Genomic DNA, 228,930 nt, shown 5'->3' on the forward strand with positions numbered 1-228,930 from the left:
TGCATCTTTTAGAATGGCTAAATGTTTCGAGACAGCAGTACGCCCCATATCAAATTGAGCGGTTAATTCGTGAAGCGGTAACTCATCTACCTCTGCCAATAAACGGATCAACTTTCGTCTTGTTGGGTCAGCAATGGCTACATAAACGTCACGCTCTTGATGATTGTTATTCAAAACCACCACCCTTTCTAATAGGACACTGATTGGTGTCTTAATTATATGACACCAAATAGTGTCCAGTCAAATACTATTTTGGTCAAAGTGGTAGGAGTTCTATACCTACAAGGAAAACTAGCTGAAATACAAAAAGTACAGAGGAGGAGCCTATGTACTTTCGGGTAATTATTCATTTGTTAACTTCAGTTGTTATGGAGTCACGTAACAGAATAACAATACGCCTTAAAAGAAAAACCCTTATTGACATGAATTGCGCATCCCAATAAAGGTTTTCTGATGTGAATTTATGCTAGCTCTAAGGGTAAAAAGGCGTAGTCTCCATCTCTTATAACGGAACCTTTACGCACCGCAATTGACTGCTTGAATAGAGGGCCATCAATGACGGTCGTATGGAATTCGCCGCCTTCTCCGCATGGGTCAATGCTACGGGCTTCAAGCTCCTTAACATATTCAGGGGTAAGCACTCGCCCTAAATCGTCCTCCGTCATGCCCAAGGATAGGTTGACCGTGACAATCATTGTAATAAATCCTAAGTGAATAAATTCATCGACAGCCTCACGATGGTTCATCTCCCACAATGGCATGCCTAGCTTTAAACCTACCTTTTTAGTGACTTTATCGTGCCAGCAGCCATGTGCAGGCATATCTAAGTCTCCTGTTACTAATACTTCAGCTCCCTGTTGCTTTGCATTTACTAATAAATCTACAAATACTTCTTCATAATCCGCCCAGCTTGCTGCAGCAGTATAGACTGGTAGCCCAATAGAGTCAGCTTGTGCCTGGATAAGCGCAGGTGGCATCCCGTGGGACCTTGAACGTTTCCCTTCTTCCTCTAGCATCACTATGAGACCCATTGCTTGGCCCACCTGTGATGCTTTATATAAAGCTAAAACACTATCCTTGCCACCACTAAATGAAGCAATAAATGTGCGATTTTGTGCATTCTGTTTCCAGCCAGTTGTGTTGGTCATTTTCTTGTCTCCTTTTACTGTTCATCAAGATATATGCTTCTAGCATCCTCGTCAAAAAACTCTATAATCGTTGGATAATTATTAATGTTAATATTGGCCTCTTTCAATATCTTTTGCATAAAGATGGTATCGACAAAAATTTTATTGATAATCCTCCTACCTATTGATGGTAAGTCATGGAAATACGCTATTAACTGAATAAGGTCATCAAAGTGAAAAGTCAAAATATAAGTGACATAATTCTGTAATAGCATACTAAAGCAATGCTCACGATAAGGATTCGATTGATGATCGAATAGAAAGCTATGAAGCAATTGATAGAATGCCTTATTATTTTGATTAAACATATGTAAAAAATCATCTACATTATTAATTAGATGTAGGTACTCTATGCCATCTTCAAAAGGCATAACGAGTCTTTTTGATTTTCCTTCGATGCTTCTCAAAAGTTCGATTGTCAGCTTCTTGCAAGCATTTATCTCATGGGGTGTTAATAATGCTCTGTCATGCTTATGCTGACAAATATAATCATGATAATGAGAAAAATATTGCTCCATATTGATATTCGTTTTAGCATGAATTAAAGTTCCTTCTTTGAACGAAAAAGCATAAAGTGTTTCCTCGTTCACTGGATGGCTATACAGATAGAAAAAGAATAAAAAGTCCTTTAACTGTTGTTTCTGCTCTTTGCTGAGTATCGTGACATGCTCTAATTGAGCAAGTTGAAAGAAGCAATAGTTTTTCATAAAATCATTCATTTTGTTATACGGGTTCCGTGGAATTATTCTAGTCGTTGCATTAATTGTGTAGAGCAAATAATAGCAAACTTGCTCATCATAAACATCTAGCTGCTTGAAACAAGATGTAAGCATAGGCTGCCAGTCTGGCTTTTGAACATAATGAGGATTTTGTGGTTGAAATGCCTCTGCCCATTCCAAAAATGTCCCCTGTTCGCGATCAATAAAAAAGAGCTCTGCGCTAGTATCTTCTAATAAAACATATTCGAAGTCCTCCATTTGAACAGCTGGTAAACCCCGATTAAACTTGATATTTAGGTAGTGATCAAATACTTCTTGTAATACAGTCATTCATATCCCCATTTCTTTAGGATTTTTCAGAAGCAAACGTCCCTTTATTTTATCACAATCATGATGAGAACTTGGCGATAGATGCTAAGGTGGAACACCATTATGAGTGATTAAGACAGCTCGTTGGATCAATGCCTATTTGGAGGTTATCTGGAGGAGCCATGGAGAAACAAGAGTGAGAATTTTACTATCTAAATGGAAATAAAGTCTTTTTAGCAGAACATCAAAAGCCCGAACTAAATTATAAAACAACCTAGTGTGCTTCATAATTGTTCGGGCGTTCTGTTCATGCTTTGTTAATTAATAAGCTTGTGCAAACCAAACTGTATGTTTTGCTTCGTTTCCACAGCCAATACATGTGGTTTTCGTTGTTGGTGGATTGAAAGGAATATTGCGAGATGTGTATTTCGTTTCTTCCTTTACTTTTTCCTCACATGCATCCTCGCCACACCAGCCAGCAAGCACCCAGCCTGGAATTGTGCCATTGTCTTTTGCTTTGTCAATGTGCTGCTGTAATTGTGGAAGTGTGTCAATTGTTGTGTGAGCATTTGCTTCACGGAATTGACGAGCTTTTTCTAATAAGCGCGTTTGCATGGTTGTTAATTCTTCTTCAATAGCTGTGATGATTGTAGCTAAATCAACAGTTCGTTTTTCTTCTTCATCACGCGCTTTCAGTAAAGCTTGCTTGTTTTCTAGGTCACGTGGCCCTAATTCAACACGCACAGGCACGCCTTTTAGCTCCCATTCATTGAACTTATAGCCTGGCGATTGGTCTGAATCATCCAGACGTACTCGAATACCCTTCGCTTTTAAGGCTGCAAAAATCTCATCTAAATGCTCCATGATTTGAGGGTTCTTTTTCCATGGTCCTACTGGAATTAAAACGACTTGCGTTGGTGCGATGCGTGGAGGTAAAACAAGTCCCTGCTCATCACCATGCACCATAATAACTGAACCAATTAAGCGTGTAGATGTACCCCAAGATGTTGTGTGTACGTATTCGTGCTGGTTCGCTTTATTTAAATACTTGATATTAAAGGCTTCAGCAAATTTTGTTCCTAAATAATGGGATGTTCCTGCTTGCACAGCCTTGCCATTTTTCATCATTGCCTCAATAGAGTACGTATCGACAGCCCCTGCGAAACGTTCAGAAGGTGTTTTTTGTCCATCATAGACAGGAATTGCTAGCACCTGTTCTACTACTTCTTTATAAATGTCTAGCATTTGCATTGTTTCCTGCCGAGCATCTGCTTCATCCACGTGCGCTGTATGCCCTTCTTGCCATAAAAATTCTGATGTCCGGATAAAAGGCAGTGTTTTCTTTTCCCAACGGAAGACATTTGCCCATTGGTTGATTAGCACTGGTAGGTCACGGTAGCTTTTAATCCAATTAGAGTAAAGATGACCAATCATCGTCTCAGATGTTGGACGAAGGGCTAGCCGTTCTTCTAATTGTTCCCCTGCTGCCTCGGTTACCCAAGGAAGCTCAGGTGAGAATCCTTCGATATGATCCTTTTCCTTTTGAAAGAAGGATTCAGGGATAAGCATTGGGAAATAGGCATTACGATGTCCTGTCTCTTTAAAGCGACGATCCATTTCCTCCTGAATATGCTCCCAAATTTCATAGCCGTCTGGCTTAAAGGCGATACAGCCTCGAACAGGTGTATAATCCATTAAATCGGCTTTTTGGATGGTCTCGATATACCATTTCGAAAAATCTTCTAGTTGTTTTGACATATGTTCTCCTCCTATTTTGTTAAATGAATACTTGTTCAACCCGTATGAAGATTTAGCTGAAGCAAGAAAAAAGCACAAAGCTGTCCTCTGAATAAGGACGTCTTTGTGCTGGAATGACGTGGTACCACCTTGATTTAGCTTTATGTTGAATATAAAGCCCTCTCACGTTTGGTAACGAAAACGACTCGGTTATGTTTGCATAACATCTCCGTGGTAGGTGTTCAGTCAAGAAGCGGTGATATAGCTCTCAGCAGGTGCTATATTTTCTGTTTCACAATTCTTACTTACTTGGCCACATCATCAAATGGTTTATCATGTTAACAGTTTTACTTTATCCCACTTTAGCAAAATCATTCAGGAATAGCAATTAATAACTGGATTTATTTGTGACAGTATTAACAATGAGATTCGTAAAATCTTCTACAGATAAAGGCTTACTAAAATAATATCCCTGCACATACTCACATCCATGCTCACGCAGAACATTTAATTCAGCTTCCTCCTCTACACCTTCAGCTACTACTTGGAGATTTAAGGCATGTGCTAATGAAATCATGGCTGAAATCATAGCGATTCCAGACTTCTCAGGTACGATATCACGGACAAAGGCACGATCAATTTTAAGTACATCCACTGGGAATTTTTTTAAATAATTTAACGATGAATAGCCTGTCCCGAAATCATCTAATGAAATAGTTATACCTAGTTCTCGTAATTGCTTGATAGTATCAATTAAATCTTCCGTATAATCAAGCATACTCATCTCGGTAATTTCAATTTCTAATAAATTAGGGTCAATGCCTGTTTCTGCAATGACACTACGCACCATATCTACAAAGCCACCTGTACTAATATGAATTGGTGAAATATTTACAGCTACCCGCAATGATAAATCATGTAATTCATTCCACTGACGAGCTTGAGCACAGGCTTTACGTAAAACCCATACACCAATATCATTAATCAATCCACAATCCTCTGCAAATGGAATAAAACGATCTGGCGGAATATGACCTAATTCAGGGTCATACCAGCGTAGCAATGCCTCCATACCAATAACAGAATCCGTTTTTAAGTCGATCTTAGGCTGATAATGTAATTCTAGACGATCTTGCTTTAATGCTTGATGTAATTTCGTTTCCAGCAAAAGCCATTTATCATTGGCCTCGTCCATATTATCACGATATAGTCGATATTGATTACCTCGTGTAGATTTTGCAGCATACATAGCAATATCCGCATTTTTCAATAATTCTTCCACAGAGTTTGCATGATCAGGGAATACACTGATGCCGATACTAATACTCGCATAAAATTCATAGGTATCGACAATAAAGCTTTCATTGAAGACGCCAATAATTTCCTTAGCCATTTCATCAATGCGATTGACATCATTTAGAATCATGACAAATTCATCGCTATTGTGGCGATAAAAAGAATTCGAAGTATGATCAATATTGCGCAGACGATTGGACATTTCCACTAAAAACATATCGCCAATAATATGACCAAGTCCGTCGTTAATGTGTTTGAAACGATTCACATCAATGAAAAATAACGCAAACTTCTCTCCTGTACGTTGAGATTGATGAAATTCATTTTCTAAACGCTGTTCTAATTTGCGACGATTTGGTAGCCCTGTTAGTTCATCGTGATAGGCAATATGAGTAATTTTTTTAATGTCCTTTTGCGCTGTAATATCTACGCGAATGGCAATATATTGATAAGGCTTTCCTCGTTCATCTAGGAACGGAAAAATCGTTGTTTTCACCCAATATAAACTGCCATCCTTTGCACGATTGCACACCTCGCCATTCCACATATCGCCATTACCGATTGTTTTCCACATCTCTCTAAAGAAAGATTTGGGATGAAAGCCTGAATTTAGTAAACGGTGATCTTGACCAACTAATTCTTCACGCGTATACTTCGAAATTTTACAAAAATGATCATTAACAAAAGTAATTTTTCCGGTACGATCTGTAATCGCTACAATGATGGAACTATTCATGGCGGAAAAGATATCTTGTAATTCTTTTAGACTGTAGTTCATTTGATTAACACTACTAGGCGTGATATTCATCATTTTCATTCTCCATTCATTAAAATATGAAGGGTTTGGTACTTTTGCTTTATCTTACAGCGAGGTATAAAGTTGTGGTATATCGCCCTTTTTTATGTAATTATATTATAGTCTTAGAAAAGCAGTTAATTCAACCCAAATCTCAAAAACATTCAAAGCTACATTTGATAGTTTTTAATAAAATAGACAAAAATTAGTGGATATAACCTCCTTGTAATTGTCTAAATATATTGTTATTCAATACTTTTGAACTATATTAAATAGTTTATTTAGGCTATTTATCTTTTTAATACAAAATATAAAAGTTTTATATAATATGTTTGAATGTCTTGTAAAATTTTGTTAAAGTAAAATGCCTTACTGTCCCACATAGGAAGTAAGGCATTTTATATGTTAAGAGACCTCATATTCTATTGAACCCCCTATTGATTTCGCCTGCATGTTGTAGGCATCTAATTGCTCTTGGGATAAACTTGAAATGTAATAGTGAAAATTAATAGGCTCTAGCCCATGCTCCTCACATACTTGACGATAAAATTCATAACCTTCTCGATAATCTGTCATCCTCATAACTTCCTTTCACATTCCCTATTTTACGTCTAGTTTTTTTGTTATATAACAGAAATATTATTTGTTTAAAAATATATAACAGTCTACTGTAGTTGTCAATGAATTATCTGAAATTTCTTGCTGAAATCACGAAAGCCCAGACCATTTTATTTAGTATGGCTGGGCTTTTCATAAAATATTCACGGCGGCTTCCGTCATAATCACTCCTTTTAAATTCCTAATTGTTTTGCTTGCATATTGTAAGCCGAAAGTTGTTGCTGTGATAATTGTAATACATAGTAACGGAAAGAAATTGGCTCCAATCCATAGCGCTCACACATTTCACAATAAAATTCATAACCATCACGATACTTTGACATTTAAAATTCCTCCTCTAACTAAATCTGTTTTATAACAGTTGTTATTATTTTTATTTAATATATAACAGATTATGTAGCACGTCAAGAGATTATAACAGAAAAATTGAATAACAATAAAAGGAATTTAGCTCCTCTCCTGTGGCCAAATTCCTTTCATACATGTTATTCTCTAACGATTTCTTGTAATTGCTTGATATGACGTTGCTCGTGCATATAGACCATTTCAATCCATTGGTCGAGTGGTAATTCTCCTAAGGCTGGGTGCTTCACAGCGCGCTTAGCTAATGCTTCAGGTTCCTCGATTGTTTGCAAAAAGGCGAGGAGGTTCTTTCTTGTTGTAGCTAGTAAATCCAGCATCGCTTGAACAGTGAACGGCTCTTCTGCTGGCTCTACTATAGGGGGTGCTTGGAACTTTCTTGTTCGATCTAAGATGAGCTGAACATTTTTTCGAGCGGGTGTTGACTGTTCCTCTGCCTTTAATCCCCATGTAATGGCTTTCTTTGTTGCTTCCTCTACTAATACGAGATGATGACAGATTTGTGCCACACTCCAGCTTTGTGCATCTGGTTTCTTATTAAAGGTTGTATCGTCCAATAAGTGAATTTCCTGAAGTAATTGTGTTCTTGTGGTATCGAGATGTTCTTTGACGTTTGACATCCTTGGCTCCCCTTTCATTAGGTCTTCTACTATATATTCGATATGGAGAGGGGAAAATCATCTTTCACGAACAATATTAAATGGATTATTCTCTAACACATGCTGTAGCTGCTCATCTTCAATATGTGTATAAATTTGCGTGGTTGCGACGCTAGAATGCCCTAAAATGTGCTGCAAACTACGGATATCTGCCCCTGCTTTATACATCATCGTTGCGGATGTATGGCGTAGCTTGTGTGGTGTAAGTCGTTCTTTTTGAAGACCTGACTGCTGATTAATGCGTTTAACGATTTTGGCAACGGTTTGACGTGTAAAGCGTGTTCCCTTTTGAGACACAAATAGGGGCTCCTCGTCTTCGCCTTTATAGGGTGTCTTCCCACTGTTTTCATAGTCAGCAAGTGCCTGCATACAGCTATCATTTAAATAGACGGTGCGCTCTTTGTTACCCTTCCCAATTACGGTTAAATAACGTCCTTGAATGGATGTCTTATTAAGCTGACATAGCTCGGTGACACGTATTCCTAAATTTAAGAAAAACATCATCATGCAATAATTTCTCGGGGAGGCCTGATTGCTTTTAATCCCATCTATAAATTGTGTAGCTTCTTGTAGGTTCATATAAATGGGTCGTTTTCTGCCTATCTTGGGTGTCTCTAATTCATCTGCAGGATTTTCCTCGATAAGTCGACGTTTGCCTTTTAAATATTTAAAAAAGGATTTTAATGTGGCCACTTTTCGTGCTCGTGCAGCAGCTGAATTGCCTCGCTGTACTTCGCAATATTCCATGAATAAATAAAGATCCTCTAATGTCATTTCGCGTATTTCTTCTATTGTAATAGTGCCGATATCAATGGCGGATAAATTCTCTATATCCAAATCCTCCTGGACAGCTTTGTGGAAGCGGAAAAATAAGGTCAGGTCATATTCATATTCTTTTCTTGTGCGCTGAGACTTTCCTTTGATGGTTGTTAAATAGACAAGAAAATCCTTCATAAATTTTGGTTGTTTTGTTTTTTGCATGCTCATCACCTCTATTTGCTCTATTTTACCATGAAAAAACGTTCCCAAATATAAATTTGGGAACTTTATTGAAAAAAAATGCCCTTTTTCGCACGTCAGAACAAATGTTCTGTTCGAAGGTAATAAAAAAAACCCTTTTTAAAAAGAGGATTTTTGTTACAACTATTTTGTGACAGTTATAGGATTTTAGGCATAAAGTTCTCGGTAAATGAATATTAAAATCTAGTAGACTTTATTTGCTGTGTGAGACGCTTCGAAAAAACAATAGATGGGTAACTGTCCATGTCGATTCGTCTCACAACGCGCATGGGATTATTTTACAAAAACTGAATAATTCCCATCCTCTTGTTTTGTTAGTGACCAGTTTGTCGATAACATTTGCTGAAGTCTTGTGACTGTTTCCTCATCACACGTTAAATGCTGGATACCTGTTTCTAATAGTTGGTAATCCTTCCCTTCTTCTAATTGAAAGCGTAGCTGCAATAAACGTTGGATGCCTGGTAATGTTACATACTTGATTCGATAATGGCCATGGTATGCATTTAAGAACTGTTGTTCCCCTTCCTGATATAGAGCCATTGTCTCGCTAAATTCATAGTTTGGCACTTGTTCTTGCCAAGCTGATACATCCCCCGAACGCAAAGCTCGTAAAATTTCCTCGTCTGATAAATTTAATTTGGATAGTTTATCTAATTCATACGCTTGCATTAAATTAATGATGGTCATGGTTGTTAGCTCCTTTTATGTATTTATTCACAGTGTAACATGTTTTCACTACTACTTGAATTCGGAGGCGATCCATATGATGAATTTATATGATTCTAGTCTGTTTTTCGATGAAATGTTTGATGGCAATAAGCCAAAGCCTCATTATCGATCTTTTCATCATAAGCTAACCTTTTTTTCGCGGGAGCAACTTGAAGAAAAATACCGACAAGCGCAAGCGAGCTTTCTCAGACAAGGGATTACTTTTACGGTATATGGTGCACAAGATGGAACAGAACGTACCATGCCTTTTGATTGTGTCCCAAATTATTATTCCTCAAACCAAATGGGCCATGATTGAAGCAGGTGTCAAGCAGCGCGTGGAGGCACTCAACAAATTTTTACAGGATGTTTATGGACAGCAAAAGATCTTTCAGGACGGTCTTATTCCGAGGCAGCTTGTTGAAAATAATCCATATTTCAAACCAACCATGAGAGGACTTCAAGTACCAATTGCGAATCATATATTTTTAGCAGGGATTGATTTAATTCGGGATGAAAAAGGTGATTATCATGTACTCGAAGATAATTTACGCAACCCTTCCGGCATTTCCTATGTCTTTGAAAATCGGGATGTGATGAAGGAAGTATACCCTGAATTTTTCTCCAAGCATACGATTCGACCTCTTGATAAACAAATGGCTTATATGAAAAAAGCACTTCTTGCCCATCGTCCACCTTCCATGCAAGCAGAAAGAGAGCCTAAAGCTGTACTTCTGACAGCAGGCATGTACAATTCTGCTTATTACGATCATGTTTTTTTAGCCCAGCGTTTAAACATCCAGCTCGTCGAGGGCCGTGATTTAGTTGTACAGGATTTGAAGGTCTATATGAAAACCATTTATGGCCTACAGCAAATCGATATTATTTATCGGCGGATTGATGATGACTTTCTAGATCCTACTGTCTTTCGTGAGGATTCTTTATTAGGTGTTCCACATTTAATGGCTGCTTATCAAGCAGGTCATGTATCCATCTTGAATGCTGTTGGGAATGGAGTGGCAGATGATAAAGCAATGTATGCCTATGTGCCTGAGATGATTCGCTATTATTTACAGGAAGAACCTATTCTACCGAATGTGAAAACCTATCATCTAGGAGATGACAGTCAGCGTGAATGGGTGCTAGAGCATATACACGAGCTCGTTATTAAAAATGTAGGAGCCTCTGGTGGCTATGACATGTTAATTGGTCCACATGCGAGTAAGGAAGAGATTGCTTTATTTAAGCAAAAAATTGTTGAACAGCCCTATCAATACATTGCACAACCAACGATTAAATTGTCCAGAGCACCTGCCTTCCAGAATGGGCGATTTTATCCTTGCCATGTTGATTTACGTGTCTATGTCATGAAAGGTGAGGATTGCTATGTGTTGCCTGGTGGTTTATCCAGAGTGGCACTGCAAGAAGGGTCTCTTGTGGTGAATTCCTCTCAAGGGGGCGGTGCAAAGGATACGTGGATTTTAAAGGAGGAATTGCAGCATGCTAAGTCGAGTAGCCGACGCGTTGTACTGGATGGCACGTTATAGTGAACGTACACAAACAAATGCACATATATTACAGGTACAGCTGTTGAATATGTTGGAGCAATCTGGGCAAGAACATGATTATATTGATCATTGGGAGGCTGTTTTAAATATTTGTGCCTCTAAGGAGGAGTATTTAGCAAATTACACAACGATTCGTGTTAACCCTTTGATTGATTATCTTCTGTTTTCTGAGAAAAATGGCAATGCCCTTCATGCCACATTGCGTGCTATTCGGGAAAATGCACGAGTTACACGTGATAGTATACCAACGGAACTTTGGGAAATTCAAAATTCCTTTTATTTAACAAAGCAACAGTCCATACTAAAAAGAGAACGACCGATTCCACTCATTGCCCTTCAAGATTTTTTACAGGATGTTCGAAAGACTTTATGGATGGAGACAGGGTTAATTGAGGGCTCGATGGATCGCGATCTTCCCTTCTATTTTATGCAGGTCGGCAAATGGCTTGAACGAGCAGAAAAAACCATTCGGATGATCGTGATAATCGTAGAACAACAGAAGCGAACAGGTACGTCACTGTTAGAGGATGATGGTACCTTTTTATTGGATCTTTCCGCAGCAAGAGAATCTTTCATGCGGAAGCATCGCCAGACCAATTTACTAACGGTCATTCGGTATTTAGTCCAAGATGCGCATTTCCCATGTTCTGTGATGTTCTGTGTAAAGAAAATAGAAGAAGCCATAACGGCTATTGAACATGATTCTTTATCCCCACGATTTTTAACGCTTCAGTCGGATATTAGTAGCCTTGTTCTTGCAATCGATCATATCGATTTTTGGCAAATGACTATTGAGGAAACCCTAAAAATGATGGAGGAAAGATTGTCTCAATGTATGGCTTTTAGTGATGCCTTTTCGACAATCTATCATTTATATGAACCCAGCGTACAACCTTGAAAGGAATTCACCACAGCTCCCTTTCAACAGGCAAGTCAGTAAGCAGAAGGAAGCGGACACGATGAAATTTGAAATTCAGCATACAAATATTTTTCAATATGAGTCTGAAGTCGATCAAAGCTTGAATACTATTCGTTTAAAGCCGCGTAGCGATGAGCGTCAGCGATTATTATCTTATCGAATTGCCATTACGCCATCCTCCCTAACCCGTGAGCATACGGATATTTGGGGCAATACTGTTGGTTCCTTTTATATACCAGAGCAACATCAAATACTAGAAATTCATACATCTTCAATTGTAAGTATTCAGCGTGCACCATTTATTCATCGTATTCAATATTCGCCCGAAATGCAGACCATCTTTCACTCACAGCTATTCTATGAGCATTATTTACCGTATTTAAAAGCAACACATTTTACATTTATGACAGAGCAGCAGCTAGAGGAAGTTTATCATGCGATCGGTCATGCTGAAAATCCTGTGCTCTTTTCGCTTAATTTAATGCAGTATTTATATTCTAGCTTTGAGTATGACCCGACAGCGACCAATGTAACTACAATAGCAAGTGAGGCATTTGCATTAAAACGGGGTGTTTGTCAGGATTTCACCCATGTCATGCTTGCTGTTTTACGGGCGAAAGGAATACCAGCTCGCTATGTCAGTGGCTATCTATATGTCGATGAAAACTCAGCCCTCATCGGAGATATCGCTACACATGCCTGGGTAGAAGTCATGATTCCAGGTATTGGCTGGATCGGTCTTGATCCCACAAATAATGTGGAAGTATTAGAAAACCATATTATTTTATGTATTGGACGCGATTATAGTGACATTAGCCCTGTGGAAGGGGTATATACAGGAGGTAAGCATGATTTAACAGTCAAAGTAAATGTCAAAGCATTGAATCATTTATAAAAGGCGTGCAGTAATGGTGATAAATCTCGATTACTGCACGCTTTTATTCTAGGCGCTGCTGTCTTTCTGTTAGCACCCATTTCCGTACATAGCCCATTTCTTGTTGAATGTGCTCCAGCGTTTTTGCCTGTTGAAACGCCCGTTGCATCACAGTATAACGCAAGTCAGTGGCTCTTACATTCTTCCCTATATCTTGTGACATCGTTTGAAAAATGCGTTCAACTGTTTTCGTAGTAATCGGCTTCGCTAAACTTGCCTCGCTTACCCAAACCCATTCCCCTACCTCTTGCTCATGTAAATTGGTCGTCTCTTTTTTATACTGTGCAAGCATGTCCATGAGGATCGATGAACACTTTATTTCTCGACGTCCATTTCGGTTGGCTATAAAAAGAGTCGCTTTTTCTTCATTAAAGTGTGTCCATTTCATGCGAACGAGCTCGGCAGGCTTACAACCTGTTTCCATCAACACTTGAACGATACAGCCATTGCGTCTTGCCAGCCATGCATGTTCCTTTGTCTTAGCATATTGAAAATAAGTGGGCCATACGTTTGCAATTTGCATGATCTGCTTATTTGTCAGTGCTTGCAGTGCTTCTTTTTGTCTTTTTTTCGGCTGTAAAAGATGCTGATAATCAAAAGGCTCCATCCATTCTCGTAAAAAAATAAAGTCAATAAAGCCTCGTAATGTCGCTATTTTATGGTTAAAAGTATTGATATTACTGTAGGTTTCCTTTAAATAGTCACAGTAGAGCTGTAATAAATTTTTCAATTGATGATCTACATACAAGTAGTTTTGCTTATGGGCGAAAGTTAAAAATTGCTGTCCGTCCATATTGTATTGTTTTTTTGTAGCAGCACTTTTTTTCAAAGATTGTAGCAATAAATAGTAGCTATTCCATGCATCTCTGAGTGTAATCAAATCGTCCCTCCTTGTCTACTTTGCGTGAGTTATTTATATTTTACTATATTTTGGGTGCGTAGGTTCAACTGCATTTTATCATATTGTAATGTCGGATAATCTGTATTTCTATAACAGGAACCCGCTTCTACCATTCAAATGCCCTTTACGTAATGAAGAAACATATGTTCCTAAAGTAGTTTCTCATAATTTTTGCTTTCTTACAATAGTAAATTCCGCTCCCCTGTTGTAGTACAATAAATGCTTACTATTCCCTACATTCTTGTATAACAATGCAATTTTATGTGAAAATTCGTATCATTTCGTGTTTATGTTTAATTGTGTTATATAATAAAGATAGACACTAACATGTAGGAGGCTTTCCGATATGCAAGTAAAAACGACTCGACTGGAAGCAGAAGATGCGAAAATTATTTATCAAGAAACAGCTGGACTAGCGATTATTACGATTCATCGACCACAAGCAAAAAATGCATTAACCGCAAACATGTGGGATCAATTAGCCAAAATTGCCCTACAAGTATTAGATAATCCGAAAAATAAAGTACTAATTTTACGAGGCTCTGGCCAAAACTTTACAGCGGGCTCCGATATTAAAGAGTTCAATGCCATTTCTCTTGAACAAGCTGAAGAAGCCTTTGTACATATGGAAAAAACCATTTCTACCATTGAGCGCCTCCCGATTCCAACGATTGGCGTCATCAATGGGCCTGCGATGGGCGCTGGCTTGGAATTAGCCTTAGCCTGCGATATCCGCATTGGCTCTGAAAAGGCCAAGCTCGGCATTCCTGTCGGTAAATTAGGAATCACCTTAAATAACAAATTTGCACAGCGTTTAGTTCAGCTTGTTGGCCCTGCCACAACCAAGGATTTAGTCTTTACAGGTCGAATGTTTAAAGCAGAGGAAGCCTTCAAGCTTGGAATGCTTAACTACCTAGTAGCTGAAAAAGATTTAAATAAATACATGATTCGAATGGGTAAGCTGGTTGCAGGAATGTCGCCTGAATCCTTACTTGCCGTGAAGCAATCTGTTCAAGAATGTCTCGATAGTGCGCCGACCTTATGGCAAGGCTCTTCACCATTTGTAGGCAGTGATTTCGCAGAGGGTTGTCGTGCCTTTGTGGAAAAACGCCAGCCACAGTTCACTCGCCAGCCTAAATAAAAAACAGGTACTCTTAACGCCAACGTGCGAGCGGAGTACCTGTTTTTTACGCTTTTTTCTTTTGCAAAGCCGTTTTTACATGTACATGAATAGCATCTAATTCATAGCCAAAATGTAGATAAAAATCTTGCTGCACAGCTCGTTGTAATTCTACTAAACGCGCTGCTAATGGATAATCGATCGGCAGCTTTACTTGAATAGTGAGGATAGCTTGAACCTGATCCCCTAGCACAAATTGTGCTTGCTCGACCTTTTGTACAATTGCCTGTTGGCTACAGCAGTATGTCAGTAGCTGTACATAAACATGCTTGCTGATTTCTATATATTCCCGCTGAAAATCAGGACGTACAATCGTCGTTTCACCGATTTTTTCTCGTTTCGAAGAAAAAATCTCCATGCCCTTTTGCACCAATCGTTTAAAGAAATTTTGCTCCACTTGTCTATATGGAATCGGCATAACATGCTTGCCCTGTGTTTGACGGATAAAGCGTGCTTTTTGAATTTCTTTCAATGAACGGACATCTTCTACATTATAATAGTGTTCAATCGGACCCAGCTCTAGCTGCTTGGCAATACTATTCGTCATTTTAGTCGATGTACCTATCAGTAAAATAGATTGTACCTGATGATGAGCTAGCGCCTTTTGGACAGCCTCACGATGAACTGGATCTGTAAAAATAGCACGTCGTACAGCAGTAATTGTATTCTTTTCGAATTTAGCAGAAAGGCCAGCCACTCTGACGCCATTCACAATGAGTAATCCATCATCAACAATGGCCTCCACCCCTAATTTATGGGCAAAGGCCAGCGCACTTGTACTTTTGCCTGTGCCGCTTGGTCCACTTAATGAATAAACCTTCAATGCCCTCTTCCCCCTTACAAAATCGTTTTCGCATCTGGTGGTAATGTACGTACATGCTTCAAATAGGCTGACATACGAGCATCATCCTCGTGAGGGTACGAGAACTGGAAGTGATGGGCAACCTCCTTTGCGATGCTTCGAAAGAGTGTACATGCCGCAAACAGGGCATTCCACATGTTAGCATAATCAGCGTCAGCATAGGTTTTTACGTACAATGCCCAATAATTAGCTGGCACATAGTTTTTTAAATACTTTCCCATTTTGCCTGTAGATATCTGAAAATGATGATGCTGACCAATCCACCAATTAAGCATTTGATGTAAGGACTGCCTTGTCGTTTCCTCAAACATTTGCTTGGCATATGGGAGTTCGTCTCGCCAAATGCCCTTGGCTATATTTTGTAAGCACCACCAAAAATCATTGGTACAGCTGGCAAATTGCCCCACAGTCGGTGGACTAATATGATAGCCACAATCTGAAGATGGAGAGATAGATGGCAAAAGCTGATCCTTATCGAGTAAAGGGACTGTCAGCTTGTCTTGTCCATATTCATCCAGCATAGCTTGTGTCGATAATAAGCGAAGGTCAATGCGATGCCCATCCTTTAATAACATTAAATATGTATAGCTATAAGAAAAGTCTTTGTCCAAGCCAAGCCCCTTATCCAATCGATCAGGCTCCTGCACCATCAGCTGCTCACCAAATACTTGAATCCATTTATCATCTTGTAAGAAAGAGGCTATATCTGTTACGACATACACAACATCAAAATCCTGAAACATATCCCTTGGTACATTCGGATTTGCTCTTGAGCCATTTAGGTAAACAGCACGAATTCTAGTGTCCTGTTGTGCAGTGGCTAGGATTAAATCATACATTTCTTGCTCTGTTCTCATAAGACTCACCCCACCTGAAAAGCTTTATACATAGTATAATACACTTTCCTCTTTGAAGGAATTTATAGTAGCTTCTCCCAATGGTAGAAAATCTTTTTTCGCTAGTCTATGCACACATCCTCTCCATTATATAAATATTTTCTTTTTTCAGAATATCTGTCCCTTTCTGCGCTTCAGTATGATAAAATGTGAACTACTATTCTGTTATACAACTACAAGGAGTGTACTAGTTTTGAAAATCGTACCATCTAAAAAAATGTCATTATTTACACCAGCAATTTTCGGAGATTTGAAAAATTTTGCTCGAGAGCAGCAAGCAAAGGGCATGACCTTAATTGACTTAAGCTTAGGCAGCCCGGATCTTCCTCCACATGCCAAAATACGTGAGCATCTTTCCTATCGTGCAGGTTTAGCCGAATCTTATGGCTATACACTGACTGGCACACAGCGTTTTTATGACGCGGTGAGTCGCTACTATAAGCGTCGTAGTAATGTTGATCTAGATCCCGCAACAGAAATTATTCAAACAATTGGTTCGCAAGAAGGCTTAGTGCATTTACCAATTGCCTTTTGTGATCCAGGAGACATCGTCTTATCCACAAACCCAGCTTATGTAGCGTATGACGCAGGGATTCACTTAGCTGGCGCAACACCTTATTACATGCCTCAAACAGCCGACAACGATTATTTACCTGATTTAGACGCTGTACCAGAAGAAATTGCACAGAAAGCAAAGCTATTGATTTTAAACTTACCAGGAAATCCTGTACCAGCGATGCCGTCATTAGCATACTTTGAAAAAGTCATCGCCTTTGCTAAAAAGTATAATATCATCGTCCTCCATGATGCTGCCTATTCAGAGTTCTATTTTACGGGAGATGGCCCTATTAGCTTCCTAGCTGCACCAGGAGCAAAAGAGGTCGGTATGGAGATTAACTCCCTCTCTAAAAGCTTTAGCCTTGCTGGAACACGTATTGCCTATATCGCAGGAAATGCTGAAATGATCGCTGTTATTAAGCAATTAAAATCAAATTTAGATTTCGGTATTTTCGAGCCTATTCAGGATGCGGCTGTCGTAGCACTGGATAACGCTGAGGAAATTACGGAAAGCTTACGTGCCACTTTCTCAGAGCGCCATAAAACGCTGATGAATGGCTTACAAGCTTTAGGCTGGGAAGCAGCACCCTCTGATGGTGGAATGTTCGTATGGGCTAAATATCCCTATGCTATCGATTGCACAGAATTAGCCTTTCAATTGATTGAACAAGTAGGCGTTGTCACAGTTCCAGGAACCGTATTTGGTACAGCAGGACAAGGCTATTTACGTTTAGCATTAGTTCAACCAAAGGAACTTCTGCAAGAAGCCGTGGATCGCTTAGCAAAAGTACAATTATTAGCAAAGCAATAATTAGTCAATGTAAAAACCCTTCTAACATTTTGTTGGAAGGGTTTTTCTATGATGGTTAAATCCATACATCATTTTCAGCGGTAAGCTCTGATTGCTCCTCACCTGTATTCACGACACCCATTGGCTCTACAAGCAGAATTTTACACTCCGAAGCTGCAAAGGGTTTATGTTCCACATTGCGTGGGACAACAAACATCTCTCCTGCACGCAAGCTTACCTGGCCATCTCGGAATTCGATGATTAATTGCCCCTCAAGGACGATAAATACCTCATCCGTATCCTCATGCTTATGCCAAACAAAATCCCCCTGAACTTTGACGAGTTTGAATTGATAATCATTCATTTCAGCAATGACCTTTGGAGACCAATGCTCTTGAAATTTAGCCAGTTTCTCTTGAAAATTAATCGGTATGTATGCCATTTCCTTTTCCCCCTTGCTTTGACTCTACTACTAGAATAGCATAATGCCGTTTTCTACAGCAAAAACCAGCTACTGCGTTGCTAGCAGTAGCTGGTCGTTTATTAGATATCATATTTTTGATGAACGTCATCTTCGTAGCGATTATAGCGCTGCTTAAAGAGCTTGAATAAATGCGTGACAAGTACCTTAAAGATTGCATAGCCCGGAATCCCTAAAATAACGCCTGGGACACCAAATAAGGAGCCTGCCGTTAATAGTACAAAGATAATCGTAATCGGGTGAATACTGAGTGATTTCCCCATAATTTGCGGTGAAATGAACTTTCCTTCGATTAACTGAACGATTGTCCATACAATTGCCAGCTTAATCAGCATCAATGGGGATGTAACAAGAGCGATAATGACTGCTGGTGTGATCGCAATAACGGGTCCTAAATAGGGCACCACACTTGTAATCATGGCAAGGAAGCCGAGCAATAAAGCATACTTCATGCCAATAATTAAGAAGCCAATCGTCACCATTGCCCCAATACACATGGATACTAAAATCTGTCCCTGTATGTACGAACTAATTTGCTTGTCCATGTCATGGAAAATGTCAGTTACCTCTTTACGCATACGTGGTGGGCACACTTTCAGCATAAATTTCGGTAATTTTTCGCCCTCTTTTAATAAATAAAACAGGATGAATGGCACCGTTACAAGTGATAGCACAATACCTGTTAACGTTGAAAGGAAGCCGGTAATACCAGATGCCACACCCTGTGCTACATTGGTCGCCATATCCTTCACTGTTTTTACCATATCCGTTGTGAAGTTATTCAAAACTTCATCAAAATTAAAACTAATTTTATCTAAGTACTCATTAAAACGTGAATGATTTAGGAATTCTACAATGTTTTGCGTAAATGCCATGAAGTACTCTGGGAATTCCTGTGCTAAATTCGTGAACTGATCGCGTAAAAACGGATAGACTAGCACCACAAGTAACGTAATGACACCAATGACCGCAATATAGAGGATTAAAATACCCCATATTCTTGGTATGCGCCATCGTACTAGAATCGCCAGCAATGGGCGTAATAAATAGTAACCAATGACGGCTAGTACCCCTGGTAAAATGACTACTTCAAATAAAACTTGTAGCGGGGTAAAGATAAAGGAAACTTGATTAAACATAAAAATAACACATGCCACCAGTAATAAAATTACCAGTGTAAATAATAGGTTTCTACCACCTAAAAAACGAATAAACTTGGTTGCTAACAGGCTTGAACGCTCTTTTGGTCTCTCTTTTTCCATATATCCACCCCAATCCAAATGCTCTACCTTTATATTACAGGATAATGCTGGTTTTTGCGAAACATCACTCTAGTGAAATACCTAAAAAATCACTTAAAAAGGCTTTGTTTTGCTCCACATCGATGACAATAGAATCGCCCGCATGGCTAAAGTTTTGGAATTGATAGCTACCCTCGATAGGGATGGTTGCTTTCTCAATGTTTACCTTGCCCTTTGATAGCAATTTAAGTACTTGCTGCATTTCCTCAGTAGATGAATAATCTGTTGTGATATAGCCCTGTGCAGCACCAACAAATTTTGGTAAATGCAACATATTCGTAGGCGTTAATAACTCTGTTTTTAATGCCTCAATCACTTTTTGCTGACGTGCAACACGCCCAAAATCTCCTTCTGCATCATGACGGAAACGCGCATAACCTAGTAACTCCTGTCCATTTAAACGATGAACACCTTGCTTTAACTCTACCCCAATATTTTCAGACATGTCCTTTTCAACATCCATTTCCACACCATTTGGCGCTAAAATATCCACTAAGGATTCAAAGTTTTTAAAATCAATTAGTGCATAATGATGAATCGGTAGGCCAAACATATTTGTTAATGTATCCTTTAATAGCTGAACACCGTCTAGGTAGTAAGCTGTATTAAGCTTATAGGATTGATAGCCTGGAATATCCGCGTAAATATCGCGCATAAAGGATACGAGTTTAATGTCGTTGTTTGCTTTATTCCAGGATAATACCATCATTGTATCAGTCCGTGATTTTTCCTCTCCACGTGTATCGACCCCTAAAATCAAATAGTTTTCGATATCCCCTTTGATGCTATCACCCGTAAAATCCTCCTGTGCAACTTTGGTGTCGTTGGCTAGCTCAAGCCCGCTGCGATATTGCATGACCGAATAGCCGACAATCACAATGATACACAATAGTAATAGTGTAAAAAATGCTCTCCCTTTACGTAATCGACGCTTTTTAGGACGTTGGGAGCGTCTCGTATAATCTTGCTCTTCCATAACAACTAACTCCTCTATTTTGATATAGTTAATGTAACGATTGATTAGCTAGAAAGTTTCATTATAAAAAGGATCTATTCCATGTTTTTCTATCTAAACGTTATTTTACACCCATTTGCACAGTTTGGCGTAAAACAATGCTATAATATTTTCACAAAAGAAAGGATGATTCAAATGATAGAAAAAGCGACATTTGCTGGCGGCTGTTTCTGGTGTATGGTCAAGCCATTTGTCGAGTGGGACGGTATACATAAAGTCACTTCAGGCTATATGGGTGGCCACTTAGAAAACCCAACCTATGAAGATGTCAAAAAAGGAACGTCAGGTCATTTAGAAGTAGTCGAAATCGAATTCGACCCTGCTATTTTTAGTTATGAGCAGCTCCTTGATATTTATTGGATGCAAATTGACCCGACGGATGCGTATGGACAGTTCCATGACCGTGGCGAATCCTATACTACAGCAATCTTTACCTATACAGATGAGCAAAAGCAAATCGCGGAGGCCTCGAGAGAAAAGCTTGCCAATAGCGGACGCTTTGATAAACCTATTGTAACCAAAATTCGCGATGCTGAACGCTTTTATCCAGCAGAGGATTATCACCAGGATTATTATAAAAAAGAGACAGCACACTATCAGCAAGACCGTGCCGTTTCTGGGCGTGATACGTTCATTGAGAAGCATTGGGAAAAATAATATAAAAGAGGTGTCTCCAGCTTGTGGGACACCTCTCTTTTATACAATAGCAACAAATTTATTAAACAGAGGCTTCTAAAAACGATTGTAGTGCGTCAAAAAAGCGTTGACCATACTTCTCAAATTTTACTTCGCCTATACCACTCACCTGTCGTAAATCCTCCAGTACAGTTGGTCTCTTATCACATAATTCACGTAACGTTTTATCAGAAAATACAACAAATGGTGGGACCTTTTCTTCGTCGGCAATCTCTTTGCGTAATACCCGTAAGTGTTCAAATAATGGATCATTATCCACCAGCTTCTTCACTGTGACAGCTTCCTTACGCATGACCTGTCGATTGCCAAGCAGCACTTCCTTGCCTTCAGCAGATACATAAATTGTAGGGAATGTACCGTGCTTCACAGCCAGCAAGCCCTCTGCAATTAAAAATTCGATAAAGTTGGAGACATCCTTTGAGGTATATTGTCCTTTTAAAATGCCATAGGTCGATAAACGGGCAAAGCCAAATTCAGCGATCTTTTGATTTTTAGAGCCCATTAGCACCTGTGCCACCATGGTCTTCCCGAATTTTTGTCCCATACGCACAACACAGGCCAGCACCTTTTGCGCATCCTCTGTCACATCTGTCACTGCTCGCCCATCAATACAGTTACTACAACGCCCACATGGCTCCTCCTCAACTTCTCCAAAATACGCTAAAATCGCATTCTGTAAGCAGCCCTCTGTATGGCAATAATCGACCATTGTTTGTAGTTTAGCTAGCTCCTGTGTAATACGAGCCTCATCCTGTGACTGTTCGATAAGAAAACGCTGTGTTTGAACGTCCCCTGAAGCATACAATAAAATACAAGCACTTGGCAGACCATCTCGACCAGCACGGCCCGCTTCCTGGTAATAACTCTCCATATTACGAGGCATTTGATAATGCAACACAAAGCGCACATTACTTTTATCAATCCCCATACCAAAAGCATTCGTTGCCACCATGATACGTGCCTCATCTTTTAAAAACCGCTCCTGCTCAGCCATCCGCAAGCTCTCTGATAGACCTGCATGATATTTCGCAACGTCTTCACCAGAGCGACTCAGCACATCATAAATGGCGTCCACCGCTTTTCGTGTAGCTGCATAAATGATGCCCACTTCCTGTTTATTTTGTTGTACATAATTTTTTACATAACGTTCTTTATTTTCACCAATTAACACCGAAAGTGCCAAATTCTCACGTGAAAAGCCTGTCATGACCGTTGCCTGCTCATCAATCGCTAACAATTGACGAATATCATCACAAACCGTTGGCGTTGCAGTAGCTGTCAGCGCTAAAACAGTGGGTTTTTGGGGCCATAGCGTAAAAAGCTTGTAGATCGAACGATAACTTGGTCTAAAATCATGCCCCCATTGCGATATACAATGAGCCTCGTCAATCGCAAGTAATGGGACAGATAAATACGACAATGCTTGAAGAAACGTAGTACTTTCCAGTCGTTCAGGTGCAATATAGAGGAGCTTTAAATAACCCGCACTAGCAAGCTGCATGGTTTCATCCACTTCCTGTGCCGTCAGCGTACTATTAATATAGGCTGCTGGAATATTTGCTGTACGTAAAGCTTCCACCTGATCTTGCATCAGTGAAATCAGTGGCGAAATCACGATGGTTAACCCCTCAAGCATTAGCGCTGGAATTTGATAGCAAATGGATTTCCCTCCACCTGTTGGCATGACACAAAGACTTGACTGCCCTCGTAATGTTTGTTCAATAATCTGGGCTTGTCCTTGGCGAAAGGTATCATAGCCAAAATGATGCTGTAGCATTTGTCTAGCTTGCTCCATGCAAAATTCACTCCTTGTTTGTGAGACCAAGTAGCTTGTACTCGCCCTGTTCATTTTTTTCTAACTCATACAACATGTTGGAGTAGGCAAGTGCCTCCTGTCCAGCAGCATTCGTCAGGATATATTCCGTTTTAGCCTGTACGATAAGACGCTGTCCCTCTACACGAATTGCCTGAATATCCGTGTTTGAGAAATGAATTTTGGCTTGCTTGGAAGCATAATAGGCAACCATACTAGCCAAGGTTTCCTGTATAGCCTCTGTCCCGACAATCGGTTTCAAAACACTTGCATCCTGGGTTGTCACAGCCCCCTTTAAATACTTGTGAAACGTATCTAAAAATAGCATAATTTCATCGGTATTATACGCAAATATATTTTCTCCATATTGTTCGATTGCTTGCTGTACAGCTTCTTTATCCCCTTGTTCAATATAGGGGTATAAGTTTTTCGATTGGGAAAGTCGTACACTGGCTGTCATGCCCTCCTCAATCCATTCATCGATGGATGCTTGGAATTCCTTTATAGGCAATATGTATGGCTGCGACGCTCCTTGCTGTTGTCGATTAAAATATAATCCGACAATGGCTCCATTTTCAGCCTCCATGACAGGGCTTCCTAAAGGTATCGATTGTTCCGCTTTTATATAATAAGCCGCTACTTTATCTTGGTATTTTTGAATTGTATAGGGTAAGCCATTCACATAAACAGCTAGCTGATTTAGCTCACCTTCATATAAATTAGGCACTTGCACATCCGCTTGATAGGTTACTCGTAGCAGGGCCATATTATAGGCTGTTGACATGACATGAATAGTCGCTGCTACCAGCTTGTCTTGACCAAATTGAACAAGGGCAGTTGGTTTGGATGCCACTAGTGCGCCATTCGTTAAAATATACAGTTGATCATCCTGCTGCCTGATAATAATGCCTGCTCCAACACCATACTCTCCAATTACTTTGACCTCTGGGACAATTTTTTCCTGTTGCTTCGTCACACCTCCCTCTGTTTCCACCTCTGCCTTTTTATTTTGAAACCATCCTGTCCCTATTTGACTGTCACAGCCTGCTACAAGAATAGCTGCCGCTCCTAAAATGAGCACTTTTTTATACATACCTTCACCAAAACTTTCTATTCTACATTCTCTCTTCTCTATCATAATCAAGGACTAGTAATGTTTCAAGTTTACATAATATTATTATTGGATAATCAATATTAGAAAAATGCAGCAACTTCCCTAAAGTCATTTCTTTCTACCCATTAATATTGATGGAAGACAAAATTTGCTGTGAGGATGGAAGGATATTATACCCTCAAAATAATTTTCACATAAAAAGACATGTGCAACCTGACACATATCTCTTACAATCATTTTTTTCTTAATAGTCCAGTCGTTACTAGAATGCCGAGCATTAATAATACAAAGATCAGATACGTCCATGTATGGTTGCCCGTTAGGTCATAGCAAATGCCTATTAGAATGGGGATAATGGCACTTACCATAAAGCCACCTGCCAGCACCATAGATGACCAACTGGTGGCCTCCTGATCATTTTTGGCTTCATCAAGAGGCAGCAATAGTCCGATTGGAAATAGCCCGCTTAGCACAATGCCAATTAATAAAACAGCCAGCCATAGGTAAATACCCGCTGTCAGCCAGAGTAGCATAAATCCAATCACGCCGACAAAGCTAAACACTAGTAGCCAGGCCATTCGACTAGACCATTTTTCCATTAGAATTGGTACCGCCATATTCCCTATCATTTGTACAATAGACATAATTGTTAGCATGGCACTGGATGCCTCTAATGACAGGCCTTTATCCTGCAATAGCGGCGTAAGCCATGACATGATTGAGAAAAAGAGTGATGTTTGTAAACCAAAGTACAGTAAAATTACCCAGGCACGTCTAGATGTCCACGGATTACGGATTTCTTCTGACGTAGTTACTTGTTGGAGCTGCTCGTTGTGTTCGGATGGAATTGCCGCTAGCCAGATAACGAGCGCAACTATAGCAAGGATTGACCACATACCAAGGGCGATTGTCCAGCTATTACTGAAACTCTGATAAAAAGTCACGGTTAAGGCTGCACTTAAAGTAGCCCCTACGCCTATACCGAATGAATAGATACCGACTACTGTCGTAAAGCGTTCTGGAAACTTTTTCTTAATATAAGCATTTAGAATAGGACCAATCATTGCAATCGCTAAGCCTGCCGCAAAGCTTGTCACGATGAGCAAGAGATAGCTTGCTTGGAAAAAGCGTAGCCCATTCGCGACAACAAGGATGGCCACTAAAAGGGTGATAGCTGATTTCGTCCCCATTTTTCGCTGAAGCGGGACAGCCAAAGGTGCGAATAATCCCATACAAAAAACGGGGATAGCTGTGAGAAAGCTCATGCTTGTATTCGAGACTTGTAAGGATGTCATGAGGACATTAAAAAGCGGTCCTATTCCCGTGACAGCTGGCCTCATATTAAGAGCGACAAAAAATATACTAATGACCACGAAGGTGAGTGATAATGTCCAATGTTTTTTAACCAATTGTTTGATCCCCTCTGTTATTACGCAGCCTTCATTTATGAAAAGCTTGCATGGATTCCTCTATCCTTTTATCATGTTTTCGATGGTTGGTCAATGATTGGACAGTTTACCTTTACATGGCTAAGGCTTCTTACATATTTTCAGGTGATTCAATACCTAATAAGGCTAATGACTCTTTTAAAACAATAGCAACACTCTGACATAATGCAAGACGGGATGCTTGCTGTTCATCTATCTTCTGCTAATATTTTGTACTGTGCATAATATTTATTAAATAAACGTGCCAGTTGTAAGGCATATTTCGCTATTTGGGACGGATCAGCCTGCTCAAAAGCCATAGCTACCGTTTTAGGAAACTGTTCTAGTAATAAAATAATCTGCCAAGCCTGCTCTCCTAAAGATTTGAAGAGCATATCTTGAGTCGGAGCTTTCTTTTTATCTAAAATAGAGCAAATACGTGCATATGTATACTGTACATATGGCCCTGTTTCGCCTTCAAAATTCATCATTTGCTCGATTGAAAATTCAATATCGTTGAGACGATAGGATTTTAAATCATTAAAAATTACCGCTCCAACCCCCACTTGCTTTGCGACTTGCTCTTTGTTAGGTAGAGAAGGGTTTTTCTGCTCCATATTACGCTGTGCAGTCGTTATAGCTTCTGCTAGTACATCTGCTAATAACACCACTTTGCCTTTACGCGTCGACATTTTTTTGCCATCCTTCAGCATCATGCCAAATGACACATGTTGCAGATTCTTTGCCCAAGGATAGCCCATTTTTTCGATGACCTGAAAAAGTTGTTTAAAGTGGAGGGACTGCTCATTGCCAACAACGTAGAACATCTTTTGGGGCTGGTAGTGCTGTTGGCGATACAGGGCTGCTGCTAAATCACGCGTCGCATAAAGCGTGGCTCCATCCGTTTTCGTTATTAAACATGGAGGCATCTCCTCCATCTCCACAACATACGCACCTTCTGATTCCACAAGGAGCCCTTTTTCTTTTAATTCTGTTACAACGGACGGCATTTTGTCATTGTAAAAGGCTTCACCTATAAAGGCATCAAAATGAATTCCTAATAGCTCATATATTGTTTGAAATTCTACGAATGACACATCTCGGAACCATTGCCATAATGCCTGTGCCTCTTCATTACCGCCCTCCAATGCTTTAAAGGCGGCACGAGCCTGTTCATTGAGCGTTTGGTCTTGCTCAGCCTCTTCATGAAACTTCACATAAATCTTTAATAACTCCTCTATTGGTGATGCTGAAATAGCTTTTTTATCACCCCAAAGCTGATAAGCAACAATAAGCTTGCCAAACTGTGTACCCCAGTCCCCTAAATGATTGATACGAATGGCTTGATAGCCATTTTTTTCTGCAATATTTGCTAAGGCATTGCCGATGACCGTTGAACGTAAATGTCCCATCGAGAAAGGCTTGGCGATATTAGGAGAGGAAAAATCCAAGACGACCGTTCCCATCTTTGTTGGCGTAGTACCATATTGTTGCTTGTCGCGCAGAATCTTGCGTAACACCTGTTGCGTCACCTTTTGTTGATCAAGAAAAATATTGACATAGCCACCAACAGCTTGCACACGCTCGATACTGTCATGATTTAATTGACTTGCTATATGTGCTGCGATACTTTGCGGTGATTTTTTCCACACTTTTGCTAGAGTAAAGCATGGAAAGGCTACGTCCCCTAGCTCCAAGCTTTTGGGTTTTTCTAATAATGACAATATGTCCTCTCCTATTATTTGCTGCTTTAATGTGACTGCTATACTGTCGGCGATTTGTTGATTCATTTTGCTCCTCCTCCTGTTCAAATAAAAAAGCCCTCGCCTCTATAATTAGAGACGAGAGCATGATAATCCCGTGGTACCACTCTAGTTGCCATGTCACATGACCACTTTCCGTTGTTAACGAGGTGACGCCCCGCTATTCTCTACTATTTGTTCGAGAATCTTCTCCAAAGTGCGCTTCATTCATGGTTCCTGCATTAGGCTCCCACCATCCCTAACTCGCTAGCCAGTCATTCCATCAATTACTCTCTTTTTCATCGAATTTTTTTATGATTTTGACATATATTACAGGACTTTCTAATTGGCGTCAACCCTTTTTTACGTTGCCGTTTCAGCAAAAAACGCTCCTCACAAGGAGGAACGTTTTTTTTCTACATAATGAATCACATCAGCCATAATCGCATACATCTCTTTTAATTTTAATTTCTTATTATCAGAGACTTTTTTCGCTACTTTCTCCGTGACAATTCCTTTTTCTACCAATGTATCCCAGCTAGTCGCATTGGATTCACCGATGAGGACGTCAGCCAAATATTGAGCTAACTCATCTCGCTCAATAGCTTCATCGCCTTGATTATAAACTTTATTGATGACAATTTCGAGCTGGTCCTTCATTCCTGCTGCACTTTCTCCACCAGCACGTAGCATGCTCTCTTTTAACATTTTAGCAAACTTTATTTTCGTCGCCTTACTGTCTACTTTTAGGTCATTATCATAGCCGCCCACAACAAGGCCGTAATTAATGAGGGTTTGAATGGCTTCATCATACCATTCTCCTTGATATGGATACTCAATTGAAAATGAATCAACATAGGCACCTTGCTTAGCCAATTGCTTTCGTAATGTAGCGATTAATGGTTTATCCTTACTCATGTCTCTAAAGGTTACATCGTGCTTCTGTGCAAGAGCAGCCGCAGTCCCAGCCGCTTCACCTGTCACCATCCCTGTTGGAACAATACGTGCACTACCAGCTGCAAGTGATGAATAACCAGCAGAGCGTCCGACAACCAGTAAGCCATCAATATCCTTCGGTACTAACGACCGGAAAGGGATAGCATATTGCTTGGGTGAAGCGATCACATAGCCGTAATCATGAGGCGTTTGCGCTTGCACATCGACTGGATAAGAGGCAATGCCAATGCTATCCCACTGATCACTATTTTTCCACAGGTCTGCCATTGGTAATTGATACTCTGCCCAAATATGTCTCGTTTCACGGACATAGAGCTCTTCTGGATAGCTGACAATTTCAGCTTTTTCAAACCCTGGGAAGTTTGTTTGTAAATATTTTAGAATGTGTAACGTTTCTTTCTTCCCAGCGACAATCGCCGCTTGTTTTGAGGATTCATTCAAACCATCAATACCAAAAATCTGTAAGGCATTGATGAAATATTCATCATCTACACGAGCTAAGTTTAACCCTCGTAATCTTGTACCCTCTTGTAATGGCTTGTATTCATCATGCAGCTTTGTAAAGCCCCACATCACCGTATGATTTAAATTAGCACCGCCAAATACACCGGAATTAGCCGCTTTTTTGACTTCATCCCAATTGACATTTTTTAAATGTAGCATTAAAGTCACAGCCATACGCTTATCCTTTATGCCAATATCTTCTCCGCCCACAAAGAAAGGAACGCCCGACAAGGCAGCAAAATCAGCATCCTGTGTAGCATCTATGAATGATTTACCCGTCACAACATATGTACCGTACTCATTTTTTAATTCCACAGACGTTAATTGTTGTTGTTTGACATTTGCTTTCACAACCTCGGTTTGCACGGATAACGTTAAGTTGGGCTCTTCATCGATCAGCTTTTTAAAGGCTGCCTTAGCACCTACAATACCAAAAGCGTCATTCCCTCTAACAAGTTCATGCCATTCCTTAAATATTCCCTCACTAATCGAGTTGTTATGGCCATCACGAGGAATGTCGAGGAAATTCAGCATACCATATGTAAATAATCCACCTAACTCTTGTCGTTTTTCGACCAGCAATGTTTTCGCACCATTTCGAGCCGCAGCCACAGCCGCAGCCACTCCCTCTGGTTCACCACCGATGACAATAACATCATATTCTTCCTCTATATGTTCAATTGGTTCTGGCTTTTTATACTCATCTACTAATTTATTGTATGCCATAGAGTTTGTTATTTCTTTAATAAAATAGTAGCTACCAAACCCAACTAAAACTACTATTACACAAGTGGCTGTCCATAATAAGCCCTTACCCATAATATACCTCCAATTGTTAAAATTTCCATCGATGTGTTTATTTAATCATCATTCCCGCCACAAGGGCTGAATGTCCTAGTTGAACGCAGGCATAGCATATCATTACCACAAACGAATAATTCTTTAGCTTACAGCATTCTTATATGAAATTATCATCAAGATAAATGAATGAAATCATTTATGAGGATTGTGATGTTTTTCGTCTAACTTTAGCAACATCTATCTAGTATAAATGAAAGAGCCACGAATAGCTGGCATTCAAAACGGGGATGGGCTTGTGGGCACCAGTGATGATTTACTTGATATATAAACAGTCAGAATCATTTTAGACGAAACCTTTGTGAATAAGCAACTAAAATCCCCGTGGTAAATGATGTCATTTTTCTATTCTTTTTCAAAAATAGTTAATCACACTACAATAGACGCCTCACTCTCCAAGAAAGTTACACCAAATTTAACTTTTTTATTGTATCTTTATTCAGTTTATGTTTAACAAAAAATGTGGAAAGAACGCCAAACCTTGATTTAATAATGTTTATAGACTATGGAACATATTTCATGCTATACTAGAGCCATTGTGAAAAAAGGAGGAACTTGCATGATTCAAGTTAGTAATGTAGGTCTTCGCTATGGCGATCGTAAACTATTTGAAGACGTAAATATAAAATTCACACCAGGCAATTGCTACGGTTTAATAGGGGCAAATGGTGCTGGTAAATCAACATTTTTAAAAATCCTTTCTGGTGAAATCGAAGCGCAGGAAGGAAATGTATCGATGGGTAAGGACGAACGTTTATCTGTCCTGAAACAAAACCACTTCGAATACGATGAGCATACAGTGCTCGACACAGTTATTATGGGGAATAAACGCCTATATGACGTGAAAACAGAAAAAGACGCTATCTATGCAAAGGAAGATTTCTCAGATGAGGATGGCATGCGTGCTGCAGAGTTAGAAGGTGAATTTGCAGAGCTAAACGGTTGGGAAGCTGATTCAGAAGCGGCTACACTATTAAACGGTTTAGGTATCTCCGATGATCTTCATTACATGCTAATGGGCGATCTTGAAGGTTCTGACAAAGTTAAAGTATTACTGGCACAGGCACTGTTTGGTCAGCCTGATGTACTATTACTCGATGAGCCTACCAACCACCTTGACTTAAAGGCAATTCAGTGGCTGGAAGAGTTCCTGATTAACTTTGAGAATACAGTTATTGTTGTATCCCATGACCGTCACTTCTTAAATAAAGTATGTACACATATTGCGGATTTGGACTTCTCTAAAATCCAATTATATGTAGGGAACTATGATTTCTGGTATGAATCTTCTCAATTAGCGCAAAAAATGGCACAAGACCAAAATGCGAAAAAAGAAGAGAAAATTAAAGAATTACAAGCGTTTATCGCACGTTTCTCTGCCAATGCTTCTAAATCGAAGCAAGCAACATCTCGTAAAAAAATGCTGGATAAAATTGAGCTGGATGATATTAAGCCATCAAGCCGTAAATATCCATTCATCAACTTCCAAATCGGCCGTGAAATTGGGAACGATGTCCTAACAGTAGACGGTCTAACAGCAAGTCATGAAGGCGAAACGCTATTCAAGGACATGCGCTTCTCGATGAACAAAGAAGATAAAATTGTTTTACTTGGTAGCCCAATGGCGAAAACAGCACTTCTTGATATTTTAATGGAAGAAAAAGAAGCGGATGCTGGCACATTTAAATGGGGTGTAACGACATCTCAAAGCTACTTCGAAAACGATCATGACAAGTACTTCGAAGGTTCTGAAAAAACATTAGTAGAATGGTTACGTCAATATTCTCCAGACGATGAAACAGAAAGCTTCCTACGTGGTTTCCTAGGACGTATGCTGTTCTCTGGTGAAGAAGTGAAGAAATCCCCTGCTGTTCTTTCTGGGGGCGAAAAGGTACGTTGTATGCTATCCAAAATGATGCTTGCGACAGCAAATGTTATTTTATTAGATGAACCTACGAACCACCTTGACCTTGAATCTATTCAAGCATTGAACGAAGGCTTAATTCGTTTCAAAGGCGCAATGATTTTCACATCACATGACCATCAGTTCATCCAAACAATTGCTAACCGTGTCATCGAAATCCGTGAAGACGGCTCTATTTTAGATAAGCAGTTAACATATGATGAATTCCTAGAGTGGAAAGATAGCCAAGGCTTAAGCTAAGCTTTCCAAAAATCCTCTATCCATAGTGGGTAGAGGATTTTTTTGTCTTTAGCGTTATATGGTTTTTAAAGGATTAAAAGGATTTTTATTGAATGATATAGTATAGCATTAATGAGGGGGTAATCTTCGTGAAGAAAATTGCAATTATATCAGATATTCATGGGAATAAAACGGCATTAGAGGCCGTATTAAAAGACATTCGCTTAAGAAAGATTGACAGAATTTTTTGTTTAGGTGATTTAATCGGCAAGGGCCCTCAAGGATCTGCCTGTATAGAACTTATCCAACAGAATTGTGAACAAGTCGTACGAGGCAATTGGGACGTATTTATTCAATCCCCTACTGACAATGATTTTCTCCAATGGTTTAAAGATCGATTAACAGCAAAAGACTATCAATATCTCGGGTCATTACCCTTCCATATTGATCTTGAATTAAATGAACAGCTCATAAGATTTTTCCATGCGTCTCCAAGAAGTGAATTTGAACGTATCCTACCAAATCATCCACTTGAAAAGCGTTTATCTATGTTTGAGAATACGGCAGTAACCAATTCAAGCCATTACAAGAAACATCCTGATATTGTGTTCTATGGCGATATCCATACAATTTTTTTACATACATATAAACAAGGAATTCTTTGTAATGTAGGGAGTGTTGGTAATTCACTTGACCTAACTTCTGCTTCCTATGCCATTCTAGATGGAACACAGTCAAACAATGCCATCCAATTTATTAGAGTAGCATATGACCGAGAGGCTGAGCTAATGATCGCAAAAGAGCTGGGTATGCCTCAATTAGATCAGTATTATAATGAAATAATGTTTGCCAACTATCGAAATGCTTAGTACCGTCATAATTAAAAAAGAATCCATTTTCATGCCAACATGGATTCTTTTTTATATTCAACGCTGAAAATACCATTGCAGCGCATTCTTGTAGAGGATTTTATCAGCAGCCTGTTGATCAAATAGCTGTTGAATCAATTCCACATCCCCATAATTAAAAGGTCGTTTAGCTCTAGTAGACGGGCAATCTGTTCCAAACATGAGGGCATCTGGATTAGCATTATAAATCGCTTGTAAAGCATGCTTCACATCCAGCTCCACACGACCAAAGCCAGTCGCCTTGACACGTACTCCCTTATCAACAAGCTTTAATAAATGTGGCAGCCCTTCTTCCGACAACCCTAAATGATCGATGGAGATGGCTGGTAATGCTTCAATTGTCGAGGCTATCTCCGGTATTTCCTTCGCATCGATATATAATTCACTATGCCAGCCCACCAAATCATAAACCCGTCGTGCAAAGGTTTCTAGCTGTGATAAATCCTCTGAGCCACCTCGTCTACTATTAAAGCGTAATGCCCGTACCCCATTGTTATGTAAATGTATAATTTCATCATCCGTGACCGTATTAGGTAATTGCGTTACCCCACAAAACGTGGGACCAAGTTGTTTCAATGCTTTTAAAAGATAGGCTTGGTCAAATCCTTGAAAAGATCCTGATACAATGGCGCCTCCCGCTATCTGGAGACTCACTGTGTCCTTTTGATAATCCTCTACTACATAGCTTGGTGGCGTATAACCTTGATTTTCGATAATCGGAAAATTAAAGTCAATGATATGAAAGTGTGCATCAAAGATTCGCATCATTTATCCCCCTTTTCCTTTGAATTTACCATACTCTAACTATAAGTTATAATACGAATTTCTAGCTATTTATCATAAGGAAAACTTATTGACTTGCAATAGCTTAAGTTCCCTCTTCTCTTTTCAAGTTGATAAAACAAACGTAAAAAATGGTATGAACAATTAAATTCATACCACTCTTTTTAGCTAAGCTAATGCCTTATTCCTCAAATTTTTTAAATGCTAGCACAGCATTATGACCACCAAAGCCAAACCCATTCGATAGCGCAAAGTTAACGTCTTGATGAAGCGCCTCATTAGGAACATAGTTTAAATCACATTCGGGATCTGGTGTTTCATAATTGATGGTTGGTGGAATAATGCCCTCCATTATACTTTTCAATGTAATAATGGCTTCAATTCCACCGGCCGCGCCAAAGAGATGTCCAGTCATCGATTTTGTGGAGCTAACCTTTAGTTGATAGGCATGATCACCAAAAACGTGTTTAATAGCCTTTGTTTCAGATTTATCTCCCTCTGGAGTACTTGTGCCGTGTGCGTTGATATAATCGATAGCTGACCCATCGATAGCACCCATTTTTAATGCCAGCTTCATGGCATTGGCAGCACCCGTAAAATCAGGAGCTGTAATATGATAAGCATCTGTTGTCACACCATAGCCAACAATCTCACCCAGAATCGTAGCACCTCTTTGTTTGGCGTGTTCATACTCCTCTAGGAATACGATGCCAGCTCCTTCAGACATGACAAAGCCATCCCGCTCGCTATCGAATGGTCGACTGGCCTTTGTTGGCTCTTCATTCCTAGTGGACATGGCTTTCATGCGGGAGAATCCTGCAAAGCTAAGTGGATTGATCGGTGCCTCCGCTCCGCCTGCTAAAATGCCATCCGCATAGCCATGTCGAATCGCTAAGAAAGCTTCTCCAATCGCCTGGTTTCCTGTCGCACAGGCAGAAACAGGTGAAAAGCTTGGTCCTTTAAAGCCCGTTTTGATTGCTAGTATTCCTGCAGCCATATTGCTAATCATCATCGGCACCATAAATGGTGACACCTTCCTAGGCCCTTGATTGAGCATCGCTTGATGATTTTCTAAAATCGTTTCAATGCCCCCAATGCCAGAGCCAATGTAAACGCCTAAACGCTCCTTATCTACCTGTTCCATATTTAAATTGGCTTGTGTCAGAGCTTGCTGGGCAGCGGCAACAGCATATTGCACAAATAGATCATATTTACTGATTTCTTTTTTATCCATATACAGCGTTGCATCGAAATCCGTACTCGTCCCAGCAATTTGCGTATTAATGCCGCTGAATGCCTCCCCTTGAATTTTTTGAATCCCTGATTCTCCTGCCTTAATATTCTCCCATAAGGCTGATACCGAATTACCTAACGGGGAAACAACACCATATCCAGTAACAACGACTCTTCGTACCATGCACATCGCTCCTTCTCGTTTCATGTCTTACTTTAACAGTTCCTTTAATTGCTCCAGCATCTTTTGAAAGAACGCTTCTCCTACAACACGTTTATATTGTAATGCCCCTTTCGTACTTGAAATAAGTAATACAGCTAGAGCCTCCAAATCATTAGTAGCTTGGAGTGCGCCCTGTTGTTTAGCATCTTTCAATAGCTCAACAAAGACATCGATTTCCATTTGACTAAGCTGCTGAAGCTTTTCTTGCATTGGTTGCGGTAATTCTTGATAATCCGCCTGTAAAGCTGATATAGGGCAAATGCCGTCTTGCTCTAGAAATTTTATTCGCTGCATAATAAAGGCAAATGGCTTTTCCTCAGCTGGCAAAGTGGACTCCTTCATCAATGTAAAAGTTCTCTCTAATCCTTGTTGAATTCTTTCGCAAACAGCAATCCCTAAGTCTCCCTTCTTCTCGAAATGATAGTGAATACTGGCTTTCGTGACGCCAAGCTCCTTTGCTAAATGCTCATAACTAAATGATGTGAATCCTTTTTCCTGAATATTCTTCAATGTTAATTCTATAATTTGCATTTTTCTATTTGTCATGGCTTTATACTAACTTACTAGTAGGTAAGTGTCAATCTAAAAAATGCAGCAGATAAATGATTTATCTGCTGCACGCGTAATTATTGCATTTCCTTTGTTGGTCCCATCACGCCAGGTACTGGTAAACCTGCTTGACGTAGTAGGACCGTCATTTGTCCACGATGATGTGTTTGATGGTCAATTAATACACGTAATAAAGCCCCTTTTGGCATCGGCGCTTTAAAGCCTGTTACTACCTCTAGTAACTCGTCATTCGAAAGCTTAGCCACTTCCTCTTTAATACCATTTGCTACGCTTTCATAGGCTGTCACGATCTCAGCCGCAGTCGATGGCACAGGATCTTCTTGGCGAATCATTGGTACTTTTAACCCTGCTAGATAGCTAAAATAACCTGCTGCTCCAACTAAATGCCAGCCTAACCAACCAAGTGTACTATGACCCTCTACAATACTTTGCTGAAGCTTGTCATCTGTTAAAGCCTGTAATACCTGTAGTGTCCCGTTTGATGCATTTGACCATTCTTGTAAGAAATCATCTACATGTCTATACATGTCTTTGCCCCCCATTTTTTCACTTCATTTCTATCATAGATAATTTTCCATGCTGTTACAAGTTTTCATTAAATAGTTTACATAATAATATTATTTATACAATCTCGTATTATTCGTATAACACTCCTCGTTCACGTATAATGAAAGAAAATAGCGAAGGAGTGTGCCCATGAGATACCCTGTTCTAGTACTTTCTGTAGTATTTTTACTGGCTGGCTGTCGTGAAGAAGTTCAGGAAGAGCCTGTGCCAGCTCCAACACCATCTGTGGAAGACAAGCAAGCAGTGGAACAAGATCAAACGTCACTTCTCTCCTATTTTCCACCTGATGGATCTGTTGCTTCTTTTCAAGGGGAAGGAAATGAATTTGCTAGCTTCACACTAAAAACTACCTACCTCGATACACAGCATATCGTACAAATAGAGGATAATGGTGGTGTGACACTATTAAAAATCTACCGCATAACGGATACAAGTATTGATCTTGTCTATCGAGAACCTGTTGACAGTAATCCAAGCATGCCAAGTGCAGCTGAGGCAGCATCTTATCCTGTACTGGAAACCGTACTTCAAAAGCCTTTACAAGTCGGGACAAGCTTTCAAGGTTGGACAATTGAATCAACGACCGCTACTGTTGATACTGGTACAACGGTCTATCAAGATGTCATCCAGCTAAGTCGCTCTGAAGATCAAATGACTACAACCAAATATTTTGCAAAGGACATTGGTCTAATTCGCAAAGAGGATACGATGGAAACAGAGCAAGATGAGCCATTTGTTGTGACATCAACCTTGCAAAAAATAGAATAATTGAAAGAAAACAGGCGTCCTGCTTGGGCGTCTGTTTTTTAGCAAAGGAGGCCAATCAATGAGTGATATACATAATGCAACCCCAAAGCAAGATGAATTAACGGAAGAAGAATTTATTGAACTTGTACTCGAGGAACAGCAAAAAGCATTAGCACAGGCGCGAGAAGAACGCATTTATGGAAAAAAGCCAAAAAAACAAAAGCCTCTTGTACGCTGGATCGTATGGGGTATGGCACTAGTGCTGTTTTTCAATACATTTGCCCTCATTTTTCAAATCTACTCCATACCCGCGCTTGAATTTATCAAGGTTTCAACGCGGCTCTCTGCACAAGAGGATATACAAACCTATAAAAAGGCAGTCGTTGAAATTTCAACAGGCTCCAGTAAAGGCACTGGTTTTGCCATCTCACCAGATGGTCTGATTGTCACCAACGCCCATGTTGTCGAACATGCCACAACATTATCAGTCGTCTTTCCTGATGAGGGACTGATGGAAGCAACATTAATCGAGAGCTATCCAGCCGTAGATTTAGCCTTTGTACAGGTGCAAGCTGAGCAACTTCCCTATCTACCTCTTGCAGAAGATCCACCTTACACTGTTAATGAACATGTCTATTTTATTGGAAATCCACTTGCTTTCACCGGCATCGCTAATGAAGGAACATTGCTAGAAGCCATTCAATTAGAAGATTGGCAGGAGCCAGTTAGGATGCTAAAAGCTCCTGTTTATCGTGGCAATAGTGGTAGCCCTGTAATCGATCAACATGGTGAGGTCATTGGGGTTATCTTTGCCACGATGAAATATGAGCCCATTGGAAATGTTGGCCTATTTGTACCTGTACAACAACTCCGAAATTTATTAGAAGAGCAATAAAAAATGAACCTGTAATAAGCAGGTTCATTTTTATAAGGTGTCTTAGGTTTACATAATATTATTATTTATCTTTACTTTCTTGCTTGACGAACTGAGCAATTGGCGATTTTACAGGAATTTTACTGACAACCTCATCACTCACTTCTGCAACCTTTTGTAGCACATGTAAAAGCTTGTCATCCCCTGTCCAATGCTTTTCCACTACATCTGGACCCAACTTATTAATAATGGTATTTACCACAAAAGTTGCTAATACAACATCATCTAAATAGCCACCAAAGCCTAGCAGTCCTTCTGGCATTAAATCCATCGGTAATACAAAATACGCAATGGATGCCCCAATTAATGCACGACTCTTTTTATCTACACCCGCATCGGTTACTGTTTTAATTAACAAATGAAATAAATCAGGCACAAACATTAAATACGGAGTAAACTTGTTACTTTTTCCCTTTTTCGACCCAAGAAAAGCTACTAATTTTGTACGTAGTTTCTGATAAAAATCTTGTTGCTCCTGTTCTTCAGGCAATTTTTCTTCATTATTCACATTCATCTGCCTCCTTCTTTACAAGCGATGCGCTATTTTGGCGGGGCTACCCTCCATTTTATAGGGTTATCCGCTACTTTTGTGCAGGTATCCTTCAGTTTCACATGGCTATCCGCTACTTTTATAGCGCTATCCTTTACTTTTGCATGGCTATCCGCCACTACTATATATTTAACCTAAAATAGGATTTGTAATCCTTAAACTTGCAAATGATACAAAAAAGACATCCTATTTGCATAGGATGTCTTGGGTTTAACGAAGTAATTTTAATTACTGAGAATTAAAGTTTAGTTACGTTAGCAGCTTGTGGTCCGCGGTTGCCATCTACAACTTCGAATTCCACTTTTTGACCTTCGTCAAGAGTTTTAAAACCTTCGCCTTGGATAGCTGAGAAGTGTACGAATACGTCGTTTTCACCTTCAACTTCGATGAATCCAAAACCTTTTTCTGAGTTAAACCATTTTACTGTACCTTGTTTCATTTAAGAAAACCTCCAAAAAATAAAAGTGAACAATATGTAATTTCTTCAGCGATTGAAAAAAATTCACATATTACAAAGAGTACCGAACTAACGCGATCACTTTTTGTAATATGTGAATTCATGTTTCCGGTGAAGCAATTAAATTGTTAAGTTAAGTATAACTGCCATCCATAATTTTGTCAAATAAAGAAAAAATCTTTTTTACTTTTTTTCAAAATTTTTTTACTTCTCTTCTATTTTACACGCAATTATTCCATGATATACTTGTGCATCATCATCGCAAGCCTCACAGTAAAAGCTTTCATCCTCAGACCAAAAAGCCCAATACTGCTCCTCTTTCGCTGCCTCATTATCGTAAGAGGAACGAAAATGCGCTAATTTTTGTTGTAATGCACGTTCAAAGAGCTCCTTCGTGTCAAATGTATCTTCAGTTTGAATATAAGCTTCCCAGCCTTCAAATTTCCACCAAGGCTCATAGTCCGCTTTCATGTAAATAATTGTATACATATTTGCCCATTCCTTGCTGTCATAAGATAGTTTCATTTTAGCAAACACAACTGAAATGTCTATTAAAACCACCTGAATTATGCTATTATTACCTTATTATACATACTTTTTGGAGGTATTTTTATGTTTTCAAGTATTCGACCTAAAGCAGAGCTAGAAGAACTACTCAAACGTGGTACAGATTTACATGCAACAGGCCGATTTTACCAAACACTGGCATTCAATCATTTCACTTCACAAGATGAGGAGCACTTAAAGGCACTCTATCAAAAGCTCAAAGACATTACCCCTTCCATGAATGCCATTTTTCATCATTATTTAAGCGAGATATCCCCTACCTCTCAATTAATCATTAGTGAAGAAAATATTAATCAATACTTAACACAGTTTTTCTTAGCAACTCGTGATGATCATTATGTAGATGAAACTGTCAAATTTTTCAATCTATTCCGCAAGCATCAATACGAGCCTGGTAAATTAATTGTTGTCTTCAACCAATTTGCCTTCTATATTACTACATATATTTTACACAATTTTGGTATCAAGCCAAATAAAGCATTTCAATATATGAAATCATTCCAATCCGCTGTCAATGTCGATCAAGAATTATTAGTGGAAGTGTTAACAGAGCGCATTATTGAAAATGTGGTAGGAGAAGTATCTTCTTTAATGGATGTCAATGCCAAAATTATGTACATGAAGGATTTAGTCTTTAGCCTAGATAAGCAAAATGAAGAGATTCAATCCTCTACTGCTGCAACAGAACAGATTGCAGCTTCTATCAACGAGGTTGCACGCATGTCTTCTCATATATCAGAGAAAACAACTGAATCTGTTGACCATGCTACAAAAGGTAAAAACGCTATTGAGCATGCCCTATCGGAGATTTTTAAAACCGAGGAGACCTTTACATCCATTGTTGACTCATTTTCAGAATTACAAAAAAGGGTAAATGATATTGAGCAGGTTGTCACATTAATCAATCAAATCGCCGATCAAACGAATCTACTCGCACTTAATGCCTCCATTGAAGCAGCGCGTGCAGGTGAACATGGGAAAGGCTTTGCGGTCGTTGCACAGGAAGTACGAAAGCTTGCTGAAAACACGGTAGCTGCGCTAAGTGAAGTATCCGCAAATGTTCATCATTTAAAGAGTTATTCGAATGATGTTTCTAACTCAATTACAGATACGACAGCTATTATTAAAGAAGCAACCGTTGAAGCAAAAGATTCGTTACCATTATTAAATGCCATTGTTCAAGCGATTGAGGGTATTAATTTAGATGTGACAAATACGGCTGCCATTTCCCAGGAACAAGCAGCCGCGATTGATGAAGTTTCAGCAAGAATGATCGAAATTTCAAGCTTGCAGGAAGATATTCGTGATTATAGTCATAATACATCCAGCGATATTCATTTATTAGGGAAAGAAATTAACCGTTTCCGTAATGATCTTATTGCTAACAATAATGTACAGCTTTCATCTATTGCCCTACTACAATTATCGAAGGCAGATCATATTTTATGGAAATGGCGCATTTATAACATGTTCCTTGGCCTAGAAAACGTTGATCCAAGCGATGTTTCTTCTCATAGAGACTGTCGACTTGGCAAATGGTACACTGCGCCTCGTACAGTCGAACGTTTCGGTCATTTACAGGACTATCATGAATTAGATGGCTATCATTTACGCGTCCATGAATCAGCGAAGCTTGCGGCTGAAGCCCATAAAGCGGGTCATATCGAACAAGCTGATGTTCATCTAAAAGAAGTCGATGAGGCATCTAAGCATGTACTTTATCACATTAATAACTTAATTGCCTATTTAGAAAAAGAACGTGTCATGCAATAAAAGGAGAGGTTCGCCCCTCTCCTCTATTAAGTAGGAGGTATTCCCTTGAACAAACGAGCAAGTATAAAATTTTTTGGTGATGTCTATGGCACAGGCTACCGATTTTTCATCAAGCAAAAAGCTATTGAATTAGGGTTAAAAGGATACTGTCGATTGAATGACGCAGAGCAAATTGAAGTGGAAGTGGAGGGCTCAGAAAAGGCACTCAATGAATTTCTCCTTTTTGTCCAAAAAGGCGTTAGTCCCCAAGCCGATTCCAATTCATTTTCTTTAGAATTATACGATGATTTAAAAGGCTATATACGTATGGAGTCAGACATTGTTTAATGTCTGGCTTTTTTGTAGTGTTGTTTTAGAGAGGGGTTCAACAATTTTTAATCTTAACACTGCATTTTGTCATATAGGAAGTATGATAAAATTATCGAAAAATATTTGGGAGTGATTATAATGAAATTTACTTGTCCTTGTTGCGGATATAAGACAATGAAAGGAAAACCACCAGGTACATACGAGATATGTGAAATTTGTTTTTGGGAAGATGACGGCGTTCAATTTTATGATTATGACTTTGGAGGTGGAGCTAATACGCTATCCTTAAGGCAAGCACAGAAAAATTTTAATATATTTGGTGCATGCGAAGAACGATGTATTGCGTTTGTAAGAAAACCAAACGAAAAAGACGAAAAAGATTCAAATTGGAAGCCGTTTTTCTAGAGAGCTGACACTGGGCTATGGGTTCTTTGAATGATGCCTCCTCTCCTATTTATTGAAATCAAAAAAGTCATGCTCTTAAGAACATGACCTATCATCATTTTTTGATTTTTATTTTTTGAATGGCAGCAACTAATATCGATTCATCAGTGATTTTCACATATTGATTTTTAGATTCCTTCATATAGCCTTCTTTGTTTAAATAGGCTTTTAATTTTGATTTTTTCTCAAAGACTTTTTCTTTCACTTTCTGTTCACTTACTGGTTCATCCATATTTTTGTAATAGACACCAGAAAAATTTTCGTCATCCTATATCCCCCTTTGTATCAGTTACGAATTCATTTGGAAAAAGTTTCATACAAGACTCATTCATTTTGGATGAAGATGCTCTTCTTAGAGAATAAACCGCTCCTTTTCGAGTTGGAGCCGCTCATGGATCTCACTTAACCGCTCGCTTTGAGGCAGAAGCCGCTCTTGAATCAAATTACGCTCCTCTATTCAGGGACCGAGATGCAAAAAATCCTCATTCCCATGTCAGAATGGCTCCTAAGGATAACAAAACCGACTTATTCATCGAAACAACTCACTTATTCTATGTATTATCATTGAGAAAGTTCACAAATAGCAGTAAAATTTATGTAAGGGATTAATTTTCAATGAAACTTTATGTCGATTATTTCGTATAAGAAGATAGACATATTGAAAAGCAAGGAGGATGAAACAATGCTTAGTGTCGGACAGTTTTTCTCTAGACATAGTGCCAGCTTTCTTATTTCGCTCACAACTGTTTCTATCGCAGCAATTGCGGCAAATCCTGGATTCTTCCTTGGTGGTTTACTGTTTGCGGGTTCCTATGCGACGAGTACAGCGTTGCTGAAACATAGACAAAAAAAGAAAGTCATGCAAATAGCAGGCATCACAAAAGAAGAATTCAAACACATTGAAACACAAGTATTAACAGCTAATAAGCATATTCAAACATTGAGTCAAAACTATTTACGTGTACGTTCTGTTTCAGCGTTTAAACAACTACTTGAAATGACGCGTATCTCCAAAAATATCGTCAAAATCGTCAAGACAGACCCACGTAAATTTTATAATGTGGAACCATTTTTCTATGCACACTTACCTTCTGCTGTAGAATTAACGGATAAATATACAATGCTTTCCAAGCAGCCAGTGAAGGATAAGGAAATTCAATTAACTTTATCCAAAACACGTGAAACCCTAACTGATTTGAATGACACAATTCAAATTGATTTGAAGGATGCGCTTGCAAATGATATCGATCATCTGCAAATGGAGATTGAATTCGCAAATCGTTCCAATCTTAGACGTAGAGAACAATTGGACTGGCGAGGCGATGATAAATGACAGCAAACGAACACGCATTTCAACTAAATACCATACCAGGGCTTTCTCCACTAGTCCAATCCTATTTAGAAACAACTCCGCAAAACGAGGCGATGGCGACTTATGAAACGCTATCGCCTCTTGCACAAAGTCGTGCATTACTGTATGCCAGTCAAATCGATTTGACTGATTTTGAATCATTGCTGTCCCTTGGGCAAGATTCACAGCGAGCTCTGTCTCAATTTGCCGACCGCATGCTTGCTCAAGTAAAGCAAAAGGATGTCACTAAAATTGGTCAAATGCTGGATTCTTTAATGCAGACGTTAGATCGAGTAGATCCGACTGCTTTGGAACCAAAAAAGCAAACCTTTTTCAAAAAAATCTTTGGCAAAACCGAGCCTAATGTGAAGCAAACACTCACAGAATTTGAACGTATTAGTATACAGGTGGAGCGCATTGGCGTTCAGCTAGAACGTGCACAGCTTCAGCTGATAAAAGATGTTGAAAACTTAGAGGCGCTTTATGCCCATAATCGAGGATTTTTTGAGGAATTGGCAACGGCGATTGCCGCAGGACAAATGAAAAAGCAGCAAGCCATTGAGGTAGAGCTACCTGCACAAATAACGAGTGTCCAAGCTACCAAACAGCCACTTGCGATCCAGCAATTAAATGACTTTGCTGCTCAAATCGAAAGACTCGATCAACGTATTTATGATTTACAAGTATCACAGCAAGTCGCTCTGCAAACAGCTCCTCAAATTCGTATGATTCAGCAGGCCAATCAAACATTAGCTGAAAAAATTGAGTTTTCTATCGTTACCTTGATTCCGCTCTGGAAAAACCAACTGGCGATGATGCTATCGATGCATATGGATCATCATTATGCACGTTTAGAGGAGCGATTATCAAGGGCTCATGATCGCTTCTCAAGTCCCACGTTTGAACAGCAAGTTTCGAAGTTTAAAGAAACACAGCAAGAGCTGCAAACAGCAATTAAAGATGTCTTTGCCCTGCATACCGCAACTGAACAAGAGAAACAACAGCTACAGGATGTGGCGGGTGCTAGCAGCTATCAGCGAGATTAACAAAAAAATGGGTGGCTCAGCAAATGTTCTGAACCACCCTGTTTGTTTTTATTCAAAATAATCTTTATAGTAGCCACCGACATTACCTGTGTTGTCGATGATAAAAACGAACTCTTCTGTTTCATTTTTCACTTCATACTCTTTTCCTACTGTCAATACGTTTGATACTAAGTATTTCGATGCATTTGTATGTTTGCAAGTAACCGTTCGTAATGTTGGCGCATCTTTCCATTTTAAATGTAACATATTCTCTCTACCTCTCTTTACTAGCAAAAGTTAATGTCTATTGCTTATTTTATAATATTTTTGGTCTTTTGTGGAGAAAAAAGAAATACTATACCTATTCTATCCAAAAAAAATGAATATTTGAGGTGTTATGATGAGTTTTGGTGGTGTACCGCAATGGTTTTTTATCATTGCTGTAGCATTCGCAATCTGCTTTGTACTTTATGCAGAATGGAATTCTAGAAAATAAGTGAGTCCAACAGGTTGGACTCACTTTTTTGTGCTTATTTTAATGTACGCTTTAAAAATTCCTTCGTACGTTCATGTTGTGGATTGACTAATACTTGTGCTGGAGGGCCTTCTTCCACAATTACACCTTTATCCATAAAGACAACACGATCTGCTACTTCTTTGGCAAATTCCATCTCATGTGTCACGATGAGCATCGTATTGCCCTCGTTTGCTAGCTGACGCATTACCTTTAATACCTCACCCACCATTTCTGGGTCTAATGCGGATGTTGGCTCATCGAATAGCATTACATCAGGATTCATTGATAAGGCACGAGCGATGGCCACACGCTGCTTTTGTCCGCCTGAGAGTTGACGGGGCTTGGCATTCACATATTGATCCATGCCAACGATTTTCAAGTATTTAAGCGCCGTTTCTTCTGCTTCTTTTTTCGAACGTTTTAACACTTTGATTTGGCCCACTGTGCAATTACTTATGACATTGTGGTTGTTAAATAAATTGAACTGCTGGAACACCATGCCTAAATGTGTGCGATATTCTTGAATATTGTGCTTTTCATCTAGGATGTCTTCCCCTTTATAAATAATTTGACCGCCACTTGGCGTTTCTAATAAATTTATGCAACGAAGCAATGTGGATTTACCAGAGCCAGAGGAGCCAATTAAACAAACTACCTCCCCTTTTTCCACTTGGAAATTCACATCTTTTAACACTTGGTTACGTCCAAATGATTTACTTAAATGCTCGATTTTAATGACTGCCATTTGTGCGTCCCCCTATACGGCTTCTTTTTGTTCTTTTTGATAGGCATCAGGACCATCTAGACGTTTTTCAACATACAGAAGGATGCGAGATGCGGTAAATGTCATGATGAAATAAAGAACACATGCAACGAAGAATGATTCGAAATAACGGAAGTTGTTACCCGAAATTGATTTTGTTTGGAAGAATAATTCCGTTACTCCAATGACATTTAATACGGCTGTATCTTTAATATTCATGATTAATTGGTTACCTGTCGCTGGTAAAACATTACGCGCTACTTGTGGTAAGACAACATGAAGCATAATTTGGAAGTGATTCATGCCAATTGCTGATGCTGCCTCGTATTGACCATTATCAATGGATACAATACCGCCACGAACAATTTCTGCCATATATGCCCCTGTATTGAGGGAAACGACTAAAATACCTGCTGTAATAAAGTGCATATCGATACCGAATGCGATATCTAATCCGTAGTAGACAACCATAGCTTGTACAATCATTGGTGTACCACGGAAAAATTCAACATAGCATGTTAGTATAAAATTAATGAGCTTTAAGCTATAAAATTTCACACCTTTTTTACGAACTGGAATCGTATGCATAATTCCGATGAAAAATCCGATAAATGCACCAATAATTGTACTAATACTCGAAATCAGTAACGTATAATACGCACCTCGTAAAAACATTTGCCAGTTGTTTTCAATAATTGAAAGTATCCATTCAAGACTCATGATGTTCCTCCTAACAATGTCATCTTGCTCGCTTATTTCTTTTGTGTCCTAGCTCTTTCTACCATTCTATGATTTGTCACGCTAGGACATTATCATTATGTAGAGAGGTTCTCATTTTGATAATGATGAAATGATCATGCACGGACTAATTGCTAGTCCGTGCCATGTCATTATTGTGCTGCGGGTTGTTGAGAAATAGCTTCTTCCATAATCGCTTGACGATCATCTTCTGAAATGCCTTTTAGGATTTCATTGATTTTTTCACGATTTGTATCATCTTTACGTAAGCCTACAGCAATTGAAGTATTTGATAGGTCTGTATCAAAGCCTTCTTCAAATGCTACATATGTGAATTTATCGTTGGCAGCAGAAGCGGAAATGCCCTCTGGACGTTCAGCTACATAGCCATCAATTTTACCTGCTTCTAACGCCACACGCATTGCTGGGAAGCTCTCCATTGCTGTTTGCTTTTCTACGCCTTTAATTTGATCGATAACTGTGTAGTTTGATGTATTTAATTGTGATGTAATTTTAGCACCTGAGAAGTCTTGAATCGATTTTGCGCCTTCATATTTGCTACCTTTTTTAATAACCATAACAAAATCAGAAGTATAATAGTTTTCTGTAAAATCAATTGTTTTCTTGCGTTCTTCTGTTGGTGACATACCTGCAATAATTGCATCAATTTTGTTTGATTGTAGCGCTGGAACTAAACCGTCCCACTCCATTTTAACAATGACTAACTCTTTGCCTAGACCTTCAGCGATTTTCTTTGCCATTTGTACATCATAGCCACCTGCATACTCTGCATTATCCGCAATTTTCACTGCGCCATTTGCATCGTCTTGCTGTGTCCAGTTGAACGGTGGGTAGCCAGCCTCCATTCCAATTCGGAATTCACCGCCACCTTCTTCTTTGTCAGTTCCAGCATCACTTGAACCGCCCTCTTTTTTGTCACTTGTGCCACATGCAGCTAGCACAATTGCCGTCATGATAGAGATCATTACTAACAACCATTTTCTTTTCATGAAAAACTCCCCTTTTCTGTAAAAAAATAAGACAACTGTACTAAAAAAGACCTAAGTTTATTGAACTTAGGTCTTACCTTTTATGACAGTTGCCCAAATCCTCACTATAATTTCCATGTTTCCGAGATAGCACAACCTAGTAAATCTGGAAATCCATTTACTAGGACAGTCCTGCACTTATTCACTGCAGACCCAGTATAAAAGTACGAGCTCCTTTTATACTTCGGCGATATTTCCTTCTTCATTGCGTCTTCGCTTGCTTTTACTCAACAATGAACTAATAAATACCGCGCCTCTACCTCACTGGTAACAATTCGTGAGGTTTGTTTATTTAATTGATATTTAGATACTACTATAAAACTAATATGTTCGTCAAGACGATTTTAACATTTTTCTGACTAATGACAATATTAGGATATTGTGCGTTCTGCTTCCACTTTAAATCGTTGAACTTTTGTTGATATTTCTGAAAATTACAACAAATATTTATTATAGAGTATGTTCTACATATGAGAAAAGTTGCGTTTTTTTCTTTCTTTGCTCCTATAAACGATGTACCATTCGTACTCTTTCAAGCATAGAATCGCTCAATACCTTTCGTCATACAAAAAACCCTGCTGAACATTGTTCGCAGGGTTTAATGGAATTATGAATTTAATAATAAATCTTCAGGATTTTCGATTAATTCTTTAACTGTTTTTAAGAATCCTACAGAATCTTTACCATCGATGATACGGTGATCGTATGAAAGTGCTACATACATCATTGGACGGATTTGAACTTCACCATTTACTGCAACTGGACGGTTTACAATTGAGTGCATACCTAAAATACCAGCTTGTGTACCGTTCATAATTGGTGTTGACATTAATGAACCGAATACACCACCATTTGTGATTGTGAATGATCCACCAGCCATGTCATTTAAGCCTAATTTTTTATCACGAGCTTTTGTCGCTAAGTTAGCAATATCTTTTTCGATTTCTGCAAAGTTTTTGCTATTAGCATCGCGTACAACTGGTACGACTAAACCTTCTTCAGTCGATACAGCAATACCGATATCAAAGAAGTTATTTAAATGAATCTCATCGCCAGAGATTTGAGCGTTTACGTATGGGTATTTTTTCAGTGCTGCAACAACAGCTTTAGTGAAGAATGACATGAAACCAAGTTTGATGTCGTTTGCTTTTACAAACTCTTCTTGTTTACGTTTACGAAGTGCCATGATGTTTGTCATGTCAATTTCGTTGAATGTTGTTAACATTGCTGTTGATTGTTTAACTTCTAATAAACGTTTTGCAATTGTTTGGCGACGACGGCTCATTTTTTCAATTGTTACACGGTCAGAATTAGCTGCTGGTGTGAATACTACTGGGCCACCTGAAGTTGCTACGGATGTAGGTGCTGCTGCTGGTGCTACAGCTGGTGCTGTACCATGAGCTGCTACATCTTGTACACGTACACGTCCTTGTGGATCTACTGGAGATACCGCTGCAAGGTCAATACCTTTTTCACGTGCAAGACGACGTGCTGCTGGAGATGCAACTACACGCTCACCAGAAGTTTCTTCTACTACTGGAGCTGCTGCAACTGGTGCAGGTGCTGCTTGTGGCGCTGCTGGTGCAGGTGCTGCCTCAGTTGGTGCTGCCGCTGCTGGAGCTGCTGCTGCGCCTTCGCCTGCTTCTACTACTGCGATAACTTGACCAACTAGTACAGTATCGCCTTCTTCAGCTAAAATTTGTGTTAATACACCTGCTTCTTCAGAAATGATCTCAGCGTTTACTTTATCTGTTTCAAGTTCAACGATGAATTCACCTTTTTCAACGCGATCGCCCACTTTTTTTACCCACTGTGCGATACTACCTTCTGTAATCGATTCTGCTAATTCAGGGACTTTAATTTCAGCCACTTTCATTTCCTCCTTTGATTAACGTGCATGACGCACATAGAAGGGCTACTGCTTAAGGGCAAGTAGCCCGGTTTCAAAAATTGATATATGTTATTTAACCTTTACTGGCTCAGCAACCGCTTCTTCAATAAGAGCTGCTTGTGCTGCTTTATGAGAATCTGCATCCCCTTCAGAAGTTGAGCTCATTGCAGGACGGCCTACATAGCGAAGTTTTTTACCTTCTGAAAGTTCATATAATGTTTCTAATGCATAATTCCATGAGCCTTGGTTTTTAGGTTCTTCTTGTACCCAAACAATCTCTTTTGCATTAGGATACTTAGCAATGATACCAGCAACTTGCTCTTTTGGGAATGGGTAAAGTTGTTCTACACGAATAATGTGTAGGTGATCGAAGCCTTCGCCGTCTTTCACGCGCTCTGCTAAGTCGATCATCACTTTACCTGTACCTAAAACGATACGCTCTACAGCTTCTGGTTTAGCCCCTAAGCGTGGTTGTTCAATCACTTCTTGGAATGAACCATTTGCTAATTGCTCAGCATTCGCCGCAGCTAATGGGTGACGTAATAATGATTTTGGTGATACGACTACAAGTGGACGTACTCCTTCTGTACCTAATAATGCTGCTTGACGGCGTAATAAGTGGTAGTAGTTTCCTGCATTTGAACAGTTCGCTACAAACCAGTTATTTTCAGCTGACATTTGTAAATAGCGTTCCATACGGCTTGAAGAGTGCTCTGGACCTTGACCTTCATAACCATGAGGTAAAAGGATAACTAGACCAGATTTTTGACCCCATTTTGAGCGTGCCCCTGAAATAAAGTTATCAAACATCACTTGTGCCATATTCGCAAAGTCACCGAATTGTGCTTCCCATACTGTTAGTACATGGCTATTTTCTAGGTTGTAACCATACTCAAAGCCTACCACCCCAGCTTCAGTCAGTGGAGAGTTGTGTACTGTAAAGGATGCGTTCGCACCAGAAATATGGTGTAGTGGTGTGAAGACATTGCCATTGTTTTTATCATGCAGTACTAAGTGACGTTGAGAGAATGTACCACGTTGTGCATCTTGACCTGTAAAGCGTACTGGTGTGCCATCTTGAATAATCGTTGCATACGCTAAAGTTTCAGCATGACCCCAGTCAACTTTTGCAGACGCATAAGCATCACGGCGTTTTTCTAAGATTTTACCAAGCTTTTTCTGTGGTTCGAAGTTTTCTTCAAACACTAAAAGCTCTTCATTGATTTTTTCTAAACGTTCCGCACCTACTGCTGTATCAATTTGTGGGAACTCTACTTTTAATTCTTCTGGCATTTCTAAATGATGATGATCATCTTTTTCTGCCATTTCTTTGACGTGGTCATAGGCTGCTTGCATTTCTGCATAGATAGCTGTATCTAGTGCAGCTACATCATCAGCAGTTACAAGACCTTCTGCCACTAATTGTGCACCATATAATGCACGCACTGTTTCATGTTTAGACACTAATTTGTATGTTTCTGGGTTTGTCACTGTTGGGTCATCTGTTTCATTATGACCATGGCGACGGTAACCTACTAAGTCCACAATAATGTCTTTGCCAAATGTTTGACGGTAGTTTGCCGCAAAACGTCCAACTTGCACTACTGCCTCTGGGCTATCTGCATTGACATGGATTACTGGTACTTCATAGCCTTTTGCAGGGTCAGAAGAATACACAGAAGAACGAGAATCATAATGTTCGGTTGTGAATCCAATCATATTGTTTGCGATAATATGGATTGTTCCACCTGTTGTAAAGCCTTCTGTTTTAGCGAAGTTTAACACTTCTGTTACAATCCCTTGACCTGGGAATGCAGCATCACCGTGTACAAGAATGCCTAAGCCCTTTGTACGGTCAAAAATAGGTTGCCCTGGTTTAGATGTATCATCTTGTGTTGCACGAGTAGCACCAAGTACTACTGGATTGCCCACTTCTAAGTGAGATGGGTTGTAAGCCAATTTCACATTCATACCGGATTCACGGTTGTAAGAAGCACCCATGTGGTATTTCACATCACCTGTCCAACCTTTTGTAATTTCAAGGCGGCCATGCTCTGGCATAAATAAATCATTGGAAACATGTGCAAAATCAGAGAACATCATGTCATAAGGTTTATTTAAAATGTGTGTTAAAACGTTTAAGCGACCACGGTGTGCCATACCAATACGTACGTTTTCCACATTTTTTGCTTCTGCCGTTTTAATAATTTCATCAAATAGAACGATTTGCGTATCTAAGCCCTCACCAGAGAAACGCTTTTGTCCTACAAAAGTTTTATGAATAAACTTCTCGAAATTTTCAACGCGAGTTAAACGATCTAATAAGGCTTTCTTCTCATCCGCAGATAATGCTTGTTTGAATGAGCCTGATTCGATTTGCGCTTGAATCCAATCACGTTCTTCAGTAGCTACTACGTGACCATATTCAAATGCTACTTTATCTGTATAAATAGCTTTTAAATAGTCGATTGCATCCTTACCATTTTTCACGTTTGCTGGCACATCTTTGAAGAAGATTGCTGCAGGAATTTCAGCTAAATCTGCAGCGCTTAAGTTGAACGCGCTTTCTTCAATTTGAGCTGTTTGTAGTTCACGGTTTTTCAGAGGATAGATATCTGCTGCTAAATGACCGCGTGAACGAATTGCATCTGCTAGTTTTACAGCGGCTAACACTTTTTTGTAATCGCCAGCAGGAGCCGCTGCTGTATGACTAGCTACAGCTACTTCACCTTCTACTACTACTGGTGCACCAAATTGTTGGAATAAAGAAACTAACTCCGGTTCTACTTCTTCAGGAGACTGTAAGAATAAGTCGTATTGCTCCATCACATATCCTAGGTTAGGACCAGAGAAAGCTGACCATGGAGAACTTACAGTTGTAACGTTGTTCGACATGAAAAATGACCTCCAAATTTTGCCTTTCGGCAGTTCCATTAATTAAATTGCAATTAATTATATAATATTTAGCCGTTCTTTAAAAGAATGTTTCTCACTACTTTTCCATATTTTAAAGAACGTTTTTTCCATCTCAATCTTACTACTCTTCACAAAAAATACAACTCTTTTTAGCAAATTAAGCAATTTTTTTCGCAAAGGATAGAATAATGAAATAAAGCGTGTATTTTTCTTAATATTTTAGCGGGATTTTCAGCGAGAAAACGGTTCCAATATTAACCTCACTCTTGACTTCTACTGTGGCATTGTATTTTTCAAGTAACATCTTCGAAATACTAAGCCCTAAGCCTGTTCCACCAATTTGGCGATTTCTTGCTTCATCCACTCGATAAAAACGATCAAAGATAAACGGAATATTGTCTTGTGCTATTCCTATACCATTATCAGTAATTTCTAAACATGCATAATTTCCAGCAACAGAAATAGAAATTTGTATCTCAGGAATTTTTTCACAATAACGAATGGCATTCTCTATTATATTACGAACGATTTGACTTAGTGCATTTTCGGTGATAAATAACGGACCAATTTCACCATGTTTCGACAGCGATATTCGCGCTTGTGGATGAACAAGCTTTACCTCATCCATCACTGCTTCGATGACCACTAATGCATTGGCCTCACTTGTTTCATCTTTTTCCTCACGCCGTGCAAGTTCTAATAATTCCTCAATCATTTTGCGCATACGAGCAATTTCTGTTAAGGAGGTATCAATGGATTCCTCTAATATGGCAGGATCATGTTTGCCCCATCTTTTTAAAAGAGAAAGATGCCCTTCAATTGCTTGAATCGGTGTACGCAGCTCATGAGAAGCATCGGCGACAAATTGCTGCTGCTGGGTAAATGAGATTTGCAGCTCGTTCATCATGGCATTATACATCTTCAGTAAATCACCAATTTCGTCATGTGATGTATAGGTTAGCTGTATAGGCTCCTTAAATCCTTGATCCATCACAGTTTTCATGGATGCACGCAATTCGTGTAGTGGCTTCATTAAATAGTTCGCTAGATAATAGCCAATAGAGCCAGATAACACTAAGGCTCCTAACCCTGCAATCAGCATGGCTGTCAAAAGATAATGCATGAGAGATTGAAAACTAGTTAACGGATGAATCACCTGAATATAGCCTTGGAAAAAGCCCATCCGAATCGGTTCATTGATGACCAGCACATCCTGCTTATCAATGGTCATCTCAAAAATTTCTTGCAACGAATTAAGTGGTGCAGCAGCAGAGGTATCATTGATTCGTAAAATATCCACCCCATCAGCATTAAATATTCGGACCGTCTCATCACGATCCGCAATCGATTTGAGCAAGCCTGTATTTTGCTGAATTTGCTGAATGGTAATTGTAGGACCTTGGGACTCTAAAAAAGAGATGATATCCTTACTTGTCCGATTGACCTTACTCTCCTCATCATTTAATAACCATGTATGCAGAGAAACATAGACGACTACACAAATAATCGTAAAGCTAATAAAGATGACACTGCTTGAGGTCAGCATCCATTTTTTTTGCAGGGACTGCTGACGTAAATAATTTCTTAACTTATTCATTCTCGCATCACATACCCAACACCGCGAACGGTTTCAATATAATCATTCATCGCCCCAGGGAGCTTTGTACGTAAATGTCTGATATAAACATCTACCACGTTGGTTTCGATATCCGTATCATAGCCCCAAACGGATGTTAAAATATGCTCTCGTGTACATACTCTATTTTTGTGCTCGATTAATAGTTTCAATAAGTCATATTCTGTCTTTGTTAGATCAAGTTTATTCCCCTGAACGAAAACTTCATAGGCAGCTACATCTATTTCAATATCCCGTAGGCATAAAGATTCACTGCTTGTCTGCTCTGGCGTGACACGACGTAAAATCGTCCGTATCCTAGCCAGCAGCTCTTCTATCGCAAAAGGTTTGACGATATAGTCATCAGCCCCTGCATCGAGTCCTGCTACACGATCCATCACAGCATCTCGTGCCGTTAATAAAATGATTGGTACTTGTGATTGTGTTCGGATACGACGGCAAATCTCAATCCCATTAATACTTGGTAACATCACATCCAGTAAAAGTACATCAAAATTTTCCGATGTTGCCAAAGCCAATCCTTCTCGACCATCAAAGGCAGTTTTTACTTCATAGCCTTCGTGTTGTAATTCAAGTTCGACAAAGCGAGCGATATGCTTTTCATCTTCTACCAACAATATCTTCTTAGGCATCATATCACCTTCTATTCCAAAATAACGATGTAGGATTTTTATCCCTATACTGTTATAGCATAACATCAAATAAAAAGTCTGTCTCACAAGGAAAACCTTGTGGACAGACTTTTTAGTGTATATCTGAAATGGAGAGGTTGTTTTTCCCCGACTCTTTTGATTTATATAATGCTTGGTCAGCTAAATCCATTAGCTCATCCAATGTTCGAGCATGGTCTGGGTAATAGGCAATGCCAATTGAAGCAGTTGGTGTAAAAAGATGGTCCTCTATCATCCAGCCTTCTGCTAATTCATCGCGAATCCGTCGAATAATATGCATAATTTGATGATGTCTTTTTTCCTGATCTCTTGTTAAGCCAGTTAAGATGACAATAAATTCATCGCCACCTATTCGAATAACCATATCATGGCTTCGAACTGTTTTGTTCAAGGAACTGCCGAATCGCTGAATAAACGCATCGCCCGTCTCATGGCCAAAGCGATCATTTACTTCTTTAAAATCATCACCATCTATATAGAGCATCGCCACACAGGTTTGATTTTCATTTGCTTCTGCTAGGATTTTAGGAAACTCCTTTTCTAAAAAACGCCGATTAGGTAGCTGTGTTAAAGCGTCGTGATAGGCTAAATACAGCAAATCATTTTCCCTTTCTTTGCGATGGGTAATTTCACGAGACACCATCATAATTTGAGAAACTTTTTCACGTTCAGGGTCGTGCACAACCGTGACATTTCCTTCTGTCCATATCGGTGTTCCATCTTTCGCCTTCAGTAAAAGCTCAAACTGTGAATCTGTTTGCCCTGTATAATTATTCAAGAATGTTTGCCATTCGCCTTTACTTTCTCGATCAATAATGTCACTGTAAAACTGTCCTTGTAGCTCTACATTTTCATAACCTAAATAAATACCATAGGACGGGGAAGCATAGATAATGATGCCATCCTCATTTGTAATCACAATTAAATCATTTGTATTTTCTGTGATGAGTCTGAAAGTACGTTCAATATTTTTTAATTCTGTGAACATTCTTTTCTTATCCGTAATATCATAGTTAATGGTTAAAATTTGTTCGATTTGACCAAACTCATCTTTTAATGGAACAATGGTAGTTTCTACCCAGTAATCGGCATGATATTTCGTTCGATAGCAAAGTTCTCCACGCCACATTCCCATCGTGTCCAGCTTATCTTCAATTATTTGAAAAAGGTCTTGCCCACGGAATCGTGGTTCGATCAATGCGTAGGGCTGACCGATTAACTCCTCCGCCGTGTAGCCAGAAGCCTGTAAAAACATCTCACTCACTTCGGTAATGTTACAATTATGATCTAATACAGCAATGGCTGTAGCTGAATTTAATGCAGATTTAAATACTTCTAGCCCGTGAGACTTCGAGCGTAATTCTGCTTTTTGTAAAGTAAATTGTGTAAAATCTTGCATGATAAGAAATATGGCAAAGGAGTTATCATCCTGCATCACTGGTGATAGTGACAGTAAATACATGCGTTCCTGTTGGTCCAATGTATGCAATTTAATAAACTTCTCGCCAACGTTTTCCCCTCTTGCAGCTTTTTGCAAACAAATTTTTATTTGTTCAACTTCTTCCTTTGGAATAATCGGTAAATCCACAAACATTTTCTGTTTGACGGTTTCATTATCTAATTGAAAATCTTCCATAAAGCTTGAATTCACTTCGTATATCATTCCTTCAGCCGATAAAATGACTGTTGAGAAAAAGGCATGGTCAAACATGGACCGCATAAATAAAAATTTATCTTCAATACTGCGGTCATAAAGTATTTCCTTCGTGATGGCTAAAATATAGTCTTCATTCTTATATTTCAACGGTCTGACGGATGTTTCATATTTACGAACCTCCGACTGAACATATGCATAATCTACATAGTCAACCTGTTTATGTTCTCTAATGGCCTCATGGTAATTTTTCTGAATGATCAAAAAATTACGCTTTGAGGTAACGGTCGAAATCATTTTGCCAATCGCCTCATTCGATAACAGATCTTGAGCTGCTTGATTTAAGCGAATATATTGATAATCGTCCCCTACTTTTTTCACGAGAAAAACAAAATCCTTGCCAATAAATAATGAGTTAAAGAAATCTTCGCTTAAAATATACTCCATGCTGTCACCTCCAGAAAAGCCATTGCCATCATGATAGAAATGTTCGTATGTATGTGTTGTTAGATTAAAAATAATACTACTATTATAACATAAAAATAAAAAATTACCTTTCTAGAATCGTAAAAATTATATCCTTATAAGGATAATATTTGATATATTACCTATTATAACAAGCCAACAATCCTACTAAAGATGTAGATATATGATTAATATTAGTTAAAATTGATAGGTTAGTCTTAATGCTAAAAAACAACAATATTATGGATAATCACATTTCATTTATCAGAATTTACTGACTATTAAACTCAAATTTTGTTTTTTTACGAGCAAAATGATTGCATCAAGCAGTTTATATGTTATATTATATTTAAAAAACTAGCCTTTTTTCGGTATGGTCGAAATCAGTAAGACAGCGGGAGATTATGGAATATCATAGTTATAACGTCTAGTTCTTTGGGTTTTAATTCCAGTACGAATTTTAGTTTTCTTCTTTATGCTTCAACGGAATTGTTTTAACTACCCTAGTAAAGGAGGCGTTTCGTATGCTTAAACATCGAGACCTGCATGAATGTACAGAGCTTTATGAGCTATTATCACACCCTTCTGTATTCCCTTTTGTCCGTCAAAAAGCCACATCCGCTGATGAATATTGGTTTATGACAAAACAACTGATTGAAGAGGAAGCGAGAGGACTCGCTATCTCGAGGACCATAACTGATGATTGGGGTCAACCAATCGGCACCATTAGTATTCACGATGTGGAGGACGGTGCAGGCTTTCTAGGAACGTGGATTGGACTCCCTTACCAAGGTAAAGGTTATAATCAAAAAGCAAAAATGTTATTTTTGAACGAGTTATTTTTTGACTATAATTTTCATACGGTCTTTCTCCGTATACGTGTTGAAAATTTAAAATCACAGCGTGCTGCTTTAAAGCTTCCCTATGTGGTGAGTGCCAATGAAAGTCATCCAACATTATTAGCGCAGGTTAATAGCGGTGAGGCACAATTTAATTTATTTAAAATTCCAAAAGATTTATTCTACCTAACAACGGCACATCAAATGCAAGAAGGCGAAGAGCAAGCAATGTAGTGTGTATATATATAAAAGAGAAGCTATAAGGTTTTGTCATTTCGACCTACCTCATAGCTTCTTTTCTTTTTTCAAATAGCACTTATTTCTTGTACCGTAAAATTAATGACGCCATTTCATCTGGTGTTTTTGGTTTTTGCGTTTTTGCCATTGTCTCCACCATTTCCACTTTACGCTCTGTTAGTGTATGAACAGACTTCATAAAAGATTCCTTTGTCAACTCGTCTTCCTGTAACACTTCTGCGTAACCTTGTTTTTTAAACAAGTTGGCATTTAAAATTTGATCTCCACGACTTTTTTGCGCTGAGAGAGGTACTAATAGCATCGGCTTGTGAAGCGCTAAAAATTCAAAAATGGAGTTAGAGCCTGCTCGTGACACAATAAAGTCTGCAGCATGCAATAAATCAGGTAACTCAGTTGTCACATACTCAAATTGCTTGTAGCCTGGCATTGCCTCCAGTGCTTCATCATAATTCCCCTTCCCACATAAATGAATGATGTGAAATTGCTTGAGGAGCTCTGGTAAGTTTTTACGTAGTGCCTCATTTAAGACAACAGAGCCTAAACTCCCTCCCATAACAAGTAAAACAGGCTTTAAAGTAGAAAAGCCGCAGAAAGCTAGCCCCCTTGCTCTTTCTCCCTCAAATAACTCAGGACGAATAATGGAGCCTGTGCAAGTAGCCTTCTCTTGAGGTAAATGCTTCAGAGTTTCTTCAAAAATTGTGAATACATGTGAAGCAAAAGGTAAGGCTATTTTATTAGCAAGACCAGGTGTTACATCAGATTCATGGATGACGACTGGCACACCTGCTAATTTCGCTGCCATCACAACGGGTACAGAGACAAACCCTCCCTTTGAAAAGACAACCTGTGGCTTCACTTTTTTAATAATACGAAAAGCCTGCATCATTCCAGCAAGCACTTTAAATGGATCTGTAAAATTTTTCATGGAGAAATAACGACGCAATTTACCACTCGCAATGCCATAAAACGGAACATCGGGGAACGCCTCGCCAATTAATTCTTTTTCAATACCTTGCTCTGAGCCAATATAGTGGACATCATAACCAAGTTCTAGTAAAGACGGGAGTATCGCCTGATTTAACGATACATGGCCAGCTGTCCCACCACCGGTTAAAATGATTGTTTGTTGTTTCACACAAATTCTCCTATTCCTTAAAAACCATTGTAGTTAGCACTACTTTTTGTTTACAGTGTTCTATTTTACTATATGCTGACGAAAAGATATAGATGAAGCATGAAAATTTCAGCTTTTCTCTCTTTACATATGCTATACTTGTTCATTATGTTCATGAAGGAAGTAGAAAATATGTATCAAACATCCACAATTAAGGAAAAATACGTGCTACTCTTAAAAATGATTGTCCCTATTTTAGTGACACAGGTAGCTATTTATCTTATTTCATTTTTTGATATTTTAATGTCCAGTCGTTACGGGACGGTTGATTTAGCAGGTGTTTCGATTGGTTCCTCTATCTGGATGCCGATTTATACTGGACTTTCAGGTATACTCCTAGCTATTACGCCAATTGTCTCACAGCTTGTGGGAGCGAAAAAAGAGATGGATGCAAAAAAGGCAGTCCAGCAAGGCATTTATGTCGCCATATTGCTGGCGATCCTTATTTTTACAGGACTCTTCTTTGGCATTGATTGGATACTTAGTAAGATGAACTTAGAGTCTGCTGTACATAGCATTGCAAAAGGCTACATCTATGCGATGTGTGCGGGTCTTTTGCCACTTTTCTTATTTTTTGTTATGCGTTGCTTTATTGACGCCCTTGGTCAGACACGGGTCACGATGATCATTACCTTAATGACAACACCCATTAATATCGTGCTGAACTATATCTTTATTTTCGGCAAATTTGGTGCGCCTGAGCTTGGCGGCGTCGGAGCTGGTGTAGCGACAGCAATAACGTACTGGCTAATATTCATGATTACAGTATGGATCATCGCTAAACGAGTACCGTTCGAACGATTCCGTCTGTTTCATGATTGGCCTAAGCTTGAATGGCTTAGATGGAAGGAAATTTTATTGATTGGGGTTCCGATCGGTATTTCCCTATTTGCAGAAACAAGTATTTTTTCTGCTGTGACCATGATGATGAGTAATTTTAGCACAGAAATCATAGCAGCCCATCAGATTGCCATCAATTTCACTTCTTTGTTATACATGGTTCCGCTCAGTATTTCTATGGGTGTCACAATATTAGTAGGTTTTGAGATCGGCGCTGGTCGCATGCGAGATGCTCGTATGTATAGTTATCTATGTGTCGGCACAGCCATTTTATTTAGCTTTATATCAGCTTGCATCTTGTTTATTTTACGTGAACCTGTAGCACATATGTATACCACAGATCAGATGGTACTTGAGTATGCCGTACAATTTTTAGTCTACGCAGCTATTTTCCAGCTATCTGATGCAATACAAGCACCAGTACAAGGCGCATTGAGAGGCTATAAAGATGTTATGATCACGTTTATCATGGCCATTATATCTTATTGGGTAATTGGCTTGCCAGTTGGGTATACCCTTGCCACACATACGGATTTCGGTCCATTTGGCTATTGGATTGGCCTTGTGGCAGGTTTAACAATGGGCGCAATTACTCTTTTAATCCGTCTATTGGTTGTTCAAAAAAGAGTCACTGTTTAACAACAAAAAATCGCTTTTCTCTAACTTGAGAAAGGCGATTTTTTTAGCGTAAAACACCTGTACGAATGATTTTCACTTGAACAGACGGCACTAGCTGTAAGGATGCATAGACAGCATGCCAATCCTTCTGAAACATTTTGGGGTGATAGGCACGAATATATCGACCAATCCCCAACGTATCCGATTGCTGACCTTGAAGAATCCGCAAAACCTCCTCAAACTCTCCCTGCACATGATCTTGAATCAACTGCTGAACCTCCTTGAAAACGGGGTCTTTATATAAATGGTCATGTGCAAATTCCTCAATTTCTACCTCTATGAGATAATCCATGTCTATTCTTTTTAATTCCTCATTCACCGTCCATTGACGCTTGATATGAATAACATCAGCCGTGATTGGCATCGATTTTCCATCATGCTTCCACATATAGCTCATCCGCGCTTGTTTGCTAGGTTGATTCATTAAGAGAAGCATCGTGAGAGATTGTTTTGGTGTTAATATTGTACCCGTAAACGTTTGACCTGAGAACAAAGCGACACCTGCCGCAACAGCATGCTTTTTATCCTCACTTAACTGAATATACGGTAGTGCTATATCAATTGTCTGTTCAAATAGCATGGAGCCAACCGTCTGTAAATCTAATTTCGGAAAAATTGTATTTTCCTCTGTGCTTTCCATAAAACGTTCATAATAGCCTCCTGCCCCCCCTGCTAAATCCTTTGTTAGCTCTATAAACGGCTTGACATCCCCTTCTGTTACAGCAATTTTTATCGAAATCGGGTTTTGGGGATCACGAAAATAAATATCCAAAATATCATAAAGAGGCTCTCTTACCGTTTGGTCCGATACAAGGATGGTCGATAACTCAGATAAATCAAGTGTTTGTTCTACTTTTAAATTGGCTTGATTCCGTACATCTCTTGGTGAAATGCCGTCCGCTTCAATCACTTCATTTTGCTGAGCTGCTGTATTCGGATAGGCATAATATCCCTTGTATGCCCCTATATATCCGTCCACCCCAACGAGCGTCACAACGGAAGCGTTTTTATAAAGTCGTTCATCCCAACAGCCAGCTAAAAGTAACATAGACAAGAGGAGCATAATCCCTTTACGATACACGTTTTCCCCTCCATTTATTCCAACAAATTATCATCATTGGTAGTAGAATCGTAAACACAATGAGTACGTAGTGTATAGAATTTTTGATAAACTCAATGCGCTGAAATTGCATGACAAATAGCGGCAGGATGGCTAAGAGAAGATGAAAAAAAACAATACTTCGTTTCGGATGCTTCCGTTTTTTTGACAAATAAAGCACACGAAAGGACAAACCGTAGATCATGACCGTAACAATGGACCAAGAAAGCCAAATATAGATGAAAAAAATATCCAGCCGTTTTACAAAATTCACTTCCTGTGATTTTAAAATATACATAATAGGCTCTGGTATTAGTTGAACCTCCTCCAAAGCAAAGAACATTTGTGTAAAGACAACCGAAATAAAATAAAAGATAAAAATGACGAGTTGATAAATCAATAAGGGCTTTCCCTTCACCTGTAAATCCTGTTTGAGAAATGGACGATAAAGGAGGTACATTTCAATCCCAAAAAAGGCATACATGCTATGAATCATGCCCGCCATGATTTGCCTAGTATTGTTCCACTCAACTGGAAAAAGATTACTCCACGTTAAATCTGGAATAGCCAGCATTAAAAAAATGACAAAGAGGAAAATGATAGGAATTAGCATGACACCAATATTGATGATGGTTTCTGGTCTAACTAAATTGGCATACAAAGATAGCCCTACAATCATCATGACAACAATCCATTCAGGTGTTCGAGGCAAGACCCATGAGGCCAGAACATACCCCATATAGGCAATTAATACAGCTGTTATTAATAACCAATAGATCAGATAGACCCAGCGAAAGAACCCATTTAAAAAGAAAAATTGATAATAGCGTTCAAAAAATAACAGCAAGCCGTAATGGAAGATGCTAGCAAGGAAGAAGACATACCATGCACTATGTTGACTGTATATGATTAACGGTGTTTGAAAGGCAATGTAGACAACACCTGTCTGAATGATAAAGAGTAGTAAAAAAAATTGTGCCTTTGATAGAGAAAAATTCATGGTGTATCCTCATTTTTTCCCTTTTCATCCTTGAGTGGTTGAAAGGAAGTAACTTGGACTGTCGGTCTAATAAATGGCCAGCGTAAAAAAATTTTATAAACAGCTTTCGGTTGAAATGGTACGATAGGTGAAAAATACGGCTGTTTCAATGACGTTAAACTAATTAAATGAATTAATAGGATGATAACTCCTACCACAATGCCTAAAAACCCAAATAATGAGGCAAGTAGCATAAACGGAAAACGGATCATGCGAATCGTGCTATTCAATTCAACGGACGGGACAACATAGCTTGAAATGGCCGTTAAGGCGACAACAATGACCATTAAGTTCGACACGAGTCCCGCACTTACAATGGCATCTCCTATCACTAATCCCCCTACGATCCCAATCGTTTGCCCTACTGATTGTGGTAAACGAATACTTGATTCTCGAATGAGCTCCATAATAATCTCAAGTATCAGTGCTTCAATTAACGGTCGATAAGGTATATCATTAACATCATTTTTTACTTGATTACTTAATTCTAAGGGTAATACCTCAAAGTGAAAGCTAATCACAGCAATATAAAATGCTGGTAAAAAAACCGCCGTTACAAACGACAGTAAACGCACTATTTTATAAAAAGAGCCAACCACTACCCGACTATTATAGTCATCAGGTGTTTGATAGAAAGAGAAAAATGTCACAGGGCCAATCAAGGCAGACGGCGAAATATTGGTCATGACCACAACTTTACCCTCCACTAAGTGGGCTACCACACGATCTGGATGCTCTGTATTTAACAATTGTGGAAATGGCGATAACACGGAATCCTCTAGTGCATCACTTAACTGGCCAATACTATAAAAATAGTCGATTTTAATGTCCGCAATCCGCTTTTCCATCTCTTGTAAGGTTTCAGGCTGTATAACCCCATCCATATAGAGATAATAAGCTTTAGTGTTAGTTTGTTGTCCAATTGTAAAAGATTTGACCACAAGAGCGGGATTATTCACTCGCTTTCGTATCAATGTTAAATTGGTATCTGCCCGCTCCACAAGACCCTCATGGGAGCCTCGCAGAATATGTTCATTGTTTGGCTCCTCAAGATTACGACCAACTTCATTGGTAATCGCTAACGTCAGCATTTTTCCCGTATCAGGCAAAATCACGAGCGTTTCACCTTGGCAAACCCGTTCAATCGCTTGCGGTAGCGCAAAATTATCAAGTGTTGTAAGTAGGGTTTCACTCCAAAAAGGTTTTTCTGTATCTAAACGTGCATAAATGGTATCCAGTATTTTTTGGACTTCCTTCGCATCAACAAGAGAAGCGTAAAAGCATAAAATAGCCGTGTCCCCTTCATGCCAATCTATTTGTCTGACGGTCAAATCCGAGGAATGGTAGAATGCTTTTTGTAGGCTTTTGATCATATACTCCACTTTATCCATAAAACGCCTCCTCTACTGGAGAGTATAAGCATTTTTCGTGTATTTCAAACGCTTAGTTCGTGTGATTCCACGCCATGAAAAAAAGATGCCCTCTAGAACATTTGGGCATCTTCATGATCAGCTATTTTTTAAAATAAGCTTCAATATCCTCATACATAAAGGGCGTTCCCTCTATTTTTTCATGGTGATTATGCAAGGCTGTCATTCGATTGATGATCGGGGCTAATTTTCCTTCATCCTCCTGCGTCAAATTGAAGGCGACGCCATAAGAATAGATTTGGTATTTTTCTTCTAAGGTCCATCTAAAAGTACCCTCTAGGTTAAATGATTGATTCATTAAAATAAAGCTAAATTTAAATTTCATCGTTTGATTAACGGGTAGCTTCAAAGAAGAGCGAATCTTCATGCCGCCTAAGCTAATATTTTCAATGATGATCGGGGTATGACCGATATTAATTTTTTGCTCATTCATTTCGATAATCGTCATAAAGCCCTTCACATAGGCCGGGAATTGAAAACGATAATATTTGCGTCGCTCCACCACAGGTTTTTTATGAACAATCGCTTTTTGTGGTGTTAAAATGCCTTGTGCCAGCATTTTTTCAAAGGCTTTCGCGGGAACAGCCTTCGTATAAATACTACCTTGCAAATAATCACATTCTTGCTGCTTTAAAAAGATAAATTGCTCGTAACTTTCAACTCCTTTTGCCACAACCTGAATACCAAGCATTTTGGCTAAATAAATCGTTGCTGAAATGAGTCCATTTTCAATCGGACGATCATGACGGATTTCACGGATAAACGCTTCATAGATATGGAGTGTCGTTGGTTGGAATGTTCGCAATGATTCTAAGGAAGAGTAGCCTGTTCCAAAATCACCAATAGCAATTTTAACACCGATGTCTTGTAATTCTTTGAGAACGGTCATCACACTTGTACTATTTTTTAAGATGGTACTTTCGCTAATCTCGAATTGTATATAATGAGCGTCAATCGAATTTACCTGTAATTGCTCTTGGACAAACTGAATAAAGCCCTTTTTCATCAGACGGATTGGCGATATCTTAATACTAATTGTTCGCAGCACATGCCCTTGCTGCTTCCAGTGCTGTAACAACGCACATGCTTTTTTAATCACCCAATCTGTAATGATGTGAATCATATGGTTTTCTTCCGCTAATGGAATAAATTCACCAGGTGACACAAGGCCCCATTCTTTATGATGCCAACGAATTAACGCTTCTGCACCATTGATAACCCCCTTTTGCGGCTCTACCATTGGTTGGAAATATAATTCGAATTCCTCATTTAACATGGCTTGTCGCATATCTCGGTCTAACACATACTGCTTATAGGAAGTAATATCCTCTGTAAAGGCATAAATATGAAAACGATTCCTTCCCTGCTGTTGCGCATAGCATAAAGCTGAATATGCATTTTCTAATAAAATGTTTCTCGTTAAGCCCTCCTCTGGATAAAAAGCAATACCAATGCTAGCAGATAGGTGCAAGTGATAGTCTTTTATCGAAAAAGGTGTATCAAAGGTTTTCAGTACACGGCTAGCCAGCGCGTAAATATGTTGCTTGCTCACATATTTTTTAATGACAATGATAAAATGCTGATTGTCTAAACGTGCCATGTAACTGTGATCATCTGTTAGTGTTGAAAAGTAGTTAGTCACCGTGCGCAGAAGCTCATCACCGATTTTCGTACCTAGCGCATTATTTAAGATATGAAAGCGGTTAATCGAAATATATAATAGTGCGAAGGGTTCGCCAGCTAAGCATAAGGTATCAACTTTATCATGTAAGCTCAAGCGATTTGGTAAACCTGTCAATTCATCATAATACACTAAATAATTAAGCTTCTTTTCTCGTTCAATCTCCTTTGTAATATCAGTTACTAAGCCGAAAATATGGTTGACCTCCCCTTGCTGATCTAGTCTCGGCACAATTTGCTCCAGCAACCACTTTGTCTGATTCTCCCCCGTTAGGATACGATAAATCACTTGATAGCTTTTGCCTGAAGCGAGATGATCAGTATACGCTAATACCTCCTCACGATGTGCAGGATGAATCATATTAATCCATACTTCTGAGTCATCATAAAGCTTAGCTAATGGAATACCAAGAATTCCTTCCAACCCTTTAGAGGCGAACAGCATATTGCCACGAATGGAATCTCGCATCCAAATCCCTGCATCTAAATTGTCAAAGATAGAATGATAGTTGGCTAATGTATCATTTAGTGTTTTCTCAAGTAGTTTGAAAGCCGTTTCGTCTTTGACAACCCCAATCATCTTAAAGGGCTTGTCATCCTTCCATATTACTTCGGCGGCTGCCTGTAGAAAACGCAGTTCATTGGTTTTACCGTGATAAATTCGGAAGTCACTGTCAAAATTAGTCCCTTTTCGAGCATGATTAAATGCATCATATGTCCTTTCATAATCATCTGGATGAATGAACTGGAAAACGTGATCAATACCATCGTTATCTGAACGTGCAAAGCCAAAAATATGATAAAAGTTATCTGAGCAAAACAGTTTGTCATGCTGAATAAAGTACTCCCAGCTCCCAACTGCCGCAATATGCTGGGCGTAATTTAAATGCTTCTCATGTAGCATTAACTGATGCTTCATGGCTGAATACGTGGACATATCTTCAATGATTAAATAGAGCCCCTCGGCCTGATTGTCGTCATTTTTGATTGGTATAAACGTCAGTACGAGGCTTAGGTTTTGTCCTTGATGCTGTAGTCTTTCAATATCAATCTTGACCGACTTTCCTCGTAATGTTCGATTGAACGCTCTTTTTAATCGTTTATAATCTACATCAGTCAGAATTTTCTTGAAATCTTCTGCATGACTAGGTCGATATTGTAATAGCTCATAGAGTGCTTCTTGATTGACGTAAATAATTTCGCCATCTGCCGCAAACACAATCATCATATCGGGGTGATACTTGGCAAAGGACATGGCATATGAAAATAAACGATGATCTTGAGCTGTTGCCAGCGCAAACGTATGCGGTCTTTCTTCTTTTGTAAAAAACTGCTTTAATAGATTCGGCTTTTTCATCCATCTCACCTCTCCCTACTTTTTACCCACTACTTATTTATCAATTCCCCCAAAATACAGTTTAAAAACTACTATTTATAAAAGAGAAAGAAAAGTTTCATCGACCGTTTTTCGCTGGAGAAGCGCTCTTTTTTATTAGGGGATGCCCCTATCCAAAGAAATAGTTTATGTGTTTTTCTTAAGGTACTACGATTAATTCCATATCCAATAGCCAGCGATCAATGGCTTGCTTTGGATAATAGACTTTGTCCCCTACCTTTACATGAGGGATTTCGCTTATGTAACTATTAGATCCGTCTGGCACTTCTGTTAATTTTAGCACTTCCACTACATTGATTCCTAAATAATCAGCTGCCTCTTGTTGTGACAATAGCTGGTGTTGCACGGATTCCTTTGGCTGCTCTTTTAAACTAGTGGCGATGAGCCAGCTTCCTATTAAAAACGACACGGCTAATGAGAAAATCGCTATTGCTATGCTATATTGTTTCAATTCTATCCTCCCTTTCTCATCAAATTTTACCATTAATTCAATAAAAAAAGATGCTCTATAAGCCTTTATAGACTTATAGAGCATCTTTCTATTAATAAATGATTATTTTTGGATAAATTGTTGTGTCCAGTAGTTACCCGATTTCACATAACCTACACCGATGTGTGTAAATTTACCGTTTAAAATGTTCGCACGGTGTCCTGGTGAGTCCATCCACGCTTGTACTACTTCTTGTGGTGAACGTTGACCTTGAGCAATGTTTTCACCTGCAGCTTTATAAGCGATACCTAAAGCTTTCATACGATCAAATGGTGAACCAAATGTTGGGCTCGTATGTGAGAAATATTTATTTGTTTGCATATCTTGTGATTTTTCACGAGCTGCAGCCATTAATTTTGCATCTGTTTGAAGTGGTGATAAACCAGCTTTTGTACGCTCAGCGTTTGTTAATTTTACTACTTCTTGTTCAAATGCGTCCACATCTGAAGTTGTTGTTGATGGTGTTGAAGTAGTTGGTGGTGTTGCTGGCTTTTCATTTTGTGATGATTGATTATTATTTGGCTTTGTTGGTGTTGTATTATTTGTTGTTGGCGTCTCATTAGATGGTGTAGATGCCTGTGGAAGTTTAATCGTCCACTTATGATTATTGTTTGACCATTTATAATAATAAACATTACAGTTTGTTGATTGCTGTACGGAATTCCCCTCTGTTGTATTTGCAGCAGCAGAAGCTATTTGAATTGGAGCTGCTAAAAGAAATGTTGCACAAATTGCAGTTAGTGTTTTTTTCATGTTTGCAATTCCTCCTTCTCTGCCACTAATCGTAAGGGATGATTTTCATTAAAATCTTACCAACATCTGCTAACTACACCAACGAAGAAGAAAATGCGCGAAAAATCACGTTTTTTTCGCGTTATTTTTTAGCAGGTTTCACCAATCTATGAAATACTTACGTTTGAAAGAGGGTTGACACCCCTCCTAAACTCTTAAATATTTTAGAAAATAAACAGCTGATATGAATAAAAAATGTATGTTTTATACACTCATTTTTTAATCGCCTTTCTTCATTATTTTCTTTGCATCACCCTAGAGATGGCTAGTGTCGTAGCCTCATGTTAGCCTAATATTACAATTGTGTTACAAGAGCGTTACATTTCATTTACATAAAAATAAAACAACCTGTGTAAAGCTACACAGGTTGTTCACGTGCAGAAATTCACTGGTTGCTTTATTCTTCAATTAGCCCCAATAATAGGTAAAGCACTAACATTCTCTCCAATAATAACAAGTTTTGCTGGCATTTTTATATATTCTGGGAGCCATTGCACCATTCCATAAGCATATTGGAACAACATTGGGTTTTTGATGCCCTTAATTGGTACATAGCCTTTCATACGATAAATCGTTTCAGGTAATGCACGCACCCAATCTTCAAACTGCTCCTGTGTAAATTCCTGATCTGTAAAATCTACTAAGCGAGAGCCCAGCTGCATTGAGGCTATTGGCGCTTTAACTATATCTGCTTTATCGACCTGTGTTGTTGCCTTCAGCCCCTCTAATAAGCTGAGTGGTACGCGTCCATTTGTCGTTTGCAATATAAAGGCATGAGGGTTCAAGCCCTGTAGTTCATAGACGACCTGACCTTGCTCTGCCTCTGTTAATAAGTCTGTTTTATTTGCTAACAATAGATGTGCATGGCGAATTTGCTCCAGAAATAAAGAGCGCACTTGTGGTGTTAATGTATCACGGTGTAGCCAGAGCTTAGAATCCGCCACCGTGATAATGCCTTTCACATTGAGCTGATCTGCAAAAAGCGGTGAAAAAACGGCATCCAAAGCTTCTACAGGATGTGCTGCACCTGTTGTTTCGATAATGAGCACATCAAAATCACTATCTAATAGAAGAGATTGAATTTGTGCCTCTGTTTTTTCAGCACCCGAACAGCAAATACAGCCCTCTAGCATCTCCTTTAGCGGGATATCCTTTTCCACTGCCTGCGAGTCAAATGGCAGCTTCCCGAGCTCATTCATAATAACAGCAGGCTTTAATTTCTTTTCTTTTAGCTGGCGAATGACATCTGTCAGCATGGATGTTTTGCCACTCCCTAAAAAGCCACTAAATAGGTACACATCTTTCATATTAGTTCCTCCCATAAAAAAAGCTGTCGCAGATGCCGTGAAAGACAACTGTTGCGACAGCTACATTGTTAGTTTGTTGTTTCCTCTGTTTTTTCGGCTGTTCCTACAAGAAGCTCTTTCGCTTTTAGTAACTGAGGATCATCGGCTTTCATTTTTGCACGTAATGCATCCATTAAAGCATACGTTGTATTACCTGTTAGAATGCCTGTTTCTTCAAGGTTGTTCGCTGCTTGTAGTTTTTCTACTGCCTGTGCGGTATTGTCATCAAAGATCCCATCTACTTCACCAGGCTCATACCCTAGCACCTGAAGCATCTCCTCTGCTGCTTTCACAGAGTCAGATTGTAGGCCTGTCTTCATTTCTAAAGAGGCATTCAAGTATGGTAAAGAGGCATAGGATGGATACGCAACTTTGACATCAGGCTCAATTCCTTTTTCATTAATCCAGTTGCCCTTCGGTGTTAACCATTTACCTGTCGTAAATTTCAAATTAGAGCCGTCTTTTAATGGTGTAACATTTTGGACAGTTCCTTTACCGAATGATGTTTCACCAACAACTTTAGCACCAACTGACTCTTTTAATGCTCCTGCCAAAATCTCAGAGGCTGAAGCACTGCCACTATCAACTAGTACCGTAATCGGTAGGTTATATTTTTTACCTGCAATGGCATTTGTAATTTGAGGCTCCGCATCTTTTTCTTGTACCTGCACAATCGCCTTTCCTTCTGGTACAAAGAAATTAGAGATATCGACTGCAGCCTTTAGGTAGCCACCAGGATTTTGACGTAAATCTAATACAATGCCCTTCATTCCTTTGCCTTCATACTCAGTAAGGATTTTTTCAAGCTCTTGGGCAGTTTGTTCACTAAATGATGTAACTTGAATATGGGCAATATTGCCATCCAGCATTTCACCATAAACGGTTTCGACTGGGATGTCATCACGAACAATTGTCATTTGAATAGGTTCCGTATTTTCGCCACGTTTTACCGTTAATTTTACGGGTGTTCCTTTTTCGCCACGAATCAGTGCAACTGCCTCTGTTGCACTTAAGCCCTGAATACTTTTCCCATCAACTGTTAAGATAATATCTTTTGGTAATAAGCCTGCCTTTTCAGCAGGAGAATTTTTGATAGGTGACACAACTGTAATATAACCATTACGTTCTTGGATTTCTGCACCAATTCCTTGGAAGCTTGAAGATAAGCCAGAATTAAATTGATCCGCTTCTTCCTTTACCATGAAATCGGAATAAGGATCGCCTAATGCATCAAACATACCATTGATCGCACCATCGACCACTTTTTCATCGTCAATATCTTGGTAATAGTTATTTTTCAGTAAATCAAATGCTTCATATAATTTTGTAAATTCCTCTCGTTCAATCGGAACTTTCACTTCTACTACTTTCTTATCACCAAAGGTTAACGCAAATATTGTTAAACCTGCCGTAATAAGAATTGTAAAGAACATTAGCATGATAAATTTAAACGGTTTCAGTTGTATAAATTGTCCTGCCGGCTTTATTTCAGCTGGAGTCGGCTCCTGCTGCTGTTCTGTACTTTCTTTTTTCTGTTCATCCATCTTGATTGTCACCACTCTCATTTACACTAACTTGTTGTCACACTACTACCATCTTAACAGGTTATCCAGAAGACGAAAAGAAAAAGACTGTCAAAATTTCATGACAGACCTTGTCCGATCATGCTTCATTCTAACTAGCATTCCAGCACCTATTCAGCCATCATACTACTAAGTTTAGGCATATTATGGTACTGCCTTTTAATTTTACTCATTTCCTAGTAGCAGTCAACAAAAAACTCAAAGAATCATAGAAATGCTATAAGAATATAACGTGCCAGTGTCCAAAAAAGTTGCATCCTATCAGGAATTATTCATGAGTTTTTGCAGTTTTTTATATACGGAATGCACGGTTAATCGATGAAAGGCAATCAATTGTCCTTTATAAACCACTGAAAAAATACCATATGGTGTCGGTGATTTCTCCATCAGCTCTTCTCTCGTTTGAAGATCCACCAGCACTGGCTGCAATCCTAATTTTTCGGCAGCTAATTGAATATTTTCCGTGGCGACGTCTATATATGGACATTGAAAGGAACGTAAAATCGTTAAATGAGGAAATCTCGTTAATCGTTCCTGCCAATTATCAGGAAAGTATGGCCGTTCAACGCTTTCATGAAATGGAAAGACCCATAATTCAAAATCATCGAGTGCTGTTGCCATATGTTGAAACTGGTGCTGTAAAAATAAATCCTTGCTTGGCGTCCAGGAAGTTTGGTCATTTGTAATGACCACCACTCCCTTTTTCCCACGTTCCTTGGCATCCTTTAAGCACCTCTTCAGTAATTGTGTACCATAGCCCTTCCCCACTGCACTTACCCATAAACAGTGAATCACCACATAGCCATCTGCATGTACAACTCTTGAAGAGTATTCCGCGTCTGTATATTCTATAAAACCTACTTGTTTTTGATTTTCAAGTACTTGTATGTAATGTAAGCCCTTTTCAAATTGTTGATTAAGCCATTTGTTTTTGTTCTGATAGCCCTCTGTTTTTTTCTTGCTTCGTAAACAAAAGCTGCCCTTCCCCTCTAACAGCTCACTATTCATTTCAATCAGCTCTACATGGTGTGTCAATGCTAGTCCCCCAATCCGTTGATTGTACTAATTTTACCATTTTTAGTGAATCATTCAACATCATCGGAATCGCCTTTTCACTTGTTGTCGCATATGATGCAAGTAATGACAAATGTAAGGAGGAAAAACAATGGGGAGAAATAATAAACCGAGCCAAGGCAATGAATCCATAGAAATTTATGCGGCTAAGCTATCCTATATTGGCACAGCCATTTCAACATTAGGGGATGGTTTACAAACCATTGCAGCGGGACTCGCATTAGAAGCGCTCCAAAACGCGAACAATGATTCTTCTCAAACGAATAATGGCAATGGAAATGGGCATCAAACAGTTAAAATAGATAATATGCAGAAACAAATTGATTATTTAATTGCTGAGCTTAAACACATCAAAAAAATGTTTAAATAACCTTTACATAAAGAAAAGTGTTGAAGACATTTCTGCTTCAACACTACTGTTTTTTTTCCATTTTCTTATGTGTCCTTTGGATTTCCAATAATTCAGAAACCGTCACAAACTGATAGCCCTGTTTTTCAAGCTCCGGTATGATTTGTTCCATTGCCTGAACCGTTTGTGCTCGATTTCCCCCACCGTCATGAAATAGGACAATATTGCCTGCCTTCACACCTTTTAAAACGGTATTCACGATGCGATGAACACCTGGGCTTTTCCAGTCAAGCGTATCTAAATGCCAAGACCACATAACAACCTTATAGCCTTTTTTTGAAATTGCATCAATCATCGCATCGGTATATTGTCCTTCAACTGGTCTAAATAATGTTGGCTGATAGCCTGTAATCCCTGCAATCACTTCATCTGTTTGCTGTATTTCTTTCATTAAATTGGTAACATTTGTTCTTAAAGGGTGTGTATAGGTATGATTGGCCAATTCATGTCCTTCTTCGTACATTCTTGTAATCAGCTCAGGATTTTTTTCTGCATTTTGACCGACAATAAAAAAGGTTGCTTTTGCATTATATTTTTCCAATACATCAAGGATATTCGCTGTATATTTGCGATGAGGCCCATCATCAAATGTTAAGGCAATGATTTTTTCATCTGTCTGAATTTCCCAAAGAATTTGACCTGCTTCCTCATAATACTTTCTTCCTTTATTTTCAGAAGAACTCACTTTTACATAAAAAAGCGATACCGTGATTAGACTAAGTGGTAGTAAAAGCAATAAAAACTTTTTCACATTTTCACGTCCCCAAATAATTATTTTCGTACTTTATTATTTGAGGATTTCCTAAAAAAATGCTTATGTTTCACATTCATTCATTAAAATTTGGTGGTGGATATGATGTGCCAGATGTTGCATATACTCCTCTATCAACCATCCCAATGTCCTTTGTTGTTGATTCATCACACATGGCTGGGCCAATGTCTCTTCATCAAGGTGGTCCAGTACATACATGATTTTTTTGTTGATGCTTGTCCACAACATTAAAATATCTTCTAATGGTAATTCCTGATAGCCCTGTAACGCGACCCATTATACTTGGTCGTATGTAGTCACTACATAGGGTGAAGCTTCATTCTGAACTTGAAGAAATCGTTCAAGATTGACAATAGCCGAATCACATAAATGACCGATTACTTCTTTTTGGACCATTTTTTTGGAGCAGGTCGTTGTGTTATTTCCGCTTCTGTCATCACACGAAATACTTCTGGTACTTTTATAAGCCAATAATGTAATTGTTCAACTGTCTTTTGCACGAAGGTCACTCCCTTCTGAAACAATTGTTACGTAATAATCTAATAATGCAATCACTGCCTGCACCCGCTTATGTTCGATTTCAATTTTAAAGGAAATCCATATAATGGCGACATTAAAACTCAAGACGGCTAATGCAACGATTTGGACAAGCGACATGCCGATCATGAGCTTGCTATTCATGGTTGTAGCAAGCAATGTAAACATGGATAAAATAACACCACTCATGGTAATAAACATGGGCTTCATGCGTATTATCTCATTTGCCTGTACCTTTAACAGATGGACAATAAATCGCAGCTCTTGCCTTGTATATTGTTGCTGAAGGATAACAAAATAGGACTGATACACATCCTCATCAAGCTTTTTATGCAATATATTTTTATGCATCTTTTGCACAAATTGATCACAGAAATCGTTCGCCAACGCTTGCTCTGGCTGTAGCTGTTCTTCTTTATGTTCTATAAAAGCGACCCTCAAACCTCCTCACCCTCTCATATTAAAACTTTCACTCCATTTACTATATGAAGGAAAGAGAGCCGTGTAGTACGAATTGAAGCAAAGTCGTTTATTTTTGAGTGTCTTTTTGCCGCGCTCTACTTAATCCAAAAATAGCTGTTGCGAAAACAAAAACTACCGTACAAAGCCACATTGTCACCCCATTCCAAGCGCCTTTAGCAATCGTAATATTCGCTAATAGCGCTATTTGCATGATACAAACGGCGATATAAAGCATAAATGTGTAATTCAACCGAGAGCCTCCATTTTCTAAGATCCAAAAGCGAAAACAAGATCCGTCTCGCAAACTATTTCTCCATCTACCATTGCAATCCCTCTGCCTTTCCAACAGCGCCCTTCACACGCGTAATCTCCACTTCTAGATGTAGCTGATCACCAGGCTTTACTTGCTTTTTAAAGCGACAATGATCGATTCCTGCCAATAAACCTAATCTTCCCTCATTCCCAGCCTTTGTCAGCATAATTACTGCACTAACCTGTGCTAATGCTTCAACAATTAGCACACCTGGCATCACAGGATACTGCGGAAAATGACCTTTAAAAAACTCTTCATTAATCGTTACATTTTTCAACCCCACTGCGCGCTTGCCCTCTTCTAACTCCACAATACGGTCTACCAAAAGAAATGGATATCGGTGTGGCAAAATAGCTTGTAATTGTTGACTTGTTAACATATGAATTCCTCCAACGTATTTTTTATAATCTTATTCTAACACTAAATATTAGTACTAGGTAATAAAATTTAATAAGTATTATTCATTAGTTTTCTGAATTATTTTTCATTATTTTTTCAATATTTCTTTATCGACAGCCACACAATAGCTAGAATATAATATTCCATGCATTCACCCTAGAATGATTAGTTTATTAGAATAGGATGGTTTCGCATGTTATCTTTTATCGCAATAGTTCTTTTATTATTTTTAATTCCAGGTCCTGCAGTAATTATTACCATTACACAAACATTAAAAAGCGGAAAAAAGAATGGTATTTATACAGCTTTAGGTATCGGTCTTGGTGACTTGGTTCATACATTAGCGGCTGTTTTAGGTCTCTCTGCTATTTTAATGAAATCAGCCACTGCCTTTGAAGTGGTGAAATATATTGGTGTGGCATACCTTGTTTACTTAGGCATTCAGATGCTCCTCACAAAGCCAAAGAAAATTGAGCAACCGACTGTCGAACAAAGTCCTGCTAGTACTTCATTCCGTCAAGGCTTTTTAGCAGAAATCCTCAATCCAAAGACGGCACTGTTTTTCCTAGCCTTCCTACCGCAATTTGTTCAGCATAACGAGCAATCTGTCACAAGCCAATTGCTAACACTCGGTATAACATTTGTCGTGATGAGTGCTTTATATACAATCCTACTCGCAGTAATTACAAGCTTCATTGGCGAAAAAATCTTTACAAAAACAAGCGGTAGCTCACGCTGGCTCGAAAAGACAGTTGGCTTCGTTTATATCGGTCTCGGTGTCCGTTTAGCATTACAGACACAAAGTAGATAAATTGGAGAAGAACACAAAAAGTGTTCTTCTTTTTTTGCAGGAAAATGGAGTTTTAATAGCCAATAATATTAAAAAGGAGGGTTACATTTGAATCAACGTCAAGAAAATCTATTTCAGCAGCTAGCCAATTATCGTGGCGAGCTGCTTCACTTACTCGAGCATGTATCAGAAGAAAAAGCGAACATCATCCCAGCTGGATTTCATAATAATATTCGCTGGAATATGGGTCATGTTTATCTCGATCAATATTTATGGATAGAGGCATTAACAAAGGAAAAGGATATAGATTTAGAAGCTCTCAAGAAATGGTTTAGCTTTGGTACATCGCCAAAGCATTTTGACGACGAAACGCCATCCTTCGAGGAATTAAAGAAGTATTTAGCTCAGCAGCCTGAACAATTAAAGGAACAGTATGGCCATCGATTGTCAGAGGAATTCCCTCCTATTGATATGGGTATGCAAACCATTGAACAAGTACTGTTACGCACCATCTTTCATGAAGGTATGCATTTACAAGCGATTTTAACCATTTATCGATGCCTAAACGAAGCAACAGACCGAGTTTGATACTGGGTCTGTTGCTTACTTGTTTATTGGTAGTTTTCAAGATAGTTGCCTTTGTCAAAAATTTCTTTCGGACTTAAAGCAGTCCACTCCTCTATCGATACATTGGGATGCAAATCCAGATAGGATTTTACCATTTTATAGCCCTCACTGTAGCCATATTCATAGGGTAGACCATTTCCACCTAAATTGATTTCAGATGCACGATTCAAGTCCCTCTTTTCGAGATCTCCTACAATTTTTGACCAATAAAAGTCTTTGGAATTGAAATCAATTTTCCTTAAATCCATTTCGGGATTGACTAATTTTTCAAACATAACTGCTTTTCCTTCAAACACCATGTGGTCCAATACGGTTCCTTCAGTTCTTGGGCGGTTTTCAGTCAAAACACTATGATGATATTCATGAGGTATTGTATATCTTATATATTCATCATTATAATATTTATTGTATAGAACAGTTATTTTACCTGACCCTATAGCCACCATGCCAATCCCTACATCTGTAGCAGGAAAAACACATACGGTTGTTTCATTTTTTGTAGGAAGAAAATCAGAAGCTTTGAAAAGAGCTTCTTTAATGCTCCTTTCCGTTGCTTCCCTTTCAATATTTTCACTTAATAATTGATTATCTTTTATTTGTTTAGGCGTTATGTTTAGCACCAACTCAGCCAAGTTTATATATTCACCATTCTCAAAACAAGCACTATAAACTGGATCAACAACCTCTTCTCGATAGATGTCCAATGGCGAACGATCTGGGTCACTTTCTACCTTTTCCGTATAGTTTTGAAAAAGCTCATAAGCATGAATAATTTTAAATGGTTGCTTTGTTTCAGGATGTTCGAATGAAACCGTGATATTTTCTACATCTGGTTTCTCATAAGAAGGCTTTTCTGTTTGTGCACAGGCACTAAGTATGAAGCATAACATCATTAATACGATAAAACCCTTTACACAATTCATCCTTTTCATCCGTCCTTTTCATCAGGAAATAATTTAACCATGCTAACGTTCATTAACGATATGCCCTGTCGCTCGACTGTTTGTGTTTGCATGATTTGGTATCCTTTCCGTTCAAAAAATGGTCTCGCTGTAAGACTAGCATCCGTGTAAATATGGGTAAGACCAAGTTTTCTTGCGTCTGCTTCTAGTAAATCTACGATGGCTGATGCAATCCCCTGTCCTTGAAAATCCTTATGGACATAAAGTCGATTTAAATAGCCCTCCATTGTCATATCCCCAAAGCCAACAATTTGATGATGCTTCCGTGCGACATAGGTCTTATTATGTCTTAAAGTCTTTTGCCAAGTGGCTACTTTAACTGGCTGTATGGCTAACGGTGCCCAAGCCTCCAATTGGGCCTGTGAATAATCTTTTGCGTTTACACTATGTACGGTTTCGTAAAATAATTGCAGAATTTCTTCTAAATCATCGTCATGATAGTTTGTAAAATGAAGCATCTATACACCCCCTTTTCTCGCAATCTATTATACCAATGATAGGATATTTATGTAAAATTATAGCAAGCTTATAGATCAAAGTAATCTATAAGCTTTTGTTCTACTGTTTCGGTGTATTGGCTGTCAGCGGATTTGCATTGGCTACTAATTGTACAGGCGTAGTTGTTTGTTGAAAGCTATCCTTTTGTCCTTGATTCGATTTTCCGTAGCCTTTCATCACAGCAAATAATGCTGCACCAACAATGCCCCATGTCAAAAACTTCATTTAAAAAACCTCCTTTCAGCATTAGTATTCGAGAACAAATACAGATTATACGCTGTCAAACAGTTGCTAATAGCGGTGGTGACTTTGTATAATTTGTATTTCAACTTCTTTACTTTGATATCTAGCAACACGATAGTTTTAATCTAAATGACACACTGCAAAAACAAGTCCAAAATATTGAAGATGATACACAACCTTTTCCAGCCAAAAGAAAAAATAGTAAAGTTTTTATTATATACATAAGAATATTATGGTAAAATTTCCGATGGTGGTAAGTGTTAAAGTATAAGGAGGTTATATACCATGAAAAAATTTTTTACAGGGCTATTTTTAACATCTACATTATTTGTAGCAACACCTGCTGATGCCGCAACGACACAAATCAAAATCGACGATGTTGTGGTAAAATCTGATACAGCACCCGAGCAAAAAAACAATCGAACAATGGTGCCATTACGAGTGATCAGTGAAAATCTTGGTGCGCAAGTTCATTGGCAGGATTCACAAATCACCCTTTCAATGGATCAAACAACCATTAAATTGAATCTTAATAACCGAACAGTCATTAAAAATGGTCAAAAAGAGCAATTGGATGTACAACCATACATGAAAAACAATCGCACCTATGTACCAATTCGCTTTATTGCTGAAACATTCGGCAGCCAAGTGCATTATAATGATGGCACAGTAAATATTACGACTGAACCATTGCTAATTGAAGATGAAAAAATCAAGGTACTACGCTATGAATACCATATGACAATGGGTGGTGTCATTCAGGACATCAAGGGCAATGCCTATCACCAAGCACTTTTCAAAATTTTCCAAGAAAAGAAAGGCGACAAAGTAGAGGCTCCGAAAGATTATTATTGGCACCTCAATCTAGAAACTCCTGGATCTTATTACAAGCTTGGTCAATTTGATTTTATGAGCCATGATCAAAACAGTGTTCGACAATATGATATCTATACATTAAATCAACCTTTCCCAGAGGAATTATTACAAGGCTATCCTGAGTATTTACTCCATGATTTCGATGGCGATAACTGGTATATTTTCTCTGAGCAAGCAGTGAAGTCAATACAGCAGCTGATTAATAGTGCATATAATAATGGCTTTAGCAAAATAATTAGTAATACAGTCGCTTAAAAAAATTTTTAATGGCAGCTATACACAACATATTCTGTAAAAAGATGTGCAAAATATTCATATCAACGATTGATTGATGGAGGTTTGCCTCATGCAGAAATTCCTATCATTAAGTATAGCGCTACTATTCCTTTTATCTGCTTGTTCGTCGGAAAAAGCTCCGCCCAGCGAGGAAGCAGAAGCCAAAGAACAGACCGTAAATGCGCAGCCAAAAGAAAATCTAAACGTTTTGAACGATGATCAAGGTTGGGTAATGGCTGAGTAATGAGAAAAGCGTGTTTTGATATTTTTTATCAAACACGCTTTTCTACACTATTTTTGTATAATCTGAATAAGGTTGCCACATGTATCATTAAAAACTGCTATTGTGACTTCTCCCGCTTTTGTCGGCTTAAGTGTAAATTCAACGCCTTTCTCCAATAAACGGCTATACTCCTTTTCTAAATCAGCAACTCCAAACATTGTTGCTGGAATGCCTTCAGCGAAAATCCTCCTTTGATAGTCCTTTGCTGCAGGATGCTCATCTGGCTCAAGTAATAGCTCAGTGCCCTCTAAATCATCAGGCGACACAAGCGTTAGCCATCTATGTTTTCCTACTGGGACATCCTCCTTTTTTACAAACCCTAGCTTTTCCGTATAAAATGCCAGTGCCTTTTCCTGATCTTGTACAAAGATACTGTTAACAATAATATTCAATTGCTTTTCCTCCTTTTAAGTCGTTTAAGAAGCATCCTTCACACGTAAACTTTACTCTACCCATCCTTTCAGTAAATCTTTAAGTGGTTCCTTATTGAAAAGAATGACTCGATATTTTCCCTTCCGCTGTGATAGGACGAGTCCAGCACTCTCTAAGACAGACAGATGCTTAGCAATCCCCTGCCTCGAAATTGAAAGTTCATGTTTCATTAGAAGACGCACCGTCAATTCATACAACGTCATCTCATCACACTCAGCCAGTTCATCTAATATAAGTCTCCGAGTCGAGTCCCCTAGTGCTTTAAAAATAGCGTCTTTATCCCAATTCATAGCTTGATTATAGGCAACTCTATGGTTGCATGTCAACTATAAGCAACTTGTGGGTTGTATGATTTTTGTACGTGTGGTCTCCTTATTTGAACAGGGTGAATCTTTAGGAGCGGGGCTCTACTCATTTGGAGCGGCTGCTTACCTATCATGAGTAAAAAAACAGCAAGCCTGAGTTAGCTTACTCAGACTTGCTGTTTTTCTTCGATCGGTAACACTGTAGAATATTTAATTTCTCGTAAGGATAAATTCGTTTGAATTCTAGAAACGCCAAGCTTATTTAATTTTCGAATAAATTGATCTAAGTCTTGGCGGTCTCGAATTACGACCTTTAACAAATAATCATAGGCACCTGTTAAGCAATGACATTCCAAAATTTCGGTCATTGTTTTCAAGCTGTTTTCTAACTCCTCTATTTCCTTCTCCTGATGAATATTTGTGCTCATAAATATATAGCACAATAAATCAAACCCTAGTTTCTCCTGATTTAAAATTGCGACTTGTTGATCTATATAGCCTTCATTTTCTAGACGTTTCACCCTTGTATGGGTTGCTGGTGGGGACAGATTCACCCGTCTAGCTAATTCCGCATTGCTAATGTGAACCTCTCGCTGCAAAATCGCTAAGATTTGCAGATCGACATTATCTAATCCTTTATTTTTATATCCTCCATTGTTTTCTCCTCTTTTGATTATTTTTAGACAAGGAAGTTTTTAACGCGATTTCAAAACATTATTTTGATATTCATTAAATAACTTTCGATTATTTTGATTTTATTCAATTATACAAAATATTATACTGATAAATCACTAATAGTGCTATGATTCTTATTATACATAAAAGCAAAAGGAGTGTACCTATACTGTGGTTAAATTTTATATGGGCTTAATGCTTGTCACGAGCTTACTATGGGGAGGCAATTTTGTTGTGGCTAAGACGCTAGTGGCTCATGCCTCTCCAATGACCTTAACGTTGGTCAGATGGCTGATCGCAGTGATCGTCCTGCTACCGTTAGTTTGGTGGAAAGAGAAGAGATTGGTTCCTGCTAAAGCCGCTCTTGTGCCATTATGCCTGATGGGCATTACAGGTGTTGCCTTGTTTAATATATTTCAATTTTTAGCGTTGGAACGAACAACATCCACGAATGCTGGCCTTATTTCTACAATGAATACCATGTCCATCGCCCTTTTTTCCTTCGCCTTTCTGAAAGAAAAAATAAATGGCTTGCAACTTCTGGCGATGGTACTCTCTTTACTTGGTGTTTTTCTTGTCCTTTCGAAAGGAGATTGGCAGCTGTTATGGCACTTCCAATTGAATACAGGAGATTTATGGATGGTGGCAGCCGTTTGCGTATGGGGACTTTATTCTGTATGTAGTAAGTGGGCTATGCAAACAACCTCTCCGTTAATGGCGACATTGTATGCAGGTTTGTTTGGGGTACTCATCCTAGTCCCATTCACGATTACGGATTTTACCTTCTCCGAAATCGACTCCTCTTTCATCCTTTCGCTTCTTTATACAGGGGTCATCTCTACAGTAGTTTGTATGGTATTTTGGAATATTGGCGTTCAACAATTAGGTGCCACAACCTCTGGTATTTTTCTAAACTTTAATCCTATTTTTACAGCATTGCTCGCCTTTTTATTTATCGGTGAACAGCTAAGCTGGCTGCAAGGCATTGGGGGAATCATCGTGATTTTGGGATGCTACTTATTCACACATTTTAAAACGAAGACGCCTCAGGCTGTGCTCTAAATTTCTATTTTTCAAACTTGCAAATAATAAAAGATGCATTCTGCCTCTTAAAACTCATCGAGAGGCAATGCATCTAATGATGTAGATGTTTTTTGCTACTACCACAAGTGAAACACCGTTCCTTCGTGAAGCTTGTCATACGTAAACCTTGCCCATAATGGTGTTGCAATCTTATATGGATATTGATTACTGCTGCATGAGCGTTCTTGAGGCTGCAGTAGTTTTGCCAATTGTCTTCATCCATTCCAACGATTATCCGCTTCGGTGATTTCGAGATGGGTATCAAAATTGATAATAAGAATATGTATCGTTCTCCCCTCAGAAAGCTTTAAAATTCCATGCTTTAATGCATTTTCAATTAATGGCTGGTTAGTCAGTGATGGGATGAGGACAGTTGTCTCCGACTCTAGTTGCCATACAACCTGAATACGCTTGCCAAAACGCTCCTACTGTATATAGAAGTAGACTTGAACCAACCTAAGTTCATTTTCTAGTGGAACAAGTGCTTCCACATTTTGAAAATTACAGGACTCTCTTAAAAAATCTCAATGCCTCTACTAATTTACTTGTCCGTTCACTATTTTAATTCACTAAACCCGACAGGAAGAAGGTCTTTTTAATGACGGTCCTTTTTTGGCTGAAAAAGCAAACCAGTATTCATGTCTATCCACACATCTACAAAATCTGAACAATCACAAAATTGAGTGAGATTAACCCTAGACTACAGGTATAATGAAAGAAAAACCAAAATTGATTGGAGATGCCATGAAAATTCGATTGGAAACATTAACACAGGGTGATTTTGAAAACTTATATGCATTTGAGGTTAAAAATAGGGCCTATTTTGAAAAAACCGTCCCAAGTCGAGGGGATGACTATTACGAATTACCAAATTTCAAAAGAAAAAATGACATGCTTTTAGAGGAGCAAGCACAACAGCTATCCTATTTCTATCTAATAAAAAATGAACTTGAAGAAATTATAGGAAGAATCAATGTAATCGATATTGATAAGGATCAACGATTAGGCCATATCGGTTATAGAGTAGGAAAAGAATTTAGTGGGAAAGGGGTTGCCCATACAGCCTTAGAATTAGTATTAGACCTTATGCGCCAGCAAGGCATGCTCATCATTGAGGCACAAACAACAACGAACAATATAGCCTCTCAAAAAGTATTAGAAAAAAACGGTTTTAAACCATTGGATAGAAGCGGAGAATCATTTGAAATGAATGGTCAAAACTTCACTTTTACTTATTACCGGTGGATTAATTCCTAGGATGATCTGACAAACCGGATTGTCAGATCATCCAATAAAGAATGTGCCTAATCTAATGAGACCCCTTTAATCGCTGTTTTCAATTCCTCTAAACTCTTAATCATTTGCAGTAAAGAATGATATTCAGCTGCATTCAAGTGATCACCATGCACTGTTATGTATCTTTTTATGCTACTTTCCATTGTTTGAATTTCTAGCATAGCATTATACTGAACGTCAGGTTCTTGGGGTCTACTCTTCTCTCTATTTTGTTGGTTTCGACTTTGGGGCACTGCGGTTTGATAGCTCCTTTAACATATTGTATACCTCCATAGATATACATATTTTGCATGACAAATTACTAATAACAAAGGGTAATTATAGTATAATAGTTACCTTTTTATTCCTTTATAATTGTAAAAATACAATTATCGAAGCCTATTTTATAATATAGCACTCTACAAATTCTATACAACGCAAAAAAATCAAAATGAGCACCTAGCCATCTTGATTTTTTGCAGGTGGAAGCCAATAACTTTCACACCTTTTGTGGTGGAATAATGCCTGTTACAAGTAAAATAAAGAATACCAATCCAATAAGGAAAAATATCAGTGACGCTATAAATACGGGTCCAAGTTTAACCTTGAACCGTTCTCGCTCATGAATAATCCCTGTTTGTGCACTCACTTGGGATGTATAAAGCCTTGACATCGCTCCACCGCTACTCGAAAAGTAAAACGTTCCTAAGGTAAAGGCAATGCCCGTGAAAAACATCACTTCGATAAATCTCACAGAGAATATTGTAGCAACCCAGTACGTCAACGATATTTCTACAATCCATGCAATGATGATAATAATCATGTGTTTCCGTGGCATTAAAGGAGCCCCTTCCTTTTTCTTTAGCTACTTCTACGCATCTTTTTAGAAAAAGTTTCATTTTTCTAAATATATTGTCTATAAGACTTATTCTGTTCTTAGAGATCATCAATCAATTGTATTAATTGTTGTTGAGTGAGTTCGCCTTTCACGCTGTGCTGTAATTTTCCTTCTTTATCAAAGATAAAGGTACTAGGATAATTCACCACTTCAAACGTTTTCTGTAGTACTCCCTCTTCGTCTAGGAAGATAGGAAATGATAAATCATAGGTATCCTTAAATGCTGCCGCCTTCTTATAGCTATCATAGGCTGTGGCATTGATGGCTAGCAGCTCGACATCCTTTGATTTTTGTTGATAGAATGCCTCTAGTTCAGGTGCTTCCTGTTGACAAGGTCCACACCAGGACGCCCAAAAATTCACTACTACTATTTTGCCCTTATATGCTTCAAACGTTGTGGAGGATTGATCTAGCTTTGTTAAAGCAGTTTCATAATTAATTTGTTTGGTGCCATCCTCCAAAACAGTCATTGATGGTGTAAGAGATGCTTGGAAAAAAACATTTTTTAATGCCACACCAATAAAGATTGCTATGATAAGTGCAGAGATAATGAAACTTGTTTTTTTACGATTCATACTAACTCTCCTTTTAAAATATACAAATATTTGTATATTTTACCATACTATCAACTAACAGAATATGAACTTTTTATAAAAAATAGCCCCTACTCTAAAAGTAAGGGCTACTCTTTCTTACGTGAAAGATGTTTTATTTTTATAGGCAATCACACTTACGAGAAGTAGCATACTAGCTGAAAGGAAAAAAACAACTCGTATCCCATACCATTCTGACAACATGCCCATCATTAAAGATGAAAGGCCGAATACCCCTGTCACAATGACATTCAACGATGTATACACCGTTGGTAATTTCTCCTTTGAGACACTTGTTTGAATGATGGTTTGCTGTGGAATGTTTTTTAATTGCCCACATAAGCCAATCAGCAAAGAACAGAGTAAAGCCATCAATGGTGTGATACTAACCGCAAAGAATAATGTAAAAATAGCGGACAACAGCGCACCTCCACTTATGAACATAGCTTTCTTACGCTCAATAAATTTGGTCCATTTTAAACAAATCATACTCCCTATAATCATGCCAATAAAAAAAATGCCGTTGAGATAACCCCACCATTGAGAAGAAGCCTGCAATGCTTCTTCTACAAAAACAAGTAAAATCGCTGCGACCCACACTGCACCTGCCATCGATTCCAGTAAATCCATACGTGCAGCTACCTTTAGTACAGGTGTTTGATGGATGGATTGCCACCCTTGCATAAATAACATCCATTTCTTTTTTGTGGACGTTCCATACGTGCCACATCTGGTAAAAGCTTTAAAAGCAATGTTGCCATGAAAAAAAGGACGACAACGCCCCATATAAGCTGTGATGGTGTAAAGAGAAGCAGCAAGGAACTGCCAACAAACCAAGAACCCACCTGAATGGATTGGATAACCGTTTCTGCAATACTATTTGCTCGCAATAAATCCTTTTCTTCCACATAATGAGGTAGCAAGGATTGACGAATAGGATTGGCACAACCATCCAAAAACGCAACCATCGCAATCAATAAAAACACAAAGCCAATCATCGGCTGGTCGCCTACCCATTGTACATACAAGGCAAGGCCCAAAATGACAGCGGTTTTAAAGCCTTGAGAAATAGTTAGCAATTGATTCAACGACACTTTTGTCGTAATAAGAGGTGTTAGCAAACTGGAAATCAACATACAAGTAGTAATAATAAACGGTACGAAGGAAGTAGCAATCGCCGAGTTGGTGAAACGATAAATTATACTAATCACGCTTACTATATAGAGAATATCACCAATATCCGCTAAAGATTGACCTGTCAATAAAAGTGAAAAAGATCGGTTTTTAAACACGTTTTATCCCCCAAAATTAAGATTTTATTTTTTCTTGGGAGATTTTTAAATTGGACGAACCTGCATGTCTGAACTCCTTTTTACGCCTAGTTGAAAAAACGATGGGGGATTTCATTTTTTTCAAATTTCTATGCGTGATTTTGATTAAATTTCATGAAAATTCTAAAGTATTTATCTTATTTTAGCATTACTTCCACTTTGTTACCAGCACACAAAAAGACCAGGTGTTCTCAAAAAATTGAGCCCTGGTCTTTTTGTGAAAAGTGAAACCTACTAGTTTGCTTTAGTGTTTTGTATTCTACTAGTACAGTAGTCGTGCCAGCTTGGCAAAGGTTACACATTTTTGAAGAAAAATTCACGAAACTTATTTTTCTTGTTTTAAGTTGTTCGCCTTTAATGCCTGCTTGTAAGGAGCAACTTGCGACAAACACTTTGGCTTCACCTATTAAAGTTTTTATGAATTTAAGCTACTGCTCACATTTTCCTTACAATATAATGCTACGGACAATGAATCAAGCTATCCTATTATTTCACAAACAGTTTTGATATTTCTTCAGGCGGATATGGTTTGGTTAAGTATTTTTTAATTTGAAATTGGTCCACCATTTCTTTTACCTCATCTAATGCTGAGGATATAATAATCGGTATCTCTTTTGTATGCTCTCTTTCTCTTAGTGCACGGACTAAATCCCAGCCGCTCATTTCTTCGCCCAGCATTATGTCAATCACAATACCAAGTAAAGGCGTATTGAGTGTATCTTCAAAAGCTTTTTTTGGGTCATGATGATGAATCACGGTAAAGCCCTTGCTTTTTAGCTCTTCAGACAACAGTAGAGCTAAGCTTAAGTCATCCTCAACAAGCATAATGTTTAAGCCATTGCTATCCCCCGTTACATCCTCTTCATCGAAGGTGATAGTGTTATTTGCAAGTGGTAAAGTAAAGTACACAGTAGTACCTTGTCCCTCTTCTGACTCTATCCATATTTCTCCCTCATGCTTTAAGATGATTTCTCTACAAATGGAAAGACCCAGTCCAGTTCCTCCTATTTTACGTCTTAAACTATTATCGATTCGTTTGAATTTTTGGAACAACTGAGCAATATCCTGTTTAGATATGCCAATGCCCTCATCTTTTATACTCACTTGGATGCTATTATTTTGTTTTCTAGCAAAATCTCCACATCCCCACCTTGTGGAGAAAATTTAATCGCATTTCCTATTAAATTAATAAATAATTGGACGAGTCTATCTTGATCTGCATTGACATAGACCTCTCTTGCCTTATCAATTAGATGGACATTATGCTTTTGCTCATGTCGGAAGCGATTGACAATTTCAAAGGCTATTTCATTTAATTGTAGTGTCTCCATGTTATATTGCTGCTTGCCTGACTCCATTCGCTGTAAATCTAAGAAGTCATTTATAAGATTGGTTAGTCGTACCGCTTCTCTATGAATTGTATCGATATATTTATTTTGTCGTTCGGGTTTTATATTTTTCGTTAACAGAAGCTCTGTAAAGCCAAGTACGCTCGATAAAGGCGTTCGCAGTTCATGACTTACCGTACTCACTAATTCCGATTTCATTTGATCTACTTCATATTCTCTGTAATATCACGATGCACAAAAATGGTGCCTACTTTTTCCTGTCCACAAAAAGACAAGTTGCATACACCTCGACAAAGATTTCATGTTCAGCTGTCATACAATAGCGGCATTTTCGTGTCTCCTCAGCTCTCCATAATAGATGCCTCTAAAAATTCAATTATTCATCAGGTTGGGCACTACATTTTTGAAAATGCTGTAGCCAATCCTTTTTAGGGATACTTGTTTCTGTTGTCAAGTTAAGGAGGTTGACAATACCACATAGCGCTCTATTGATAAGAACGGTATCGCCTGTAGCAGAAACTAATTGGATTCCTTCGTTGACATTATCAATAATCGTTTGATTAACGTCCTCGATTTTCTACCTCTTCATACATAAGAATACGTTCAAATGCGATGGACACACGATTTAATAGTCCGTTTAAACTATCTATATCCCGATCATTATGGGGATGCCCCTCTCGTGTCGCCATTAAAATAGCGACTAGCTCTCGTTTAGAATTAAACACGGAAGAATACAAGTCATAGGCATAATAAGACTCTTGTGCAATTCCTTTTTCATTTGCTGTCAATTGACGTGTAATAACAAAGGATTTTTCCTGCTTTAATCGTGCTTGTTTATCCATGTCAAAATTTTCAACTAGGGCTGCAGCAGATTGGTGTGATAAACCTTTTGTCGCATAAACATTGCCCTCCATCCAATACAGCACACTCGTATCATATTGATAAATGTCGTTTAAATAATTATGGAGATTATCGATTAGTTTCTGTTATTTAACGTAAAGGTTAGTACATGATTTAATTGATTATACTTTTCTAAATAATTTAATGAATTTTGTAATTGTAGCTGATTTTCTTGAAGCTCGTCCTGCTGCGCTAAAAGCTCCTCATTTTGAGTGGTCAGTACCTCTTCCTTATCCTGAATGGAGAGTATCATTTTAAGAAATGAGTTCGCTAGAATGCCTAACTCATCCTCCTTTTGTACAAGATTACCTAAATCAATGGATTTCCCTGACGCCAAAGCGTTGGTTGCAAGTGTTAATTGTTCAATTGGTCGAATCATATTATTCAGCACTCTTCGTAAAATGACCCCAACAAATAGTAAAATGAGACCGCTAATCATGAGCGAAATAAAAGTAAATAATTGCCCCTGCTCCACTGTCTTGCTAAAAATTTGGTTTTAGGAGTGGTCTGTTTTTTTCTTATAGGATTTTGTATAGGCAATAAATTTATTGACAAGGTCATTTGCGCCACTATTCGAAAGCTCTCGCAAAGCCTCATAATCCCCCATCTTCGCAAAGCTTAACCCTTTTGGGAGAGTAACTGTTTATAATTATAATGAAAATCAACTAGCTCATTATAGAGCCCTCGTTCTTCTTCCGTTAAATCCAGTTGCGAAAACTGCTGTAATAGAACTTCGAAATTCTCCAAATTTTCATACAATAGCTTTATTCCTGCTCATTTGAAAGGCATAGTAGCCCCTTGCTCGAAAAAAATATGCCATTAAAATTTTCTTCCAATTCATCCACAAGCATTGATTTTTCATACATTTGCTCTCTCTTCTGCTGTAAGGCATTTTGACTTGCATTGACTACGACAAGAAAAGCAGCAATGATGATTAAAAAGCTAACAACTAGAAAAAGCAGCATTTTAAAGAATTGGCTGCGTATACTTTATTCAGCAAGGGTGTCGACTTAATCATTTAAGATGTCCTCCACCAGGTTTCATTAGCTTAATGGGACTAAACGGTTTGGACATAAAGTAATCTACCCCTAAATCAATACCTTTTGACGATCACTTTCTGTGATTTTGCTGTCAGCATGAGAATAGGCATCGACATTTTAATCTCTGGTGGGAGAAGCTCGATCACCTCAATTCCTGTTAATTCGGCATCATATAGTCGAGTATCATTAAATCATAGGAGCTTTCCATCATTTTTTTTAGGGCTTCTTCGCCATCCTCTGCCTCATCAATATCAAATTCTAAATCTTCTAATGTTTCACGTATTAACATGCGTAATATTTCTTCATCATCTACTACTAAAATTCTAGCCATCCTGTCTTTTTCTCCCTTTCCCATTAAAGAAACATTGATGAATTAAACGAACAATACGTTCCGATACTTCAGCCACATTAAACGGCTTCACAATATAATCATCCGCCCCATTAATGAAAGCCTTCATGACGTATTCTTCCCCCACACGTGAAGTTAGCATGGAGACGATTACATTACTTGAAGCATGCTGCTCTCTTATCTACTCAGCACCTCGATGCCGTCCATTTGCGGCAATATCCAATCTAATAAGATAATGTATTTGCATGCAGGGTCATACCAATTGGATTCCAGAAAACTAATGCCATCAGGAAATGATAATGTTTCAATCCTATAATCGTCATTTTCCTCCAAATGCTTAAAATGATTGGTAATCAGATCACGAATAATATACACATCATCAATGACAACGATCTTAATTTTCACCTTTCTTTTCTCCACAGCAGCTACGTTATCAAAGATGATCGTTTGATTTCTCCCTAATTGCTTGGCCGTATAAAGTGCTTGATCTGCCTCTTCTAGCATCTTTTTAGGATGTAAATTGGTAGAAGTGGCTTCCGCAATTCCACTAGAAAATGTAACATGGAAGCTAGTTCCATTTGCTGTAAATGTCTTTTTCTCCATGGAGGTACGAAGTTTTTCAATAAAAATAAATGCCTCTTTTTTAGTTGTACGAGGCATTAAAATTACAAATTCTTCACCACCATAGCGACAAGCAATTTCTTCAGCTCCTTTTAGCTCCTTCACCAATGAAGCGAAACCCTTAAGCACCTCATCCCCTACTAGGTGACCATATGTATCATTTACTTTTTTAAAATAATCTAAATCGATAATCGCAATTGAAAAATGTTCTTTGTTTTGCTGATGGTGTTTAATGAAAAGCTTCATTTGCGATTCCATAATTTACGATTATAAATTTGGGTTAATTCGTCAATGACGATAGCCTGTTCTAATTCTCTTTTATAGGCTAAGCGATTGGAAACATAAGCGATTAATAGCTCTTCATCAATGGGCTTTGCCATAAAATCCATAGCACCCATTTCCAATGTGCGAATACGATTTTCTTTACAATCATTACTACTAATCACTGTCACAAACATGAGCTCTTTTTTCGTCTTTTTAATATTGTCTAAAATAGAAAAGCCATTAGAATCTGGAAGCATGATATCTAGAAATACGATGGATGGTTGCAATTCATAAATTAACGCTAATCCTCGTTTACCATTATGAGCTGCAATGACAGAGTAGCCCTTTTTCTCTAAAACATTTTTTAAATAGGAAATAAATACAACATCATCATCTATTATCAGAATAAAATCTTGTTTTGCTGGATTTTTAATGATGGTTGTAGGATGTTCCATATGTTGTGTCATTGAATCATTTTCTTTATAAAAATGAACGCTTTCAATAAATGGAGCAAGAAACTTTTTCCATTCTGATTGGGTCCATTGCTTGTTACTATCTTCATTCAAAAGCTCTAGCTTTTCACGAGCAATCGACGTTAATTCATGTAAACCGATTGATCCAGCGGTGCCTTTTAACGTATGTAAAAATGAATAGAGCTCGTCTTCTCTAACAAAGTCACTATTATCCCATTTTTGTAAATTTTCACATATACGTGTATAAACCATTCGGTGATATTTAGCTGTTTCCATCCTATTTCTCTCCAATCAATCATACTTCTATAAATTATAACTTACTATTTTGTAAAAACCACGGCAGATTTTGAACGTTTATTGTAATGAATCCCTTACTCTAAGCCCATCTTTAGCTGGTCTTAAAAGAAAGGGTTCAAACTTTGCTCTTTTGGATTGACTTATAGAAACGTTTAATGTTAAATTTACTAAAGCAGTAATTTACTAAATTACTAAATTCGAAATGATAAGGAGTACGGATACATGAAAATTCCAACACATTTAAAACATAAACCTGTCATCGTGGCAGAAAATTATGCCAATATTGATGGGCGCACGGCTTATCAAACAGATGCACAAGGGCTTTCCCTTGGTCTGGCACAATGGAATGATCGAGGAAAGGTTGATATTTCTGCGAAGGTTTGGCGGCATACAGGTGGCAAGTGGTCTCGCCAATCAGAAGAACTTCCCCTACACCGCGTACTTGATCTCGCTATTTTAGTGTGTGAAACGGAACTTTATTTTAAGGAGGCTTATCGTCATGAGCATTTATATGATGAAGAAAACCCTGTAATTAATCGTGTAGGCTTACAGGGAGATGCCATGACAGTGGAAGTTTGCACAGAAAATGAACAGATTAAAGAGGATATTCAGCTTTTTCAGCAAGCACTTAATAATGATGGTGAGCTAATTGGTGAACGCCTACGCACACTTTCAAGAATCTTAAAAGAAATGGGTTATTAAAACTCAAGAGGAATTTAATGATGAACGAACAAATGTTACAGGATGATCAACAGCTACGCAAAGCTTTTTTTAATTTCTTAATTCCCGTGATGCTAGCGAATGTGCTGCAATCTGTTGGCCAAGTTTTTGCTATGTTTATCGTCGGACGCAATTTAGGGGTCGATGCCCTAGCAGCCATTTCGGCATTTTTTCCATTTTTCTTCTTTTTAATGGCCTTTGCAATTGGCATTGGTTCAGGAAGCTCTATTTTAGTCGGGCAAACATTTGGGGCTGGTAATCATGCCAAAATGAAAGAGGTTGTTGGTGTAACACTCGCCTTTACAACTATTTTATCCATCGCTGTCGCGATTTTTGGTGGCTTTTTCATCGAATGGATTTTACGTTTTATGCAGACACCTGCGAATATTTTAGACATGAGTATTAGTTATGCCCAAATACTTTTCTTCACGTTACCAATTATGTTTTGGTATTTGGTGTATACAACCTTTATGCGAGGAGTCGGTGATTCCAAAACACCATTTCTATTTTTAGTAATTAGTGTTGTGTTAAATATCGCCTTCCTCCCCCCTTTAGTATTCGGATGGTTGGGGTTGCCTGCGTTCGGCTTAAATGGGGCTGCCTATGCTTCCGTGTTATCAAACCTGGTGACAATGATGCTGTTGTTAGCCTATTTGCATAAAACAAAGCATTTACTACGTTTTGATAAAACAATCTTACAGCATTTTAAATTAAAGAAAGATATTTTAACGTCCTTATTAAAGCTAGCCATTCCATCCAGTATTAGCATGGTTGCCATTTCAGTAGCTGAAATTGCCGTTATTGGCTTTGTGAATGGCTATGGTTCGGATGCTACTGCCGCTTATGGCGTTGTCAATCAGGTAGCTAGCTATGCACAAGTCCCAGCAATGAGTATTGCCATTGCAACATCTGTTTTTGTAGCACAGGCGTTAGGGGCTAATTCTACAGAGATGATTAAAAAAATCCGACAAATGGGTGTGCGCATTAATTATCTTCTAGGTGGCGCGATCATACTCATTATGTATCTGTTTGCAGAGCCTATTTTGGCTTTCTTTATCGATTCACATGAGACTGTACTTATTGCCAAGAATTATTTATATATCGCCTTTTGGAGCTATTTAATTTTTGGACACACACAAACTGTTTCTGCTACAATGCGTGCCACTGGTGTCGTATTATGGCCAACTATCTTCTTAGTCATTACGATTTGGGTTGTGCAGGTACCATTAGCGTTCCTATTATCTCACCATACGTCACTAGAACTAAATGGCGTTTGGTTAGCCTATCCAATCACCTTCTGCGTCCACTTCATTATGCAATATGCATACTTCAAGCTCGGCTGGCAAAAACGAACATTAAAAGCTATGCTGAGCGAATAAAATCGAAGAGGGCATGCCATATGTGCGTGCCCTCTTTTTGTTATGGCAACAAAATAACCAGGCACTCAAAATTGAGCCCTGGTCATTTTGTGAAAAGTGAATGTTACTACTTGCTTTAGTTCTTTTGTATTCTACTAATAGAGTAGTCGTTTAACATTGAAAAAGGTTACAACAAATTTCAAATTTTTTTCTCGCTTTTTAGCAGTTACCAAAATAAGGCGAAATATAGAAAACGAACTGTATACTTTGAATACAAATCTCCTTCTAAACCGTATCTAGATGTTTAATTCTCCTTGCAATACTGTAACTGCTGCGCCTGCGATCAATACCTTGTTGTGATGAGGGGTCACATAGATTACACCTCCACGTTTAGAAAGCTGCTTGCTGACAAGCTGTTGTTTCGATAATTTCTCACACCAATAAGGGCCTAGTGCGCCATGACTTGATCCATTTACCTGATCCTCATCAATGCCTTGTGCTGGAGAAAAAAAGCGAGATACGATATCGATGTCTTCTTCCTTCGATTGACTAGTTAGGCATATACCTCGAACAGGAAACTGCTTCATCGCAGAAAAGTCAGGTTCAAACTGTACAATTAGGTCTTCATTGCCTACTTCCACGATATAATCCAATTCGGTCCTCCCTACAAAGATGGGCTTACATCCTAACCAGTCCTCCAATGCTGAAGGACATTCCATTTCAGCAATTGGATACGTTTTGATGGCGATTTCCACTCGTTCATGTTGCCACTTGGCATGTAAAGGACCACTTGCTGTATGAAATGTAATTGTGTGCTCCTTTGGCACAATTCCTTGCTGCCAAAGGACAAAGGCACTAGCAAGGGTGCCGTGACCACAAATGGGTATTTGCCTATTTGGCGTAAACCATTTCAGCGTAAATTCAACCTGTTTTTTTTCAATAAAGGCTGTTGTCGGGACAGGTACCTCCTGTGCAATTTTTTGCATGGTCTCCTCAGAAACTTCTTCATCTAATAGACATATTGCTGCAGGATTCCCTTTATATAGCTCATTCGTAAATGTATTAATTAGCCAATATGAAATACTAGTCACCGTTCTCCCCTCCTTGCCTCATCATACCTGAAAATTGTTTCATTGGATATAATTTTCCAAATCTCATTTCCTCAGCTAACACTTTATAAAAAAGCCATCTTTTGTCTAAGCTAACACTATAAAATACAACTGAAGAGCAATTCGAGTGGAGAAACCATGAAAACTTATTTCAAATTTTTATTGATCATCGGATTGACGACATTACTCGCAGGATGCTGGGATATTACGGAGCCGCAAAGAATGTACTATATAAATGCAGTAGGTGTAGACTACGAAAACGACGAGTATATTGTCTATTTACAAGTGATTAATTTCGCTGATGTCGCGAAATCTATACAACCTAGCGCAACGGTGGCGCCTGCAGAAGTAGGACGTGCCACTGGTAAAACAATAGAAGAGGCAATTTACAAATTATATCGCTCCTCGGATCAAGAAATTTTTTGGGGGCATATGCGATATATGATTTTTTCAGAGCAGGCTATGGAAAATGAACACATTATTCCTGTCATCGATACATTCATACGCTTTCGTGATACTAGGTATCAAATCTGGGTGTATTGTACAAAAAACCCAGTTGAAGACATATTGCTTGTCACACCAATCTTAAGAAATTCGTTATCCTCATCAAAATTAAGTAACCCAATCAACCCAACAGAACAAGAAACATTTATCGAACCAAAAGACTTAAGAGATGTTGTCATTGGCTTAAATGAGCCAAGTTATGAAGTAACAATTCCTTATGTGTCCATTAAAGACGATTGGGAAACAGATGAGGAGCAAGTTGAGGAAACCTATTTTTCAGGGGTTGGTGTCCTATCGAAAGATGGCTTTAAGGGGTTCGTGCAAGACACTGCAGCTCGCGGAAGTCAATGGATGCATAACTATACAAATCGTGGGGAGATTACCTTTCAATTAAACACAAGTGACCAGGAAGAACTAACGGTCAGTATTGAGAAAATACATGTCAATGTGGAACCACTTGTCAAACAAGAGGCTGTTACATTTGAAGTCAAATTGAGAATCAATGCGACCATCAATGGTTTTAAAGGAAAAGTAACCGAACAGGAGCTGAAAGAGCTTATTGTAAAAGAAGTGAAAAAGGAAATCCAGGAAACCTATAAAGAAGGCCTAAAATTAGATGTGGATATCTATCGATTGTCAGAATATCTCTACCGCGATAACGTCAAGGCTTGGAAAAAGCTTGAGAAAGATGGAAAAATCCCATTATCAGAGGATTCAATTAGTAAAATTGATGTGGATGTAGCCAAAATCAATCCAGGTCGAAAAACTTTTACAGAAACAATAAAAAAATGACCAGATGTCCTCATAGGAATCTGGTCTTCCTATTATTTTATAAGTGAGTATATATAAGTATCATGGGGTACATTATGTTGATGCATATATTTTTTTAATAATCCTTCTTGTTCGAAGCCTATTTTTTGCAATAGTAGATTGGAAGCTTCATTTTCTTTAAATACAATGGCCCCAATACGAACTAAATCCATTTCTTCAAAACCATAGGAAATAGCTCGTTTAACAGCTTCCTGAGCATAGCCATTTCCCCAATATTCAGGAAAAAGGGCGTAGCTAATTTCCGCTCTTCGATGCTCTATTGACCACTCTTGAAAGCCGATCGTACCAATAATTCCTTCTTGATCCTTTAATGCAATGCCCCATTTAATACCACGTTTTTCGGCAAAATTGTTGGCAAAATTTTGAATGATTTGCTGCACTTGAACTAAGCTCGTTAAAGGTTGTTGTCCATAATGGCGCAAAACTTCAGGATTCGAAAAGCACGCAAGAAGAGCTTGTCCATCAGAACTCGTCAATTCCCTTAACACTAATCGTTCAGTATGTAAAATTGGAAACATCATATACCTCTTGTATTGTAGATTTATTAATCAAATTTTACATTTGTCAACTAGCTATTGCAATCACTATTTCCATTTGATGCCACTTTGTTAAAAGGACAAGGCTAGTTGCCCTGTCCTTTTTGTGCGTGTTAGTTTGCTTGTGCATCCCGACAGAGTAAGTCTACCAGAGCTATCTATACATTCTCTCTACAAATCCTCCATGATTTCTCAATACACTACTGCATAAAATTTTCCTTTATGTCCACAATAAGTTCTAAATAGTCAATGAGAGGTGAACGGAATGGAACACTTTCCACTCATACATACAAATTTTTGGGATGCCGTCGTTGCAGTCCCTGTAGTTATGATGATTACCCAACTAATTAAGAAAATGTGTCATATAAAGCCTTTTTGGGTTCCAACCATTGCACTAGTTGTCGGCTTATTCATTTCTATTTTCATCAGCCACCGACATAATCTTCTTGCAGGACTATTCATGGGCTGGTTTTATGGCTATGCAGCAATTGGAAGTTATGCTTCCTTAAAAACTTCTTATCTTACCTATAAGCAAAAGAAGCGAAGAAAACAGAAGTATACTGCTCCTTAATGGTAACTATTGCACCTACATGCACAAAAGTTTATACTAAATTTTAGCAAAAATACTTTATAAATTTCATACTTGTTACATTACCTTTTGACAAACAATGAATTGGAGAGGAGGAAAAAATATTTCTGAACGAGATCTTACACCTAAAGAAAACAATGCTATTTGATCTAGACAGAAAAAATTCAAGCGCCCTGCAAGCCAATTAGATATACTAAATATGACGGCAGCAATCTCTCTTGAGCTAGAAAAAGAAACAACTCAAATTCAGGAAACATTTTCATTTGAACAATTAGGGATTAATGAGCAATTACCTAGCGATGAAATAAAAAAACAAATGGATCATCTATTTAAAAATTGGGTATGTGATCGTCTCAACCTATCCTCTAGCATCGTTTTAGAAGAGGATAAATGACCGTTGTATCACCTTTTACTTTAGAATTTCATTACTTGTTCTCGCAAGGTGGTAATGAAGACTCGGATTTGTTCCATCGTCACAATAATACATAATGCAGGCCCACATTCTCTTGCACCATGATGATTCTTCTCATAAGCATCTAGTACAAATACTAATTTATAACGTTGCTCTGTTTCCTCCCTCTCCTCTTCAGGAATTTGAAAAATACCGTATCCAGGAAAAAAATATTCACCATAATGTGGGATATGATAGATGCATAGGCCAGGATCATGCGGCTCCAGCATACTTAAATAAGCAGGCTCCAAATGGGTTAGATCTTCTAATAATTGAAGGAAATCTCTTTTTAAACAATAAATCTCAGTATTTATCGTTGGGAAAGCTGGCCCAAAGCGAAATTCAATACGAAACTTTACACTTTCCTCGTTCACCATTAAAATATCTAGCTCTACCTCACAACTCGGATGACTCGAATCATCTTTTAAAATTGCCACTATACCGCCACTTACACTTGCATAATCGTCGTTCTCTCTACAATATACTACGAAATTATCATTTTACCAAAAAAACGAAATTATACATATTTATGTATGATATAATAGATTTTATTCATTTTTGGGAGGTGAAGGTGTTGAAAAGATATTTGGTGACAAGCATTGTAGTAGGAGCCATCTTCCTAACAGGCTGTGAAAAGGATGACAAAGCAGCCTCACCACTATCTACATCAGTAGATAAACAAATAATAGCAATGGAATCTGTCATGGCACCTGTTCCATTAGTTTTAACGCTACCACAGAAAGAATACTACTATAAAGAATATTCGGCTATTGTCAATAAACTAAATGAAGAGTATGGTACAGGCTTTAAGCTAGATCCCATTACAACATTTTCAGCAAATTATTGGCTTGAATTAAAAGATTTTGAAGACATGTTAAAAGGCAGAATAGACACTTCTTATGTCGTGGTCGATAATAAGGAAGTTTTTTCTCCAGTTAAAGTACCAAAATTCGTTGAATTACATATGGGGGCACATCGAACAATCATTCGTGTTGATGGTTCATTTGACACCCAACTAAGCATGGACATTCCTGGTGGAAGACAGTTATTTTCGGTTATGCATTCCTTGTCTTCTAAAATTGAACAGGGTAAAGGCTACTGGACGCAAACGGGGTATGACCCTTCCATTAAAGATCATGGCAGTGCTTACAATATTGCAATCGGTGGCTACTATTCATATAATGGTGTATCCTCACCTCATATTATTGAGATCGAGTATTATTGTAATATACATGGTGGCATTACTTAATAACTAGCAATAGGCTTGCCTGTAATCTTTTTCACAGACAAGCCTTATTCTTTTATAGGATAGCCTCTATTCCTTTAATCATATCAAAAGCGCCCTTAGATTTATTGGAACATACGACAACTTTGATGGAAGAAGCAGGATAATAGGCTGAATGGAAGCACACGCCAGGATCATACCCCATCACATGGTATTTCAGTATTGCTTGTTCACTATTCTTCTTAATCCATACACCATAGCCATAACAATCATTTTCATTCAGTTCGACATGAGGCATTAACAGTTGATTCGTTAACTCTTCATTTAAAAATTCGAAATTCATAAGTGCACTCCAGAACTTTGCCATATCCTTCCCTGTTACGAATGCTCCCCCATCGGAACCCCCTTTTACAGGTAAAGAATAAATATTTGTTTTCCAAGTTCCATCTGGGTTGTCTATGTACCCTAATGCTGTATTAGCTGGCAAAGAATCTAACGAAAAATAGCCTGATTCCGTCATATTCACCCGATCGAAAAGATGTTGTTGAATGTAAGCGGAAAAATCCATACCAGTTGCATGCTCTACAATTAACCCTAATACAATATATCCTGCATTATTATAGTGAAATCGCTCACCAACTTTATACTTCATTGGACGATTCTGAAATAATGGTAAAAAATCTCGCAATGTTCGAAGCTGGTACATCGGATTTTCAACCCATAACGCTTCAAAATTCTCCATTTCTTCCTCATCAAAATAATCGGGTATTCCTGACGTATGTGTTAGCAGATGAGCGATGGTTACTTGCTCATCGAAGTGCTTAAATAGTTGAGGCAGACAATCGCATAATTTCGTATCAAATGCTAGCTTCCCTTTTTCAATAAGCTGACAAATAGCGACTGCAGTAAAAATTTTACAGCCAGAGGCAATGCCAAAACGAGTTTTGGCATGATTGTCGATTTGTTCTGAGCGATTTGCATAGCCAAAACTTTGGCTGACTAAGGCAACCTTCTCCTGATTTTCCACTAGCACCGTTCCTGAAAAATCAACCTTCTCTTGTATGTCGATAAGAATATTTTGTAATTTTGTTTGCATAGATATTCTCCTGATTTTCTTAAAATTACTAAATAATAGCTTTTTTATTTTAACAATATCGTTTTGAACATATTTTTACAAGTCTATTTCGTTTCAATCCTGAAGATCCGCATAATCATGTAACGGAAGGAAACAATAAGAAAAAAGAGGATGTGTCGCTGTGGAATTTTTTCATAGTCAAGAATCACTTACTGCTATTCAATGGATTCTCCGAGCCATTGTCGCTTTTTTCTTCCTACTTTTCGCAACAAAAATTATGGGACAGCGCTCTATTTCTCAGTTAAGAATGCTGGATTTTGCAATGGCTATCACACTTGGGAATATTATCGCACATCCCTTATCTGATGAAGGTTTAGGAATGAAGGGTTCCATGATTACCATGGCCGTTTTAGTTGCGCTCTACCTCATCGGTGTTTTTTTGAGCCTAAAATGGGTTGCCTTTCGTCATTTGATAGACTCCCCGCCGATTCCCCTGATTAAAAATGGGCAAATTATTAGCGCCAACTTACAAAAGGCTAGAATATCTGTTGATTTACTTTTATCAGAGTTAAGAAAAGAAAAAATTGAAGAAGTTCAAAATGTAGCACTCGCTTTATGGGAACCAGACGGATCGATCTCTAGTTTTTTGCATACACCCTACCAAACACCAACACGAGCAGATATAAGTGTACAGTCTAATCCTTTTTTTCTTCCCACGGTTCTTATTAAAGAGGGAAAAATTGATTACCATGAGTTGAATAAAACCAAGCATACTGAGCAATGGTTGATGGGTCAACTGAAAGCAACTTATAATCTAGAAATAAAAGATGTCCTTCTTGCCACAATGGACCAAAAGAACAATTTGCATGTATTTAGATACTAATTAAAATTATTGCCAACGTAAAAAGCATTAGGCTCTATTTAATCCCAATGCTCGAAGAAGGTATTCAAGTCAAGTCGTTTTTGTTACATGTCGATTGTCTATAAATGCATGCAGCTTACGCTGGATATACCATTCCATCACGATTAAATTTGGCACCCAGCATAGCCAAGCGATAGAGGCATAACTATACTCAAAATTATCAAAGCCAAATACTACCGTAAACAAAGGGAGTCAAATTCGCAATGTGACAGCTGCGAAGGTTAAAGCATAATTTCTTAGCATCCATTTCTGATGGCCTTGGATATTTCTTTTTTTAATATGGACCAGCGCTTGAAACATGATGAAAAGCCACCCTATGGCTAATAAATCAAAGCCTAGCTGTGCTACCCATCCCCCTGTTGCATTCAGCGCTAAATAAAGTCCTGCCAAGCCCACCAAACAAAATACTAACCATATAGATATTGCCTAGTAGTCTATGGCGTTTCACATTTTTCTCTCGTAACTTTGATGACAACGTAAAAGGACCAATGACGAGGGCTAATATACCGAATACCATATGTATATAGAGCATGATATACCAAAATGAATGCAATGTTGCACTAATCATAAGCTTTAATTGAACAAATCCCGCCTGCCGTGCATCGAATAGTAAATATTGAACAACCGAATAGCCTGCTATGAACAATGCCACATACAATCCACCACAATTTTTGTTTCATTTTTATAGCTCCTTTCTATGTTAACGTACCATTCAAATCTCCGATCTTTTAACACAGACAAATAACAAGGCGTAAAAAGCATATAAGTGGACGTTTATCGACAGTACAACGAATTGACCATTAGGTAGTGCAGGTTAATAGACAGCCAAAACGCTCCACTCCAGGGTATTTTTCTCCTAAACTTGTAATGTGAAAGCCGAGATTTTTATAAAAAATCACTGCGTCTTGATCTGTTTCTGCATAAATGGAAGAAAAAGCATGATGTTCTTCTACATACCGAATCATCTCACGTCCAATGCCTTTTCCACGATAAGCAGGCGATACGGCTATATGTATAATTTCACATTGATTTGCCTCTCTTTTAACAATCCCTATACAACCGATAGTGTCTTGTGCAAAGGTATAGCCATACAATACTCTTTCTGGACATGCAATGTATAATGAATATTCCTTCTCCACTTTCTTTTCGGATGTGGCATAGGATAATAATGTTTTCACTTCGGGTTGAATCTTGCTTGAATGGATCATTTTCATGGAATTATACCTTTCTGGGCATTATGTCAACTTACTAATAATACCTTTAAATCACTATAATTGTAAATAATGTATTCGTATTATCATTTAATACTTCCATAATATACTAAAATATTTTCTTTTATGTTATGATGGCTAAAAAAATGGGGAGGGTGTACCTTGCTGGCTAAAGGCTATAAATTTAGTTTACCCCGCTTTTATTGGTTACTTTTCATCCCTATCTTTTTGGGGACGAGTTACAAAGCATTATTTTTTGATTGGCACATACAAAAATATACTTTTCATGAGTTAGAAGATTTCGGTCGTTATGTAATAATAATTGCTACAAGCTTCATTGAGGCCTTTTTCTATCTACTTATTTTTCGATTGATTGTCTATTTGTTTCAACTAGTATTTCGACAGTCTAATAGAAATCATAGCTAATGAGTAGGCGGAAGAAATTATGACATTTAAGGGTAGCCAACTACTCGGCATACCCTATTTCTTTTTCCACCTCAGCTAGGATTGAAGTGATTCCATGTAATGATTTCCGCTTCATCTACGTTGACATTGCCTAAGCTGAAGAGATGCGGAATATACGCAAAAAGCCCAAAGTTCTTCCCTTTTTCTTTCTCCGTTTGGAAATAGTCTACTGTTGCTGATGGTAGCTGTTCAAGTTCTCTATAATCAGGTAACGACAGTAGTTTTATATCCTCTACAGCAATTGCCCCTGCTGGCCCTTTATAGTGTTCCTTGGAATACAGGTACATCGCATTACGATTTGCCGCTAGTTTTTGGATTGGAATTTGATAAAACATTAGGCTTTCTCTCGTTGCAATACCAAGCTCTGTTAAAGCCTTATATAGATGACTAGGATGAATTGGTAGGAAATGAACAACATCATTCCACAAGCAATTTAAGTGAGGAATTTCTTTCATGAATAATTTCGGTCTCTCAGGATGATCAAAATATTTTTTCGAATATCGTTCATATAAATGTGGATACATTGCCCCTAACCTATTTAATGGCAAAAGCTCAAGACCCGCCATTTCCCTTGGAACCATATGATAAACATATCTCTGCATGACAAGCACCTCCACCTAACTAATTCTTCGAACATTTAGAAATTCCTGTTACAATCATTGTATAAATAGAAAGTAGGTGCAAGATGGAATTATTAGTTATCATTCTTATTTTTGCCGGGATTTTTGCTATATATGATTCGATTAGACGAGTTAACAATTCTATTTTGGAGCAAACGGAGGAACTAAAGAAATTACGAGAAGAGCTGAAAGGTAAGAATAAAAATTAGAGGGGCTAATACTTTTGCTTTGGATAATCAATTGAATTAGCAATATCAATCAGGACTTCAGCCGTTACTTGATCTGCCACATCTCGATCAATACTAAAGACATATTGCCAATTGTCTCTTTCAAATACAAGTAAATGAAAACCAATTCGTGGATTTTCAATATAGGCTGCCTCACTGCCATTTTTCAACTTAAATACATCTGTTTTATATTTTTCAAATGACATTTTATGCTGAACTGGTCGAACCTTGATTTTGAAATGATTTTGTGGCAATTGATCACTGATCATTACCACCTCCAGGTGATCATTCATTTCTCCTTCTAAATCACTAAACCTTCCTAAATGATGTGTAAAGCTGATTGGCGGTACTCTTAGGGGGAGCTTCAGCTCTTTACCATAGTGGTATTCGAACTCTTTTACCGCTACCTCTACTGTTTTAAAGCCGATTTCAGGAAGAAATTCTTCAAGAGGTTGTGGCGAATCACTGTCCTTTGCAAAAACCAAATTAAAAGTGGAAACATACGTAAATAAAGCTAGTCCAATAAGAATACGCTTGTTCATTTTACCGCTCCTCTAACCTATTTAAGTATAGGTTAACCTACAGAACCAGAATTATGCTGACATAAACTAACATGGCGTAATCTTATCGTTAAAAATGGACGTAAAGTAGCGAAGTGTCGGTACTACGTTATTCGCGTGAAGCATATTTTCAAGCTCTAGCTTTGTGACCCATTGAACTGCTGTCACTTCCTCCTCCTGAAGTTTGGTGTCACTAATTTCAAAGCTTTGCTCAAATAACCAAACGTCATAAAAATCATTGAAACAATCACGTCGTTTACTCTTTACTAATTGTCCATTAGTCTTCAATAATGATATCCCTATTTCCTCTTCCACCTCACGAATAGCCCCGTCCAAACTGCTTTCACCCGTTACTATAGAGCCTCCTGGACATTCCCATAAATGAGGATAATGTTTATTGGGATGTCTTTTTGTTAAAAGGAATTCTCCCTTGTTATTGCGAATCCATACGTGCACAACGATATGGTAATCTTCAGCTGCTAATGCTGTCCCACGTACATGACGCTTATTTGTTTTTTTGCGATTTTTATCATAGAGATCCCAGACTTCCATAGAGGACCTCATTTCTGAATTTGAACAAGCACATACTGCTTCGTCCACATTTCCGTTGTCACAATAGAACGTTCCCCATTTTTTTCGAAAAATAACCCGCTCCCCTCTTTTTCAAGAAATGCCCATCCTTCATTAGCCATCAATTGCTGAATGTCCTCGTCCACCTTCTGTATGCCCCTAGCTGAAATGGCTGCGAGGTACCAAGTTGCCTTCTTATCATTGGAGAGCGCCACTAAATCAAAGGGGGATGCATTTAATTTTTGTATAGCTTCCTTTGGTGTAAGGGAATCGATTGGCAAAGGAGGATATAATAATTTATTGCTATCAATAAAGACCCCACTTACTACGAAAAGAGCTACTATTAGTAAACCTATTTTTTTCAAGGTTCACCCTCCTCCTTGTCTGGTTAAGAATCGGCTGCTAAAATTTATCTGTAAAAGAGAGCTTCTATTTTGAAGCGGTCATACTTTATTTTTTTCATTGCTCTTCAAGCTTTTAATAATGAAGAAAAGTTATAGAAAGCATTTAAAACATCTTCTCCTAAAGGATCAGCAAATGCATGATTTTCCAATGGGAAGATTCCTTCATTCTCTAACTGCTCCAAATATTTCTTGAAGCCTTGATCTATAGCCTCCATATACCCCTTAAGAGAAAATTGATCATTAAATATTCTTTCGATAGGATAATGACTTTTATGTTCAATTAATATGTATTCACCATCGCTGGAAAAAATATAGTAATCATAGTTTCCGTGACAATCTATTTTTACTTCATTTGTATTACCTTGATAAAAACTAGTGAGCGTAGAGAAAAATTGTGGGATGGCTATAAAGGCTAAACCAGATCTAAAACTAAATAGTTGTTCATCATTTGACACATCAAATTGAATATCACCACCCTCTAAATTAATTTTTATCGTACACATATACTTATTTTTCAAAAATATACCCCCTCTATAAACCTATACATTTCATATTTTACCTTATTAAGTAAATAAACTATAGAACATGTTATCATTCTGTTTATAAAGATTTAATAGAAGGTGATAAATTTGATCATTAGAAAGGCAACTATAAAGATGCGAAAGGTATTGGAAAAGTACATGTTGATAGTTGGTGAACAACCTATAAGCATATTGTGCCAGCAAAACATTTAAGTAAATTATCCTACGAACAAAAACGCAATTATGGACACAAGAAATTGCCGACAAAACGAAGTATGTACTAGTAGCTGAAAATGAATTAGACGACATTATTGGCTTCACATCTGCAAGTAAAAGAGACTCAAACCCTTCCCCATTCCAAGTATGTAGAAACGCTCTATCTTTTAGAAAACTATCACAGAAAAGGGATAGGAAAACAATTGCTGAAGGAAATCTTTCATTGCTTTCATCAAAAGAACTACCAAACTATATTTGTCGAAGTCTTAGCTATAGAATAAAACACGTTATTTTTATGAACATTATGGGGCGAAGCTTAGAAATTACAATTGGTGGAAAAGGTTAAAAGAGTTAGTGTACGAATGAAAAGATAACGAAGAAGCTATTGAAAAGCTAATGTAATAAAATTGATTTTTATCGTCAAATCAGGAAATGTTTTCGAAGATCATATTCAATTTCAATGAATCTTATATCATTTTTAATCAAGCTAAACATCTTCATGTCTCCTATGCTTTTTAGTTTCAACATACTGCATTTTTTAGAAGAACCATACTCAGAAGTTTAGAACTGTTCCAATAACAAGTAAAAGTGGTAAAAGAGAATGGCTAGGTAAACGTACAACAAGCCTAGCTCTTTACGCATAAAGTAGCCATATATGACTCAAAGGATGTCCTGTGTGGGGAAAGAACATAAATATTTGAAAAAATTTAAGTTTACGTCAAATCCAAATTGTCATTGTCGCTGTTGTTGTCCTTGTTGTCGTTGTAAATGTAAGCCGCCATTTTTACCCATACCACCAAGTTGTCATTATCTCGTCTATGTGACAGATGCTGGGCAGCTCGCAACGCCTGATAATAGAGTTTCTGTGATCGATACCGCAACAAACACAATCGTCGCTACCATTCCAGTAGGATCTGCTCCGTTAGAAGTAGCGATTACACCTAATGGCGCTTTTGGCTATGTTCCAGCGTTCTTCTCGGATAATGTAACGGTTTTTAGCACTGCCACAAACTTGCCAATCGCTACCATTCCTGTAGGCATTGACCCCCTTGGTGTCGCCATTTCACCAAATGGAACACTTGCTTACGTGTCCAATCACGGATCGAACACTATATCGGTCATTAATACAGCCACCAATACCGTAACAGCCACTATTCCAGTAGGGCTACAACCTCAAGGTATTGCCTTTACGCCAAATAGTGCGTTTGCTTATGTTGCCAACGAGAATTCCAATTCAGTATCGGTTATTAATACTGCAACCAATACGGTGATTGCTACAATCCCTGTGGGAATTCGTCCTAGATCCATTGTTTTGACTCCAAGCGGGCAATTTGCTTATGTGACAAATGAAAATAGCAATTCGGTATCGGTTATTAATACCACTACCAATACAGTAGTGGCTACCATTCCTGTTGGTACAGGACCTGTAGGAACAGCGATTACCCCTGATGGAACGCTTGTTTACATTGTGAATAAAGGCAATAATACCGTATCTGTCATCAATACAGCCACCAATACGGTGATTGCAACTATTCCTGTCGGTGCATCTCCAGACCAAGTAACCATCTTGCCAGATGGTACTTTTGCCTATGTAACAAATCAAGTAGACAATACGGTGTCTGTCATCGACATAGCAACAAACATGGTAATTGCCACAATCCCAGGATTTAACGGGCCTACTGGTATCAAAACTGGAACAATCTGTCTATAATTACACCCAAAAAAGCAACCGACTACTTCCACCCCATCTTAGAAAATGGGCTGTTTTTTGTCGGTTGCCTGCATTCTTTATAAAGTTAATTATGGCTAAAGTTAGCTTAGTCTTGAATCGCTGCGTCTAAAGCGACCACGATCATGTCATTGAATGTTGTTTGACGTTCTTCAGCTGTCGTTACTTCACCTGTGATGATATGGTCACTTACTGTTAGAACAGCAAGTGCTTTACGGCCGAATTTTGCCGCTAATGTGTAAAGAGCTGCTGATTCCATTTCTACCGCTAGTACGCCGTATTGAGCTAATTTTTCGTTTTGGTGCTCATCTGAGTAGAATAAATCTGCTGTGAAGATATTCCCTACTTGTAAGTTAAGACCTGCATCTTTACCTGCATTGTATGCTTTTAATAAAAGATCAAAGTCAGCGATTGGTGCGAAATCGATAGCACCGCCCCAGATGATTTGGTTCATACGTGTATCAGATGTTGCTCCTTGTGCTAAAATCACGTCACGTACTTTTACATCTTTTTGAATTGCACCACAAGTACCTACACGGATTAATTTTTGAACATCATATTCTTGCATTAATTCTGTTGCGTAGATTGAAATAGATGGCACACCCATACCAGTTCCTTGTACAGAAATACGTTTCCCTTTATACGTACCAGTGTATCCGAACATATTACGTACTTCGTTGTAGCAAATTACATCTTCTAAAAATGTTTCCGCAATGTATTTTGCACGTAATGGATCTCCTGGAAGTAAAATTGTGTCAGCGATTTCACCTTTTTTTGCATTAATATGAATACTCATACTGCAATCCCTCTTTTCTGTCAGTTATCACTATAAATAATACTGTGTTTCTGTCATTTACGCAATGCTAGACGTCTAGCAACTACAAAATTATTTATAGTTTTCGTACAATTATGCTTGTTCCTCATAAAGTGTCCACAAAGTATCAAAGGTCTGGATTGTTAGGTTTTCCGTTGCATAGGTTTCTATATAGTCGGACAACTCATTAAAGTCTGTGCTCTGCTTTGGAAAATTATGCTCATGAAACACTTCCTCTGCAAAGCGTACTTTAGGGTCAGACCAATCGCCACCTCGATAGGTTAGGACATATAAATAAAAACTTTTCTTCATCGAACAAATTCCCCTTTTTATGCATTGGCTTTTTGCTAGTGTATCAAAAAAAATAGCATTCGTCATAAATTCCACTACTACTATATTTTACCCACTTATGATTTTAGAACTATTTTCATGGTCGATACTGACTTTTGTCATAGTTATTTTATCTGAAAAATTTTAATTTTTAGAAATAAAGATAGAAAAATCTAGCAAAATAAGATAAAATTGAAATCGATTATTTAAAAAATAGGAAGGTGATGGCGATGAAAAAGACTAAAAAAACCCATGGTACAGCGAAAAAACGCCCGTCTCTCTTTACTTTTAGCTTTTTTAAGAAGAGGAAAGCTTCTACACAAGGGGAAACTGGGAAAAATCCCCCTCCTATTAAAGAAAAACGACAACGTTTTTACCATTTAATTCGGGGTAAAGTGCTTATTATGTTTGCACTTCTTATTGTAATTAACGGTATTATGGGTATATTGTCCTATGTCAATATACAAAACTTGCAGCACCAAATGGAAGATTTCACAAAGAAAAATGTGCAGGAGCAACTAACGGTGAATCAACTTGCCTATGAGATTGCTAGACTGACCAATTTAGAGCAATCGTATTTAATTACGGGTAACGGCATTTATTCTACTTCTTATCATTTAAAAATAGATACCATTAATAAAAAGCTAGCCGCTTTGAAAGATCAATTTCAAGATCGCCAAGTGGAACTCGGTCATATGCAGGCAATCGAGCAATATTATAAAAATTACCTTGATTATTCAGATAAAGTCATGACAATGCGTGATGAGCTCGGTCTTGAGCAGGCTCGTAAACTGATGATGGGTGCTACTGGGGAAACAATGAAAACACATATCGATCAAAACATTGAAACCATTAATACTGTCATGGACGATTCCAATAAAACAAAATTAGACAAGCTTAACCAGCAGGTAAATATTTCTATCACTACATTCTTTCTCGTTTCAATCGTTGGCTTTTTAGCGATTGTAATTTTTGGCTTTATGCTATTTAAATCATTAAAACGTAATACACAAGCGATTAATGACTCTATCCTTGATATTGCGCAAGCAGGAGGCGATTTGACAAGACGTGTAAATGTGCGTAATCGTGATGAATTTTCGACTATTGCAGCCTCGACAAATACGTTAATTGAGTCGATTTCTAACTTAATTCGACGCGTAAGTGAGTTGGCGGATCATGTATCAAGCAGCAGTCAGGAGCTAATGTCCTTAGCAGATGAAAATGCGCGTACAATTCAGGATATTGCGGATGCGACAGCAGATATTGCGAGCGATAGTGACAATACGATTTCCAGTATGAATAGTGCGCAGCAAAAAATGAGCGACTTAGAGCATTCAATGCATCAATTAAATGAGCAAGCGAGTGCTGTCCATCGTGCCTCTATCGCCATGCAGCAAGCAGCCGATGAAGGTAGCCGCTCTGTGGAGCAATCATCACTCGTCATGCAATCCATTGAAGAAACAATGGCTTCTACAACATCTACTGTAGAGGCGTTAGGTCGTAAATCTGCGGATATTACCTCTATTATTGGTACGATCACGGCCATTTCTGAGCAAACGAATCTCCTCGCTTTAAATGCGGCGATTGAAGCGGCAAGGGCTGGTGAGCATGGACGAGGCTTTGCTGTCGTAGCCGATGAAGTTCGCAAACTGGCAGAGCAATCCCAAAGTGCAGCGAAAGAGGTCACATCGATTGTCACATCTATCCAAGATGAGGTCACATCCATCATTGCTCAAAATCACGAGGGTGTGACAACGGTCATCCGAGGCGTTGAAGTAACAAACGAAACAAATCAATCCTTAGCCAACATTTTATCGCATACCGAAGAAACAACGTCAATCATCGCGGCCATGGTGGATAAAATTGCGACAACGCTTGAAAATAGCAATGCGGTGGCAAGTGACTTCATTCATGTCAATGCCTACGCAGAACAATCCGCGGCCAACACTGTGACATCTGCGGCAGCAGCCACTCAAGGCTCCGCCTCTATGCAGGAAATCAACGCTGCAGCCACTGAGCTTGCCCAACAAGCAGATAGCCTACGCAACCTCGTGAGCGAGTTTAAAGTTTAAGCGAACTGAAAGAGAGAGGGAGAATCAATTTTTTATTGGTTCTCCCTTAACTTTGCGGTGCTATCCTTCTAATTTGCGGGGCTATCCCTCACTTTGAGCGTTCTATCCGCTACTTTTTCAGGTTTATCCTCCACTTTCAGATTTCTATCCAATTATTTGAGGGCTATCCCTCACTTTCAGCAATCTATCCGCTACTTTTTCAGGTTTATCCTCCACTTTTAGATTTCTATCCAATTATTTGAGGGCTATCCCCCTAATTTGTGGGGCTATCCCTCACTTTGAGCATGCTATCCGCTACTTTTTCAGGTTTATCCTCCACTTTTAGATTTCTATCCTTCTAATCTGCTGTGTCTCATGACCATAAAAAAACCTAGCAAGGAGCTACCTTGCTAGGTTTTTACTATTTAAATAGTGCTAGGTATTCGCCATAGCCTTCTTTTTCTAAATCTTCTTTTGCGATAAATCGAAGCGCTGCTGAGTTAATGCAGTAGCGTAAGCCACCTTGCTCACTTGGGCCGTCTGGGAAGACATGTCCTAGATGCGAATCTGCTTCTTTGCTGCGTACCTCCACACGACGCATACCGTGAGATGTATCGAAATGCTCGGTTACCTGTTCTTTTTCAATCGGCTTTGTGAAGGCTGGCCAGCCACAGCCTGAGTTGTATTTATCGAGTGAGCTGAATAAAGGCTTGCCAGACACAATGTCTACGTAGATGCCTTCTGCAAAATGGTCATCAAACTCATTACGGAATGGTGGCTCTGTGCCATTTTCCTGTGTGACATAGTATTGCATCTCTGTTAGTTCTTTTAAACGTTGTTCCTTATTCATGTTTGTTCCCCCAGTGTTGCTCCTGAAACGCTCGACGACCTGATCCAATCGAATAGCGCTCATAGTGCATTGGATTTTTCTTATAATACTGTTGATGATAATCCTCAGCCGGATAAAACGTAGTGGCTGGTAAAATTTTTACCATAATTGGTTTATCAAACTTGCCAGACGCTTGTAAATCTGACTTTGAACGTTCAGCTAGCTCACGCTGTTCTTCGTTATGATAAAAAATGGCCGTTGTGTAGGATTCTCCACGGTCGTAAAATTGACCCCCTGCATCTGTTGGGTCAATTAAAGTCCAATAAATCGCAAGTAGCTGCTCGTAGCTATATAACTCATCATCAAATGTGATTTGTACAGCTTCCACATGCCCTGTTGTTTCCGAGCAAACCTGTTCATAGGTAGGATTTACAACATGTCCACCTGTATAGCCTGAGATTACGGAATCAATCCCAGGTGTTTCGTCAAAGGGCTTGACCATACACCAAAAACAGCCTCCCGCAAATGTTGCATATTGCTTTGCCATTCATTTCACTCCTTATTCACCAGGAACAATAATTTCCAATAAGATTTTATCCTTTGGTAAGTCCAACTCTTTAGCACGTACACGTGAACCAGAGGCAATGTTAATGCGCGATAAATCAATATATATTTCTGCTTTATTCGGATTCACGGTAATCCATGAGGGAAATTCCACCGAATCGCGCATGATTTTCATTGTCGTTTCTGGTGGAATGTTTAATAACCCTACATTCATGCCTGTCTGTTTTAAAATAATATTCCCCTTGTCATCCACAATAGGATCAAAATTCATGGAAATGGGGATTTCCGTATAGAATACCGTCAGTGTGCTACGTAGTTGAATATCATCCCCAATTGTGAAATCAAGTGGTAAAGGTGAGCCTTTCGCTGCATCCTTTAGGTATTTTTTTGAGATCGATTCTAATTCCTTTGTTGTGGTTTGCACCACGAGTACATTTCCTTTGCTTTCACTTTCACCTGCTGAACTCTTCGCAACATGGACGCCATCCACTGGTCTAGTTGCTAAAAAAACGACGAGGAGGATTGCAAAAAGCACTGTGCCCGCTAAGGCGAAAAACGCGACTTTCCATTTATTCATTTTGTCACTCCTCGAAGCCTATTGCCTTGTTAATCTTTTTTTCCATACCACACTGCTCCATTGCTGCTAGTATACGCTCTGTCATTTTTTCATACCCCTTTGCATTCGGGTGGAAAAAGTCTGTATGATAGACGAGCTCTTCATTTGAATCAAACAAATCTTCTACTGATACGTAACAAGCATTGGAATCCTTGCTGGCTACTTCCTCTATCACATTATTCCATTCTGTGATAATCGTATCAAATTCATTCGCCTCATTGGTTACAATCGAAAATGGATTGTAAAAACCAATGAGTAATAAGGGCACTGTCGGATTTTTAGCACGAATGCCCTCTACGATTTTGCTGTAACGTTCCTTGTATGCCAGTAATTCCTTATCAAAAGCATCACGTTTCAGGTTAAATAAATCCTGCCTGACGACCTTCATGACATCATTGCCACCCATAGTTAAGGAAATTAACTGTGCTTCTTGCAGCTCCTCATCATAATGCCCTTTTTTCACTAATTTTAGTAGCTGATCGCTGCGTCTGCCACGTTTGCCCCGATTATCTACCTCTACATCCGAAATCGAAGGCCATGCGAGCAATGAATCTGCTAATCTTCCAACATAACCGTCTTGACTATACTCATCACCGACACCATCTGTCAACGAATCTCCCAGTGCCAAGTAATGTAGTTGCTTTGCTTGTTCTTCATCAATTTGCGATAAATCCTCTGCTGATGGCTCAAAAAAATGTTCAAAAATTTGCGTCAACATATTCTTAGATGTTTTTTCCTCATCTTCTGTTTGTTGCTCATCCTGCGGTATATCTTGCTCCGTTCCTGCTTGCTCACCTTCAGGTTCTGCTTGCGGATTCGGTTCATCGATTGATATTGCACAACCACTTAGTACAAAGACGGTCAAACATGACAACATAAATCGCCAAATGTCCATTTGACCACCTTCCATCCCTTTCTATTACTTCTATTATAGAATAGTTCATGCCGCAATGAAAAGTGACTTCCCCTTAGTTCTCCATAATTTTGTGTGCTTGCCAAATTTCCTCAGGTGTATGTATGGAAAAATGTTTGTTTATACAGTGTGCCTTTATGCAGAAGGGATGATAATTAGTAGGATGTCTGATTATTTTTGATGGCAACGTCATCACTGTTTGATTGAAGCTACTGTTCAACACGATTACTATTTAATTGAAGCCGCTCACGCTCATAGTTAGTCGAAAACTGATCACAGCTAAACAAAAACTGCTCATCTTTGAATAATCCGCTCATCCTGCTAGGAGATCCACGCATAATAAAAAAGCCACTACATTTACTTATGTAGTAGCTCCTTCCTGTTATTCTGCAAAATAAATAAAACCAATTGCTCCTGGACCTGTGTGTGTCGAGATGATTGGAGATGTAAAGGCAATTTCAACATCGTTAAAGCCAGTTTCTTCGATCAGCGCTTTTAATGGGTTGCCCATCGTTACGAGGCCATCTGCATGGGAAATGCCGACTGCCTTAACTGTTTTTCCAGCTGTATCTGCTTGGAATTGTTTAAATAAAAAATTGACTACTTGTTTATGACTACGTACCTTTGACACAGGATTGTATACGCCGCCTTCAAGGTTGGCAATGACTTTGATGTTTAGGAGGGAACCGATAAAGCCTGTGCCTTTACCAATTCGACCGCCTTTGATTAAGTTTTCGAGCGTGTCTACAATAACGTATAAATGTGTATTGTCTCGTACCTTTTCTAAACGTGCCACGATGTCCTCCACAGTGGCGCCTTCATCTCGCATGCGGATGGCCTCTCGTAGTTGGATAGCTAAACCAATCGCGATAAAGCGTGAGTCAATGACTGTCACATCGGCATCTGTCATTTGAGCTGCTTGACGAGCTGATTCTACTGTGCCACTCATACCACCAGTCATATGGATGGAGATAATTTGATCGCCATCTTTACCGAGCTCATCATATAATTCCTTAAATTTACCTGGTGCTGGTTGTGAACTTTTCGGTAAATTTTTTGCATTTTTCATTAAGCCTAAAAAAGATTGTGGCTCTAAGTCCACTCCATCTGTATATGTTTGACCATCAATTTGAATCGTTAAAGGCACGATATGTATGCCATGTTGTGCTACTTCTTCTTTTGTTAAATCACAAGTTGAGTCCGTTACTATATGAATTCGTCTCACTTCGACACATCCTTTTACTTCATTAAAATTTATTATATAGACTAATGAATCATTATGTAAACATGACATTTGTCATTAGGCAAAGCTCTGTCCTAGCTAGCATGTAAACGCTACCTTGGATACTATAGCGTTTTCACCTACCTCTTGTCTATCAATGCCCCTCAAAGAATATGACAGGCTTATGACATTTTTGATATGAACTATATGACAAATGTAAATGTTCATCTATAAATTATTGGGGTATAGTAAATGTACGAACGAAAGGAGTGTTTCAAATGGTTGATTCATTTGACTATAAATCATGGAGGGAAGAGCTGTGGAATGCCATAACACACGGTATTGGTTTCATTGCTAGTATTCCAGCACTGGTTGTTCTACTGTTAGCAGCCGTACAAACAGGAAATGCCCTACATATTACAACCTTCAGCATTTTCGGTGCGTCTGTCATCATTCTGTTTTTAATGTCTACATTACTACACAGTATGCCAGAAAAATATAAACACTTTTTCGCTATTTTGGACCATTCGTCCATTTATATTTTAATTGCCGGCACCTATACGCCGTTTTTATTAATTGCCGTTGGTGGTTCCCTTGGATTGACGCTACTATGTATTATTTGGTCATTGGCTGTGCTTGGTGTATTGTTTAAATGTTTCTTTATTAATCGCTTTGAAGTACTTTCATTAATTTTTTATATTGGCATGGGCTGGTTAATTATATTTGCCATTAAGCCCGTTTATCTGTATTTAGGTTTACATGGCTTTGCTTTACTGCTAGCAGGTGGGCTATTCTATACGATTGGAGCGATCTTTTATGCATGGCGCTCTCTGCCCTTTAACCATGCAATCTGGCATCTCTTTGTGCTAGCTGGTTGTGCCTCCATGTATGCGTGTGTTTATTTTTATCTATAATAAAAGCAATCGCTCATTGTGAAGGGAGCGATTGCTTTTTCGTCTATTTACGTTCAAAAATTTGATATTGGAATGTATAACCTTCTGGTGCTGTTTCAGGCTCCTCTGAAGAGACTTGAACAAAATCATGCTCATAGCTCGGGAAATAGGTGTCTCCCTGAAAGGCATGATTAATTTTTGTGATATACAAGCGATCAGCCATCTCCATCACTAAACGGAAAATTTGCTCGCCGCCAATAATCATCACCTCAGGTACATCTCCAGCTAGCGCTAAAGCACCTTCCAAGCTAGTCACAATTTCAATGCCTTCTGCCTGATAGTTTTCGTCACGTGTAATGACGATGTTGCGTCGCCCTGGAAGTGGTCGACCGATGGATTCAAATGTTTTACGTCCCATAATCATAGGCTTGCCCATTGTTTTTTGTTTAAAATACTGCAGATCCCCAGGTAAATGCCAAGGCATCCCATTGTTATATCCGATGACGTGATTGTCATCATGTGCCACAATTAAAGAAATCATACTGTCCCTCCAAATACTTTCGTCCCTTTTATTATAAACATAATGCGCTTATTTCACCTATTTTTAAATAAATAAACATTTGTTACACCTAAATCCTAGTAAAATTATATGAATAGTTTATAATAAGAATAACAAACCTCTCAATAAAGGAATGATGAAGATGATAACTTTAAGAAAAGAAGCTGTTCAATATCTAGAAGCTCAGCGTACTGGTACACCTTATTACAAAGTTTCACCGCAGGAAGCGAGAGCCATGCGGACGGTTACACAATGGCAATCTGCACACAAACCGAAGCTAGCATCCATTGAGGATCACAAAATTACAGTGCGAGATGGCGAACAAATTACAGTTCGGCTTTATACGCCCGTTCTCGGTAAAACATTACCTGTTATTGTTTATTATCATGGTGGAGGCTGGGTCTATGGCAATCTAGAATCTGTCGATGTAGGCTGCCAGTTATTAGCAGACCAGGCACAGGCGATTGTGGTATCAGTGGATTACCGCTTAGCACCTGAATATCCTTTCCCAACACCCTTACATGATGCCTACGATAGCTTAGTATGGGTGCACGATCATATGGAAGCCTTAGGTGGCGATGCAAGTCGATTATCAGTTGCTGGGGACAGTGCTGGCGGAAATTTGGCTACTGTAGTTGCATACTTAGCTACTGCACTCGAGGGACCATCGTTACACGCTCAAACACTCATCTATCCTGTCACAAATGTCGATTTTTCAACAGTATCTTATCTGGCATATGGTGAAGATTACGGCTTAGATACACAAGCCATGCAGTGGTTCTCTCATCACTATACAGAGGAAGCAAACTTCACAAATCCACTTGTGTCCCCTCTTCAGCTAGAGGAAGTCCGTAACATGCCGAAAACATTCATTATAGCTGCAGAGGCAGATGTTCTCTTTGATGAGGGTCTAAGCTATGCACAAAAGTTAAAGGCTGCTGGTGTGGTAGTGGAACATATTACAATGCCAGGTTTAATCCATAGTTATTTCAGTAAAATGAATTATTTTGAAGAAGCAACGATTGAAACCGTGACAAAAATTGCGCAATTCCTGAAATAAGTTTGGCTATCCCGCGCAAACAGTGCGATAATAGAGCAAAACGTTTTTTAAAGGATGACACTATGACACAAACAATAGCTCTACAAATACAACAGCCCTTTTCTGATCAATTAAAAAAAGGCTTCCCACTTATTTCAAAGGATGCGGTTGATGCACGACGTTTACCTGCTGAGCAAGGAACACTCCTCAGACTCATGGATCATCATAACCGTTTTATTGGAACAGGTTACTACGGCATCCAAAACAAAGGGATTGGCTGGGTGCTAACGACCGATGCGAATGAAACAATTGATAAAACTTTTTTTATAAAAAAATTCAAAAAAGCCATCGACAATCGTGCTGCATTTTTTAGCAATGAAAACACAACAGCCTTTCGTGTGTTTAATGGTGAAGGAGATGGCATCGGCGGTCTTACGATTGATTTTTTTAACAGCTACTACATGGTAAGCTGGTATAGTGAGGGCATTTATTCATTTAAAGAAGTCGTGTATGAGGCGCTTGCTGAGACAGTAGACTACCAAGCGATTTATGAGAAAAAACGCTTTGATAGCAAAGGACAATATATCGAGCAAGATGATTTTGTAATGGGCACGCCAGGAGAATTTCCTATTATGGTGAAGGAAAATGGTATGACCTATGCGGTGCATTTAAACGATGGCGCCATGACAGGGATTTTCCTCGATCAACGTGAGGTACGATTGGCTATTCGAGAGCGTTATGCCAACAACACAGACATGCTGAATACGTTTTCCTATACAGGAGCATTTTCTGTGGCAGCCGCTCTAGGAGGAGCCATCAAGACAACGAGTGTAGATGTGGCAAAGCGTAGTTTAGCCAAAACGATTGAGCAATTTAGTGTCAATCATATTGATTATGAGGCACAGGATATAAAAGTCATGGATGTCTTCCATTATTTTAAATATGCACAACGCCATGCTTTACAGTTTGACCTTGTCGTATTAGACCCACCTAGCTTTGCACGTACGAAGCAAATGACCTTTTCAACGGCAAAGGACTACCCTAAATTACTAAAGGACACGATTGCCATTACCGCTAAAAACGGCATCATTGTGGCTTCCACAAATAATGCCAGCTTTGGCATGAAAAAGTTCAAAGGCTTTATTGACCAAGCCTTTAAAGAGACTCGTACACGCTATAAAATTGTCGAGGAATATGGTTTACCGAAGGATTTCCGTGTACCACGTGAATACCCTGAATTTAATTATCTGAAGGTCGTGTTCATCCAGAAAATCGACTAACCAATCGAGAATCACACCAAGGTGTGATTCTTTTTATGTAAGGAAAAGTTGATTCTACCTAAGGAGGTTCGGTACCTCTACAATAAAGGTTCCAATAGATTGAAACGTTATAAACAATCAAACAGAGCCCTTCTATTAAAAGTAGCCTAAGAAGAGAACATCTTCTTAGGCCACCCGATTATAGATATTTCACAAACCAATCACGGATATATTCAAGTCGATTAATTCGTAATGTAGGCTTTCCACTTCTTGAAAGTTCATGATTCGCCTCAGGGAAACGCACGAATTTTGTTTGTTTTTTACGATATTTTAAGGCGATAAACAATTGCTCTGCCTGCTCAATTGGACAACGATAGTCTTTTTCACCATGTAAAATCAATAATGGTGTCTCCACTTTGTCTACATACTTCAGTGGCGAATGATGCCATAGCTTCTCTATATCATCGAGTCCTGCTTGAATTTGCCAGTCTGTAAAATAATAGCCGATATCACTGACACCAGCAAAGCTAATCCAGTTCGAAATGGAGCGCTGCGTCACAGCTGCTTTAAAGCGATTTGTATGGCCCACAATCCAGTTGGTCATAAAACCACCGTAGCTTCCACCAGTTACACCTAGACGATCTTGATCAATAAAATCATAGTGCTCCAGAGCGTAGTCTACCGCTGCCATTAAGTCCGCATAATCATTACCACCATAATCGCCACGTACTGCATCCACAAATTTTTGGCCATAGCCATGACTACCACGCGGATTAGTATAAAGCACTGCAAAGCCTTGTGCAGCAAGGATTTGGAATTCATTAAAGTAGGTATTGCCATACATTGCATGCGGACCACCATGGATTTCAAGAATGAGAGGATATTTCTTCCCTGCTTCATAGCCAACTGGCCTCATAATCCAGCCATTGACCTTCCAGCCTTCTGCACCTTCAAATTCGATACTCTCGGGAACAGCTAATGTTTTGGTTTTTAAAAAATCTTCATTAATGGACGTCAACTGTTCTTTGTCACCTGTTTTTAGGTTCACATAAAACAGATCGCCTGGATTGGTCGTTGTGCTAATAGCCGCAATAGCCTGATCATTTTGCGCATCAAGTGAGAAGCCATAGACATATTGATCATCATGGATAGCTGGGTAAATTTCGCCATCTACATTTCCGTAATAAATCGCCGCATTGCAGTGATCTGTGACTTGGAAGTAGAAGCTATGATTATCATTCATCCATTGCACACGTGGTGACGCTACACCTTGCAGGAAATCACCGATGACATAATCACCAACAGGCGCATCAAATTCACTTGTTACACAGTTTAGTAGTTTTTGCTCCATGTCATAAATCCAAAGCTTTGCTTGTGTGGCATTTTCAAATTCACGTTCTCCACCTACAAAAGAAAGATAGCGACTATTCGGAGACCAAGCTGTTTGGTAATAAGCACCCGAACCTTCTGTTAGCTTGTGACTCTGTTTCGTTTCTAACTCCAATAAATAGATATCCACATTAAATGAGAAATCTAAATCCTCCGCTTTATCTGCTAAGTACGTAAGGTATTTGCCATCTGGCGACCAAGTACCCAGATGGCAGTACTCTTTGCCTTCTGTCACTTGTTCTAGCTCTCCTGATGCCACATTGACAATGGCAATATGGGTAAACTGCTCCATATCAATAAATCCACCAGCATCCGATTTGTGTTTCATTTTCTCGATTTCTAGTGGCTTTAGTTCTTTGTCCTTTTTCTTCTCATCCTCCGCTTTATCTAGGATGGTTTCATCTTTCCCTAGCACGACTGAAAAAGCAATTTTCTTGCCACATGGTGACCAGACAGGGGAGGTCGCTCCATTTTTACAATGTGTCACCTGTTTTGCCTCTCCACCTGCTCTCGAAAGAACATAAATTTGCGGCTTACCTGTTCTCGTTGACAAAAATGCAATTTGACTGCCATCTGGTGACCAAACAGGGGAACTCGTTCTATCTTCACCAAATGTCCATTGCTGTGGTGTTTTGTCCTTCAAGTTTATGTAAAACAAATTCGATATATAGTCATTTTTCTTCTCGTCCATACGAGTCTCTACATAAACTACCTCTGTCCCATCTGGTGAAAGCTGTGGATCTGCTACTGATTTTAAGTGATAAAGATCTTCTGGTTGAATCCCTTGTTTCGATGTCATGTTCTTGCTCCTTTGTATTGTAATTTTCTGTGCCTTACTACAATACTTCGACACCCTAAGTAATATTCCTCTATTTAATTGAATTTTTTACTAGTTCCCAATATTCTGCCGACTTTGTTCTGCGATAAAATTTATAAAAGGGCTCATTTGGGCGAGCATGCTCCTTATAAAGATTTATCAGGTGCAGTAAAAAATCTTCAATTTGTGTGACGTCTACCCTCTTAGCGAATAACGTGCCTGCCTGTGCCTTTGTTCCCATTGGTACTGCCCCTAAATAGACATCAAAGCTTTCTTGTTGGTAAACGAGTCCAATATCATCATAGACTGCATTGTAGCAAGCTGATGCACAGCCATTAATATTGACACGCACTCTTGCAGGTACCTTCATCCCCTCTATGGCATGATAGAGCTGTTCGGTTATCGGAGCAGCCTCCATTTTCTCCCCATCACAAAAATCGCAGGCCTTCATGGCTATGATTGAACCAGAGGGAGCAACATAAAGACCTGCTTCCTGTAAGGCTTGCACCGCTTCCGTGGCATCGCACGTTGGTATGGATACGAGTATACTATAGGAAGCAGAATATTTTATCGCCCCCTTTTCGCCAGCAATTTCGGCTATTTTTTGGAATTGTGCAGGAGTATAATGCTTATTAATAATGCCAGGGCTAACGGCTAGACGGGTAAACTCACCATGACGGTTCAGTGTTTCAAATGTTTGATCTGGTACATTTTTTTGAAATGCGTTCATTTTTATCGCTCCTTATAAAAAAGGAGCTAGCAAAAACGCTAGCTCGAATGGATTAAAAGTTTTCAGGATAGAAGCCCTTTGCTAAAATTTCAATGGCCTCTGCCGCACGAACCCCTTCAGACGCTGCTGAAAGTGGCAGGATGACAAAGCGCTCATTTTTGACCGCTTCCATCTCCTTTAAGGCTGGATCATTTTTTAAGAATTGGATCTTTTGGTCTGCCGTTGTTTCACCGTAATCAATCACGACAACTACCTCTGGGTTGCGGTCTACTGCATCTTCCTTCGACACAGTTGTCCAGCCTGATTCCACATCACCAAAGATATTTTGTCCACCCGCGATTGTCACAAGCTCATTCATAAAGTTTTGACCAGCTGTAAATACATCCTTTTCACCGCTATCAAACACAAGAACACGTAATTTTTCGCTATCTTTTGGTAATTTAGCTTGTACTGCCTCTACATCTTTCGTCATTTGCTCAATTAAAGCTTCGCCACGATCCTCAATACGGAAAATCTTCGCGATATTTCGAATATCAGTGAAAATATCCTCTAATGTTGGCTTTGTCATGTTGGAAGCCGTATGTAAATACGTATGGATGCCTAATTCTTCAAGCTCTTCTGGTGTGCCTACACCCTTTTCGCCAAAGCCACTTTTCCAGCCTGCATATAGGAAATCTGCCTCGGCATCGATGACTTGCTCCTTCGTTGGGTATTGATCGGAAAGAACAGGGACTTTATCGTATGCCTCTTGCAGTGGTTCATAGATTTTATCATCTAAGTAAGCTGTCCCTACCATAGAATCCTCTAAACCAAGTGCTAGCATAATTTCTGTCACATGTTGATTTAAGCTAATCGCTTTTGTTGGTGCTTCCGTATATGTTTGCGTTGTGTCATTATTTTCAATGGTTACTTCTGCTGCCGCCTCAGATGGCTCAACCTTTTCACCTTGTGCAGCTGATTCCGTTTTGTCCTTTGCGTTACAAGCCCCTAAAACAGCGACCAAGGCAATGATCATCATCAGCCATATACTTTTCCATTTCTTCATGTCCTTTTCTCCTTTGCTGTTAAAATATAGAAAGAAATCAGAGACTTCTTTACTACTAAGGTAGTTGGAAGGGCATAAAAAAACCCTCTTGTCGCCAAGAGAGTAGCATAGTGAAATAACGGTATCATTACCTTCATCACTATCCCCATCCTCGTGGTTCTTAGTCAAAAAATACATACTGGCAGGTATCCTGGCTTAGGTTCATCATCTATACGCCTTCCCATAGTTTCACTACAGTGGCATGCTGTATAGACTCCCCATTTACAGTTGCGGGACAGCATCGGAATTGCACCGATTTCCCTTTTAAGCAAATGACAAATGCCATTTGCACCAATACGTTCTATAATGGTCAATACTATTGATAGACTAGCAGAAGAAAATTTATCGCGCAATCAGTAGTATGACACTAAAAGTATAATCATCATTATATTAGCACTATTTCGACATAAAGACGAACTATTTTACAAGAAATATAGAAGCTAGTATTCTGTTACAATAAAAAGATAGCATTCTATAGAAACGAGGATTTCTTATGTACAAAACGATCGGTGTACTTGCGCACGTGGATGCAGGAAAAACGACCTTCTCTGAGCAAGTGCTTTTTCATACAAATAGTATTCAAGCACGGGGGCGTGTTGATCATCAGGATACCTTTCTTGATCATCATGAGCTAGAGCGCAGACGAGGCATTACGATATTTGCCGAGCAAGGGCGCATGAATATTGGCGATGATACATACACATTGATTGATACGCCAGGGCATGTCGATTTCTCCCCTGAGATGGAGCGTGCTATTCGTGTGATGGATTATGCCATTATTATCATTAGCGCTGTCGAAGGGATACAGGGCCATACAGAAACAGTGTGGCAACTTTTACGTCAATACCATGTCCCTACCTTCTTCTTTATCAACAAAATGGATCGTGAGGGTGCCAATATGGAGGCCGTCATCAGCCAGCTTCGTAAAGATTGCTCTCAGCATGTATTGCTCATCGATGAGCCACTGCGAGCAGACTATGTATCAAATAATATTATGGAATGGCTGGCGGAGCGCGACGAAAAATTGCTTGATGCCTTTCTAAATGAGTCATTGGAGCATGAACAGTGTCTTGCTCAATTAAAGGAAATGATTAAAAATGAAGGTGCCTTCCCTTGCTTTGCTGGCTCGGCCTTAAAGGATGAGGGCATTCAGGAATTTCTTGACCAGCTCCCGCTGTTAACGGCTTCCCATTTTGACAAGGATGCCCCGTTTGAGGGCGAGGTTTTTAAGATTCGTCATGATGGGCACCAGCGTTTAACCTTTATGAAGGCAACCAAGGGCTCGTTGCATGTACGAGATGAATTTTCATTTGACGAAGTAACAGAAAAAGTGACCGAAATTCGCCTTTATAACGGCAGTCGCTTTGAGACCGTTCAACAGGTAGAGGCAGGAGAAATTTTCGCTGTCAAAGGACTGAGCCAGGCAAACATTGGGGATCGAATCGGTACAACGATGCTATCACAGCCCTATGAGCTTGTCCCAACCTTACAGGCAAAGGTTCAATATGAGGGTGATCAGCATATCAAGGAAGTGCTACAGATTTTCCGGTTACTCGAAGCAGAAGAACCGTCCTTGCGTGTGGTCTGGCAGGAAAAATTTCAGGAAATCCATGTGCATATTATGGGTGCCATTCAATTGGAGGTCCTAACTGAGGTATTAATGACGCGTTTTTCATTAGCTGTCTCCTTTGGTGAGCCGCAAATTTTATACATGGAAACCATTGCGACGACCGTAACGGGCTATGGTCATTTCGAGCCCCTCAAGCATTATGCAGAAGTTCATTTATTAATGGAGCCAAATCCACGTGGAACAGGAAATACCTTCACCAATGCCTGTCATGCCGATCATTTATCTGTAGGCAATCAGCGCCTTGTTGAAAAGCATCTGTTTGAGCGTGACCATCATGGGCTACTGACAGGCTTCCCTGTAACAGATATTCATTTTACACTTCTAACAGGTCGCGGGCACAATGAACATACATCGGGGGGAGATTTCCGTGAAGCCAGTTTCCGTGCCCTGCGTCAGGGGCTGGAGCAGGCACAAAATGTCCTACTTGAACCCTATTATCGCTTTAAAATGAAAGCTTCAAATGACTTTATCGGTCGTATGATGACTGATATTCAGCAAGCAGCAGGCACGTTCGATGACCCGATTTTATCCGAAACGGATGTTATCCTAACAGGTCGTGCACCTGTTGCCACTTTAATGAGCTACAGCACAACCTTTGCCGCCTATACAAATGGGAAAGGTGCACTCACACTCCAATTTGATGGCTATGATGTGTGCCATAATACAGAGGATGTGATTGCACAGATTGGCTACGATAAAAATGCCGATCCTGAGTATAGTTCCTCTAGTATCTTTTGTGCAAAGGGCAAAGGATATTCGGTTCCATGGCAAGAAGCACAGGCAGCCATGCATTGCCTGTAGGATAGGATGAGCCTGCTCGCTTCGGGTAATCCGCGGGTATTTCTTTCTTGGGCATCAATATATCTCTACCCTACCATAAGATATTACAAGCCCTCCAAAAAATGGAGGGCTTGTTTTTATAGTGCACCGACAGCTTTCTTTGTTGGATTGTCCAACAAATATGCGGGTTCAACTATTACATAGTCATGCTTGTTCGTAAAATCAATTAGTACCTTACCAGGTTGACTTTTTAATAGTTGTAGATGATCAATTAATTGCAGTAAAAGCTCGTGACCGTTGCCACGTGGATGCCAGTTGAAATGATAATCATTTAACGCTTGCACCGCTTCAATAAATTGGGCATATTCCTGCTGCACAAATGCAATGAGTTTGTCATGATGAGATGCTAAATCATATAAATATGTTTCGTAAAAGCGCATGACAATCGAGCATAATAAGTCATTGACACGAGCGGCACTTAAAACAGGCTTTGGCTCCAATGATAGACGGTCGAGGTTGGGCTTTGCGCGTGTAGAATCAATGCGCGTAATTAAGTGATACGCTTCTCCGTTGACCTCATAGACAATCGGATTGGTCGGCATGTACATCATAAAACTATTCGTCTTTGTTTTTAGTTCATCTGCTATGGCTGCTTTCGCTAAAAGATGACCGTCCACATCCCCATTTTGTATCCAAATAATTTCTTTATTATATAAGATTTGCTCAAAGAAGCGATCATTACGAATCAGCTTCGTTGCTAATAATTGATCGATCAGAGACTCGACCACCATTCTTGTTTTCGCTTTCTTGGCAACTTCTGTGCGTGGTTGCTTACAAATGTTCAGATCTTCATAAGGCGTTTCCAACGTTGTCGTTACATGAATATTTGTCATACGTGCATCCCCTTTGCGTACATATTTTCAAAACAAAAAGGACTCCCTACTTTTGAGGAAATCCTTCATTTTATCTTCTTTCATCACACAATGCCAAACAAACCCTAAGTATGTGTGAACGAGTTCGATTGTGAACCCTTTCATTTACTATGGGCGTTTGACGTACTGTGACGAACAGAGCATTCTGTTTTGTCAACATGCCACCTCCTATTCCTCGTAGGTTTATGGTGTGTACTCGTAACAGGCAGGTATCCTGACTCATGATCATCGCTTCTTTTCTCCTTCCCGTCCAAAGACAGTGGATACTGAAAAGTCGCTCACATTTACAGTTGCGGGACAGTGTCGGATTCACACCGACTTCCCTTTTAAGCAAATTGCACGCAATTTACACCTATTACTACACGCTATTCAGTTGTCATAGGAATGAGTATAAGCACATTCCTATTAGATTACTAAAATCAATTGTAAAGTAGTGTTTTTCTAAAGTCAAATATCACAATATTTTCCAAACTACTAATAAAGTTAGAGGGGATATAAAAAAGGTGAACTGCGTATTTATTATCTTTCATTGACTTTATAATGAAAGATAGTGTACTTCTAATAGTGGAAGGATGAAAAATATGAAAACAAGTCAACAATTAGTAACGAGTAATTTAGAGGAAAAAATGAAACTATTTACTCGAGCCGTTTCTGGACAAATTATAGAGGAAGCTCATTTTGTCATAGCCAATACGAATATTCCAACTGATACATTTAATTTGTTAGTAGCGAAATCGCCTATAATTCATAAGGAAAATCATCTTAAACAAAGGATTAATCATTTCATTGTGAATAAACTTCCCTTCAGCACGTGGGTGGATGCCAACTATCTAAGCGATGATTGGCTACAACTGATAAAAGACTGCAATTTACAGGAAGCTGAACGAAATATGATGATGAAGCTTGACCATACACTTCACACAGGTCCACGAATTTCCAATTATCTTACCATCACAGAAGTAAGTAACAAGGAAGAGCTTCTACAATATAAGGAAGTTTTTCTAAGTTTATTTGGAGAAACAGCAGAAAGAGATGCATTAGAAATTTACTTTCATCAATTCTCACAGGAAAAACTAGCATCAAATGCTCGCATGTTTATTGGTTGTATAAAGGAAGTACCTATCGCTACGGGATTATTAATCGACAGTAAACATAGCTATGGGATTTATGATGTGATGACAAAAGATGCGTATAGGGGCAAGGGTTATGGCAGTGAGATGTTTCAATTCCTACTCAGTCAAACAATCGATAAGCAAAAGCCCGTAGTCTTACAGGCATCAGAGGATGGAAAAAATATTTATAAACGCTTCGGGTTTAAAGAAGTCGGAGAAATGATTGTATTTGAATAAAACTTCGCCAAGGCGCTCTTATTTACACTTGACAGTATTTTCGAGCTTACCGTAATCATGAAGCCGATTTAAAATCCGTTACACCGCCCCCTTCCTGGCACGACAGAAAAGCCTCGCAAATCTGCGGGCTTTTGGTTGTGCACACGTACTATTAGCACCTTCATTACGTCCCCAAAACATACTGTGCTAAGACGCTTTGCACCTTATAAATATTTGTCGCCTTATTGAAGTTTTTTTGAATCGGTAATGGACTGCCAGACACCCATATTTTAAGCTCTGCATCTAAATCAAATGTTCCAGCTGTTTCGACTGAAAAATGAACGATATTTTTATAGGGAATGGAATGATACTCTGTTTTCTTGCCAGTCACTCCTTGCTTATCAATGAGGATTAATCGTTTATTGGTAAAAATAAACGTGTCTCTAATAATTTTATAGGCGTTCTTGACTGTCTCGTTTGGAATTAATAAATTATGGACCTCCTCCTGGAGTTTTTCTAAATTCACCTCACTTGCATTGCCGATCAATCCATCAAATAAGCCCACTATCTGTCCCCTTTCGCTCTCGTTTATTTAATGTATTACAAAGAAGTGAGAGCTACGACAGGAAATGGTGGTATTATTTAGCCTATAAAGGGGGTGAGTGGTTGCGAATAATGATAGTAGCCTTAGTGTCTCTACTAGCCGTTGTTTTACTAGGATGTAATGAAAAACCAGATGATGAATTAGCTAAGGTCAGCATTTCTATTGGTTAAATTTAACAAGGTGAACACTGATTTTTTTAAAGAATATACGGATGAAGAATCACTTACACTATTCCAACAAGCCATTGCAACAACAGTCAAAAACGAGGGTGTTGTCAATATGGCTTCGCCAGAATATGATGTACAAATAGTGGACAAGGCAGGAAACAAATATGGCTATCATCTTTGGTTAGGTGATAAAGGTCAAAACAGTAGTTTGATGCATGTCGAGGATACGCATACGATCTACACAATATCTGAGGAGTTCACTGGGAAACTAATTGCGCTGGTTTTACCATAAAAACACTTTCCATGTATTCTAGGAAAGTGTTTTTATGGTCAATCATTTCTACTTTGTGGCTTTTCTAGTATTGATGAAGATGCTTATTTAGGGCTTAAAAAACCTAGAAAAATACTTTTCATTGCCTAAACCTGAAACTGGTTAGTTAACTTCTGTAAGTTATCCGCTTGGACACTTAAATCCTGTGTGACATGATTAACTGCTTGCATTGAGGCTGTTTGCTCATCCATTGAATGTAAAACAGCTTCTGTATAATTCGATAGCTTGCCCATGCCAGCTGCGATGGTTGTCACAGTGGATGCCACTTCATTGGCGCTACTTGAAAGCTGCTCAGCTGTCGTCGAAATATCCTCCAGCTGACTTGTCATTTGACTAACATGCTGTGAAATTGTGCCAAATGATTTTGTCGCTTCGTCAATGACATACACTCCTTGTTGAACATTTTTCAAATCATCTTCTACTGATGAGGCTACTTGTTTTGTATCACTTTCTATTCCTACAACTAAATCCACAATTTGCGTAGCAGAGTGCTTTGATTGTTCTGCTAATTGACGCACTTCTTCAGCTACAACGGCGAAGCCTTTACCATGCTCCCCAGCGCGTGCTGCTTCTATGGCCGCATTTAATGCTAGTAGATTGGTTTGATCTGTAATGGTAGTAATCATATCTGTCATTGATTTAATATCTGACATTTTAAGGGATAATTGCTGCATCAATCCACTTGTTTTTTCTGTTGAAGAGGAAATAAATTGCATTTGTTCTTTTGCCACATGTAAAATATTTGCACCATTTCCTGCTATCTCGCTAGCATCTTTCGCATGCACAAACACATCTTGTGTGGCTACTGTAATTCGCTCAATGCCATCAACGGTTTCTTGCATAGATTTAGCACTATCATTAGCCGATTGTGCTGCTTGCTTCAAGCCCTCTGACGTCTTCTCCATTTGTTGATCTACTTCTTCCACAGCAAGCGTAATTTCATTCGTACTCGCAGATAATTCCTCGATGCTTGCTGATAAATCTGTAGAGCTGTGCGCAATTTTTTGTGTCATTGTTCGTAATTGTTCCTGCATCTCTAAAAAGGATTGAGCTAGTTGAGAAATTTCACCATTATCACGAACCTCAATGACAACGGTATCTAATTGACCTGCCGTAATTCCTTGTGCAGCCTCTGTGATTTGTTTGATAGGCTGTATCACTTTGTAGTGAACATACACTGTGTAAGATAGTGTAATAGCGATGCCTACAATCGTTAACACGGTAGAAAACCAATCTAATGTCGTTACATTGGCTAAATCGATAAATAAAATAACGATCATTAAAACATTTAAAACGGAAAAGCCAAGTAAACTCTTTTTTCGTAAACTCATTACAAATTCCCCCAACTAAAATATGTCTTCCATACCATTATTATAGTTGAATAATCCTAAAATACATAAGGATACGCTCTATTTTATATGAGAAAAGGTCTACAAAAAAAGACTATAGACAGCCTTTTAGGGCATGTCTACAGTCCATCATTGCTCGTTTTATTTTAATTTCATGATACTAGAACCCGCAATACCTGGGTGTGTCATTTCATATGGATCTAAAATCAAGTCTAATTGTTCTTTTGTTAGGACGCCTTCTTCAATGCAAAGCTCACGAATTGAACGACCTGTTAAAATAGCTTCACGTGCTAGACGAGCAGCTACTTCATAACCGATGTGAGGGTTAACTGCTGTTAGCACGCCTACACTTTTTTCTACATATTCTTTCATGCGCTCTTCATTTGCTTCAATATCTTTTAAGCAGTTTTCTGTAAACGCACGGAATACATTATTCATAATGCTAATCGATTGGATTAGGTTGAACACTAATACAGGCTCCATTACGTTTAATTCTAATTGACCAGCTTCCGATGCTAGAGAAATTGTATGGTCATTCCCAATTACTTGGAAGGCTACTTGATTCAGCACCTCAGGCATAACTGGGTTAACTTTACCTGGCATAATTGAAGAACCTGGTTGACGAGCTGGTAACAGGATTTCTCCTAAGCCTGCGCGAGGACCAGAAGCCATTAAACGCAAGTCATTAGCAATTTTAGACATATTAATCATACAGATTTTTAAAGCGCCTGATACTTCTGTGTAGGCATCTGTATTTTGTGTTGCATCCACTAAATGCGTTGCACCTTTTAATGGTAAACCAGAAATTTCAGCAAGATGCTCATCAACAGATTTAATGTAGTCTGGGAAGGCATTTAAGCCTGTTCCGACAGCCGTTGCACCCATGTTCACATCATATAAATTCGGGCGAGTTTGACGAATGCGTACGATGTCACGGTTGATAACGCGGCAATAAGCTTCAAACTCTTGTCCTAAGCGGATTGGCACGGCATCCTGTAAATGCGTACGTCCCATTTTAATGACATGAGCAAATTGCTCTGCTTTTTGATGGAAAACGGATTGCATATAATCCATCGTTACTAATAATTCATCTATTAAATTTAACACAGCGATATGAATAGCTGTTGGGAAAGCATCATTTGTTGATTGTGACATATTGACATGACTGTTTGGGCTTACTGTGTGATAGTCACCTTTTTCTTTCCCTAAAATTTCTAGGGCACGGTTAGCGATGACTTCATTGGCATTCATATTGATGGATGTACCTGCACCACCTTGAATTGGGTCTACAATAAATTCAGCATCCCATTTGCCATCAATCACTTCTTGCGCTGCTTCGACAATTGCCTCACCAATTTCTTTTGATAATAGGTGTACTTCCATATTACTTAATGCAGCTGCCTTCTTCACAATCCCCATTGCTTTAATAAGTGAAGAGTGAATTGTGTAGCCTGTAATTGGGAAGTTTTCCGTAGCACGTAGTGTTTGAATTCCGTAATACGCCTCTGCTGGTAATACGCGCTCACCTAAAAAATCTTTTTCTATTCGTTGTGTTGACATTATTGTCGTCTCCTTTTATGTAATACTCACACTTGATAGTAGCTAATAAAAGTCGTATTGTAAACAGTCATTTTTCTGTAAACGAAAAAAATCCTTCAAAAAAGCAAAAAAATCACAAAAAACCGAGCGCATTTCCTACGCTCGGTTGCATTTTATTATTTATTTGACGTTACTGTGAAACGGCTATTAACGTGCTGTGGGTTTTCTAATTCATCGACGACAGCCACTGCGTAATCGGCATAGCTGACATAGCTTTCCCCCGCCTCATTTACTAATAAGTGGTCGACTCCTGCTGTATAGTGACCTGTACGTGGTCCTTCTGGATCGAAAAATGCAGATGGACTAATAAATGTCCAAGTAATGGATGATTGTTGTAAATCCTGTAGGTTTTGTCCTTGATTTTGCGCTGTTGCTAAATAAATGGCTGGGAAATCTGGTGTATCCATCACACGCACTTTTTTCTCTGGGTCCACAAATAGACTGCCCGCTCCCCCTACAACCACTAATTTTGTAGGAATACCTTGGAAAATCGAGATTAAATGACGACCAGCTTTGACATGTAAATCTTCTTGTCCAGCTGGAGCACCGAATGCATTGACAACGACATCGAAGCCTTTTACATCATCTTGCGTCACATCAAACACATCTTTTTCAATTACTGGAATAGCAGCCCTCACTTTTGCAGCTGAACGAACGATGGCTGTAACCTCATGACCACGTTGTACCGCTTCCTCTACTATTTTTTGTCCAGCTTTTCCTGTTGCACCAATTACGGCAATTTTCATGATTTATTCCTCCTAAGGTTTAGTTGTAACCATTTTAGTTACAGGTTAGATACAAGAAGACCATCTCCGTCTAAGTACGAAGCTGATCTAGCACATCCTGTAGCGTCTGTGCTTGTAATTGCTCTTCCATTGCCAGCCACACAGATGTATAGACACCCTCCAATGTATGCTTGATTTTTTGACCTACTGCACACGCTGGATTTGGCTCATCATGAATGGCAAATAGCTGCTCTGGCCCATCAATTGCCTGATAAATCGCTAGCAGTGTTAAATCCTTTGGCTCTACTAATAGCTCATAGCCAGCCATGCCAGAATGAGAAGAAAGTAAGCCTGCTTTTTTTAGCACACCAATCATTCTTCTTACGACTACTGGATTGGTATTCACACTTCCAGCTATAAAATCGGACGTAAGGAGACTTTTATCAGAGGTTGTAGCAATGAGCGAAAGAATATGGATCGCCACCGAAAATCGACTGTTCACCATATGTATCACCACCTGTTGTAACTATTATAGTTACAGGTGTACAAAAAAGTCAAGCACTGTCACCTGTATATATTGTTCCCCGTTAAGCTGTTGCTAATGTATCGCTTATATTTTTTTTACGTAAATGACTAATTCCTGTCGTATTTGACCGTTGTCCTCATAAAAATCTAAATTATGAAATTCATATTTAAAGTGACCTACTGGAAATGTCACACTTTCTCCTTGCGCTGCTGCCAAAATGCCTGCTACATCTTGTGACACCATATGTAGCAGCTCTTCCCCAGAATAAGAATCGATAAAAATAACGTTCATAAAAAAACACCTCCATAGCCATTATAGCTTAGGAGGCGCTTACATTTATAGTGTATCTTTATAACCTTTCAAACGAATCTCTTCGATGATTTGCATCATTTCTTGAATTTGTTGCTGCGACAATTCGATCTTGTTACAAGAATATGCATGTTGCACAGAACCCATGCTTTGTTCTGGCTCGCTTTGCTGTCGATCATATTCATCTACTAGAAGTACCATTGTATTTTTCACAACTATCACCCCTACAATATAATGGACTATTCCCATTATACCAAATAATGCTAATTATACCATAATAACTATAATCAAATTCTTTTCATCCAGTCATCCAACTAATTGCCTATTACGTAAAACAAATAGTTAGACCTAGATCTTTGTTTGAAAAAAACAGCAACCAAAATGGCTGCTGTTAGCATTATACGGCAATTGGTGCTTTAATCGCAGGATGTGGATCATATCCTTCAATCGATAAATCCTCAAGCTCTATATCAAAGATGGATGCTTTATTTGGATTGATGTGCAATGTTGGTAGGTTTCTTGGCTCACGTGATAGCTGTTCTTTCACTTGCTCCACATGGTTTGCATAAATATGTGCATCCCCAATGCTATGAATAAATTCGCCAACCTCTAGACCACACTCATGTGCGATCAAATGTGTTAATAAGGCGTAAGACGCAATATTGAATGGACAGCCTAATAATGTATCAAGGCTTCTTTGCATTAACTGGCAGCTTAATTTACCATTTGCTACATAAAATTGGAACATCACATGGCACGGTGGTAATGCAGCTTTACTGCCCTTTGCGCCCGCATTAATGACATCCTCAGGATTCCATGCATTGACAATGATACGGCGTGAATCAGGTTGATGCTTAATCTGATGAATGACATCCTGTAGCTGATCAAGGCTATCGCCATCAGAGGTTGTCCAATGGCGCCATTGTTTGCCATAGACATTTCCGAGATCTCCATATTGGTGTGCAAAGTCATCGTCTGTTAAGACACGTTCACAAAATGAGGAAAGTTCTTTTTGATACAATGCGTTAAATGACTCGTCTACTAAACAGCGTCGACCAAAATCTGTCATATCAGGACCTTTATACTCATTAGATTCCACCCATTTTTTAAATGCCCATTCATCCCAGATGTGGTTATTATGCTGCAATAGGTAACGGATATTGGTATCCCCTTTAATGAACCATAATAATTCACTTGCTACAAGCTTAAAGGGCACACGCTTTGTCGTTAGAAGAGGAAAACCTTTGCTTAAATCAAAACGCATTTGATACCCAAAGACACTGTATGTACCTGTCCCCGTTCGATCCTCTTTCTTTGTGCCATTTTCTAATATATGTTGTAGTAAATTTAAGTACGCGAATTCTGGATGCGTCATTTTTCTTCAACAGCTCCTTCAAGTTTGCTGTTGATCATTATACCATTTCACAACGAATTATTGTTGAGCTCCCTTGAAATTTCACTCTCTGTTGTGACGAAAAAAGTGGGCAGCAAGATGATATTTAATAAAACAGGTCCAACAATCACTAATAAATCAATGCCAGGACTAAAGTATAATCCAAATGCTGTAATCAGACCCGATAATACAAGGAACACGATTTGTGCGACAATGATCAAAATCGGCACCAATTGATACAGGTAATTGAGTTTACGGAACTGATGCATATTATCTGGGTTTTTAATGATTTTCCTTTTTAACCGTCTGGATAAAATAAGACAAGCAAGCAGTTGGATAGCCATAAAGCAAAAATAAATGACACTGTATAAAAGCAACTGACTTTTTTGAATGGTGCCATCAAAATGGCCCACTCTTTGGTTTAATAACTCTTGGACTGCTCCCTCATAGACATATTCACGTTCACTTAAAAAAGTAAAGGGCTCCATAAAGCCAAGCGCTGTCCAATCCTTTGTATTGACAGTCCACTTGGATAATTTACTTGCTAAAATACGCAATTGAATAGGATCTTGCTCGCCAAACATCCCTACTAGATGACGATAGGGTATGGCTACTTTTAGCTGACCATCCTGCTTTTCTTGAAATAAATCCTGAATATAAAAGGTATAGGAAACATCGGATTTATTGGCCTCATAACGAGTCTCACCAATTTTCCAATGATTAGCTAAGGAAGCTTGAATGCCATTTTTCATTTCTGTATAGGGCATATCCTTATGTAAATGCTTCGGAATCTTATAGACAAAATGATGATCACTACCTATGAGACCAATTTCTACCTCGACTTTATCCTGATTCACCGTTTTGGCCTTCGTGGTCAATGGAATGGTGATCATAGCGATGAGAAAAAAAAGTAAAAGTGTTAAAATGCCTTTTTTCACGCAGAAGTCCCCCTATTCGTCACTAATGATTAAATTTACCCTATCATAGCCATGTCCGAAAACACTATTTCGTTATTCCGAAAAAACAATAGTGGTTTTCCGAAACTCGTTATTTCGGTATTCCAAATTTATCAATAATTAGCGATAATATATAGGAGATTATGATCATAAGCAAATTAGAGGTTTAACAATGAAAAAATGTACTTATTGTATTTTTCTTACATACTTAATACTCGGTATTTATGTGTTAGGTATTACCATCAAAACACCCTTTGTGAGTCTCACTCTCGATACGACAAACGGTCAGCCTGTTTTTGTGGATAGCTATTACCCTCTATGGGCAGAGCAAAAAAATATTGAAAAAGGGGATATTATTGTGGCTATCGATGGGCAGCCAGCCATGGAGAATCGCTACGTTCAACAGCAAATGATCGTTAGAAGCGCCAATGCATTAACGATCCAAAAGGCTGATAAGAGTATTCAAACCATTGCTGTCAAACATCGAGACATGCCAGAAGAATTATATTTGCAAATTTTGTTCCCTATCTTTTATTTTTTCCTAGCTTTTGGTGTCGCACTTTATGTTTGGCGACGCAATCAAAATAATCTTTCAACGTTTTTATTGATCCTATTTTTATTAACTTGTTCGACCGCCTATATCAGTACTGGCGCATCAGCTAGAGGAAATATGATTGGGATGTTTGTCATTAGTAGCTGTATTATTTTATGCATGGTTCTCTTTATTCACTTTTTACAACACTTTTTCAAATACCTACAAATTAAGTGGACCTACCCTCACAGCAAATGGCTGTACTTATTAATACTGTTCATCCCTGGCTTTTATCTAATGGAGGAAATTGAGCCATCATTACGTGAGTTCACACCTATATTGAACCTAAGTTTATTTGCTGTCCTGGTAGTCTATGCAATTTTTATTTTAGTAACGAGTTATTTACGTACTAAATTGGCCAAAATTCGTTTAATTGCGCTTGCCTTTATCGTGCCGTTTTTACCTTTTTTATTATTCTTCGTTACACCTGAAATATTAGGACATAAGCCGATACTACACGCTGAAATCGCCGCATTGTTTTTATTATTTATTCCGTTCTCTTTTCTGTTCATTCAGGTGAACGAACGATTATTTGATATTGAATACCAATTATCACGATTACGCTATTATTCAACGCTAGCCTTTTTCAGTGCGCTTCTGTTGACAGCAGGGATTGGCCTGTTATTTATGGGGGAGCTATCCATCGTCCATGTCACAAGTATTTTTTTACTTGTCTTTATGGTGATCATTGCAAGCTTTTATATAAAAGAACGCATTGATTTTAAGTATCGAAAAATTATCTTCTCTTCTACTGGAAATTATGTACATAATTTATATGCAGCCGTTCAGCGTATGGGCAAAGCAAAAAACCAACAAGAATTATTGGATCGTTTTAAATATGAAATCACCGAGAAGCTTGGAACCACAGCGTTTCATATCCGGACAATAACAGACGATTCTCCACAGCATGTAAGCTACTATCCGCAATTACTGTTACATGATGCTGGTGAGGAAAAGATTATGTTAGAAATACGCCATGCTCTGCAAAAGGAAGAGCTGCTTTGGTTAGAATTGCTTGCACTGTATGTGTCCATGTTTATCAATAACTTACAGCAAATTGAGGATTTAGTGCGTGAAATTCAGCATATAAAAAATACCAGTGATACACCGCTTCCTTGGCTCGATAAATTGCTATGGAATATTATTGAGAAGGAAAAGAGTATTTTAGCACAGGAATTACATGATACCATTTTGCAGGAGCAGCTTCATTTAGCCAGAGAGCTTGATGTCCTAGCTGGCTCCCCTACTATTCAGAAGGAGACCGTGCTAGCTATACGCGAGCAGCTATTGAATGCAACGAAGGACTTACGAGAATATTGCGAGAACTTAAGTCCCCCACTATTGGATACCTTTGGTTTACAAATGGCATTAAAAAAACTCATTCAAAAGGTAAAAATAAGGGCTGATTTTTTATTAAGCGCCCAAATTGATCGTGTAGAATTTCAGGATGTCACCCTGCATCTCGTAGTCTATCGTCTTGTTCAGGAGCTGTTAAATAATGCAATCAAGCATGCCGAAGCAACAGAGGTTTCGCTTCAATTACAAGCAATCCCTCAAGGCTTTATCCTTCGATACGATGATAATGGTATAGGCTGCGACATTGACGATTTAATACAGTCCTCTGCATCAATGGGCATTAATGGCATTCGCGAACGTGTCCGTGCTTTTAATGGTGACATTACCATTCAATCGAGCCTTAACGAGGGCATGCATATTTATATACAAATACAAGAGGACGGGGATTCATATGATGAACATACTTATTATAGATGACCATCCTGTCGTTTTAGATGGTACGAAAACATTGTTGCAGGATTTAGCCAATGTTCAAATCGAAACAGAACAGGATTGCGCAGCCGTTTTATCAAGAATGGATACAGATACCTTTCAGTTGTTTCTCATTGATATCAATATGAAGCCAATCAACGGCATTCAACTATCAGAGATGATTAAGAAAAAACAAGCAGATGCATTGATTATTCTTTACACAGGCTACGAACTTTCCGATTATTATGAGCTATTGATTGAGAAAAAAATTGACGGTCTATTATCAAAGCTAGCGACAAAGGAGCAAGTGATCCAAACCATTCAAGCAGCCATAAGAGGTGAGATTTTACTGGCAGCCGATTTCTTAGACTTTGTTCAGCAACGCACAAACCTGCCGAATGTGCAGCAGGAGGTTCTACTGAGCGATAAGGAACAGGAAATACTACAGCTCGTTGCCCAAGGTTGTACAAATAAAGCCATCGCCTCTGCAATTGGTGTCACCCAGCGCACGGTGGAGAACTATTTATCGAAGCTATTCGTCAAGCTGAATGTAGAATCGCGGGCAGAGGCTGTCATTGTTGCGAAAGAAAAAGCATGGATTAAATAATGAGGAAATAGCGTTTCTTTACTATTAGATTACAAATGTAAATTTTTCCTTACTAAAAACGGAATTTACTGGATATACAAACAATTCTGTACTATAATAAAGGTAATAATTACATTACTTCATTGCTATGATTAAAAACACGTATTCAAAAGTAATACGAGCTTTTGAATACGTTTTTTATATGTGATAGAAGCAATTGATTGTTGAATTTTTTTGGGAGGGTGTTTACATGACACAAGGTACAGTAAAATGGTTTAACGCAGAAAAAGGTTTTGGCTTCATCGCAGTTGAAGGTGGCAATGATGTATTCGTACATTTCTCAGCTATCCAATCTGATGGCTTCAAAACTTTAGAAGAGGGCCAAAAAGTTGAATTCGGCGTAGAAGAAGGCAGCCGTGGACCTCAAGCAACGAATGTAGTGAAACTATAATCTTCACTTAACATAGACGTGCATATAAAAAGAGACATTCGTAAATGGATGTCTCTTTTTCCTGTGTCAGGACTTGCACAGGTAGCCCCACCGTATGAGCCATTCCATCCTGACTAATATAAATGAATTTGATAATACTTTTTTGGGCGTCCACGTGTGGTGGACGTGTTGCTTGGTAATTCGTGTGCTAAATTTTTCTCATGGAGCTGCTTTAAAATGCGGTTTGCAGAGCGTACAGTAATGCCGAGATGTGTGCTGAGCAGTTCCCCACTAACAATCGTTGTCGTTAGTTTTTCCAGCATCGCTTCTATTTTTTGTAATTGTAATAAGGGAATATCATATGTCGTACTTAAATTTTTTAGATGCTGTTGTTTTTCATCGTCAAACTGCAGCATCGTTCCATATAGTAAAGGCCCGATTTCTCGCGAATTTTCAATAATGTATCCCTGTGTTTCCTTTGAAGAGCAGAGGGTTGCGGCTTTTTTAGCAAACTCCTGACTTTCAATTAGAGAGTCACCAATTCCCCACCCTATTCTAACAGGAAACGATAGCTTCTCATTTAAAAAATCAACTAAATGACAATGTGAATAACGATTCGTTGTACTTAAAAATTGCTTATACGTCGTGATAATGGCAATAAACGATGCCTCACGATGTACGATAAATGAGCTAGCATACAGTTGTTTGAAATCTAATATAGTTTTATATAAGGCAATTTGCCGATATTCTAGGTCTTCTATATTCGATTTATCGATCGGAATTAAAATATGCACTACCACTACTTTATTTTGGTTAAGCTGTCGAATTCGCAGTTGATTGAGAAAATGATCTAATGTTAATTGCATGGCATATTGAGACGGGTAAAAAGCGATAAATGGTATATTTTGATCAGCTAAGCGCTCACGTATTTCTGCAATGCGGGTAAAGCTCAAATCAACCTTGTTTTCCTTATGCAATTGTAGATGCCATTCAGCAGCTTTATCGACAATATCGCTACTTGCGTACTCGCTCATCGTTTGGCTAAAAAGATAAGGTTTTTTTCCTATCGACCATTCATGAATGCCCAAATAGCCGTTTTCCTCATAGCAAAAGTCGATGGCAATGCGATTCATAGCAATCTTTTTCTCATAAAAAAGCTCCGTAACGGTACGGTAAAAATCACGCTCTGAAATATCAAAATAATGCATAGGTACCGTTGCTTCTTGAAAATGCGTTTGAGCATAAAAATATGGAATTTGTCCGCTAAAAAGCGCTCCATCTCCCCCCTCCAAATACTTTTCTAAAAGCTCATTCAAATGTTCAAAATCAGTATAAGCATAGTAATGAAATTCACAAAAAGAGGGTTTAATTTTTTCAAGCTGTTGAACCCATGAAAGTGAGCGTTTTGCGGTAAAAACATTAATTTTATACATACATATAGCTCCTTAATAAAAAATAAATATTGAAAATAGTCAGAAAATATGGTTTCTTTGTATAAAGGACATAGATTTTCAATGTCTTAAAATAGAGACATTGGATTCTTAAAGGTTAAGTCTAATAAAGTATAAAAGGAGATGAAATTTATGCAAGGGAATTCACAAACAATTAAGAAAAAATCTTGGATTGACAATATGTTAGATAAAATCGAGCGTGCAGGTAATAAGCTACCGGACCCTATCACGTTATTTATTATTCTAGCAGGTATAGTACTAGTTTTATCATGGGTTTTATCCATGCTCGGTATTTCAGCAGTTCAACCTGGGACCGAAGATGTCATTCAAGTAAAAAATCTGCTAAGTCAAGAAGGACTTATCTTAATTTTAACGCAGATGGTTTCAACATTTACAGGTTTCGCTCCATTAGGGCTAGTAATCGTGACCATGATTGGTATTGGTTTAGCTGAGCAAACAGGCTTAATTTCAGCTGTCATGAAGAAAATTGTGATGTCAGCACCTACAAAATTAATTGTACCTTTTATCATTTTTACAGGTTTAGTTGGTAACTTAGCGGCTGACGCGGCATTTATCATTTTACCACCAATTGCAGCCATGATTTTTATGAGTATTGGTCGAAATCCATTAGCAGGCTTAATTATTACATATGCAGCTGTAGCTGGGGGCTTCAGTGCGAACATATTAATTAGCTCTCTAGATGTATTATTATTAGGGATTACAGAATCAGCAGCACAAATAGCAGACCCCGCGTACACTGGTCGTGCAACGATGAACTACTATTTCTTAATTGCTTCGACGTTTTTATTAGTCATTATTGGTACATGGGTTGCAAAGAAGTTTACAGAGCCTCGCTTTGGTTCGTTCCATGGTGAAATTGAAAAGCTAGAGCCATTGACAGCTTTAGAGAAGAGAGGATTAAAGTGGGCTGGAATCGTAACGCTAGTTTATATTTTAGTCATTGCTTTTACAGTCATACCTTCGAACGGTCTTTTACGAGATCCTGCCACAGGTGGCTTTTTAAACTCACCTTTCATGGCAGGCATTGTACCTATCATGTTATTCTTCTTCCTATTACCTGGGCTTGCCTATGGGATAGCAGCGAAGGAGGTTAAAAACGATAAGGAAGTTGCAGAGAAAATTTTTAAATCCATTGCAGATATGGCGCCATTTATTGTATTAGCATTTGCCGCTTCACAAATGATTGCCTTTTTCAACTGGAGCAATATTGGTTCTATTTTAGCCATTAAAGGTGCAGAGCTTTTACAAGCATTGAATTTTACAGGTTTACCAATGATGATAGGATTTGTTTTAATTTGTGCCTTTGTCAACCTATTAATCGCCAGTGCTTCTGCAAAATGGGCTTTACTTGCACCAATTTTCGTACCAATGTTCTTATACTTAGGCTATTCCCCAGCGGTTACGCAGATGGCCTATCGTGTAGGGGATTCGATTACAAATCCAATTACCCCTATGTTACCGTATTTCGCGATTTTACTATCATTTGCAAAGCGCTATGATAAAAATATCGGTATAGGCACGCTTATATCTTCTTTATTGCCGTTCTCGGTGTTTTTCGCAATCGGTTGGATTATCCTCTTCGCCATTTGGTTCCTACTAGGTTTACCGCTTGGCCCTGGAGATTATATTTACTTAAAATAAGGAGTGTTAGAGAATGACAACATTACAACAACAGTTAGCAGATTTATTAAAACATTATGAAGAAGAGACAATACAGCTTCGTCGTCATTTCCATGAAAATCCTGAGCTTTCCTTTGAGGAAGTTGAAACGCCAAAAACCATTGCTGCCTTTCATCGTGCATTAGGTCATGAGGTTCGTGAAGGTGTAGGTGGCAATGGAGTTGTGGCAAAGCTAGTTGGTGGAAAACCAGGGAAAACAGTAGCGTTACGAGCAGACTTTGATGCTTTAGCCATTACGGAAGAAACCGGCTTACCTTTCCAATCGAAAATTAAAGGGCGTATGCATGCTTGTGGCCATGATGGACACACAGCTTCCCTCTTAATCTTAGCGAAGGCGTTTAATCAAATGAAGGATGATTTAGAAGGAACAATCGTCTTTATTCATCAACATGCTGAGGAACTTGCGCCAGGTGGAGCTATTTCGATGATTAGAGATGGCTGCTTAGAAGGTGTAGATGTTATTTTTGGGACACATTTATGGGCACCCACTGATCTTGGCAAAGTGCAAACAGCTAAAGGACCATTAATGGCTGCAGCAGATGGTATTTATATAACGATAAAAGGCAAGGGCGGCCATGGTTCAAACCCAAGTGACACCAAGGACTCCATTGTCCTTGCAGCTCAGTTTATTACAAATTTACAGCAGCTTGTGGCACGTCGCATCAACCCATTACGTCCAGCAGTAGTATCAATTGGCCATATTGAGGCATTAAATCCATTCAACGTCATTGCTGATCAAGTGTACATGAAGGGTACGGTGCGCACTTTCCACGAGGAGGAGCGTAGTTTGTTAGAGCATGAAATCGAAGAGCTTTTAAAGGCAACTTGTTATTTAACAAAAGCCGATTACGAGTATGAATATGTGCGAGGCTATCCGCCAGTTGTGAACCATGATGCAGAGACTGAGCATATAATGGCGTCCGCAGAGAAAATTGCAGATGTTGAGACTGTTGAAATAGTTGATCCCAATATGGGCGGTGAGGACTTTGCCTATTTCTTAGAGGAAATCCCCGGTGCGTTTTTCTTCACAGGGGCAAAAAACCCTGATTGGGAGGAAGTCTATCCACACCATCATCCGAAATTCGATATCGACGAGCGCTCATTACGAATTGCCGCCAACGTTTTAGGTCAAGCAACGCTAGACTACTTCGCAAAAAATAATTAATAAAAAGCATTACGAAGTGCTACATGCATTTCGTAATGCTTTTTTCGGTTGAATATTTTAATAAGAAGAAAAGGATGGCCAAAGCTAAGAGGTTCTCTCACTAGTTGGAGCAGTTACCTAACTAGTTTGAGCGCTTTCTTTTCACTTTGGAGCGATTACCTGACTAGCTTGAGCGCTCTCTCCTCACTTTAGAGCGGGCTCCTCCTCACTCAGTCAGGATTACTTAGGAGTCAAGACCCCCTACCTCTAACTAGGCATAAGAATGTAAGCCGGCAATGACTAGATTGACAAATACTTGGTTGAACACAATAATGCCGAAGCCGATGATGGCCAACCAGGCTGTTTTTTCTCCTTCCCAGCCTTTGGATAAGCGAAAATGGAGGAAGGCTGCGTAGAATAAAAAGGTAATTAATGCCCACACCTCTTTCGGGTCCCAGCCCCAATAGCGACTCCAGGCAATTTGCGCCCAAATCATGGCGAATAGCAGGCCACCTAATGCAAATAATGGGAAGCCGATAACAACTGCGCGATAGGAAATCTCATCCATTAATTGTGGCTGTACGCGGCTTGTCCATGGCTTTAATAAGGCACTCACTGATTTTCTTGTGATGAATCGAATGACACCATATAAAATAGTACCCACGATAAATGCCCAGACAATCGAGTTTAATTTCTTGGCATCTATTTTATTTGTGATTTCGACACCACCGATTGCTTCACCATTCTCGGTGACGGCTCCTTTACTGACAATCAGGGGCATCATGGAGTAAGTGGCTTTTTCTTGCTGTCCCTGTGCATTATCGAATTGTACCTGCACCTCTTCTGTGGCAAGGCTGAAAAACGTCGATACGCCAATAAAGCCAATGACAACCACCAAACAATACAACACAAACTCAAGACCGTATGTACTGATAGATTTTTTGGAAACATCCAGCGTTCTTAATAAGTAAATTAAACCTGTAGCAAAGGATACAGATAAAATGGCACTAGAAAAGGCCACAGTCATGACATGAATCGTTAACCAGTGACTTTGTAATGATGGAACAAGCGGCGATACTTCCTTCGCGAAAACGCTTCCATAACCAAGGATGATTAAGGATACAGGAATCGTGAATAAGCCTACCACGATTTGCTTATATAAGAAATGGATAATTAAGTAACTTCCTGTAAGCATGATGCCAAAGAACGTCATAAATTCATACATATTACTGACAGGTGCATGGTCAACCGCCACCCATCTGACAACAAAGTACACGAGCTGTAGGGCAAAGGCTATATAAGTGAGCAATAGTCCTAGCTTACCGAATGTTTTTCTCTTTGATTTGACTGCTAGCCCTAATGGCACAATAGCAATGAGTAGTAGAATAAAGGCAATAAATAAGGCATTGCTACTAATGGATAATAAACTTTCTTGATTCAATAGAATCCCTCCAACGTCTCTTTTTCGGAATATGCTTCCAAATAGTAAGAACGTTATAGCGTGTAAGAAGTGCCATGTTTTCCCTTTAAATATTTTTATTTTTTCAAATTGTTACATTTTTATGACATGGAAATGGGGATGTGCTTGGTAGGATCAATAATTATGTAGAGGGAACGATAAATATCCCATTAAATGGAAGATAACGGTATCAAAAAATGGTATGCCTCTATCTACATCTTACAAAAAATTGTAATAAAAGTCTATTTCTTTTTCTATCTACATGGGACAATAATGATGCGCACAAATAACATAACGTTATGTTTCATAAACTGGAGGCTTTTAATGAAACAAAATATTTATGATAATCCGATATTTTTTCATCACTACAAGACATTGAGACAAAAAGCATCTAATTATAACCGTCTTTTGGAGCAGCCCACGATGAAGGCTTTACTTCCACCGTTGACAAATTTACAGGTACTCGATATTGGCTGTGGTATGGGGGATTTCGCCAAGTATTGTATCGACCATCAAGCCAAGCACGTAACCGCATTAGATGTTTCGAGCAATATGCTGTCCGTCGCTAAACAGGAGCATGCCCACCCACAAATTGACTATCGGCTACAGGCAATAGAGGATTATGAAGCTCCTTCGGCTAGCTTTGATTGTATAACCAGCTCCCTATCTCTTCATTATGTCAAAGATTTCGATGCGGTCATTGGTCAAATTGCTCACATGCTACGTCCTAACGGTGTATTTATTTTCTCTGTAGAGCATCCTATTGCTACAGCTCGTCATACAACAGATGATAATTGGGTATATGATGACAATCATCAACGTCTGCACTATGCTGTGGATCATTACCAGGAAGAAGGCAAGCGTGAGCAAACATGGTTGGTGGATGGTGTTGTCAAATATCATCGCACTATAGCGACACTGGTCAATACATTGATTACCCATGGGTTAACCATTGATAAAATCGTAGAACCAATTCCAAGCACAGCAGCCATTCAACAACTTCCTTCTATTGAAAAGGAGCTACGCAGACCATCCTTTTTATTCATCAAAGCAAAAAAATAAACGAAAGCCTCACCCTATGTTTGTGGTGAGGCTTGTTTCATATAAATAATTTCCGGGTCTCCCTCATCCAAGTTGTCGATAAAACCGCTTTTGACAAAGCCTAGGTTATGAAAAAGCTGGTGCATACGCCTATTGGACTGATTTGTAGAGGAGAAAACCTTTGCTGTTTTAGCCATTTGGATATAAGCGGTCATTAAGGCAGATGCGATCCCCTTTCTGCGCTCGGACGGCTTGACAATGACTAAGGAAATAAAGCTATAGCCAAAAAAGTCATTGCTAAATAGCAAAAACCCCCCAATGGTATCGGCGGATTGGTATAGCAAACAGCATTTCTCTTTGATAGCTTGCTGAATTTCTTCCGCTCTGGATGAATCTCCAATTACTTCTTGATCGATTGTACAAAGTGCTTGTAAATGCTCCATTCTTGCTTCAATTATATGATGGCTCAATGTTCAACCTCCTTCATATAGTAGCTCATCACCTTTAGCTCATCTCGAAGTCCCATTGCCTGTCTGCCTTCATCGACAAAGCCACATCGCTTATAAAGTTCTTGAGCAGCTCTATTTGGTACATTGACCCCGAGCACCAGCTCATTGATGTATGGGAAATGCTTGCGAACAAAGTCAGGCAATAATTGGAGTGCTGTCTTGGCATAGCCTTTGCCCTGCTCATAAAAATCAGTGGAAAAGGAACGGATTAATAGCGCCTGTTCGTTGGAGGAGTAAGGCGTCACCCCCTCTTTTTCATGTAAGACAAAGAACGTGACTAGCTTGTTACCGTCCATTGCTAAAATGGCATGTCGACTATTATCCTGCTTAGCAAGTGCAATACTGTCTTTTGGAGACTTTGTATAGCGTAGCTGCTCTTCTGTTAGGGTATATTGTTCTACTAAATTTTTTGCTTTGTCCTCATAGAACATGAGCTGCATAGTCACTAGAATTCCTCCTCGTAAATAGCGGTGAATTCATAGTCTCCCTCTATAAGTTGCTGTAAATAATCCTCAAACGAAGCTGCAATCACCTCAAAGCTATCAGGATCATGGACATAACGAACCACCTGGCCAACTTGTCCCGCTTCATTTGGCGTAAAATCAATATATAGGCTTGATGTGCCCCCATTATTCATACAATCAGCAAAGCAGAGCCGTTCATTTAACGGGACATGCATATTAATCTTTTCATCTACTTCCACATACGCTAAAAATTCCTGATAGCGCTCATAAATTGTTTCACGCTTGTTATGATAATCTTTCACGATTTGCTCCACCGATTTTAAATAATACGGATAATCCCCTAAATCAGAGCCTAGGACTAAAACACAGATCGTTTCTTGCCCATGCTGACAATAATATGTACCATTGACATCCTGTAATAGCTCCACCAAAGCTTGTGGGCAGTTCGGAAATACTTCTAACAAGGCCTGAATTTGTGCCTCTGAAGCACCAAAAGCCTGTTGTAATTGTTGCTGCTCTTCTTGTGGTAAGTATTGTAATAAATTCGCAAAATATGTTGTGCGCATCTTAATCCCTCTCTCTCTTTAACTATGACATATTTTAACATAATTTCTTCCATTCTCTTAGTCCCTCATGCTACTATGGAAGTATGCACAAAAAAGGGGTGGGTTTATGAGTGTAAAAGATGCAGTAGACGTGAAAATATTACCAACAATCGTAGGGTTGTAACGCTACTTGCAGCCCTTCTATAAGGGAGAATACAATAATGGAACATTATTTGAAAACATTTTTAACAGGTCAATCGATCACTTTACAACAAATGACTACTGCTGACCTAGAGGCTTTTATAGCAATCGAAAGCGAAATCACCTCTTTGCTACTTGCTAATGATGAGATTCCCTTTCCACAAACTGTAGAGGATCACACAGCTTTCTTTAACAGTATCAGCGGAAAGAAGGAGGAATACTTTTTCGGTATCTATGAAAAAGCGTCACAACAGTTAATAGGCTCCTGTGGCGTTTATGCAGTGAATTGGCAAAATAGCACTTGCTCAGTGGGCATTTCAATTGGGAAAGAGTGGCACGGCAAGGGCTATGGCACGGATGCAATGAAAACGCTTATTGATTTTATCTTCCAATATATAGCTGTTCAGAAAATCAAGCTTCAGGTTTTTAGTTTTAACCCAGCAGCTATTCGCTCCTATGAAAAATGTGGCTTCACAAAAGAAGGCATTTTACGCCAAGAAATTTTCCGCTTCGGTACATTCCATGACGTAGTTTTATTTGGCCTCTTACGCTCCGATTGGGAGAGGAATTAACAGAATAGCACAAGAGAGATACTATGATTGCTGTAGTATCTCTTTTTTTGTTCAGTCCTCTTGCCACACGCGTGTTACTTCCTGTAAGGATAGCCCTTGAAAGGCTAATCGATAGATATCTGGCATACTTAACGCTTGCCAAAATGCATAATCGTACTGGGCATCAAAATATTGCATCATCAATGCCATGATATTGCCATGTGTACCGATAACGACAGACTGCTGTGGATGCGTGAGAAGGATGTTTCGCAAACTTGGAATAGCGCGAGCCATTGCCTGTTGATTGGACTCCCCACCTGCCCATGCAAAGCTTGGCTCCTGCCACACCCGTTGAACTGCTGCATGAAAATCCTCCAGCTTCCCAGTAGCAAGTTGTCTTTCTTTTAAAGCATCTAACGTTTGGATGGGTAAATGACGCGCCTGTGCAATCCCCTCCACTGTTTGAATAGCTCTTCGATAGGGACTAGCATAAACGGCATCGATTCGATGATGCTTCAAAAGATTTGTGACACACTCTGCATCACTTTGTCCCTGAGCAGATAGTGGACGATGATATTCATCCTCTGAATAATGGGCATGTGCATGTCTAACAAAATAAATTTCGGTCATCTGTTTCTCCTCTTTAATCTTTAGCTAAATGAACCTTTCAAATTGCAGGGCATATGTTTTGATATAGCGCTGACACCCAACGGAAATTTTCAGTTGAACGACCTGTAAATCAGGGGTGCTCGATTCATTAATCACTATTCGATCAAAAAATCTATAATGAAATACGTAAGTGAATTCGCTCAAACAATTCTTTTGTGAGGAATGCATCATGGCTTGTAAAGGACGAATTTCACCTGCGTTTAAGAAAGCTTGAAAGGCCTCTCTTTATTCCAACAATCAATCCGCTTCATCACCTCTTCTCTCACCCATTATTCCATTAATTTCAAAAATTCTCAACATTTCACCATAGACAATGAAATGTCCCCATTTCTAAACAACAAAAAAGGGAATTTGCTAAAATGTGACAAGATATGAATTCCACGCTTAATTATCGGAAAATTCAATCTCTAATCACAACTTTTTTCTTAGTATAAAAGACTTAAGACTTCTCTATTTTCCCCTTAATATTTTCTAAAACAAAGAACGTGAATAACCCTATCCAGCACATGAATAGGGTTTTAAGTCATGTATTAAATTCTATAAAAGGGGAAATTCACAGTATTATTTATCTATAATACATAAAAATTTTCAATCGAGCTAAATAGGATGAAGTACCTTATCTATGACTAAATTACGAATTTAAGAAACGATACACAATGTGACATTTTTTTTAATATAAGTGATATACAATGAAAAAGTTGAATCGAGGTCATAAAAATTTATTTCAAGAATATGGATAAAAAATTAGGAGGAAAATATCTTGGTTAACTTATTACTTAAACAATTCTTGAAGGCGGAAATTGAGATCAAACGAAGAATTATGTATAAAAAAGCAAAGGATCTTGGTTTCACCCACCCTATTGTAGTAGATTACAGTCAAGAATTGGATGTCTTACTTAATAGATATTTAAAACAAGCACAAGCTTCCTAATCATAACGAGGCATATAATAGAAGAAAGTATAGATATGATAAAGCCAGGCCATGTTTTATTGGCTGGTTTTATCGGGGATGATACATGCATTCACCTAGCCATTTCTCAGAATGTATAGAGAATGAAAAAGTAGGCGATGTTTTTGATAAGAAAACATTTGGAGGTTGAATGATGCACGTATTCATCTTAACTTTTATGGTTGTTTCCAAAATATTATTGCCACCTCAACATTCAGTAGACCATACATCACCCACACTTTGCACACCAACTGAAATAAATACACTATATCAATACCCAAACAACCAATTTCAATCGTTTCGTGATGAGGACACATTTTATCAGCAGCTTAATCGTGCGATTTATGAGGAATATACCAATGCTTCATTGAATATTCGTCAAAAGATGGCTTTTAAAGATGTAGCAAATGCGACAAAACGTTTTTATTTACAAACAGATGGTAAACAGGAATCAATAGACCTCTCTCAACATACTTTTATTCATCCCAATCGACAAGTTTATTTTTTAGCATCCTTTCAGCACAATACCGATGAATCCTATCGCAAATTTCTTGTCATCGACGCTGAAACACAAGAAGTAATACTGGGACATTCGCTTTTTCAAGAAAGTTCCAAGCACCTTTAATTCATTGTATGCACACCATGTAGATTCTAGTAGTCATTTCAAAAAAATAGAAGTAAAAATTTCTTAACAATTAAAAAGCTTGCAATGAATGACGAACATTCATCGCAAGCTTTCTTTACTTGAATTAAGCTAAACTTTTTTGTTGAATGGCTGCTGTGACTTCTTCTATTAATTGCGGTAGTGACTTATCAGTGGAATTTTGCTGACCATGTCTGCGAACAGCTACAGTTTGGTTGGCAACCTCACGATCACCAATAACCACAATATATGGTATTTTTTGCAATTGGGCTTCTCGTATCTTTTTGCCGAGCTTTTCTTGACGGTCATCTAATTGCACACGGATGTCTGCCTGTTGTAAAGCTTCAACAACTTGCTTGGCATAGCCTTGATGTGCCTCTGCTACCCCAATCACTTGGACTTGCTGTGGTGCCAGCCAAGTTGGAAATGCTCCGCCAAAATGCTCGATTAAAATACCTAAGAAGCGATCAATTGAGCCAAACACTGCACGATGGATGACAACAGGTCTCACCCTTTCATTGTGCTCATTAATATACGTTAAATCAAATTTCTCTGGTAGCTGGAAATCAAGTTGAACCGTTGCACATTGATGACTGCGCTGAATCGCATCTTTAATATGGATGTCAATTTTCGGTCCATAGAAAGCCCCGTCCCCTGCATTAATTGTATAGGCAATACCTAAATTGTTTAGGACATTTTCAAGTGCTGCTTCTGCTTGATCCCACAGTGCCAAATCACCCATATAATCATCTGGTCGTGTCGATAATTCAATCGTATACGCAAATCCAAAGACGCTGTACACTTCATCTATAATCTTTAAGGCCAGTGCAATTTCATCCTCAATTTGCTGTGGTGTTGCAAAAATATGGGCATCATCCTGACAAAAAGTTCGTACACGTAACAGACCATTCAAGGCGCCACTAAATTCATGTCGGTGCACTTGCCCAAATTCTGCCATACGTATAGGTAAATCCCGATAGGAATGTAAGGCATTTTTGAAAATCAGCATATGCCCAGGACAGTTCATCGGCTTTAAGGCAAAGCTTTGGTCATCCACCTGTGTGAAATACATATTGTCCTTATAATGATCCCAGTGACCTGACTGCTCCCATAAGCGTTGGTTCATCATCAGCGGTGTTCGTACTTCCCTATAATCATATTTTGCTTGTAAATGTCGCAAATACGATTCCAGTTCATTGCGTAAAATTTGACCATTGGCTAAATAGAAGGGCATGCCAGGTGCTTCCTCTGAAAACATAAATAACGATAGCTCTTTACCTAGCTTGCGATGATTTCGCTTTTCTGCTTCCTCCAAGAAGATAAAATGATCGCGCAGTTCCTCTTTTGTAGCAAAGGCAACGCCATAAATACGCTGAAGCATTTGATTCTTGCTATCGCCTCGCCAGTAAGCGCCTGACACATGCATTAATTTAAAATGCTGTAATTTGCCTGTAGACGGGACATGTGGACCACGACATAAATCATAAAAATCTCCCTGCTCATAAATCGTAACTAGCTCATCTACAGGAATTGCCTCCAACAGCTCTAGCTTTAACGCATCATGGGCGAATAATTGCTTTGCTTCTTCACGTGAAACCTCGCGTCTATGAATCGGGATATTTTCCTGTACAATTTGTTTCATTTTCTTTTCAATTTGCTGTAAATCACTCGGTGTCAGTGTATCAGCAATATCTATATCATAATAAAAGCCATTTTCAATGACTGGTCCTACTCCAAATTGTGCATGTGGATAAAGTCGTTTAATTGCCTGAGCTAATAAATGGGCCGTAGAATGGCGAATGACCTCGATCCCTTCCTTTGAGCTTGCATCGTACAATGTAATTTGTGCATCTTCCATAATCGGGCGCGTCAAATCAATGATGGTTCCGTTAACACTCCCTGCGACTGCCTTTTTACGAAGCTCTGGACGAATCGCTTGTGCAATATCGGTTAGTGTCACACCTTTAGTAAATGCTTGTTGTTGACCATCTGGAAATTGAATGTGAATACGTTGATTTGACATGTTTCTCTACTCCTTTTAGTAATAAAATCAATTACACCTTGGCATAATTGTGTAGATAAAAAAAACACATATCCGCCCCTAAGAAGGGACGAGTATGTGTTGATTACCCGTGGTTCCACCCAAATTCCCACTAGTTTATAGGCTAGTGGCTCATTGATTTTGCTGTAACGCCGCAAAAAACGGTGCAAGTTTCCAAGCACGGCTCCAAGGTAGTAAGATGGGAGTACGACATTAGGAAGCTTGCAGCCAAGGCCCCCCTCTCTATAAATGGTTAATCGCATCTCTTGTCCTTATCATTGCCCATTTCATTTTGTATGAAATTGTTAATTACTATAACGAATAGTGAATTCTTTGTCAAACACTAAAAAAGAAAAAAATTTAGCGACGGACTTGCAATGGGCGTTCTGGACGTTGAACACAATAGTGACAATGCGGGTCATCACATGCCTCCTCTTGCCACTCATTACACATCGCACAAAAATAACTATCAAACGTGTCATCATAGATGATGGAATTTTGACAACTCGGGCATTGTTGATTTTTTTGAATCGTACCGCTGATTTCTAGCCCATCAATAATCACTAGATCTTCACGCTGTTCAATACGCATTTTATTATTATCTCCTAATGATTTTTCACTTCTAAGGTCTCATCTTCAGATTGCCATTCTACATGGATCATTGGCTTTGTTTCTCGTTTAAAGATTTTCTCACTTTCTTTTTTTGTGAAGGAATAATAGCCATCTTTATTTAACTGAACATCACTTAAATTTTGGGATTCTTTTGTCCCCTCAATTGTAATTTCTAAAGGCCCCAAATCATCATCATCTCCCAGATAAAATAAGCGTAAGCCCACCTCACCATTACTATGATAGATGGCTTTCCAATGCTCACTTTTGGCGATATAATGTATCTCCTGCTTGGGGCTTTGACAAGCTGTCAATAGGATGATGAGGGCAAGTGGAAACATCCATTTTTTCATTAAATATCCCCCTAACCTTGTATGGTGATAGCCCACCCTGTCGGCTTTTCTTCAAAGGCATCCTCGTATTCTGTAAAAACAAAATGAAGTCCCCTTAAATCATCTGGCAAGGGTGGTGTCACCACATACGTACTGCTTTCATGTCCATTTGAGCCACCTGTACCTTTACTTCGGCATTCATAGGACGCATCAATGTATAGACCAAAATGTTTTCGTTCTAATTTTTGCTGAATCGTTAGCTGAGGTTCTTGCTGCTCATCCCAATCGATTAATAATTGCACTACACTTGCATTGTCATATTGACGAACATAAGAAACCGTATACAAACGCTCTCCCTTTGCTACCGTTTTCAATACAGGGATATAGTGACGGAAGCCTGAAGGTTCTACCTTTGAAGTATAGTATTTTTCTGATTTAATCAACTGGAAGAACAACGCTAAAAAAGTATCATCGAAACCATATTGCTGTGCCCATTTCGAAATGGTATCATCCGAAGGCAAGCCTGGAGTAAGAGCAGTTTGCTCTTTTCGTTGCTGCAAAAGTGCACATATTTGCTCATCTATTGTGACAAGCCTTGAATCATTGTATTTGCTATGTTGTTCGGACATCTATATCCTCCTTCCTCCTGCAAGTCCTTCTTCTTTCTATACGTTATTTTCCGCAATTGGTTCCATAAACAGCCTATTTTTACTTGTAAATACCAAAAAAGCTATCCAATGCATTGGATAGCTAGTTCGCTAGCATATCATTGGGCCAGCTAGTCGAGTCTGATAATTGATATGTAACCATATTGGCTGTCACAGCGAGAATAACACCCGCTCGGGACATATGAGAGGTATTTGGCTTTTCCAATACAAGGACCACGTAGCCCTCTCCACGACCTTGCTCATCAAGCGCATTTGTCGCATTGATTTCAAAGGTGGAATACGTTTGCTCATTCGTTGCATACAGAAGTCGTTCTTCATCATACACGCCATGTTCTTTTAAATTATAGCTGACAGGCATCCACCCTTCAGACCATTCAATACTGCCTATCATTTCTCGTTTCCTTCTGGCAAGACGTCCAATGGAATACCTAAAATATATCTTCATAATCGCTTGATTGTCTTCATTTTTTCCTTCACAAGTGGCTGTCACTTCAAGCATAATATCATTTTTTAAAAGCTTTTTCATAAACACTAATGTCACAGTGATAACACAGATAAATAGTACTATACCCAAGATGATAAATGCCATTAGGTCCCTCCTAGTATCACAATTGCTGTTAATACAATATTACCATGTTCTAGGAGGGATAGGAGCTTTTCACCAAACAATCTTAGAAATTGACACAGGCATAAAGGATAAGACAAAAAGTGATTATTTGTTGGCTTGAAGCTCAACTGTAAGCGTAAAAGGTATTTTTAAGTATTCATAGTGTATCGTTACTTTCTGGTTGTTAGATGCTAGAACTTGTACTGCATAATGCTGTGGCTGCTCGCCAATAGCTTGTTGATTTATGTATCTTTGAGGTACGATCGTTCGCTGTGCTAATTTATGAAAAGATAGTTGATCATTTCCCTCTAGCTTTGTTTCCGCCTCAAAAGGTTCTGACTTACTTATTACAAGCTTCGCGTTATCAGGACGCTGATCATTCACCAGTATTTGCTTTAGCTTAATTTCACGCAGCCCTGTATTTTCAAGTGCGATGATTTTGATTGCTTCATTGCCTTGTTTGCTGCTATAGCTTTGAATAACAAGTGGTGGATTGCTCTTGAGATAAATCATAAAGATTGCCCCGACCACAAGCACACTCAGTACTAAAATAAATAGTATTTTTTTCATACTTTCCCTCTCTTTCCTCCCAACTAGTATAACAAAAACAACCTGACTTATTGACAGTCAAGTTGTTTTTGTAAACGTATTTCATCTCGTATTGGAATACCATCATTACCAATGAGTGGGATAGAAGGCTTATAGGCTCTTGCTTTTTCCACTGCATTACGCAGTATTTCTATTAAACAATAGCCTCGTTTTTGATAGAATTTCAATGCATGCAAATTATCGTTTGTTGTAATAAGTGATATGCTTGTACAGCCCTGCTCCATTGCTGCTTGTTCTACTGCTTTCACAAGAGCAGAACCAATACCTTTCCCCTCAACCGTACTATCTAACGAAATGATTTCACAGTCCTCTTCCCGCATGATATAGGTGATTAAACCGATCATCATTTGTTGCTCATTCATAAAAGCAAAGCCCGCTAATTCACTACAATCATAAATGCCACTGGAAATGACCATCTCTGTCGTACCCCAATGTTCCTGAAAAAATTCGCTTACAGTTTGTTTTGGTAGTTGATGTATGGCAATAATCGTCATTTTATAAACTCCTTCTTAAATGGAAATATGAAAAACCCCTGCAATCGCTTTTTGTATGCCTAAAAATACAGCCCAGGATAGCACACCAAGTCCAATAGCTAGTACAATATGTACGGAGGATTTCATCGCCATGTAAATCACAAATAGCATGCACATCGTTGCGGGCAAGCCAACGATAACGCCTACCGTGAAGCGTTGAATATGCTCACTCGACTCGCTTTGTACTGTCAGCCAAATAATGCTTAAAATACTCACCAATGGCAACGCAGCAATAATTCCTCCATAGGTAGGGAATCGTCGTGCAACCTCCGTCACAACGCCAATGATGGCTGCTGAACTCAAAATTTTAAAGAATGTATACATTATTTTGCCACCTCACTTAGACGTCGAAACGCCTGTAGAATGGCTTGCTGTTCCTGCTCAGTTAGCTGATTAAGTGCATGCTGTAGCTTATCATCATCTAGCTCCGAGTTTTTCTTCAACACTTGTAGCCCTTCTGCTGTCAAATGTAGCATGACCTTACGCTGGTCGTCACTTGAACGCTCCTTCATCACCCAGCCATGACGCTCTAGCTTTTTCACATGCTCTGATGCCGTATTAGGAGAAATATTTAGTAACCCTGCTATATCACGCACCGTCACTTCCTCTTCCTTTTGTATCATTTGCAAAATACGCACACTCTGATGGGAAATAACATCTTCATGGGTTGTATGTAGATGATAGAATATCGTTGTAAAATAATCATTTATATCTTTAATCATTGTAATAACTCCTTTAATATATCGTTCAAAACGATTATATCGTATATAACGATATATTAAAAGCGACCTCGTTAAAGTTTTTATTTTCAGATATTTTTCTTCAGTAAGCTTAGCATCTGATAGCCATCTGAGGGTAAACCTGCATAGGGCTTATACCAGTTTGGATAAATTAGCGGGACTGCTGTTGCAAGAAATTGAAAAGTATTCAAATAAAAAAGGAGCAGCAAAATAACGGGCTAGATAGCTGGCAAAAAGTAATACTGCTAAAGTCATGATAGGACCACCCGCTATAAATCCGAGCGACTGCTTGCGCGTTAAGCTACTCCCTTGTTGTGGGGTACAGAAGCCAAACAATCCCCATCGAATATGGAAATGTATACGACCTATACGCAAGTTTTCAGGAAGATTTTTTGCACCTAAATAAACATGGGCTCGTTCCTTTGAACATACTATAACACCCAATGCATGCCCAATTTCATGCAACAGAGTAGAGATTGGTATGCCTACTACATATAAAAGCATAAAGGATAGAATGGACATTATTACTCACCCCCTCCCAAAAATTCTATCTATTTTTCATAAACAGCTATCTTTCTGCGCTTCTTGCTAAATAGTATCAATGGGTACTTGTGAACACTTACGTTCTACAGTATTATTACTCTATTCTGAATTTAATTGAGGGCATCCCATGTTATACTTTCTCTATTTTTTAGTAGGTGGCACAATCATGGTGCTAGCGCTACTACTTAGCCAATCTAAGTATTTATTTTTATCAGGTATTATTACGGCCTTACCGATATTGACGCTCATTAATATGGGCATGCAAATGAAAAATATGAAAGAAGATACCTTTCATACTGTTCTTCAAAACACGGTATTTGGAGCGGTTGGCATGCTATTATTTACTGTGCTCACGTTTCTCCTAACAAGCTGGTTTAAACCAGGCATCTCTGTTATGAGCGCGCTCGCTGTCTATGCCCTATTTATGCTTTCTGGCAAATATATTTTATCCATGTTTGCCTAAAGAAAAGGAGCTGCCCTATGACAGCTCCTCATTGATTATTTTCACATAAACACCCTGCTCAAACCTTTCCAAAGCAGAGATATTCATTGCTTTGACATAGTTAGATACCTCGCTCGCCTTCCATAGTTGCTGTTGATGATAGATAGCTGGATCGATGAGTCGCACTTTATTGCGAAAATGAATATCATAATTCTCTTGTTCTTCTCTTACCTCTACATTTTCATGTAATTGTTGTAAAAGAGCAAGAACGTCTTGATCATGTGAAGCCTTCATCTGCTGCATTACCTCATGATCAGTCTTTAGGAAATCTTCAAGCGTTAGAATTTGTTTTGCTAGTGACAGCTTTAATACATTCGCTAACGAACTTGTCGCATAGATATTTAAAGGGTGCAAGAAAAAATCTAACACTTCCTGATAATAAATTTTTACAAACCATTCTGCACGCTCAATCGTTTTAACACACAGTTTCCCCTGAAAAACGAATAAGTCCTGTAAAAATTTTTGGATATCTTCCAGGGCTAAATTTCCATAAAAATACATATCCCTTAATGTATAATCGATACGATCCGCACACAATGCTGGAGCAGGTTGTTCAAGTAACGACCATCTGGATGTATCAAGTATGTTCTCTACTTCGTAGCCATATTTTTCAAGAATTGCAGGTATCGAAGACTGTTTGATAACATCCATGAATATCGCTTCATGGTAATCTTCCGCCTCATTTTCAAGGACCACATCCACCACATGGGAAAAAGCGGTATGGGACACATCATGTAATAAGCCTGCCACCTGCTCCTGCAATGAACCGCCAAGCTGTCTAATAAGCAGCATGACACCTACAGAATGCTCAAATCTTGAAATAGTCCACTTGCTATTTACTAGAAAGCCTGCCCCAGCCTGATGAATTTCCTTTAAGCGTTGAACTGGCTTACTTACAATCAATTCCTCTAACAAACCATCTATCTCGAACTCCCCATATAAGGGGTCACTAATCAGCATTTATATTCTTCCGACTAATCACAAAGACTCCACCACAATGCGATAGTGGGTAAAATGTTAACTCACAAATTTCCTGTAAGGCAACCTTTAGCTCCTCATGGACAAAGTAAAATTCATCCTCATCCCAGTATCCCTCGCTATCTTGACGACATTGCTCCAGCTGCTCTCTTGTCTGGAAAGCTACATCGCCAATTAAAATTTTCCCTGTTGGTGATAGGTGCTGTAATAATTGTGTGATATACAAAGCCTTTTGCTCATCTGTAAAATGATGGAGCGCATACGTACTAATAATCGCATCATAGGGCTGCTGTAATAGTTCCTGTGGCAAGCCATTCATTAAATCCCACTCCATTAAGTGAGCCTCTGGCATTTTTTCCTTGGCAATGGCAATCATGTTCGCAGAAAAATCAAAGCCATAAATCGAATGCCCCTGTTCATAAAGCTTCGCCGTTAATACCCCTGTTCCAAAGCCAATATCTAAAACTGTGGAAGCGGGAACAGCCATCACTTCATTGAAAATTTTATTTAAAATCGCTTTATAGCCTGCAAATGGGTATTGATACTTTTCCTCACTGTGTTGTACCGTTTGGTCGTATCCATCGGCCCATAAATCAAAACCTTCTTTATTTAATAGCATAGTGCCTCCTACAATGTATAAATTCTCCAAGCATTCATTAATTTACGTTCAGTCATCTGTTTCATCATAAATCCCCCTTCATTAACCAATTCAGTCCATTATACCAATTTATTACCTTTCCAACAATTCAGAAAATAAACAGTGCTTTATCAATTTTCAAATTTTCATAAGCTGTTATAATATCAATATGTATAAAAATTACAATAAACATTCTGGATAATATTTTATTATAAATTACCAAAATATTACCACATTCAACTTTTTACGATATTATAATACTGGGTAGTTAAAATATAAAAGGAGATGACTTAATGCAAGGTACAAACAAAAAGGCGTTGTTATGGATTAGCATTATAATGAGCTTAATGTCCATTTTCTTTGCATCTTTTGGTTCTAACAAATTTGGAGCCCCATTCCCCTTTATAAGTTACATCGGTGAGAATGAGTTATCATCCGCAATTGCTCTATTTACTAAAAATGGCATTACTCAAATTAACTTTAATATACTTTATTTCTTTATAAATGTTACACTAATTTACTTTATTCTTTTTTATGGTAGAAATATAATTAGTTCATTAAAATTAATTAAACAATCCTAATTCTTATACATCAAAATTACAAAAATTAGCCTATCAAAAGAAAAATAAATAGTGTCCTACATATAATGAAGATGGAAATGTTGATTATAGACAAACAATTTCGTCTAATAAATTTGCATGAACCTTTGCATCTTATACCATTGTAAAGGGAGTAATTTCAAAACAATTCAAGAGCAATTAGGGCAATCACATGTTACTATATCTATAGACACTTATAATTTATAACAAATTAATGTAAATTGGTTGCCTATTTAATTCAACCTATTATAAAACCTCATGTAAACCCATATAAATCAACGTTTCCTTTAAAGGAGGGATCTAAATGATCGCATTCACTTGTAATGCATGCTCTAGAACGACTTCTTTAGGTCAAAGAGGTCAAGATTAAGTTATAAACTAACAGAAATTGAATGATCTCTTTAGGCCAAAAAGTAATCAAATAGCCTAATAAACAGGAGAGATTTCAAATGGAACAACAAACAATTCAGCCGTTTTTAACGGTTGCCAACTATCATTTACTAGAACAGCAATTAAATAAAATTTTACATGCACTGACAACAACAAAGGATAAAAACGTTATCCTAGCAGTACGTGGCCTTGTTGATACGGAGGTAACGACAAAATTAGCATTATCAGCAGCAGAAACAATGCTGATTGAACAGCTTTTTACTGTCACAGATCGTGCACAAGGTGATGCATTTTTAGAGCAATTAAAACCATATGTCATCCCGTTCAAGCCGGTGACCGCTAGTACGCTTAAAGCATTATTTAAAAAAGAAAAGAAGCTCAAGCTACCAAATCTAGAAGCACTCGATTTTCAGCAAATTTGTTATCTTGCTTGGGATGATGCTGGCACACATCGAAAGTATGTTGTCCTTGAGCAAAATGGGCAGCTAAAAGGGATCAAAGGGATATTTGCCAATAACACCGTTCGCGGCATTTGCGCTATCTGTAATCGCCATTCAGATGTAGGCTTATTTACTACGTCCATTAAAGGACAGGTGGTTGGCACGTTTACCAACCACAGTAATTACATTTGTGCAGATAGTCAAACATGCAATGAACATGTTACGGATATGAACAGAACACTGGAGTTTTTCGAGCGTATTACACAAAAATAAATGAACGAAGGCAGAAATGTTGTGCAAACAACATTTCTGCCTTTTAACTTTAAAAGATTAACTTTTCGGGTTTAGAAAAAGTTATCGGTTGGGATTACGATCAATAAATTCCTCTATTTCATCGGCTAATCCGTACACAAGATGGAAATAGTGTTTCTCCGACATGACACCCTTTTTTCGCCATTTTTGCATTTCTTCATAATGAAATTGATAAAAATAGCCTTCTACATCTCTTCTAGCAATTCCTTTTTTCTCCGCCATCTCTGCAATCGAAAGACCTTTCCTCCACTCTTGGTCGTATTCCTGCACTGTCATGCCCAAAAATTTACTTATAGCTTCATAATCATATTTCACATGGTATACAAGAATACCTTCCTTATTTTCTTCTGCATATACGGTTGAAGAAAATGAGAAAACTACGATAAATAAAAGCACATACACTTTATTGGCACTTTTCATTTTGGAACCCCCATACTTTTTGAGGTTAATGTGTGTGGTTCTCATCATTACTATGTATGAAGGAAATCGTGGAAGTGATGAAGAATGTCAGCGAAGAAGAGAAGATTTTTTATTTATCCTTCGTGAATGATTTAGTCCAAAATACCAGGGCTTGTCATTAGTCATGTAATACAAAATGAAGCATGATACTATTCACGCAAATTTTCAATTCTACGTTCTTATCGATCGATATCTCTTGTCTAAAATCGATTAAGTCCTTTTCCTCTACATGAATCATTTTCGCGACACTAGCCGTTGAAAACATGTAATCCTTAATGAGGTCATTCAAAAGCAATGCGGCTCTTTCCCTTGCATCAAAGCCTTCAAAGCCAACACATAACATAACTATTTTTCGTTCAATCTTATCTAGCTGCTCCGTCGTGATGCTGCCCTTGTTATTCAATAAACTATCCAGCTCATTCATTGGTAAATCAAATATTTTCGCAAGTTGCTGATGATTGAAACTGAATTTTTCAGCCACTTCTTGAATTTGCTGTCTCAGGTAATCGAATCGGGAAATATCCGTGACAAAAGATACTTCTGCCCTATCCTTCCATTCTTTCACAGTAGTAACCCTCTTTTCATTCTTTTTTATGTATCAAATGAAACTATATTAAAAATGAGGACGCCAAAAAAGTGGCAGTATTAATAAAAAAACGGAAATCGTAATAAAAATGGTAGTGGTTGTAGGGGATAATTTTTGGCGATATGGACCATTATAAAATCCCGAAAACTGCAGTTTATTACGATAGAGGACAAACAATAAACTATATATGGCGATTCCCCCCAGCCACCCAGCGTATGAACCATCAACATTTATTCCAAAAGAGGTATAAATAAGCCTGGCGCCTCCCCACATCACGCATCCAATAATGGAAAAAAGGATAATAATTCTTATTAATTCTAAAAATATTTTAAATGTAATCATCCATAGTTCTCTTATTTCCTTCACCAGCTCTCTCCACCTCCAAAATCTGTAAAATTATTATAACACTTCCTGAATTAGTAATTCACTTAAACCGAGAATGTATTGTCGTCTATGGTGAGCTTACTTGTTGTGTCTTAATACGGTTTCAACATGAATTGGGTAGGAATTATAGAACAAAGTATAATTGTTGGGAAATGTATACTTTTATTATTTCCGCTTTATGAAAAATGACACGATTCCACCAAGTATCGAATATTCACTGACAAAAGAGTGAAAAAACTTAATGCCCTCACTAGTATTAATAGCCAGCGAATACAAAAGAAAAAACCAACTTTATGCTAAAAAGCTGGTCTAGTTATTCAATCATTCATTTATGACTTGCTGTTTTTCATCTTCATAAAGAGCCAGAAAAGGTTGGCTATTTCTTCAGCTTCATATTTATAAATCGTTTCAGCAAAAGAAGCACGAAATGGCTGTAGCATGATCTCTAAAACACTCATGCGGGGTGTTTCTCTCTTCATTTCATCCAAAAGTAAGCTAGAGAGTTCGAGTGATTTTTGTGGAAGTTCGATTGTCGAGATTTTTTTACAAAATTTCTCTAATTTCTCTTGTATTTCTTTACTAGTAATGGACTTATAGGCTAGATCCTTTTCTAATAAAAACATTTCCTGTGGCTCTAATAGAATTTCTCCACTCTTAATCATTTCTGGCAGAAAACTTTCTACATATTTCAATGACCGAGTAACCACTTTTTTTAGATCTATCGTCATATTAGTAGCCAAATTCCAATAAAAAGATAAATATTGGAAGGTGCCAAAAAAGACGACCGCACACTCATAATAATAGTGCTTTCCTTCTTCTCCATAAATATCATAGAATCTGTTTTTTAACCAGGTGATTTCATGAAAGCGATGTTCCGCAAGAATTTCTTGCAGCTCTTCATCATGCAAAAAGGAGATTTCTCGAAATAAAGGCATTAAATTATATTTTTCTTTAATTTTTAATGTGGCGATTAATTGTTCAATTAAAACGTCTACATCATCTTTTTTCTTACCAACTAAAATTTCCTCTTTTAAAACATTTCGCTCTTGACGATTTTGCTCTAATACGGCTTTCAGGCATTCGTTTTTAGATGAAAAATAATTATAAAATGTACCTTTCGAAATATTTGCCTTATCTAAAATATCCTGAACCGATGTATGCTGATACCCTTTTTCAGTAAATAATTGTAATGTTGATTCGATAACGATTTGTTTACGATCTTTCATACATTTCTCCAATCTCTAAACACAATAACGAACTTACTACAATTATACTAGGAAAACTAGATTTTTTAAACTATGCAAATTTGATACTAGAGGTCCTCACTCTGTAGTGCCAGTCCAAATCGGTTAGGTTTTTCTAAAATGTATGGATAGTAAAAAACCTTCTGCACACACTACTTTTCAGGAGGTGATATTTAATGGCGAATAATAACAACAACCAAAATTTCAACTCAAAAATTCCTAATGCAGCTCCAAACGCAATGAATTCAATGAATGTTGAATTCGGGAACGAGACTGATGTTAATCAAATCAGACAACAAATTCAACAAGCTGAAGCTAAAAAGCAACAGGCTTCTGGTTCTATGAACGCAATGAAGTCAACGAACGTTGAATTTGGGAATGAAACTGATGTTAACCAAATCAGACAACAAATTCAACAAGCTGAAGCTAAAAAGCAACAGGCTTCTGGTTCTATGAATGCAATGAAGTCAACGAACGTTGAATTTGGGAATGAAACTGATGTTAACCAAATCAGACAACAAATTCAACAAGCTGAAGCAAACAAAAAATTTGCTTCTGGTAAATTTGCTAACGAAAATAATTCAAAATAGCTTTCATTCAACATCCGCAGCCGGCATCCTTGCCGGTTTTTTGTTTTTCACCATTTTGGTTAATTCCTTCAGGATAAAATTCCCGCTTTAGATTTTCATTCAGGTAAACCGAATTTACATACATCCAAAATGATTCGATTCAAGTTATCAATTTGTTTTTTTAAAAAATTTTTTTGCTTCTTCTATTTGCTCCTTTGGTAGAGTCCGCAGTAATTCTTCTTCTAACCACGCTATCGTTTTGCTTCTTAAATAATTTCGCATGTGTTCTTCCGCTTCCAGCATGACACTATTGATCGTACAGTTCGATTGACTTGAACAAGACTCACACTTTGGTTTTTTATTTTGATAAGCAAAATTCGCTTTAATATTCTTACACTGAAATATCGGATCTTCACCTTCAACAGCTCGCACAACATCCCAAAATGTAATATCTGCAGGTTTTCTATTGAGTCGATAACCCCCTTTTACACCAGATACCGAGCTAACAATGCCTTCCTTGGACAATTTCCCTAAAACTTTTGAAAGATAGGTCTCCGATAATCCTTGAAATTCTGATAAATCCTTTATTCCTATACTTTCATTTTTTGGTACATCAATTAAATAAACAAGACTGTGTAGGGCATATTCAACCATCACACTATATTTCATTATTCCACCCTCTTAAAACATTTTGCTTACCATGATAGTAACACATTTTAGCTATACATAAATGAATCAGTTTGACAAACGAAAATGAAAAGTGTATATTGTAGACAAAATTAATCAACGATTAAATTAATCGACGATTAGTAACAACTTTATTTAACTGGAGGATTTTTATGCGTAAACTACTTGTGATAAATGCACACCCTGAAGTGGAGTCAAAGACATCTTTGAGCCTTCAAGTATTAGATCATTTTCTAGGGACATACAAAGAAAATAAACAGGATGATGAAGTAATTGAGCAAATTAATCTATATGAAGACGTTGTTCCGATGATAGATAAAATTGTTTTAAGTGGCTGGGAACATTCACGAAATGGAGATCCTTTAACACACGAAGAAAATGAAGTTTTGGAACGCATGAATGAAATTTTAGTTCAATTTAAAAGTGCCAATAAATATCTAATTGTAATGCCTTTGCATAATTTTAATATTCCTTCAAAGCTAAAGGATTATATGGATAACATTCTAATTGCGCGAGAAACATTCAAATATACGGAAAATGGTTCTGTGGGCTTATTAAATGATGGAAGGAGCATGATCCTCATTCAGGCAAGTGGTTCAATTTATACAAATGGCGATTGGTATACCGAAGTGGAGTATTCTTACAAATACCTTAAATCAATGTTTGCCTTTCTTGGAATAGAAGATTTTAATATTCTTCGTGTCCAAGGAACAGCCTTATTGAATACAGAAGATGTCTTGCAAAATGCACTTTATCAAGCGGATCAATTATCAGTTTGAATTAGCTAATAAATAATGGAGGGATTCACAATGACACAACGTATGAATTATTATGAAATTGCACCAGATGATATGAAGATAATGACGGAAATGGAAAAATACACTAAAAAAAGTAGTATTGAGAGAAAGCTTCGTGAGCTTATTAAAATTAGAGCTTCTCAAATTAATGGCTGTGCCTATTGCATCAACATGCACACTGCTGATGCGAAGAAAATGGGAGAGACTGAACAGCGCTTATACTGCATTAGCGCTTGGAGAGAATGTACTTTTTATTCAGATGCTGAAAAAGTAGCATTAGAATTAACGGAACATATTACGCTTATTCCAGAAAAACGCGTTCCTGATGAATTATATGAGCGTGTGCGCAAGCATTTTGATGAAAAGGCTTATGTCGATTTGGTTATCTTGATTAATCAAATTAACAGTTGGAATCGAATTTCTATTGCTATGGGCAATGTTGCGGAATAATAAATGGCTGCCTTAACAGGTAGCTATTTTTCTTATAGTAGTTTGATATCAATTGGAGTCGTACTTTCATTTGTCAGTCCCCCCTATCTCCCTTTAACAAAATGTTCAAATGTTTGTTTAGGCAATAAAAAAATTTCCCGGGTAAGCGCAAGAAAAGACAAATTCAATCCCACATTCCTCCATCAAGCGACTGATTTCTTCCTTTTCCTTGCCTTTTGAAATACTGGCAGAAGGCATTTTAGGATGGGGCTATAATTATTTCCTGTTAAATGTCTTCTATGACCATGCAATCTTAGAAAATTATTAGTGTACATACTTTCACTTACCTCTCTCAGTATTGTTTTTTCGCACAAAAAACACTCGTCATGTAAACGAGTGTTTCGTAATTAGTATGATAACCACTTAGGTGCTGTGTAGGTTTTTAAGGCTTTTTAAATTCTTGCAAGTTTATTAAGATTGGGGTTAAATATTGAGTGGTCTTTCACTTGTTTCCAACATACACGTACAGTGAACGTGTTTATTTTGTAATGGAAATTTGATTAGCGTATTTCGTATACTTTTGATAAAACTTAATAATATCAATTTACACCGTTTATTAACGTAATTCACTATATCGCATAGTTCATTGTATTTGTTTAACCTATGCAACTTTTGTTACTACCAATGCAGCATTATCATAAGTTATGACTCCCGTTGAACTTACTATGGCAACTCGTATAACATCACCCTGGTTTAACGCTAATTGGTCTGTTCTTGATACTAAATCTACTTCAATATTAGCAGCAGTTACAAAGGTTTGATATTCAATCTGTTTTGTTGCAAGAGGAGTCCCATTTATAGAGAGGCGGAAAATAATATTATTCGATATTCCTCCTGAACTTGCTCTTAATTCAATTGTAAACGTAACAGTATATACCCCTTGACTATTAACAGTAATAGAATCATCAATTGTACTTGGTGTTGTTCCACTGGAAGGTCCGACTGTGTCGAAATTAACATTTGGATCAATAGTAGGATTTCCTCCAGCTACGTTATATATTGAACCATAAGCTGGGATAAATTGTACTGCTTCTTCTTGAGTTGGCACATTGGGACAACTAGAAACCCTAAACTTGGAGAAACTTTTACAGTCTTCACACCCCTCGTAATCATTGTAAAGCTTATTGAATCCATGATTATTAGACAAATGTATCCTCCCTTCTATTATTTCGATTAGAATATTTTATGTTTTTTAGGTCATATTCGTTTGTACATAAGAAAGGAGTTTGCCCATGACATTTTTCCTTTTAATAAATACTAAGTCCATCCCAGTCATTTAGCTGTTTCATCAATCAGCATATTTCGTTTAACCAATACCTTTTGTACTGAAACTCAGACAAAAATGGTTTGAGTTTTTTTGTGTATGTGAATCCTTTAATTTATCAAAATATTATAGGTGTGTAACTTTTTCTCCAAAAATGAGCATCAAATGGCATAAGCTAAATACTATTATTTTATGTCAACAATTATTCTCGCTACTCTATATTCACCTTCTATCTCTATCGCCATATTGCTATCAATATCATTCGTAATTTCCACAGCCCTTATTTTATATATATTCGTTCCGGTATTCAGCCTGTAACCCTCTTCGTGTTTTGTAGGTAAATCTGTTGTTTGTTCTTTTATTTCTCCGACTTTTTCTTCTATTTTATCATTTGGGATCGGTTCATTAGTAACAATATAATTATGACCATTCCAATTAAATACAGGGAAAGAAATATTGTCTTGATTTCGTTCATTGCACCCAGTTAACAGAAGGAAAGTAACTAAAAATAACAAAATTGATCTTTTTATCATATTTGTTCCTCCACAAAAGAAGATGAGGGTATTAACCAAATCTTCTTTTGCATCTTTTTATTTTTTAGTATTCATATAATATTTTTTCATAAGTTCTATCAGCCTATGGATAGTTTTTATAAGTTATTGGAAAAATTTTACAGCAACGTTGTATTTTACTTCTTTATAATTTGTCACCATATTTACGACTCCACCTACTATTATCTGCATGAATATAAAAACCCGTAGAAGCAGATTCGGCTGACTTACTGATACATATACTCCAAATGACAGATTTTGTTACACTAACACCCCTTTCCCCGAATCATATGTTAGGGCTATCATTTATCACTCTACCCTGTTAAATGAAAGAAACATTGAATATTACCCCTATCCCAAATATTGGGTTTATGATAACACATATCTGAATCTTTTAACTTTGGAAAATATGAAAGGAAGTGTAATAACCAGATATGAAAAAGATATTGAAACCATTGATTAGTGGTATTGTCATTGGTGCCCTCTCTCTAACTATAAATATAGATAAAAATGTATTAGCTAATGATATTGCAAATACATGTAAGTATGATTCGGCATCGAAGGTCAACCCTGATTATTCCACAATGAACTGTTTGTTAACCGAAACAGCACTGAGTTATAATGTTCCTCCTGAAATTGTGAAGGCAATAGCGGAAGGTGAAAGTGGAAATTGGCGTCATTTCGATATGAATGGTAAAGCGATTGTGACAGCTGATAATGGAATTGGCATTATGCAAATTACCAATCAAGCTGGCTACAATCAAGATAGACTAAAAAGCGATATTGTCTATAATATTCGAGCTGGTGTGGAGACTCTAGATGATATGTTTAAGCGGAAGGATTTGCCTAGCATCAACGGTGGGAAAAGAGATATATTGGAACATTGGTACTTCGCTATCATGGCTTATAACGGTACTAAGCCGGTAAATAGTCCATTTGTCCAAGCAACTGGGGAAAGAAATGCAAATGCCTATCAAGAAAAAATTCTCCGAATTATTGAGAGATTAGAATTAATAGACTTAACAGAGCTGCCTTTTACACGCGAACATTTTCAATATGACTCTAACAGCAGGGAAAATATTAAATTTTCAGTGATGAACTATGATTTTGATTTACCATTAACAAAATCAAAGTACTTTTTTAAAACAAATCAAAAAGTTAATGCAACAACTAATGTAACAGTTAGGACAAAACCTACTACGGATAGTCCTTCTATGGGTACTTTACGTAAAGGCGAAATTGTTACTATTACGGGTCCTTTTGAATATGAAGCCGTATCAACAAAGAAAAACCATTTTGTTTGGTATCCTGTGAAAAGAAATGACGGGACAGAGGGGTATGTAGCATCAAGTTATTTAAACTACTCAGCTTCAACACCTACAACTCCTACAACTCCAGTAGGTAGTATAGATGTATCAAAGTTCGCTGATTACAAGGCAGACCAGTACTGGGCAGAGGATTTTCAATGGGCAGTAAACAAAGGACTTATCAGCGGTTATCCAAACGTATACAACCCTGCAACAAAGAAATACGAAAACTTACTGAAACCAAACACGAATTTAACAGAAAATCAGATGTTATCTGTACTTTTTCGTTACTTTAAGTCTGATGAATTAGCTTCAACAAAACCTAGTTCTTCATGGAGTGCAGATGTAAACTATCAACTAGCAAGTAAGTACGCTCTACCAACGCTTGGTGGTATATCAGCATCTAAACAGGTATATGCAGTCAAAGACATCACACGTGGTAATTTTGCTCGTATCCTAGCATCTATGCATTATGGAAAAACAGTTTCTCAGCCAGAAGCCATCCAGTTTCTACGTGACTTCGACTTAACAACTACTAAAACGGATGCAGAGTTTAAACCAAATGATTCTCTAACAAGAGCGCACGCTGTGGCATTCTTCCACCGTTATGAGCAAATATTCAATAAATAAATTGCTATCTATAAGTGAAAAGGTGACTATAAAAGTCACCTTTCTTTTATATGGTTCTCTAAATGGTGCTATAAAGCCCTATGTGGAGTTACGGGAGAGGCTGTGAAAGCATAACAAAAGGACTTGCATATAGGGTAATCAATCATAAACAAAAGTCCTGTTCATATTGATGGAAAGCACCTTCAATCGAGAGTGCTCAATGTAGCTATTGATATCAGCTATCGCTACAATTCAATTGATAAATCTAAGAAAATCAAAAACTTAAGAGTTTGGGGTACTTTTTAGGGTACATGCTTTCCCCTACCTCCCCCACTCTGAAAAATTAAAAGTTATAACTCAATGACATTTTACAAACGCTGAGATATTCACAAAAAAACACTCGTCATGTAAACGAGTGTTTCGTACTTATTATGACAACCACTTAGGTGGTGTGTTTTTTTCCCAATAGATATCGCCAAGGTTGTTGTGTGCCATGAAGTTGTCCTCGACACTGTGGTAATGGAAGTTGTAGTAGTAGCCTTCCTGCGGTCTTTTTTCTGTACGCACATGGAAACGAATTAAATCTGTGCCTGTTTCATTGTTGATGACATTGAAAATTTTCTCACCGTAATTACCACTTGGCCTTTCAGAGATGGTTAAAGATGCAGCAGTTTGATCATCAAGATTAGCTACTGTCATTGCAATGGCTTCCTCCATTTTAGGGAAGATGATGCTGTCGAATTCATTGCTAATTTTTGGACCAATTTTTGTGCCAAATTTTATGTACGATTGTTCTCTAGCTGCATCCACCAGTAAGGCATTATAATCAATCGCTTCCTCTTGTATCTGTAGCTGCTCGTCACTGCTGTCATCATGCTCAGCCGCTAAAGCAGTGCTTGTCCCTGATGAAGGGCCGATAGATGCACGGTTCGAAGGATTTTGATCAAATGCTTCCCAAATCTCATGTGTAGGCGTTATTAAACCAAATGTTAAAAACGCAACCATGATGACTATACTTTTCTTAACCCACGTTTTCATTTATTGTCACCTACTCTTTATGTACAAATTGGTAATTCTCCTATTATTATATACGTTCTCGCCATTAAAAGGTTTCATATTTCTATAATTCATTGTACAATATTTATGAATAATGTGTCGTTTTTTTAAAGGAGGTACAAAGCATGAGCATCGCAATGGGTATTGGTCTTTTATTAATGTTAGGTTACTTATCATCTTTATGTTTCACGGACTAATTTTTATATTTTGTAATATGTACCCTACAAAGCCCTCAAAAGCCTGTTATATACAGTCTTTTGGGGGTTTTTTATTTTTCTTTACATTACAATGTATAGTAATGCATGAACACAGTTGGCTTGTTGGGACTAATATAATATTAATAATTCTTGGCGGTGTGTTAAGCAAATTTATGGTTGCATTCAAAAGATGATGAACCATTGAAGCTAAAAGCGATATATCCAGAGTGTATTGGGCTTGTTTGTTGTCTTGAGGTTTACCAAAGTAGAAGATATTAAAAAACAAATGAAATAGTATAAAAAATAAGGACCTGACAGCTATAGAGACTGAAGGTCCTTTTTTTTTAACCAATTTTGTATAAATAAAAGTGTTGCTCCCTTCTTCCATCACATAGGTAATGTAATAAATGGGTTGAGTGAAAAGAATGGAGGAAATTCAACTTTAAATCAGATTCTAGCTATCAATATAGTCTTAGATTTAATCCAATGCGAATCTGCATAAATAGACTTGCTACAGGGAAGACTTTTTAAAGAAAATTATGGAGGTGCGAATTACGTGTTTGAGAAAAAATTAGCACTTCATGAAACCATGGAATTTCATGAAGTCATTAACTTTATGACAACTAGTTTACTTAAATCGAAGCTGAGTCAAGGTGTGGTCTTTGATGATGATTTAAGAGCGTTATTGGACAAAAATGTAAAATTATCTACCCCGGCACTCACTGCTATGGTTAAGCTCTACTCAAAATCGGAATTGGAATATTAGGAGGACAATTGTATGCAAGACTATTTAGATCCTATAAATTCAGTTGGAATGCCTGAACTAACTGATTCGGGGATTGCTCTTGAGTTTTTACTTACAACCAAAACGGGTATTCGTAATCTTTCAATTGCCCTAACAGAAACAGCTTCTCCTGCTCTTCAGAAAATTTTGAGAACTCAGCTGGATGTCATGGTCGATTTATATTTCGAAATTTCTGAACTGATGGTAAAAAAAGAATGGCTGAAACCTTATGATCTTGCAGGTCAAAAGGAACTGGATATTAAATCAGCAGAAAATGCGATTAGTATTGCCCAGTTGGATTTATTCCCTAAAGATATGAATCGAAAAGGAATGTTCCCTACCCCACCGAAAAAATAAACGAAAATGAGGGATTTTTTAAATGAAAGCTGTCACTTTTCAAGGTGTAAAAAATGTTGAGGTTAAAGAAGTACAAGATCCTAAAATAAAAAAAGCCGATGATATTATTGTTCGTTTAACCACTACTGCCATTTGCGGGTCAGACTTGCATTTGATTCATGGTATGATTCCGAATCTTGGACAAGATTATGTCATTGGTCACGAACCAATGGGTATTGTAGAAGAAGTTGGAAAAGATGTGACGAAGGTTAAAAAGGGTGACCGGATTGTCATTCCTTTTAATATTGCATGCGGGGAATGCTGGTACTGCAATCATGATCTGGAAAGTCAATGTGATAATGCAAACGATAATGGCGAAATGGGTGCCTACTTTGGTTATTCAGACACAACAGGCGGTTTTCCAGGAGGACAGGCAGAGTTTATGCGAGTGCCCTATGGTAATTTTATCCCTTTCAAAATTCCAGAGAAATCAGAAGTTCCTGATGAAAGTCTTGTTCTCCTTGCCGATGCCGCCTCTACTGCTTTTTGGAGTGTAGATAATGCCGGTGTAAAGAAAGGAGATACTGTTATTATTCTTGGCTGCGGACCTGTTGGACTGCTAGCACAAAAATTTGCTTGGTTGAAAGGAGCAGAAAGAGTAATCGCAGTTGACTATATCGGCTATCGTCTTAAACATGCAAAGAAGACAAATAACGTCGAAATCGTTAATTTTGAAGACCATGAAAATTGTGGTGAATACTTGAAAGAGATTACCAAGGGCGGTGCAGACGTTGTCATTGATTGTGTAGGGATGAGCGGTAAAATGACGCCTCTAGAATTTCTTGCAACTGGCGTAAAACTTCAAGGTGGTGCTATGGGAGCCCTTGTCACAGCCAGTCAAGCTGTACGTAAAGGAGGAACAATCCAAATTACCGGTGTATACGGCGGTCGATACAACGCCTTCCCACTTGGAGATATATTCCAACGAAATGTAGCGATTCGTACTGGACAAGCTCCAGTTGTTCATATCATGCCCCATGTCTATAACTTAATGGCTGAAGGAAAAGTGAATGTCGGTGATATCATTACACATGTCCTCCCCCTCGAAAAAGCAAAACATGCTTATGAAATATTCGATACAAAGCAAGAAGGTTGCATTAAAGTGGTTTTAAAACCCTAATATAGAAGTTTTCAGGTACTTTTGTCTCTGCATTGCAAAAGTACCTTTTTCATTGACCTAGGGGTACATATTTATATGTATTACTTCTGAAAGTGATTCTTCAAAATGGCATTAATATTTGAGCACCAAGCCTCTTCGTCTGGCGAACTACATTTTGATCAACAGAACTAACCCCTCCCTAATCAAAAATCATTATGTAACGATTCCTTTCATTGAATAACTTCTAATAAACAACTCAACATACCATTTGTTTTATTTCCATGAGGAAAGACGCTTTCCTTATTTGAGAAAAGCGTCAAATTTCTGAGTAAATAATTAGTTTGGCAAAACAGTTGAATAAGTTTTTGAACTACCTTAGATATCCACCATTATTAATATCAAATGTCGCACCTGTGTAATGCTTTGATCTATCTGACAAGAGGAAAATAACAGTATCAGCAACATCTTCAGGCATTACAGGTGTATCGATGAGCTGATGATTTAAATATTCCTCTTTTCTCCAAATAGGTATTGCATCCATCATAGGAGTGTTTACCATTGTAGGGGCAATGGCATTAACTCTGATGTATGGTGAGAAATTCACTGCACAGCTTTTAGTTAATCCCAATATAGCAGCTTTTGAGAGTCCATATATTGCATCTGAACTGCCTTCCATACCTGATACAGAAGACATATTCACGATGACTCCCTTACGTTCGCTCTGAAGTAGATATTTCCCGAACATTTGAGAAAAATAAATACATCCCTTTAAGTTTATATCTATGACTTTATCAATTTCCTCGGTTTGATAATCCAGTATATTCTTACCCAAATAAATCCCTGCATTATTAACTAAACTATCTACATCACAATGTTCTCTTTCCAAATTTCCAAAAAAATTGACTACTTCTTCATAAATACTTACATCTAATTGATATGTATACAAATCTGAGGGGACTTTCATTGATTGTTTTAATTCCCTTAAGGCATCTTCATTAATATCACAAGCAAGTACTGAAGCACCTTCATCTAAACATTGTTTAACAATTTCTTTTCCTATACCAGAAGCTGCACCTGTTACTATTACTTTTCTATTTTTAAGCATCATCTATTTTACCCCTTTATTAAAAAGTTAGGATGTTATGAAAAACTCTACCTAAATTCTATCTTTGGCGCAAGAAGAACATTGTTTAACCTCTCTTTATAAAAGACCTGTTTTTTTAACTTATTACAAATTTGATTGATTTGTTGACTTGGTTTAATATCCAATTTTTCAGAGAGACAATCATCACAATATATATCTTTTTGACTGTTAATAAAGTTTTTGACAATCTGTATATTAGACGTAAGCTAATTATCTTCCTTCCTTAAAAAGAAATCTTTGCTCACAATTATATAAGTCTTCCACTATACTTCCATTAGAACAGAGATAACGTCTGTTGTTGCAACTCCTCGGATTCTTTAACGTTGATAAATCATTACTTTTGTTAATATTTAATGTACGGACTAATTTAATCAACATGCATAATACGAACTTTTCTTATGCATTACGTCGTGTTATCAATGTTTTGCTATTGAATTTCTTTGTGGCCAACTGAGGTAAAAAATGTGCGACGCGCATTAGAATATGTGTGCAGGAAAGATTGAAGTTTACATTAACTTCAATCTTTTTATTATTGTAGAGATTCCTTTAGAAAAATAAACTAATAAGTGCTAAAATAGCAGGTCCACCTTGTTTTAATAGAATCGATTTAGAGCTTGTTAAGCTACCATACAAAGCAACAATGATTACAAAGATTAAAAAAATGGCAACAATTTCAGTTTGCTGATGTGACAAAAATAATCCATACAATAAGGCGATCGCAATCAGACCATTATAAACGCCTTGATTTTTGAAAAGAACTTGAACATTTGCATTTTCTAACGCTTCTTCAGACAGATTAAATGTTTTTGCTGTTCTTTTAGAAGTAGTTGCAAACGTTTCTAAATACATAATATACAAATGCTCAGCTGCTACGACTAAGCTTAAAATAAAAGTTAATGAAGACATCCTATTCCCTCCTAAAAAATCTTTAAAAAAGCAATGTCCTCAAGTGTATCAAGGACATTGCTTGAAACTATTTATTAAAACGAACAATGCGGTCTATTGGTAGGCGTGAAGAACCATATGCTGGGGCTGCCGCTTCACCAATGGCTAATAATAAAATAGGAATTTCATTTGCTGGTAATTCCATGTATTCCGCGAATTTTGCTTTATCAAACCCACCCATCGGAACGGTATCATAGCCCATTTCCTTCGCTAATAGCATGATTTGCATCGATACTAAGCCAGCATCAAAGTGTACGATATTTTCTAATGTTTTTGTTGGTGCTGAACCATACATTGTCAGCGCATCTTGTGCAAGCTTATTGGCAATTGGTTCTGGCATATAGCCCAGCTCCACGTTTTTTGCATAGATTTCCTCAGCATTTACATACATCTCTATATCACCAATGACAGCAATAATGGCAGAGGCTGTTTCGATTTGCTCTTGATTAAATGAAAAGAAGTTGATATTCTTCTGAATTTCCTTATCATCAATGACAAGAAAGCGCCATGGCTGCATATTACTTGAAGAAGGTGCTGAAGTAGCATCCTGCAGCAGCTGCATGATTGTTTCACGCGGAATTTTAGTCTCTGCATTGTATTTACGAACAGATTTACGCATTTGCATAATTTGTTTTAATGGTGTAGTTGATAACATGTAGTTTCCCTCTTTTCACAATTTAAACTGCTTTTATTGTTACATTAATATTGCCCATTGTTGCTTTTGAATATGGGCATACCGTATGTGTGACCTCTAATAATTCCTGTGCTTCCTCCACTGCTAGTCCTTCAATATGCCCTTCGATTTCCACTGCAAGCACATAGTCAAAAGAAGCTTGCTCCATTAATTTCACTGTTACTTTAATGGTTGATGCATTTTTTAGTTTCTTTTGGCGTTTGATTAAATCTAATGCACTATTAAAGCAAGCACTATAGCCAGCCGCAAATAATTGTTCTGGGTTTGTAACATCCGCTAATTTGGAGCCTGGTGGTGCAATTTTTAATGATAAAGATTGATCTTCTGCATAGGATGTGCCACTACGGCCACCTTCATTAATCATTGTAGTTGCGTATAATTCTTTCATAACTGAAAACCCCTTATCTTTTGTTATTAATTAAATTGCATACAATCTAATTTTTACAAATTGAATTGTACACAATTTAATTGCGTTTGACAAGTAGGAACTTTATTTTTAATATAAATGGTAGTAGAAGAACTTTAAGAGGGGATTTTTATGCCTAATCATTTAGATAATCAGCTGTGCTTTCTTTTGTATGCAACATCTAAGGAAATCACTCGGCAATATACATTATTATTGAAGCCTTACGATCTTACTTATACAGGCTATATCACTTTATTAGCTTTAGAGGAAAACGAACAGATAACGGTGAAAGAATTGGGCCAACGTTTATTTTTAGATTCAGGAACATTAACACCGTTGTTAAAAAAATTAGAGGCAAAGAATTACATTTGTCGTGAACGTTCTAAGGAGGACGAACGATTAATGAAAATATATTTAACCAAGGAAGGCGTAGATGTAAGAAGGAAACTACCTGAAGTGTCCCGCCAAGTGATGAAGCAATCTAATATCTCAGAGCAGCAATTTGTACAACTGAAAAATGTACTTCAAGATATCGTTTATAACGATTGGAAAATAAAAGATGAAAACTAACACATAGCTATTCCATTAATAGGATGAATATGTAAATAAGAAGGATTGGAGCTACATTGGCTTCAATCTTTTTTTGTTTTTCTCTCCCTTATCTCCTCAAATGTTAATAATCATGTGGCTACCGTTAAAATTTAGTATACTTACATTTATTAATTAGTTTAATTTACAGCATAGATAAGTAATTTTGAAAGTAGAGGTGTTTGGATGAAAACATGGACAAAGACTATAAACATAAATGCCCCCATCGAAAACGTTTGGAAATTACTTGATGGCTCTTTAGCTGATATGCAGAAGATTATGCCACAGGTAATTGAAAACAAGCCTGTAAAAGTAACAGAAGAAGGGGTTGGCAGTATTTATCGCCAAAAATATAAAGAAGGAAAACGTATCGAAACGTATGATGTAGAAACATTGGAATATTCGAATACACCTGATAAAAAAATATTGAAAGTAGGCTTTGTACTCGCTAATTTGTTTGAAATTACGGCTTACTATGAATTAAATAAAATAAATGAAACAGAGACTTCCTTTACTTATTCCGTAACAAATAATGCGTTAAAATGGTTCGTCAAATTATTTTTATTGTTTGCATCGGACAAAGTAGTCGTACAATTTTTAGAACGGGTCAAAACAGTTGCTGAAGCGCAAGACTAGCACCTAAAAAATAAACCGTAGACTCCCCTTGAGGTGAGCTTCTACGGTTTATTTATTACTAAAAGTCTGAACCTGTAATTTCTTTTAACTTACCGTTTTCTTTAATCTTTTTAAGGCCTTCATTTAACTTATCTAAAAGCTCTTTGTTCCCCTTTTGAACCATGAAACCATAGTATTCTTTTTCGAAGGAATCATCTTTAATTACTTTGATTTTGTCATTTGGATGTGCCTTGATATATTCATAAACAACTGAATTATCTCCAATCGCCGCTTCTACGTTGCCATTCAGCATCTCTTGAATAGCAATTGGTTGATTTTCGAAAGCAAAAATGTTGGGACTAGATTCACCCTGTAGCTTCTTGGCAGCCATATGACCAGTAGCATTAATTTGTACAGAAATCTTTTTATCTTTTAATTCATCCAATGATTGGATCTTTGAATCTTCTTTCACCACGATTAATAATTGAGATTCGTAGTACGGCTCAGTAAAATCAAATGTTTCCTTACGCTCGTCCGTAATTGTAATCCCTGCACCACCAATATCTGTTTCACCATTTTTAATTGTTTGGAATACAGGCTCCCAACCAATACTTTCCCACTTCACTTCAAAATCCATTTCATCCGCGATTGCTTGTAACACATCCACATCAATCCCTACAATATTCCCTTTATCATCAAGAGATACGATAGGTGCAAATGTAGCCTCAGTACCTACCTTATAAACTTTTTTACTATCTCCATCACCTGATGATGTATTGTCTTTCGAGCCGCAACCCGCTAAAACTAGCGTGAAAGCTGCCATAATTGTAAGCAACACCATTAAATTTCTTTTCATAGCCCATCCCCCTAGTATGATATTTTTTCCATAATGCGTATTATTTTTCGCAATTCGGAAATGTGAGACTATTACGTAAATTATAGTGACAATATTCTCTTTAGACAATACTTTTTTGTATAAAAATAATCATTTCTTTATAAATAGTATTATTCAATCTCGTTTTTAGGATAAAAAAGGAATAAATAGTTAACCAGAAGCTATAAAAAAAGAATCTCCCCTCGGAAATTCTTTTTTGCGCATCTAAATCTTTATCGTATTGGATGTTCAAAATTCCAATTTGTATAAATGGCAGCAGCCTGAACTGGATTTGAGGAGGTATCTTCTGTATAGCCGCCAATTAAATTACCTACTCTAAAAGTAGGCTCAAATAGCTGTTCCTCCTTAGGTGGTGCTGTCGGTCCATCTATTCCTATTTTGGTTTTCTCTGTCACGACTACTTCCATACCGTTATCCAATGTAAAGCTCAGCCCATCTTCTCCTACTTCCGTAATGGTCCCTTCGATATTTACTAGCGCACTTGCCGCAGGAGCTGAATGGTCCGCAACAATTCTCTCCGTCAAATCAATTGGTGTATCATGATTTATATTTACCATAGCAAGGACAGCAATCACTGCACAGGCTACTAAGCTTCCAACACTAATTCTTACTTTTTTCATAAAGGACCTCTTTTCATATTTCATCATCTCTTCCTGCATCTTACGCTTAAATTCCTCAGAAGCATGAATCTGCTTCATCACATTCTTATAAGCATTCATCATACTTTGCTCCCCTCTTCTAGAATCGTTTTCAGCTTCATTCGTGCCCTTCTGAGCTTTGAGCCTACTGTATTTACGTTGATCTCTAATAAATCAGCAATTTCTGCAGTTGTATAGCCCTCGTAATAATGTAAATAAACAATGACTCTCTCTTCTGAAGGAAGCTCAAAAATTTCAGTAAGAACCATCTGCTCCTCTTTTGCAATAAAGGCCATTTCGTCTGTAATGGGTACCGTCTTCTTCACACGTGAGGACTTAAAATAATCCTTGCACTTATTAAATGTCACCTTTATGAGCCAAGCCTTTAAATGTGCTTCATGAGCAAAGGGCTTGTTCTGCCTCATCAGTGTCATATAAACCTCCTGCACAATGTCCTCCGCCTCAGCCATATTTTTGGTCTGTTGCACAGCAATTCGTATGAGGGTGTCACTATATGTTTGAACAATTTCTTGCACACTTAAGCCAGCAAACTTTATCATATTTTTCACCTAACCTCCTTCATGACATAATACGATTCAACTTTATCTATTCGTGCAACACATACACTTTAGCTACATTTTAATAAAAAGAAGAAACCATTCATGAGACATACAAATGTATCTCCCTAATAAATTACTGAATAATAGCCATGCAAAAACCCGCAAACCGTAGATGATTTGCGGGTCCCTCTCTTCATTGCCAAGCTCGATTGTTCCATTGCTTGAAAAATTCGTCCTCAGCCAAAATCGCTTCATAAATAGGGATAAAGAATTGTTTCAGAATCCCTGTCATCTCGAGTGTAGAAGTTAGCTCGATTGTAAAATGATGACGATCAAATAAGTCCACAATATACGCCTGCAATCTTCGTCCTTCAATAGTTTGCGTTTGTAGCAATTGTTGTACTTCATTTATTGTTTTTTCAGTCTTTTCTAATGCTGGGTACTGGTAAATTTCGATAAATTTTTGTGCCAGTACGAATTCTGTTGGATATGTATAAACCACCGCAGCCTTATTGTCTAGCAAGCTTGGAAAATTAATGGCCTTTGGTGTTATTCGCATGTTTTCTTTAAAGGTAATCCTAACTTCTATGTATACAGTCATTTTGCCCAATGTAGCTGGTATGCTTAGTTGAATATTGTCACTCGATATGGACGATTCGATCAGCTGTGCATTCCATTCAATGCCATCCGCTGGTATTGCTAGTGAACAAATTTCATAAAAGGCCTGTTTCACTATATCGTGTTGATGAACGCTTGCTTGCGCAGTCAGCGTGACTTCTTTGGAAGGCTTCACCAATCCATTTGTTAAAGCAAATAATAGTAGATCCCCATTTAGATAAAATTGATCATCATAGGAGGATACGGATAGGCGATAAAGCAGTCTTTCTTGGCAATAGCGTGATACTAGCAGATCCATATTGTCTTGCCGTTTAGCCATTTCTTCTAATTGTGTCACGACATTCGTCGATAGTGTGTCGATATTTCCCATTGACATCCCTCACCTTTTTGATTTTTCTGATTTTTAATGCAGAATTTAGATTTTTACTAAAATTCATGCTTTTATTATCACTTATTTATGGAAGAGAGTAAACGGTAATGTATACCAAAAAGGCCTGTCATGGTTGGACATGACAGGCCTTAAAATTAGACAAGGGGCAGCCTCGCTGTTGCGAAACTACCCCTTTAGTATTTATAGGTAACATTCTCGTAAATTGTAAAAGTCTCAACCCAATCGTCTGGGGAATATTATCTTGAAACCAGATTCGTTTCATCACCGCGGTAAAATTCCACTGTGTGCCTTCTAACTTAAGCAACGCAAACCCTACCATCTTTTGCGTCCTTGCAGCCCCAAAGCATGCGCCAGTGTGAATAAGTATCTACAAAAACAAAAAGCAGAATGCCAGATTACGGAAATATGCTACCTAAAATAGCACGTGTTCTATTATAGCACCTTATACTACAAAAGTAAAGGTCTATAAAAAATTACCAAGGAATCTCCTTAGAGCATTTAATCTGATAACCCTTTTCAGTTGTCCATTGGAGAAGTGTTTGCCAAAAGTTTTCACAGGCAGCTATGATTTGCTGAGGAATCGTTAGATTGCCTGTCATGACCATTTCAGCTAATGCTTTTAACCCGTGTGGCTGATCATCCATCGCTAAAGCCTCAGGTAATACTTGTGCAGATGTTGTATAGCACTGCCTATGGTGTAATCCTACTATCATGGCACCAGTCATCGCTATTTTCATCGCCAGTATCGGCAAAAATGTGGTGGGACCCTGAACAGCTATGTTCCTTAATTTCCCCATGTATTCATACATTTCTTCTACAATGGTTTTGCAAATTGCTTCCTTAAATCGGGCATTCTCCACAGTGGCCGCTTTGTCTTTGAGTTCTAGAAAAAAGCCAGTAGGATCGTAAAGTGGCTGTAAATCGAAAAACTTCCCATTTGTTAATGGCCAATCTTCCTCAACCGTTATTGCCTCTTCGATAATCACTTCTGCCTGATCGAAATTGACCTCTGCCTTCCAATCTCCTGCTGTCCATTCATAGCTATAGCTGTGCTCTAATTGATGACAGATACACTTAAGCTCAATGTCGGAAAACGGACCATCCGTTTTTCTAGCCAACGAGCCATAAATACCAATTGCTCGAACATTTCCTCCATATTTTGCGAGAACTTGTTGCGCAATCGAATGGGCAATCTGCATGCGTTCATCACTTGTCTTTTTTCTTGGTCCAATCATTTACATCGCTCCTTTTATAAGTAAGATCGTTGTTATTGAACCAAGGTGGACCACGGGCTTAACGAGGAATTTTTGCTGGTAACATCATCAAAATCTCCTTTCATCACATTTCCTGCAATTTAATAGAGCATACAAAATCGATATGAAACGCTTCATGGCTTACAGATTGAATGTGACCCTCATATTTCATGTCATATAGTAAAATTATTGCATTATAAGCTTTCTGTAGTTCATTGCCCATTTTGGCTAGCACTTGATGTTTAAATTGCTGCGAATAGGAAAATTCATCACAAAGTAGTTGCTTAAGTTGGTGTGAAGCTGCTTCGTAAAATAGCGCTTCACAAAAATCCTCGTCGAAGGTTAAGCCGAAATCGTATTCAAATTGATTGTAGAACTCATCATAAAGTGCTTTAAACTCTTCCTCACAAGTACGGTGCTGATTTTCTGGTAAAAAAAGCTTTGCTAACTTTTGTGAAAAGGCTTCGTCCGTTTCATCTTCTCCCTGATAGACAGTGGCAAGATATGTATGTAACTGTTCTTCGCTTGTAAAATTACCAGCCCATATGGAAACATAGCCATTCTGTTCATCATCCATGACCTCATCCCTTTCTCGAATAAATCAATGCACCGCCTGAGCCCATTATTATTAAATGCTTGCCAGATGGCGAAAATCCACATTTAATCATGCCATCCAATCGCTGTAAATCAATAGCTGTCGCATTTTTTAAATAAGTATAATTAGTTATATAAAGATAATCGATTACTACTGTTGCACGTGGCCACCAAGGATAAATAACTTCAACCTGCCAGCCATCTGCTGTCATATGAATCCCATCCCCAGCTTCAAAGCCGAAAATAGATATTGTCCCCTGAGGCAATTGAAACGTTAAACGGTCATCACTCATTCTGTCGTAGGTTTCATCCATATCTCGTTCTCGATGAAGACGACGACCTGTTATAGGCTCAGTGACACTATAGCCAGAGCCACTAATTAGCACGATGTTTTCCTTATGATCCCAACCGCAAGCCAAAACACCATTGGCAGCAATGCTCGTTTCATACGCCCATGGAATAGGAGGTTTCGTGCAGATCAACGACTGTGCATTCGCCAGCAAGTCTAGCTCAAAGGGAGTTCGTTTATCATTGTTCACCATATTATTCCACCCTCCTCTTTTATTACCATATACTAAAAAAAGGCTTGTCTCAAGAACAAGCCTCTATACCTCTAACACACCATAATGAAATTTTGCAGTTATCCGTTCATGCTGCTGAAAGTCATAGGTCGCAAACCACTCTGAGCGAAAATGTGCCTTTAACACCACACGCTTTTTCGCTACACGCTTGGCTTCATAAACCCATTCATCGGTTAATGTGACATGCTCCCCTGCTAGCCGTAATGCCTGAAAATTATTGGCCTCTTCTATAACCTTCTCAAACATTGGGTCCATATAAACCACATCAAATGCGTTGTCTGGTAGGGTTTTTAAATAGCGAACAGCCTCAGACTGTATTACCTCGATGCGTCGCATACAGGCAGTTAACGGTAGCTCGGATGTATCATAGGCTTGCATCCCCTGTCTAACAATAAACGCTACATTTGGATTTGCTTCCAGTCCCACAACACGACCTGCTTCACCCACTGTATAAGCCGCTAACATGGCATCTGCCGCTAAACCTAACGTACAATCCAACACCGAATCCCCCAGTTGAAGCTGTGCCGCTCCCAAAAAAGGCTCTGCCTCACCACGGGCCACACGCTTTAATCGAAACGCCGCAGAATTGGGGTGAAAGAAAAACGGCTCCTGCGCCCCATAGGCATAATACTCAAAGCGATTCTTCCCAGCGACCATAACATGTGCCTGCAACTCCTGCGAAATTTTGCGAACAGAGCGCTTGTTCCGTGGCTCAAACGCAGCACCTAATTCTTGACATGCAAAAGCAGCGAGCGCCATCGATACATCGTCTGGTCTGCCCGCTGTCGTCACAATCGTTTTTAGTTCTCGCATGTTTGCTCTAACACGCCAGTTAAATGAGAGACAATCTGCTCCACAGGGAATCCCTCAATTTGTTCACGTGGGATAAAGTAAGCCAACTCCCCATCCTTTAAAATCGCCATAGATGGTGAGCTAGGTGGCACATCCTCAAAATAACCACGCATCGCCGCAGTCGCCTCTGGATCCTGCCCCGCAAACACCGTCACAAGATGATCTGGCTTCACCGCTGCAATTGCCTCACGCGCCGCTGGACGAGCAAGCCCTGCCGCACAACCACAAACCGAGTTAATCACCACTAACGATGTTCCCTTCGTCTCCGCCATAAATTCATTCACCGCATCCGCAGTCGTCAGCTCCGTAAAACCAGCCTCCACAAGCTCCTCACGCATCGGCTTCACAACCTGCTTCATATATTCATCATAAGCGTTCATGCTTTTACCCTCTTTCGTATGTATTCGCAAACCTTATTATAGCAAGGTTTTGTGTGAATGTACAAAGACATGCTTTTCGCCTGATTTCGTGGGTTTTCGGGGGGAATGTGACTTTTTCGTGATTTTGGTGACTTTTTTGTGTAACGGATAGTAGTTTTATTTTGAGTCGTTACACACCTAAAAAATGGAACTAAATGGGATGTAACTGGATCATTGAGGAAAAATGACCAGGCTTAATGATAATTAAATACCTGGTCACTTCTATTTAATTTTGGTTTAAAGCACATTCAATTTCAGCTATCCAAGTTTTCCCGCCATAAACGACAAAGGTTGTTTCATTATCTTTCCTATCAAAAATCTTAATTCTCTGAGAGATAAGAAGATTTAAACCATTCTCGGCTCGTTCTAAATCCTTTAAACTAATTTCCCAATATAAATTAGGATTAATGTTTAGAGCATGAGCACAAAAAATAAGGCGTTGATTGGTTAATAACAAGCGCCCTCCATCCGATTTAGTTGCACTATAATAAATGTTCGCCATTCCAGAGCGTATTGGTAGCTCATTCGTACCCATCTCAATTTCATGGAAAAAAATCTTTTTATAAGTTGGTTTAAATTCATTTAGATCATATTTAAATTGTTTCGAATCAGTGGTGATGATGTAACTCCCACAGTATTCACATGACTTATTGCTTGGGTTAAAAACTGCAGCACAGTTTGGACAATTCAAAGCTTTCACCATGCGTCATCTCTCCTATTATGGATTTATATAGAATAAACTTTGAATCCTAAAATATACCAAGAGTTTCTCAAAAAAAAGAGTGGTTCTCTATAAAATAAAAACCACTTGATATATACCATTTGATTTGCAATTAAATAAAATTATAAAGGATGATGACATATGAAACTTACAGAAAAGGTAGAAGCAGTTATTAAGGCTGCACAGGCTGCTAAAGATGGTGAGGGCGAACATACGTCGTATCGCATTTTTAAGGAATGTGGGCTTACACAAGGGGCAATTAAACGTTATGTAGATGGTGACATTAGCCTTATGGGATTAGGAGTAGCTGAAATGCTTGGTGAATACTATGATAATCACTTAGCAAAATAAATGAAAAAACTTTTATAAATCACTTGATATATAACATGAGTATAGAAAGGAGGTTGACAAAGTGGATTATGATAAGGTTCTAGCTTATCTAGTAGCTATCGCAACTGTGCTTAACTTACTAACAAGTTCCGCAAAAAACACTAGCGATATGAAGAATAAGCCAAAACAAAAGCGACGCCCTCTCGCAAAGGTAAACGTCGCTAAAAACTTACAGAAGGAGGTTAGCGCCTCCTTCCCTATAATCTTATCACATCCATTCAATTATGAAAAATATCGGATATGTGGCTGCTTTAGCATTTGCTTTGTATATCTTAACAGATATGGTCAATTGGAAAGAACCAAAGTTTTTTGATTACTCAATGATAGTCATTTATTCATTATGCTTAGTATTAGTGATTTTTAACATCGTTGTATATTTTAAAAAGAAAAGATACAGCTAAGGAACTTCATGTGATGAATATGATGAATAAACAAAAAGAACCAGGTACTCTATTTTATATGAGCGCCTGGTCTTTTTTGAGAAATTCTAATCGGAAAAATCCTTCTTTTCATTCTTATTCATTAAATATATTCCAGTGTCTGTTTGAATAACAAATTGATTTTTATATTTTAAAAACTCAAACGGTTTAGAATTCAGAGAGATATATTGTTCAATTTTCCCACTGTTTGGATTAAACGTTACAATTCGTTTATTTTCCATATCACAAATATATAATTTCTCATCGATATAAGAAATATATTCTGGGTAATTTAATCCTGTTAGCTCATTTTCACAATAAATTACATTGATTTCATTACTTATACCTTCAGACTTTCCTGGGAGTTCTTCATAAGGCATATAACGGTAGATTTTTTCTATTTCAAAACTCGGAAATTTATATTTTACAACAGAATTCAAAGTGGGAGATACGCCCCAGACTGCTTGTCCATCTGAACAAATTTTATACAATGTATCATAATAGTCAGAGGTTTCCAACAAAATATATTGAACAAGCTTATCATCCTCATTGAAGTGCAGTATGATATTATGAGGCCACAGAAGGCAAATCGTTTCATTTCTTATAGCACATGTCATAAAATTAGTAACATCAGAAAAAATATTGTGAGGTATGATATTAATATCATATTTATCCTCCCAATTTTCCCCAAATGTATTAATATAGTATTCACTAAGACTAATTAATTTTCTTTTTCCTTCTTCATTTATCCAACATTTCGCTATATTTTCGATGTATGAATAATTTGACTCCTCCAATTGACTAGATATATCATCCCATTTATCACCAAATTTACTTTCCACATACTCTTTTTTTGATATTTCCTTTAGATTTTCACCATTATATTGATAATAGTAAGTTTTATCCTCTTCTTCAGAAAAACTTACGAAAGATAGTGTATTTTCATTTTGTATAAGTGAATGTCCGTTCGAATGTAATTTTTTCATGAAATTTTTCATCCTCGCCTCTTAATCAATAATCAAATTAGCACCTGGTTTAGGCGTACTTACCGCACGAAAGAAAATATCAAAACTTTCTATTTGACCATCCTTACTCACAAAGCATCTTACCTCAGCTGGCTGGTTATTGATATTTGTCCAAATTTGATTATGCCCTTGTTTCAACTTTCCGTTGTCGTCATTTTTTGATATTATGTCAATCCCTCTGTCTACAATTTGCTGTCTATCTTTTCCTAATCTCAGTATACCTCCATCAAGATGCTTTTTTGAAAAAATATGAGCTTCTGTAGCTACAACATTTCTAGCAGTTTTTATTACCTTACCTGTTCTATTCATCGATGAAATATATTTCCCAGCTTGTAAAACCACTCTGAATATAGGACCTACCCAAAATTGTTGTACCGCTTCCTCACCATCACCAATTTTATCAATAGGAAAGGTATTATCTAATCCTTCGGGATATTCATAATTTTCATTGCCAGATCCTTCATTTATTTCTTGTGCAAAAGATATGCTTGGTAAAATCGTTGCGCATAATAAAAATGTAGATATTAGACTAATAATAAACTTTTTCAATATATTTACCCTCCATGAATTAATTGAATTTAATTTTCTGTTAATAAGCTGATTACTATAGTAAGCACACCCTCGAGTTATTATTATCCTATTATTGGAAACTTCCCCACTTCAATTGTTGAAACACGCCATTCTTCGGCGTAAAATTTACATTAAATTTACAATAACCGCCACATAACGCTATCAATCACGCCATATTTTGGCGGTATTTATGTAATAAGAAGGTCCAAAGTTACATTTATTTTAATTTCATCAGATTTTGTTTGACATTCTTATCTGATAGTATATTTTATTGTTTTTACAAAACCTTAACAATAATTACCATTAATTTCATTGTAATTTATTTGATTTTATGTTTGTGAAATAAAAAAGCCCATTACCAATTAAGGTAACAGGCCTTCGAATTACAAAAGAGTTAATATTATCTTTTTACTTCATACATTTTTGTTGTTTAACTTTCGTTGTTATAAACGAGTTTTAACCCTAAAAGATCGGCTAGCTCTTGTACTTGAAACGTGTGTCCTACCATCTATAATCACTGCTGGAATAGTTTTTGTATCACTAAGTATAACTTTCGCTTCTGTAATTTCCGCCCCTTTTACTTCCTCCAAGCCATTTAAAATGTCTAGCTTGAATTGTGCCTCGGAGATTCCCATACTCGCTAAATAAGAATACGGATCTCTATTGTTGTACCTTTTAAATTATCTGTATAGTTCAGTTCTAATGCTGAACCTATCTGACGACAAACGGCTATTACAAAAGGATCAAAAGAAGAGTTACCCACAACTTCTACTTCTAATCGGTCATCTTGAACATCAACTACAGCCGTCAATACTAATACGTCCTTTGGTACTTCGCATTCATAGCCAATATGTCGAGAAATAAGTTTATAATGGTCTTTAATCATTCGTCTTTTCTTCTCACGACTGTATTAACCTACGTTTTTAAGGTTTCTATACCTTTACGATTTGCTTCTTTAAATTCATCTAAAATCTTTGCCCATTTCTCCCAAGGAGATGCAAGGGCGTTTAAATGAAATCCACGTTTCTTTGCTTCAATATTTCGAGCAATCTTTTTCCCCAGATGTGATTTCCATTTAACTTCTGTATATAGATATTAAATAGTAAATATACGAGAATATTAGAAGTTAAAGGTACCTATTGCATCTCCCTACTCAATCGCTATTTGGCGAAAAAGAAAATAACCGCAATCACGTCTATCGAATTACAAGGATAGCTCAATCATCTATTTGATAATGGAACAGCCTATAATACGCTACGCGGTACTCATAATACAGCCAAAATGTTATTTGCCTATGCCAAAGAATCTGGATTGATTGAAATGAACCCTGTGGAAGCTAATTTTGTGCCGAAGAAGAAAATGACGTTAGAGGAAGCAAGCAGTGAGGACACAGCGAAGCTTTAACCAATGAACTGAAGGAATTTTTAAGTTAGGTGGACAAACATCATAATATCATATATCGCACGCTAATCTACGCAATCGCTTTTACAGGAATGCGACCAGGCGAAGCTGTTGCCTTAAAGTATGAGGATGTGGACTTGGAGAAGAAGGTCATACACATCAACAAAACGGTGTATGCAAAGAAAAGTATAAGGGGTTACTTCGAGCTCACCCACCCAAAACTGCAGGCAGCATCCGCTCCGTCGATATTGATGATATTGTAGTGGAGAAATTAAAGCAGCTTTACAAATGGCGCGAGTATCGAGAATGGGCTAAGTCCGACTTTATTTTCGGCGATAAGGAGGGCATCCCCCCTATCGTCAAAATGCTCAACCAAACCGTCCGGCGCATCGGTGCACTCACCGACATCAACAAACAATTCCGCACCTACATCCTCCGGCATACACATATTAGTCTGTTGGCAGAGGCTGGGGTGGATTTGAACTTTATTATGAATCGGGTTGGACATAAGAATTCTGATCAACAACGAAGATTTATTTGCATGTTACATCTGGGATGCGCATGGCCGCTACTGAGAGGATGCATGATAAGTTTACTGAGTTGTTGGAAGTGTGAAGATAAAAATGGGGATACTAATTTCTTAAAGAGTATCTCCACATTTAAATTATTATGGTTTATTTATCTTTATTAGTGATAAATGATAAGAAATCAAATATATTATGTTTTTTAACAATTTTCTCTTCAACTATTTTAAGATATTTATGAATATAGATTTGAAATTTAATGCTATTTAAAATACATTTGCTAAATTTGTAAACTAAAAACTCATCGTTTTTTGAAAAATAAAACGTATCAAAGGATTCTTTTGTAATAAAAATACTTTGCAGTATTTCTGAAATTTCATTTTCATCCATTTGTTTAGAAAATTCTCTTTCTAAATCATAACAAACCTTATGACTAATCCCGAAAGTAAATAGTTCCAAATTGGAATTTTCGACTTTAAAATTATTGATTGCTTTTGCCAATAATGAAATTTCATCAATATCAAGTAAATTTTCTAAATAAAAAGCTTTTTTATGTATTCTATTTTCAATAAAATCCTTCTGATTATTAATAATATATCCTATATTTTGGTTAGCAGTACGTAACGCCCTATAAAATAACCCTTTATGTTTAAAATGAAATTCAATTTGCGTTTTTAAATTATCTTTATGAACAGCTTTTTTTGTAGTTCTTATTAATCCAGATGGGCTTAAAAAATAAAATGCTAGAACAATTATTAAAATTACTATTAGTGGTGAGGCTAAACTTATCCAAGTTTTCAACTCTTTGAATGTTGGTAAATTAATATTAAATATGTAACTAACTATCGGTATTTCATAAAATAATTGTAATATACATAATACTATTAATACGTTAAAAATATTAATAGGTAAGAACTTAATTAAATAAAATTTATAGTATTCTACATTTCCATTTATAAAGTATGTAGTTTCTTCATTTGTGTAATTCTTTACCTCTTTAGATGGGAAACCTTGAATAAATTTATTAAGTATATTTAATAAAAAAAGTTCTATTTTTATAGTTCTAATGAGATTTTTTAATTGTCTATTATTTAAGTAGTTCAGTTGTTTTCGATTTAAAAATTCTTTTAATTTATTTTGTACCTTTAGCATAACAACACTAATTTTTTTCAAAATAAGCAACATTATACCAACTGTTGCTAAATACATAATAATTCCATTTACAAGTATCATATTCTATCTCACTCGCTTCTTAAAGTGTTTAAATTAATTAGTAAAACCCATTTATTACATATATTATACTTTATTTTTAATGTTGCTCTAAATTTTTTTTAGACCTAAACTTTATTCAAAAAGAACTTAAGAATAAATGTTTACTTTCCGTGACTTTTTCTAAAAAACCAACCTCAAAAAACCCCTATAAACGTTGATATATCAAGACATAGAAAAAGCATGAACGCATACATTCATCATAAGCGTTCATGCTTTTACCCTCTTTCATATGTATTCGCAAAGAGGTTTTGTGTGAATGTACAAAGACATGCTTTTCGCCTGATTTCTTGGGTTTTTGGGGGGAATGTGACTTCGTGATTGCACAATTAGAACAATCAAAGCTTTCATTATGTTTCATCGCTTCTAGTATGTATTCATATAAAGTAATATTTAATTACTAAATATACCAATAATACAAAAGGAAAAAGCCCAGGCTCAAAATTATTGAATACCTGGGTTTATCACAAAATTATTTACTTTTGGACTTACTTATATTTCTTACATAATCCATTATGAGAAATACAACCATAGTGATAATACCGTACATTATCGTCTCTTTACTATCAAAATAGTAGTCCTCTTTATTATAAATAAACTTAGAAATGTTTATAATTATCGCACCGACTATAAAATAAATTAGAAAGTTCCTGATTAATTTCATATTTTATTTTTCCTTATTCACAATTAGAACTTCCTGGGAATAGTTTGTTCATCTTAGTAGAACAGCTTACTGAGATAACACTAAGATTTATTACTAAACCTGGAAGTGTTGCACCTGCAACTTTTTTAGGAAACTCTTTTAAAATTAATTTTGCAGCTTGTTTGAAATTAGATGCTCTAATTGCATCAACAATAATCGTTAATGATGTAGCAATACCAAAATAACTCGATAAACCTTCTTTAATACATTCATTTTCTGCTGCTCTAAATTCCATTGTTTCTCTTTTACCATGCCATTCACAAGCTACTGCAAATAGTGTAATTTGTGGTTCAGAAATTATATTAACGTCTTCAGAAGAAATTAGTAGGTTTTCTACTTCTAATCCCTCAATGATCGCCTCTTTCATAGAATTACCTTTTAATTCTGTCTCTATTATTTCTCTATCATAACCTACAATAACTTCTTTATTATTTTTTAAAACTGCTTTGTCAAAAATCAATTCAAGTGCTTCTGCTAAATCATTTTCTAATTTTTGTTCTTGATTCATACTTTCAACAGTACTAATTGCATACGAACTAGAGACCCCTGAAAAAAGTAACGTCATTGTGATCATTAAAATAGTCATTAATTTAAATTTTCTCATGAAAAAAACTCCTATTGTAAACTATTTAGTAATAGTTGTTGAATTACTATAGTAAATATCCCTCGAGGTAATTTTATCCTAACATTCTTAACTTTTCTAAATCAACACTCAATCAACGCCATTTTTTTGGCGTTTATTATGTATATTTTGGCGTAATTTATAAATAAAAAACAAATCACGCCAAATCACGTCACTTATCCTTCCTTATTATTGGCGTACAAGGCATTACTTGTACATCTAAAGTAATATTTACTGTGAATTTTCTTCAAAAACCCTTGAAAACAATTTAAAGTTAGTTAGGTAAAACCATTCACATAATTGTCAAAATGAACAACTGTAAGTAGACAGGAATCAAGCCGTTCAAACGTTTCTGCTAACGGTATGCTTATAATATTTACATAAGCCATGCTTTTGCACCAAAATGCTTCAATCGGTCCGTATCAATACATTGACCAACACGCGACATGCTTTGTATCAAACTGGCTTTGTTTTCGCTTCGCTTAATTTACTTGGAGGTTCACTATATATGAATGGCTGATCGCCAAGCTGTGATGATTTTATTGCCGACTTTATGCTGAAAAAAGAGGGAATGATTAGTCAATGCCTCTTTTGAACGACACTATAAAAGGACACGTCCATAGACGCATCCCTTAGCTTGTAAAATTAGTTCTATTGGAAATTAAAAATCCATGTCATCGACCCAGTATTATTGTTAATATCTGTGTAATCAAATGTTATCTGAGCTTCTCCTGTACCAATCTTCTGCACATTTAAAAAAACATGTCCAGAAGGATTTGGACCCGTAATCGTTGCAGTGGCAATATTGTCATCATTACTTCTCGGATTACTGAAAATGACAGTTGAATTGTTTTCCCCTATTATGGCAACCGTCAAATTCACATTAGTTGACATGGAATAAGGTCCACCAAATGTCCCACCATCAACATATGGTGGTGAAATATTAACTCTTGGTGTATCTGGAATTGTCACCGTTACGGGTGCTGACTTGTAAGCTACTACTCTAGTGTTATTATCTACTATTTTATAGTTTACCGTTACATCACCAGCTGTAACACCTCTTATAGCCCCTGTACTTTGCTGAATTGTTGCAGCTCCTGTACCATTTGTTACAGTCCAGATGATGGATTGTCCGATTCCTGGAGGCGTAAAATTAGTTGCTGCTGAGCCCCAGCCAATAACTGAATAAGGTGCTGGCACCATGGGTATTGCTGCTACTGCTGCTTGTGGATGAACTGTCACAGTTGTCGTACCTTTTTCAATTACTACGCCATTAGCATCCATTCCTACATACGTAATAACTGAGCTACCTGCACCACTAACTGTTACTTGGCCAGTTGTAGCATTCACTGTCGCTACACTTGTTGGTTTAGCTACAAAACTTTTGTTTGTTGCTGTTGCAGATAAGCCTGCTTCTACTGAAGCTGTTATTACTTCATCCATTTGCAGTACTTGCGAATATGTTGGGCTTTTTGCTGTTGCCTCATCATATACAGTGAGACTCACAGAATTCATTTTACCATTACTACTTGTATACGAAATGGTTGTGATGCCTGGTGTGTGAGCAGTAATTTCACCTGTACCTGAATGAACTGTTGCAACGCCTGTATTGCTTGATGACCACGTTATCGTGCCTGATTCGGTTGTTTCTGCTGTTCTACTAGTAGTTTCTCCCAGTTGTAAAACAGATGATGACGTTCCTACTCCAGTAATCACTGCACCATTGCTATGGGTCACTGTGAAAGTAACTGAAGCCGATTTTAGTCCATCTACCGTTGTTGCTGTTATGGTCACAGTACCTATACCAGTCGCTATTACTTTCCCTGCCCGTTAACAGTTGCAACGTTCAGATCTGAGGAAGTCCATCTCACAAGTTTATTTGTCGCATTTGCGGGTACAACATTTACTGTTAATGTCTTTGTTTCACCAATTTTAAGATTTTCTATCACCTCATTCAATGTAATCCCGACTACAGGAATTACACTTGGTGTTGGTGATGGATCTGAGTCTGAGTCTGAGTTTGGTTCTGGTTTTGGCACCGGTTTGGCTCTGGCTTTGGTACTGGTTTTGGTTCTGGTTTTGGTTCTGGCTTTGGTTCTGGTTCTGGTGTTACTTTATCAATCTGCTTTAAAAATCGAGAAGCAACAAGGGCAACTTGTTGTCTTTCAGCTATTCCTTGTGGATTGAAACGATTTAATGTATCGCCTGTCATTAAGTTTGATGCTACTGCAAAACCTACCGCATCCCTTGCCCAAGCAGAAATTTTATGCTGGTCAGCAAAAGTAAGCTGTTCGCCAAGGCCATTAGTTTCACCACCTAATGCTCTAGCAAATAGAGTGGCCATTTCTTGACGTGTTAAACCTGAGCCAACGCCGAACTTCCCATCACCTATCCCATTTATTAATCCAGCTTTAACTGCTGCTTCGATAGCTGGATAAGCATAATGAGTTGTTGGAATATCTGTAAATGTTGGAGTACTTGGAGAGTTAGTTAGATTCAAATTCAGTGCTTTCGCTAAAATTATAGCAAAATCTTGTCTTGTAATTGCTGATGTTGGTCTAAATTCACCATCTGGATAACCATTTATAATGCCTTTTTCAACTAACTCGTTGATAGCATTTTTTGCATAGGAATTCTCAATATCAGAGAAATCAACTGCAGCAAAGGTGACTGTATTTATTGAAAGAAATGAAACGACAAAGCTTAATAAGAATACTATGCTAATAATAATATTTTTCAAATAACACTCCTTAGTTTAGTTTGGAATAAGTATCTTTCATCTTCACTTATTAATTTTTATAGCCATTTAATGTCGTTTCTATTAACAAACGTTAATAGTACTGTTAATTGTTTAATTATTAACAGCTTAGAATTATTCTTTGCTTGTACAGCGACTTCTCACTTTACTTAGAGCTCTATTTCACATCACAAATTACTTGTTAAATTGTATCCCTCCTATCAACAAACTCATCTAGTTTTAATAGGGTCTTCCACAATAAATATTCTTTACCTATTACTTTTTTTCCTTCTGTAATGCAAACCATCCGTTCAATATATATTGATATTGCAAATTTTCATATTCAATATATGCTTCTTCGGCAGTGGTAGTTATGATAGTTTATATCCAACTGACTTAATACTGTGTTCTTGATAGTATTTCTCCACGTTCTTTCAATGCTTACTGGTACCATCATCTAATCTGATTAAACCTGACAATCAATTACTAATAAAAGTAAATATACTAAATATTTTCAAGTTCAGTACGATAACAACTATGGAACAAAAAATGTAATTAGGAAGGTGATAATTTATCATGATGACGACCAATTTCTCTACTATGCAATATTTAATGTCACGAAAGTCCTCGTCTAAGTATTATGGGTTGACGCGACAAATGAGCAAGGAAGTTAAAGCTACATCGAAAGAGGATCAAGAAAAAATAAATAATGTAAATAAAATTCTTGAAGAAAGTAAAACTTCTAAACTATCTAGCAAACAGATTGAAACGTTAAAAAGCGCAGTAAAGCAAGGGTTATTAGGATCTAGTTCTAATCATTTAAGTCCATTAGGTATGTATAACTATAAAAAATCAATCTCAAGTTCGAATTCAAACTTACATTCAACTTTGAGAGCTTATCGAAATTCTATCTAGTTTTTAAACACCCTTTAACCTATTAGAGGGTGTTTTGTCTTGTAAGACAGGTTTCATATCATGGTATTCAATTAACCAAAGTCGAACATATGTATGCTTTTAAATCCTTATCCCCTTTTAAACATCCACTATATAAAAAGGATCACTTTCCTATCAGTGACCCTTTCAACGATTATTTAAAATTCTGTGGTTTTACCACTTTAAATGAAGCAACTTCCCCGCAGTTTTTACAAAAAGTCATTTGGAGTGGTGACCCTACCGCCATAATTGCTCCAATAGGTCGTATATTGCCTTGGCTTGTAGTACCACCCACCTGTCCAGTCGTAAATTTATCTCGACCACAAGCCTTGCAAACTAATTTTTCATTCTCCATCATATCACCTCATTTTATGTAATTTATGTAAATTATAACATATGAATATCTGGTATGAGCTGAGCGGGTCTGACTCATCAAATCTATAAAATATCTAGGAAAATAATGAAGAAAATATTCTTATTATTCATTTTGTTATTGCTTGTAGGGTGTAATGAAACAGTTAAAACGGAGGAAAAAACATTTGCATTTCCTGATGAAATCCTAAAATAATAATGATGGGACAAGGGGCAAATCGTGAGGTAAAGACGAACATTTGAACATGACATCTACAGAAAAAAATGTCATGCAAATTTTAACTGAAACCCATCCAGATGAAGGGCCATTATATACTTTGGAAGTGGTTTATGAAAATGTCTGGAAGGACTTGATTGATGTATGGTATTACGAAAATTAACAGTGGCTGCTTCCTTTAAAGCAAGACAAAGCTTTGAACGGACACATAGATTGAAAATACAGATACCCCCATTAGGAACCAACCATAAACTGTTCGCTGTTTTTGAAATTCTTGAATACCTAAAGTGAACATGAAGAAGCCTAAGAACAATATCATGAGGTAATTCAATTGGAAATCTCGTGTGATTAGTCCGTAAGCTGCGAAAGATATGCCTGTGATGGAAAAAATAATTTTTAAACAATTTAACATAAATTCCCCCCCCTTTTTAGTAACTACAATATAAATTATTTCGTGCAGTGTCAATATACTTAGCTACTTCTTTTCATTTTCTGTATATATCTACCTATACTTTCCTATATAGTAATATAAAAGGAGGTTGTATGGAAATATGTCGTTATTATTGGCATTTTTAGGTTTTTTAGGTTTTATTGTAGGTCTCGTATTAATAGTGATTGGACTTATTAAAAAGAAAAAAATGAAGGGCGGACTTGTATTAGGTATCTCAGTTGTTATATTTATTGTTGGATTCATATTAACGCCTGTTGATGGAACAGAATCAGGTAAACAAGCTGACACCCATGAAAAAGTGGAAACTGTGACAAAACCTAAAGAAGAAACCCCAGAAGAGAAAGCTGCTCGTGAAGCAAAGGAAGCTGAAGAAAAAGCATTGGCTGAACAAAAGGCAAAAGAAGAAGCTGAAGTTCGAGCAAAAGCTGAGGCCGAAGCAAAAGCAAAAGCTGAAGCTGAAAGAATCGCTAAACTAGAAGCTCTAAAAATAAATGGCTCTGGTGATACAGCTACAAAGAAATTCAAATTAGAGAAGGGTTTCGTTATTGTAGATGCAACTCATCAGGGGTCTAGCAATTTTGCTGTTAAACTATTAGACGCTAATGCTAACATGATCAAATTAGTTGTTAATGAGATTGGTAACTACACTGGTAAGAAAATTTATGCTGTACCCACTGGTGAATATCAGTATGAAGTAACAGCAAGTGGTCCATGGACGATTAATATGTCCCAAGAGATTCCTGCTGAGGTTGCACCTGAAGGCAAAGTTACAGGTACAGGTGATAGCGTAGTATTTATGAATATTTCAAAAGGTGCTAAAACCGTTGCTTTCACGCATGACGGCTCTAGGAATTTTGTAGTGAAAGCTAATGACAGCGTTTTATTAGCTAATGAAATTGGTACTTACAGTGGCTCAAAAGTTCAAAAAGTAGAGGATACTTCAATTTACTACTTTGATATAACGGCTGATGGGAATTGGTCTATGACATTTGAATAAATATCTGTTTAAGTAAGTTTATCGCCAATACAGAAAGGAAGCGTCGTAAATGAAACAGTGGCGACATAGTAAGAGTTTTGTTATCTCTTGGTATGCTTTACTTTTAATTTGGATTATTATGCCAATTTATTTGTCGATTCCAAGTATCATCACTATTTTATTCATCATGTTTTCAGCATTTGGAGCTTGTGTGAATCACATTAAATATATCAAAAGAAGTAAAAGGCCATATGTCAAAATTATTGATTTAAACAAATAAAATTTTCTATAAAAAAAGGCATATGCTCATCCGCAGATCGGACATATGCCTTTATTTCTTAAACTCTGAACGATCCACGGAAGCCTCTTGCCGCGTAGTAGGATTCTGCCCCATTGTGGTACATAAAGACCATGTCATAGCGACGATCGCAGAAGATAGCTCCGCCTAGTTTACGAATGTTGTCAGGTGTTTGTACCCAGCTTGATGTTTTTAAATCGAACTTGCCAAGCTCCTGTAGTTGGCGATATTGCTCCTCTGTTAACAGCTCAATGCCCATTTCCTTGGCAACATCCATAGCCGTATTTTCAGGCTTGTGATTTTTTCTAGATTCCCATGCTTCACGGTCATAACATAAACTTCTGCGACCTTTAGGACTTTCCGCAGAACAATCATAAAAAATGAACTCGTCCGTGTTTGCATCATAGCCTACTACATCTGGTTCACCGCCTGTTGCCTCCATTTCGTGGAGCGACCATAGTTTCTCCCTATTAGCCTCTAGCCTAGCTTGGACATTTGCCCAATCAAGCCCTTCATGGCGAGATGTATTTTTCTCGAAGCGAACTTGCAAAGTATTGATTAGTTCCTCGGTTTGCTCTTGTGACAATTCTTTCGTTGACATTGTTGTCTTCCCCCTCACTTATTTAAATGACAAGCCTTCTTCTTTCAATGATGATTTCATAATCGGTAAGGAGGCTGGTCCAACACCATGTAATTTTAAGATATCCTTTTCCGTATACATAGATAGTTTTTCCAACGTATCAATACCTGCGTGTACTAATGCATTTCTTGCAGGTGAACTCAATTTGGAAAGGAAGCCACTGCTAGGTTTATTTTCCTGATCACAGGTAGGGCAGCTTGGACAATCTGTGCTTTTGTAAAATGGATGTCCTTTTTCACAAACTTTTAACCTTTTTTCTGCCAACCTCATCCCTCCAAAGCCTCTACTTTTGTCCATTTTACCATATTTCCTCAAAGGTATTGAAAAGGGACACTTGAATTTTTTCATCAATTCATGCTCTTTTGAAGTTGGTGCTACATTTACTGACTTAGCAACTTTTCATAGGAATTGCATCTGATAACTTTTCGCACCAACTTTTTGTTTCTATCATTTAATATTCTCCAACTCTTCAAACAAGTCAGCTATATCTTTGTCCTCTTGTATTTCCTCATAACAAAAGAAGGAATTTTGACAGTTGCGACTTGATTTTTTTACATTTTCTTTTTTGAACCTCGTTTTTTAAGGTACTCTTCTTCTTGCTTCTTCATATTTTCCGTAAATATATCGATTGACTTAACAGCCTCTTCCACAGTAAAAAAATGTTCGTAAACGTTCAATATTTCTTCTCCACTTCTCCATGCCCTATACACAACAAGCTCAGCCATTTTCTGAGCAAGTTGACTCTCAGATTTGCTTGTTTCCTTAATCAATCTCATTCAATTTTTCACATACCAATGTCTTGCTTTTTGAGGATTAAGGCTTTAACCCTCTTGCTTCATAGCTTTGTTCCAGTGTCTACACCAAGAGTTATGTGTAAGAGCAAGAAGAATCCCTTTTGAAAAAAGTTTGATCAAAAGGGATTCTTCTTTAGCAGTTTTAAGTTAGGTTATTATAAAAACGTTTGATTATTTTCTACCTGTGTTGCTCCACAATCGCGCCCGATTGTTGATTAACCTAGTATTTGACTTTTAAAAATTAAGTAGATATTATAGATATATTAAATCTATAATAGGAGTAATCATATGAAGTTAACAAAAGCAACTAACTACGCTCTACACACCATGCTATTTTTAGCTGTTAATCCCCCCAATGAGCATATTGGTGTGGCAAAATTGGCTGAACGCCAAGAAGTTTCAACAACATATTTATCTAAAATACTAACAATGTTAGTAAAGTCCGGTATGATTGAATCTGTCACAGGTGCAAATGGTGGCTATAAATTAAAACCGGGTTGGGAAGAATTTTCTTTACTCGATGTTATAAAAGCTATTGAAGGTTTGACGCCTATTTTTGATTATTGTCTAGGTCATAATCCTGATTGCTTAATTCAGAAAGCGATCGAATCAGCGGAGGAAAAGCTTTTAAATGAATTGAATCAAACACGTATAGTTGATTTGGCTAACAAAATGAATGAGAAATCTATGTAAATCATGATTTCTTTTACCCTAATTATAGATATTACAACTCTATAATATACATTATAGAGGAGGAGGAAAATAATTGATGAATAAATATGATTGTATTGTAATTGGTGCAGGACCAGCTGGATTAGGAGCAACCTTAACTTTAGGGAGAGCACGTAGAAAAGTTGCCATATTTGATAATGGAACAAATCGAAATCGTGTAACGCAAGAGTCACACGGTTTTTTAACAAGAGATGGAATTAAACCACAAGAATTCAAAAATATTGCAATTAAAGAATTAGAATCTTATCCTTCTGTGTCAATTTCAAATGAGACAGTTATAGAAGTAAATAAAGATGTACAAAATAATTTATTTTTAGTCAATACAACGAACAATAAATCTTATATAACAGAAAAAATACTGTTGGCTACCGGTATTCAAGAAGTATTTCCCTTGTCACAGATTAGGGAATATTACGGTAAAAGTTTATTCAGTTGTCCATATTGTGATGGCTGGGAGCTTAGAGACAAGCCGTTAGCTATAATTGCAGAAAATGATGACCACATTATTCATATGACTAAATTGGTTTATAATTGGTCAAAGGATTTAATCGTTTTTACTAATGGTCATCAACTATTCAATAAAATACGAAATGATTTTGAAAGTAAAAAGATTAATGTTTATACAGAAGTTATTAAAAACTTACATGGAGATAATGGTTACTTAGAAAGTATTGAATTAAAATCAGGTGAAAACATTCTAAGAAGTGGTGGTTTCGTAGTTCCTAGTTTTTATCGCCCAAATAAATTTGCGGAACAATTAAATTGTCAATTTGATGAAAACGGAGGAATTATCACAGACGGTGCTGGACGAACAACAGCAAATGGGGTTTATATTGCAGGTGAAACTGAAAAGGCAGGCCCCTCTTCTTTGATGATTGCTGCAGCCGACGGCAATAAGGTTGCTTCAAGCATAAACATGGATATAACAATAGATAGATTTTAAAGTATAAGCTGTTGAGTTATAAATGCAAACTCATCAGCTTTTTTATTATTAGGTCTAATAATTTAAAAGACTTATTCCGTTAAATGGGTATTTAATAAAAAAGCACTATCCTTATTCCAGGAAAGCGCCCGTTAATTGAATAACTGTAAAGCTGAGTTATATAAAGGTGAGGTGATGTAATTCTATTACTACAAATCGGAGGATAACATTCCATAGACAAGGCTATCAGTCCATTCATTTTTATTCCAATAATTTTGGATGAAATGGGCTTCCTTTCTCATACCTATTCGTTCACACAATTTTTGTGAAGCTGTATTCCGTGCATCAAGATTGGCTTGTATACGATGTACATTAAATTCACTAAATAATTTATTAACCAAACTACTAACTGCTTCTGTTGCCAAACCTTTTCCAGCTACTTCATTAGAAAAACCATAACCAATCTCTACAGTGTCTTTCATATCTGTATACCATACGGATAGATCACCAACTACTTTAGTCTCGTATACAACTGCCAAACTTAACATTGATTCTTTAGTGAGTGCACTGTTTGCTAGCTTCTTATTAAATCTTTCCCGCATATCTTCTTGAGTCCATTTATTATGTAATAAGAATTTACATGTATCCTCATCATTATAAATAGCAAATACATCCTGTAAATCCGTACTCTTAAAAGGTCTAATTGTTAATCTTTCTGTTGTGAATTTCAAGTCAACTTTCCTCCCTTATATTCATTCTACAAAACAATTTTTCATTAGTATGTAACCCCTCCTTCTTAGATTTTACTTGGATTACATATCATTGTAAATTAACATCCTTCTTCCTCTAAACTGCGCCGTTAGTTTAAGTACTTTTCTCGACAATCTCCACGTTCAATTAAATGGCCCGATTGCTGAATAAGGAAAAATCCTGCATATAACAGGATTTTTGTTCAAACTTTTTTAAATTATCATTCTAAGTTCTAAAAAACAGTTCATCTTTTTATAAACGGTTAAATTTTGTTTAAAAAATACAAGTGATCTACAAATAAAAAAGTACATCACTATTATTTTAGTGATGTACTGATTTGATAATACATTGTTCAACATTATATACCAATTCACTATTTTCCTAATTCTAACTATCATTAATAGAAATAATGTTTACAAATAGCTGTCTCTCTTATTTTACTTGAATAATTCCGTTTGGAACAAGCCTACATAGAACGGGTTTAGCTACACCGCACTAGCCCTTCTTACGCACTTATCATTTCCTTCTAATTTTCTGCGTTTTAGCAAATACATAACCTGATAATCCAAATGACGCACTAATAACATAGAAAGGTCTCGTAAATTCCGTTATTTATATTTATTTAAAATTTCTGCGGGAATATGACAATAATCATTTGGACATCTGGTTAATCTATCTTGATGTTCCTCTGCACTTCTGACATAGTTTGTAAGGGGCAATACTTCAACCATTATAAGCTCGTAATCATTTCGCTCTCTAAGAAATGCCTTCGCCTCTTTTAAATGCTCAGGATTTTCACTATATAAGCCCGTTCTATATTTCTCGCCAACATCTTGTCCTTGTCTATTCAAACTGTAAGGATCAATGATTTCGAATAAATAGCCCATTAAATCCCTAATGGTTACAACTGTTGGATCAAACCCTGTTTTTACACATTCAGCGTATCCATCATAATCGCCCTCAAGCGTACGACTTGTTCCATTCGCTCTTCCTGCTTCTGTAAACGTAACTCCTGGTAGCGTTTTTATAAAAGCTTGTACGCCCCATAAACATCCACCAGCCAAATATACTACTTCCATCATGCCCCTCCTTTTTTGTCTAAATACAGATCAATTTTATTATGAACCTATTCATAAATGAAGGCACTCATCACATTCTTTACTAATGGCTAAAAATTATTAAACCTTAGATAAACGTAATGAATCGAGTATACCAAAATGATTTTTTAACAATTTGCCAGTAGAAGTATCAGTATAAAAGATGTAACTACTTTTTAACATGTATTACTTTGTAGCCAATAAATAAGATGAAAAACCAAACTGGTGCCACATATAGGGCAACACGCATATCTGGAATAAACGCCATTAACACAATCACCATTAATAAAAATACAATAGCAATATAGGTAGAAAGTGGATAAAGCGGAATTTTGAATTTCAGTTTGGCTACTTCCTCTTTCGTTTTTGACTTCCTAAATTTCAACTGTGCTAATAAAATAATCATCCAGCTTGTAATAACTGCAACCGTCGCAACTGCAGAAATATAGATGAACACTTTTTCAGGTACTACATAGTTTAAGACAACCGCGATTAATAACACAGCTGACGAAAATAATATCCCTCGACTCGGACTACCGTTTTTGCTTACTGTTTTAAAATATTCTGGACCATTTTTTTGTACCGATAAGTTGTGTAGCATACGTCCTGAACCATATAAGCCACTATTAAAGGCAGACATTGCAGCTGTAATAACGACAAAGTTAATAATGTGAGCCGCAGCAGGGATACCGACGTAATCGAAAATTTGAACGAATGGGCTACCTTCTGAGCCAACTTCGTTCCAAGGATAAATAACCATCATAACGCCTAGCGCCCCAATGTAGAATATTAAAATACGCCAAACGATGTTGTTAATCGCTGATGGAATGGACTTGCTAGGATTTTTTGCTTCTCCTGCAGAAATACCCACTAATTCAACCCCACCGAATGAGAACATAACTAATACGAGTGACATTAAAATACCATGGAAACCGTTTGGCATGAAGCCACCATGTGCCCATAAATTATCAAAGCCAATTGCTTCACCGTGGTTGCCGACACCGAAGAAAATAATGGCTAATCCTAGAACGATCATCCCGATAATTGCCACAACTTTAATCATCGCAAACCAGAATTCGAATTCTCCGTATGCTTTTACATTTGCTAAATTTACAAGCGTCATCATAACAAGGACGACAAGAGCAGTTACCCATTGTGGAATATCCGGAAACCAGTAGTTAATATATACACCGACAACTGTTAGTTCTGCCATGCCCACGACAATCCACATGAACCAATATGTCCAACCAGATAAGAACCCAGCAAAGCGCCCTAAATATTTATTCGCGTACATACTGAATGAGCCTGATACAGGTTCTGCTACTGCCATTTCGCCTAATGCACGCATAATGGTGAAAATAACTAACCCACCAATTAAATAAGCTAGTAAAATAGATGGTCCCGCCATTTGAATGGTTGAACTAGAGCCATAAAATAAACCGACCCCAATGGACCCGCCTAGTGCAATTAATTGCATGTGACGAGTACTTAATTCCCGCTTTAGTTGTGAATCTTGATGATTATCTTTCATAATGCTTACTCCTCATACGTTTAGATTTTCAAATACTTGCTCAAAAAAGGAATAAAAAAAACGTCCTTTTGGATTAACCAAAAGGACGATTCAACTCGTGTTACCACCTTTAATTTATAAGCAATTCACATTACTTACCTTAAGAAGTACGGTCATTTGACGATACTCTCGCACATGATTACGGGTGCTTACCGGCGTAGCCTACTTAGAATAATCCTTTCGGTACACAGCTCCAAGATGAATTCTCAATCGTTTTACATGCACCTCTCATCGACCGGTAACTTTCTGTTCGTAAAAATAATTGATACTACTTCTTTTCATAGCCTTTGTTCTATACAAATATTTTTGAATTGTTTTTCATTTTACAGAAAAAAAATAGTTTGTCAATATAATTTTCAAAATTTCTTCATAAACCGCATAAATTACATATGACAATTCTATAGGCGGTTTAGTCCAGCTAATTTTTCCTGGTGCTATAACTCTGTGTTATTCTTTCCCACTAAACTCCCATATATTTAAACCCTCAGAAGCTTCTGGTGCTTCAAAAAATTTAGTAACTTCAATAAACGTCGCTTCCGTGTCAAAAGCTGCTCTTTCGGGTTGTTCGTTACGCCTTTGCGCAATTTGACGCAAGCATTGCTGGTTATTTAAATTAAGGTAGATTAGTTGATGGTTTGCATTGACGCCTGACGCTATATCCAAAAACCACTTTCGCTGTTTTTGAGTGTTACCTGGAAAATCCATTACTACATGCGTACCAACACTTAAAATGTTTTGGACATGCTTTTTCAACATCGGCTTGAGCTGTGCTGATAATTTTAGATAGTCCTCAAATGATGTGATCTGATTGGGATAAAGAGAGGAAAGCCATTCATCCTCAGATAAAAGTACCGCATTTTTTCTTTAGCCAATTGTTTTGATTTTGTTGATTTTCCTGCTCCCATTTTTCCACAGAAAAAGTATAGAGTCCCCACTTGTTTCATGTTTTTCTTCCCCCGAGCTTTTTTTATTGGTTTTAGTTGTTACCCTACCCTTGTAAAACGAACAACAAAAACGGATTCTACAAGCAAAATCCGTTCTTCGTCATTTCTTATAGTAACTCTAACACAATATTTGAGAATACATTAGCTGATATGTTATTGCTAAGATCCTATTCCAAGTGTTTTGGCGTCATCAAAAGCGTTCCATCGTTAAATCAGTATTTACTGAAACAGCAGCTTTATTACCTTTGGCAGCTGAAATCATTAAAGTGGAAGGTTTAGATCTTTCGGTTTCCCCTGCAATATATACATTTTTTTGAGTTGTTCTACCAACACCATCTGTTATGACTTTTCCATCTTCGTCAATATCACAGCCAAGCTTCTCAGCAAACTGATTGGGGCGATAATAAGATGGGGCTACAAATCCACCCGACCTTATAATGGTTGCTCCTGATTCAAACTCTATTTTTTGTAAGTACCCATCATTGCCTATGAGGTCTTTTATCTTTTCTGATATTATTTTGATATTGTGTTTTTGTAACTCCATTTTACCTTCTTTAGATAAGTGAGCTCCATTCGTTAAGACAACCAAATCCTGTGACCAATTATAAATCAACTTAGTCAAATGCAGTACATGCTCTTCTTTTTCTGCCATCACCACTAATGGCTTATCCTTTTGCTCCCAGCCATCACAATACGGACAACTAAATAGACTTTTCCCATAAAACTTTCTTATACTTGGTATAGTAAATATTTCTTGAACACCGGTGGCGAGTATTATTTTTTCTGAAACTAATTCCTGACTCGTAGATGTTTTGACAGTAAATCGCTCATTACCTATATCCTTTATAATTTCAGTAACTGTCGCATTAAGATAAGAGACGGACGGGTAATTCACCAACTCTTTTAAAGCTATTTCTTTAAATGCTTGTGGTTTTATCCCATCACGCGTAATAAATCCATGTGACGCCTGTGTCACTCTATTCCTATTTGTCCCATCATCCATTAATGCAATATTTCTCCTAGCTCTTCCTAAAGTTAAGCCAGCACTTAACCCAGAAGGACCTCCGCCTATTATGATACAATCAAGAACAGTCATTTTTACCTCCACAATGATTTGCTTACTTTTGAATTGTAATTTGCATTCGAGAACTACATTATTTCCTACATCATGGATTTCCATTCTTTACACACTAATAACGCGCAGTTTTTGTTTATTTCGTATTAAAAAAGACGCATTCCTTTTTAAAGAAATGCGCACAATTGTGGAAGATTTTTTTAAGATAAATTTGATAATAGTTGTTCAATAGCTTCTGAGTCTTTCGGGTATGTATGAATAAATTTTGAAATTTCATTGGTATTCTTCCAAGCAATTTCTTCATCTGGATCTTGGTATTATCCCCACCTGTTATTTCACATAAAAAATATTGTGTTGTTAGTTTATGTTTTGATAATACGAGCGCTGTTCCTTATTGCAAAATCTCGCCCGAATCTTGAACAATTTAAAACCGTTGATTTCTGTTTCAGACGTACGCATTCTGGAGGGGTTGTGTCGCTCCTCCCATAGTCGCTGTTTTCCACTCCAATCAACTTTGAATCTGCTTCTTCATTTTATTGGATATTCATATTCTTTTGGTTGTCTGCAAGACTTCTTTAACATGGGCAATACTGCCCCAAAACTTTGATAATTTTTTCTTGCTTCAGTCAATGTTAAGCCATGGTTTTGGTCACTTGCCTCAACATTACTTTGAATAAACAAATCTATCTCCCAAAAACATACGGGGCAAATATAAGCAAGGGCATCGCCATTGTTCGGAATTGTAATAAACTCGCAGCAAGGGCATGGTGAATTTCCAACTACTATATCAGATTCAATGTCATGTTCGCAGTTAGTTGTATCATCATAGTTTATGTTTGGCACGTATTGATTTGTCTTATTTTCTTCGTTTTTCATTTGTGAGAAACCTCCTGGTAAAGTCCTTCAAATTCTCTTTACCTAAGTTCTGGAACAACAATCTTTCTCTTTTCATTTTGATAAAATACTATGAGTTTAAAATTGTAATCTCCTTATTACTGAGCTTTCAGTTAGCCATCAACGAAGGTCAAAATTAGCATGTCTCCATAGACAATGAAAGATGATTAAGTCCCTTCATGGGAGTTTAATTTCGTTATTTGCGAGTTAAAGGTGTTTCGGTCTATTTGAGCAATATTTGCAAGTAGGGTCACTACATTTTGATTCAGTCCAACTATTACAATTAGGACAAAAATAAGAATCAAATCATCGTAATATACTAATTATATTTGCATTTAGAACATTTATCTTGTTTAATTTCACCATAAAATTCAAATCATCTATCATCACTTTGCCGTAGCCTTCGGTTATTTTCATAAACAACCTCCTTGAAACTATTTAATTGATAATTGTGTAATTAATAACCATTATAACATATATTATCCATACATTTTTTTAAGTATATTACATTTATTCAACACTCTACTTCGTTATGTGAATAAAAAATGTGCAAAAATTTTTGAATTATTGATAAAATTAAACCATTAATCTATTGGAGAACATAATGAACACGAAACAATTAAATGAGCAATTTTATGCGAAGAGAGAACTTGTTGGTACTGTCGATCATTGCCTATGTGAGGATTGTATTTTTATGCAGAGCAAATTATGAAAAATAATACGCTTGTCGAGTTTTACATACTAAAGGCCTTGATCCACGAAAAGCTAATGAAGTTTGGTGTTACATGGAGAAATGGATATATAAACATTACACGATTGATTTTTTTGAAGTGTATGCAGATAAAGAAGAAACACATACTTTTGGCAACGCAAAAATCACATTTTATGTCAACATCTACGCTGAAAAAGAGCAGCTTCCATATGTATGCACAATAGATGCTGTTTTTAAAATGTAGTGTAACTTTAAAAATCTCCAAAGCATCGTTTTCGAACCTTTCGTTAAAGAATGTTATTCAGCAATCTGGCCCCGTTTGTTGAACGCAAGTCAAACAAAGCTCTTCAAACTAAACTACCTCGTTAGTATGATAAGAAAAAGAGCTAGATAAAAAGCTTATTGTCTTCAAGTAAAGACTTTGTTAGTTGAAGCGTATTCAAGACATGGAATTACTTTATTAATTTTTCTCTCCTTTAATTTCATAGAGATTTTCTGAATCTTGCTTTGTTAATTTCACATATTTATCACTATCCGTAACAATTTCTAAATTTTCACCATTTTGGCTAACTCAAAGCGAATAAGAGGCTATTTTGTTTTCGCTACTGTTCTTAAATGGAAATTGAAATTGGTAGTCAGCATAGCGTACCATTTCTATTTTTTTATTTATCCAATTAGCATTTTTTCACTATATCAATCGCTTTTTTCCACTTGTTTTTTTGATTGACTTCTTTAAAGTCTTCAAAAATATTTCTTCACCAGTCATTACATAATCGCTAGTAACGATTTAAACCTTCTATAAAGGCCTCTGATTCCTCAGCTATTCGCTCATAGTCAATACTATGAATATAGTGAGATGAATCTAACTCTATCAATTTACCTTTATCAATCCTATTAATAAAGTCATTTTGAATTCCATTCCACTTTTGATTGTCAAAACCAGTCCCCTCACCATTCGATGAAAACAAAAGTATAGGCATGTTCGGGATTCCAGCTTTTTTGACTTTTTGCGCATTTACTTTTATATAATCTATTTCATTAACCATATCTTTAGTCAATGTTCTTCGATAAAAAATTACTTTATACAACTCTTTCTCTTCATCTGTTAAATTCCCATATTTTATTGCATCACTTTCCGATAGATTTGGAATCCATCTGATCAAACCAGTCTTAGCAGTAAAAGCACCTAATCGAACGAGGAACATATTGATAGATAATTCTTCATATACAGCAGGAACAGCCATATCTAATCCAATAATAGCTTTTATTTCATCAGGGTAATCTTGCGCCCATTTCAAGGCTTCAATGCCAGACATCGAATGTGGGAGTAAAATATATGGACCTTCAATTTCTGATTTAAAATGCCTCTTTTGTTTCAGCTAGAATTGTATCAATATCTCGGTCAATATCTGTGACTTCGCTAAATCCATAACCTGCCTTTTCAACAACAACAATTTTATATTTATCGCTTAACAAAGTATAAAGTGATTTAAAATCTAATGCAGGTGAGCTGGTACCACCACCAGACAAAAAAACAAGGGTATCTTCTCCTTTTCCTTCTGTATAAACGTGCATTTGATGACCATTAACTTCTACAAGTTGCCCAGTTGGAACAATCGTACCTCTTCTTTTGATAATTGTATTTTATGATTAATAAAGCTCAAAGTAAGAATCAACACAAATAATGAAATGATAATTGTAAATATTATTAACATAATGCGTTTAAATCCTCTTTTCATATTTCTCACCTCACCTATATCCTGCATTTTATACACCATCAAGTTTCGGTCATTTTACACACGTAATATTTCATAACTGCCTGAATGCTTAAAATGAAACTAATCAAAGTCGATAATAAAAGCTCCATTGCTTCATGTTGATTCCATAGCAGCCCATATCGCATGAACAAATAAAAGCAGCTTGCCAATGCATGGCAGGTAAATAGACTTCCCCAGATCACTGCCTTTGTCCTTTTATAAGCATTACTACCCCTTAAATATTTCATATAGTAGAAAAACAAACAGCACCTATTCCTATAATGAACATTGAGGTCTGAACAAAAGATGTTGTCACAATCATCGGTTCTTCGTGCGGCATATCCACATAGAGACGGTTTCCAAGGTGAATTATGTTAAAGCTCAATAGACAAATTACCCCATATAAAACAATAGCCATTCGGCAGTTATCATGAACCATTTCATTATTGTCTCTACCATCCTCGTCTAATAACCTTGTATTTCTTTATTTGCTACATATCTACAAAAGGACAATAATGATCTCTCTCGCTCTGAAGATCGCACGGTACTTTCGGACCAAGGAATGGTAGCTTCACAGCTATCACATTCTACATAAAGATCAGGTAATAAACCCTAATCTAACAAAACATCCCACTGTGTGTTGGTTAATCAGGTCCATTTTTATACTATCTATAATGATTGCCGAATACTCCCCATCATAAATTCGATTTGACTTCACTAATTCTGTTAAATAAGCCATACATTCGGTTGGTTCACTTATGATTTTTTGCTTTAGCTTTTCCCTTAGCATGTAACGCCCGCTTTCTTATCTAACTTTACTTGCAAATCTAACATCACTCTCTAATTATGTAAAAAAATAAAATTAAGTAAATGAAAAACCTTCTTCTATAAAAGTAATTTACAAGTATGTTTTCATCATTTTAGAACCATAGGGTAAATACCATTTCTCCTTTCTGCCAGCATACATATTATAGGTTGTAGAAAGGAGGGATTTTCAGTGGGATACAACGGAAACGTAGGTAACATGAACAACAGCTGCTATTACGGCGGCGACTCTGGCGGTGGCGGCTATTACGGTTCAACATTCGTATTAATCGTCGTTCTATTCATTCTTTTAATTATTGTTGGCGCTTCTTTCTTGTACTAATCACCCCAATTAGCACCTAACCCTTTTACAGACTTTAGGAGTCTGTAAGGTCAAGGGTCACTTTACCAGCCTAGTGACCCTTTTCCTTTTCAGATAATCGTGCGATAATCAAATTTGAAATGGTAAATTTGAGGTGAATTTTACATGTTGCGAGTATTTAAAGCATTGCTAGGCATCGCATTGATTATGGTTGGCCCTATGTTGATTGTCATTACGGTTGACGATACTGTATTTCTCAAAAATATATTATTAAGAATCATTGGTGGTCTGTGCGTTTTACTGGGCGTTCATTTATTACATAGACAGTTTCATCCGAATTCATACACAAGTAAACCCACGAGCTCCAATTAAAGAGCACTTGGGTTTACTTAAATATTTAGAAAAATATTATTCCTTGGCAAAATATTTTGGGTCTATTTGAAGAAGAATTGTATTCATATCATAAAAATTTCCTGATTTAAATTTTTCCTCATGAGTAAACCCTTGTTGTTGTTGAATAAATGCTAACCATTCTTTTTCTAACTCACTACTACTCTTTCCGTAAACTTCCTCTAATTTTTGCGCTAGTTCTTTCTCGTTATATATATGTTCAAACTTTTCGAGTCCGTAGGTATCAATTAAATATGTAACAAATGATGCCGCATGCGTATAGCTCATCTCCATCATGACTCGATTCTGTTCTTCACTTGAAAGTGCTGGGCGAAAATAGACATCATCTTGATTTGGATCAATTAACTTACTAATAGGAATTAACTTATCTGAATCCAAATAATGCTTCATGTATTTTTCAAAGTATAATTTATTTTTTCCATATTGATCCTCCATATAACTCGCAAAACCCTCTTGTGTAAAATAGCCATGATCTGATTCGAAATTGTTGCCATAGCCAAGTAAAGAATGGGTCATTTCATGGACAAGTGGATAGGAATCTTCTTGAACACCAGTTAGTTCGATTTTCGATGCAAACCCCCAGGATAGACCGTCTTCCTTAAACCATACGTTGATGTGCTCAGATGGCGTGTAGGAAGTATGTATAGAATCCTTAATATGGTCATATGCCGTCACAATTTCATCTTTTATAGCCTCTACTTTTTCTTGTGGAACACCAATCTCATTCTTAATTTCAAAGGTTATTTTGCCATCCTTTGTGACCACAATATTTTCATCGTTTTTCTCTTCCTGTATTTGTTCTTTAGGTTGAACGGTTTCTGCTGTACAGGCTGTTAATAGCAATGTACAAAGAAGGATTGTGCCTCTCCATTTAGCCATAATTACCTCCTAAAAAAGTATTTTCCAGTTTATACGAAACTTAAAATCCAAAAGTTTCATTTTCAAAAGAAAAATAAGGAAAATTAGACAAAATTATTTATAATGTTAGTAGACATGGCAAAAAGGAGGTCGCAATGAACAAAAGTACTTGTATTCATTACAACCCACGCTATGGCTGGGATTTAAATAGTGATGCAAATTTAGAAATGCGGTTATTTGCCAAAGCACAGCGTAGACAAGTAACTATTCTCAGCTATGGATGTGACTTAGATCATCACACCATTAAAAAAATTGCTCGGCACTACCTCACTAGGAAAAAATTTAGCGAAGCAGAAACAACAATCGAAATAAGGTACGATATATATGATGCTAATTCAAGTAAACATGAAGAAAGTCAATACTATTGGAAAACCTATTTCATTAGTGAAAGAACATTAGCTGCTTTCCTACAAGCGCTACGTCGATTACCTGGTACACATATTCACTGTGAATTTAATGTGCGAGGACATTTTGAAGTAAAGCTAAATGGTGTGGAATTTTCTACACGTGTATTAAAAGCCCTTGATTATCCATCTATGTATAAGGAAGATTTAATTGGACGCTATCTTTTATTTATTGATACAGAATCACCTGACAATGAAATAATACGTCATAAAATACACTTGCTCCCTAAAGAGCTGCAAAGTCTCTCTCTTCCCTTAGACAGTTCACAGCTCCAATGGCAACTATTAGTAAAGGACTGGATAACAGCTATTCTTCGCTACGATGTGTAAATTTTAGCATATGCAAGATGATGGTCTATAAAACCAAGTAATCTTATCATATAAATAGAAGTAGTGTTAAGCGAATTCGTTTAACATGGCACCTCCCGATTTGTTACTAAGGGGCACTTCCATCTGTGCCCCTTCTATTTTTTGCCTATTGCACACTTCATCGCCATCCAATACATATAATTATTTCGTTATGATGGAACGTAGATTTATGTTAGAGGTTATTTTAAATTTTTTATCGAATACCTATGTTGGTCAAAGTATAGCAAGGCCCCATCAAAATGATTGGTTCCACACCATTTATTGTGATGAACCGTATCGCAGCTTATTTTTTGCCAATCGTCATGTCAGAAAATATCTTCAATTATTTGTAAAACCTATACTCGAACACCTTTACTTCGATCATACATACTTCATTCCATAAAGGTAACAATACAATGCATTAGGGAAAGATCACTAAGAGGTGTAGAAGAAAATGAAAAAGATATTACTCGTCTTTATATTCCCCCTTGTACTAGTTCCTTCATTTCAAACAATATCCGCTTCAACAGCTGAACCAACACAGGATTCTAACGAGCTGAGATTGCAGGATATGCTCATGCTTTTGCTTACTCCTTATATTGAAGAAGATTTGACCAATTATTATTCAAAGATTAGAAAGGATGTTTCCCCTCATATTACGCCTTGGAAAATTGAAGTAATTGATACAAAAAGAAATCATTTCCGAGGCTTTCAAATGCAAATTACATTTGAAATTGAACCTACGGATGGCGGACAATGGATTCCTATTGGAAAGGATCGAATGACCTATGAAATTTCTTCAGGACCTGATGTTAAATTGATTCATCACACACATCTCAAAACGTATAAATATCCGCCTGAATAATACCTTCCCATTAAAATTGTAAGCTTGTCCCTTTATTGAATGTCATGCGATTTTTTTATCTGTGAATCATAAAAGCACCCCATCAAAGCTTGTCTTACTTTGATGGGGTATTTCATCGTTATACTAAACTCCGCTGTTCGTAGACAATCTATTTATTTTCTATCTCTTATTTCTTCTAGTATTTCTATTATGCGATTGTTTTGCCTTTCAATCGATTTTAACTTTCTCTCTATTATGCTTGAAGAGAAAAACACAATTAGTACAATTGCTATTCCAATTAGTAAATCCATTTTACTTCCCCCACTGTTTATTTATGTAATTTCACTTCATCCTACATAGATTTCAAAAGAAAAAGATGGCTCTATACGAAGGCCATCTTTAAGTAAAGTATCCATCGTTACGTACTAATTAATGTTAAACAACGATGAATTAACGAATTCGAGCCTTGCGGAAGCCGTCGAATATACTGATTGCCGCAGATACAACAAATATAATAATTATGCCGCCAATTAGCCATATTTCAAATTGCTTAGTAGATGTGGTAAATAAATTACTCATGTACGCGATACTTTCTTGGTTCATTAAATTCGGATTACTTACTATCACAATGAATACTCCGGTTGCGAAAAGCTCCACAATTGTATTAAAAATTGCCACCTTTTTCGTCCATTGCCCTTTCAGTAGTTTGTAGAGAGCTAACCCAATTTCGAGAGCAATGACAACGATCACAAACGGCCAATAACGAAGTAAAACATCCTGATTTAAAGCTGGCATTACGAATTCAAGACCCTCTCCACCATCTTCATATATACCTAAAAGATGATTTGCATAGAAATATAGAGTTGCCCAAATGGCCGTCCACATTAAATAGCCAAATACTTCAAGCTTGGTAATTGCTTTTTTCTTAGGAATATAAATGACGGTTTTCAAATCTTCGGGAGTCCATTTTTTAAGACTTGCTGATAATGGATGCTGCTCTTTTCCTTTATCAGTACGTTCTAAAATGACGAATACGACTGTTAGCCAGAAAAAGACATGTATGCCTACTTCGATGATTCTCCATATTCCTTCACCCATCAGATTGAGGACAGCATTAAGAACCGCTTCTTCCCCGCCAAATCTAATAAAATATTCAGCAAACATTGAGATTACTGCAACGACAGCAGCAATGGGAATAATCATTTTTAGTAACGAGAGGTATACATCAAAATAGCGAGGGCCAATTAAATGCATTGGTTGGTCACGATAACCGCTCGCTAACGCCGCTGGGTTCCCTAACTTTTCCAGTACTTCCTTTACATCATGCTCACTGTAATCATCAGGCAGCATATCCCCAATGGTTGATCGTAACTCAAGTGCGATATCCTCACGATTTTTTTCAGGCAGCCTCCGCGTGACTTCTTGAATATAAATTTCAGTCAGATTCATCTTTATCCTCATCTCCTTTTAGTAGCTCATAAAGTTCTTTTGAATTATTAATCCATTCTCGTTTCAATTGTAAAAAGACGTCTAATCCAAATTCACTTAATACATAATACTTGCGGGGTCTACTCTCAGAGGTTTCCCAGCTACTTGTCACTAACTCTTGTTTTTCTAAACGGCGAAGCAATGGATATAAGGTACTTTGATCGATATTAATGCCCGAATCTTCCAATAATTGAACAAGTGAATATCCATACTGCGGTGTTCGTAATTGACTTAAAACGGCTAATGTCAGTGTTCCTCTCCTAAGTTCTGTCATTAATGAATTCAGTAACGTACTCATTCACTCACCTCAATTTCACTTACTATATGACATACACTGTATAACTTATACTATGTATCGTACACTATTATTGTTACAACAACAAGCAATTTTATTGTCCTTTATAGAAAATTAGCTGTTTTCAGGAGTCTTAGTCCCTTTTTCAGCTGCTTGGTTTCTAACAGTTAAATCGGAAAGGCAAAATTTATAGCAACAACCTTCTGTTAATTAAAGGCTGTATTATCGTCAAATTTCCAATACATAACATTTCAGACATTAGTCTGAAGACAATCATTGATGTTAGACGTTATATTGTATTTATACTTTTTAACGATAAAAGTATGAGGAAAAATCCTAGACAACCATTACGTATAGAAAAAAATTACTACTAAAACGTTCAAGTATCTTAATTTATAAAAACTATACGTAATGTGTTTGTTAGATTTGTACTTGAAAAATTACCAACAGGTAGAACATCTTGTACAACGTAGCGTACAGTGATGTTTTTTTATGCGTTTTGCTATGAGCAAAAACTGTATGTTCAGACCGATTAACTATTTATTAATAAGGAAATACAAATGTGTCGAGGTGACTTCTATGAAGGAGAAAATGCATTTTACAATTTTAAGTAACGATTCAACTGACGGAGATGGAGGTTACGGAGTAGGTACCCTTGATCTAAATAATGTAACGTCAATTATTATAGATTGTGAAAAAGAGCACGTGTTTATAGATTTAGAAGCCTTACACGGACGAAGTAAAATTGAAAAAAAAGTTCGTTTTTCACCTGATCTAGCTCATGCTAGTAGCGATTATTATCGTTATTGGATAGTTTGGGTAGCGATTCAGGTTAATCAAAATGGCCCCTATTATGCGGGATGTACCGCAAGTGAAGTACGGGTATCAAAAGAAGAACGTCGTATTAAGCTTGGCTATAAATCTTTGCCAGAGCAGGTAAATTTTTTAGATAAGGCACTGAAAGGGAAATTTCACTTGCAGCATATGGATCGTCATTCAAAAAAGCTACTTTTTCAGTTTTTATCTGAATTTAATGAAGCGTATTGGAAACACTCACCCGAAGAATTAAAACACCAGTTGTCTGTATAGGAGGATTTATAATGGCATTTGTAATTACAGAATTATGCAGGGATGAAAAAGCGGCTGTCTGTTTGGATGTCTGTCCAGTAAATTGCATTGTTATGAAAGATACCCAATATGTAATTGATCCAGATCTTTGCATTGATTGTGGAGCTTGTGAATTAGTTTGTCCAGTAGAAGCGATTTATTTTGAGGATGATTTGCCTTCTGAATATCAGTCAGCAACCCTTCTAGCACGAAATCATTTTCGAAATTAGCATTGTCTTTATCCATATAGATTGAATAGAAGCGAGAACAAGTCGATTTCCTATACAATAAGAAATCGACTTTTTCGTATGGCTTATTTGATAATGACGAATTTAGCCTAACTGGCGTTTAAATTGTTTAATGGCGAAAAAATATGCGATGACCATGATGCCGATGCACCACATAAGAGCGGGCCAGATATCATTACTAACAGAGCCTTCATATAAGAGGGCGCGAATTGCATTGACGATTGAGGTAACGGGCTGGTTCTCAGCAAACGCACGGATAATTTTAGGCATGGTTTCCGTGGGAACAAAGGCCGAACTGATAAAGGGTAGGAAAATCAGCGGGTACGAATAGGCTGTTGCCCCCTCCATAGACCCTGCTGCTAACCCAGGAATGACTGCCAACCATGTCAGTGCTAGCGTAAACAGCCCTAGTATGCCAGCTACCGCAAACCAATCCAAGAGATCCGTACTAGAACGGAAACCCATCAAGAACGCAACAAGGATAACGACTACAACAGTAAGCGCGTTGGAAATAAGCGAGGCCAACACGTGAGCCCACAATACAGACGACCGCTTGATGGGCATGGTGATAAAACGTGCCATCAGCCCACTCTTTCTATCTGTAAACAGCCGTGCGGAAGTGTAAGCGCAGCCCGATGCAATGGCCATCAATAAGATTCCTGGCAATAAATAATTGACGTAGTTGGCTGTACCTGTCTCTATTGCACCACCAAATACGTAGACAAATAGTAGCATCATCATAATTGGCGTAATCGCCACCGTAATTATTGTATCTGGGCTGCGCATAATGTTACGCATTAAACGCCCTAGCAATACCCATGCTTTACTCTTCATTTAAATCTCCTCCTTTTTGCCAATGATGGCGAGGAAAATGTCCTCAAGTGTTGGCTGCTTCTCAATGTACTCTACTTTTGCAGGTGGGAACATCTCTTTAAGTTCTAGAAGGGTGCCTGTCGTTATAATTTTCCCTTCATGTAGGATGGCAATACGATCCGCCAGTTGTTCGGCTTCCTCCAGGTACTGGGTCGTTAGCAAGATGATCGTGCCACCATCCGCAAGCTCCTTGACTGTTTCCCAGACTTCCATTCGTGCTTCAGGATCAAGCCCTGTCGTTGGTTCGTCTAGAAAAATAACCGCTGGCGACCCAATCATGCTCATGGCAATGTCAAGTCGGCGCCGCATCCCGCCAGAGAAATTGTCGGCCCGACGATTGCCCGCATCTGTCAGGCTGAATCTTGCGAGTAGATTGTCTGCTGTTTGAGCGGGATTGGAAACCCCTCGCAACTTGGCAATCATGATCAGATTTTCCCGCCCTGTGAGCATACCGTCTAAAGTGGCGAACTGCCCTGTTAGGCTGATGCTCTGACGAACATAATCTGGTTGGTGCTGGACATCAAAACCGCAAATCCCTACTTTGCCACCATCAGACTTCATCAATGTGGAGAGAATATTGATTATCGTCGTTTTCCCTGCTCCATTTGAGCCTAACAATGCGAAAATTTCACCACGCCGCACCTCAAAATCCACGCCCTTTAAAACTTCCTTTTCTTTAAAAGATTTTTTTAACCCTTTTACAGAAATCGTATCTTTGCGCATCCTTTTTCCTCCCTTTTTAAAAATCTCTTTGCAGAGTTAGATTACTTTCCCTCAGCTACTTAGTCTGACTGATAATCTGTATAACTTAGTACCGTTTAAAATTAAAACTGAATAGCGAAGGCAACAATGAACAAGTAGCTATTCAGTCGGTATTACTGACCCATTTATTTTTTTCCTAATCGATTCAAAATGCTTTGATTTAAATCTTCACGATACTTGGCGATATAGGTTTTTGCGTTTGCCACTAGCTCATCAGCAAAAGACGCTACATCTTCGCCAGTGATTTCCAGCACTTTCCTGCCTTCTGCTGCCCCAGCCTCGAACAACTCGATCAATTCATATTGCATATGCAGCATATCCATCCCATTACCCACTGTGAAATTCCACATGTAGTTTTGAATTTTTTTAAACACAAATTGGTAATCCTCTGGTAGTTGTTCGACCCGTGCCATCATCATCTTGTACTCTTTTTTATCACCCATCATTTTTTTGAACAATTCAATCACGTTATTTTCCTCCTTTGTATTATCAAGCTAAAGATCAGACGCATTATCATATGAAACTAAAAAGACTTTAGAGCATTGATTTTTGACGAGATAAAATCCCACTTTTCCCAAAATAATTTTAGTTCGTCACGTCCAGCCTCATTAAGTGAGTAAAACTTGCGGGGCGGTCCCATATCTGATGGTTTCTTTTGAATATTTACCAGTTTTTTTTTCTCTAAACGCACGAGGATGGTGTAGACCGTCCCTTCCACGACCTCAGTGAACCCTAACTCGTTCAGGCGTCGGGTAATTTCGTATCCATAGGTTTCATGACGGCTAATGATTTCCAGTACGCAGCCTTCCAGGGACCCCTTCAGCATCTCCGTTAAATTTTCCATATGCAGAACCACCTCTATTTGCTTTACTATTCTGTACAACTTAGTACTTAGGTAAAATTTTTTCGCTTTCGAGAAGCTATTAAGTATTACTTATTACAACTACATAGTAACACCGAGTAGTTTGGGTGTCAATTACTTTTCTTATAAATTTTTTTATGCCACTATTCAAGAAAGAAAAAAAGAGCTGCCTACGCAACTCCATGTTCTTTCATTAAGTTTTCACATTCAGGTGAGCCATTTATTTACGTTCAATATCCTATCCCATGTGAGTGTAGATTTAAGGAATTTGACTGTCTTAACCTTCTTAACTATTTACCTTCCTCCTAGGCAAAGATGCTGTGATATATAGGACACCATCTTCTATTTTTCATGCTACTTAACGATTGCTAAAATATCCTTTGGCTCATAAAAAACGTAATCTGCCTCCTCAAAGCCAATGGTGGATTTGGCTCCCCAATGGGCAAGGGCAAATTTGGCGCCTGCTTGCTTTGCGCATTGGAAATCATAGATAGAATCACCAATATAGATGGCCTCTTCTGGTGCTACCTGTAATGCGTCCAGACATTTTAACAGCGGCTCTGGGTGTGGTTTATGCTTTTCCGTATCACTGGCACTTACAATATGCTGGAAATACTCACTTAACCCAAACGGCTCAAACTCATCCACTACCTCTTGCGCTGTTTTAGAAGTGACAATCCCTAATTGTAGTGGCTTTGTTGCAAGGTGCTGAATAACTTCCTCTAGACTTTCGAAAACAGCCACTTCATGTGAAAAATCAAGCACAGCCGCAGACCATTTCTGATGCACAGCCTCTATGTCATCCACGTTAAGCCTCTGCAATGCATCTTTTCCTGGGATGCCTAAAGCAAATCGTAATGCCTCAAAGGGATAGTCCTGTTGTGTTTCTTCTCGTAAGGTTCTTTGCAATGACTGTAAAATCGCTTGCTCCGTATCCAAAATCGTTCCATCTACATCAAATATAATCGCTCTTAACATGTATAACCCTCCTAGTTAAAGCACGTTATTTATATATGTGCATAATTGCTGATACAATTCCTCTTCATAATCCTTCTGGCCTCTTATAAATTTCTCCTTTAAATTATAAAAACATATTTCAAGATATTCCTGATTATGATGCTGTTGAAAGGGTCTTCTATCCTTTACTGGGCCTAAACCCTTAAAGTAGTTATTCTTTTTTTCGAAGGTTCGAATTTGGTAACCCCGCTTCTTCATTTCATCCATGACTTTTTCGGTATACAAATACAAGTCTTCTTTCGGGTATTCGTATATATAGTTAATCAGTATATGCTGATCCTCTTTCGCAAATATGCTATTTAGCTCTCTCCACTGCGACAGTAGTTGTCCTTTTGGTAGATATGCAATTAAATCTATATGCCATAACCTCATGTGCCTTCTCCTTTCTATTAATCAACCATTAATGTAAAATATTACTTACTATGATGCTAAAACTGACGGAGGGATAGTATGGAAATAAAAACTGCAACGCTCGATGAAATTCCGCAAATTGAGCGTTTATACCAAGAGCTTTTTTTTGAGATGTCGATTCTTCAACCTAAATATATCAAACCTGCCAAACAAGATGCCAACTTTATCAGGTTTACGATCATTGAAGATGATTCAGATATTTTAATCGCAACATTCGAGAACGAAGTAGTAGGCTTTTTACTTATTAAAGAAACGACGACCCCACCCTATACTTGCTTGGTTGAACACAAATATGCTTTTATTGTGGATGTGAATGTTGGCAAGTATTACCAAAACAAAGGAATTGGGTCTGCTTTATTAGATGAAGCGAAAAAATGGGCAGCCTATCGTCACTTGGACTATCTGGAGTTAAATGTATTGACTGAAAATAAAGGCGCTAAATCCTTATATGAAAAACACGGGTTCAAGGATACGAACCAAACGATGCGCTTAGAATTTTAAGTATGTGATGGGAAAGAAGGGATTTCAATGGAAGAAATGAAAACCGTACACAAGAAAGCCAACCTCATAGTGCCTGTCTTTATTGGCATGGGGTTAGGTGCGTTTATCGGTTTACTTGCCTATGTAAAAGACTGGCTATAAAAAAAAGAGACAAAGCCCCTCAAACTGCTTTGTCTCTTTTTCAACACTATATTAGTTTACTTTCTTTCAGTAAATCATAAATGATTGTATCCTTTGTTTTATGAATACCCAATTTACCGATTTGCTTTAAGATAAATGGTGCATCAATATCTGTTAGTTTTTTACCATCCAGTAAACGAGCCGTTGATGCTAATAATGTGCGAACATCAAAGGCAGACGCAAACACCTCTGGCACACCTCGGTCAATCGTTAATAGTTGATAGACTGCCTCCATCGCCGTTCTTACGGAATATTCAGTAGTAAAGACTGTATCTTTTGCTGTTTCGCTGAAGTTGCCAATAAAGGCTAAATTAGCTGATCCTTCTGGCACAACAAGTGGACGATCACCCATTGCTCTTGGCATGAAATAAGAAGTGATGTAAGGCATATAGCATGGAATCGTATTGCAAGAATTTTGTGCAATGTCTGGAATTTCATCCACTGGTACACCCATATGGTATAACCACTCTTGTGCAATCTCAATACCTGTACATTCCGTAATACTTTTTTTAATAAAATCACCTGGCTTGTTTGATAGTAAGCCATAAATCCAAACAACTAATTGGTCCTTTGGTTGATTTTTAAAGTGAGGTTGTCGGTTCAATGTATAGCTTAGCATCCAATTAGAATCGGTAGCTGTGACAATCCCTCCTGTTACGACCTTACCAGCGTATGGGTCCCTTTTACTGATTTTTTCAATATATGGAGCCACACGATCATCTAATGTTGTAAGGGTAGCTGAAACAAACCAGCTTTCCTCTGGCAGATTATCGCAGAACTTTTCTGGTCGACCAAACTCTTCACCTTGGGCAGCGATATTTTTCCACAGGGACCAGCTGCCACCTAAATCTTTATTGATAGGGGCTGGCGTATTATTATCCCCGTATGTTGTACTTTCTGTAATACTACCATTTGTCACAAACACTAACTCATTTTCTGTTAGTTCAATATTCTTTTTCACACCATTTTTTCGTAACACCAATGTATGAGCTACTTTTTTGTCTCCTACCTTATCAACTAAAACATTTTCTACAACCGTATTATATTGGAAATCAACATCATGACTTTCTAAGTATTTAATCATTGGCAACACGAGCGATTCATACTGATTATACTTTGTAAATTTTAAGGCCGATAAATCTGGTAATCCGCCAATATGATGAATGAAACGCATAATATAACGACGCATTTCCATCGCAGAATGCCATTTTTCAAACGCAAACATTGTAGACCAATAGAGCCAAAAATTCGATTCAAAAAATTCATCTGAGAAGACATCTGTGATTTTTTTATCCTCTAATTTTTCCTCAGGCGTAAAGAATAATTTAATCATTTCTTCTGAGGATTTGTCTGATAAAGTGAACTTGCCATCATCCTCAAGTCTTTGGCCTCTATCCTTCATTAATCGACATTTTGAATAATTAGGATCCTCTTTATTAAGCCAATAAAATTCATCTAAAACGGAAGCATTTTCTCCTTCTAACGAAGGAATGGAACGGAATAAATCCCATAAGCATTCAAAATGATCTTCCATTTCTCGTCCACCGCGAATAATAAACCCTCTCGTCGGATTAAGTATGCCATCTAGACTTCCTCCTGAAATATCTAACTCTTCAAGAATATGAATGTTCTCACCTTTCATTTGGCCATCACGAATTAAAAAACATGCTGCTGACAGTGAGGCTAGTCCCGAGCCAATCAGATAAGCAGACTTTTTATCGACTCCCTCAGGTTTTTTAGGACGTGCGAAAGCTTCATAGTTACCATTGCTGTAATACATATTACCGCCTCCTAATTTATTATTCTAATATAGAATAACACAGGTTATCGACAAAATGGTAAAATGAGCTAATAATTAACAAAAAATTCAAATCCGCTAATTGTGCGTTAATTTATCTTTCCTTCTCATTGGACAAAGCAAGTGTTTGTATTTTTATAAAAGAGAACCATACAGTAAATAATCGTAATAACCCCCTTAACGCCTGCCTTAAAAAGGAAAAACCAATTCAATATGTTACTATTAGCTTTGCATAATTATTATCTCAATAAATCTTTTTTAACCTTCATTCCCTTTTTGACGTTTAGCCAATTTCTCGTTACCTCGTTTAAAATTCTCCGTAATTTTAGCTAACAATAGCTGGACTTCCTTTATCTGCCCCTCCACCTGCTGAATTTTTGCTAGTAGACGCTCAGCCTCTTTCTCCTTGACGATTTTAATTTGCTTGCCTTCATAATAAATAACGACAGTCCCCTTTTTTGTCGTTTGATATGAGAATGGTTCCTTGTTTAGTCTATTACGTTTATCGATTTCACTCACAGCTTCATCCCCGATTTCTTAATAATTAGATTCAATAATAAATGAATCTTAGCTTACAACTTTTTCTAATATGTTATTATTAACATATATTATATAAATATGGTATTTTTAGTAACACTTTCAGCATAGTGATAAGGAGAGAGGTATTCATATGGAATGGTTGAATGTTCAAACACTAATTTGGTTGTTTCCTATTTTATTTATTATTCACGATTTTGAAGAAATTATTATGGTAGAGAAATGGTTACATCATAATCGTCATAAGCTGTATGAAAGATTACCCCAAAAAATGGCCGATAAAGTGGTAAAACAATTTTCAATGAGCACCGCACAATTTGCTGTTGCTGTCTTATTTATCTTCTTGTTTGTCAGTCTCTCTACCATTCTAGCTAACTACTATTTTCTAAACGGAGTCACTTTTACTATCTATTTTTTCACAGCTGTTACACTTGTTTTCTTTATCCATGCTTTTACCCATATTGGACAATCGCTCTTATTTCGTTCTGTTACACCAGGAGCTATAACATCAGCCATCATCATTATTCCCTATAGCATTATTTTATTTAAATCTTTGTTTACTAGTGGCATCCTTACTTGGCATATCGTTTTGATAAGCCTGCCTTTTGGCATACTATTTTTCCCCATTGTCTTTACTGCGCATTGGATAGGAAAAAAGTGATATAGATACATATTCATGAAAAGATAGAAAGGAGGCAGGAGAATGGCAAAAACTCCGATTTATTTAAAATTAATGATTGGTATTGGGATGGTTATTATCCTAGCTTCGTTGTACTTTTTAAAAGACCAGCCTTATTATTTATGGGTTAGGTGGACAGGTAATATTTTATTGATCGTAGGCATTGTATGGATGCCGTTCACTAAAGAAACCAATAAAAAACATGTAAATTCTTAGCAGGAGTAAATCTTCTGCTTTTTTTGCGGTAAATTTACCTACGATTATAATAAAAGTGATAAAATCAGATAAAAAAAGAAGGTCTTTGTATGTTAGAAAAACTAAATGTATTTCTCCAAAAATACATTGCGATCCTGACACCATTAAGTTTAATTGTAGGTGTATTCTTAGAAAGTATTGGACATCATTTATTATTCCTTGTCTCCTGGCTATTTGCCTTCATGACATTCTCAGGAAGCTTACATATGAAATTTAAAGATGTAAAAATTTTCATGAAGCATCCAGTTCTCATTTTATTCTCCATCCTTTTTCTTCATCTCTTGATGCCTTTATGGGCTTATTTCTTATCCACTGTTTTGTTCGATGACCATTTGTTGACTGTTGGTTTTGTCTTAGCAGTTGCACTTCCAACAGGTGTAACGAGTGTTATTTGGATCAATATTTGCAAAGGGAACTTACCGTTAGGCTTATCAATTATTTTAATTGATACGCTCCTTTCTCCCATCATCCTCCCCTTCATCCTTTATATCGTTTCGGGTGAAAAAATTGAGTTGGATGTGGCATCCCTGATTCTGAATTTACTATGGATGATTGTCTTACCCACGATTTTAGGTATCTTAGTGAATGAACTTTCGAAAGGAGCCATCCCTCAAAAAATCGGTAAAAAACTTGCTCCTTTTTCAAAGCTATGTTTATTTGCGGTCATACTGATTAATAGCAGTGCCATTGCTCCCTATTTAAAGAATATCAACATGCATCTCTTCTTCGTGGTGCTTTTAGTGTTCTTCCTTGCAGTATCAGGCTATCTATTTGCTTACCTCATTGGTCGATATCTGTTAAAAGACGGTCCACAAATGGCAACCTTTGTTTTTACGGGTGGCATGAGAAATATTGCTGTCGGTGTCATCGTGGCCACAACGTACTTTCCAGGTAAAGTCGCCATGCCTGTTGTGTTCGGGATGCTGTTTCAACAGGTACTAGCCTCCGTTTTTAGTAAGATGGTGAATCCTTTGTTTAAACCAGATAAGAGCACCGTATAGACGGTGTTCTTATTTTAGGTTTGCACTTATACTAAATAGAAGAAGCTTTTATTTATATTTGAAGGGTGTGCTAATATGTCATACAATTTCCAACTTATATCACCAAAAATATCCCCGAATCTTGACAAAGTAAATTTTCAGGATATTTTTTATGAGGAGGAACCCTATTTAACAAATTGCAAGATTACGGATACGGTCATTGCTCACGAGGATATTGAACGATTAATCGTCTCTAATGTTATCTTTAAAAATGTCACATTCATCGATTGTACCTTTCAAAAAATTGATTTAACGGACGTCATTTTTGAAAACTGTGATTTATCTAACACTAACTTAAGTGAAGGCATCATTCATAGAGTGGCCTTCAAAAACTGTAAACTATTAGGGTTGAATTTAACTGAAGCAAACCTCGGCAATGTTTCATTTGAAAATTGCCTTGCAAACTTATGCAATTTCCCCGAAGTGCGCTTTAAACAAGTGCTATTTGATAGCACCTCCCTGCAAGGTGCGAATTTTTATGATTGTTTACTTAATAAAGTAGCGTTTCAGGAAAGTGATCTAAATGATGTGGATTTCTCCCAAACTTCCTTAAAAGGAATAGACATCAGTACATGTAAATTTAAAAGACTTCAAGTAACTCCAGAAAGTTTAAATGGGTGTGAAGTCTCTACTGAACAAGCCATAGGTTTTGCTTCATTACTAGGATTGAAGGTTAAATACTAGTTTAAGGGCTTAAAAGTTCAAGAAAAAAATAAAGCGCTTATCCTTATGCTCGGATAGCGCTCAATTTTTACAATTTGTTAATCTGCTATTTTTTCATCTTTTAGTATTTTATCCGCTCTTTACATGCTATCCTCCTAATTTGCGGGGCTATCCCTCACTTTAAGCGTTCTATCCGCTACTTTTTCAGTTTTATCCTCCACTTTTAGAATTCTATCCTGCTATTTGAGGGCTATCCCTCACTTTGAGCGTTCTATCCGCTACTTTTTCAGTTTTATCCTCCACTTTTAGAATTCTATCCTGCTATTTGAGGGCTATCCTCCTCTTTAAACGCAAGGTGTCTGATAATTACAGCCTTTTATATAGCATTTCTATATGTTCTATTCCATCTTCTAAATAAACATCTGATGTCTTTTCAAATCCGAAGCCCTCATAGAATTTTAGCAAATATGCCTGCGCAGAAATGCGGATTGCGTCTTCTCCAATCTCATCTAGAATATAATCAATTGCTCTTTTCACCATTTCCAGAGACAATCCCTTTTTTCTGTAGGTTTGCTTTGTTAACACTCTTCCGATTGCTGCTTCTTGATATGCTATTCCTTTGGGTAGAATTCTTAAATACCCAACTACCTCTCCTTGGTCTTCACCAAATAAATGATAAGCATTTTCGTCTTTTGAATCTAGATCCTGATAGACACATTCTTGCTCTACCACAAAAACTTCCGCACGAACCTTCAGTATCTCATATAGTTCTTTTACTGTTAATTCATCAAATTTTTTTATCTTCCAATCCACTTTTATAGCCTCCTATACTATTCAATTTCATAAAGTATAGCAAAAGTATAATAAAAGTGGATCAGCCCCCTTAAAAGATTAAACTACATATCTATCTAGAAATTTACTTGCTTCACTATTAAACTTCCATAGGATTCCGAATTCTAAATGATATGTTCTACATCTCTTCTATGAGCAGTTTTCGTTTGGCTAATATCACCATATCATCCATCTCAGACCGTTAAATCATTTTCTAATTTTATATTCGTCACTTCTTGTAGAAGCCGCTGGAGGACAGCCGCAAAAATGGCGATAACTAGTGAAACAAAAATGATGAGGAGTCCCACTATTCCAAAAGGAGGATCCATTTTGTTTGTTATAAAATGAAAAAGTGGTGAAGCTAATAGGTGCAAGCCACTGATTATTATCGCACACCACTTTATGTACTTTAATGCTTTTACAGATAATTCCGAGAAAGCTGTATTCGCTTCAATGTACCGTAAAAGATTAAAAGCCTGATAGAGAGCAATGTAAAAAGGTACAGCCGATCCATACATCACAATGAAAATGAGATAATTCATTGGGTAAAAATTCGGATACAAACTCGATGCGAAATGAGCCATAGGAGGTACAAAAAATATACATAGGGCAAGAATGGCCATCCCAGCCAGAAGAATTATTACCTTTAAAAAAGATGTTAAACCTGGTTTAACATTCATTGAAAGCACCTCACTTATTTAATGACACTATAAATTTAACACGAAATTTATTGATTAACAATAAATAATAATTGTTTTTAATTATATTATTATTGTTATTTATATATTTAACATTCATTGAAATATTCACAAGAGCCTTACTACATTAGATTGTAGTAAGGTTATTTAAAAAGCATTTGACTTTCCCCTGCACAGGAAACTGTATACTTGCATTAAGTTATTAGATTGGAGGTGATATTTTGTTTAAAATCAGTGAATTTTCTAGGCTAAGCAAAGTATCCTTAAAAACATTGCGCTATTATGATCAGATTGGCATATTAAAGCCGAGAAAGGTGGACCATGATACTTGCTACCGATACTATTCAGCAGACCAGCTACTAGAGCTCAATCGGATCTTTCTCTATAAGGAATTGGGGTTTACCTTGCCACAAATTATACGTTTGCTCCACGAAGATATTTCGTTAAAAGATATACAAGGGATGTTTAAGCTGAAAAAAAGTGAGATTCAACATATTATCCAGACGGAACAGGCCAAGCTTGCACGAATTGAAGAACGTATGCAACTTTTAGAACGAGAGGGTCAGGTGGAGTCAGATCAAGAAATCCGCATCAAGGCAGTGGATGCTCAGCAATTCCTTTCTTTGAAAGCACGCGGGAGAGAAGAAGATATTCCAGATCTGTTTTGTACATTTAATCAATTACTAACAAAGGAAATGCGCCAATTAGCTCAAAGTCCTCAGGTTGTTTTATGGAAAGAAATAGAGGAGAAAGAAGACGAGTTTGA

General features: G+C 37.7%; 261 protein-coding genes, 5 pseudogenes, 3 riboswitches and 2 other annotated features (2 of these 271 running past the window's edge). Of the genes and pseudogenes, 84 read left to right on the forward strand and 182 right to left on the reverse strand.

Annotation, left to right across the window (positions count from 1 at the left end; genetic code table 11):
- The 10 genes from HXV90_RS04380 to HXV90_RS04425 all read right to left on the reverse strand — a co-directional run.
- Positions 1-174: the 5' portion of an ArsR/SmtB family transcription factor gene (locus tag HXV90_RS04380; RefSeq protein WP_048392816.1), read on the reverse strand. It extends 153 nt beyond the left edge of the window; the window shows 174 of its 327 coding nt (coding positions 1-174); it begins with the start codon at positions 172-174; the stop codon falls past the left edge of the window.
- A gap of 287 nt (positions 175-461) precedes the next feature.
- The gene (locus HXV90_RS04385; protein ID WP_054550131.1) at positions 462-1,148 is read right to left on the reverse strand and encodes a Dph6-related ATP pyrophosphatase; all 687 of its coding nucleotides are present in this window, start codon (positions 1,146-1,148) and stop codon (positions 462-464) included.
- 14 nt (positions 1,149-1,162) lie between these two features.
- On the reverse strand, positions 1,163-2,236 hold the full coding sequence (locus HXV90_RS04390; protein ID WP_269898476.1) for a hypothetical protein: 1,074 nt from the start codon (positions 2,234-2,236) through the stop codon (positions 1,163-1,165).
- A gap of 300 nt (positions 2,237-2,536) precedes the next feature.
- A complete protein-coding gene (gene proS / locus HXV90_RS04395) occupies positions 2,537-3,973 on the reverse strand; it encodes a proline--tRNA ligase (protein WP_269898477.1) in 1,437 nt (478 codons plus the stop codon).
- Positions 3,974-4,340: 367 nt separating this feature from the next.
- Positions 4,341-6,059, reverse strand: coding sequence for a putative bifunctional diguanylate cyclase/phosphodiesterase (locus HXV90_RS04400; protein WP_269898478.1), 1,719 nt, complete (start codon positions 6,057-6,059; stop codon positions 4,341-4,343).
- 390 nt (positions 6,060-6,449) lie between these two features.
- Positions 6,450-6,620, reverse strand: a complete 171-nt coding sequence (locus HXV90_RS04405; protein ID WP_048392829.1) for a hypothetical protein — start codon at positions 6,618-6,620, stop codon at positions 6,450-6,452.
- Positions 6,621-6,835: 215 nt separating this feature from the next.
- The gene (locus HXV90_RS04410; RefSeq protein WP_004230023.1) at positions 6,836-6,985 is read right to left on the reverse strand and encodes a hypothetical protein; all 150 of its coding nucleotides are present in this window, start codon (positions 6,983-6,985) and stop codon (positions 6,836-6,838) included.
- Positions 6,986-7,147: 162 nt separating this feature from the next.
- The gene (locus HXV90_RS04415) at positions 7,148-7,642 is read right to left on the reverse strand and encodes a DinB family protein (protein WP_269898479.1); all 495 of its coding nucleotides are present in this window, start codon (positions 7,640-7,642) and stop codon (positions 7,148-7,150) included.
- A 57-nt stretch (positions 7,643-7,699) separates the two neighbouring features.
- Positions 7,700-8,662, reverse strand: coding sequence for a tyrosine recombinase XerC (locus tag HXV90_RS04420; protein WP_269898480.1), 963 nt, complete (start codon positions 8,660-8,662; stop codon positions 7,700-7,702).
- A gap of 312 nt (positions 8,663-8,974) precedes the next feature.
- On the reverse strand, positions 8,975-9,388 hold the full coding sequence (locus HXV90_RS04425) for a hypothetical protein (protein WP_103118120.1): 414 nt from the start codon (positions 9,386-9,388) through the stop codon (positions 8,975-8,977).
- A 76-nt stretch (positions 9,389-9,464) separates the two neighbouring features.
- Between HXV90_RS04425 and HXV90_RS04430 the strand changes: the two are divergent.
- From HXV90_RS04430 to HXV90_RS04440, 3 genes and pseudogenes are all read left to right on the forward strand, one after another.
- A pseudogene (locus HXV90_RS04430) lies at positions 9,465-10,956 on the forward strand (circularly permuted type 2 ATP-grasp protein).
- A complete protein-coding gene (locus tag HXV90_RS04435) occupies positions 10,910-11,875 on the forward strand; it encodes an alpha-E domain-containing protein (protein WP_269898481.1) in 966 nt (321 codons plus the stop codon). Before HXV90_RS04430 ends, HXV90_RS04435 begins: the two are co-directional and overlap by 47 nt.
- A 61-nt stretch (positions 11,876-11,936) precedes the next feature.
- Entirely contained in the window at positions 11,937-12,791 is an 855-nt protein-coding gene (locus HXV90_RS04440) for a transglutaminase family protein (RefSeq protein WP_048392841.1), read from the forward strand.
- Positions 12,792-12,834: 43 nt separating this feature from the next.
- Here HXV90_RS04440 and HXV90_RS04445 read toward each other — a convergent pair whose 3' ends face one another.
- The gene (locus HXV90_RS04445; protein WP_269898482.1) at positions 12,835-13,710 is read right to left on the reverse strand and encodes a tyrosine-type recombinase/integrase; all 876 of its coding nucleotides are present in this window, start codon (positions 13,708-13,710) and stop codon (positions 12,835-12,837) included.
- A 367-nt stretch (positions 13,711-14,077) separates the two neighbouring features.
- Between HXV90_RS04445 and HXV90_RS04450 the strand changes: the two genes are divergently transcribed.
- Positions 14,078-14,872, forward strand: coding sequence for an enoyl-CoA hydratase/isomerase family protein (locus HXV90_RS04450; protein WP_048392847.1), 795 nt, complete (start codon positions 14,078-14,080; stop codon positions 14,870-14,872).
- A gap of 46 nt (positions 14,873-14,918) precedes the next feature.
- On the opposite strand, the gene HXV90_RS04455 is transcribed toward HXV90_RS04450, so the two are convergent.
- Positions 14,919-15,734, reverse strand: a complete 816-nt coding sequence (locus tag HXV90_RS04455) for an ATP-binding protein (RefSeq protein WP_269898483.1) — start codon at positions 15,732-15,734, stop codon at positions 14,919-14,921.
- 14 nt (positions 15,735-15,748) lie between these two features.
- Positions 15,749-16,630 carry an aminoglycoside 6-adenylyltransferase gene (locus HXV90_RS04460; protein ID WP_066036780.1) on the reverse strand — a complete coding sequence of 294 codons (882 nt, stop codon included), beginning with the start codon at positions 16,628-16,630 and terminating at the stop codon, positions 15,749-15,751.
- 232 nt (positions 16,631-16,862) lie between these two features.
- Between HXV90_RS04460 and HXV90_RS04465 the strand changes: the two genes are divergently transcribed.
- Positions 16,863-18,038 (forward strand): aminotransferase class I/II-fold pyridoxal phosphate-dependent enzyme, encoded by a 1,176-nt coding sequence (locus HXV90_RS04465; protein WP_016992684.1) that lies wholly within the window; start codon positions 16,863-16,865, stop codon positions 18,036-18,038.
- A gap of 55 nt (positions 18,039-18,093) precedes the next feature.
- Here HXV90_RS04465 and HXV90_RS04470 read toward each other — a convergent pair whose 3' ends face one another.
- The 3 genes from HXV90_RS04470 to HXV90_RS04480 all read right to left on the reverse strand — a co-directional run bounded on the left by HXV90_RS04470 (position 18,094) and on the right by HXV90_RS04480 (position 20,775).
- The gene (locus HXV90_RS04470) at positions 18,094-18,459 is read right to left on the reverse strand and encodes a cupin domain-containing protein (RefSeq protein ID WP_048392856.1); all 366 of its coding nucleotides are present in this window, start codon (positions 18,457-18,459) and stop codon (positions 18,094-18,096) included.
- A gap of 101 nt (positions 18,460-18,560) precedes the next feature.
- Positions 18,561-19,760 (reverse strand): AI-2E family transporter, encoded by a 1,200-nt coding sequence (locus HXV90_RS04475; RefSeq protein ID WP_048392857.1) that lies wholly within the window; start codon positions 19,758-19,760, stop codon positions 18,561-18,563.
- Positions 19,761-19,824: 64 nt separating this feature from the next.
- Positions 19,825-20,775, reverse strand: a complete 951-nt coding sequence (locus HXV90_RS04480) for an LCP family protein (RefSeq protein ID WP_048392859.1) — start codon at positions 20,773-20,775, stop codon at positions 19,825-19,827.
- A gap of 174 nt (positions 20,776-20,949) precedes the next feature.
- Here HXV90_RS04480 and msrA (HXV90_RS04485) point away from each other — a divergent pair, with 174 nt between their 5' ends.
- Positions 20,950-21,471, forward strand: coding sequence for a peptide-methionine (S)-S-oxide reductase MsrA (gene msrA / locus HXV90_RS04485; protein WP_269899019.1), 522 nt, complete (start codon positions 20,950-20,952; stop codon positions 21,469-21,471).
- A 61-nt stretch (positions 21,472-21,532) separates the two neighbouring features.
- Here the strand turns inward: msrA (HXV90_RS04485) and recQ are convergent, their stop codons facing one another.
- The 5 genes and pseudogenes from recQ to HXV90_RS04510 form a co-directional block, all read right to left on the reverse strand.
- Positions 21,533-23,305, reverse strand: coding sequence for a DNA helicase RecQ (gene recQ / locus HXV90_RS04490; protein ID WP_269898484.1), 1,773 nt, complete (start codon positions 23,303-23,305; stop codon positions 21,533-21,535).
- 7 nt (positions 23,306-23,312) lie between these two features.
- Positions 23,313-24,416, reverse strand: a complete 1,104-nt coding sequence (locus HXV90_RS04495) for a TcaA NTF2-like domain-containing protein (RefSeq protein WP_269898485.1) — start codon at positions 24,414-24,416, stop codon at positions 23,313-23,315.
- Between the two features lie 254 nt (positions 24,417-24,670).
- Complete coding sequence (locus HXV90_RS04500) at positions 24,671-25,846, reverse strand: MFS transporter (protein ID WP_269898486.1); 1,176 nt, start codon at positions 25,844-25,846, stop codon at positions 24,671-24,673.
- Between the two features lie 130 nt (positions 25,847-25,976).
- Positions 25,977-27,654: pseudogene (argS, locus tag HXV90_RS04505) on the reverse strand (arginine--tRNA ligase).
- 44 nt (positions 27,655-27,698) lie between these two features.
- Positions 27,699-27,918, reverse strand: a binding site (T-box leader).
- A gap of 81 nt (positions 27,919-27,999) precedes the next feature.
- Positions 28,000-29,886, reverse strand: a complete 1,887-nt coding sequence (locus HXV90_RS04510; RefSeq protein WP_269898487.1) for an FAD-dependent oxidoreductase — start codon at positions 29,884-29,886, stop codon at positions 28,000-28,002.
- Positions 29,887-30,484: 598 nt separating this feature from the next.
- On the opposite strand from HXV90_RS04510, the gene HXV90_RS04515 reads away from it, so the two are divergent.
- Both HXV90_RS04515 and HXV90_RS04520 read left to right on the forward strand, forming a co-directional pair.
- A complete protein-coding gene (locus tag HXV90_RS04515) occupies positions 30,485-32,089 on the forward strand; it encodes an ABC-F family ATP-binding cassette domain-containing protein (RefSeq protein WP_004230062.1) in 1,605 nt (534 codons plus the stop codon).
- Positions 32,090-32,217: 128 nt separating this feature from the next.
- Entirely contained in the window at positions 32,218-32,937 is a 720-nt protein-coding gene (locus HXV90_RS04520) for a metallophosphoesterase family protein (RefSeq protein WP_269898488.1), read from the forward strand.
- 57 nt (positions 32,938-32,994) lie between these two features.
- Here HXV90_RS04520 and HXV90_RS04525 read toward each other — a convergent pair whose 3' ends face one another.
- From HXV90_RS04525 to HXV90_RS04540, 4 genes are all read right to left on the reverse strand, one after another.
- A complete protein-coding gene (locus HXV90_RS04525) occupies positions 32,995-33,741 on the reverse strand; it encodes an amidohydrolase family protein (RefSeq protein ID WP_269899020.1) in 747 nt (248 codons plus the stop codon).
- A 199-nt stretch (positions 33,742-33,940) separates the two neighbouring features.
- Positions 33,941-35,176 (reverse strand): beta-ketoacyl-ACP synthase II, encoded by a 1,236-nt coding sequence (fabF, locus tag HXV90_RS04530; RefSeq protein WP_269898489.1) that lies wholly within the window; start codon positions 35,174-35,176, stop codon positions 33,941-33,943.
- Positions 35,177-35,203: 27 nt separating this feature from the next.
- Positions 35,204-35,761 (reverse strand): TetR/AcrR family transcriptional regulator, encoded by a 558-nt coding sequence (locus HXV90_RS04535; RefSeq protein ID WP_016993630.1) that lies wholly within the window; start codon positions 35,759-35,761, stop codon positions 35,204-35,206.
- 80 nt (positions 35,762-35,841) lie between these two features.
- Positions 35,842-36,312: a DinB family protein gene (locus tag HXV90_RS04540; protein WP_103118110.1), complete on the reverse strand. Its 471-nt coding sequence runs from the start codon at positions 36,310-36,312 to the stop codon at positions 35,842-35,844.
- A gap of 169 nt (positions 36,313-36,481) precedes the next feature.
- Between HXV90_RS04540 and HXV90_RS04545 the strand changes: the two genes are divergently transcribed.
- Both HXV90_RS04545 and HXV90_RS04550 read left to right on the forward strand, forming a co-directional pair.
- Entirely contained in the window at positions 36,482-37,120 is a 639-nt protein-coding gene (locus tag HXV90_RS04545; protein ID WP_048392874.1) for a hypothetical protein, read from the forward strand.
- A gap of 58 nt (positions 37,121-37,178) precedes the next feature.
- The gene (locus HXV90_RS04550) at positions 37,179-37,994 is read left to right on the forward strand and encodes a S1C family serine protease (protein ID WP_103118108.1); all 816 of its coding nucleotides are present in this window, start codon (positions 37,179-37,181) and stop codon (positions 37,992-37,994) included.
- Between the two features lie 61 nt (positions 37,995-38,055).
- Here HXV90_RS04550 and HXV90_RS04555 read toward each other — a convergent pair whose 3' ends face one another.
- The 3 genes from HXV90_RS04555 to HXV90_RS04565 all read right to left on the reverse strand — a co-directional run bounded on the left by HXV90_RS04555 (position 38,056) and on the right by HXV90_RS04565 (position 39,529).
- A complete protein-coding gene (locus tag HXV90_RS04555; RefSeq protein WP_066036791.1) occupies positions 38,056-38,547 on the reverse strand; it encodes a YkvA family protein in 492 nt (163 codons plus the stop codon).
- Between the two features lie 274 nt (positions 38,548-38,821).
- The gene (locus HXV90_RS04560; protein WP_004230088.1) at positions 38,822-39,022 is read right to left on the reverse strand and encodes a cold-shock protein; all 201 of its coding nucleotides are present in this window, start codon (positions 39,020-39,022) and stop codon (positions 38,822-38,824) included.
- Between the two features lie 222 nt (positions 39,023-39,244).
- On the reverse strand, positions 39,245-39,529 hold the full coding sequence (locus tag HXV90_RS04565) for a DUF1033 family protein (protein ID WP_206542475.1): 285 nt from the start codon (positions 39,527-39,529) through the stop codon (positions 39,245-39,247).
- A 123-nt stretch (positions 39,530-39,652) separates the two neighbouring features.
- On the opposite strand from HXV90_RS04565, the gene HXV90_RS04570 reads away from it, so the two are divergent.
- The 3 genes from HXV90_RS04570 to HXV90_RS04580 all read left to right on the forward strand — a co-directional run bounded on the left by HXV90_RS04570 (position 39,653) and on the right by HXV90_RS04580 (position 42,094).
- On the forward strand, positions 39,653-41,380 hold the full coding sequence (locus tag HXV90_RS04570) for a globin-coupled sensor protein (protein WP_048392879.1): 1,728 nt from the start codon (positions 39,653-39,655) through the stop codon (positions 41,378-41,380).
- A 45-nt stretch (positions 41,381-41,425) separates the two neighbouring features.
- Positions 41,426-41,707 (forward strand): acylphosphatase, encoded by a 282-nt coding sequence (locus HXV90_RS04575; RefSeq protein ID WP_016994023.1) that lies wholly within the window; start codon positions 41,426-41,428, stop codon positions 41,705-41,707.
- A 120-nt stretch (positions 41,708-41,827) separates the two neighbouring features.
- Positions 41,828-42,094: a CPCC family cysteine-rich protein gene (locus HXV90_RS04580; RefSeq protein ID WP_016994024.1), complete on the forward strand. Its 267-nt coding sequence runs from the start codon at positions 41,828-41,830 to the stop codon at positions 42,092-42,094.
- 94 nt (positions 42,095-42,188) lie between these two features.
- On the opposite strand, the gene HXV90_RS04585 is transcribed toward HXV90_RS04580, so the two are convergent.
- Positions 42,189-42,365 (reverse strand): hypothetical protein, encoded by a 177-nt coding sequence (locus tag HXV90_RS04585; RefSeq protein ID WP_016994025.1) that lies wholly within the window; start codon positions 42,363-42,365, stop codon positions 42,189-42,191.
- Between the two features lie 450 nt (positions 42,366-42,815).
- On the opposite strand from HXV90_RS04585, the gene HXV90_RS04590 reads away from it, so the two are divergent.
- Positions 42,816-43,466, forward strand: coding sequence for a 5-bromo-4-chloroindolyl phosphate hydrolysis family protein (locus tag HXV90_RS04590; protein ID WP_004230101.1), 651 nt, complete (start codon positions 42,816-42,818; stop codon positions 43,464-43,466).
- Entirely contained in the window at positions 43,463-44,530 is a 1,068-nt protein-coding gene (locus tag HXV90_RS04595) for a toxic anion resistance protein (RefSeq protein WP_009371332.1), read from the forward strand. Before HXV90_RS04590 ends, HXV90_RS04595 begins: the two co-directional genes overlap by 4 nt.
- Positions 44,531-44,578: 48 nt before the next feature.
- On the opposite strand, the gene HXV90_RS04600 is transcribed toward HXV90_RS04595, so the two are convergent.
- The 9 genes from HXV90_RS04600 to HXV90_RS04640 all read right to left on the reverse strand — a co-directional run bounded on the left by HXV90_RS04600 (position 44,579) and on the right by HXV90_RS04640 (position 56,791).
- Positions 44,579-44,776: a DUF6501 family protein gene (locus tag HXV90_RS04600; RefSeq protein WP_048392887.1), complete on the reverse strand. Its 198-nt coding sequence runs from the start codon at positions 44,774-44,776 to the stop codon at positions 44,579-44,581.
- Positions 44,777-45,039: 263 nt separating this feature from the next.
- On the reverse strand, positions 45,040-45,771 hold the full coding sequence (locus tag HXV90_RS04605) for an amino acid ABC transporter ATP-binding protein (protein ID WP_004230107.1): 732 nt from the start codon (positions 45,769-45,771) through the stop codon (positions 45,040-45,042).
- A gap of 12 nt (positions 45,772-45,783) precedes the next feature.
- On the reverse strand, positions 45,784-46,509 hold the full coding sequence (locus HXV90_RS04610; protein ID WP_004230111.1) for an amino acid ABC transporter permease: 726 nt from the start codon (positions 46,507-46,509) through the stop codon (positions 45,784-45,786).
- A 170-nt stretch (positions 46,510-46,679) separates the two neighbouring features.
- Complete coding sequence (locus tag HXV90_RS04615; protein ID WP_269898490.1) at positions 46,680-47,537, reverse strand: transporter substrate-binding domain-containing protein; 858 nt, start codon at positions 47,535-47,537, stop codon at positions 46,680-46,682.
- A 119-nt stretch (positions 47,538-47,656) separates the two neighbouring features.
- Positions 47,657-47,843, reverse strand: a riboswitch (Lysine riboswitch).
- Between the two features lie 340 nt (positions 47,844-48,183).
- On the reverse strand, positions 48,184-49,446 hold the full coding sequence (gene odhB / locus HXV90_RS04620) for a 2-oxoglutarate dehydrogenase complex dihydrolipoyllysine-residue succinyltransferase (protein WP_048392889.1): 1,263 nt from the start codon (positions 49,444-49,446) through the stop codon (positions 48,184-48,186).
- Positions 49,447-49,536: 90 nt separating this feature from the next.
- Positions 49,537-52,362, reverse strand: coding sequence for a 2-oxoglutarate dehydrogenase E1 component (locus HXV90_RS04625; RefSeq protein ID WP_269898491.1), 2,826 nt, complete (start codon positions 52,360-52,362; stop codon positions 49,537-49,539).
- Positions 52,363-52,594: 232 nt separating this feature from the next.
- Positions 52,595-53,980 (reverse strand): HAMP domain-containing sensor histidine kinase, encoded by a 1,386-nt coding sequence (locus HXV90_RS04630; protein WP_115673570.1) that lies wholly within the window; start codon positions 53,978-53,980, stop codon positions 52,595-52,597.
- Entirely contained in the window at positions 53,977-54,651 is a 675-nt protein-coding gene (locus HXV90_RS04635) for a response regulator transcription factor (protein ID WP_048392894.1), read from the reverse strand. Before HXV90_RS04635 ends, HXV90_RS04630 begins: the two co-directional genes overlap by 4 nt.
- 112 nt (positions 54,652-54,763) lie before the next feature.
- Positions 54,764-56,791 (reverse strand): diguanylate cyclase domain-containing protein, encoded by a 2,028-nt coding sequence (locus HXV90_RS04640; RefSeq protein ID WP_269898492.1) that lies wholly within the window; start codon positions 56,789-56,791, stop codon positions 54,764-54,766.
- A gap of 542 nt (positions 56,792-57,333) precedes the next feature.
- Here HXV90_RS04640 and HXV90_RS04645 point away from each other — a divergent pair.
- Positions 57,334-57,882, forward strand: a complete 549-nt coding sequence (locus HXV90_RS04645; protein ID WP_004230128.1) for a GNAT family N-acetyltransferase — start codon at positions 57,334-57,336, stop codon at positions 57,880-57,882.
- A gap of 82 nt (positions 57,883-57,964) precedes the next feature.
- Here the strand turns inward: HXV90_RS04645 and HXV90_RS04650 are convergent, their stop codons facing one another.
- Entirely contained in the window at positions 57,965-59,041 is a 1,077-nt protein-coding gene (locus tag HXV90_RS04650; RefSeq protein WP_048392899.1) for an undecaprenyldiphospho-muramoylpentapeptide beta-N-acetylglucosaminyltransferase, read from the reverse strand.
- 171 nt (positions 59,042-59,212) lie between these two features.
- On the opposite strand from HXV90_RS04650, the gene HXV90_RS04655 reads away from it, so the two are divergent.
- Positions 59,213-60,559: an MATE family efflux transporter gene (locus HXV90_RS04655; RefSeq protein ID WP_048392901.1), complete on the forward strand. Its 1,347-nt coding sequence runs from the start codon at positions 59,213-59,215 to the stop codon at positions 60,557-60,559.
- A gap of 43 nt (positions 60,560-60,602) precedes the next feature.
- On the opposite strand, the gene HXV90_RS04660 is transcribed toward HXV90_RS04655, so the two are convergent.
- From HXV90_RS04660 to HXV90_RS04700, 9 genes are all read right to left on the reverse strand, one after another.
- Positions 60,603-61,679 (reverse strand): Ger(x)C family spore germination protein, encoded by a 1,077-nt coding sequence (locus tag HXV90_RS04660; RefSeq protein ID WP_048392902.1) that lies wholly within the window; start codon positions 61,677-61,679, stop codon positions 60,603-60,605.
- Complete coding sequence (locus HXV90_RS04665) at positions 61,669-62,697, reverse strand: GerAB/ArcD/ProY family transporter (protein WP_048392904.1); 1,029 nt, start codon at positions 62,695-62,697, stop codon at positions 61,669-61,671. The genes HXV90_RS04660 and HXV90_RS04665 overlap by 11 nt, the downstream gene beginning before the upstream one ends.
- Positions 62,694-64,127, reverse strand: a complete 1,434-nt coding sequence (locus HXV90_RS04670; protein ID WP_269898493.1) for a spore germination protein — start codon at positions 64,125-64,127, stop codon at positions 62,694-62,696. Before HXV90_RS04670 ends, HXV90_RS04665 begins: the two co-directional genes overlap by 4 nt.
- A gap of 121 nt (positions 64,128-64,248) precedes the next feature.
- Positions 64,249-67,203 (reverse strand): EAL domain-containing protein, encoded by a 2,955-nt coding sequence (locus tag HXV90_RS04675; RefSeq protein ID WP_269898494.1) that lies wholly within the window; start codon positions 67,201-67,203, stop codon positions 64,249-64,251.
- 178 nt (positions 67,204-67,381) lie between these two features.
- Positions 67,382-67,693: a helix-turn-helix domain-containing protein gene (locus HXV90_RS04680; RefSeq protein ID WP_269898495.1), complete on the reverse strand. Its 312-nt coding sequence runs from the start codon at positions 67,691-67,693 to the stop codon at positions 67,382-67,384.
- A gap of 102 nt (positions 67,694-67,795) precedes the next feature.
- Positions 67,796-68,485: a CAP domain-containing protein gene (locus HXV90_RS04685; protein ID WP_048392912.1), complete on the reverse strand. Its 690-nt coding sequence runs from the start codon at positions 68,483-68,485 to the stop codon at positions 67,796-67,798.
- Between the two features lie 443 nt (positions 68,486-68,928).
- Positions 68,929-69,831, reverse strand: coding sequence for a CobW family GTP-binding protein (locus HXV90_RS04690; RefSeq protein ID WP_103118099.1), 903 nt, complete (start codon positions 69,829-69,831; stop codon positions 68,929-68,931).
- A 68-nt stretch (positions 69,832-69,899) separates the two neighbouring features.
- Entirely contained in the window at positions 69,900-71,414 is a 1,515-nt protein-coding gene (locus HXV90_RS04695) for a lmo1851 family serine protease (protein WP_048392917.1), read from the reverse strand.
- A 300-nt stretch (positions 71,415-71,714) separates the two neighbouring features.
- A complete protein-coding gene (locus HXV90_RS04700; RefSeq protein WP_269898496.1) occupies positions 71,715-72,488 on the reverse strand; it encodes a GNAT family N-acetyltransferase in 774 nt (257 codons plus the stop codon).
- A 130-nt stretch (positions 72,489-72,618) separates the two neighbouring features.
- Between HXV90_RS04700 and HXV90_RS04705 the strand changes: the two genes are divergently transcribed.
- Positions 72,619-72,897: a hypothetical protein gene (locus HXV90_RS04705; RefSeq protein WP_048392921.1), complete on the forward strand. Its 279-nt coding sequence runs from the start codon at positions 72,619-72,621 to the stop codon at positions 72,895-72,897.
- Positions 72,898-72,940: 43 nt separating this feature from the next.
- Here HXV90_RS04705 and HXV90_RS04710 read toward each other — a convergent pair whose 3' ends face one another.
- Positions 72,941-73,687 (reverse strand): polysaccharide deacetylase family protein, encoded by a 747-nt coding sequence (locus HXV90_RS04710; protein ID WP_048392923.1) that lies wholly within the window; start codon positions 73,685-73,687, stop codon positions 72,941-72,943.
- Positions 73,688-73,746: 59 nt separating this feature from the next.
- Here HXV90_RS04710 and HXV90_RS23425 point away from each other — a divergent pair, with 59 nt between their 5' ends.
- Positions 73,747-73,908: a hypothetical protein gene (locus HXV90_RS23425; RefSeq protein WP_333474117.1), complete on the forward strand. Its 162-nt coding sequence runs from the start codon at positions 73,747-73,749 to the stop codon at positions 73,906-73,908.
- Between the two features lie 177 nt (positions 73,909-74,085).
- Here HXV90_RS23425 and HXV90_RS04720 read toward each other — a convergent pair whose 3' ends face one another.
- From HXV90_RS04720 to fabZ, 4 genes and pseudogenes are all read right to left on the reverse strand, one after another.
- Positions 74,086-74,208 carry a hypothetical protein gene (locus HXV90_RS04720; protein WP_269898497.1) on the reverse strand — a complete coding sequence of 41 codons (123 nt, stop codon included), beginning with the start codon at positions 74,206-74,208 and terminating at the stop codon, positions 74,086-74,088.
- Positions 74,192-74,686 carry a hydroxymyristoyl-ACP dehydratase gene (locus tag HXV90_RS04725; RefSeq protein ID WP_269898498.1) on the reverse strand — a complete coding sequence of 165 codons (495 nt, stop codon included), beginning with the start codon at positions 74,684-74,686 and terminating at the stop codon, positions 74,192-74,194. Before HXV90_RS04725 ends, HXV90_RS04720 begins: the two co-directional genes overlap by 17 nt.
- 88 nt (positions 74,687-74,774) lie before the next feature.
- Complete coding sequence (locus HXV90_RS04730) at positions 74,775-74,957, reverse strand: hypothetical protein (RefSeq protein ID WP_066036806.1); 183 nt, start codon at positions 74,955-74,957, stop codon at positions 74,775-74,777.
- A 17-nt stretch (positions 74,958-74,974) separates the two neighbouring features.
- Positions 74,975-75,399, reverse strand: a pseudogene (gene fabZ, locus HXV90_RS04735) (3-hydroxyacyl-ACP dehydratase FabZ).
- Positions 75,400-75,612: 213 nt separating this feature from the next.
- Here fabZ and HXV90_RS04740 point away from each other — a divergent pair.
- Both HXV90_RS04740 and HXV90_RS04745 read left to right on the forward strand, forming a co-directional pair.
- A complete protein-coding gene (locus tag HXV90_RS04740) occupies positions 75,613-76,230 on the forward strand; it encodes a LysE family translocator (protein WP_004230157.1) in 618 nt (205 codons plus the stop codon).
- 87 nt (positions 76,231-76,317) lie between these two features.
- On the forward strand, positions 76,318-76,797 hold the full coding sequence (locus tag HXV90_RS04745) for a DinB family protein (RefSeq protein ID WP_269898499.1): 480 nt from the start codon (positions 76,318-76,320) through the stop codon (positions 76,795-76,797).
- A 23-nt stretch (positions 76,798-76,820) separates the two neighbouring features.
- Here HXV90_RS04745 and HXV90_RS04750 read toward each other — a convergent pair whose 3' ends face one another.
- The 3 genes from HXV90_RS04750 to HXV90_RS04760 form a co-directional block, all read right to left on the reverse strand.
- Positions 76,821-77,759 (reverse strand): DUF2268 domain-containing putative Zn-dependent protease, encoded by a 939-nt coding sequence (locus HXV90_RS04750; protein ID WP_269898500.1) that lies wholly within the window; start codon positions 77,757-77,759, stop codon positions 76,821-76,823.
- Positions 77,760-77,764: 5 nt separating this feature from the next.
- Complete coding sequence (locus tag HXV90_RS04755; protein WP_269898501.1) at positions 77,765-78,256, reverse strand: GNAT family N-acetyltransferase; 492 nt, start codon at positions 78,254-78,256, stop codon at positions 77,765-77,767.
- A gap of 100 nt (positions 78,257-78,356) precedes the next feature.
- Positions 78,357-78,521 carry a hypothetical protein gene (locus HXV90_RS04760; RefSeq protein ID WP_004230164.1) on the reverse strand — a complete coding sequence of 55 codons (165 nt, stop codon included), beginning with the start codon at positions 78,519-78,521 and terminating at the stop codon, positions 78,357-78,359.
- A 303-nt stretch (positions 78,522-78,824) separates the two neighbouring features.
- Here HXV90_RS04760 and HXV90_RS04765 point away from each other — a divergent pair, with 303 nt between their 5' ends.
- Positions 78,825-79,670: a copper amine oxidase N-terminal domain-containing protein gene (locus tag HXV90_RS04765; RefSeq protein WP_048392936.1), complete on the forward strand. Its 846-nt coding sequence runs from the start codon at positions 78,825-78,827 to the stop codon at positions 79,668-79,670.
- A gap of 91 nt (positions 79,671-79,761) precedes the next feature.
- Complete coding sequence (locus HXV90_RS04770; RefSeq protein ID WP_269898502.1) at positions 79,762-79,935, forward strand: hypothetical protein; 174 nt, start codon at positions 79,762-79,764, stop codon at positions 79,933-79,935.
- A gap of 47 nt (positions 79,936-79,982) precedes the next feature.
- Here HXV90_RS04770 and HXV90_RS04775 read toward each other — a convergent pair whose 3' ends face one another.
- From HXV90_RS04775 to HXV90_RS04785, 3 genes are all read right to left on the reverse strand, one after another.
- On the reverse strand, positions 79,983-80,366 hold the full coding sequence (locus HXV90_RS04775; protein ID WP_054548625.1) for a VOC family protein: 384 nt from the start codon (positions 80,364-80,366) through the stop codon (positions 79,983-79,985).
- 51 nt (positions 80,367-80,417) lie between these two features.
- The gene (locus tag HXV90_RS04780; RefSeq protein ID WP_066036897.1) at positions 80,418-80,696 is read right to left on the reverse strand and encodes an ArsR/SmtB family transcription factor; all 279 of its coding nucleotides are present in this window, start codon (positions 80,694-80,696) and stop codon (positions 80,418-80,420) included.
- 182 nt (positions 80,697-80,878) lie between these two features.
- Positions 80,879-81,385, reverse strand: a complete 507-nt coding sequence (locus HXV90_RS04785; RefSeq protein WP_269899022.1) for an Lrp/AsnC family transcriptional regulator — start codon at positions 81,383-81,385, stop codon at positions 80,879-80,881.
- Between the two features lie 187 nt (positions 81,386-81,572).
- On the opposite strand from HXV90_RS04785, the gene HXV90_RS04790 reads away from it, so the two are divergent.
- Together HXV90_RS04790 and HXV90_RS04795 are read left to right on the forward strand one after the other, a co-directional pair.
- Complete coding sequence (locus HXV90_RS04790; RefSeq protein WP_269899023.1) at positions 81,573-82,448, forward strand: DMT family transporter; 876 nt, start codon at positions 81,573-81,575, stop codon at positions 82,446-82,448.
- 765 nt (positions 82,449-83,213) lie between these two features.
- Complete coding sequence (locus HXV90_RS04795; protein WP_269899024.1) at positions 83,214-83,726, forward strand: GNAT family N-acetyltransferase; 513 nt, start codon at positions 83,214-83,216, stop codon at positions 83,724-83,726.
- A 47-nt stretch (positions 83,727-83,773) separates the two neighbouring features.
- Here the strand turns inward: HXV90_RS04795 and HXV90_RS04800 are convergent, their stop codons facing one another.
- The 15 genes from HXV90_RS04800 to HXV90_RS04865 all read right to left on the reverse strand — a co-directional run bounded on the left by HXV90_RS04800 (position 83,774) and on the right by HXV90_RS04865 (position 91,838).
- The gene (locus tag HXV90_RS04800; protein ID WP_269898503.1) at positions 83,774-83,998 is read right to left on the reverse strand and encodes a hypothetical protein; all 225 of its coding nucleotides are present in this window, start codon (positions 83,996-83,998) and stop codon (positions 83,774-83,776) included.
- Positions 83,999-84,243: 245 nt separating this feature from the next.
- Complete coding sequence (locus tag HXV90_RS04805; RefSeq protein ID WP_048392945.1) at positions 84,244-84,582, reverse strand: hypothetical protein; 339 nt, start codon at positions 84,580-84,582, stop codon at positions 84,244-84,246.
- A gap of 98 nt (positions 84,583-84,680) precedes the next feature.
- On the reverse strand, positions 84,681-85,217 hold the full coding sequence (locus tag HXV90_RS04810; protein WP_269898504.1) for a TlpA family protein disulfide reductase: 537 nt from the start codon (positions 85,215-85,217) through the stop codon (positions 84,681-84,683).
- Positions 85,218-85,334: 117 nt separating this feature from the next.
- On the reverse strand, positions 85,335-85,919 hold the full coding sequence (locus tag HXV90_RS23430; RefSeq protein ID WP_333474118.1) for an MFS transporter: 585 nt from the start codon (positions 85,917-85,919) through the stop codon (positions 85,335-85,337).
- Positions 85,880-86,527, reverse strand: a complete 648-nt coding sequence (locus tag HXV90_RS23435; protein WP_333474119.1) for an MFS transporter — start codon at positions 86,525-86,527, stop codon at positions 85,880-85,882. Before HXV90_RS23435 ends, HXV90_RS23430 begins: the two co-directional genes overlap by 40 nt.
- A gap of 525 nt (positions 86,528-87,052) precedes the next feature.
- Positions 87,053-87,670, reverse strand: a complete 618-nt coding sequence (locus HXV90_RS04820; protein WP_269898505.1) for a hybrid sensor histidine kinase/response regulator — start codon at positions 87,668-87,670, stop codon at positions 87,053-87,055.
- A complete protein-coding gene (locus tag HXV90_RS04825; RefSeq protein WP_269898506.1) occupies positions 87,667-88,113 on the reverse strand; it encodes a sensor histidine kinase in 447 nt (148 codons plus the stop codon). The genes HXV90_RS04820 and HXV90_RS04825 overlap by 4 nt, the downstream gene beginning before the upstream one ends.
- Positions 88,114-88,475: 362 nt before the next feature.
- Positions 88,476-88,829 carry a hypothetical protein gene (locus HXV90_RS04830; protein WP_269898507.1) on the reverse strand — a complete coding sequence of 118 codons (354 nt, stop codon included), beginning with the start codon at positions 88,827-88,829 and terminating at the stop codon, positions 88,476-88,478.
- Positions 88,830-88,891: 62 nt separating this feature from the next.
- Positions 88,892-89,194, reverse strand: a complete 303-nt coding sequence (locus HXV90_RS04835) for a HAMP domain-containing protein (protein ID WP_269898508.1) — start codon at positions 89,192-89,194, stop codon at positions 88,892-88,894.
- Positions 89,195-89,433: 239 nt separating this feature from the next.
- Entirely contained in the window at positions 89,434-89,574 is a 141-nt protein-coding gene (locus HXV90_RS04840) for a hypothetical protein (RefSeq protein WP_269898509.1), read from the reverse strand.
- Between the two features lie 5 nt (positions 89,575-89,579).
- A complete protein-coding gene (locus tag HXV90_RS04845; protein WP_269898510.1) occupies positions 89,580-89,780 on the reverse strand; it encodes a hypothetical protein in 201 nt (66 codons plus the stop codon).
- Between the two features lie 232 nt (positions 89,781-90,012).
- Complete coding sequence (locus HXV90_RS23485; protein WP_442916330.1) at positions 90,013-90,186, reverse strand: response regulator; 174 nt, start codon at positions 90,184-90,186, stop codon at positions 90,013-90,015.
- Positions 90,179-90,313 carry a hypothetical protein gene (locus HXV90_RS04855; protein ID WP_269898511.1) on the reverse strand — a complete coding sequence of 45 codons (135 nt, stop codon included), beginning with the start codon at positions 90,311-90,313 and terminating at the stop codon, positions 90,179-90,181. Before HXV90_RS04855 ends, HXV90_RS23485 begins: the two co-directional genes overlap by 8 nt.
- Positions 90,314-90,381: 68 nt before the next feature.
- Positions 90,382-91,071 carry a diguanylate cyclase gene (locus HXV90_RS04860; RefSeq protein WP_269898512.1) on the reverse strand — a complete coding sequence of 230 codons (690 nt, stop codon included), beginning with the start codon at positions 91,069-91,071 and terminating at the stop codon, positions 90,382-90,384.
- Positions 91,068-91,838 carry a response regulator gene (locus HXV90_RS04865; protein WP_269898513.1) on the reverse strand — a complete coding sequence of 257 codons (771 nt, stop codon included), beginning with the start codon at positions 91,836-91,838 and terminating at the stop codon, positions 91,068-91,070. The genes HXV90_RS04860 and HXV90_RS04865 overlap by 4 nt, the downstream gene beginning before the upstream one ends.
- 243 nt (positions 91,839-92,081) lie before the next feature.
- On the opposite strand from HXV90_RS04865, the gene HXV90_RS04870 reads away from it, so the two are divergent.
- Positions 92,082-92,561, forward strand: a complete 480-nt coding sequence (locus HXV90_RS04870; RefSeq protein WP_016994140.1) for a DUF6530 family protein — start codon at positions 92,082-92,084, stop codon at positions 92,559-92,561.
- 17 nt (positions 92,562-92,578) lie between these two features.
- A complete protein-coding gene (locus HXV90_RS04875; RefSeq protein ID WP_259420171.1) occupies positions 92,579-93,958 on the forward strand; it encodes an MATE family efflux transporter in 1,380 nt (459 codons plus the stop codon).
- Between the two features lie 275 nt (positions 93,959-94,233).
- Here HXV90_RS04875 and HXV90_RS04880 read toward each other — a convergent pair whose 3' ends face one another.
- Positions 94,234-95,028 carry a PhzF family phenazine biosynthesis protein gene (locus HXV90_RS04880; protein ID WP_269898514.1) on the reverse strand — a complete coding sequence of 265 codons (795 nt, stop codon included), beginning with the start codon at positions 95,026-95,028 and terminating at the stop codon, positions 94,234-94,236.
- A gap of 156 nt (positions 95,029-95,184) precedes the next feature.
- Between HXV90_RS04880 and HXV90_RS04885 the strand changes: the two genes are divergently transcribed.
- The gene (locus tag HXV90_RS04885; protein ID WP_066036817.1) at positions 95,185-96,342 is read left to right on the forward strand and encodes a Ger(x)C family spore germination protein; all 1,158 of its coding nucleotides are present in this window, start codon (positions 95,185-95,187) and stop codon (positions 96,340-96,342) included.
- Positions 96,343-96,374: 32 nt separating this feature from the next.
- On the opposite strand, the gene HXV90_RS04890 is transcribed toward HXV90_RS04885, so the two are convergent.
- Complete coding sequence (locus tag HXV90_RS04890; RefSeq protein WP_054548635.1) at positions 96,375-96,899, reverse strand: GNAT family N-acetyltransferase; 525 nt, start codon at positions 96,897-96,899, stop codon at positions 96,375-96,377.
- 283 nt (positions 96,900-97,182) lie between these two features.
- Here HXV90_RS04890 and HXV90_RS04895 point away from each other — a divergent pair, with 283 nt between their 5' ends.
- A complete protein-coding gene (locus HXV90_RS04895; protein ID WP_048392961.1) occupies positions 97,183-97,488 on the forward strand; it encodes a hypothetical protein in 306 nt (101 codons plus the stop codon).
- A 217-nt stretch (positions 97,489-97,705) separates the two neighbouring features.
- Positions 97,706-97,900: a hypothetical protein gene (locus HXV90_RS04900; protein ID WP_269898515.1), complete on the forward strand. Its 195-nt coding sequence runs from the start codon at positions 97,706-97,708 to the stop codon at positions 97,898-97,900.
- A gap of 20 nt (positions 97,901-97,920) precedes the next feature.
- Here HXV90_RS04900 and HXV90_RS04905 read toward each other — a convergent pair whose 3' ends face one another.
- Entirely contained in the window at positions 97,921-98,394 is a 474-nt protein-coding gene (locus HXV90_RS04905) for a hypothetical protein (protein WP_269898516.1), read from the reverse strand.
- 134 nt (positions 98,395-98,528) lie between these two features.
- Between HXV90_RS04905 and HXV90_RS04910 the strand changes: the two genes are divergently transcribed.
- Positions 98,529-99,206, forward strand: a complete 678-nt coding sequence (locus tag HXV90_RS04910) for a hypothetical protein (RefSeq protein WP_233436401.1) — start codon at positions 98,529-98,531, stop codon at positions 99,204-99,206.
- A gap of 52 nt (positions 99,207-99,258) precedes the next feature.
- Here the strand turns inward: HXV90_RS04910 and HXV90_RS04915 are convergent, their stop codons facing one another.
- Complete coding sequence (locus HXV90_RS04915; RefSeq protein ID WP_269898517.1) at positions 99,259-100,278, reverse strand: serine hydrolase domain-containing protein; 1,020 nt, start codon at positions 100,276-100,278, stop codon at positions 99,259-99,261.
- A gap of 160 nt (positions 100,279-100,438) precedes the next feature.
- Here HXV90_RS04915 and HXV90_RS04920 point away from each other — a divergent pair, with 160 nt between their 5' ends.
- Positions 100,439-101,140, forward strand: a complete 702-nt coding sequence (locus HXV90_RS04920; protein ID WP_269898518.1) for a DUF421 domain-containing protein — start codon at positions 100,439-100,441, stop codon at positions 101,138-101,140.
- A gap of 69 nt (positions 101,141-101,209) precedes the next feature.
- Here HXV90_RS04920 and HXV90_RS04925 read toward each other — a convergent pair.
- From HXV90_RS04925 to HXV90_RS04935, 3 genes and pseudogenes are all read right to left on the reverse strand, one after another.
- Positions 101,210-101,747, reverse strand: a pseudogene (locus HXV90_RS04925) (DUF2306 domain-containing protein).
- Between the two features lie 232 nt (positions 101,748-101,979).
- On the reverse strand, positions 101,980-102,393 hold the full coding sequence (locus HXV90_RS04930) for a GNAT family N-acetyltransferase (protein WP_269898519.1): 414 nt from the start codon (positions 102,391-102,393) through the stop codon (positions 101,980-101,982).
- Positions 102,394-102,887: 494 nt separating this feature from the next.
- Positions 102,888-103,457 carry a group-specific protein gene (locus HXV90_RS04935; RefSeq protein ID WP_269898520.1) on the reverse strand — a complete coding sequence of 190 codons (570 nt, stop codon included), beginning with the start codon at positions 103,455-103,457 and terminating at the stop codon, positions 102,888-102,890.
- An 83-nt stretch (positions 103,458-103,540) separates the two neighbouring features.
- Between HXV90_RS04935 and HXV90_RS04940 the strand changes: the two genes are divergently transcribed.
- Complete coding sequence (locus HXV90_RS04940) at positions 103,541-103,684, forward strand: hypothetical protein (RefSeq protein WP_167444844.1); 144 nt, start codon at positions 103,541-103,543, stop codon at positions 103,682-103,684.
- A 5-nt stretch (positions 103,685-103,689) separates the two neighbouring features.
- Here HXV90_RS04940 and HXV90_RS04945 read toward each other — a convergent pair whose 3' ends face one another.
- The 4 genes from HXV90_RS04945 to HXV90_RS04960 all read right to left on the reverse strand — a co-directional run bounded on the left by HXV90_RS04945 (position 103,690) and on the right by HXV90_RS04960 (position 105,754).
- Positions 103,690-104,244: a hypothetical protein gene (locus tag HXV90_RS04945; protein WP_269898521.1), complete on the reverse strand. Its 555-nt coding sequence runs from the start codon at positions 104,242-104,244 to the stop codon at positions 103,690-103,692.
- A 66-nt stretch (positions 104,245-104,310) separates the two neighbouring features.
- Complete coding sequence (locus HXV90_RS04950) at positions 104,311-104,814, reverse strand: NUDIX hydrolase (protein WP_269898522.1); 504 nt, start codon at positions 104,812-104,814, stop codon at positions 104,311-104,313.
- A gap of 8 nt (positions 104,815-104,822) precedes the next feature.
- Complete coding sequence (locus tag HXV90_RS04955) at positions 104,823-105,197, reverse strand: hypothetical protein (RefSeq protein ID WP_269898523.1); 375 nt, start codon at positions 105,195-105,197, stop codon at positions 104,823-104,825.
- 104 nt (positions 105,198-105,301) lie between these two features.
- Positions 105,302-105,754, reverse strand: a complete 453-nt coding sequence (locus tag HXV90_RS04960) for a hypothetical protein (protein WP_269898524.1) — start codon at positions 105,752-105,754, stop codon at positions 105,302-105,304.
- A 314-nt stretch (positions 105,755-106,068) separates the two neighbouring features.
- Here HXV90_RS04960 and HXV90_RS04965 point away from each other — a divergent pair, with 314 nt between their 5' ends.
- Together HXV90_RS04965 and HXV90_RS04970 are read left to right on the forward strand one after the other, a co-directional pair.
- Positions 106,069-106,254 (forward strand): GNAT family N-acetyltransferase, encoded by a 186-nt coding sequence (locus HXV90_RS04965; RefSeq protein ID WP_233436405.1) that lies wholly within the window; start codon positions 106,069-106,071, stop codon positions 106,252-106,254.
- 386 nt (positions 106,255-106,640) lie between these two features.
- A complete protein-coding gene (locus HXV90_RS04970; protein ID WP_308339960.1) occupies positions 106,641-107,684 on the forward strand; it encodes a beta-propeller fold lactonase family protein in 1,044 nt (347 codons plus the stop codon).
- A gap of 106 nt (positions 107,685-107,790) precedes the next feature.
- On the opposite strand, the gene deoD is transcribed toward HXV90_RS04970, so the two are convergent.
- Complete coding sequence (gene deoD / locus HXV90_RS04975) at positions 107,791-108,498, reverse strand: purine-nucleoside phosphorylase (protein ID WP_048395686.1); 708 nt, start codon at positions 108,496-108,498, stop codon at positions 107,791-107,793.
- Between the two features lie 111 nt (positions 108,499-108,609).
- Positions 108,610-108,828 (reverse strand): YozE family protein, encoded by a 219-nt coding sequence (locus HXV90_RS04980; RefSeq protein WP_048395688.1) that lies wholly within the window; start codon positions 108,826-108,828, stop codon positions 108,610-108,612.
- 248 nt (positions 108,829-109,076) lie between these two features.
- Between HXV90_RS04980 and HXV90_RS04985 the strand changes: the two genes are divergently transcribed.
- Positions 109,077-110,918, forward strand: coding sequence for a methyl-accepting chemotaxis protein (locus tag HXV90_RS04985; RefSeq protein ID WP_269898525.1), 1,842 nt, complete (start codon positions 109,077-109,079; stop codon positions 110,916-110,918).
- A 400-nt stretch (positions 110,919-111,318) separates the two neighbouring features.
- Here HXV90_RS04985 and msrB read toward each other — a convergent pair whose 3' ends face one another.
- From msrB to HXV90_RS05010, 5 genes are all read right to left on the reverse strand, one after another.
- Positions 111,319-111,747: a peptide-methionine (R)-S-oxide reductase MsrB gene (gene msrB / locus HXV90_RS04990; protein WP_048395692.1), complete on the reverse strand. Its 429-nt coding sequence runs from the start codon at positions 111,745-111,747 to the stop codon at positions 111,319-111,321.
- Positions 111,740-112,273: a peptide-methionine (S)-S-oxide reductase MsrA gene (gene msrA, locus HXV90_RS04995; RefSeq protein WP_004230216.1), complete on the reverse strand. Its 534-nt coding sequence runs from the start codon at positions 112,271-112,273 to the stop codon at positions 111,740-111,742. The genes msrB and msrA (HXV90_RS04995) overlap by 8 nt, the downstream gene beginning before the upstream one ends.
- A gap of 12 nt (positions 112,274-112,285) precedes the next feature.
- A complete protein-coding gene (locus HXV90_RS05000; protein ID WP_048395694.1) occupies positions 112,286-112,867 on the reverse strand; it encodes a YpmS family protein in 582 nt (193 codons plus the stop codon).
- Positions 112,868-112,871: 4 nt separating this feature from the next.
- The gene (locus HXV90_RS05005; protein ID WP_227744879.1) at positions 112,872-113,801 is read right to left on the reverse strand and encodes a GDSL-type esterase/lipase family protein; all 930 of its coding nucleotides are present in this window, start codon (positions 113,799-113,801) and stop codon (positions 112,872-112,874) included.
- 400 nt (positions 113,802-114,201) lie between these two features.
- Complete coding sequence (locus HXV90_RS05010; RefSeq protein ID WP_036080608.1) at positions 114,202-115,044, reverse strand: DegV family protein; 843 nt, start codon at positions 115,042-115,044, stop codon at positions 114,202-114,204.
- A 275-nt stretch (positions 115,045-115,319) separates the two neighbouring features.
- Between HXV90_RS05010 and trhA the strand changes: the two genes are divergently transcribed.
- On the forward strand, positions 115,320-115,955 hold the full coding sequence (trhA, locus tag HXV90_RS05015) for a PAQR family membrane homeostasis protein TrhA (protein ID WP_048395699.1): 636 nt from the start codon (positions 115,320-115,322) through the stop codon (positions 115,953-115,955).
- 43 nt (positions 115,956-115,998) lie between these two features.
- On the opposite strand, the gene HXV90_RS05020 is transcribed toward trhA, so the two are convergent.
- Positions 115,999-116,475, reverse strand: a complete 477-nt coding sequence (locus HXV90_RS05020) for a dihydrofolate reductase (RefSeq protein WP_048395701.1) — start codon at positions 116,473-116,475, stop codon at positions 115,999-116,001.
- A gap of 160 nt (positions 116,476-116,635) precedes the next feature.
- Here HXV90_RS05020 and HXV90_RS05025 point away from each other — a divergent pair, with 160 nt between their 5' ends.
- Together HXV90_RS05025 and HXV90_RS05030 are read left to right on the forward strand one after the other, a co-directional pair.
- The gene (locus tag HXV90_RS05025; RefSeq protein WP_269898526.1) at positions 116,636-117,553 is read left to right on the forward strand and encodes an alpha/beta hydrolase; all 918 of its coding nucleotides are present in this window, start codon (positions 116,636-116,638) and stop codon (positions 117,551-117,553) included.
- Positions 117,554-117,615: 62 nt separating this feature from the next.
- Positions 117,616-118,812, forward strand: coding sequence for a class I SAM-dependent rRNA methyltransferase (locus HXV90_RS05030; RefSeq protein WP_115674429.1), 1,197 nt, complete (start codon positions 117,616-117,618; stop codon positions 118,810-118,812).
- Between the two features lie 178 nt (positions 118,813-118,990).
- Here the strand turns inward: HXV90_RS05030 and HXV90_RS05035 are convergent, their stop codons facing one another.
- From HXV90_RS05035 to HXV90_RS05045, 3 genes are all read right to left on the reverse strand, one after another.
- The gene (locus tag HXV90_RS05035; RefSeq protein WP_269898527.1) at positions 118,991-120,979 is read right to left on the reverse strand and encodes an alpha/beta hydrolase family protein; all 1,989 of its coding nucleotides are present in this window, start codon (positions 120,977-120,979) and stop codon (positions 118,991-118,993) included.
- A gap of 70 nt (positions 120,980-121,049) precedes the next feature.
- Entirely contained in the window at positions 121,050-121,727 is a 678-nt protein-coding gene (locus HXV90_RS05040; protein WP_269898528.1) for a precorrin-3B methylase, read from the reverse strand.
- A gap of 52 nt (positions 121,728-121,779) precedes the next feature.
- Entirely contained in the window at positions 121,780-122,772 is a 993-nt protein-coding gene (locus tag HXV90_RS05045) for an ABC transporter substrate-binding protein (protein WP_054549241.1), read from the reverse strand.
- A 163-nt stretch (positions 122,773-122,935) separates the two neighbouring features.
- A riboswitch (cobalamin riboswitch) is annotated at positions 122,936-123,122 on the reverse strand.
- 182 nt (positions 123,123-123,304) lie between these two features.
- On the opposite strand from HXV90_RS05045, the gene HXV90_RS05050 reads away from it, so the two are divergent.
- Entirely contained in the window at positions 123,305-125,242 is a 1,938-nt protein-coding gene (locus HXV90_RS05050; protein ID WP_269898529.1) for an elongation factor G, read from the forward strand.
- Between the two features lie 116 nt (positions 125,243-125,358).
- Here the strand turns inward: HXV90_RS05050 and HXV90_RS05055 are convergent, their stop codons facing one another.
- Complete coding sequence (locus HXV90_RS05055) at positions 125,359-126,114, reverse strand: hypothetical protein (RefSeq protein WP_048395717.1); 756 nt, start codon at positions 126,112-126,114, stop codon at positions 125,359-125,361.
- A gap of 226 nt (positions 126,115-126,340) precedes the next feature.
- Positions 126,341-126,524, reverse strand: a riboswitch (cobalamin riboswitch).
- A gap of 210 nt (positions 126,525-126,734) precedes the next feature.
- Here HXV90_RS05055 and HXV90_RS05060 point away from each other — a divergent pair.
- The gene (locus HXV90_RS05060; RefSeq protein ID WP_054549244.1) at positions 126,735-127,502 is read left to right on the forward strand and encodes a GNAT family N-acetyltransferase; all 768 of its coding nucleotides are present in this window, start codon (positions 126,735-126,737) and stop codon (positions 127,500-127,502) included.
- Positions 127,503-127,665: 163 nt separating this feature from the next.
- On the opposite strand, the gene HXV90_RS05065 is transcribed toward HXV90_RS05060, so the two are convergent.
- The gene (locus HXV90_RS05065) at positions 127,666-128,046 is read right to left on the reverse strand and encodes a PH domain-containing protein (RefSeq protein ID WP_048395723.1); all 381 of its coding nucleotides are present in this window, start codon (positions 128,044-128,046) and stop codon (positions 127,666-127,668) included.
- Between the two features lie 201 nt (positions 128,047-128,247).
- On the opposite strand from HXV90_RS05065, the gene HXV90_RS05070 reads away from it, so the two are divergent.
- Positions 128,248-128,544, forward strand: a complete 297-nt coding sequence (locus HXV90_RS05070) for a YhfM domain-containing protein (protein WP_269898530.1) — start codon at positions 128,248-128,250, stop codon at positions 128,542-128,544.
- A 125-nt stretch (positions 128,545-128,669) separates the two neighbouring features.
- On the opposite strand, the gene HXV90_RS05075 is transcribed toward HXV90_RS05070, so the two are convergent.
- The 8 genes from HXV90_RS05075 to HXV90_RS05110 all read right to left on the reverse strand — a co-directional run bounded on the left by HXV90_RS05075 (position 128,670) and on the right by HXV90_RS05110 (position 135,422).
- A complete protein-coding gene (locus HXV90_RS05075; RefSeq protein ID WP_259950678.1) occupies positions 128,670-129,914 on the reverse strand; it encodes a methyl-accepting chemotaxis protein in 1,245 nt (414 codons plus the stop codon).
- Between the two features lie 159 nt (positions 129,915-130,073).
- Positions 130,074-131,492, reverse strand: coding sequence for an aspartate ammonia-lyase (aspA, locus tag HXV90_RS05080; protein WP_004230240.1), 1,419 nt, complete (start codon positions 131,490-131,492; stop codon positions 130,074-130,076).
- Between the two features lie 155 nt (positions 131,493-131,647).
- Positions 131,648-132,277, reverse strand: a complete 630-nt coding sequence (locus HXV90_RS05085) for an NAD(P)-dependent oxidoreductase (RefSeq protein WP_269898531.1) — start codon at positions 132,275-132,277, stop codon at positions 131,648-131,650.
- 70 nt (positions 132,278-132,347) lie between these two features.
- Positions 132,348-132,761 (reverse strand): Rrf2 family transcriptional regulator, encoded by a 414-nt coding sequence (locus tag HXV90_RS05090; RefSeq protein ID WP_048394490.1) that lies wholly within the window; start codon positions 132,759-132,761, stop codon positions 132,348-132,350.
- Between the two features lie 105 nt (positions 132,762-132,866).
- Entirely contained in the window at positions 132,867-133,073 is a 207-nt protein-coding gene (locus tag HXV90_RS05095; protein ID WP_036080672.1) for a hypothetical protein, read from the reverse strand.
- A gap of 45 nt (positions 133,074-133,118) precedes the next feature.
- Positions 133,119-133,304 (reverse strand): hypothetical protein, encoded by a 186-nt coding sequence (locus HXV90_RS05100; protein ID WP_048394492.1) that lies wholly within the window; start codon positions 133,302-133,304, stop codon positions 133,119-133,121.
- Positions 133,305-133,488: 184 nt separating this feature from the next.
- Positions 133,489-134,466, reverse strand: a complete 978-nt coding sequence (locus HXV90_RS05105; RefSeq protein ID WP_269898532.1) for a thymidylate synthase — start codon at positions 134,464-134,466, stop codon at positions 133,489-133,491.
- A gap of 47 nt (positions 134,467-134,513) precedes the next feature.
- Positions 134,514-135,422: a hypothetical protein gene (locus HXV90_RS05110; protein ID WP_257961059.1), complete on the reverse strand. Its 909-nt coding sequence runs from the start codon at positions 135,420-135,422 to the stop codon at positions 134,514-134,516.
- Between the two features lie 190 nt (positions 135,423-135,612).
- Between HXV90_RS05110 and HXV90_RS05115 the strand changes: the two genes are divergently transcribed.
- The 3 genes from HXV90_RS05115 to HXV90_RS05125 all read left to right on the forward strand — a co-directional run bounded on the left by HXV90_RS05115 (position 135,613) and on the right by HXV90_RS05125 (position 138,836).
- Positions 135,613-137,805 carry an ATP-binding protein gene (locus HXV90_RS05115; RefSeq protein WP_269898533.1) on the forward strand — a complete coding sequence of 731 codons (2,193 nt, stop codon included), beginning with the start codon at positions 135,613-135,615 and terminating at the stop codon, positions 137,803-137,805.
- The gene (locus HXV90_RS05120; RefSeq protein WP_269898534.1) at positions 137,780-138,406 is read left to right on the forward strand and encodes a response regulator transcription factor; all 627 of its coding nucleotides are present in this window, start codon (positions 137,780-137,782) and stop codon (positions 138,404-138,406) included. The genes HXV90_RS05115 and HXV90_RS05120 overlap by 26 nt, the downstream gene beginning before the upstream one ends.
- A gap of 229 nt (positions 138,407-138,635) precedes the next feature.
- Entirely contained in the window at positions 138,636-138,836 is a 201-nt protein-coding gene (locus HXV90_RS05125) for a cold-shock protein (protein ID WP_004230248.1), read from the forward strand.
- Between the two features lie 113 nt (positions 138,837-138,949).
- Here the strand turns inward: HXV90_RS05125 and HXV90_RS05130 are convergent, their stop codons facing one another.
- Positions 138,950-140,248, reverse strand: a complete 1,299-nt coding sequence (locus HXV90_RS05130) for a hypothetical protein (protein ID WP_048394501.1) — start codon at positions 140,246-140,248, stop codon at positions 138,950-138,952.
- Between the two features lie 150 nt (positions 140,249-140,398).
- Here HXV90_RS05130 and HXV90_RS05135 point away from each other — a divergent pair, with 150 nt between their 5' ends.
- Both HXV90_RS05135 and HXV90_RS05140 read left to right on the forward strand, forming a co-directional pair.
- Positions 140,399-141,928, forward strand: coding sequence for an AbgT family transporter (locus HXV90_RS05135; RefSeq protein WP_048394502.1), 1,530 nt, complete (start codon positions 140,399-140,401; stop codon positions 141,926-141,928).
- 13 nt (positions 141,929-141,941) lie between these two features.
- Complete coding sequence (locus HXV90_RS05140; RefSeq protein WP_048394504.1) at positions 141,942-143,132, forward strand: amidohydrolase; 1,191 nt, start codon at positions 141,942-141,944, stop codon at positions 143,130-143,132.
- 250 nt (positions 143,133-143,382) lie between these two features.
- Here HXV90_RS05140 and ccsB read toward each other — a convergent pair whose 3' ends face one another.
- The gene (gene ccsB, locus HXV90_RS05145) at positions 143,383-144,552 is read right to left on the reverse strand and encodes a c-type cytochrome biogenesis protein CcsB (RefSeq protein ID WP_054549261.1); all 1,170 of its coding nucleotides are present in this window, start codon (positions 144,550-144,552) and stop codon (positions 143,383-143,385) included.
- 342 nt (positions 144,553-144,894) lie between these two features.
- On the opposite strand from ccsB, the gene HXV90_RS05150 reads away from it, so the two are divergent.
- Positions 144,895-145,632 carry a class I SAM-dependent methyltransferase gene (locus tag HXV90_RS05150; RefSeq protein WP_269898535.1) on the forward strand — a complete coding sequence of 246 codons (738 nt, stop codon included), beginning with the start codon at positions 144,895-144,897 and terminating at the stop codon, positions 145,630-145,632.
- Positions 145,633-145,646: 14 nt separating this feature from the next.
- Here HXV90_RS05150 and HXV90_RS05155 read toward each other — a convergent pair whose 3' ends face one another.
- From HXV90_RS05155 to HXV90_RS05165, 3 genes are read right to left on the reverse strand one after another with little or no spacing between them, the layout of a single operon-like run.
- Complete coding sequence (locus HXV90_RS05155; protein ID WP_269898536.1) at positions 145,647-146,081, reverse strand: GNAT family N-acetyltransferase; 435 nt, start codon at positions 146,079-146,081, stop codon at positions 145,647-145,649.
- Positions 146,078-146,560 carry a GNAT family N-acetyltransferase gene (locus HXV90_RS05160; RefSeq protein ID WP_442916336.1) on the reverse strand — a complete coding sequence of 161 codons (483 nt, stop codon included), beginning with the start codon at positions 146,558-146,560 and terminating at the stop codon, positions 146,078-146,080. The genes HXV90_RS05155 and HXV90_RS05160 overlap by 4 nt, the downstream gene beginning before the upstream one ends.
- A 5-nt stretch (positions 146,561-146,565) precedes the next feature.
- Complete coding sequence (locus HXV90_RS05165; RefSeq protein WP_269898538.1) at positions 146,566-147,150, reverse strand: SMI1/KNR4 family protein; 585 nt, start codon at positions 147,148-147,150, stop codon at positions 146,566-146,568.
- 200 nt (positions 147,151-147,350) lie between these two features.
- Here HXV90_RS05165 and HXV90_RS05170 point away from each other — a divergent pair, with 200 nt between their 5' ends.
- Positions 147,351-147,902 carry a GNAT family N-acetyltransferase gene (locus HXV90_RS05170; protein WP_048394516.1) on the forward strand — a complete coding sequence of 184 codons (552 nt, stop codon included), beginning with the start codon at positions 147,351-147,353 and terminating at the stop codon, positions 147,900-147,902.
- 51 nt (positions 147,903-147,953) lie between these two features.
- Here HXV90_RS05170 and HXV90_RS05175 read toward each other — a convergent pair whose 3' ends face one another.
- Positions 147,954-148,511, reverse strand: coding sequence for a histidine phosphatase family protein (locus tag HXV90_RS05175; protein WP_269898539.1), 558 nt, complete (start codon positions 148,509-148,511; stop codon positions 147,954-147,956).
- Positions 148,512-149,310: 799 nt separating this feature from the next.
- Between HXV90_RS05175 and HXV90_RS05180 the strand changes: the two genes are divergently transcribed.
- A complete protein-coding gene (locus tag HXV90_RS05180) occupies positions 149,311-149,481 on the forward strand; it encodes an aspartyl-phosphate phosphatase Spo0E family protein (RefSeq protein WP_004230265.1) in 171 nt (56 codons plus the stop codon).
- 172 nt (positions 149,482-149,653) lie between these two features.
- Positions 149,654-150,124: a hypothetical protein gene (locus HXV90_RS05185; RefSeq protein ID WP_269898540.1), complete on the forward strand. Its 471-nt coding sequence runs from the start codon at positions 149,654-149,656 to the stop codon at positions 150,122-150,124.
- A 124-nt stretch (positions 150,125-150,248) separates the two neighbouring features.
- Here HXV90_RS05185 and thrS read toward each other — a convergent pair whose 3' ends face one another.
- The 10 genes from thrS to HXV90_RS05235 all read right to left on the reverse strand — a co-directional run bounded on the left by thrS (position 150,249) and on the right by HXV90_RS05235 (position 156,803).
- Complete coding sequence (gene thrS / locus HXV90_RS05190; protein WP_269898541.1) at positions 150,249-152,165, reverse strand: threonine--tRNA ligase; 1,917 nt, start codon at positions 152,163-152,165, stop codon at positions 150,249-150,251.
- A gap of 378 nt (positions 152,166-152,543) precedes the next feature.
- Positions 152,544-152,774 carry a hypothetical protein gene (locus HXV90_RS05195; RefSeq protein WP_269898542.1) on the reverse strand — a complete coding sequence of 77 codons (231 nt, stop codon included), beginning with the start codon at positions 152,772-152,774 and terminating at the stop codon, positions 152,544-152,546.
- 14 nt (positions 152,775-152,788) lie between these two features.
- Positions 152,789-153,145 (reverse strand): hypothetical protein, encoded by a 357-nt coding sequence (locus HXV90_RS05200; protein WP_054549268.1) that lies wholly within the window; start codon positions 153,143-153,145, stop codon positions 152,789-152,791.
- Positions 153,146-153,156: 11 nt separating this feature from the next.
- On the reverse strand, positions 153,157-153,753 hold the full coding sequence (locus tag HXV90_RS05205) for a hypothetical protein (RefSeq protein WP_269898543.1): 597 nt from the start codon (positions 153,751-153,753) through the stop codon (positions 153,157-153,159).
- Positions 153,754-153,874: 121 nt separating this feature from the next.
- Complete coding sequence (locus HXV90_RS05210; RefSeq protein WP_269898544.1) at positions 153,875-154,381, reverse strand: hypothetical protein; 507 nt, start codon at positions 154,379-154,381, stop codon at positions 153,875-153,877.
- Positions 154,382-154,504: 123 nt separating this feature from the next.
- Positions 154,505-154,969: a hypothetical protein gene (locus HXV90_RS05215; protein ID WP_131520336.1), complete on the reverse strand. Its 465-nt coding sequence runs from the start codon at positions 154,967-154,969 to the stop codon at positions 154,505-154,507.
- A 47-nt stretch (positions 154,970-155,016) separates the two neighbouring features.
- Positions 155,017-155,502 carry a GNAT family N-acetyltransferase gene (locus tag HXV90_RS05220; RefSeq protein WP_048394534.1) on the reverse strand — a complete coding sequence of 162 codons (486 nt, stop codon included), beginning with the start codon at positions 155,500-155,502 and terminating at the stop codon, positions 155,017-155,019.
- 15 nt (positions 155,503-155,517) lie between these two features.
- Positions 155,518-155,865 (reverse strand): DUF3147 family protein, encoded by a 348-nt coding sequence (locus tag HXV90_RS05225; protein WP_016993931.1) that lies wholly within the window; start codon positions 155,863-155,865, stop codon positions 155,518-155,520.
- Entirely contained in the window at positions 155,865-156,263 is a 399-nt protein-coding gene (locus HXV90_RS05230; RefSeq protein ID WP_269898545.1) for a MarR family winged helix-turn-helix transcriptional regulator, read from the reverse strand. Before HXV90_RS05230 ends, HXV90_RS05225 begins: the two co-directional genes overlap by 1 nt.
- A gap of 150 nt (positions 156,264-156,413) precedes the next feature.
- On the reverse strand, positions 156,414-156,803 hold the full coding sequence (locus HXV90_RS05235) for a hypothetical protein (RefSeq protein ID WP_269898546.1): 390 nt from the start codon (positions 156,801-156,803) through the stop codon (positions 156,414-156,416).
- A gap of 187 nt (positions 156,804-156,990) precedes the next feature.
- Here HXV90_RS05235 and HXV90_RS05240 point away from each other — a divergent pair, with 187 nt between their 5' ends.
- On the forward strand, positions 156,991-157,287 hold the full coding sequence (locus HXV90_RS05240; protein ID WP_083225253.1) for a hypothetical protein: 297 nt from the start codon (positions 156,991-156,993) through the stop codon (positions 157,285-157,287).
- Between the two features lie 15 nt (positions 157,288-157,302).
- Here HXV90_RS05240 and HXV90_RS05245 read toward each other — a convergent pair whose 3' ends face one another.
- Positions 157,303-158,286 (reverse strand): HD domain-containing protein, encoded by a 984-nt coding sequence (locus HXV90_RS05245; RefSeq protein ID WP_269898547.1) that lies wholly within the window; start codon positions 158,284-158,286, stop codon positions 157,303-157,305.
- Positions 158,276-158,923, reverse strand: a complete 648-nt coding sequence (locus tag HXV90_RS05250) for a class I SAM-dependent methyltransferase (protein ID WP_269898548.1) — start codon at positions 158,921-158,923, stop codon at positions 158,276-158,278. Before HXV90_RS05250 ends, HXV90_RS05245 begins: the two co-directional genes overlap by 11 nt.
- A gap of 1,066 nt (positions 158,924-159,989) precedes the next feature.
- Here HXV90_RS05250 and HXV90_RS05255 point away from each other — a divergent pair.
- Complete coding sequence (locus HXV90_RS05255; RefSeq protein WP_115674629.1) at positions 159,990-160,643, forward strand: FusB/FusC family EF-G-binding protein; 654 nt, start codon at positions 159,990-159,992, stop codon at positions 160,641-160,643.
- A gap of 81 nt (positions 160,644-160,724) precedes the next feature.
- On the opposite strand, the gene HXV90_RS05260 is transcribed toward HXV90_RS05255, so the two are convergent.
- The 4 genes from HXV90_RS05260 to HXV90_RS05275 form a co-directional block, all read right to left on the reverse strand.
- Positions 160,725-161,102 (reverse strand): hypothetical protein, encoded by a 378-nt coding sequence (locus HXV90_RS05260; protein WP_048394545.1) that lies wholly within the window; start codon positions 161,100-161,102, stop codon positions 160,725-160,727.
- Positions 161,103-161,259: 157 nt separating this feature from the next.
- Positions 161,260-161,706 carry an HTH domain-containing protein gene (locus HXV90_RS05265; RefSeq protein ID WP_048394546.1) on the reverse strand — a complete coding sequence of 149 codons (447 nt, stop codon included), beginning with the start codon at positions 161,704-161,706 and terminating at the stop codon, positions 161,260-161,262.
- A 48-nt stretch (positions 161,707-161,754) separates the two neighbouring features.
- The gene (locus HXV90_RS05270) at positions 161,755-162,093 is read right to left on the reverse strand and encodes a hypothetical protein (protein ID WP_231595711.1); all 339 of its coding nucleotides are present in this window, start codon (positions 162,091-162,093) and stop codon (positions 161,755-161,757) included.
- A 347-nt stretch (positions 162,094-162,440) separates the two neighbouring features.
- Complete coding sequence (locus HXV90_RS05275; RefSeq protein ID WP_048394548.1) at positions 162,441-163,337, reverse strand: TetR/AcrR family transcriptional regulator; 897 nt, start codon at positions 163,335-163,337, stop codon at positions 162,441-162,443.
- Between the two features lie 194 nt (positions 163,338-163,531).
- On the opposite strand from HXV90_RS05275, the gene HXV90_RS05280 reads away from it, so the two are divergent.
- On the forward strand, positions 163,532-163,945 hold the full coding sequence (locus HXV90_RS05280) for a gamma-type small acid-soluble spore protein (RefSeq protein WP_066036862.1): 414 nt from the start codon (positions 163,532-163,534) through the stop codon (positions 163,943-163,945).
- 147 nt (positions 163,946-164,092) lie between these two features.
- On the opposite strand, the gene HXV90_RS05285 is transcribed toward HXV90_RS05280, so the two are convergent.
- Positions 164,093-164,593: an Rrf2 family transcriptional regulator gene (locus HXV90_RS05285; RefSeq protein ID WP_269898549.1), complete on the reverse strand. Its 501-nt coding sequence runs from the start codon at positions 164,591-164,593 to the stop codon at positions 164,093-164,095.
- 170 nt (positions 164,594-164,763) lie between these two features.
- On the opposite strand from HXV90_RS05285, the gene HXV90_RS05290 reads away from it, so the two are divergent.
- Both HXV90_RS05290 and HXV90_RS05295 read left to right on the forward strand, forming a co-directional pair.
- Positions 164,764-165,390: an FMN-dependent NADH-azoreductase gene (locus HXV90_RS05290; RefSeq protein WP_269898550.1), complete on the forward strand. Its 627-nt coding sequence runs from the start codon at positions 164,764-164,766 to the stop codon at positions 165,388-165,390.
- A gap of 30 nt (positions 165,391-165,420) precedes the next feature.
- Positions 165,421-165,858 carry a carboxymuconolactone decarboxylase family protein gene (locus HXV90_RS05295; protein ID WP_269898551.1) on the forward strand — a complete coding sequence of 146 codons (438 nt, stop codon included), beginning with the start codon at positions 165,421-165,423 and terminating at the stop codon, positions 165,856-165,858.
- A 640-nt stretch (positions 165,859-166,498) separates the two neighbouring features.
- Here HXV90_RS05295 and HXV90_RS05300 read toward each other — a convergent pair.
- Together HXV90_RS05300 and HXV90_RS05305 are read right to left on the reverse strand one after the other, a co-directional pair.
- The gene (locus tag HXV90_RS05300) at positions 166,499-167,044 is read right to left on the reverse strand and encodes a hypothetical protein (protein ID WP_269898552.1); all 546 of its coding nucleotides are present in this window, start codon (positions 167,042-167,044) and stop codon (positions 166,499-166,501) included.
- 302 nt (positions 167,045-167,346) lie between these two features.
- Complete coding sequence (locus HXV90_RS05305) at positions 167,347-167,694, reverse strand: hypothetical protein (protein WP_048394556.1); 348 nt, start codon at positions 167,692-167,694, stop codon at positions 167,347-167,349.
- Between the two features lie 452 nt (positions 167,695-168,146).
- Here HXV90_RS05305 and HXV90_RS05310 point away from each other — a divergent pair, with 452 nt between their 5' ends.
- Positions 168,147-169,649: an SH3 domain-containing protein gene (locus HXV90_RS05310; RefSeq protein ID WP_269898553.1), complete on the forward strand. Its 1,503-nt coding sequence runs from the start codon at positions 168,147-168,149 to the stop codon at positions 169,647-169,649.
- Positions 169,650-170,057: 408 nt separating this feature from the next.
- Here HXV90_RS05310 and HXV90_RS05315 read toward each other — a convergent pair whose 3' ends face one another.
- Positions 170,058-170,666 (reverse strand): YpjP family protein, encoded by a 609-nt coding sequence (locus tag HXV90_RS05315; RefSeq protein WP_036080766.1) that lies wholly within the window; start codon positions 170,664-170,666, stop codon positions 170,058-170,060.
- A gap of 771 nt (positions 170,667-171,437) precedes the next feature.
- Between HXV90_RS05315 and HXV90_RS05320 the strand changes: the two genes are divergently transcribed.
- The 3 genes from HXV90_RS05320 to HXV90_RS05330 are packed head-to-tail and all read left to right on the forward strand — an operon-like array spanning position 171,438 to position 173,181.
- Complete coding sequence (locus tag HXV90_RS05320) at positions 171,438-171,647, forward strand: hypothetical protein (RefSeq protein WP_016993944.1); 210 nt, start codon at positions 171,438-171,440, stop codon at positions 171,645-171,647.
- A gap of 12 nt (positions 171,648-171,659) precedes the next feature.
- Positions 171,660-172,022 (forward strand): spore coat protein, encoded by a 363-nt coding sequence (locus HXV90_RS05325; protein WP_048394572.1) that lies wholly within the window; start codon positions 171,660-171,662, stop codon positions 172,020-172,022.
- Between the two features lie 22 nt (positions 172,023-172,044).
- A complete protein-coding gene (locus HXV90_RS05330) occupies positions 172,045-173,181 on the forward strand; it encodes a zinc-dependent alcohol dehydrogenase (protein WP_269898554.1) in 1,137 nt (378 codons plus the stop codon).
- A 349-nt stretch (positions 173,182-173,530) separates the two neighbouring features.
- Here HXV90_RS05330 and HXV90_RS05335 read toward each other — a convergent pair whose 3' ends face one another.
- The 4 genes from HXV90_RS05335 to HXV90_RS05350 all read right to left on the reverse strand — a co-directional run bounded on the left by HXV90_RS05335 (position 173,531) and on the right by HXV90_RS05350 (position 176,331).
- Positions 173,531-174,265 carry an SDR family NAD(P)-dependent oxidoreductase gene (locus tag HXV90_RS05335; RefSeq protein ID WP_054549420.1) on the reverse strand — a complete coding sequence of 245 codons (735 nt, stop codon included), beginning with the start codon at positions 174,263-174,265 and terminating at the stop codon, positions 173,531-173,533.
- 585 nt (positions 174,266-174,850) lie between these two features.
- On the reverse strand, positions 174,851-175,210 hold the full coding sequence (locus HXV90_RS05340; RefSeq protein ID WP_066037869.1) for a DUF1304 domain-containing protein: 360 nt from the start codon (positions 175,208-175,210) through the stop codon (positions 174,851-174,853).
- Positions 175,211-175,277: 67 nt separating this feature from the next.
- Positions 175,278-175,904 carry a nitroreductase family protein gene (locus HXV90_RS05345; protein WP_066037868.1) on the reverse strand — a complete coding sequence of 209 codons (627 nt, stop codon included), beginning with the start codon at positions 175,902-175,904 and terminating at the stop codon, positions 175,278-175,280.
- A gap of 22 nt (positions 175,905-175,926) precedes the next feature.
- A complete protein-coding gene (locus HXV90_RS05350; protein ID WP_004228436.1) occupies positions 175,927-176,331 on the reverse strand; it encodes an Ohr family peroxiredoxin in 405 nt (134 codons plus the stop codon).
- Positions 176,332-176,481: 150 nt separating this feature from the next.
- Between HXV90_RS05350 and HXV90_RS05355 the strand changes: the two genes are divergently transcribed.
- Together HXV90_RS05355 and HXV90_RS05360 are read left to right on the forward strand one after the other, a co-directional pair.
- A complete protein-coding gene (locus HXV90_RS05355; RefSeq protein WP_054549302.1) occupies positions 176,482-176,919 on the forward strand; it encodes a MarR family winged helix-turn-helix transcriptional regulator in 438 nt (145 codons plus the stop codon).
- A gap of 204 nt (positions 176,920-177,123) precedes the next feature.
- On the forward strand, positions 177,124-177,573 hold the full coding sequence (locus tag HXV90_RS05360) for an SRPBCC family protein (protein WP_048394580.1): 450 nt from the start codon (positions 177,124-177,126) through the stop codon (positions 177,571-177,573).
- Positions 177,574-177,631: 58 nt separating this feature from the next.
- Here the strand turns inward: HXV90_RS05360 and HXV90_RS05365 are convergent, their stop codons facing one another.
- The 10 genes from HXV90_RS05365 to HXV90_RS05410 form a co-directional block, all read right to left on the reverse strand.
- Positions 177,632-178,408 carry a basic amino acid ABC transporter substrate-binding protein gene (locus HXV90_RS05365; protein ID WP_004228443.1) on the reverse strand — a complete coding sequence of 259 codons (777 nt, stop codon included), beginning with the start codon at positions 178,406-178,408 and terminating at the stop codon, positions 177,632-177,634.
- A 251-nt stretch (positions 178,409-178,659) separates the two neighbouring features.
- Positions 178,660-179,169, reverse strand: coding sequence for a hypothetical protein (locus HXV90_RS05370; RefSeq protein ID WP_269898555.1), 510 nt, complete (start codon positions 179,167-179,169; stop codon positions 178,660-178,662).
- On the reverse strand, positions 179,166-179,645 hold the full coding sequence (locus HXV90_RS05375) for an RNA polymerase sigma factor (protein WP_004228445.1): 480 nt from the start codon (positions 179,643-179,645) through the stop codon (positions 179,166-179,168). The genes HXV90_RS05370 and HXV90_RS05375 overlap by 4 nt, the downstream gene beginning before the upstream one ends.
- A gap of 193 nt (positions 179,646-179,838) precedes the next feature.
- Positions 179,839-180,633 carry a nucleotidyl transferase AbiEii/AbiGii toxin family protein gene (locus HXV90_RS05380; protein WP_269898556.1) on the reverse strand — a complete coding sequence of 265 codons (795 nt, stop codon included), beginning with the start codon at positions 180,631-180,633 and terminating at the stop codon, positions 179,839-179,841.
- Between the two features lie 494 nt (positions 180,634-181,127).
- Complete coding sequence (locus HXV90_RS05385) at positions 181,128-181,889, reverse strand: ANT(4')-I family aminoglycoside nucleotidyltransferase (RefSeq protein ID WP_269898557.1); 762 nt, start codon at positions 181,887-181,889, stop codon at positions 181,128-181,130.
- Between the two features lie 103 nt (positions 181,890-181,992).
- A complete protein-coding gene (locus HXV90_RS05390; RefSeq protein WP_269898558.1) occupies positions 181,993-182,484 on the reverse strand; it encodes an immunity 22 family protein in 492 nt (163 codons plus the stop codon).
- Positions 182,485-182,488: 4 nt separating this feature from the next.
- Positions 182,489-183,043, reverse strand: coding sequence for a hypothetical protein (locus tag HXV90_RS05395; RefSeq protein WP_269898559.1), 555 nt, complete (start codon positions 183,041-183,043; stop codon positions 182,489-182,491).
- 63 nt (positions 183,044-183,106) lie between these two features.
- Complete coding sequence (locus tag HXV90_RS05400) at positions 183,107-183,895, reverse strand: class I SAM-dependent methyltransferase (RefSeq protein WP_269898560.1); 789 nt, start codon at positions 183,893-183,895, stop codon at positions 183,107-183,109.
- On the reverse strand, positions 183,883-184,314 hold the full coding sequence (locus tag HXV90_RS05405; protein WP_004228455.1) for a BrxA/BrxB family bacilliredoxin: 432 nt from the start codon (positions 184,312-184,314) through the stop codon (positions 183,883-183,885). The genes HXV90_RS05400 and HXV90_RS05405 overlap by 13 nt, the downstream gene beginning before the upstream one ends.
- A gap of 265 nt (positions 184,315-184,579) precedes the next feature.
- On the reverse strand, positions 184,580-185,056 hold the full coding sequence (locus HXV90_RS05410; RefSeq protein ID WP_269898561.1) for a hypothetical protein: 477 nt from the start codon (positions 185,054-185,056) through the stop codon (positions 184,580-184,582).
- Between the two features lie 159 nt (positions 185,057-185,215).
- On the opposite strand from HXV90_RS05410, the gene HXV90_RS05415 reads away from it, so the two are divergent.
- Positions 185,216-185,425 (forward strand): hypothetical protein, encoded by a 210-nt coding sequence (locus HXV90_RS05415; protein ID WP_257961105.1) that lies wholly within the window; start codon positions 185,216-185,218, stop codon positions 185,423-185,425.
- 526 nt (positions 185,426-185,951) lie between these two features.
- Here the strand turns inward: HXV90_RS05415 and HXV90_RS05420 are convergent.
- The 4 genes from HXV90_RS05420 to HXV90_RS23490 form a co-directional block, all read right to left on the reverse strand.
- Entirely contained in the window at positions 185,952-186,869 is a 918-nt protein-coding gene (locus HXV90_RS05420; RefSeq protein ID WP_139111243.1) for a hypothetical protein, read from the reverse strand.
- Positions 186,870-186,890: 21 nt separating this feature from the next.
- Complete coding sequence (locus HXV90_RS05425; protein WP_269898562.1) at positions 186,891-187,457, reverse strand: polymorphic toxin type 35 domain-containing protein; 567 nt, start codon at positions 187,455-187,457, stop codon at positions 186,891-186,893.
- Between the two features lie 661 nt (positions 187,458-188,118).
- A complete protein-coding gene (locus HXV90_RS05430; protein ID WP_269898563.1) occupies positions 188,119-188,364 on the reverse strand; it encodes a terminase gpA endonuclease subunit in 246 nt (81 codons plus the stop codon).
- Positions 188,365-188,393: 29 nt separating this feature from the next.
- Positions 188,394-188,540, reverse strand: a complete 147-nt coding sequence (locus tag HXV90_RS23490; RefSeq protein WP_139111245.1) for a terminase gpA endonuclease subunit — start codon at positions 188,538-188,540, stop codon at positions 188,394-188,396.
- A 219-nt stretch (positions 188,541-188,759) separates the two neighbouring features.
- Here HXV90_RS23490 and HXV90_RS05435 point away from each other — a divergent pair, with 219 nt between their 5' ends.
- Positions 188,760-188,882 carry a hypothetical protein gene (locus HXV90_RS05435; protein ID WP_256389913.1) on the forward strand — a complete coding sequence of 41 codons (123 nt, stop codon included), beginning with the start codon at positions 188,760-188,762 and terminating at the stop codon, positions 188,880-188,882.
- 259 nt (positions 188,883-189,141) lie between these two features.
- Positions 189,142-189,570, forward strand: a complete 429-nt coding sequence (locus HXV90_RS23495) for a tyrosine-type recombinase/integrase (RefSeq protein ID WP_442916331.1) — start codon at positions 189,142-189,144, stop codon at positions 189,568-189,570.
- Here the strand turns inward: HXV90_RS23495 and HXV90_RS05440 are convergent.
- The 5 genes from HXV90_RS05440 to HXV90_RS05455 all read right to left on the reverse strand — a co-directional run bounded on the left by HXV90_RS05440 (position 189,554) and on the right by HXV90_RS05455 (position 194,737).
- Positions 189,554-190,612, reverse strand: coding sequence for a hypothetical protein (locus tag HXV90_RS05440; protein ID WP_139111242.1), 1,059 nt, complete (start codon positions 190,610-190,612; stop codon positions 189,554-189,556). The two genes, HXV90_RS23495 and HXV90_RS05440, sit on opposite strands and share 17 nt — an antisense overlap.
- Positions 190,613-191,349: 737 nt before the next feature.
- Positions 191,350-191,979 carry a hypothetical protein gene (locus tag HXV90_RS05445; RefSeq protein ID WP_066037853.1) on the reverse strand — a complete coding sequence of 210 codons (630 nt, stop codon included), beginning with the start codon at positions 191,977-191,979 and terminating at the stop codon, positions 191,350-191,352.
- 669 nt (positions 191,980-192,648) lie between these two features.
- Positions 192,649-193,791 carry an Ig-like domain-containing protein gene (locus HXV90_RS05450; RefSeq protein WP_269898564.1) on the reverse strand — a complete coding sequence of 381 codons (1,143 nt, stop codon included), beginning with the start codon at positions 193,789-193,791 and terminating at the stop codon, positions 192,649-192,651.
- Positions 193,792-193,811: 20 nt separating this feature from the next.
- A complete protein-coding gene (locus HXV90_RS23500; protein ID WP_442916332.1) occupies positions 193,812-194,036 on the reverse strand; it encodes an Ig-like domain-containing protein in 225 nt (74 codons plus the stop codon).
- Positions 193,976-194,737, reverse strand: coding sequence for an S-layer homology domain-containing protein (locus tag HXV90_RS05455; protein ID WP_269898565.1), 762 nt, complete (start codon positions 194,735-194,737; stop codon positions 193,976-193,978). Before HXV90_RS05455 ends, HXV90_RS23500 begins: the two co-directional genes overlap by 61 nt.
- A 654-nt stretch (positions 194,738-195,391) precedes the next feature.
- On the opposite strand from HXV90_RS05455, the gene HXV90_RS05460 reads away from it, so the two are divergent.
- Positions 195,392-195,649, forward strand: coding sequence for a hypothetical protein (locus tag HXV90_RS05460; RefSeq protein ID WP_244904994.1), 258 nt, complete (start codon positions 195,392-195,394; stop codon positions 195,647-195,649).
- A 172-nt stretch (positions 195,650-195,821) separates the two neighbouring features.
- Here the strand turns inward: HXV90_RS05460 and HXV90_RS05465 are convergent, their stop codons facing one another.
- Positions 195,822-196,022 carry a hypothetical protein gene (locus HXV90_RS05465; RefSeq protein ID WP_004228479.1) on the reverse strand — a complete coding sequence of 67 codons (201 nt, stop codon included), beginning with the start codon at positions 196,020-196,022 and terminating at the stop codon, positions 195,822-195,824.
- A gap of 262 nt (positions 196,023-196,284) precedes the next feature.
- Between HXV90_RS05465 and HXV90_RS05470 the strand changes: the two genes are divergently transcribed.
- Complete coding sequence (locus HXV90_RS05470; protein WP_269898566.1) at positions 196,285-196,419, forward strand: hypothetical protein; 135 nt, start codon at positions 196,285-196,287, stop codon at positions 196,417-196,419.
- Positions 196,420-196,434: 15 nt separating this feature from the next.
- On the opposite strand, the gene HXV90_RS05475 is transcribed toward HXV90_RS05470, so the two are convergent.
- Positions 196,435-196,668, reverse strand: a complete 234-nt coding sequence (locus tag HXV90_RS05475; protein ID WP_112117993.1) for a DUF3953 domain-containing protein — start codon at positions 196,666-196,668, stop codon at positions 196,435-196,437.
- A gap of 139 nt (positions 196,669-196,807) precedes the next feature.
- Here HXV90_RS05475 and HXV90_RS05480 point away from each other — a divergent pair, with 139 nt between their 5' ends.
- Positions 196,808-197,704 (forward strand): hypothetical protein, encoded by an 897-nt coding sequence (locus tag HXV90_RS05480; protein WP_103118006.1) that lies wholly within the window; start codon positions 196,808-196,810, stop codon positions 197,702-197,704.
- 49 nt (positions 197,705-197,753) lie between these two features.
- Entirely contained in the window at positions 197,754-197,963 is a 210-nt protein-coding gene (locus tag HXV90_RS05485) for a hypothetical protein (RefSeq protein WP_048393776.1), read from the forward strand.
- A 58-nt stretch (positions 197,964-198,021) separates the two neighbouring features.
- Here the strand turns inward: HXV90_RS05485 and HXV90_RS05490 are convergent, their stop codons facing one another.
- From HXV90_RS05490 to HXV90_RS05500, 3 genes are all read right to left on the reverse strand, one after another.
- Positions 198,022-198,582 (reverse strand): DUF4256 domain-containing protein, encoded by a 561-nt coding sequence (locus HXV90_RS05490; RefSeq protein ID WP_269898567.1) that lies wholly within the window; start codon positions 198,580-198,582, stop codon positions 198,022-198,024.
- Positions 198,583-198,600: 18 nt separating this feature from the next.
- A complete protein-coding gene (locus tag HXV90_RS05495; protein WP_269899025.1) occupies positions 198,601-198,891 on the reverse strand; it encodes an RNA polymerase alpha subunit C-terminal domain-containing protein in 291 nt (96 codons plus the stop codon).
- 281 nt (positions 198,892-199,172) lie between these two features.
- Positions 199,173-199,397 carry a hypothetical protein gene (locus tag HXV90_RS05500; protein WP_269898568.1) on the reverse strand — a complete coding sequence of 75 codons (225 nt, stop codon included), beginning with the start codon at positions 199,395-199,397 and terminating at the stop codon, positions 199,173-199,175.
- A gap of 306 nt (positions 199,398-199,703) precedes the next feature.
- On the opposite strand from HXV90_RS05500, the gene HXV90_RS05505 reads away from it, so the two are divergent.
- Entirely contained in the window at positions 199,704-200,108 is a 405-nt protein-coding gene (locus HXV90_RS05505) for an Rrf2 family transcriptional regulator (protein WP_269898569.1), read from the forward strand.
- Between the two features lie 76 nt (positions 200,109-200,184).
- A complete protein-coding gene (locus tag HXV90_RS05510) occupies positions 200,185-201,090 on the forward strand; it encodes an NAD(P)/FAD-dependent oxidoreductase (RefSeq protein ID WP_103118001.1) in 906 nt (301 codons plus the stop codon).
- Between the two features lie 188 nt (positions 201,091-201,278).
- Here the strand turns inward: HXV90_RS05510 and HXV90_RS05515 are convergent, their stop codons facing one another.
- From HXV90_RS05515 to HXV90_RS05540, 6 genes and pseudogenes are all read right to left on the reverse strand, one after another.
- Positions 201,279-201,800: a GNAT family N-acetyltransferase gene (locus tag HXV90_RS05515; protein ID WP_258861002.1), complete on the reverse strand. Its 522-nt coding sequence runs from the start codon at positions 201,798-201,800 to the stop codon at positions 201,279-201,281.
- A gap of 627 nt (positions 201,801-202,427) precedes the next feature.
- A complete protein-coding gene (locus HXV90_RS05520) occupies positions 202,428-202,898 on the reverse strand; it encodes a peptide-methionine (S)-S-oxide reductase (protein WP_269899026.1) in 471 nt (156 codons plus the stop codon).
- Between the two features lie 187 nt (positions 202,899-203,085).
- Complete coding sequence (locus HXV90_RS05525; protein WP_112117983.1) at positions 203,086-204,447, reverse strand: amino acid permease; 1,362 nt, start codon at positions 204,445-204,447, stop codon at positions 203,086-203,088.
- A gap of 78 nt (positions 204,448-204,525) precedes the next feature.
- Positions 204,526-204,777: a binding site (T-box leader), on the reverse strand.
- A 156-nt stretch (positions 204,778-204,933) separates the two neighbouring features.
- Positions 204,934-205,430 (reverse strand): annotated as a pseudogene (locus HXV90_RS05530) (AAA family ATPase).
- A gap of 190 nt (positions 205,431-205,620) precedes the next feature.
- The gene (locus HXV90_RS05535) at positions 205,621-206,526 is read right to left on the reverse strand and encodes an NAD(P)/FAD-dependent oxidoreductase (protein WP_066037871.1); all 906 of its coding nucleotides are present in this window, start codon (positions 206,524-206,526) and stop codon (positions 205,621-205,623) included.
- Positions 206,527-207,033: 507 nt separating this feature from the next.
- Positions 207,034-207,381 (reverse strand): CPCC family cysteine-rich protein, encoded by a 348-nt coding sequence (locus HXV90_RS05540; protein ID WP_269898570.1) that lies wholly within the window; start codon positions 207,379-207,381, stop codon positions 207,034-207,036.
- Between the two features lie 803 nt (positions 207,382-208,184).
- Here HXV90_RS05540 and HXV90_RS05545 point away from each other — a divergent pair.
- Positions 208,185-208,355: a hypothetical protein gene (locus tag HXV90_RS05545; RefSeq protein ID WP_269898571.1), complete on the forward strand. Its 171-nt coding sequence runs from the start codon at positions 208,185-208,187 to the stop codon at positions 208,353-208,355.
- Positions 208,356-208,887: 532 nt separating this feature from the next.
- Here HXV90_RS05545 and HXV90_RS05550 read toward each other — a convergent pair.
- Together HXV90_RS05550 and HXV90_RS05555 are read right to left on the reverse strand one after the other, a co-directional pair.
- Positions 208,888-209,427, reverse strand: a complete 540-nt coding sequence (locus HXV90_RS05550) for a hypothetical protein (protein ID WP_269898572.1) — start codon at positions 209,425-209,427, stop codon at positions 208,888-208,890.
- 40 nt (positions 209,428-209,467) lie between these two features.
- Complete coding sequence (locus tag HXV90_RS05555; RefSeq protein WP_269898573.1) at positions 209,468-209,686, reverse strand: alpha/beta fold hydrolase; 219 nt, start codon at positions 209,684-209,686, stop codon at positions 209,468-209,470.
- Between the two features lie 1,206 nt (positions 209,687-210,892).
- Here HXV90_RS05555 and HXV90_RS05560 point away from each other — a divergent pair.
- Both HXV90_RS05560 and HXV90_RS05565 read left to right on the forward strand, forming a co-directional pair.
- Positions 210,893-211,015, forward strand: a complete 123-nt coding sequence (locus HXV90_RS05560; RefSeq protein WP_081010967.1) for a YjcZ family sporulation protein — start codon at positions 210,893-210,895, stop codon at positions 211,013-211,015.
- 144 nt (positions 211,016-211,159) lie between these two features.
- Positions 211,160-211,366, forward strand: a complete 207-nt coding sequence (locus HXV90_RS05565) for a hypothetical protein (RefSeq protein ID WP_269898574.1) — start codon at positions 211,160-211,162, stop codon at positions 211,364-211,366.
- A gap of 36 nt (positions 211,367-211,402) precedes the next feature.
- Here HXV90_RS05565 and HXV90_RS05570 read toward each other — a convergent pair whose 3' ends face one another.
- On the reverse strand, positions 211,403-212,284 hold the full coding sequence (locus tag HXV90_RS05570; RefSeq protein WP_269898575.1) for a gluzincin family metallopeptidase: 882 nt from the start codon (positions 212,282-212,284) through the stop codon (positions 211,403-211,405).
- Between the two features lie 134 nt (positions 212,285-212,418).
- Here HXV90_RS05570 and HXV90_RS05575 point away from each other — a divergent pair, with 134 nt between their 5' ends.
- Together HXV90_RS05575 and HXV90_RS05580 are read left to right on the forward strand one after the other, a co-directional pair.
- Complete coding sequence (locus tag HXV90_RS05575) at positions 212,419-213,057, forward strand: hypothetical protein (protein WP_269898576.1); 639 nt, start codon at positions 212,419-212,421, stop codon at positions 213,055-213,057.
- A gap of 472 nt (positions 213,058-213,529) precedes the next feature.
- Entirely contained in the window at positions 213,530-213,940 is a 411-nt protein-coding gene (locus HXV90_RS05580; protein ID WP_269898577.1) for a DUF3888 domain-containing protein, read from the forward strand.
- 152 nt (positions 213,941-214,092) lie between these two features.
- On the opposite strand, the gene HXV90_RS05585 is transcribed toward HXV90_RS05580, so the two are convergent.
- From HXV90_RS05585 to HXV90_RS05595, 3 genes are all read right to left on the reverse strand, one after another.
- On the reverse strand, positions 214,093-214,230 hold the full coding sequence (locus tag HXV90_RS05585; RefSeq protein ID WP_004228528.1) for a hypothetical protein: 138 nt from the start codon (positions 214,228-214,230) through the stop codon (positions 214,093-214,095).
- 139 nt (positions 214,231-214,369) lie between these two features.
- Complete coding sequence (locus HXV90_RS05590) at positions 214,370-215,368, reverse strand: HAAS signaling domain-containing protein (RefSeq protein WP_269898578.1); 999 nt, start codon at positions 215,366-215,368, stop codon at positions 214,370-214,372.
- Positions 215,355-215,705, reverse strand: coding sequence for a PadR family transcriptional regulator (locus HXV90_RS05595; RefSeq protein ID WP_048393791.1), 351 nt, complete (start codon positions 215,703-215,705; stop codon positions 215,355-215,357). Before HXV90_RS05595 ends, HXV90_RS05590 begins: the two co-directional genes overlap by 14 nt.
- A 576-nt stretch (positions 215,706-216,281) precedes the next feature.
- Here HXV90_RS05595 and HXV90_RS05600 point away from each other — a divergent pair.
- Positions 216,282-216,791 carry a YwhD family protein gene (locus HXV90_RS05600; protein ID WP_269898579.1) on the forward strand — a complete coding sequence of 170 codons (510 nt, stop codon included), beginning with the start codon at positions 216,282-216,284 and terminating at the stop codon, positions 216,789-216,791.
- 11 nt (positions 216,792-216,802) lie between these two features.
- Positions 216,803-217,039, forward strand: a complete 237-nt coding sequence (locus tag HXV90_RS05605; RefSeq protein ID WP_269898580.1) for a DUF362 domain-containing protein — start codon at positions 216,803-216,805, stop codon at positions 217,037-217,039.
- Between the two features lie 102 nt (positions 217,040-217,141).
- Here HXV90_RS05605 and HXV90_RS05610 read toward each other — a convergent pair whose 3' ends face one another.
- The 6 genes from HXV90_RS05610 to HXV90_RS05635 all read right to left on the reverse strand — a co-directional run bounded on the left by HXV90_RS05610 (position 217,142) and on the right by HXV90_RS05635 (position 220,943).
- Positions 217,142-217,891 (reverse strand): ABC transporter permease, encoded by a 750-nt coding sequence (locus tag HXV90_RS05610; protein ID WP_259949163.1) that lies wholly within the window; start codon positions 217,889-217,891, stop codon positions 217,142-217,144.
- A complete protein-coding gene (locus HXV90_RS05615) occupies positions 217,892-218,653 on the reverse strand; it encodes an ABC transporter ATP-binding protein (protein WP_269898581.1) in 762 nt (253 codons plus the stop codon).
- A 164-nt stretch (positions 218,654-218,817) separates the two neighbouring features.
- The gene (locus tag HXV90_RS05620; RefSeq protein ID WP_036080890.1) at positions 218,818-219,159 is read right to left on the reverse strand and encodes a DUF1048 domain-containing protein; all 342 of its coding nucleotides are present in this window, start codon (positions 219,157-219,159) and stop codon (positions 218,818-218,820) included.
- Between the two features lie 56 nt (positions 219,160-219,215).
- On the reverse strand, positions 219,216-219,536 hold the full coding sequence (locus HXV90_RS05625) for a PadR family transcriptional regulator (RefSeq protein WP_004228545.1): 321 nt from the start codon (positions 219,534-219,536) through the stop codon (positions 219,216-219,218).
- 372 nt (positions 219,537-219,908) lie between these two features.
- The gene (locus HXV90_RS05630) at positions 219,909-220,532 is read right to left on the reverse strand and encodes an HAD family hydrolase (protein ID WP_269898582.1); all 624 of its coding nucleotides are present in this window, start codon (positions 220,530-220,532) and stop codon (positions 219,909-219,911) included.
- A gap of 15 nt (positions 220,533-220,547) precedes the next feature.
- Positions 220,548-220,943 carry a pyrimidine dimer DNA glycosylase/endonuclease V gene (locus HXV90_RS05635; RefSeq protein ID WP_269898583.1) on the reverse strand — a complete coding sequence of 132 codons (396 nt, stop codon included), beginning with the start codon at positions 220,941-220,943 and terminating at the stop codon, positions 220,548-220,550.
- Positions 220,944-221,021: 78 nt separating this feature from the next.
- Here HXV90_RS05635 and HXV90_RS05640 point away from each other — a divergent pair, with 78 nt between their 5' ends.
- Entirely contained in the window at positions 221,022-221,483 is a 462-nt protein-coding gene (locus tag HXV90_RS05640) for a GNAT family N-acetyltransferase (protein ID WP_269898584.1), read from the forward strand.
- 187 nt (positions 221,484-221,670) lie between these two features.
- On the opposite strand, the gene HXV90_RS05645 is transcribed toward HXV90_RS05640, so the two are convergent.
- Both HXV90_RS05645 and HXV90_RS05650 read right to left on the reverse strand, forming a co-directional pair.
- Positions 221,671-223,443, reverse strand: coding sequence for an oleate hydratase (locus tag HXV90_RS05645; RefSeq protein ID WP_269898585.1), 1,773 nt, complete (start codon positions 223,441-223,443; stop codon positions 221,671-221,673).
- 276 nt (positions 223,444-223,719) lie between these two features.
- A complete protein-coding gene (locus HXV90_RS05650) occupies positions 223,720-223,980 on the reverse strand; it encodes a hypothetical protein (protein WP_269898586.1) in 261 nt (86 codons plus the stop codon).
- Positions 223,981-224,131: 151 nt separating this feature from the next.
- On the opposite strand from HXV90_RS05650, the gene HXV90_RS05655 reads away from it, so the two are divergent.
- The 4 genes from HXV90_RS05655 to HXV90_RS05670 all read left to right on the forward strand — a co-directional run bounded on the left by HXV90_RS05655 (position 224,132) and on the right by HXV90_RS05670 (position 226,656).
- Positions 224,132-224,659: an HXXEE domain-containing protein gene (locus tag HXV90_RS05655; protein WP_269898587.1), complete on the forward strand. Its 528-nt coding sequence runs from the start codon at positions 224,132-224,134 to the stop codon at positions 224,657-224,659.
- A 42-nt stretch (positions 224,660-224,701) separates the two neighbouring features.
- On the forward strand, positions 224,702-224,893 hold the full coding sequence (locus HXV90_RS05660) for a hypothetical protein (protein ID WP_054549391.1): 192 nt from the start codon (positions 224,702-224,704) through the stop codon (positions 224,891-224,893).
- An 89-nt stretch (positions 224,894-224,982) separates the two neighbouring features.
- Positions 224,983-225,933 (forward strand): bile acid:sodium symporter family protein, encoded by a 951-nt coding sequence (locus tag HXV90_RS05665; protein WP_269898588.1) that lies wholly within the window; start codon positions 224,983-224,985, stop codon positions 225,931-225,933.
- A 75-nt stretch (positions 225,934-226,008) separates the two neighbouring features.
- Positions 226,009-226,656 (forward strand): pentapeptide repeat-containing protein, encoded by a 648-nt coding sequence (locus tag HXV90_RS05670; RefSeq protein ID WP_269898589.1) that lies wholly within the window; start codon positions 226,009-226,011, stop codon positions 226,654-226,656.
- 345 nt (positions 226,657-227,001) lie between these two features.
- On the opposite strand, the gene HXV90_RS05675 is transcribed toward HXV90_RS05670, so the two are convergent.
- Positions 227,002-227,448 carry a GNAT family N-acetyltransferase gene (locus HXV90_RS05675; protein WP_269898590.1) on the reverse strand — a complete coding sequence of 149 codons (447 nt, stop codon included), beginning with the start codon at positions 227,446-227,448 and terminating at the stop codon, positions 227,002-227,004.
- Positions 227,449-227,660: 212 nt separating this feature from the next.
- Entirely contained in the window at positions 227,661-228,146 is a 486-nt protein-coding gene (locus tag HXV90_RS05680) for a DUF2975 domain-containing protein (protein ID WP_048393816.1), read from the reverse strand.
- Positions 228,147-228,385: 239 nt separating this feature from the next.
- On the opposite strand from HXV90_RS05680, the gene HXV90_RS05685 reads away from it, so the two are divergent.
- Positions 228,386-228,930: the 5' portion of a MerR family transcriptional regulator gene (locus HXV90_RS05685; protein ID WP_269898591.1), read on the forward strand. It continues 274 nt past the right edge of the window; only the first 545 of its 819 coding nucleotides appear in the window; its start codon is at positions 228,386-228,388; the stop codon falls past the right edge of the window.

The sequence above is a fragment of the Lysinibacillus sp. JK80 genome (assembly GCF_027557635.1).
GTDB lineage: Bacteria > Bacillota > Bacilli > Bacillales_A > Planococcaceae > Lysinibacillus > Lysinibacillus capsici.

Bases quoted from the DNA above. Each gene is read 5' to 3' on its own strand.
- HXV90_RS05385 (WP_269898557.1), bottom strand. From the start codon at position 181,889: ATGATTGGACCAAGAAAAAAGACAAGTGATGAACGCATGCAGATTGCC.
- HXV90_RS05610 (WP_259949163.1), bottom strand. From the start codon at position 217,891: ATGAAGAGTAAAGCATGGGTATTGCTAGGGCGTTTAATGCGTAACATT.
- HXV90_RS04805 (WP_048392945.1), bottom strand. From the start codon at position 84,582: ATGCCACGGAAACACATGATTATTATCATCATTGCATGGATTGTAGAA.
- HXV90_RS05395 (WP_269898559.1), bottom strand. From the start codon at position 183,043: ATGGTGAACAATGATAAACGAACTCCCTTTGAGCTAGACTTGCTGGCG.
- HXV90_RS04940 (WP_167444844.1), top strand. From the start codon at position 103,541: ATGGAATTATTAGTTATCATTCTTATTTTTGCCGGGATTTTTGCTATA.
- HXV90_RS04410 (WP_004230023.1), bottom strand. From the start codon at position 6,985: ATGTCAAAGTATCGTGATGGTTATGAATTTTATTGTGAAATGTGTGAG.
- HXV90_RS05580 (WP_269898577.1), top strand. From the start codon at position 213,530: ATGAAAAAGATATTACTCGTCTTTATATTCCCCCTTGTACTAGTTCCT.
- HXV90_RS05005 (WP_227744879.1), bottom strand. From the start codon at position 113,801: ATGGACATTTGGCGATTTATGTTGTCATGTTTGACCGTCTTTGTACTA.
- HXV90_RS05025 (WP_269898526.1), top strand. From the start codon at position 116,636: ATGATAACTTTAAGAAAAGAAGCTGTTCAATATCTAGAAGCTCAGCGT.
- HXV90_RS04930 (WP_269898519.1), bottom strand. From the start codon at position 102,393: ATGAAAATGATCCATTCAAGCAAGATTCAACCCGAAGTGAAAACATTA.
- HXV90_RS05210 (WP_269898544.1), bottom strand. From the start codon at position 154,381: ATGGCATTTATCATCTTGGGTATAGTACTATTTATCTGTGTTATCACT.
- HXV90_RS04750 (WP_269898500.1), bottom strand. From the start codon at position 77,759: ATGAATTGTGTAAAGGGTTTTATCGTATTAATGATGTTATGCTTCATA.
- HXV90_RS04450 (WP_048392847.1), top strand. From the start codon at position 14,078: ATGCAAGTAAAAACGACTCGACTGGAAGCAGAAGATGCGAAAATTATT.
- HXV90_RS05295 (WP_269898551.1), top strand. From the start codon at position 165,421: ATGACACAACGTATGAATTATTATGAAATTGCACCAGATGATATGAAG.
- HXV90_RS04830 (WP_269898507.1), bottom strand. From the start codon at position 88,829: ATGGAGGGCAATGTTTATGCGACAAAAGGTTTATCACACCAATCTGCT.
- HXV90_RS04605 (WP_004230107.1), bottom strand. From the start codon at position 45,771: ATGGCAGTCATTAAAATCGAGCATTTAAGTAAATCATTTGGACGTAAC.
- HXV90_RS05535 (WP_066037871.1), bottom strand. From the start codon at position 206,526: ATGACTGTTCTTGATTGTATCATAATAGGCGGAGGTCCTTCTGGGTTA.
- HXV90_RS05220 (WP_048394534.1), bottom strand. From the start codon at position 155,502: ATGACGATTATTGCCATACATCAACTACCAAAACAAACTGTAAGCGAA.
- HXV90_RS05090 (WP_048394490.1), bottom strand. From the start codon at position 132,761: ATGGTGAACAGTCGATTTTCGGTGGCGATCCATATTCTTTCGCTCATT.
- HXV90_RS04695 (WP_048392917.1), bottom strand. From the start codon at position 71,414: ATGGATGAACAGAAAAAAGAAAGTACAGAACAGCAGCAGGAGCCGACT.
- HXV90_RS04670 (WP_269898493.1), bottom strand. From the start codon at position 64,127: ATGGATAAAGTGGAGTATATGATCAAAAGCCTACAAAAAGCATTCTAC.
- HXV90_RS04400 (WP_269898478.1), bottom strand. From the start codon at position 6,059: ATGATGAATATCACGCCTAGTAGTGTTAATCAAATGAACTACAGTCTA.
- HXV90_RS05600 (WP_269898579.1), top strand. From the start codon at position 216,282: ATGAAGGAGAAAATGCATTTTACAATTTTAAGTAACGATTCAACTGAC.
- HXV90_RS04795 (WP_269899024.1), top strand. From the start codon at position 83,214: ATGAAAATTCGATTGGAAACATTAACACAGGGTGATTTTGAAAACTTA.
- HXV90_RS04665 (WP_048392904.1), bottom strand. From the start codon at position 62,697: ATGAATTTTTCTCTATCAAAGGCACAATTTTTTTTACTACTCTTTATC.
- HXV90_RS04645 (WP_004230128.1), top strand. From the start codon at position 57,334: ATGCTTAAACATCGAGACCTGCATGAATGTACAGAGCTTTATGAGCTA.
- HXV90_RS04585 (WP_016994025.1), bottom strand. From the start codon at position 42,365: ATGGATGAACCAGTAAGTGAACAGAAAGTGAAAGAAAAAGTCTTTGAG.
- HXV90_RS04675 (WP_269898494.1), bottom strand. From the start codon at position 67,203: ATGAAAAAGCCGAATCTATTAAAGCAGTTTTTTACAAAAGAAGAAAGA.
- HXV90_RS05060 (WP_054549244.1), top strand. From the start codon at position 126,735: ATGAAAACAAGTCAACAATTAGTAACGAGTAATTTAGAGGAAAAAATG.
- HXV90_RS04945 (WP_269898521.1), bottom strand. From the start codon at position 104,244: ATGAACAAGCGTATTCTTATTGGACTAGCTTTATTTACGTATGTTTCC.
- HXV90_RS04655 (WP_048392901.1), top strand. From the start codon at position 59,213: ATGTATCAAACATCCACAATTAAGGAAAAATACGTGCTACTCTTAAAA.
- HXV90_RS05500 (WP_269898568.1), bottom strand. From the start codon at position 199,397: ATGAGATTGATTAAGGAAACAAGCAAATCTGAGAGTCAACTTGCTCAG.
- HXV90_RS05595 (WP_048393791.1), bottom strand. From the start codon at position 215,705: ATGAGTACGTTACTGAATTCATTAATGACAGAACTTAGGAGAGGAACA.
- HXV90_RS04915 (WP_269898517.1), bottom strand. From the start codon at position 100,278: ATGCAAACAAAATTACAAAATATTCTTATCGACATACAAGAGAAGGTT.
- HXV90_RS04890 (WP_054548635.1), bottom strand. From the start codon at position 96,899: ATGTTTCCAATTTTACATACTGAACGATTAGTGTTAAGGGAATTGACG.
- HXV90_RS05245 (WP_269898547.1), bottom strand. From the start codon at position 158,286: ATGCTGATTAGTGACCCCTTATATGGGGAGTTCGAGATAGATGGTTTG.
- HXV90_RS05415 (WP_257961105.1), top strand. From the start codon at position 185,216: ATGAAACTTACAGAAAAGGTAGAAGCAGTTATTAAGGCTGCACAGGCT.
- HXV90_RS05540 (WP_269898570.1), bottom strand. From the start codon at position 207,381: ATGAAAAACGAAGAAAATAAGACAAATCAATACGTGCCAAACATAAAC.
- HXV90_RS05555 (WP_269898573.1), bottom strand. From the start codon at position 209,686: ATGCACGTTTATACAGAAGGAAAAGGAGAAGATACCCTTGTTTTTTTG.
- HXV90_RS04625 (WP_269898491.1), bottom strand. From the start codon at position 52,362: ATGTCGAACAACGTTACAACTGTAAGTTCTCCATGGTCAGCTTTCTCT.
- thrS (WP_269898541.1), bottom strand. From the start codon at position 152,165: ATGTCAAATCAACGTATTCACATTCAATTTCCAGATGGTCAACAACAA.
- HXV90_RS05495 (WP_269899025.1), bottom strand. From the start codon at position 198,891: ATGAGGTTGGCAGAAAAAAGGTTAAAAGTTTGTGAAAAAGGACATCCA.
- HXV90_RS04630 (WP_115673570.1), bottom strand. From the start codon at position 53,980: ATGAATAAGTTAAGAAATTATTTACGTCAGCAGTCCCTGCAAAAAAAA.
- HXV90_RS04765 (WP_048392936.1), top strand. From the start codon at position 78,825: ATGAAAAAATTTTTTACAGGGCTATTTTTAACATCTACATTATTTGTA.
- HXV90_RS04870 (WP_016994140.1), top strand. From the start codon at position 92,082: ATGAAAATTCCAACACATTTAAAACATAAACCTGTCATCGTGGCAGAA.
- HXV90_RS05380 (WP_269898556.1), bottom strand. From the start codon at position 180,633: ATGGGAAATATCGACACACTATCGACGAATGTCGTGACACAATTAGAA.
- proS (WP_269898477.1), bottom strand. From the start codon at position 3,973: ATGTCAAAACAACTAGAAGATTTTTCGAAATGGTATATCGAGACCATC.
- HXV90_RS04755 (WP_269898501.1), bottom strand. From the start codon at position 78,256: ATGCTTCATTTTACAAACTATCATGACGATGATTTAGAAGAAATTCTG.
- msrA (WP_269899019.1), top strand. From the start codon at position 20,950: ATGATAGAAAAAGCGACATTTGCTGGCGGCTGTTTCTGGTGTATGGTC.
- HXV90_RS05360 (WP_048394580.1), top strand. From the start codon at position 177,124: ATGAAAACATGGACAAAGACTATAAACATAAATGCCCCCATCGAAAAC.
- HXV90_RS04595 (WP_009371332.1), top strand. From the start codon at position 43,463: ATGACAGCAAACGAACACGCATTTCAACTAAATACCATACCAGGGCTT.
- HXV90_RS05120 (WP_269898534.1), top strand. From the start codon at position 137,780: ATGATGAACATACTTATTATAGATGACCATCCTGTCGTTTTAGATGGT.
- HXV90_RS05410 (WP_269898561.1), bottom strand. From the start codon at position 185,056: ATGGTGAAAGCTTTGAATTGTCCAAACTGTGCTGCAGTTTTTAACCCA.
- HXV90_RS04690 (WP_103118099.1), bottom strand. From the start codon at position 69,831: ATGAAAGATGTGTACCTATTTAGTGGCTTTTTAGGGAGTGGCAAAACA.
- HXV90_RS05480 (WP_103118006.1), top strand. From the start codon at position 196,808: ATGTCGTTATTATTGGCATTTTTAGGTTTTTTAGGTTTTATTGTAGGT.
- HXV90_RS05185 (WP_269898540.1), top strand. From the start codon at position 149,654: ATGCACGTATTCATCTTAACTTTTATGGTTGTTTCCAAAATATTATTG.
- HXV90_RS05570 (WP_269898575.1), bottom strand. From the start codon at position 212,284: ATGGCTAAATGGAGAGGCACAATCCTTCTTTGTACATTGCTATTAACA.
- HXV90_RS05670 (WP_269898589.1), top strand. From the start codon at position 226,009: ATGTCATACAATTTCCAACTTATATCACCAAAAATATCCCCGAATCTT.
- HXV90_RS04405 (WP_048392829.1), bottom strand. From the start codon at position 6,620: ATGACAGATTATCGAGAAGGTTATGAATTTTATCGTCAAGTATGTGAG.
- HXV90_RS05475 (WP_112117993.1), bottom strand. From the start codon at position 196,668: ATGTTAAATTGTTTAAAAATTATTTTTTCCATCACAGGCATATCTTTC.
- trhA (WP_048395699.1), top strand. From the start codon at position 115,320: ATGGTTGATTCATTTGACTATAAATCATGGAGGGAAGAGCTGTGGAAT.
- HXV90_RS05160 (WP_442916336.1), bottom strand. From the start codon at position 146,560: ATGCAGCTCATGTTCTATGAGGACAAAGCAAAAAATTTAGTAGAACAA.
- HXV90_RS04875 (WP_259420171.1), top strand. From the start codon at position 92,579: ATGATGAACGAACAAATGTTACAGGATGATCAACAGCTACGCAAAGCT.
- HXV90_RS05130 (WP_048394501.1), bottom strand. From the start codon at position 140,248: ATGTATAAAATTAATGTTTTTACCGCAAAACGCTCACTTTCATGGGTT.
- HXV90_RS04770 (WP_269898502.1), top strand. From the start codon at position 79,762: ATGCAGAAATTCCTATCATTAAGTATAGCGCTACTATTCCTTTTATCT.
- HXV90_RS04425 (WP_103118120.1), bottom strand. From the start codon at position 9,388: ATGACCATCATTAATTTAATGCAAGCGTATGAATTAGATAAACTATCC.
- HXV90_RS04860 (WP_269898512.1), bottom strand. From the start codon at position 91,071: ATGAAGCTTTTCATTAAACACCATCAGCAAAACAAAGAACATTTTTCA.
- HXV90_RS05655 (WP_269898587.1), top strand. From the start codon at position 224,132: ATGGAATGGTTGAATGTTCAAACACTAATTTGGTTGTTTCCTATTTTA.
- HXV90_RS05435 (WP_256389913.1), top strand. From the start codon at position 188,760: ATGTTATTTGCCTATGCCAAAGAATCTGGATTGATTGAAATGAACCCT.
- fabF (WP_269898489.1), bottom strand. From the start codon at position 35,176: ATGGTACGAAGAGTCGTTGTTACTGGATATGGTGTTGTTTCCCCGTTA.
- HXV90_RS05630 (WP_269898582.1), bottom strand. From the start codon at position 220,532: ATGTTAAGAGCGATTATATTTGATGTAGATGGAACGATTTTGGATACG.
- HXV90_RS04825 (WP_269898506.1), bottom strand. From the start codon at position 88,113: ATGAAATCGGAATTAGTGAGTACGGTAAGTCATGAACTGCGAACGCCT.
- HXV90_RS05405 (WP_004228455.1), bottom strand. From the start codon at position 184,314: ATGAACGCTTATGATGAATATATGAAGCAGGTTGTGAAGCCGATGCGT.
- HXV90_RS04835 (WP_269898508.1), bottom strand. From the start codon at position 89,194: ATGATTCGACCAATTGAACAATTAACACTTGCAACCAACGCTTTGGCG.
- HXV90_RS05175 (WP_269898539.1), bottom strand. From the start codon at position 148,511: ATGACCGAAATTTATTTTGTTAGACATGCACATGCCCATTATTCAGAG.
- HXV90_RS05440 (WP_139111242.1), bottom strand. From the start codon at position 190,612: ATGTATTTAGCAACAGTTGGTATAATGTTGCTTATTTTGAAAAAAATT.
- HXV90_RS04545 (WP_048392874.1), top strand. From the start codon at position 36,482: ATGAGATACCCTGTTCTAGTACTTTCTGTAGTATTTTTACTGGCTGGC.
- HXV90_RS04985 (WP_269898525.1), top strand. From the start codon at position 109,077: ATGAAAAAGACTAAAAAAACCCATGGTACAGCGAAAAAACGCCCGTCT.
- HXV90_RS05255 (WP_115674629.1), top strand. From the start codon at position 159,990: ATGGAACAACAAACAATTCAGCCGTTTTTAACGGTTGCCAACTATCAT.
- HXV90_RS05505 (WP_269898569.1), top strand. From the start codon at position 199,704: ATGAAGTTAACAAAAGCAACTAACTACGCTCTACACACCATGCTATTT.
- HXV90_RS04780 (WP_066036897.1), bottom strand. From the start codon at position 80,696: ATGAATTGGGATAAAGACGCTATTTTTAAAGCACTAGGGGACTCGACT.
- HXV90_RS04570 (WP_048392879.1), top strand. From the start codon at position 39,653: ATGTTTTCAAGTATTCGACCTAAAGCAGAGCTAGAAGAACTACTCAAA.
- HXV90_RS05625 (WP_004228545.1), bottom strand. From the start codon at position 219,536: ATGGAAAATTTAACGGAGATGCTGAAGGGGTCCCTGGAAGGCTGCGTA.
- HXV90_RS05170 (WP_048394516.1), top strand. From the start codon at position 147,351: ATGGAACATTATTTGAAAACATTTTTAACAGGTCAATCGATCACTTTA.
- HXV90_RS05230 (WP_269898545.1), bottom strand. From the start codon at position 156,263: ATGATTAAAGATATAAATGATTATTTTACAACGATATTCTATCATCTA.
- HXV90_RS04980 (WP_048395688.1), bottom strand. From the start codon at position 108,828: ATGAAGAAAAGTTTTTATTTATATGTCCTAACCTATCGAGGTGGCGAT.
- HXV90_RS05280 (WP_066036862.1), top strand. From the start codon at position 163,532: ATGGCGAATAATAACAACAACCAAAATTTCAACTCAAAAATTCCTAAT.
- HXV90_RS05075 (WP_259950678.1), bottom strand. From the start codon at position 129,914: ATGAGTTTACGAAAAAAGAGTTTACTTGGCTTTTCCGTTTTAAATGTT.
- HXV90_RS05000 (WP_048395694.1), bottom strand. From the start codon at position 112,867: ATGAATAAATGGAAAGTCGCGTTTTTCGCCTTAGCGGGCACAGTGCTT.
- HXV90_RS05420 (WP_139111243.1), bottom strand. From the start codon at position 186,869: ATGAAAAAATTACATTCGAACGGACATTCACTTATACAAAATGAAAAT.
- HXV90_RS04895 (WP_048392961.1), top strand. From the start codon at position 97,183: ATGGAACACTTTCCACTCATACATACAAATTTTTGGGATGCCGTCGTT.
- HXV90_RS05345 (WP_066037868.1), bottom strand. From the start codon at position 175,904: ATGTTATCAACTACACCATTAAAACAAATTATGCAAATGCGTAAATCT.
- HXV90_RS05285 (WP_269898549.1), bottom strand. From the start codon at position 164,593: ATGAAATATAGTGTGATGGTTGAATATGCCCTACACAGTCTTGTTTAT.
- HXV90_RS05290 (WP_269898550.1), top strand. From the start codon at position 164,764: ATGCGTAAACTACTTGTGATAAATGCACACCCTGAAGTGGAGTCAAAG.
- HXV90_RS05045 (WP_054549241.1), bottom strand. From the start codon at position 122,772: ATGAAGAAATGGAAAAGTATATGGCTGATGATGATCATTGCCTTGGTC.
- HXV90_RS05665 (WP_269898588.1), top strand. From the start codon at position 224,983: ATGTTAGAAAAACTAAATGTATTTCTCCAAAAATACATTGCGATCCTG.
- msrA (WP_004230216.1), bottom strand. From the start codon at position 112,273: ATGGCAAAGCAATATGCAACATTTGCGGGAGGCTGTTTTTGGTGTATG.
- HXV90_RS05035 (WP_269898527.1), bottom strand. From the start codon at position 120,979: ATGACATCGAAACAAGGGATTCAACCAGAAGATCTTTATCACTTAAAA.
- HXV90_RS05330 (WP_269898554.1), top strand. From the start codon at position 172,045: ATGAAAGCTGTCACTTTTCAAGGTGTAAAAAATGTTGAGGTTAAAGAA.
- HXV90_RS05645 (WP_269898585.1), bottom strand. From the start codon at position 223,443: ATGTATTACAGCAATGGTAACTATGAAGCTTTCGCACGTCCTAAAAAA.
- HXV90_RS23425 (WP_333474117.1), top strand. From the start codon at position 73,747: ATGCTTATGTTTCACATTCATTCATTAAAATTTGGTGGTGGATATGAT.
- HXV90_RS04855 (WP_269898511.1), bottom strand. From the start codon at position 90,313: ATGAAGGCTTTCATTAATGGGGCGGATGATTATATTGTGAAGCCGTTT.
- HXV90_RS04560 (WP_004230088.1), bottom strand. From the start codon at position 39,022: ATGAAACAAGGTACAGTAAAATGGTTTAACTCAGAAAAAGGTTTTGGA.
- HXV90_RS04685 (WP_048392912.1), bottom strand. From the start codon at position 68,485: ATGAAAAAAACACTAACTGCAATTTGTGCAACATTTCTTTTAGCAGCT.
- HXV90_RS04420 (WP_269898480.1), bottom strand. From the start codon at position 8,662: ATGCAAAAAACAAAACAACCAAAATTTATGAAGGATTTTCTTGTCTAT.
- HXV90_RS04900 (WP_269898515.1), top strand. From the start codon at position 97,706: ATGACGGCAGCAATCTCTCTTGAGCTAGAAAAAGAAACAACTCAAATT.
- HXV90_RS23430 (WP_333474118.1), bottom strand. From the start codon at position 85,919: ATGCAAGGGTGGCAATCCATCCATCAAACACCTGTACTAAAGGTAGCT.
- HXV90_RS05200 (WP_054549268.1), bottom strand. From the start codon at position 153,145: ATGAAAAAATGGATGTTTCCACTTGCCCTCATCATCCTATTGACAGCT.
- HXV90_RS04550 (WP_103118108.1), top strand. From the start codon at position 37,179: ATGAGTGATATACATAATGCAACCCCAAAGCAAGATGAATTAACGGAA.
- HXV90_RS04705 (WP_048392921.1), top strand. From the start codon at position 72,619: ATGGGGAGAAATAATAAACCGAGCCAAGGCAATGAATCCATAGAAATT.
- HXV90_RS04415 (WP_269898479.1), bottom strand. From the start codon at position 7,642: ATGTCAAACGTCAAAGAACATCTCGATACCACAAGAACACAATTACTT.
- HXV90_RS04950 (WP_269898522.1), bottom strand. From the start codon at position 104,814: ATGGAAGTCTGGGATCTCTATGATAAAAATCGCAAAAAAACAAATAAG.
- HXV90_RS04525 (WP_269899020.1), bottom strand. From the start codon at position 33,741: ATGCGAATCTTTGATGCACACTTTCATATCATTGACTTTAATTTTCCG.
- HXV90_RS05140 (WP_048394504.1), top strand. From the start codon at position 141,942: ATGACAACATTACAACAACAGTTAGCAGATTTATTAAAACATTATGAA.
- HXV90_RS05590 (WP_269898578.1), bottom strand. From the start codon at position 215,368: ATGAATCTGACTGAAATTTATATTCAAGAAGTCACGCGGAGGCTGCCT.
- HXV90_RS05460 (WP_244904994.1), top strand. From the start codon at position 195,392: ATGAGCAAGGAAGTTAAAGCTACATCGAAAGAGGATCAAGAAAAAATA.
- HXV90_RS04640 (WP_269898492.1), bottom strand. From the start codon at position 56,791: ATGGAGTATATTTTAAGCGAAGATTTCTTTAACTCATTATTTATTGGC.
- HXV90_RS05390 (WP_269898558.1), bottom strand. From the start codon at position 182,484: ATGGATGATGAACAGAATGGCTATGTTTCCATATGGGCTGGTAATTTT.
- HXV90_RS04885 (WP_066036817.1), top strand. From the start codon at position 95,185: ATGAAAACTTATTTCAAATTTTTATTGATCATCGGATTGACGACATTA.
- HXV90_RS05545 (WP_269898571.1), top strand. From the start codon at position 208,185: ATGGAGAAATGGATATATAAACATTACACGATTGATTTTTTTGAAGTG.
- HXV90_RS04580 (WP_016994024.1), top strand. From the start codon at position 41,828: ATGAAATTTACTTGTCCTTGTTGCGGATATAAGACAATGAAAGGAAAA.
- HXV90_RS05550 (WP_269898572.1), bottom strand. From the start codon at position 209,427: ATGTCTGGCATTGAAGCCTTGAAATGGGCGCAAGATTACCCTGATGAA.
- HXV90_RS05565 (WP_269898574.1), top strand. From the start codon at position 211,160: ATGTTGCGAGTATTTAAAGCATTGCTAGGCATCGCATTGATTATGGTT.
- HXV90_RS05660 (WP_054549391.1), top strand. From the start codon at position 224,702: ATGGCAAAAACTCCGATTTATTTAAAATTAATGATTGGTATTGGGATG.
- HXV90_RS04480 (WP_048392859.1), bottom strand. From the start codon at position 20,775: ATGGAAGAGCAAGATTATACGAGACGCTCCCAACGTCCTAAAAAGCGT.
- HXV90_RS05165 (WP_269898538.1), bottom strand. From the start codon at position 147,150: ATGCGCACAACATATTTTGCGAATTTATTACAATACTTACCACAAGAA.
- HXV90_RS04435 (WP_269898481.1), top strand. From the start codon at position 10,910: ATGCTAAGTCGAGTAGCCGACGCGTTGTACTGGATGGCACGTTATAGT.
- HXV90_RS04540 (WP_103118110.1), bottom strand. From the start codon at position 36,312: ATGTATAGACATGTAGATGATTTCTTACAAGAATGGTCAAATGCATCA.
- HXV90_RS05430 (WP_269898563.1), bottom strand. From the start codon at position 188,364: ATGATTAAAGACCATTATAAACTTATTTCTCGACATATTGGCTATGAA.
- HXV90_RS05350 (WP_004228436.1), bottom strand. From the start codon at position 176,331: ATGAAAGAATTATACGCAACTACAATGATTAATGAAGGTGGCCGTAGT.
- HXV90_RS05485 (WP_048393776.1), top strand. From the start codon at position 197,754: ATGAAACAGTGGCGACATAGTAAGAGTTTTGTTATCTCTTGGTATGCT.
- HXV90_RS05400 (WP_269898560.1), bottom strand. From the start codon at position 183,895: ATGCGAGAACTAAAAACGATTGTGACGACAGCGGGCAGACCAGACGAT.
- HXV90_RS05310 (WP_269898553.1), top strand. From the start codon at position 168,147: ATGAAAAAGATATTGAAACCATTGATTAGTGGTATTGTCATTGGTGCC.
- HXV90_RS05585 (WP_004228528.1), bottom strand. From the start codon at position 214,230: ATGGATTTACTAATTGGAATAGCAATTGTACTAATTGTGTTTTTCTCT.
- HXV90_RS05335 (WP_054549420.1), bottom strand. From the start codon at position 174,265: ATGCTTAAAAATAGAAAAGTAATAGTAACAGGTGCAGCTTCTGGTATA.
- HXV90_RS05115 (WP_269898533.1), top strand. From the start codon at position 135,613: ATGAAAAAATGTACTTATTGTATTTTTCTTACATACTTAATACTCGGT.
- HXV90_RS05465 (WP_004228479.1), bottom strand. From the start codon at position 196,022: ATGGAGAATGAAAAATTAGTTTGCAAGGCTTGTGGTCGAGATAAATTT.
- HXV90_RS05605 (WP_269898580.1), top strand. From the start codon at position 216,803: ATGGCATTTGTAATTACAGAATTATGCAGGGATGAAAAAGCGGCTGTC.
- HXV90_RS05195 (WP_269898542.1), bottom strand. From the start codon at position 152,774: ATGCGTATTGAACAGCGTGAAGATCTAGTGATTATTGATGGGCTAGAA.
- HXV90_RS04390 (WP_269898476.1), bottom strand. From the start codon at position 2,236: ATGACTGTATTACAAGAAGTATTTGATCACTACCTAAATATCAAGTTT.
- HXV90_RS05680 (WP_048393816.1), bottom strand. From the start codon at position 228,146: ATGAATGTTAAACCAGGTTTAACATCTTTTTTAAAGGTAATAATTCTT.
- HXV90_RS05030 (WP_115674429.1), top strand. From the start codon at position 117,616: ATGACACAAACAATAGCTCTACAAATACAACAGCCCTTTTCTGATCAA.
- HXV90_RS05635 (WP_269898583.1), bottom strand. From the start codon at position 220,943: ATGAGGTTATGGCATATAGATTTAATTGCATATCTACCAAAAGGACAA.
- HXV90_RS05325 (WP_048394572.1), top strand. From the start codon at position 171,660: ATGCAAGACTATTTAGATCCTATAAATTCAGTTGGAATGCCTGAACTA.
- HXV90_RS04610 (WP_004230111.1), bottom strand. From the start codon at position 46,509: ATGAGTCTTGAATGGATACTTTCAATTATTGAAAACAACTGGCAAATG.
- HXV90_RS05305 (WP_048394556.1), bottom strand. From the start codon at position 167,694: ATGATAAAAAGATCAATTTTGTTATTTTTAGTTACTTTCCTTCTGTTA.
- HXV90_RS05490 (WP_269898567.1), bottom strand. From the start codon at position 198,582: ATGTCAACGAAAGAATTGTCACAAGAGCAAACCGAGGAACTAATCAAT.
- HXV90_RS05370 (WP_269898555.1), bottom strand. From the start codon at position 179,169: ATGATGAATGCTTATAAGAATGTGATGAAGCAGATTCATGCTTCTGAG.
- HXV90_RS04565 (WP_206542475.1), bottom strand. From the start codon at position 39,529: ATGTATACAATTATTTACATGAAAGCGGACTATGAGCCTTGGTGGAAA.
- HXV90_RS05105 (WP_269898532.1), bottom strand. From the start codon at position 134,466: ATGACGCATCCAGAATTCGCGTACTTAAATTTACTACAACATATATTA.
- HXV90_RS05055 (WP_048395717.1), bottom strand. From the start codon at position 126,114: ATGACAAATATTCATGTAACGACAACGTTGGAAACGCCTTATGAAGAT.
- HXV90_RS23485 (WP_442916330.1), bottom strand. From the start codon at position 90,186: ATGGCTAGAATTTTAGTAGTAGATGATGAAGAAATATTACGCATGTTA.
- HXV90_RS04635 (WP_048392894.1), bottom strand. From the start codon at position 54,651: ATGCCTAAGAAGATATTGTTGGTAGAAGATGAAAAGCATATCGCTCGC.
- HXV90_RS05215 (WP_131520336.1), bottom strand. From the start codon at position 154,969: ATGAAAAAAATACTATTTATTTTAGTACTGAGTGTGCTTGTGGTCGGG.
- HXV90_RS05340 (WP_066037869.1), bottom strand. From the start codon at position 175,210: ATGTCTTCATTAACTTTTATTTTAAGCTTAGTCGTAGCAGCTGAGCAT.
- HXV90_RS05225 (WP_016993931.1), bottom strand. From the start codon at position 155,865: ATGTATACATTCTTTAAAATTTTGAGTTCAGCAGCCATCATTGGCGTT.
- msrB (WP_048395692.1), bottom strand. From the start codon at position 111,747: ATGAATAAGGAACAACGTTTAAAAGAACTAACAGAGATGCAATACTAT.
- HXV90_RS04440 (WP_048392841.1), top strand. From the start codon at position 11,937: ATGAAATTTGAAATTCAGCATACAAATATTTTTCAATATGAGTCTGAA.
- HXV90_RS05235 (WP_269898546.1), bottom strand. From the start codon at position 156,803: ATGTCCATTCTATCCTTTATGCTTTTATATGTAGTAGGCATACCAATC.
- HXV90_RS05040 (WP_269898528.1), bottom strand. From the start codon at position 121,727: ATGAACGCATTTCAAAAAAATGTACCAGATCAAACATTTGAAACACTG.
- HXV90_RS05125 (WP_004230248.1), top strand. From the start codon at position 138,636: ATGACACAAGGTACAGTAAAATGGTTTAACGCAGAAAAAGGTTTTGGC.
- HXV90_RS04845 (WP_269898510.1), bottom strand. From the start codon at position 89,780: ATGCTGCTTTTTCTAGTTGTTAGCTTTTTAATCATCATTGCTGCTTTT.
- HXV90_RS04470 (WP_048392856.1), bottom strand. From the start codon at position 18,459: ATGGCATACATACCGATTAATTTTCAAGAGAAACTGGCTAAATTTCAA.
- HXV90_RS05050 (WP_269898529.1), top strand. From the start codon at position 123,305: ATGTACAAAACGATCGGTGTACTTGCGCACGTGGATGCAGGAAAAACG.
- HXV90_RS05240 (WP_083225253.1), top strand. From the start codon at position 156,991: ATGGTGCTAGCGCTACTACTTAGCCAATCTAAGTATTTATTTTTATCA.
- HXV90_RS05315 (WP_036080766.1), bottom strand. From the start codon at position 170,666: ATGAAAACGTGGGTTAAGAAAAGTATAGTCATCATGGTTGCGTTTTTA.
- HXV90_RS05560 (WP_081010967.1), top strand. From the start codon at position 210,893: ATGAACAACAGCTGCTATTACGGCGGCGACTCTGGCGGTGGCGGCTAT.
- HXV90_RS05510 (WP_103118001.1), top strand. From the start codon at position 200,185: ATGAATAAATATGATTGTATTGTAATTGGTGCAGGACCAGCTGGATTA.
- HXV90_RS04810 (WP_269898504.1), bottom strand. From the start codon at position 85,217: ATGAATCGTAAAAAAACAAGTTTCATTATCTCTGCACTTATCATAGCA.
- HXV90_RS04510 (WP_269898487.1), bottom strand. From the start codon at position 29,886: ATGGGTAAGGGCTTATTATGGACAGCCACTTGTGTAATAGTAGTTTTA.
- HXV90_RS04865 (WP_269898513.1), bottom strand. From the start codon at position 91,838: ATGGAAACAGCTAAATATCACCGAATGGTTTATACACGTATATGTGAA.
- HXV90_RS04970 (WP_308339960.1), top strand. From the start codon at position 106,641: ATGTCCTGTGTGGGGAAAGAACATAAATATTTGAAAAAATTTAAGTTT.
- HXV90_RS05095 (WP_036080672.1), bottom strand. From the start codon at position 133,073: ATGAACGTTATTTTTATCGATTCTTATTCTGGGGAAGAGCTGCTACAT.
- HXV90_RS05260 (WP_048394545.1), bottom strand. From the start codon at position 161,102: ATGAAAAGTGCCAATAAAGTGTATGTGCTTTTATTTATCGTAGTTTTC.
- HXV90_RS04760 (WP_004230164.1), bottom strand. From the start codon at position 78,521: ATGAAGTTTTTGACATGGGGCATTGTTGGTGCAGCATTATTTGCTGTG.
- HXV90_RS04515 (WP_004230062.1), top strand. From the start codon at position 30,485: ATGATTCAAGTTAGTAATGTAGGTCTTCGCTATGGCGATCGTAAACTA.
- HXV90_RS04535 (WP_016993630.1), bottom strand. From the start codon at position 35,761: ATGACAAATAGAAAAATGCAAATTATAGAATTAACATTGAAGAATATT.
- HXV90_RS05205 (WP_269898543.1), bottom strand. From the start codon at position 153,753: ATGTCCGAACAACATAGCAAATACAATGATTCAAGGCTTGTCACAATA.
- HXV90_RS04555 (WP_066036791.1), bottom strand. From the start codon at position 38,547: ATGAATGTGAATAATGAAGAAAAATTGCCTGAAGAACAGGAGCAACAA.
- HXV90_RS05615 (WP_269898581.1), bottom strand. From the start codon at position 218,653: ATGCGCAAAGATACGATTTCTGTAAAAGGGTTAAAAAAATCTTTTAAA.
- HXV90_RS05085 (WP_269898531.1), bottom strand. From the start codon at position 132,277: ATGAAAATTGCCGTAATTGGTGCAACAGGAAAAGCTGGACAAAAAATA.
- HXV90_RS05150 (WP_269898535.1), top strand. From the start codon at position 144,895: ATGAAACAAAATATTTATGATAATCCGATATTTTTTCATCACTACAAG.
- HXV90_RS05375 (WP_004228445.1), bottom strand. From the start codon at position 179,645: ATGATAAAGTTTGCTGGCTTAAGTGTGCAAGAAATTGTTCAAACATAT.
- HXV90_RS05520 (WP_269899026.1), bottom strand. From the start codon at position 202,898: ATGGAAGTAGTATATTTGGCTGGTGGATGTTTATGGGGCGTACAAGCT.
- recQ (WP_269898484.1), bottom strand. From the start codon at position 23,305: ATGGAGCAAGCTAGACAAATGCTACAGCATCATTTTGGCTATGATACC.
- HXV90_RS04590 (WP_004230101.1), top strand. From the start codon at position 42,816: ATGCTTAGTGTCGGACAGTTTTTCTCTAGACATAGTGCCAGCTTTCTT.
- HXV90_RS04475 (WP_048392857.1), bottom strand. From the start codon at position 19,760: ATGGAAAAAGAGAGACCAAAAGAGCGTTCAAGCCTGTTAGCAACCAAG.
- HXV90_RS04790 (WP_269899023.1), top strand. From the start codon at position 81,573: ATGGGCTTAATGCTTGTCACGAGCTTACTATGGGGAGGCAATTTTGTT.
- HXV90_RS05445 (WP_066037853.1), bottom strand. From the start codon at position 191,979: ATGAGAAAATTTAAATTAATGACTATTTTAATGATCACAATGACGTTA.
- HXV90_RS05575 (WP_269898576.1), top strand. From the start codon at position 212,419: ATGAACAAAAGTACTTGTATTCATTACAACCCACGCTATGGCTGGGAT.
- HXV90_RS05470 (WP_269898566.1), top strand. From the start codon at position 196,285: ATGACATCTACAGAAAAAAATGTCATGCAAATTTTAACTGAAACCCAT.
- HXV90_RS05640 (WP_269898584.1), top strand. From the start codon at position 221,022: ATGGAAATAAAAACTGCAACGCTCGATGAAATTCCGCAAATTGAGCGT.
- HXV90_RS05135 (WP_048394502.1), top strand. From the start codon at position 140,399: ATGCAAGGGAATTCACAAACAATTAAGAAAAAATCTTGGATTGACAAT.
- HXV90_RS05275 (WP_048394548.1), bottom strand. From the start codon at position 163,337: ATGAAAGATCGTAAACAAATCGTTATCGAATCAACATTACAATTATTT.
- HXV90_RS04495 (WP_269898485.1), bottom strand. From the start codon at position 24,416: ATGTATAAAAAAGTGCTCATTTTAGGAGCGGCAGCTATTCTTGTAGCA.
- HXV90_RS04460 (WP_066036780.1), bottom strand. From the start codon at position 16,630: ATGAGAACAGAGCAAGAAATGTATGATTTAATCCTAGCCACTGCACAA.
- HXV90_RS04600 (WP_048392887.1), bottom strand. From the start codon at position 44,776: ATGTTACATTTAAAATGGAAAGATGCGCCAACATTACGAACGGTTACT.
- HXV90_RS05525 (WP_112117983.1), bottom strand. From the start codon at position 204,447: ATGAAAGATAATCATCAAGATTCACAACTAAAGCGGGAATTAAGTACT.
- HXV90_RS05355 (WP_054549302.1), top strand. From the start codon at position 176,482: ATGCCTAATCATTTAGATAATCAGCTGTGCTTTCTTTTGTATGCAACA.
- HXV90_RS05250 (WP_269898548.1), bottom strand. From the start codon at position 158,923: ATGCTATTAAATAAAGAAGGTTTTGATTTATGGGCCGATGGATACGAC.
- HXV90_RS05365 (WP_004228443.1), bottom strand. From the start codon at position 178,408: ATGAAAAGAAATTTAATGGTGTTGCTTACAATTATGGCAGCTTTCACG.
- HXV90_RS04615 (WP_269898490.1), bottom strand. From the start codon at position 47,537: ATGAAAAGAAAATGGTTGTTAGTAATGATCTCTATCATGACGGCAATT.
- HXV90_RS04935 (WP_269898520.1), bottom strand. From the start codon at position 103,457: ATGCAGAGATATGTTTATCATATGGTTCCAAGGGAAATGGCGGGTCTT.
- aspA (WP_004230240.1), bottom strand. From the start codon at position 131,492: ATGTCAACACAACGAATAGAAAAAGATTTTTTAGGTGAGCGCGTATTA.
- deoD (WP_048395686.1), bottom strand. From the start codon at position 108,498: ATGAGTATTCATATTAATGCAAAAAAAGGTGAAATCGCTGACACAATT.
- HXV90_RS05020 (WP_048395701.1), bottom strand. From the start codon at position 116,475: ATGATTTCTTTAATTGTGGCACATGATGACAATCACGTCATCGGATAT.
- HXV90_RS04385 (WP_054550131.1), bottom strand. From the start codon at position 1,148: ATGACCAACACAACTGGCTGGAAACAGAATGCACAAAATCGCACATTT.
- HXV90_RS04740 (WP_004230157.1), top strand. From the start codon at position 75,613: ATGTTATCTTTTATCGCAATAGTTCTTTTATTATTTTTAATTCCAGGT.